We start from the raw sequence: 199965 nt of genomic DNA on the forward strand, positions 1-199965 counted from the left end.
GCTTACCGCTTACCGCTTACCGCTTACCCATCATAACGTTATGATATAACAAATAAAAACAATGTAACTTTTAATTTTTATGTAACATAAAGTCACTTTTTAAGTAACAAAACCTACCTAATATTATGCTCTCATTACTACAGACATTCTTGACCAAATCGTATCAATGGAACTTAAAAATGAAAATTAATAAAATTGCGACTGCAATTGGTTTAACACTGGCGTTGTCAGCGGGTGCTAATGCAGGTGTGTTACCTGATAACCAAATGAAAAGTGATTGGTATAGCGCTGCACAGGCTAAATTAACCTCTAAAGAAACGATGGCTAATGCAACACCAGCCACTAAAGCAAAGAACGTAATTCTATTTGTTGGTGATGGCATGGGTATATCAACCCTCACCGCAGCACGTATCCTTGCAGGCCAAAAACAAGGCGCTTTAGGAGAAGAGGGCTTTTTGAGCTTTGAAGAATTTCCGTATTCGGCACAAATAAAAACGTATAACGTCGATGCGCAAACACCGGATTCAGCAGGCACCATGACGGCTATTATCTCAGGTGTTAAAACGGATGTTGGTGTTATTGGTGTTAACGAAGACATTGAACGGGGCAAATGTGCAACTGTAGCAGGTAATGAATTAATTACAGCTACAGAGCTTGCAGAAATTAAAGGCCTAGCCACAGGTATTATTTCTACTGCACGGATCACCCACGCAACGCCAGCTGCAACGTATGCAAAATCAGCTGATCGTAATTGGGAAGACATTTCCGACATGCCTGCAGATGCAGTCACTGCAGGTTGTGAAGATATTGCGTCGCAATTAGTTAATTTCGAAAAAAATCTTGAAGCGCGCTTTGCGGGTGTTGATGTTGATGGTCTAGAAGTGGTGATGGGTGGCGGCCGTCGTCATTTCTTACCAAAAGATGCTGCATTTAACTCTAATGATGCTATGAGTGCAGTCGAAGGTGATCGTACTGATGAACGTGATTTAACAGCGCAATGGCAGCAAATGTATAGCGATGGTAAATACATTACTGATCAGGCCGGCTTTGACGCAATAAATGGCGATACCAAACGCGTATTTGGATTATTTAATGAATCGCATATGCAATATGAAGCGGATCGCAGTAATGATATTGCAGGTGAGCCTTCATTAACGCAAATGACGACTAAAGCGATTGATATATTAAAGAATAATGAAAAAGGGTTTTTCCTAACGGTTGAATCGGGTCGTATCGATCACGCCCACCATGCCGGTAATGCTTACAACGCATTAAATGACACAATTGAATTTGCCAATGCGGTAAAAGCAGCAGTAGAAAATACCGATCCGAATGAAACACTTATTTTAGTCACTGCGGATCACAGCCATGTATTTACCATTGCTGGCTATCCAAAACGCGGTAACCCAATTTTGGGTCAAGTTGTAGCAGTAGGTCGCGATACTCCAACCCTTGCAGCTGACGGTATGCCTTATACCACAGTCGGTTACGCAAATGGCTTGGGCTTTAGAGATTTAGGTGATGAAACAGATGCAGACGCTTCATATTTAGCCGCAGCCGTTGCTGGGCGTGTTGAATTAAGTGGTGTTGATACCTTAACACCGGGCTTTCATCAAGAAGCAGCAGTCCCACTTAGCTCGGAAACTCATGCAGGTGAGGATATTTCATTGCATGCTAAGGGCCCTGGGGCACAGTTGGCACAAGGCGTTGTGGAGCAAAATGTTATTTTCCACATTATCAGTCAAGCGCTCGAACTAATAGAAGAATAATGGTGATTACAATGAAAAAACTTAACTTAATATCTCTTGCTGTGGTTGTTGCGTTAGCGGGTTGCTCTGATGATGACGATAAAATTGAGTCAATGACGGTTAAAAATACGCTTGCAGTTGGCTCTGAGCAATGTATCAATGGTGGCATTGAGACCCTAACAGGTGACGACAGCAATCAAAATGGTGAGCTGGATGCAGATGAAGTAACTACAACCACTGTAGTGTGTAACGATGCTGAAACTTCATTGAATCCACAACAGTTAGCGCCGCTTACTACCAATACTTGGTATAAAGAAGCACACACTAAATTAGCTAGTAGCCAAGATAATATTGCTAATATTGTTAAAGAGTCTGGCAAAGCGAAAAACGTCATTTTGTTTGTTGGCGACGGTATGGGGATTTCAACAGTAACAGCTGCGCGTATTTTAGCGGGTCAGTTACAGGGCAAAATGGGTGAAGAACATCAGTTAAGCTTTGAAACACTACCGTTTTCAGGGTTTGCTAAAACTTATAATGTTGATGCACAAACACCTGATTCTGCCGGTACGATGACAGCAATGGCATCAGGCGTAAAAACTGATGTCGGTGTTATTGGTATTGATGAAGCAGTGGTTAATGGTAATTGTTTGTCAGGTAAAGGCCATGAATTAGTAACGTCATTAGAGCTTGCGGAAATTGCAGGTAAATCAACGGGACTTATTTCAACGGCACGTATTACCCATGCCACACCAGCTGCAACGTATGCAAAAGCGGCAAACCGCAATTGGGAAGATGTTTCAGATATGCCTGAGTCGGAAGCGGCTAATTGTGAAGATATTGCATCGCAACTGGTTAACTTTGAAAAGAACTTAGAAGCGCGTTTTGCTGGGATCGATGTTGATGGTCTTGAAGTGGTAATGGGTGGCGGTCGTCGTCATTTCTTACCAAAAGACGCAGCATATAATTCAGCTGATGCAGTAAGCTCGGTAGAAGGCGATCGTACTGATGGCCGTGATTTAACTGCTGAATGGCAAGCTCAGTATCCAAATGGTCAATACGTAATGGATCAAGCAGGTTTTAATGCGATTGATGTGACTAACACTAAACAAATTTTTGGCTTGTTTAATGAATCTCACATGCAATACGAAGCTGACCGTGGCAATGATATTGCAGGTGAACCATCGTTATCAGAGATGACAGCAAAAGCACTGGATGTATTGGATAACAACGAGAAAGGCTTTTTCTTGACGGTTGAAGCTGGACGAATTGACCATGCTCACCATGCGGGCAATGCCTATAACGCTTTAAGTGATACCATTGAGTTATCAAAAGCGGTGCAAGTGGCGCTTGATAAAACCAGCATTGAAGATACGCTGATTATTGTTACTGCCGATCACAGCCATGTATTTACTATCGCAGGCTACCCAAAACGCGGTAATCCAATTTTAGGTAAAGTGGTTGCCGTGGGTGAAACCGAGCCAACACTTGCTGCCGATAATATGCCATACACCACCGTAGGTTATGCTAATGGTGGCGGCTTTAGAGATTTAGGTCAGGAAACGGATGCTGAAGTAGGTTACGACTTTGCCCCAGTAACCGGCCGTGTTGATTTAACCGATGTGGATACGCAAAGTCCAGGTTTCCACCAAGAAGCACTTGTGCCGCTGTCATCTGAAACTCATGCTGGTGAAGATGTTGGTGTTTATGCAATTGGCCCTGGTGCGCATTTAGTAACAGGTACTAACGAGCAGAGCTTTATTTTTCACGTGATGGATTATGCAGCTGACTTAGTAAAACAAGCGGATGCTAAAGTTACAAATTAAGTAATTGTCATGTAATACGCTTTACTAAAGAGCAACTCAAAACTGAGTTGCTCTTTGTCATTAATCTGCAAAATAAACACATTACAGTGACCCACGGTATTAAATCGAAAAGAGAATCCAGTGAAAAAAATTATCCTATCTTTAGCGTTAATAAGTCCATTGGCCAGTGCCACGCAGTGCGCGTTGGACAGTCAATATGTGCAAGCAAGCTATCAGGTTAGTAAGCAAGTTGCGGGCAAAGCTGTGGCTGAATCTCAACAGTTTACATTATGGCGAACACCCCATCAGGTTGCAGAGCAAGGCCTTGAATTAGTTGAAGTGTGGCAACAGTTGAGTAATCAGCAAATTCGGCCAATTCGTTACTTTCAAACACCGCAGCGTGGTATTGAATATCAACCTTCAGAGGTGCAAGGTCAGCAAGATTGGAGTACTAAATACCAATTAGTTAGTGATGATTTTATTGCCAAGATGACTTTAACCGATGAGCAAGGTGATGGCTGCGAGAAAATACAGCATTATCAATTAGTGCAAGGTGATACTACGATTGAGCTTGCATGGTTGGTAAATCAAAAGCTGGTAAGCGCAATGAGTATTGGTAAACCGCAACTTACTCAAACATTAACGTTGGGCACTGTGGACTTTAAAAAAGCTCCGATACAGCAGCAATTTGCCCTATGGGATGCTTATCAAACGACTGACTATGCGGATATCGGTGATAACGAAGGCGACCCATTTTTAGCCAAAATGATTAACTTAGGATTTATCGAGCATGGTGCGTCTGGCTTTTATGATGCTAATGGTAAAGCGCTTGGTGGTGGGCACAGCCACTAAAAAGAGCCAAGTGTTAAACGGCCAAGTTCCAGTTTCAAGATTAATAGCCAGATGGAAAGGTTTGTGTACCATCAACCGATATTCCCGAAGTGGGCCACTTTAGTGTGATCACCGCTCAACAAGGGCGGTGTTTTCAATTATGTTCTCCTTCATAAATGATCTGAAATGCAGCTAGTTATGCTTAATTTAATTGACTAAAAAAGCACTCAGGTGCTTTTTTTATTTTTGTTTGCCCCAAGCTCTCAGTTATAGAGTGTATATAGAATGGGAGTAAAAGTATGACAAAGCATGTGGTAATTACAGGCGCTAATCGTGGCATCGGCCTTAATTTATGTCAGCAATATTTAGCAAAGGGTTACCAGGTTACGGCCGTGGTGCGTACTCCAAGCGATGAACTTAAAGAATTAGATGTGACAGTGATCAGCAATATCGATGTTGCCAATGCAGCAGATATCGAAACACTTGAAAACCAGTTACATGGGCATAAGATAGATCTGCTTATTAACAATGCCGGTATTTTCCATAATGAAAGTATGGCAGAGATGGATTTTGATACCATTAATCAACAGATAGCCATCAATGCTGTAGCACCAATTCGAGTTACCCATGCGTTAATACACTGCTTAGGTATTGACGCTAAAGTTGCCATGATCAGCAGTCGCTTAGGGTCGATTGCTGATAATGACTCAGGTGGTTATATTGGTTATCGTATGTCAAAGGCTGCACTTAACGCGGCATCAGTCAGTTTAGCTCATGAGCTAAAAAGCAAAAAAATTGCGGTTGGTTTATTTCATCCGGGCTTTGTGCAAACACAAATGGTTAATTATGCCGGAGACATTTCGCCTGAATTATCTGCAGAGCTTTTAGCACAACGTATTGATGAACTAAACCTAAGCAATAGTGGTGGTTTTTGGCATTCAAATGGTGAAACCCTACCTTGGTAAATAATATTTAATGTAGGTTATCTTTAATAGCTAAACAGGCTGTAAATCAGCAGTCAGTTTAGCTAAATTTAATTAATTTTTGCTATAATACTGTCATATTAACGATTTTAGTATTTGAGAGCAGCACATGGAATTAGAGCAAGATAGTAGTTTAACACTTCCGTTATTTCTTTTTGATGAGACCTTAAATGAGCGAGATTTATCGACCCCTGATCTCTCAATAAGCGTACTTTTAGATGACGACTTACTGACCCAGCTTTGTCAAAATCCAGCACCGGATAGCAGCATTGCTATTACTATTTCAGATTATATTGTAGAAGCCCATAACCCGGCGTTTGCAGACTTAGCAAGCAATGCACATCAAGCACAGCTAACTTTAACGCGTGGACCATTATTGAGCGCAGTACTCGATACCCAATCAGAGCAAACATTTGTGTCCCCACAAATGGATATGATGCCGACGTTTGACTTGGGCGATGAGGACGAATAATTCGATGAGAAAGTCTTTTTTGCTGAGTGCACTAATTGTTGTGCTCAGTGGCTGCGCTTATTTAGGTGCCGCTCATTACAATGAGCTATTCGGGCCAGAGCAAACACAGCAGCGTATGGTTGAACATAACTCAGGTAGCGGTGCTGAGTTTTTACAGCATGTACAACCTGTGCTCGAGAGTCGTTGTGTGGTTTGTCATGGCTGCTATGATGCACCATGCCAACTGAAACTTTCATCTCCAGAAGGAATTGACCGCGGCCTAAGTAAGGAACGTGTTTACAATGGTACTCGTTTATTAGCATCGACTCCCAGCCGCTTACTTTTTGATGCAACGAATACTAGCCAGTGGCGTGATAAAGACTTTACCCCAGTATTGAATGAACGAGCGCAAACAGAGCAAGCAAATCTTGCCGGTAGCGTGTTGTACAACAGTTTAGTGTTAAAAATGAGCTCACCGCTACCAAATGATGAGATCTTAGGTGATGAGTTTGATTTTTCTTTAGATCGCTCGCAAAGCTGCGCCACTATAGGAGAATTTGACAGCCTTGCCAACAGCCAACCTCATTCCGGGATGCCATATGGATTACCTGGTATTTCGCGTACTGAATTTAAGCACCTTGAAAAGTGGCTTAAAGAGGGCGGTAAAATGGCGCATATTAAACCGCCAAGCAAAGCTGCTTTAGCTCAAGCACAACGCTGGGAGAGCTTTTTAAATCAAGACGATTTAAAGTATCAATTAACAGCACGTTATGTGTTTGAACATTGGTATTTAGCACATATTTATTTTGTTCAAGATGATGAAAAAAGCTTTTTTAAATTGGTGCGTTCGAGTACCCCACCAGGGCAGGACATTGAGTTAATAAATACCCGCCGCCCTTACGATGACCCTAAAGTGGAGCGGGTGTATTATCGCTTAATGCATGATCGTTCGACTATTTTGGCAAAAACGCATTTACCACTGGCACTGAATGACAGTAAATTAGCGCGCTTGTACAGCCAGTTTATTGCGCCAGATTATCACGTTGACAGCATGCCAAGTTACTTGCCAGAAATAGCATCCAACCCATTTAAAGTGTTTGCCGCCATGCCGGTTAAATCTAAATATCAATTTATGTTAGATGAAGCTGAATTAATCATTATGGGCTTTATTAAAGGGCCTGTTTGTCGTGGTCAAATAGCGTTAAATGTTATTAATGATCATTTTTGGGTGGCATTTGCTGATCCAGCTAAAGCGGCAACGCCAGAAGTGGGTGAAATGCTGCTACAACATGAAGATGCCTTGGCATTGCCAGCGGCTGAAGAAAGCAACGCTTTACCTATTTCTAGCTGGGTCAAATATGCCAAACGTCAGAATACTTACCTTAAAGCCAAGGCAACGTTGGCAAATAGCATGTTCAAAAATGGTGAAAATCTAACCACAGACCTATTATGGCGTGGTGACGAGGTGAATGATAATGCTGCTCTGACTATTTTCCGCCATTTTGATAGTGCGACTGTGGTTAAAGGTTTTATTGGCCAAGAGCCAAAAACCATGTGGGTATTAGATTACGCACTGTTTGAGCGGATACATTATTTATTAGTTGCCGGGTTTGATGTCTACGGTAATGTTGGCCATCAGTTGATCACTCGTTTATACATGGATTTTTTGCGTCTAGAAGGCGAGCAAAACTTTTTAGCACTGTTACCTAAGCCTCAGCGTAAAGAGTTAAAAGCAAACTGGTATCGTAAAGCACCACCGAGTTTAACTAATTTCTTTGAAAGTGGTGATGAGTTTAGTCAGCCAACTGGTATTGACTACAAAACACAGGATCAACAACACGAGTTATATGGCTTAATTAAACAAACGCTAAAACCGGTGTTAAGTCCGCGCTTTGATTACACACAAGTACCAGAGCCGTTACAGCAGTTAAATAATATGCCTGCAAAAGCAATTAATTTACTGCCGCAAATCTCGTTTATATTAGTGAAAGACGGTGCTGCAGAGCATCAAGCGTATACCATGATCCATCACAATGCCCATTATAATATTTCTAGTTTATTGAACGAGGAAGGGCAGCGCGCTTATGCAGAAGATACCGTCACCATTGTGCCTGGTTTCATTGGTGATTACCCTGAAACAATTTGGTATTTGAATAATCCACAACAACTTGCATCATTTGCCGAGCAACTACCATTGATGCAAATAGAAGCCGATTACAGAGCATTAAAGAGTCAGTTTGCAATTCGCCGAACACATCCGCAATTTTGGCAATACAGTGATATTTTGCACAAAGTTGCCAAACAATACGGTGGTGTTGAATACGGTTTGTTTGATTATAATCGTTTAGAAAATCGGTAATTATTAAACCAAAACTGATAAACCCCGCATTTAAGCGGGGTTTATTTTTTTAATAATATCATTGCGTAAAGTGTCACTTTATCCCCTTTGGTCTACACTTATTAAAAAATAATAGGGCCTATTATGATTCAAATTATTGCTAATATTCGGTCGCGCTATCGTTGGGCGTTATTAGCGATAGCGATTCTCTCGAGCGCGAGTGCTTTGCTTATTCAGTTTATGTTTTTTGTGCAAAAAGACGATGCTCATATTATCAATGTTGCAGGTAAGCAGCGGATGTTGTCACAAAAAATCGCTTGGCATAGTAATGCCATGGTTACTGAGATTGGTAGCAATATTAAATTACATCGTAATGTATTAGCTAAAGCGAGCGCAGAGTTTAGAGCAGGGCATGAATTTTTAGTGCAACAGCATTCTAATGGCGATTATTTATATTTAGACGACGAGTTGGTTGCTTATTATTTTTCGTCACCGATTAATCTTGCGCAAACGTCGCTAGCGTATTTGGCTAAAGTGCAGCAACTGTTAAATGATCCTAGTGTAAGCAAAGTAGAAAAGCGATTTACAGTTGCAGAGGTTGAACGCTTGCTCAAGGAGCTTGATGGTGCAGTCTCGCTATTTGAACAACAAGCAAAGTTCAAAACCCGAGTGCTGTCCAACCTAGAGCTGGCTTTTTGGCTATTAACTTTAGTGTTGCTATTCATTGAGCTGAAATTTATATTTCAGCCTATGGAGCTGCAAATTATCGCTGCGATTAATAAATACCAACAACAAAAGTTGCGAGCAGAGCAGATAAGCACTTATAAAGAGCGCTTTATCGCACGGGCAAGTCATGAATTTAGAACACCGCTACAAGGGCTGATAGACTCGATTGAGCAACTTCAGCTATCAGAATCTCAGCAAGCATTGCAAAAACAAGCAAAATATTGTGCCAGCAGGATTGTAAGTATGCTGGATGAGTTACATGAACTACAGCAGTTTAATACTGGGCAATGGCAGTTAAAATTTATCAAGCGTAATTTAATAACCACGCTTGAGTCGGCTATTACACCTTTTCAGTTTGCCTGTGATAACAAACAGTTAAAGTTTGAAGTAAAACTCAGTCCTGAGTTAGATCGTTATACAGAGTTTGATCATTTACGATTGCAGCAAATCATTACCGAGCTACTTAGTAATGCCATTAAATTTACTAGCACTGGGCAGGTTTCAATATCCGTTAGTTACCAAGATGGTCATATTAAAATAGTGGTCGCTGATAGCGGCGTTGGTTTTGCTCAATGCTATCCATATTTAAATCATCATAGTATAGAACAGAGCAATGACTTTCAGGGCTTACAAACCGGTTTGGCACGTGTGCAACATATTGTCAGTGCTATGCAAGGCGGCGTTGAGTTTAAAGATGTCATACCGCATGGTGCACAGATTAAGATCCGTTTGCCATTATCTAAAGCTGCACTACTAACGAATCAAGGCAGCTTACCCGCACAACTGCATTGCTTAATTGTGGAAGACAATTTATTAAACGCAACAATTTTATCACGAATTTTAACCGAGCTTAATTACACCGTTGAAGTGGCTGAAAACGGTTTAATAGCAACACAAAAAATTGCTGAAAGTGAGTTTAATGTGATTTTTATGGATTTGAACATGCCGGTTATGGATGGCTTTCAAGCGATAGATATCATTCGCAAAGAATTAAATTCAACGGTTCCGATCATTGTGATCACCGCCAACACTGCGCCAAGTGATTTAGAGCGAACTTATGAACTTGGCTCTAATGTACATGTTTATAAACCATTTTCGGTTGCGGATATTAAAAAAGCCCTCATGAATGTATTTAACGAGGGCTGATAATTTTTAGTGGCTGATTTTAATATCGCCTACACCGACTTCAACGTTAATGCGGTATTGGCCGCCACCGTTATATTTACTAGTTGAGGTGACCAGCTTACGGCTATGTTTAGCATCATTTTTCATGCCTGCTATTTTGGTGTCGCCAACACCACTATCTAGGGTGATCGTTTGATAGTCAGCTAACGCGCTGCTGATCCGTACTGCGCCCACACCGACATCGATGCTGGCAGTATTAGCAAAATTATTTACTTCAATATCGCCAACACCTAGCTCTAAATCTATCGCCATGGTTGTTGGTATACTTACCAGCCAGCTTTGTTGCACATCGTCATTATCAATCGAGAGGCTCAGCTTATCGCTACTTTGTTGATGTTTTAAAGTGATATCTTCAAGTGCAACATCATCACTAAACCAATTATCATTTTTCGCTTTTAGCTCAATCGACACGGTTACTTGGTTGCCTTGATGGGTGCTAAGTTCTAGGCTGCCAACGGGCACGTTGATCGCCAATGCCTGCTTGGCAGTGACATCAAAGATCTGTTCAATTTTTTGCTCAGCATGAGCAGCTAAACTACTGGTTAATAAGATTACGGCTAAACTAGAGATACTAAGTGTATTCATTATTTTTACTCGTTGTTAATGGCTTTATAGATTAGACGTTAGCAGATTTAAAAAGGTTTAAACCGCGTGAATTTTATTCTATAGCCATGCTAATAAAAGTCATGTATTTTCAAACTAATTAATTTAAGAGCTAAAAAGGATCGCTGTGCAGTCAATTAAACTCAATAATGTGACGGCTAACCTTGGTACCAATGAACGCGAAAGTTTTCTCGTAAGTAAGCTAACTTGGCAGGTTGAGAGCGCTCAGCATTGGGTGCTACTTGGCGGTAACGGAGCAGGAAAATCAGCCATAACAGCAGTATTACTCGATCAAGCTAATATTGTCAGTGGTACACGACGTTGTGATTTTAAGCGTACAGAAATAGTCTCTTCAGATCTGCAAAAGCAATTGATTACCGCTGAGTTATTAGCTGATCAAGACGACATCACCGATGGTAAAACCAGCCCTAAATTGGTGTCAGAGCTGATTTATCAGCAATCAGGCCCATATTTTGATCAACAGCTATGTCAGCAGTTAATTACAGGGTTTGCTTTTGAGGCATTGCTTAAGCAACGTTTGCGCGCACTCTCAACCGGGGAAACACGTAAACTAATGTTAATTAAAGCACTGAGTAATCGCCCCGAACTGATTGTGCTTGATGAACCGTTTGATGGTTTGGATGTACAAAGCGTTGAGCTATTACGTAGCGTATTAATCGAACTAAGTGCCAGCATGACCATGGTCTTTGTGGTTAATCGGTTAGATGAAATCCCCGTATTTATTACGCATTATGGTTATGTGAAAAATGGCGAATTACAACAGCAACTAGCAACTCCTGACCTTAAGCAGCGCGATGATTTATTTAAATTATTACACCTACAACAAACTGATTTAACGATTCCTAGCAAAGATGTGGCACACAGTGCCCCAGAGTTTAATGAGCCTGAGTTAGTACGATTGCAAAATGCCAGCGTCAGTTATAGCGGTAAGGTTATTTTTAACCACTTAAATTGGACAATCAAAGCACGACAGCATTGGCAGCTCAGTGGTCAAAACGGCTCCGGCAAAACCTGCCTGCTTAACTTAATCACTGGCGATAATCCGCAGTGTTATAACAATGATATTAAAGTGTTTGGCTATCAACGCGGCAGTGGTGAAAGTATTTGGCAAATTAAGCAGCATATTGGCTATATTTCGAATGCTTTGCATATGGAATATCGGGTTAGTATTTCGGCGCTTAATACCATAGTATCAGGCTTTTACGACAGCATTGGCTTGTATCAAAAGCCAACTCAAATTCAGCTTGATATCGCCATACAATGGTTAGCATTATTAGGTTTGAGTGAGTTAAAAAACACCCCATTTACGCAACTGTCTTTTGGTGACCAACGCATGCTATTGATTGCCCGCGCTATGGTAAAACACCCCACATTACTGATTTTAGACGAGCCATGTTTGGGGCTTGATGAAGCCAATCGGCAGCGTGTTTTACTGTTAATCGAAAAAATATGCGCTGCCGGCAGTAGCACAGTGATTTATGTCAATCATCATGCGAAAGATAAAATTACCGGGATAGAGCACTATTTAGATATGGCAGATTTTAGGTAAGGAAAAGGTTCTAGGTTTTAGGGGCCAGGCGCTAGGAAAAACCAGAGCAGCTCGGCGTTAAATTTACAAGGTTGGGTACAAGCTCACAGACTCTAATAGATAGCTAATCATTTATCTAAGAGAGATACAAGGTTGGGTTGAGAGCAACAAAACCCAACGATAAAAAGTTAAGCAGTAAGTTACCAACAAACACTAAAAAGCCGAAATTTAGCGCTACTCATGGGGAGTGTTCGAGAATTTGTTCGATAACATTATTAACCGCCGCTTTGCTGCAAAATAACAAGCAGTGATTTTTGGCTGTATTAATTATTTGTTTACAAAGGAAATTGTTGGTGGAATTATGAAGGAATGTAATATACGCCGTTTTAGGGTGTTATAAACCACCAAAGTGGAAGAGAATAAGCTGTTATGTTTTTAAATTGAGAGTTCAATATGCATCAAGAAGTAACAATACTTAATAGACCTGTTTGGGTTAGTGGCTCTCCTAATTCATGCCCTATTTGCAATACACGAATAGAGCCAATAAATGTTGATACTGCTAATTGGGTTGAAGATGATAAAGGTATGAATTTAGCGAAGTTTGAAGTAGTGTTCAAATGCCCTGCGAGCGAATGTGGTAGGCTTTTCATTAGTAGATTTGAGCAAACTTCAGAGGGACCCGGTTCTAAATGTACTGATTACACATTTCAAGGTTCATTTCCATGTGAAAGAGTAATCAACAATTTCAATACGACTATTAAAGAGTTATCGCCAAGCTATTGTGATATATACAGCCAAGCTCAGCATGCTGAAAAGTTAGGACTAGATCAAATATGTGGAGTTGGCTACAGAAAAGCCTTAGAGCACCTAGTTAAAGACTTCTGTATTTTTTCTAATGAAGCAAAAGAGGAGGCTATTAAAGTAAAACTGTTAGGCCAATGCATAAATGAATTTATCAGTGATGAAAATATTAAAGAGTGTGCAAAACGAGCTGCATGGATAGGAAATGATGAAGCTCACTACGTAAGGAAGTGGGAAGATAAAGATATTCATGATCTCAAAGCATTAATTGCATTGGTTGAGCACTGGATTACAAGCCATTTATTAACTAAGCAATATCTTAACGAGATGAGCTAGCAACCGAAATATAACAAGCAAATTCAGGTGTCGCCCACTGTGCACCTGATTTAGGAGTGATAGCGCTCGTGGAGTCTGACATTTTGATGCAAAAATTTGATCCTAAAGAAGTAAGCCAAACACTTTTAAATAGAGTAAATTTAAAAAGCTTATCCGTCATTGAAATTCAACGACAAGATTACTCTAAAGATTTAAATTGCCTAAATAATGCAAATGAGTATGTGTTAATTCACGGAGGTGAGGTTCAGTTTGGTTGGTTACTAACTATCATTGGGAATGTTGTTCTTCAACTAACGGGACATACAGTAGTAAAAAGAAAAGATGGTACGTTACTTTGTGTTACTTTAAATGAAAATAGGCAAAAATCAGTTAAGTTTGTTTTAGACAACACTGTTGAGAAATTAGCTGTAGGGCAATACTTACCAGCGAAGTTTTTTGCCCTAATAAATAATGAAAGAATAAATGAATATATAGGGTACTTAGCAAGGCATAATAAATTAAGGTTATCTGGTGCAGATAATTCATCTAGTGAAATACAAAATATTAACGCTGCGTGCCAACAGCTGTATCCTACTATATTATCATTAGCTAAGAAGTACACGGCTAGAAATGACTATTGTTTCTGCGGTTCAGGCATAAAAGCTAAAAAGTGTTGCGGTTAAAATCGCTATAACACATACGAACCTTAACTCTGGCAATAGGCACCAGTGTTCTTTTTGGCCGTTTTTATATAGTGATGGTCAATTCTAAATCAATAAAAAAATTCGTTTACTTACTCTAAAGCGCAGCGTCTCTTACCCTCTTTGTGAATAATTCACTAATTTTTTTTGCACAAAGAGTAATGAATGAGCAGTAAATGAGGGGGAGCAAAATAGGAACTCGGCTGTGGTTGAATCATCAATAACAATAAATTAAAAACGAGTGATTCTACAGGCTCGTTATATTTTTCAGAGCGCGCGGTTAACATCCATACTTTTGTGTAATATTCTCACGATTAAAATTTGCTTTGTTTTATGTTCTTTATAATAAATTACGTGACTACCTTGAGGCCGTTTTCGATAACCTTCCCTTATGTAATCGCAATGAATTCCCAGCATAGGTTCGTTGGCTAATTGCTGGAAAGTACTATCTAACAGTTTTAAATAATCATTTCTTTGCGCTGTTCCCCAAGTTAACTGAGTATATTTGGCTATTTTTATTAAATCGCTTTTGGCTTTTCCTGATAATTCGAATTTCGACATTAGTGGTTATCTTTGTCCAGCTCTAAAATCAAAGAATCATACGAGTAATCTGCAACTCCACTGTTTTCACCGTCAATTAGCATATTGCGTAAATTCATTGTCTTTATTTCCTGATCTTCTAGGGCTCTTAAACCAGCACGTACTACTTCACTTGCTGAGCCATAACGACCTGAGTTAAGTTGCTGATTTATAAACTTATCGAAATGATCGCCTAATGTTACGCTTGTATTCTTAGCCATAATGTAAAACCTTTCAAATACCAATATATATTGGATTATGGTATAAAAAATATATCAAGGCAATTAAACGGGCAAAAAACAGTTGGCTTTTTCTTGGACCTCGCCAGTTTTAGGCCGCTATTATCTTGCCGCTTAGCAAAGCGCTGGTTTTGGGGGGCGTGTGAATAATCGAGTTTTTTACTGGAGGCCAAGGAGCAGGTAAAACGTCAGTTATAGAAGGAAAACAGAAAAATTTGCAACCATCATATAATTTGAGTGTCCTTACATTATTAGCGCAGTAGTTACCTATATATTCCTCTAAAAATTATAGTGGCTGTCTAGTTTGTCTGTTAAAAACACCGATCTATAGGGAAATTATTTTGTATAATAGCGCCTCTAAAATAAGCCATATCAGTCTTCGGGATATTATATAAAATATAGCCCCCCAGTTCACTTAGCGCACAGTGAATATGTTATATACAAAGGATAGAGTACGTAACCATGGCACGAAAAAGAAAAACACTTCCCAAGAATTTTGATGAGCTGATCAAAAAAGAAAATCTCTCGACCCTTATCACTATTTTTGACAAATGCGAGCTGGATGCTTACAGCGGCTACGGTAAGGTATCGGCACTAGGGTTTAGTCATTGTCCCGATGAGTTGTCAAAGTGGCTTGTTGATAATGGCGCGGATTTGCATTATTTAAATACTTATGGCAATACGCCGCTACACCTTAGAGCAGGCGCTATACACTCGAACTTGGGCGTTCTTATTCAAATGGGAGCGGACGTAAACTTTCAAAGTAAAGCGGGCAATACGCCACTGCATAGCGCAGTAACCTTTCATAACGTCCACAATGCGGCAGTATTGCTTGCGGCCGGTGCGGATATTAACGTTAAAAATGAATATGACTTAACACCATTAGAATACAGCTTGCAGCGCTGCGGCAATTTGGATATTCCCAGTATGGTTGATATGACAGAGCTATTCGTTCGTTATGGCGTAGAAATTACGCCTAAAATGCAAGAATTGGTGACCGCTATTGGCGATAAGTTCGAGTTTATGCGAGAAGACTTTAATAAAGATAGTGTAGATGAGTACAGTCACGCCTTAAATAACTTGTATCGCTTATATGGTGTAACGCCTGTGGCAACGCGTTTGCTTCACGACGGACAGTCAGCTATTGAGTTAGTTGGTGATACTTGGGAGCAAACATACGATAACCTTTGGGATTATTTAGTCCCGCCTAAAGGCGCAGCATTAACCGTACAAGGTGAAGTTATTCGTATCGCAGGGCGAGTGACTGATGAGCTGTATGGTAATGGTGGTGTTAATTGGGATCGCGCATACCGGCAAATGTGCAATGCTTATCTTAAGCATATTGCTTCACACAATTCATTGGAAGAAAAAGAAATTGCTGCATTAAGTAATCTAGTTTCCGATATGGAGCTGTTAATGGATGAGACCACTCAGCTGCAACAATATGCTGTTAAGTGGATTTCAAAAAACACTCATCCAATTAAATTAGAAACCCCCAGCTATAAACGTTAAAGTATTTATTACTGAGGCCATCTGCTATGTGCTTTTTATGTGCTCTATGCAAGGTATTTTAATTACTAGTGTCATCAGTTATTGATGAGACTCCATCTGTATTATTTAAATAGGAAAATTAAGTGAACGAAGAACAATTACTCGAAATTATTACTAATCCGATCCCCGATAACTATTTTCCAGTCCAGTTTCTTGAAGAATGCAAAGCGTTGAAAGAGTTAGACTATATTTCACCGGTTGTATTAAAAGAGGAAGTAGTATCTCGATGTAAAACGATTATTTCACCGCAATGGCATTCTTGGATTGAAGCCTATTTCCAGCTTGTTTCGAGCGGCAAGTTTCCGTTTTTATGGCCTTTTAGACAGGATATGATTGGTTTTAACTTCAGAGAAGAGTTGGATGACTTTGAACGTGACGATGAGTTATTTTCATTAGGCTCTGACCCAGTTGGTGATTGGTTTGTGATGACCAACAGTAGCGGATCACAAGTGTTTTTATCAGATCATCATATTTATGATTTATATGACGGTTGGAAAAACCCCAATCATCTAGTGGCTTGGGCGTTACGCTCTGCATTGGCTGATGAACATGGGTTGGCTGTTGCAGATATTATGAATGCTTGGGAACAACGAAATGATAAAGTTGAACTCGATGCTCTCAAGCGGATCATATCGGATCTTAACTAAACCGAACATGTCGTCGGTTGAATATGGGGGAAACGCTTTATTCTGACGTTACCCCATACATCTTTAACGTTATGGTTTTTAACTATTCTTATGTACAGCAGTAGCCAGTACGTTAGGCAAATAAACTCAAAAAAGAGTAAGTTAATGTCCAAATGGCAGTTATTTAAAAGCGGTATATGAGAAGAGATTAAGACCCCATTTTAATATCAGAATGTTTTTTATTTAATGAGTAAAGTCAATCACTTGAGTATCGCATAGGCTTGTTAGCAAAGAGTTTAGTTGCAACTGATAATCTACACAGGGGCATGGTGCTGTAGCATAGCCAGTATCACATGAGGGGATTGTGAACATTTAAATGGCAAACGACAGGTAAATGTCAGTAATTCGAAAAATACGAATTTTCGGTCATTCACATTTTGAAATCAATTATGGTAATAGCGATCAAAGTAGAAAATCAGCAAACGATTGAATCAAAATAGCAACTCGGCTATGGTTGAGAAATAAATAAAAATAAAATTGCGTTATTCTACAAGTTCGTTAACTACTTGAAATAGGGTTATCCTGAATGAAAACTAATGTCGAAAATACAGAACAGCTGGCTACTGTAAATCAGAAAGTAGTTAAGGACGGGGAGGTTTTACCTTCAGTTCATTTAAAAGATGGGAGTCGGGTTCAGACAGGAACCGTGGCAACAATGTTATATAACATTAATCTTTATAATGCTGGCGAGCGAGAGCTAGTAGAGAAAGAGCTAGAACTTGCTGTGCCAACGCTTGTGAAAGTCGGCCTATTTGATCTTTTTCCCATTGAGGACTGGATTGCTGGCACTAATCCTGGCCGGCGTTTCGTCGGTGAATGTGCAAGAAACTATTTATCTCGATTAGGTAGCTAATAAGTGATTATTTGACACTGACTGCGTGACGTGGGCATGAAGATAATTACAATGAAAAATTTCGAACTGTTTATTAAAAGCTTCGCGTTAAGAGCCTATGAGCAATAAATTACGAAAATATAAAATGTCAGGATTTTTGCGGGCATCGGTATTACCAGACTACGACATCGATCCTAATGGGTATGCTGCATATAAAAATGCACAACTCATATTAGACTCATTCTGTGAGTTAAAAGATGAATCTGTATTTCTACCTTTTGGGGTATTTAGTCGAGTTTACAATTTTTTGGGCCAAGAACTAACGCTTGATCACGATTCGGATGCAGGCGATGTAACGTTTATCCCAAAAACTGATGTGCAATTAGAGGGCTTACTATCACTACTGATAACCGAACATGGCTACGAAGTCAGCCCTTAACAAGTTTAGGCTGTATATTTGAAATTTAAGTTTGCATGCCTGTTTGCTTTAATATTCAGCAGTAATGCGGTTTTGCATGCTGATGAATTAGATTTTTCTCAGTATAAAGGAAAAAGCTATGAAGTAGTTAAACGTGAGTTTTTAAACAGTGGTTGGCAGCTAGTGCCAAACCAAGAAGGTGAAACTTCCATCAGCGAACAATATCCTGAAGTGACATGTGGCTTAGGTAGTATGGCTATTTGTTCTGTTGGTTTCACAAGTAAGCAAAACTCGGTTGCTTTCATAGTCGTAAAATCGCAAAGTGAATTAATTATTTCTGGTGAATATTGAGTTAGCCACTAATACATATGAGCTCAGCTATGGTTGATACATCAATGGCAATAAATTTAAAACGAGCAATTTTACAGGCTTGTTATATTTAGGGAAAATTAGGGAGAGGTTATGGATACTCAAGCAATTAAAAAAGAAAGCGAAACTATTGTTTCAAGTTTTGATGGGGAAATTTGTGATTGGCTTCCTGTCTATGATATCTCACAGATGAGATCAGATAGTGAGATCATAAATAGAGCACTGATTATGAATGCAATGATCAATATTGCATTCAACGCCCCAATTGACTTCATAAAAAACTATATCGATGAAAACCAACTAGCTGAACACTTGTCAGACGTTGAGAAAACTATTCTTACACAATCCCAAGAAAACATAAGTGAGCAAGATAAAATCAATTTACATTGGTATCTTGAGTCACTCTGGGCGTTGATTTGGGTTATGAATAAATTCGATGACCTCAGTTTTCCATACCCAATACCGGACGATATGATCGACTACTGCCCGGATCTACAGCAAGAAGAAGGCCCAGAAAAGTTTACGAAAGATATTAAAATCCGCTCGTTTGAAGAAATATATAAAATGAGAGATGTATATTATCGAGCTATGTGGAGTTGTAGGCATTACCAACTTAATAATGACCCCCATGATAATTTTAATATGAGCATAATCATGGAGCGCCGTCGAGCGCTAAGCTGGTGTCTTGATAAACAATTAGATTGGGATGATGTCCCTCAAGACACATAAAAAATATAGCAGGGTGATCACCCGAGGTCAGCTAATTGGCGGGTGATGGCGCTATTGGAGATAAATATGAGATACATTGATGTCGAGTGGATACATGACCTTGAAGATGAGCCGTTTCGTCTCGTATCCGAAATTGGTGATGATAATTTTGAACTCCGCAAGCTTGAGTTTTGTCGTAATGGAAAGCTTGGATTTGCTTCGGGTGAAACCCACACCGAAAATACGATGCTCGGTATTGTTGAAGTGCCGCAACTAGAGGAGATAAACTCTGATGTTGAATTTCAGGGAATAAGTATCTCAAAACAAGAATTTGAGCAGCTATGGCAGAAATATGTACCATAGCTGCTTGAGGCATCAATAATATGCAAGAATATAAAGTGTCTCATAAACAGGGAAGCTCAAAGAAGCATATCGAGTTTTTTTCACCGCCAGAGTCTGCTGATTTTAGAGCTGCATGTGAATCTGCTTTTTCTAAGCATAGCTTCACTATCGAATTTGATGGAAATTATTTATGTGTAACACATTCAGATAAATCGTCACGGTTGTCAGATATAAGTATTTAGTCTGATGAGTGGGGAGTTATTTGGGGTGAGGCATCTCAATGGGGATCGGATGAAGAGAGCCATAGTGCAATAGAATTATTTGAAAAAATACTTGCATAAAGTGGTGAGTTTATTGCTAAATAAATGCCATAACAGCTTTTTAAGTAAGAGTTTTTTGCAAAAGCTTGTCAAAAATTATAGCCGCTTTTGCATTGATACCTATAACCGCTTGGCTATTACTAGCCAAGCAGGTGAGTTGTCTTTTCGTGAGTAATTACAGGCGAGTTACTGTAAAACCTTGGTTTTTAAACTGCTTTAATAAACCGTGTTGTTCTGGCAAATGCAGGGCGCCTACGGCGATAAATAGTTTTTCTTTACCAATGCGAGGTGTGAGCTCTTTTATCCAATTATTGTTACGTTCAATCAGCATAACTTGTTCGCTGATCTCACCGTAGTTGCTGTCGTCAAAGCTTTCATTGTAGTACTTAGTTAAGGTGGCCATATCGCCATTTTTCCATGCATTAACTAAGGTTATAAAGTAGGTTTCAACATCGGCAAGCTGTTCAAACGTTTCTTCAATCATTTCGTTACTTAACAACGATAGATTATTAAACATCTCCATTTGATATTCGAGCGTTTCTAATTCGCCAACCGGTATATTGTTAGTTTTTGTATAGGCAAGCACTTGTTTATCAATGCCATATTGATCAGAAAAACCAATATTTTGAAATTCCATTTGCAGCATAGTAACCATTACGGCCCATGGAGCTAGGTTATTAAACATCGCTATATCAATTGATTTGTTGCTGAAGTATTGCTGAAGCTTTTTATAGTTTTGCTCAGATAATTCGCTTTGTAGAGTATTACCGTTTTTTAGCATCATAAATGGCATAGAGCGGCGCTGCATTTCCATCGGGCTGATTGCACTAACATCGACTTCAACAATTACTTGATCGCTGGCATCAAGCGCGTCGGTTACTTTTTTAGGTAGCCCTTTCATAGTGGCATCACCGACATGCACAGTGCCAAACAAATATGATTTAACGCCATTTTTTTCTATTTGCCACAACCCAGGTTCACTGTGGCTAGCAAAACTAATACACAGTAAAAGGGATAAAATAAAGTAACTGCTAATACGCTGAGTGAGGTTCATAATTGTCCTTATTGGTTGGGTATATATCCATATTAAACCAATACGCTTAATTGGGTAACGTTAAAATTAATGCTAAGCGAGAGTTTGGCTTGTTTTTTGCGCTGATGGTAAAGTTATTGAGATTACATAAACTGTTAACTATCGCTAGCCCCAAGCCGTGGCGTTGGTTATTCGTTCGTGAGCTATCAAGCTGGTAAAGGGGATCAAAAATAGCCTCAAGTTGTTGTTCACTTAAAGGCTTAGCTAAAGCGTTGCATAGCGTGATTGTGGTGTGATATTTAGTTTGTTCGACCTGTAAGTTGATAGGTTGGGTGCTAAGCCCATAAAACAATGCGTTATCGAGCAAGTTAGATAAAATGGTATGCAGGCAAAATCGGTCAGCGGTGATCATCAGCTCAGTTGCAACATCTAGCTGTAAGCGCTGCTCAATATCGGCATGTTTAAACTGCAGTTCATTGCTTAATTGCGTAATAAAGTCACTTAAATTAACGCTTTCTAAATTGAGCTCTACAGCGCTACTACCAGCGCGTTGTAATAGCAGTAAGTTATTGACGATGGTTTTCATACGCTGTGATATAGCCAAAATGTCGCTGGTATATGTGGCGCTAATACGCTCATCATCAGGGTAACGCAGTGCCACTTCCGACAAGCTGATCAGCTCAGAAATTGGTGTTTTTAATTCATGTGCGATGTCGCTGGTTAGGCGTTTTTCATTTTGATAGAGCTGTTGATTGGTGGTAATAAATTTATTCAGCTCATTACGAATAGGTTCAATTTCCTCTACTTGAAAGTCGCTTTTGATAGTTTGTGAGGCGCCAGTGATATCGAGTAATTTTATTTGTTCATTTAAGTTGTTCAGTGGAAAGAGGCCACGGTTAACGATTCGAGTGACTAAATAACGTACTCCAAAAACTGCGATAATGCAGGTCAGAATAAAAACCACATCAATGATCAGTAATACTTTATTTAATGATGAAATAGGAGCGGCGATAGTTAAAACCATGGTCTTAAAATGACCGCTGCCGCGCGCTGCTTCATTTTCTTGCTGGGCAATGAAGTGGCTGATCATAGCGCGACCCTCTTCACCGTTAGGCAGAGTGTAATCAATAATTTTAAATTCGTTAATGGGGATAGCTAAATTGGGTAAATCAATATTTTGATATAGTTGCAATGAATCTGATTTTTCAAACGTCAGTTGTTCGTGCCATAGCTGATAAAATTCGCTGGCATTGGCCTGCTCATATTCAGACATAAACTCGCCAGCAAAATCAAATTCTAGTTTGCCATTATGATCTTTTACTAAGGTTTTTAAATAATTAGATTTATTAGTTAAAGATTGATTAAATTGATTTTCAACCCAAGAATCAACACTCAAATCGACGGTTAAAAAAATAGTAACCAGAATAATCGATAGTACGGCACTAATATTATTGACTAGTTTACGCTTGATAGAGTGACGTTTAGTTTTTGGCAGCTCAGTTTTGAGAGGCGACATAACCAAATCCACGTTTATTTTTAATTGGTAGTTCGCCGCCGAGCAGCCGTACTTTTTTGCGGATCGCTGAAATATGCGCTTCTAGCGCATTTTTTGACAGCATATCAAATTGGCCGACCACGGCTTCGCTGATCATCTCAAGGCCTAATACCCGTTCTTTGGCACTAAATAAGCACTCAATGATTTTATATTCGTTGCGAGTAAGGTTTATAGGCTGCTGCTGATAATGCAGTGTTTTTAAGCTCAAATCTAACACGCATTCTCCTACACAGAGTGTGTTTTGCTGGTTTTGTAATTGGCCTCGCCGAGACAGCGCCAGTACTCTGGCATGTAGTTCTTCAAACGAAAACGGTTTCGTTAGATAATCATCAGCACCTTTCATTAAGCCGTTTATTTTGTCTTGTGCTTCAGAGCGAGCAGATAAAATTAATACCCGAGTTTGACTCGAGCTGCTACGCAGTGCCTTGAGAATACTCATGCCATCAACACTTGGTAGCATTAAGTCGAGAATGATTAAATCATAGTCGCCACACAGTGCCATGCTTAAACCGTGTGAACCATCACCGGTACCGTCCACGGTAAAACCGAGATTATTAAGGCCTACATCTAGGCTGCGTCTAAGCGGTTCAGAATCTTCGATTACGAGTATCTTCATGATCTTAACTCAATTAAATAACATGTTCGCTTTGCTACTTTAGCAAGGCTTATAGATTAATGATACCAACTCTTTTGATAGGCTAAATTACCTAAATTGGCATGTGCCAGTGCTTTTTTCACCAATTGTGGGTCGTTGCAGGTGGGCACTAATTTATCTTGTGTGTATATATAAGTGGTTGCTGGTTTTTGTGGTTGTAAAATTACGACCTTATTACCTTGGCCACTATTACCGGTTATGTAGGCAAAGTTTTTATCGTATTGCATCATTGCGCGTTGTTTATTATCTGCGATTGGCTGCGTAAGATCGCGACCTATCATCGGATGTTCACCACTGGCTCCAATCAATGATAATAATGTCGTCGGAATATCAAGTTGGCTAGCCAACTGATGATCACGCTTGGCATTGATACCTTTACCAAAAATAACCGCAGGAATACGAAAGTGATCAATTGGTACTAAACTTGCCCCCGATACGCGCGAGTCATGATCAGCAATCACTATAAAGACGGTATCGTCCCAGTAACTTGATTGCTTTGCTTTTTCGATAAAGGTGCCTAGCGCATAATCGGCATATTTTGCTGCATTATTGCGAGTTTGTTTTTCATTATCGTAAAGTGCAATTTTATTATCAGGGAACTCATACGGGCTATGGTTAGAGCTGGAAAATACTAAGCTAAAAAATGGCTGCCCTTGCTGCTGCAACTTGGTGAGTTCTATATCTGCTTGGTTGTATAAGTCTTCATCCGATGCACCCCATGACCCATTAAAATCAATATTGGCAAAGTCATTACTATCTACAATGTGTTGAAAACCATTACCCAAAAAGAAGCTTTGCATATTATCAAAGTGGCTTTCACCACCGTAAATAAACTGGGTTTGGTAATCTTGTTTGCTTAAAAAGTCAGCAATGGTAAAAAAATCACGTTGCGATTTATCAAGCTTTACTACTGCGCGAGAAGGGGTGGGGGTAAATCCAGTAATAACCGCTTCTATACCGCGAACTGAGCGTGTGCCCGTGGCGTATAGATTATCAAACCCCCAACCTCGCTGATAAAGTTTATCTATATTAGGGGTTAAAGGTAAGCCGCCTAAAGTACCCACATAACGTGCTCCTAAACTTTCTTGCAAAATGATAACTAAGTTTTTGGGCTTCCCTTGATACGCCGCTTGATGAAAGGTTTTGGTTGGTGCGCTGGCATCGTTAAAAACAGCTTGCTCATTTTGCATACTCGCGCGTACTAAGGCTAATAATTCCTCTTCGGCCATGGTGCCATAAAAGTCTTGGCTTGATTTTTCATTACTGAGTTGTTTAATTGCAAAGGCTACGCTATACAACGAGTTAAGACTAAGATCATTAAGTAAATGATCAGTTGAGAATGCCACCATTGCAGGGTTTAACGGTCGATGACCTAGTGAGTTACGTGCACCTAGAACGGTTAAGCACAGTAAGCTAATCACCAATAAGGAGTGTTTTATGATTGGCAACTGACAGTGGCTACGCCATTGGCTGGTAAAAACTTTTGTAGCCAGTTTTACCCCAACGATCAAGAATAATAAAGTGGTGAATACCTCTATTTTATACCCCGCAAAAATCATGCGAGAGACTTCTTTTGGGTATATTAAGTATTCAATAAATAAGCGGTTTGGACGCAAATCATATTCACTAATAAAGGTCGCAGTGATCACTTCAAAGAAGATCAGCAACGCGGTCATTAGCAATAAATAGTATTTAATGATGCCACGAATAAGCTGCTGTTTAGAGACTAATGTGCTGATAATTATCAACAACAATGCCGGCATTAAAATATAACTTAAGGTAGCCGTATCAACGCGCAAGCCGCCAACAAAAATATTTAGCCAAGCATGAGAGCTAAATACTCGCTCACCTTGCCATACACTTAAGCTAAAACGAGCCAGGGTTAACATAGTTAGCGATAAACTAAAAAATGTTAGCAATACCCAATATGGACCGAGTCTATTTTGTAGTTGCGCAAGACTAAATTTATCAGTTATGCCCATAAAATAGCCCACCAAACCAGTGTGCTAATCATCATTGCTATAAATACACTGGCAGAGGCAATATCTTTAGCCAGCCCAGAGAGTTCATGATGTTCTGTACCAATACGATCAACCACCACTTCAATCGCGGTATTGACTAACTCGGCGAATAGTACAAACAGCAAGCTGGCAATTAAAATAAGTTTATCGCTGGTGGGAATATTCGCCAGCCACGCAAACACTCCAAGTAATAAAAATAGCGCGAGTTCTTGCTGAAATGCAGCTTCAAATCGCGTCATCCATTTTAAGCCATTGAAAGTATGGCGTAAGGTAAATAAAAGGCGTAGTAGTCCTTGGCGTTTGAGTACCGTTTTCGAATTATTCATTATTGTTTTTCACTTTTTTATTAATTGCTTTACAGTTACTTACTAAATCTAAAGACTGTTCATAGGCTTTACTTTTGATGCCTATTAGAGTGATTAATGTATGGAATATATTGTCGTGAGAAGCAGCTTGTTGTTGATCAACACTCTTTAAGCAACTTTCTGTAATACGTTGGTTGCCTTTGGCAGCCCACATATACATAGGGACATGGGTTTGGCCACTAGGAGCAAAGCTATACGGAAAGCCATGTAAGTAGGCGCCATTTTCGCCGAGCGACTCACCGTGATCTGAAATATATACAAAGGTTTTATCAATATTGTCAGGTAAGTTATTTAGTTCGGTTAACATTAATGAATTTACGTAGTCGCTATACGCTATGGTGTTGTCATAAGTATTAACTAACTGCTCAGTGCTACAGTTTTGTATATCACTGCGGTCGCAGGTTGGTGTGAATTGCTTAAATTGATCTGGGTAGCGCTGAAAGTAAGTGGGTCCATGAGAGCCCATCATATGCAATACAATGACCGTATTAGCTTGGCTTAAATTAGCTAGTTTACGTTTAAGTGGTGCTAGTAACGCTTCGTCATAGCAATGCTGTTGTTCACAAAGTGCAGAGTTATCTACCTTGATGGTAATGTTGGTAACGCGATTACAGACATTTTTACAGCCACTGTTATTATCAACCCACAACACATCAGCGCCAGCGCTTTGGGCAATGTCGAGAATATTTTGCTGGTTATCAGCTTCGTTACGTGAGAACTCAGCTTGGTTTTGTTGTGAGAACATACAAGGGACCGATACCGCTGTTGCGGTTCCACAGGATGCTACATTGTTCAGGTACGTTACTTTGAAAGGTCGAGTGAAACGGTTGGTATCGCGTGTATAGCCTTGGTAAGCAAAGTTTTCAGCACGTGCTGTTTCACCTACCACGATAACGGTTACTTGAGTGTGTTGTGATGCACTTAGTACTGGTGCTGGGTCTAAAATTTGAAATGGTTCGTCAGAGACCAGCCATTGATCGCGAATATATTTATAGCCACTGCTTAAATATTGGAATGGAATTAACTCTTTCTTTAATAATTGATTGTTACGTCCGGTAGCGGCATAGTCGGCATAAAAACTCAATACAATTACGGCGATTAAGGCAAAGCAGCCCAGTAGCAGTTTACAACGACTCACCAGCTCTTTGCTAACCAGACTAAAGCGAACCTTGGTTTTGATTAAAACCAATAGCGGCAGTAAGGCGAACAAACAAAAGAATATAATAAATTGCAAGTTAAGATAGCTTGCCGCTTCATGACCGTCAGTTTCAAAGGTGTTTTGAATCATAGAATAGTCAAATACCACTCCATAATTTAAAGTGCCGTAAAGAACGGCGCACGAGCTTAACAATAATATGTAATTAATTGGTTTGAGTAGCCAGCGACTAGATAAGAATGAAAAGAAAATAATTAATAAGCACAGCAACAGTAACGGCACTGAGAGTAAAAATAACCACGAAAAAGAGGGCAATGTGGTGATTGCGTTAAATGCACCATGCATAAAAGGGATATTGATGATTAAGCAGTAATAACATGCTAATGCGATGATAAAAGTATTGGCGCTACAGGTAATGTAGAAGCGCTTTTTAAAACCTGTGCTGAGAAATTGGCTTACCAACATAAATTGAGAACTCAATAATAATAATTTAATACCTGCATGGTAGAGTCCAAGACTTAAGAAACACTTAAGGGTAACTAGTCATTTCCTGAATGAGGTGATTTAAAAAAGAATGATTTATTGTGATTTCGTCAAAAATTAATCAAACCAGTAATTGGTTATAACGAGGTATGAAATATCAATAGCTTCATATATTAGGGAAATTAATCTATTTAGGCTTACATATTGGATTTTTATGCCTTTAAAATTGATTGGTGAGTGTTTTTTTAGATTGATTTTAAGGTTGACTTAGCACTCCCATCGCGGTACTAATATAAAAAGACAGCGGGGGAGTTGCAATTCCTTCGTAAATTAACAAATTTTGGTATTTATTACATGCTTACAAACGCACTAAACCTAGTCCTTATTAACGTCGTGGTGATTATTATTACCGCGGGGGCTACTTAGTGCTTTAAAAATACGTAAAGCATTATAAAAGCCCCCCGCACTTAACCAGTCGGGGGGCTTTTTAGTTTCAGGGTTTAGCAATAGTTAAGTATAGATATGTCACTGAGGAATGAGGATTATTTAATGACAGGCGCAGAGTTAACAATTGATTTATTAGCCAAACACGGCGTAAAAGAAGTATTTGGTTACCCTGGTGGGGCAATCATGCCAATTTACGATGCGCTGTATGGTGCGCCGGTTAAACATTATCTCACTCGTCATGAGCAAGGTGCGGGTTTTGCTGCTGTTGGTTTTGCTCGTAGCACGGGTAAACTTGGGGTGTGTTTTGCGACTTCAGGCCCTGGGGCTACTAACTTAATCACCGCGCTTGCTGATGCGATGATGGACTCAGTACCATTACTTGCGATCACAGGCCAAGTACCAACTGCTGCCATTGGCTCTGATGCGTTTCAAGAGATTGATGTATTAGGTATGTCATTATCCTGCACTAAGCACAGTTATATGGTTGAACGTCCTGAAGATTTAGCCGAAATACTGCAAGAAGCCATGCATTTAGCGCAATCAGGTCGTCCAGGCCCTGTGTTAGTAGATATACCAAAAGATATTCAAATGGCGCAAGTGCCTTTTCATCCTTGGCTTGCGGCTGATGATTACTTACCGATGTTAGATTTAAAGCAAGTGGCTATTGCTAACCAACTATTAAGCGAAGCCAAACGGCCTGTTGCCTATGTTGGCGGCGGTGTACAGGCGGCTGATGCGCAAGTGCAGCTAATGCAATTTTTAGAAAAAACCCAAATGCCTGCGGTTTCAACGCTAAAAGCATTAGGCAGTGTATTACCTGATTACGAATATAACTTAGGTATGTTAGGTATGCATGGCGGCCAAGCTGCAAATTTAGCGGTACAAGAGTGTGATGTTCTAGTATGCATCGGTGCGCGCTTTGATGACCGTGTAACAGGCAATTTAGGCAAGTTTGCGGCTAAAGCAAAAGTGATCCATTTAGATATAGATGCTGCTGAAATTGGTAAGCGTAAACCAGTTAAAGCATCATTAGTTGCTGATTTAAAAACCTCATTGCCGCAATTAGAGTGCTTTGTAACTGAACAAGCATGGCGTGATCATGCCAAAGAGATGATGATTGAACATGCATGGCGTTATGACTATCCGGGCGAAAAAGTATATGCCCCGTATTTATTAAGCCAACTAAGCCAGCGGATGCCAAGTACAGGCGTTGTGTGTTGTGATGTTGGTCAGCACCAAATGTGGGTGGCACAACATATGAAGTTTAGTCATCCAAGCAACCATTTAAGTAGTGGTGGCGCAGGCACTATGGGCTTTGGTTTACCTGCGGCCATTGGTGCGCAAGTCGCTCGACCAAATGATTTTGTGATCACTGTTTCTGGTGATGGTTCAATCATGATGAACATTCAAGAGTTAGCCACTATTCGTCGTAACAATTTACCGGTAAAAATATTAATTTTGGATAACCAACGTTTAGGTATGGTTCGTCAATGGCAAGAGTTATTTTTTGAAGGGCGTTATTCTGAAACTGATTTATCAGATAACCCTGATTTTGTGCAATTGGCTGCCGTATTTGGTATTGCTGGGCAAACGATCACCCACGCTAACCAAGTTGATGATGCAATTACAGCATTAGTAAATAGTAAAGGTCCTTATATAGTACATGCCTGTATTGACGATAAAGAAAATGTTTGGCCGCTAGTACCGCCGGGTGCCGCGAATGACGAAATGATGACGGAGAGTGGAAAATGAAACACAGTTTAACAGTCGCTTTAAAAAATCAAAGTATCGCCGTTGAGCGCTTTTTGCGTGTAGTTCGTCATCGTGGTTTTGATTTAACCCATTTTCAATTGAATATGGATGATGGTCATTACCATGTGGCTATGACGGTCGACAGTGATAAGCCAATTCACTTATTAACCACACAGCTCAATAAGCTGGTGGACGTTAAGCAAGTAACGCTAGAAAATTTACAACAGCAAGCAATGTAGTTTGCTGTAAAAACTAAATCAACAGGGCTATTGGGTCTTTTCCCCTTAGCAATAAAAATTTAAGAATGAGGATGTCAGTTACATATTAAAAGTAACTGCAAACACTGAGGTAACTATGGCTAAATTAAGAAGTGCAACAACAACTGAAGGTCGAAAGCGCGCAGGTGCTCGTGCATTATGGCGTGCAACAGGAATGACAGATAGCGATTTTGGCAAACCGATTATTGCGGTTGTAAACTCATTCACGCAATTTGTACCGGGTCATGTGCACCTTAACCAACTCAGTGAGCTTATGGCAGAAACCATTACTCAAGCGGGTGGTGTGCCAAAAGAATTTAATACTATCGCCATTGATGATGGTATTGCCATGGGCCACGGCGGTATGTTGTATTCATTACCATCGCGCGACTTAATTGCTGACTCAGTTGAATACATGGTAAATGGTCACTGCGCCGATGCAATGATCTGTATTTCTAACTGCGACAAAATCACCCCAGGAATGATGCTGGCGGCACTTCGTTTAGATATTCCAGTAATCTTTGTGTCTGGTGGCCCAATGGAAGCAGGTAAAACTAAGCTTGCCAATATTGATATCAAACTAGATTTAGTTGATGCCATGGTAAAAGGTGCTGATGAATCAGTAAGTGATGCTGACTCAGAGCAAGTAGAGCGCTCAGCATGTCCTACCTGTGGCTCGTGTTCGGGCATGTTTACCGCCAACTCAATGAACTGTTTATTAGAAGCAATTGGCCTCGCACTACCTGGTAACGGCACTACACTTGCGACTCATAAAGATCGTAAACAACTGTATGTCGAAGCCGGTGCACGAATTGTTGATTTATGCCGTGAGTATTATCAAAAAGATAATAAAGAAGTCTTGCCGCGTGCTATCGCTAATAAAACCGCGTTTATGAATGCCATGGTGGTTGATATTGCTATGGGTGGCTCGTCAAATACCGTATTGCATTTACTTGCCGCCGCGCAAGAAGCCGGTGTTGATTTTGATATGTCGCACATTGATGCGTTATCTCGTAAAACACCTTTCTTATGTAAAGTAGCGCCTGCAACCGCGCAATACCATATTGAAGATGTGCATCGTGCAGGTGGCATGATGGCAATAATTCGCGAGCTTGGCAAAGCGGGCTTAGTGGATCTGTCGGTAAACCATGTTGCTGGTATGACTATGGCAGAGCTAGTTAAAAAATGGGATGCCACTGATCCAAACAACGAAGCCGCACAAAAGTTTTATCGAGCGGGACCTGCAGGTATTCGCACCACCAAAGCAATGAGCCAAGAATGTCGTTGGGATGAAGGCGATAATGACCGTGAACATGGTTGTATCCGTAGCGTTGAACATGCGTTTCGTCAAGATGGTGGCTTAGCCGTACTATCGGGTAATTTAGCTGTTGATGGTTGTATTGTGAAAAGCGCGGGTGTGGTTGATGAAATGCTACACTTTGAAGGCACCGCCGTGGTGTATGAATCACAAGACGATTCAGTTGAAGGCATTTTAAATGACGAAGTAAAAGCCGGTGACGTAGTCGTTATTCGCTACGAAGGACCGAAAGGCGGACCTGGCATGCAGGAAATGCTTTATCCAACCAGTTACTTAAAATCAAAAGGTTTGGCTGAGCAGTGCGCACTTATAACCGATGGTCGCTTCTCGGGCGGTACGTCAGGTTTATCAATTGGCCACGTTTCACCAGAAGCGGCCAGTGGCGGTGCCATTGCTTACGTTGAAAACGGCGATAAAATTATTATCGATATCGCTACCCGCGAAATCACGTTAGCGTTAACAGATGAAGAACTTGAAGCGCGTAAGCAAAAGCAACTTGCTCGTGGTAAACAAGCGTACAAACCACTCGATCGTGAACGTTATGTATCATCTGCGCTAAAAGCGTATGCGCTACTTGCAACCAGTGCTGATAAAGGCGCGGTGCGTGATTTAGCCAAACTGGAGGAGCTTAGTTAATTATGGTTTCTCAAGAGCTCGATTATTTTCGCGCTATTATCCAAGCCAATATGGAACCACTGGCAAAAGTTACTGAGGTTAGCGAAATGGCTGAACTCAGTGCTCGTCTTGGTAATCAAGTATGGCTAAAGCGCGAAGATCAGCAGCCAGTTTATTCGTTTAAACTGCGTGGTGCATACAACAAACTGGCTAAACTGCCAGCCGGTTCAGTGGTGATCACTGCCTCAGCTGGAAATCATGCTCAAGGGGTGGCGCTCAGTGCGTCACACTTAGGGCATCAAGCAACGATTGTAATGCCAGTGACGACCCCTGAAATCAAAGTCAATGCGGTACGTGCGCTTGGTGGCGAAGTGGTTTTACATGGCCATCATTTTGATGCTGCCAAAGCTTATGCACTAGAACTTACTGAGCAGCGCGACGGCATATTTGTTCCTCCATTTGATGATCCTGATGTAATTGTAGGGCAAGGCACGGTTGCACGTGAATTAATGCAGCAGCTTAATCAACTTGATGCGGTATTTATTCCAGTTGGTGGTGGTGGCTTACTTGCTGGTATGGCCGTGTATATAAAGTCATTGCGCCCAGATATAAAAGTAATCGGTGTGGAAGCTGATGAAAGTGCCTGTTTACAAGCGGCACTTGCAGCAGGCAAACCCGTCGAGCTTGAACGGGTTGGCAGTTTTGCCGATGGTGTTGCGGTAAAAATTATTGGTACCGAAACCTTTCGTTTGGCGCAAAAGTTTTGTGATGAAGTAGTCACTGTAACCGGTGATGAAATATGTGCGGCGATGCAAGATATTTTTGTTTCAACCCGTGCGATTGCTGAGCCATCAGGTGCGCTGGCAACGGCTGGGCTGAAAAAATGGTGTCAGCAAACAGGCCAAAAAGGGCTGCATTTAGCAGCTGTGTTATCTGGCGCAAACTTAAACTTTGACCGCTTACGTTATGTGGCTGAGCGTACTGCGCTGGGAGAGAAAAACGAAGCGTTGTTAGCAGTAACCATCAATGAAGAAAAAGGCAGCTTTAAACAGTTTTGCGCCTCATTAGGTGGTCGCGCAATTACTGAATTTAACTACCGTTACGCAGGCCCTGGTGAAGCGCAAATATTTGTTGGTGTTGCACTGCGCCAAGGTCAGCAAGAGTTAGATGAACTGACAGCTGATTTAACCACCAATGGCTATCAATTTTGTGATTTATCAGATAACGAACTGGCTAAATTACATGTTCGTTATATGGTTGGTGGTAAAGCACCTGAGCAGATGCATGAGCGGTTATTACGCTTTGAGTTTCCTGAATATCCAGGCGCACTAGCGCGCTTTTTAGATACCTTAGGTAGCAATTGGAATATTACTTTGTTTCATTATCGTAATCATGGTGGTTCGATGGGTAATGTATTAGCAGGGTTTGCGATTGAGCCTAGTCAGTATGAGGTATTCAACGAGCATTTAAATCGCTTAGGTTACAGTGTGCAAGATGAAACACTGAATCCATGTTTTACCCAATTTTTAACTACTCAACGTCCCATTGATAGGGTGAAAGCGGTTAATAATTAAATATATACTAAAACCACCTCAAGATACGAATTCTGTAGCTTGAGGTGGTTTTAGTATAAGCAAGCACCTCAATTGAGGTGCTTTTTTGTCTCTTTGCAAACTCAATGTCTTGGGTTTATAGTTATAGCAATATTAGCCAACTAATTAGATTACGATTTGTCATTAAAAGGACTGAAATTTCAGCTTTATGCTACTTTGCTTATACTCAGCGGGCAAAGTGTTGCGGCAGCGGATGTGACTTTACAACTAAAGTGGACGCATCAATTTCAATTTTCTGGTTACTATATGGCTCAGCAACAAGGCTTTTACAAAGCGGCAGGGCTAAACGTCACTATTTTACCGGCAGATCCTGAGAACCCAGATACCTTTAGTAAAGTGTTGGCTGGCCAAGCTCACTTCGGGGTCGGGCACTCAGGTATTTTACAGCAACGGATCGCAGGTAAACCCTTGGTGGCAATGGCTGCTATTTTACAATTTTCTCCTTATTGTTGGATGGTAAAAAAAAGCTCCGATATTTTTCATCCTCGGGATTTTGTCAATAAGCGTCTTAGTAGTATCAGCCGCAAAGAAAATGCCGAATTATTGGTAATGCTCGAACGCAGTGGTATCCAAACAAATAATTTACCTTCTTATGAAAGTGGTAACAGCATTACGGATTGGTTAGCTGGGAGTATTGATGCGATGCAAGTGTACGTGACTAATGAGCCGTATATAATGCGTGAGCAAGGCATCGACTATAGACTTATTTGCCCGCAGAAGTATGGAATTAATGTTTATAGCGATATTCTTTACACCACAGAAAATATGCTCGAACAACATCCGCAAACAGTTGAAGCATTTTATCAGGCCAGCTTAAAGGGCTGGCGCTATGCAATGATGCATATGGATGAAACAATTGCATTAACTCAACACCAATACGCACCTGATAAAAGCTTTTCTCAGCTTGCCTATGAAGCTGAAGTATTGAGTGATTATATTTTACCACCTGGCACTAATTTAGGATCTATGTCGATAGCGAAATGGCGGTTGATTGCTGATCTATACGGGATTGAGCAAGATGCCTTTAATCAGGCGCAAGATGGCTTTATTTACCAGTATGTTGAACCTGAAAAAATTAAAATGTCGTGGATGCTTATTACAGCAATTATAATTAGTTTGTTATCGATACCACTTTATTTACGCTTGATGTTCAGAAAAAGCGTATAATGCATAAATGAAATGACCATCGCTAAAATCACATGAGCCTTGCTGAGCAGTTTACAGCCCTAGATAACTTATTACATAGTACTCGCCACTATTGGCAATGCACTGCATTCGATTTTGATCAGCTGCCATGGCCTGAATTAGAACAACCATTAACGCTGTTGAGCGATCAACAAGTTGCTGAACTCGATAGCAATCAAGATGCCTTGTATCAATTTTTTAGCCCGTATATTCCCGTAGTCAATAACTTAGCTACATTGTGTGACTTACCTCAAGCCTCCACTACGCGTTGCGAATATCCGTTTTGGATCAGCAATGGTATTAAAGGGCGCAAGTTTGCACAGCTGCAAGATTTTGTCTGTGCGCTTGGCCAAGAATCACAATTACCTGTATTAGAATGGTGTGCAGGGAAAGGCCATTTAGGACGTATGCTGGCATTTAACCGTGCGCCGAGTGTGCACAGCATCGAACTGCAACAACATTTATGTGAACAAGGTCAGCAAAGTGCTCTGCAACAAGGGTTAGCCATGCACTTTAGCCAAGCAGATGTACTTAAAGATGATGTAACTGAGTATTTTCAACAAGCACAACATGCCGTAGCGCTGCATGCTTGCGGAGCGTTACATCAGACGTTTATGAGTAACGCGGCTAGCGCGCAAACGCAAAAAATCAGTCTATCGCCGTGTTGCTATCACTTATTCACCCCGAATGATTATCAAGCTATGAGCGATGCCGGTAAGCGTAGTCAACTGCAGTTAACGCATCGTGATTTAAAATTAGCACTACAAGAGACGGTGACAGCGCCTTCTCGGGTAGATAAAGTTCGTAAAACTGAAGTGCAATGGCGATTGGGTTTTGATGCTTTACGCAAAAGTCTCACCAGCGAACAAAACTACGTCAGTGTGCCCTCAGTTAACAAAGCTATTTTTTCAGATTCATTTAAAGCTTTTTGTGCATGGGCCGCGGAGAAAAAGGCGCTAGATATACCGCAAGGTATTGATTATGAATCCTTTTTAAAAAAAGGCGAAATGCGCAAAAAAGTCACTGAACGTATCGAACTGGTCCGTCATGTGTTTAGAAGAGCAATTGAGGTTTGGCTTGTGCTCGATCGTGCTTTATATTTGCAACAACAAGGTTATCAAGTCAGTGTGCAGACGTTTTGCGAAAAACAATTAACGCCACGTAATATCTTGATCCAAGCTACCGTCAAAGACAGAAAAGAGATGTAATGAGAAAATTAAAAAACTTATTTGAAAACAATAAACGCTGGGCTGAACGAACGTGTAAAGATGATCCAGAATTTTTTAAAATTCTATCCATGCAGCAAAACCCAGAATACCTGTGGATTGGTTGTTCGGACTCTCGCGTACCGGCTAATGAAATCGTTGATCTAATGCCGGGTGAGCTATTTGTTCATCGTAATGTGGCGAATGTGGTGGTGCATACCGATCATAACTGCTTATCAGTGATGCAGTACGCCGTTGAAGTGTTAAAAGTTAAACATATCATGGTTGTTGGTCACTATGGCTGTGGTGGTGTTCAGGCAGTACTCAAAGATGCTAAGTTTGGTTTAATTGATAACTGGCTTCGTCACGTCGGTGATGTAAAAGAAAAATACACCTCAAAGATCAATGCACTCGCAGAAAAAGATCGTCTCAATAGCTTGATTGAATTGAATGTGATTGAGCAAGTACGCAATGTATGCCGTACTAATATCGTCCAAGAAGCATGGCAGCGTGGTCAGGAGTTAACTATTCATGGTTGGGTTTATGGTCTAGCAAACGGTCACTTACACGACTTAGAGTCAGTAGTTACTTGTGCCGATGAAGTTGATGTTAACTATAAAAGTGCTGGGCTTAAAGTGTTTGAACGTTACGTAGTAGAATAAGCACGTAACCTAAGCACTGCGTCTTATCTGGGCGCGGGCTAACTTCAGTAATTGTAATCTTAGTTTAAAGGCTAAGTCGATGTGTTTTTTGTGTGATGAAAACACCCTCTATACTTTCGGTGTTTTTCGCTTGCGATATTGCCGTGGTGTTTCAAAAGTAAAATTATGAAAGGCATGACAAAAGTGAGCATGATCATAATAGCCACATTGCAAGGCTATATCTGTTATCGGTGTTTGGCTGTCAGCTAGAAGCGTGCGTGCGGCTTTTAGTCGGTAAAATTGCTGTAATTGAGCTGGACTAACCCCGGCTTCTTTTTTCAAGCGACGCTCAAGAGTACGACGTGTCAAGCCAAGTTGCTTGCCTACACAGCTGGTGGAATTATTGAGTTGAATAAGCTGCTTGATCACTTTAATTGTATTGCTTGTTACGAGTTGATTGCTAATTGCTTGGCTGAGTAACCACTGCTCGAGTAAATACAGTTGGCTGGTTAGTGGACTGCTTTGCATTTGTTCAACACATGCTATTAAACTGTGATACCAGCTTGGGGTAAAATCTTCCCCGAGTAGATAATTTCCTTCAGCTAATTCGTGTAGCGTTATACCTAATAAGTGATAAGCACCAGTAGGCGCAAAACGAATACTAACTAAATAATCCTGATTGCTGAAAGTTATTGCCTGCGTTTGACGATTAAATGCGAAGGTAATAACGGGTGTCGCGTTGCTAAAATCAATTGTTAGGCTTGCGCCAGCATCAGGGTAGAGCTTTTCTGTAAATAACTGTGTTGTTTGTGTAGTGGTTGAACCTATTTTCCAATAACACTGCACCCAATCAGCTAAGCGTTGATCGGGTGCGAATTTTTGAAAGCTCAAATGGGGCAATGGATCATTTACTAATAAAATGGCCATGGTGTTAACCTGACTTATACCGTCGCAATAGCGATTTCTTCTTCGCGTAAAGTCAGTACTTCATAGCCGTCAGCGGTGACGACTATGGTGTGCTCCCACTGCGCAGAAAGCTTTTTATCACGAGTAACCACAGTCCAGCCATCCGGTTTAGTTTTTACTTTTGCCGCCCCTTGGTTGATCATCGGCTCAATGGTAAAGGTCATGCCTTCTTTAAGTTCAATGCCGGTATTGCGTTTACCATAATGTAAAACTTGCGGCTCTTCGTGCATTTTCTCACCAATACCATGTCCGCAGTATTCACGTACAACGCTATAGCCATTAGTATGGGCAAAATTAGCGATAGCGTTGCCAATATCGCCTAACCTCACTCCCGGTTTTACGAGCTTGATGCCTTGCCACATTGCTTGATAAGTTTTTTCGACTAAGCGCTTGGCCAGCGGTGACACTTCACCAAGCATATACATTTTACTTGAATCGGCAATAAAGCCATTTTTCTCAAGGGTAATATCTAAATTGACGATATCGCCTGATTTTAACGCGCGTTTAGGGTCTGGAAAACCATGACAGACTACTTCATTTACTGAGCTGTTTAACACATAAGGATAATCGTACTGGCCTTTGCTGGCAGGACGCGCAGCAAGCTCATCAACAATATAGCGCTCTACTAAATCATTGATCTCCATGGTGGTGATGCCGATTTTGACCTGTTTATCTAAATAGGCAAATACCTTTGCCAGTAGGCGACCAGACTCACGCATTAGCTCTATTTGTGCGGGAGTTTTAATAATTATTTCACTCATGCAAAGATTCTCCTGCTGTTACATCGGCTTGTGCAAGTTGCTGTTTGATTATTTCGGCGTAGGTCATGGTTGGATTAAGCTCAGCTAGCATGCCTATCTTTATCCAGTATTCAGATTGAGAGTTTATAGAACGTACCATAGTGGTACTGGCTTTGCGGATCTCTTCGTGCAGTTGGTCGCTGATTTTTACGATACCCATAACAGTGCCTATATATAAAACGTATACGTATCGTATATAGATGTTGATCTGTATGCAAGGCGTAAAACAAATCAAGCAGCCGAAGCTGCCTGAAGTAATAACTAAAACGGTATTATTCTGGTTGCTCGCTTTGCTTATTGCTACTGAGTTGTTGCTCAAGTAGTGCAACTTTCGCTTCTAATGCAACGAGCTTTTCGCGGGTGCGAATTAGTACTTGGCTTTGTACATCAAATTCTTCACGGCTGACAAAGTCCATCTCAGCAAGCTTATTTTGAATAGCTTGTTTGGTTTTCGCTTCAAACGTATCGGCAAGGTTTTTAACGCCTTGCGGCATGTTACTGGAAATCTGTTTGGCAATTTCTTCAAGTTTTGCTGGGTTGATCATGTCTGTCCCTTACTGTCGCGTAAATGATAATGGCTAATGTTACCTTATTGGCTAGGCGTATTGTAGTGATTACGTTAAAATTGCCCGTCTTTAATGCAATCTCTTTGGTCGATATGAAACTCAATCCTAAACAAGATGAAGCGGTAAAATATATTAGTGGTCCATGCCTAGTGCTGGCGGGGGCGGGATCAGGAAAAACTCGTGTAATTACTAATAAAATCGCTTACTTAGTACAAAAATGTGAGTATCAAGCACGTAATATTGCCGCGGTGACCTTTACTAATAAAGCGGCGAAAGAGATGCGCGAGCGAGTTTTTCAAACGTTAGGTAAAAAAGAGTCAAAAGGCTTGTGGGTATCTACCTTTCATACCTTAGGCCTTGAGATCATTAAAAAAGAACTAACAACGCTGGGTTTTAAACCTGGCTTTTCATTATTTGATGATCAAGATACTGGGCAATTAATTGCTGACTTAACTGAAGAAGAGCTAAAAAAAGACAAAGATTTACTCAATCTATTAAAAATGCAAATAGGCAGCTGGAAGAACGAGCTTATTTTACCAGAGCAAGCGATTCGCGAAGCGCGAGAGCCACAAAAAGCGCTATTTGCGCAATTGTATGCGCGTTATCAAACCCAGTTACGCGCCTATAATGCTTTGGATTTTGATGACTTGATCATGATCCCCACCTTATTACTGATCAATAATGCAACCTCGCGTGAGCGTTGGCAACAACGTTTCCGTTACCTGCTGGTGGATGAATATCAAGATACCAATACCAGTCAATATCAATTAGTTAAGTTGCTTGTGGGTGAGCGTGCGCGTTTTACCGTGGTAGGTGATGACGACCAATCAATCTATTCATGGCGCGGTGCTCGACCACAAAACTTAGTGTTATTAAGCAAAGACTTTCCAGGTTTACGGCTCATTAAGCTTGAGCAAAACTATCGCAGTGTGAAGCGTATTTTAAAAGCTGCTAATATCTTGATTGCCAATAACCCTCATGAATTTGATAAAAAACTGTTTAGTGAGTTAGAAAATGGCGAGCCGATCAAAGTGATTGGCTGTCGTGATGAAGAGCATGAATCAGAGCGGGTCGTCGCCGAGATCATCTCGCATAAATTTATGAAGCGCACCAGTTATAAAGATTACGCTATTTTATACCGTGGTAATCACCAAGCGCGTGGCTTTGAAAAGTCGTTAATGAGTAACCGAATACCTTACAAGATCAGTGGCGGAATGTCGTTTTTCTCACGCTCTGAGATCAAAGATATAATGGCGTACTTGCGCTTATTGGTGAATCAAGATGACGATAATGCGTTTCTACGTATTGTGAATACTCCGCGCCGTGAAATAGGCACAGTTACGCTGGAAAAGTTGGGTACCTTAGCCAATGAAAAACATGCCAGTTTATTTGCCACCTGTTTTGATAACGACTTAGGTTATCGCTTAAAAGGTCGTGGTTTAAACTCGTTGGCCGGATTTGCACGTTGGGTAGTTGAGCTGTCAGATAATGCGGTACGTGGTGATACCCTTGAAGCGGTAAAAGATTTAGTCAGACAAATAAATTACGAAGCTTATTTATACGAGTCATCACCGAGTGCGAAAGCCGCAGAAATGCGCATGAAGAATGTTTCTGAGTTGTACCGTTGGATCACAGATATGCTCACAGGTGATGCGGATAATCCGCCGTTGACGCTTGCTGAAGTGGTGAGTAAGTTAACGTTGCGTGACATGTTAGAACGTAACGAAGAAGAAGATGAAGCCGATGCGGTGCAATTACTCACGTTACATGCCTCTAAAGGCTTGGAGTATCCTTACGTATTTATGGTCGGCATGGAAGAGGGCTTATTACCGCATCAAGTAAGTATTGATGAAGAAAACGTTGATGAAGAGCGTCGCTTAGCCTATGTGGGGATCACTCGTGCTCAGCAAGAGCTGACCATGACCTATGCAAAAATTCGTCGTCAATTTGGCGAAACATCACAAACCGAGTTGAGCCGCTTTATACAAGAGCTACCGCAAGATGATTTAGCATTTGAAAATAAAAAAGCGCCAAATACGCAAGCCGAACGAATGGAAAAGGGCCAAGCCAGAGTCGCTAATTTACGTGCCATGCTGAAAAAGCCTGAGTAGTTCATCTAAACTGCGGATAATAAACTGGTTATCCGCGACGCATATCGTTAATTTAAAATTTGCTCGTTCGAAGAGTCAGCTGGGAGTGTTGCTGTGGAACTAATTGCATGCTGCCTACCAATAAATAGCGATAAACCATGAGTGTCGAGTAAGGCTCTATAATTTAATATTGAAGGGCCTTTCGCGATTACTTTTATTTGTTTTATCTTAGTTATTGCTAGTACACCTTGTAGTTGTAAATCAAAGCTTTGTTGTTGTAACACTCGCTTACTAAAGGTAGAGCTAAGTAATAAATAATCGAAATTAAGATCGCAAAGTAAATTAAGTTCGCAGCGATCTTTAGCAAAATCATTTAAGCCAATCGAATAGCCTTGTTCACTTAGCATTTTTAAATTACTAATTTGCCCCCCTGAAGCGTAACGGATCTCTTGTTCGTTAAATAATAAACAAATTTGTTTTGTTATGCTGTGCTTTTGCATTGTTAAGCATAACGCCTGAAATTCATTTTTCTCCAGTAATAAACCCGAGCAAGGGAATAACACCATTTGCAGTTGTGCCGTTTTGATCTGCTGGCACGCCTTGGTTAATAACTGTAATTCCACTTCCAGCTGTTGTGCTTTATCAGCGGCAAACTTCTTTAATATTTCAAAACTGGTGCTGCCAAGTACTGGGTGTTCGCCAAATGCCTCAAGCAATGATTCTGATTGATGCTGTTCATCAAGTGTAATAATTTCAGAGCAGCGAAAATGCATTGGTAAAGAGTCTAAGTGATGACTGGTTTCCAACTCATATGGGCTTGTGCCGGCACTAAGCAGTGGATGGTAAAACTCAAACCGGCTGCGACCAGCATTTTTTGCATAATACATGGCAGCATCAGCATCACGAATAATTTCATCCGTGTGCTTGTAGTTTGTTTTTGAGTAGGTAATACCGACACTGGCACCACTTTGTACACAAATACCTTTCATACAAAATGGTTTTTTCATCAGTTCAATTAATCGCTTAGCAACATCTTCGGCTTGTTGGCGATCGGTTAAGTGCGTTAATAAAATTACAAACTCATCGCCACCTAAGCGCGCAAGTAAATCGTGCTCCCGAATACATTGTGAAAAAGACTCACTGACGCTAATTAAAAACTGATCACCGGCTTGATGACCAAGTTGATCGTTAATATCCTTAAACTTGTCTAAATCAATAAACAGCACAGCAAACTGTTGTTCAGGGTAACGTTGATAATGCTGTAGAGTTTTTTCTAATTGGGTTAAAAACAGACTGCGATTAGGCAAGCCAGTAAGTGGATCGTGGTGGGCATCATGATAAAGCTGTTGCTCTATTTTTTTGCGCTCTTCAATTTGCATTTGTAAATGCATATTGGTTTGGAGGATCTCTTTGGTTTTTTCAGCAACTCGAAACTCTAATTGTTGATGGCTTTGTTTTAAGGCTTGAGCAGCTAAATGTGCTTGTAATACAGTCGCTATTTGATGCGATACAAAGGTAATTAATTCAAAGTCGTCTTGATTAAAAATATGCTTATGATTGTAGGCTTGGCAAGTTATTAAGCCAATCACACCTTGCGCTGTTTTTAATGGCGCACCTAACCAGCTAGTTGCTGAGTTTGAAGTGTTGACTTGCCCTGGTCTTTCTACTTCACCGGATTTGAGCAGTTTTTGTGCTCGGGTACAATCAATGAGTTGAGTTTGTTCGGTACGTAACACTAATTCGCTATAACCTTTGGCGAAAGGGCGCGGTTGAGTGTTATCTCTATATTCATCCACACAGTACGGAAAGTTTAACCAACCCGTTTCGCGATCATACAATGCAATGTATAAATTCTCAGCGTAAGTTATTGATTTTATTATTTCATGTACTTGTTGATATACTTCATCAATATGCTTTGTTTGCGTCGCTAGCTCTGAAATTTTAAACAGAATATGTTGCCGTGCGAGGGTTTTTTTATGTTGTTCTACTTCGAGGTTAAGTGCTTCATTACTTTGCGTTAATGCGCGAGTTCTTATTTTTACTTCAGACTCTAATAGTTCGCGTTTTTTTACCCGCTCGATAGCCGTTGATAAGTAGAGCGACATTACTTCTAATAGCTCGATTTGTTGCTCAGAGTAGTTTTGTTGTTTATCGTAACTTTGTGCGACAAGCACCCCAATAATGCTTTGTTCTCGGTATACCGGCACGCCTACCCAATGTTCTGCTGGTGTGCCAAGTAATTTAAATAACCCCTTGTTGGCAGCAGCCTGCATTTCATCACCTTGGAAGTAGGTGGTTTTACCTTGTTTAAAAACATACCCAGTGACACCTTGGATAAAATTATTATCTTGATTAAGTGGCACAGAGATACCATCTTTTTCATCAGCAAAGTAAGAGAGTTCAAGGGTGTTACTAAATTGATTTAACAGCACCACGTAAAAACTTTTACTTGGCATATAATCTTGCAAAATATCATGAATAGCAGGGTAAAGTAGCGTTAATTCGGCAACAGAACTAGCTTGCTCTGATAATTGGATCAGGGCATTTTGTAAGTGGTGGGATTGCTTATACTTTTGGACTAGAGCTTTTAAACGATTATTTTTATGCTCCAGCTTATGTAGTAAAGCTGTTATATCTTCCAGTGACATTAAACCGATTTTTATTATTGTATATTTATTGGACTTATATTTTCACTTTTTTGGTTAATCGTCAAGCGGCCAATAGTATTAGAAAATGATAATAATAAGTAGTGATAAAGGTGTGGGGATATTTATTTTTATAATGAAAAAGGCTGATAAAAATCAGCCTTAATAAAAAAACAGTACAGAATTAAGTATTATTTTTTGCTCATAAAATCAATAGCTGCGCTTATTTCATCATCTGAGCAATCCATGCATGTACCGCGTGGTGGCATTGCATTAAAACCATTAATTGCATGACTTAGAAGCGTGTCAGCGCCTTTCGCTAAGCGTGGAGCCCAGTCATCTGCTGATTTTGGTGCACCAAGTGCGCCAGTACCATGACATGCAAAGCACGCACCTTGGTAAACTTGTTCACCGGTACGAGGACCTGTTGGCACTTCAGCAACTGCTGCTTTATCGCCTTCAAAGTAAACGGCACCTATAGGCGCGATACGTTTTTTGATCGCATCTTCAGTCATAGAGTTATCATATGGCTGTGCGTATGCGGTGGTTGCTAGCAATAATAATGCTGCTGATAGTTTTTTCATTTTGCCTTGCTCACTTCGATTTGAACGTGATCAATCACGATAGATGACGGAATTTAGAACGATTATAACGCTAAGCCGCAATTTATAAAACGCTACGATGTATTTTTCTTATGAAAAAACACTATTTTTTTGCGCCAGCGCAACAAAGCAGCTACTTTAGAATGACTGATTTGCGGTTTTTTTAGCACCTAATTAGCTCATTTTCAAAAGCGCAGCGACTAGTTTTTCAATACCTGCATCAGCATCTAAAATTGATTGCGCTAACATGTAAGCTGGAGTGCTTACGAGTTTATGTTGCTCATCAATTACAATATCATCTACTGCACAATTAATGTGTTGAGCGCCTAAACTTTGTAGTGCGTTGGCAGTATCAACATCATTACCAATAGTGGTTTTTACGCCAGCACTGTAGATCAATGGGATCATTGCTGGAGCAATGCACATATAGCCTGCTGGTTTTTTGGCATTCGCAAATGCTTTAGCAGCACGGAGCATTTCAGGGTTTAATTGTGCTTGCGCACCATTGATCGCAAAATCACACAGGTTTTTAGCCGCGCCAAATCCACCAGGCACAATCAAAGCATCAAAGTCATTAGCATCTAACAGTGTTAACGCTTTGATATCGCCACGGGCAATGCGTGCCGCTTCGACTAATACGTTCCGGTTAGGGGTCATTTGTTCCCCATTCAGGTGATTGATCGTGTGCAATTGCTCAATATCAGGGGCAAAACACTGGTAGCTTGCTCCGGCTTTGGCAATATGTAATAACGTTAATACGGCTTCGTTGATTTCTGCACCGTCATAAACTCCACAACCTGCTAAAATTACAGCTATTTTTTTCATATACTATGCCCTTATTTATTATTCATAAAGTCAGTTTAGCATGACTTTTGCTGACTGTTATGGCCTTATTAAGATCATTTTGTGATCATCAATAATGATGAGTTAAAGATTATTTTTATTTGATCAATCCACTCGAGGCAGAGCAAAAACGCGCTATATGCTTTTTTTTAAGTTGGCTAATAGGAAAAAATTATAAAGGATCGCTATGATCTTTGATCCATTGTGATAGAATGCTCGTCCGGTTATTTATAAGGAATGAATTAACCGTTTTTTAGTTGTAAAAAGCCACAATCAAGCAAAGCAATAAAATGTTTTTCCACATTGTGATAAAAATAATAAAAAAAGAACCTCGTATTATCTTTTTAAAACAAAACATACACTTAACTTGTTTCTAAGTAGTTTTAAATTACTTTGGAGGAATAGCTTGTGGGTGTTATCTACATAGTTATCCACAACTTACTCTTATTTAACGGTTTAAACAAAGCTTAATTCACAGTCGTTTTATGCGTGCCCTTATGGCATGCTTACAGATATTTCGTTTTCTCTCATTTAGGATCCAATTACATCATGGCTCAGATCCCTGAAAATCCACTTATTTTAGTCGATGGCTCTTCCTACTTATTCCGTGCATATCATTCACCACCGCATTTAACTAACTCAAAAGGTGAAGCAACAGGCGCTATTTATGGCGTTGTTAACATGATGAAAAGCCTGATCAAACAGTATGATCCAAGCCATATGGTGGTGGTTTTTGATGCTAAAGGTAAAACTTTCCGTAATGATATGTACAGTGAGTACAAAGCCAACCGCCCGCCAATGCCCGATGATTTGCGCACGCAAATAGCGCCACTGCACGATATTATTAGGGCGATGGGTTTTCCGCTTATTAGTATTGAGGGTGTTGAAGCGGATGACGTGATTGGTACATTTGCCCGTATTGCTTCAGAGCAGCAGCGCCATGTATTGATCTCAACCGGTGATAAAGACATGGCTCAGTTAGTGAATGAGCATGTCACTTTGATCAATACCATGACCGACAGTATTTCTGATCCAGACACTGTGGTTGAAAAATTTGGCGTTGGTCCTGAACTGATCATCGATTACTTAGCTTTGATGGGCGATAAAGTAGATAACATCCCAGGTGTCGATGGATGCGGCCCTAAAACGGCGGTTAAGTGGTTACAAAAATACGGATCATTACAAGGTGTGCTTGATCATGCTGATGAGATCAAAGGTAAGATCGGCGAAAAGCTTGCCGCCGCAGTCGATCATTTACCGCTAAGTTATGAACTGGCTACCATTAAATGCGATGTTGAAGTTGAATCAGACTTAGATACCTTTAAATTGCAAGAGCCAAATCGCGATGAACTGATTGCCTTGTATGGCGAGTGTGAGTTCCGTCGCTGGTTAGCTGAGTTATTAGATAATCCAAAAGATGCAGACACTCACTTGGCTGTCCCCAGTGAAGCGAATGAATTACCGCAAGTGGCTGATGCTCACTATGAAACAATCCTGACAACAGAGCAATTAGATACTTTAGTCGAGCAATTAAATGCCGCTGAACTATTTGCCTTTGATACTGAAACAACCAGCCTTGATTACATGCAAGCTAAACTTGTCGGGATGAGTTTTGCTGTTAAAGCTGGCGAAGCCGTGTATTTACCGGTTGCCCATGATTATCCTGGCGCGCCCGAACAGTTAAGTTTAGAGACGGTGATGGCGAAGATCGGGCCAATTTTAGCTGATGAAAACAAAGCAAAAGTTGGTCAAAATTTAAAATATGATAAGAGTGTATTGGCTAATGCCGGTTTTGAGCTAAAGGGTATTAAATTCGATACTATGCTTGAATCTTACGTATTTAATAGTGTTGGTACTCGCCATGATATGGACTCGTTGGCGCTAAAATATTTAGGCCATAAAAATATCAGTTTTGAAGACATTGCTGGTAAAGGTAAAAAGCAGCTGACATTTAATCAAATCGAACTTGATAAAGCGGCACCTTATGCCGCAGAAGATGCGGATATTACGCTTCGTTTACACCAAGTATTATGGCCGAAACTTGCAGCCGATGGAAAGCTTAAATCGGTATTTGAAGATATAGAGATGCCGCTTGTCAGCGTTATTTCAGATATTGAGCGCACCGGTGTTGCGATTGATAGTAAAATGCTTGCCGCGCACAGCCAGCGTTTGGGTGAGCGTTTAATTGAGCTGGAAAAAGAAGCGCATGAGATTGCTGGTGAACCATTTAACTTAAGCTCACCAAAGCAATTACAAGTATTGTTGTTTGAAAAACTTGAACTGCCAGTTATTAAAAAAACGCCAAAAGGCGCACCTTCTACAGCTGAAGAAGTACTACAAGAGTTGGCTCACGATTACCCGCTGCCTAAAGTTATTATTGAGCACCGAGGTTTATCTAAGCTTAAATCAACCTACACTGATAAATTACCACTGATAGTGAATGAGCAAACGAAGCGTGTGCATACTTCTTATCATCAAGCGGTAACGGCAACTGGCCGATTAAGTTCAAGCGATCCTAATCTGCAAAATATTCCTATTCGTTCAGAAGAAGGACGCCGTATTCGTGAGGCTTTTATTGCTGCAGATGGCTATAAAATAGTGGCTGCCGATTACAGCCAAATCGAACTACGTATCATGGCGCACTTATCGCAAGATAAAGGCTTGTTAAATGCGTTTGCCAATGGTCTTGATGTACACAGTGCAACTGCTGCGGAAGTGTTTGGTGTTGAGTTAGAAGATGTAACCACGGATATGCGCCGTAAAGCTAAAGCGGTTAACTTTGGTTTAATTTATGGGATGTCGGCATTTGGTTTGGCACGTCAACTTGATGTTCCGCGCCATGAAGCGCAACATTACATTGATAAGTATTTTGAACGTTTCCCTGGTGTGCTTGAGTACATGGAATCAACCCGTGAGAAAGCTGCTGAAAATGGCTATGTTGAAACTATTTTTGGTCGTCGCTTACATTTACCAGAGATCAACGCCCGTAATGGCGCGCGCCGTAAAGGAGCCGAACGTGCTGCGATTAATGCACCAATGCAAGGCACCGCTGCTGATATCATCAAAAAAGCCATGCTAACAGTCAACAAATGGGTGTATGAACAAGCACCGAATACGGTTAAATTACTGATGCAAGTACACGATGAATTGGTATTTGAAATCAAAACTGAGTGTGTTGAGCAATACACCGCAGAAATTTGCCGGTTAATGTCTGATGCTGCGAAATTAGATGTGCCATTAGTGGTTGAAGCTGATAGCGGAGATAATTGGCAACAAGCCCATTAATCACTGAGCTTTTTAAATCATATAAGCGCGGCTGCATTGAGTGAAGCCGCGCTTTTTTATGTCTGTGAATAGGGTAGTCAGTTTTTTTTAAAAGGTGGCCATTCGGCTACTTTCTTAACGCTATAGTAGGTCACTCATTTAATGCAATGGATATAACACTAAAAACCGTCGCTTTTGATTTGTGGTTAAATGCTCATCAAGTAGCTGGGTAATTTTTTGCTCTGCTTGTTGTGGCTCATAGTGTTGCTTTAACTGTTTAATTTGTTGTGTGAGTTGCTCACTCAATGTTTGCCATTGCCGGCGCTGTTGCTCTAGAGCGATTAACCTTGTTGCCGCAGCATCGCCAAATTCCGCTGCTAGTTGATTGTAGTCTTGTTGTTGCAGGGCATCTTTTAGCTCAGTGTTTAAAGCTTTTAGATCGTTACTAGGTTTAAGTGCCTGGGTAATACGCTCAGGTTGCTCGCCCTCTAAATTAGATAACAATTGTTGCTTTAATTCATCACTAATATGGTTGTTCTGATTAATTTCAAGCTTGGCAATTGTATAGTGCTGCCACTCATTATCATCGTTAAATAAGAGAGTAATTTCAGCTGCATTGAAGTAGCGTTGTTGAAAAGCGATCATTGCAATTAATTGTTCGCTTAGCGGCAAATGAGCGAGTTGTTGCTGCAGCTCTGCCAGCGCTATTTTAAAGCTGAGGTAGCGATTAAATAACTCACTATTGATTTCGCATGCAGCTAACTTTTCGCACTGTTCTAGAGCCTGCGAAGCACTAAACTCACCGGACTCTTGGCTAGCTAAAATAACGTGTTCAAAAATGCTATCGATTGCCATCGGTTGATCGACATTTGGTGGCGTTGCACTTGTAAGCTTATCGTCGCTGAGTAAAAAAATCATAGCGGTGCTAGTGATAGATATCACTAGCACTAAAATGAGCAACCGCTTCATTGTTTATAAGCCTAATTTTTTTAAGCGATTAGCATGTTGACGGTAGACTGTCAGTGGATCGGTTGCAAATAAATGATGAAAGCCAATCAGTTGATTCACTTCATCAAGGTGATTCATGCGGTAATTATCTTTTAATACATAACCTAAATGGCTACTACAACGAGAGACTAAGCCATCGTCATCGCCTGGGATCAGTATTGCAGTGATCGCCAGTGCTGCATCTGATGGGTCAAATATATTTGTTAAAGTTCGAGTACCACTCCAAGAAAAGTAATATACGCCATTACTGGCATACATAGGTCCTTGCTGGCATTGCTCAGCAGGTAGGCCTTCTTGATATTTTTGATTAAAGGCCAGCGCGCCCTCAGTGGTTAAGCTCTCCAGTGCACCAAGCGCATCTTGTGGTAACTGACTATTGTCAGAGAGTAATGCGATTAACCCGCCAAATGCATCAAAGGCTGTTTTAGCTATACCTTCTAGCTTAGATCCAGGAGTCAGTCCTTGGCGCACCACATCAGCAACAGGGCTACCAAAATTAACACCGCCAACACTGGTCGCTGAGGCAACTAAGTCGGGGCGTAGTGAGGCAACATAGCGAATACTTTGCGCACCTTGACTATGACCAATGAGATTTACTTTTGTTGTACCAGTTAGTGCAATAATCTGTTCAACTTGCTGTAGTAACTGCTCGCCTCGTTGTTCAGAACTATTCAGCGAGGATACGGCCGTGACGAAAACCTGTGCGCCATCACGACTGAGGCTTGCTGGTACCCGATAAAAATAATCGACACCTAATACATCGTCAAAACCCATCAAGCCATGTGCTAATACAATTGGGTATTTAGTTTGGGTATAGCCTGCATTAGCGCTATTACTGAAGATAAATAGCAGGCAGCATAAGTATAGAGTGGTTATTTTTTTCATGATCAGTGCTCTTTTATTGTGTGTGTTTGATCACGCTTTGAACTGCTGTTTACAGACAAAGTGTGTGGAGTTTTTATTCTAATTAGTTAATAGAGCAAATTTTGAGCTGAAATTCAATGTTAATATTAAGTTAAATTAACATGCAATTTGTAGTATTAGTTATATGTTTATCAATTCGACTAGTTAGTACCTGTATTTAGTTTATTTATCATGGTTAGTTTGGTAAAGTCCGCGTCGTCCTCATCCTGTAGGACATCCTGTTGATGATGCACTCGAAAGGGTGCTCGTATTGATAGCTTCTCCCCAGTTTGCTATACCGGCCCAGCATTAATTTGTTGGGTCGTTTTTTTGTCTCTGTTATTTATTATGCTATTGATTGCACTTCATAGAACAAGTGATACCATTGAATCTCATTTTCATTTTGAAAGGAATGCGTGATGGTTAAATCAATTGCGATATTAGGTCTTTCGTTATCAAGCCTATTAGTCTCTGGTGTTGCCTGTGCTGATTGGCAGGTTAACAATGATCAAAGCAAAGTAAGTTTTGTGTCTATTAAGTCAAATAGTATTGCTGAAGTGCATCACTTCAAAAATGTGTCAGGTAGTTTAGCTGATGATGGCTCTTTCTCAGTTGATATTGATCTGAGCTCAGTTGAAACGATGATCCCTATCCGTAATGAACGCATGACCAAGTTGTTATTTGAAACAGCGAAGTTTCCAACCGCAACCATAACAGCTAATTTAAGCAAGCAATTAAAAGCGCTTAAGCCTGGCCAACATGTATTTAAAGGTATTAGTGCTGAACTTGATTTTCATGGTGCTAAGAAAGAGATTACAGTGGATGTTATCGCCAACTTGTCATCGCAAGGGGATATCAGCGTTTCATCAATGAGCCCAATTATCATTAATGGCGCAGACTTTGCTGTCATTGATGGCATTATGCAATTGCAAAAGTTAGCAGGTTTACCATCGATAGCAACGGCAGTACCGGTTAGTTTTTCATTAACGATGAACAAGCTTAAATAATGCACTCTTTGAATGAGCTTGCCACTGCACTTGAGCAGCCAAGCAAGCCATTTTCTCAATGGCAGCCGCAGCATTGTGGCGAGCTGCCAATTATCATCAATCAGCAAGGTGAGTGGTTATACGGTGGCAGTAAAATTACTCGTATCGCTATGGTTAAGCTGTTTGCCTCAGTTCTTTGCAAAGAGCAGGATACTTTTTACTTAAAAACACCAATCGAAAAAATAGCTATTACTGTCCATGATGCTCCCTTTATAATCGTTAATTGGCGCTTTGAAATGACAGAGCAAGGGCAAGTGTTATGTTGTGTGGATAATTTACAGCGAACTTGGCTAGTAACCTGCGAACAACCTTTAGTAGTACAAGATTATCAGGGCAATGATGTGCCGTATTTACAGTTACCGTATGGCTGTAGTGCTCGAGTATCAAGAAGTGTGTTTTATCAGTGGGCAGAAATAGCACAAGCTGATAAGCAAGGCTATTTCATTCAATCTGCGGGTCAGCGTTTTTACTTAAACGTGTGATTAAGCATCTGATTCAGGCGTTTGTTCAATATCAGTAGGTGGTATTGCAACAATTGGCCCTAGGAACCATTCATCTAATTTCTTAGCAACTTCAGGTAATCCTGTGCCTTTTAAAGATGAAAACGCATGAACGGTAATATCACCTTCTAAGCTGCTTAACTCGCGACGAACTTGCAGCACCTGTGCTTTACGTGCACCTTGCTTTAGTTTGTCGGCTTTAGTTAATAGCGCCAATACTGGAATTTCACTACCAATTGCCCAATTAATTAAATCGCGGTCTAAATCTTTAAGAGGATGACGAATATCCATTAAGATCACGATACCTTTTAAACTTTGACGTTTTTGCAGGTACTCACCTAATGACTTTTGCCATTTCTTTTTCATTTCGATCGGTACCTTAGCAAAACCATAGCCAGGTAAATCGATTAGGCGCATATCATCAACATCGGCTAATTCAAATGTGTTGATCAGTTGCGTACGACCAGGGGTTTTACTAGTACGTGCCAGCTTTTGGTCAGTTAATGCATTAAGAGCACTAGACTTACCGGCGTTGGAGCGGCCAGCAAAGGCAACTTCAATTCCCGTATCAGCAGGCAATTTAGTGATATCTGGAGCGCTGGTAACGAACGACGCAGTGTTATATTTGATACGAGATTTGAGCACAGGCTCTCCTAGAAACTTAATTAAGTATTACAGCGAGTAAACTTTACTTAATTAAAGTTCACTTAAGGGGCGCATTTTATACTATTACTACACTATTAAAAAGCGGATTTAGACTAAGATAGCAGCCTAAAATCAACTAAAATGATACGGCCAAAGCTTAATCTAGGTCAAAACCCTATAATTTATAAGTTTAATATGAGTAGAAAACGTGCCAGAGAATTTATTATCGTGTAGAATATGTAAATCACAACATCCATATTGTAGATGATACAGGGTCGGAAACAGAGAATTCACCATGAAAAAAATAGCACTATCTTTAACTATATTGCTTGGTGCGTTGTCAGCAAGCAACGCAACAGCATTTGATGGCGATGTAAACGCAGGTAAAGAAAAATCAGCAACGTGTGCGGCTTGTCACGGCCCAGACGGTAACGCGCCGGTTAATATCTACCCAAAACTTGCAGGCCAACACGCGGATTATATTTATAAGCAACTTACTGAATTGAAGTTAGGTATGACTTCAGGTGGTAAAGAGGGTCGTATGGATCCAGTCATGAGCGCGATGGCAATGCCATTGAACGATCAAGACATGAAAGATTTGGCTGCTTATTTTTCGTCACTTAACATGTCAGAGGGTGCAACACCTAAAGATATCGTTGACGTTGGCGCCATGCTTTATAAAGCAGGTGACGCAGAACGTGGTATTCCAGCATGCGCAGCATGTCATGGCCCACGTGGTAATGGCTCATCATTAGCTAAGTTTCCAAAAATTTCTTTTCAACATCCAGAATACATCAAGTCACAACTTGAGAAATTCCGTGATGGTGTGCGTCATAATGATTTAAATGGCATGATGCAAGATATTGCCACCAAGCTAACAGACAAAGATATCGAAGTGCTTTCTAAGTACTTAGGTGGACTACACTAAAGTAGTATAGATTAGTTTTATTATTAATCCTAAAATCTATAGTGGTTACAAAAAGCAGCGTAAGCTGCTTTTTTTGTATTTGTGTTTTGTCGATATTACCTCTTTCCTTGTAAGACATTGACCATGCCTTGCTGTAAGCTAAATCCTATTTTTATTTTTGTTTTTATCATAACTTATTGTAATTTAATGTTTTGGTTATGTTGCAATTTGTATTGCGTAAGAAAAATTATATAAATTAGTTGTAACAAAATTATTAATGCGTAAATTAACCCCTGTCGCTGAAACAATAAGAACAAAATGGACTAAACTACACGGAAAGTAGTGTGACGTGATTATCGGGGATAAGACATCGGTTGATGTCACCGAAGGAATATTAAAAAAGAGTCAATGAAGACCGAGAATAATAAAATCTCACGGAAGTTTAAAATAAAAACAAAATGGAATGCTACACGGAAGGTAAAAATAATAACAACATGGAACAACAAAAATAATAACAATAATAAAGACTAAAAAGTCGAAGGGAGAAGTGTCCAGTTAAATGGCGCTCAGATTAGCAGGCGGTAGAGATGTTTTCTCTACCGCCTTTTTATTTGTCCTGTTACAATAGCCATCGTTTATACTTAAATGTATAGAAAGTGCGCAAGTAGTCGAGTTACCCAACCTCAATCCGCACAAACCGAATTCTTCTGGCAAGGCCAGCATCGCAACGCCAAAATGCGCGTTGCTCAAAACCTCTTAAGTGAGATGATCAAGATATGAGTAGAACTAAAAAGTCACGTAAAATCCCGTCTAACGGTCCTGTTCGTTTAAGCAAAGATAAGCTTAAAGAAATGCGTGCATTGAAAGAACAACGCGTTAAAAAGACCAAAGGTGCAAAGCCAGGTTCACGTAATTCGATAGACGCTTTACAGCCTGAGAGTAATAGTAATCAGCAACATAAAGACAAACGTGTTGGTAGTAAAAAACCAATCCCTTTAATTGCCGTTGCAGTTGAACCAGTTATTGAGCTTAAACGTAACTTGAAGCCACAAGTTGAACTGAAAAAAGTAGTTCAGCCTGAGCTTTCACCAGAGCAAGAATTAGAAGCGCTAGAAAATGATGAGCGCTTATTGAAGCTGGTTGAGTTACATGAAAGTGGCCAGTTATTAACAGGTAAAGATGCTAAATACTTCAACAGCCGTATTGCACGTCATCAAGTGTTATGTGAATTGCTTGGTATTGAAGACGAAGCTGACGATTTTGATGATGAAGAGTTTAGCGAAGAAGCTAATAGTGACTTTGATCATTACTTGTCGAATGATTTAGCCAATGAATGGTTAGATGACGAGGACGATAAATAATGAACATAATGATCTTGGCTCTGAGTGTTGGCGCTGTGATCATTGCGGGGCTGGCATTTTATGCTGGCCAATTACTGTATAAGCTCAGTGCGCAAAAAAAACTGATCGCGAAAGAGCAGGTAAAGCAGCAAGCTAAGTTAGCTAAGTCGCGCTTAGAGCGTAATGCCAAGCTCGCAGACAGCATTCATTTAATCGCCCGTGCTATGCACCAAGAGCAATGTGAGTTCTCAGAAGGGTGTTTGCGTATTTGGGTGCTAATGTCGCAATACAGCTTTGAGGATGACGAAGACCTTCCTGGGCGTTATCCAGGCATATTTGCGATGTATGAAGTGGTAAAAGAAATGCCAACTCATGACGCTCGTAAAAAATATTCGAAAAAAGAAATATTTAAACAAGACAGCGCTCGCTGGCGTGCTGAAGAAACTCATGCAGAGCAAATTAAAGCTGACTGTGAGAAAATCATTGAAGAGTTTAAAGCAGCCCCTGGTAGCGAAAACGTGGTGTTTAACTAATTTTACAGTATCAATAAAAAAGCAGACCTCGGTCTGCTTTTTTTATGCTTGTGCACTCAGATTAAATTACCCGAGAGAACCGAGTCGCGTTAATCTGTTTTTGTAAATGAGCATCAAAACACATACAAATGATACGAATAAACAAATTGCCGCGTGCTGTGACGGTTATTAAGTCTGCATCGATAGTCACCATGCCATCTGCTATTAGTGGCTCAAGAGCTTGCAGTGAGCTGGCAAAGTAATCTTTAAAGTCGAGTTGATAGGTATTAGCAATACTTTGCATATTCAGTTCAAAGTGGCAAATAAGCTGTTTGATCACATCAGCGCGAATAACGTCATCATTATCAAGTTTCATACCTTTGCTGATTGCACTGCCAAGCTGATTATCAATCGCGTGATAGTAATGCTTTAACTCTTTTTGATTTTGCAAAATAGCAGTGCCAATTTGTGAAATTGATGACACCCCTAAACCCAGCAAATCACAGTCTCCATGAGTGGTGTAGCCTTGAAAATTACGATGTAATTGCTGACTATTTTGTGCAATAGCTAACTCATTACTGGTTTTTGCAAAGTGATCCATACCAATAAACTGATAACCTGCGTTACTCATTTGTTCTAAGGTATTCTTAAACATGGTGAGCTTATCGTGAGCGCTAGGTAAATCTGCATCCTTAATTTTTCGCTGAGCGGCAAAGCGATCCGGTAAGTGCGCGTAATTAAATACCGATACACGATCAGGACTAAGGGCAATTAATTGCTCAATAGTCTCTTTAAAGCTCTCAGGGGTTTGCAGTGGTAAGCCATAAATCATATCTGCATTAATTGATTTGAAGCCGAGTTCACGGGCTTCACCAATCAAACTTTTTACTGCATCAGCACTTTGTGGACGGTTAACGGCAAGCTGTACATCATCATTAAAATCTTGAATGCCAAATGATACACGGTTAAAGCCAAGGCTACGCAAGTGGCTGAGCATGTCAGTTGCCAGTGAGCGAGGGTCTATTTCAATACCACGCTCTGCATCGGGAGCAAACTTAAAGTGCAGCTCAAGTAGCGCGATTAAACGGCTCATTTGGCTGGTTGTTAAAAAAGTGGGCGTGCCACCGCCTAAATGCAGTTGCTGTACTTGATAGCTATCAAATAGCAGCGCTTGAGCGATGATTTCTTTTTCAAGATAATCTAGGTATAAGTCAGCTTTTGATTGATGGCGGGTTATTACTTTGTTACAGCCACAGTAATAGCAAAGCTGACTGCAAAACGGAATGTGGATATATAAAGATAAGCTGCGACTGTTTGATGAGTTAATTGCACTGATCAAGTCTTGTTGTTGATAGCCATCATTAAACGACAATGCTGTGGGGTAGGAGGTGTATCTTGGTCCAGACACATTGTACTTATTTATTAAGCTTTGATCCCATTTGGGTAAATTAATCATCACGCGCACCTTTTATATCATTTTCGTTAGTATAAAAAGGATGCGTCGAGGGAATATTGATCTACAACAAAAAAGAGTGCCGGAGCACTCTTTTGCTTATCAATATTGGCTTACTTAAGCTTAAACTGATTAACTGTTTTATTTAGTAAGCTGGCAAGCTCGTTAAGGTCCCTGGCTTCATCAGCAAGCTCAAGGGCATGATCTGCAGTGCTGTTCACTAAGTGATTAATTGCCGCTAAACTATTATTTATATCTTCGGCAACCACCGTTTGTTGCTCGGTTGAGGTGGCAATGTGATGACTTTGATCTTGTACTTTAGTCACTGAGTCAGCAATGTTTTGCAATGCATCTAGTACTTCTTGAGTTTGCGTAACCGAGCTTTGCGCGCGCTCTTGTCCTTGTTGCATCATAGTTGAAGCTTGCTGTGCAATTTGCTGTAAGCGTGAGGTCATGTTGCGAATATCATCAGTTGACTCTTGTGTGCGACTGGCCAACGAGCGAACTTCATCGGCTACGACCGCAAAGCCACGGCCTTGCTCACCAGCACGGGCGGCTTCAATTGCAGCGTTCAGCGCCAGCAAATTGGTTTGCTCTGCAATGGAATTGATCACATCAACTACGGCGCCGATGTTACCACTTTCTTGCTCTAGGCCTGCGACCACTTTAGCAGCTTCGCCAATATGGTCAGCTAAGGCGGTCATCACGCTTTGTGCATTTTGCGAGCGAGTGGCGCCATCTGCGGTGATCTGTTGGACTTCCTCAGCTGCATTGTTGGTGTGTTGTGCATTACGCGAGATCTCCATAACCGTGGTCGCCATTTCGGTTACTGCAGCGCTAACACTATCAACCTGCTGTTTTTCTTGTTGAATTTCGTCATTAGTTTGTTGCGAAACCGATTTTAATTGTGCCGCCGCATCGGTAAGTTGTTCAGCCTGTACTGCGGTATTAAGCATCATAACGCGTAATTTATCGATAAAGGTATTCATATGATGAGCTAACTGGCCAACTTCATCTTTGCTATCAATAGTAATTTTTTGGGTTAAATCGCCATCCCCAGAAGCAATATCGCGCATAATATGGGTTAAGGTGATGATCGGTTGTGAGATCATCTGTGTGGCCCACAAAATCATTGCGATGATGATTAATAAAATAATAACGACCGAGCTGGTGGTGGTCATGACCGCGTCATTTACTGGCTCATCAATCATAGTGTGTGGCACTAAAATACCCACGTACCAGTTTAGATAAGGATGCTCTAATTGTAAGCGGTTATAAACCACAAAGTACTCTTGCCCTTGCAAGGTTACTTTGGCATCACCAGCGACGTTATTTTTCATTTGCTGGTTGAGCGCACTGAAGCCTTGCGTGTCGCTAAATTGTTTTTCAAGTACTTCTAAGCCTTCTTTACCGTTAGGGCCTTCATCGGTGATTGAAAGTTTATGGTTGGTACGTTTTGAGAAATGCACCACTTTTTGGTCGCCATCGAGTAAAAAGCCAAAACCTTGACCGTTAAAACGAATATCTTCGACCATTTTATTGATTTTATTCAGTTGTAAATCTACGCCACCAAAACCAATTAGTTCGCGTTGCTTATTATAAACAGGCTGTTGCACAACCGCAGAGGCATTACCTGTGGTTAAATCAACTGAAATGGGCCCGACATATAAACGGTTAATTTTTAATGCATCTTGCCACCAACCACGTTTATAAGCGTAATACGGCTGGCCATTATAGTGGGTAGTACGTTCATGCTCTTTAAAATATTCACCGGTTTTGGCGGAGGCAAAAAATGCCGAGAGAATATTTTCATCATTGCCACTAATGCGTATAAAGTCTTGATTTACTTCGTCGTAGCCTAGCGCACCTTGGAGTGTTTGGTCGCGTTTATCCCATGCGTCAAACCAGTTAACGAGATGAGGATTATTCACAAAAGTTTCTACAACTTTGCCATATTGAGCAAAATAGCTCTGCATTGACAGCTGTTCACTTTGTAAGTAGCTGTATGCTTCGCGTTCAATACTTTGACGAGACAAGGCGGCTATATGGTTCACAAAGTAAGCCGAGGCAATAAGTAACAGCACACTGATAGTGCCACCAATTAATAACAGGATTTTTTTTCGTAATGATAGATTTCGTAACATAAGTGCACACATTCTTATTATTTAGTAGAGTAAGCACTCTTATCTAATCATATCTTTATCTTAATCGCTATTGTGTGCGATGAGAGAAGTGAACAAATTTCTATTTAATTGTAAGAGGAATGTTGCGTGGCGGGTACAAATAAAGACCAATTAATAGTATTGGGCGCAGGTTGGTTGGGTCAGCCATTGTGCTTACAACAGCTTGCAAAAGGCTGGGATGTTCAAGGCACTCATCGTAGCGCTGAGCATCAACATGCTTTTCAGCGCCAGTTAGTATTTGCAGATCAGCAATTAGTTCATCAACTAGATTTATATAATGCGTGGTGGGTGTGTGCTATACCACCACGTAGTCGCCACGCTGATAGCCATTATTTAGCCACGTTAAAATTAGCCATTGAACTGGCAGGCACCATGAATGCAAAAGGTTTTTTGTTGTGTTCATCAACGGCTGTTTATGATCAAGATAATCTAACCTATACAGAGCAAAGTGAGATTAAAGTAAGTACTGCACGCCAACAGCCATTAATTGATGCTGAGCAACTGGTATTAAATGCGGGTGGAAAAGTACTTAGACTCGGTGGTTTAATTGGGCCAGAGCGAGAGCCTGGGCGTTTTGTGGCAGGCAAAGAACTACAAAGTTCGAGCAACCAAACCGTTAATATGGTGCAGCAACAAGATGTTATTAATGCGATTGTTAGTGTGTTGGAGAATTGGCAAGTTGCAGCGCCAATTTACAATGTCGTCAATCCAGCTCATCCAAGCAAAGCAGATTACTATCAGCAAAAATGCCAGCAATACGGAACAACCCCTCCTACATTTACGAGTGACGAAAGCGCCGAACGCATCATTGATGGTTCGGCTATTGAATCACTTGGTTTTAACTATCAGTTTGCTATTTAAAACGACGGTAATACGCCTTTAGGTAATAAATTACACAACTCACCTTGCTGTAATAATAAATTAGCTGCTTCGATATCTGGGCCAAAATAACGGTCTTTATCGTAGTAGCTCACTTTTGTACGCAGTGTTGCTTTAGCTTGTTCAACTTTGGCTGATGCCTGCAATGGCTTTCTAAATTCTAACCCTTGTGCAGATGCCAACCATTCAATTGCCAGTACGCCTTGCGTGTTATCAGCCATTTCTTGCAGACGACGTGCTGCAAAAGTTGCCATAGAAACATGGTCTTCTTGGTTCGCTGAAGTTGGTAAGCTATCCACAGAAGCAGGGTGCGCCAATGATTTATTTTCAGACGCTAATGCTGCTGCGGTTACTTGTGCAATCATAAAGCCTGAATTAACGCCGCCGTTTTCAACTAAGAAAGGTGGCAACTTTGATAAGTTTGAATCAATCAGTAACGCAATTCGACGCTCAGCTAGTGCACCAATTTCGGCAATCGCTAATGCTAAATTGTCGGCTGCCATAGCCACAGGCTCGGCGTGGAAGTTACCTCCCGAAATAATATCGCCTACATCAGCAAATACTAATGGGTTGTCGGTTACACCATTAGATTCACACAACAACACTTCGGCGGCTTGGCGAATTTGTGTTAAGCATGCACCAAGTACTTGTGGCTGACAGCGTAGGCAATACGGGTCTTGTACTTTTTCACAATCCACATGAGCTTCGCTGATCTGTGAATGTTCACCGAGCATATCGCGAAACATTGCCGCGGTATCGATTTGACCAAGTTGGCCACGAATTTCATGAATACGTGCATCAAATGGCGAGCGACTTCCCATTGCTGCTTCAATACTAATTGAGCCAATCGCGCAGCTTTGTGCATATAAATCCTCAGCCCGAAATAACCCTTGAAGCGCAAATGCGGTAGAGGCTTGAGTGCCATTTAACAAAGCCAAGCCTTCTTTAGCAGCCAGTGTTAATGGCTCAAGACCGGCTATTTTAAGACCGTCAGCAGCGCTAATGAGTTTACCTTGATAGCGCATTTCGCCTTCGCCGAGCAGTGGTAAACACATATGTGAAAGTGGCGCTAAATCGCCAGATGCACCTACCGAGCCTTTTTTTGGCACGCATGGATAGACTTGTGCAGCAAGTAACTGCATAAAGAATTCGATCACTTTTAGGCGAATGCCAGAAAAGCCACGTGATAATGAATTAATTTTCAATACCATCATCAATCGTACTGTGCTGTCATCCATATAAGCACCGATGCCCGCAGCATGGGAAAGTACAATGGATCGCTGGAGTAACTCTAATTCATGTTCAGCAATTTTAGTATTAGCGAGTAAGCCAAAACCGGTATTAATGCCATATACCGTTCTGTGTTGATCAATCACGTCTTGCACGGTTTGTGCACTGGCTGCTATTTTTATCTCGCTATCTTTGGCGAGCGTTAACGTCACTGGTGATAAATTAATTTGGCGCAGTGTTGCTAAATCGAGCTTTCCAGGTGTTAGGGTGAGTTTAAACATGATTATTCCTTATTTAACATTGGCAGGTCGAGGCCTTGCTCGGTCGCACAATTAATTGCAATATCGTAACCTGCATCCGCGTGGCGCATAACGCCCGTTGCAGGATCATTCCATAATACGCGGCCAACCCGCGCAGCTGCTTCGTCGGTGCCATCAGCAACAATGACTACGCCAGAATGTTGGCTAAAGCCCATACCTACACCACCACCATGATGAAGTGACACCCATGTTGCACCTCCTGCGGTATTCAGTAATGCATTAAGTAATGGCCAATCTGATACTGCATCTGAGCCGTCTTTCATTGCTTCGGTTTCACGGTTTGGACTCGCAACTGAGCCTGAGTCTAAATGGTCACGGCCGATCACAATCGGTGCTTTAAGCTCACCATTTTTGACCATCTCATTAAACGCCAGCGCTAAACGAGCGCGGTCTTTTAAGCCAACCCAGCAAATACGAGCAGGTAAGCCCTGGAATTGAATACGTTCACGAGCCATATCAAGCCAGTTATGTAAGTGTTTGTCGTCAGGAATAAGCTCTTTCACTTTTGCGTCGGTTTTATAAATATCTTCAGGATCGCCTGATAATGCCACCCAACGGAATGGACCAATTCCTTCGCAAAATAATGGACGAATATAAGCTGGCACAAAACCTGGGAAATCAAAGGCATTTGTTACGCCTTCGTCAAATGCCATTTGACGAATGTTATTGCCGTAGTCAGTTGTTGCAGCACCAGCTTGTTGTAGTGCTAACATTGCGTTGACTTGCACAGCCATCGATTGCTTAGCTGCTTTGACAACCGCTTGTGGATCTTGTTCACGCATTTTAGCCGCGTGTTGCATGCTCCAACCTTGCGGTAAATAGCCATTCAACGGGTCGTGAGCAGAGGTTTGATCGGTCACTACATCGGGAGTAATAGCTCGGTTAACAAGCTCACTAAATACATCAGCGGCATTACCAAGTAAGCCGACTGACAGCGCTTCGCCTTTGCCACACGCCTCGTTGATAAGCTCCAGTGCATGATCTAAATCGGTTGCTTTAACATCTACATAGCGGGTTTTGATCCGAAAATCGATACGCGTTTCATCGCATTCAACTACGAGTGCGCTAAATCCCGCCATGGTTGCTGCAAGTGGCTGCGCGCCGCCCATACCGCCTAAGCCACCGGTTAGCACCCACTTTCCAGCAGCGTCACCATTAAAATGTTGTTTTGCCATCGCTACAAAGGTTTCGTAGGTACCTTGTACTATGCCTTGTGATCCAATGTAGATCCATGATCCCGCAGTCATTTGCCCATACATCATCAAACCAAGTTTATCGAGCTCGTTAAAATGCTCCCAATTAGCCCAGTGAGGTACTAAGTTTGAGTTGGCAATTAATACTCGCGGTGCATTACTGTGAGTTTTAAATACCCCAACAGGTTTGCCTGATTGTACGAGTAGCGTTTCGTCGTCTTCGAGTCTGTCGAGAGTTTCGATGATTTTATCAAAGCAAGGCCAATCACGCGCTGCACGACCAATCCCACCGTACACAACTAAAGCATGTGGATGTTCGGCTACTTCAGGATCTAAATTATTCATTAACATGCGCTTAGCTGCTTCGGTGAGCCAGCTCTTAGCGCTGATTTTATCGCCGTGTGGGGCGCGGATAACGCGAGATTCATCAAGTCTGTTGTTCATAGATTACTCCTGTTGTATATACAAGCTTATTGGTTTCAAAAAATACGCTGTGAAGCGCATCATTTTGATTTTTATATTCTTTCTAATGTTATTTTTTACATATTACTTTTTAAAAGTTAAATGTCCGCCTAAGCGATACTTACTACCCGGTGATACTAAACGGGCAAAACTAACAATCCCAGATGATGACCAAGTACGTCTAATCACCTGTAAGCATGGCTCTTCATGGTATAAATTAAGCCATTGGCACATTTCGCTGTTAGGCATTATTGCTTCTACCGTATGGCGCGCTTCAGTTAATGGTGCGACGCTCGATAAATATTCGTGCGGAGTTAACGCAGTAAAATCTTGTTGAAGGTAGCTTGTTGCTAGTGCCGGGTTAACAAAGCGCTCCTCAACTTGCAGTGGCTGTTCGTTTTCGTTATGCACTAATACACTGCGATACACCACGCTATCTACTTCAACACCCAGTGCAATCGCAATTGGCGCAACGGCGCTGATAGATTCAAGCACTAATACTGTACAGCTATAATTGCCGTTACGGGCCTTGACTTCATCTGCTATATTTTTAATTTCAAGCAATGATGATTGCGATTTAAAACTGGCAACAAACGTGCCTAAACCTTGGCTACGAGTAAGAATACCTGCTTCGGTTAATTCGCTTAACGCTCGGCGCGCAGTCATTCGACTAACACTAAATTGTTCGGCCAATTCATTTTCAGAAGCCACACGTTGGTTTTCAAGCCATGCGCCGCTGCGGATATTATCAACAATAAATTGCTTTATTTGTGCGAACTTAGGTGTCGTCATTAAATTATTATGGTCTTTTAAATTTACTATTAACTATAAGATGGCATATTTACCTTGTATATACAAGATGACTTGTTAGACTGAGAAAAAATAATTTTCGGAGTTAATATGACAACAATCACTGCAAATGATCCGGCTAATGACTGGGATTTATTGATCACCGATGCCAATATCGCAACTATGGATTGCAGTATTGCAGCACCTTATGGCGCCATCGAAAATGCAGCGCTGGCAATCCGTAAAGGTGTCATTGTGTGGTTGGGTAAACAGGCCGATTTACCTAAATTCGACGTATTAGCAACGCCGATGCTTTCAGCAAAAGGGCAGTGGCTAACACCTGGTTTAATTGATTGTCATACCCACTTAGTGTTTGCCGGCTCAAGAGCTGAAGAGTTTGAACAGCGTTTACAAGGTGTTAGTTACGAGCAAATAGCAGCGCAAGGTGGGGGGATCGCTAGTACGGTAGCAGCCACACGAGCTGCGGATCATGAGGCTTTATTTGTGCTCGCGAAGGATCGTCTCAATGCCCTCTATGCCGAGGGAGTGAGTACCGTTGAGATCAAATCTGGTTACGGACTTGATTGCGAAAATGAAGTTAAAATCCTCGAAGTGGCACGTTTGTTAGGTGAAAATCACCCAATTGATGTAAAAACGACATTTTTGGGGGCGCATGCCCTACCTTTGGAATATAAAGGTCGCAGTGATGAGTATATCGATCTGGTTTGTAATGAGATGCTTGAGCAAGTGGTCACTGCAAATTTAGCCGATGCTGTCGATGTGTTTTGCGAAAATGTTGGTTTTAGTAATGAGCAAACTCGCCGAGTTTTTAATGCCGCAAAAAAACATAATTTGCCAGTGAAATGTCATGCTGAACAGCTTTCAAATCAGCAAGGAGCACAATTAGTCGCTGAATTTAATGGGTTATCTGCTGATCATATTGAACATTTAGATGAAGCTGGAGTAAAGGCTATGGCTGTAGCAGGCACTGTGGCGGTATTATTACCCGGGGCATTTTATTTTTTACGCGAAACCAAACAGCCGCCAATTGAGCTATTAAAGCAGTATCAAGTACCAATAGCGATTTCGACAGACTTTAATCCAGGTACATCACCCTTGTGTTCTTTGCAATTAATGATGAATATGGGGTGTACTTTATTTCGCTTAACTCCTGAAGAAACTCTCGCCGGAGTTACGCGTAATGCCGCCAAAGCATTGGGTTTAACTGATCGCGGAGTGTTAAAAGTCGGCATGCGTGCCGATATAGCTCATTGGCAAATATCCCACCCAGCACAATTAAGTTATCAATTTGGCGTGAATAAACTGTTAAATCTGTGGATTTTGGGTAGACTAAATTAGTCTGTTGTAATGTTGTACTCAAAAAATGATTTTAATTGCGCTGTTAACAAATACGGGACTTGAATATTCTGCAGGGAGCGCTTTTTTAAACAATATATTGACGCCTACTTTTTTAGCCGGCGCTATTTTTATGGCGATGATCTGTGCCTTGTGCGTGGTTAAAAAGCCATTACTGCGCTTTAGCTATCTCAGCAATGGGGTACTTGCGCTGGCAGTATTAAGCGGCGGCTTTAACTTTTTGGAGTTACTATTTGCACTGAGTATTGGTTTGCATTTATGGCTGGCATTTTCGCAAAATAAGTGGACTATGCTCACTTTGAGCTGTTGCTCAGCACTCGTATTTACGGTGTGCTTAGCGGCTCATTTACTACTTGAGTTACCTCTTTATTTAATTGTGCTGGCGAGCATTGTACTGGCGATGTCTGGCTATTTTGATGATGAAGAGCTTGTTGCTGAGGCTGATGACGCAGCGCATACAAATCACTTTATGGAGCCTGCGCCGTTATTAAATCTTCCCGATATTAAGCAGTTACGCCAAGGTTATTACGACTGGCGTAAAAACAATCAACAACGAGCTGCGTTGGTGGTTATCCGGTTGGAGGGGTTTGCTCAGGTTAATCAGCATATTGGCCGAGACTTTGGGGATTTACTATTAGCGCAGTCTGCAAACCGTATTAAGCAGCTACTGCTTATTGAAGAAGTGATTAATTTAGCTGGGGAACAAAAATTAGCTCACCTTGGCGGTCTTAATTTTGCGTTTGTATGTAATTTAGCGCAGCAAAAACATCTACATGAGCAATTAATCAATCAAATACTAGGGGCCACCTTGAAGCCGTTTAATGTGGCTAATTGCACTATTAAAGTCAATGCACGGGCCAGTTTCGTTGATTGCGATGAACAAGAAAATAGCTTTGATAATTTAATTTCGTTTGCTTACCTCGCTTTAGATAGCCACCCAAAACAACAAGTGGTGGTGTACCATCAACAAATGAGAATAGAGCAACTAGAACAGCAAGCGCGTTTGCAAGAATTAGCAAATATCGATTTTTCTAGCGAACTTGAACTGTACTTCCAACCCATCATTTGCAATCACGATGAAAAAATTGAATTTTTAGAGTTGTTACTACGTTGGCAACATCCCAGACAAGGGATTTTATCGGCTAATCGATTTATTGATGATATACGTGTTGCAGGGCTTGCTTATTCATTAGCCACATTTGTTATTGAACGCGCCGCAGAGCTTGCAATGGCACTGCGCATGGAAGGCATAACGATGCCTTTGAGTATCAATTTATTTGGCTCTGAAATGCTAAATGAAGAATTTATCGAATTCCTTGATCACATTTTTATCGAACATCAACTACAAGCTGGCGATTTAATTGTCGAGTGTCCACTTAATCTGTTTATGAGTTTAGATGAGCAAGGTAAAGCAATGGTCGCACGCATAAATAGCATTGGTATTAAAGTCTGCGTGGATGGCCTTGGTGATAGCCCTATTTGGCTTGCTAAGTTACCAAATTTAGCCGTTGCATATGTAAAAATAGCGCCTTCATTAACAGCTGATTTCAGTCATCAAAGCCATGTTCGTAGTTTGATAAGTGGTATGGTTGATATGCATAACCAACAAAATGCGAAGGTAATTTGCGAAGGGGTAGAAACACTGGAGCAGCTTAATTTTGTAAAAAGTTTAAACGCCTATGCCGCGCAGGGTTATTACTATAGTCATCCACTGAGCAGTGTTGGCATGATCTCTTGGTTAAAACAATGGCAAATAGAGCATCCGTAATCGCTTTTTAGTTTGCTTTGGCTTGTAAATAAGCATTCACGAGAGCTGTGATTATTTGCCCTGCATCGCTCATTCCGGCCTGTATACCACTAGGATGTTGGTTGGGGGCTGCTTCACATAAATGCAAGTATTGGCTGTTTACTTGACTGGCAGCTAAATGCACAAAGTGTTCGGCATCGCTAACACTAAAACCACAATTGGTATACGCACTGACGGGCATTAATGAAATGCTATCAAGATCCACTTCAACCCCAAGTGGTGCATCAATTAGATTATATAGTGCCTGCTGGCATGCTTCAGTTAAGGTTTTTTCGCGCCTAACTTGCAGCGCTTGGTAGCTATCATAACTAAATTGGGCAGCAGCTAAAGCATCAATAATTGCTTGATTGTTTTTCAGCTCGTGCATGCCAATAACATGATAATTATTTAAGTGTTGCTCGTTATATGCATAGCGAAAACCATTACCACTATGGCGGCCTTCACAGTCACGGAAATCGGCATGAGGGTCAAAGTTGATCGCGTTTATTGGGTGCTGTTTATGCTTGCTTAATGCGCGAATAATACCAAGGCAGTTATTATGGCCACCGCCAATAACGATTGGCTCTAACCCTGCAGCAAAAATTAAGCTCAGCACTTGCTCAACACGTTGATCAAGTTGGGCGCATAACTGGCGTAATTGTGTTAGTTGCTGAGGGTTTTGGTTTGATAAATCGCGCGCCGCAAGAGTCAAATCGCTGATCGCGACTTCGCCTAATAACAAAACTTTTTCGTTCGCTAAGAATTGGTTATCAGGTTGATTTAAAAAGCGCTTAAGAAATGCTTGCCAGCCATCTTCGGCACCACCATTGCCTAAGTTGGCGCGTGGCCCGATATCTTCGCAAATACCTAGTAATACATACTTAATACCAAATTGCGCGGCATCGCGCATGGCTTGTAAAGGATCAACACCAGTGTCAAGTAGGGCTATTGACTGCCATGCTTTTCTTTCATTAGCGCGACTGCTACACCAAGGTTTTACAGTCGCTTCATCATAGATATGTAGGTGGTTTGACACTCGTTATTCTTCTACGATTTCCAGTTCAAGTTCTTCACCAGATAATACAATACCGGTGCTATCTGCATAGATAAAGTCGTCATCAAAGAATGATACACCAGCGAAGTTAACGCCAATGCCGTCTTCACCAGCACCGGTGCTGTCTGCTGCAACAGGGATTGAAGCAATTGCTTGAATACCTAAATCAAGCTCTTCAAGTTCATCAACATGACGTACTGCACCGTATACCACAATGCCTTGCCAGTTATTTTCTACAGCTAGTTCAGCAAGCTCGATATCGATTAATGCGCGACGAGTTGAACCACCCCCATCAATTAATAATACACATTCTTCGCCGTCTTGAGAGAGTATGTCGCGGATCAGTTCATTATTTTCAAAACATTTGACGGTTTTAATACGGCCACTAAAATTGTGGCGACCACCAAAGTTAATAAACATAGGTTCGAGCACATCGACCACATCGGCAAAGTGATCGCATAAATCTGAAGTGCTGTAATCCATTTTTCTATCCTTTCTAAAGATACGTGAGCTGATGTTCAGTATACCTTTCTTAAATGCAATAACAACGACTTAATAACAGTAAATTGCGCTCTTTTTAAACAATTATTGCGCTAAAACAGGAAAAGCAATATTAGTGTCTTAAAAGCGTCACTCAATTGTTATTTTCACCGCCTAAGCTGAAATTGTGTACAGAGTTTGCACAATTAAAGGAGCAAGTAATGAGTGAGAACAACATGCTAAAAAAAGTTGTCCAACTGGACCAAAGTTTGTTTTTGATGCTATTTAATGGCAATGCCCCAAAATGGTTAAAAAATTCAGCTTTAGGTTTCTCAAAAACAGGCAATGGAGGGCTTTATGTATTAATCGCTGTTGGTTTTGGCTGGCTTAGCAGTGAAGCTGAATTACGGCTTATGGCGATGACTCTATTGCTGGGCTTTTTAATTGAGCGACCCATTTATTACGTGGCTAAAAATAGTTTTGCCAGAATTCGGCCATGTGATTGTTTAGTAAAAGGCGCATACATTACGCCCAGCGATAAATTTAGTTTACCGTCAGGGCACAGTGCTGGCGCATTTTTAGTTGCCGTTATCTTAGCGCAGTATTTCCCGCAATTCGCAGAGTTATGTTTTTTGTGGGCAACGGGGGTCGCAGCATCGCGGGTGTTACTTGGGGTACATTTTCCTGTTGATGTAGTGCTTGGTGCATTGATGGGGGGAAGCTGTGGTTTATTGGCAATCTTGATAGTGGCTACCTTATGAAAATACTTTATGGCATTCAAGGGACCGGTAATGGTCATATAACCCGAGCAAGGGTGATGGCGAATGCGTTTAAGCAAATGGGGATTGCTGTAGATTATGTGTTTTCAGGGCGAGCCCAGCAGAATTACTTTGATATGGACGAGTTTACTAATTATCGCAGCTTTCGGGGGTTATCTTTTACTACTCAAAATGGTCAAGTCAATAGTTACCAAACAGTGAAAAATAGCCGTATATGTAGATTACTAAAAGACATAAAGCAGTTAGATGTATCGGGTTATGATTTTGTGTTTAATGACTTTGAACCGATCACTGCATGGGCAGCAAAACGCCAAGCAGTGCCAGTAATAGGCATGAGTCATCAAGCTGCATTTTTATCACCCAAAGTACCAATGTTTGGCCATAGTTTACTGCGCCGCTCATTAATAAAATATTATGCTCCTGCTGATACCTATTTAGGCGTGCATTGGCAGCCATTCGCACAAAATATCATCCCTCCTTTTATTGCTCATCATCGACATGATAATCCGGTCAATGTTGACAATAAAGTATTGGTATATTTACCTTTTGAAGAACTGCGAAGTGTGATTGATTACTTACAAGATTTTCCTGAAAAAGAATTTTATTGTTACCACCCGCAAGCTCAGGATAGTTCATCCGCTAATATTCATCTACGAGCCCCTTCACGTGGTGGCTTTTTAAATGATTTAGCCAATGCCAGTGGCGTGATCGCAAATGCGGGTTTTGAGCTCTCTAGCGAAGCACTAAAATTAGGTAAAAAACTGTTATTGAAACCATTGTCAGGGCAGTTTGAACAAGACGCCAATGCACAAACATTATTAGCAATGAAAGCCGCGCACGTAATGAATTACTTAAACCCCAATGCGTTGGATGACTGGCTCAATAGTACATCACAAAAACAGATTAATTTTCCAAGTGATCCACAGCCATTAGTTGAGTGGTTAGCAGCTAAACAGTGGCATAACACACAGGAATTACATCAAAATTTGTGGGCTTCGGTAGGTTAAATTCAAAATCAACGGATTTTTTAAAGCACTGTAGTAAAAAAGAATAATAATGTAAGCCAATTGTTAGTTATTTAACTATACTATCTTGCAGTGATTTATTTTATAGGCTGTTGTTAATGAGTTTACTCCAAAATTTGACTATTAAACGTCGTTTACAAGTCAATGCATTAGTTGTTGGTCTCGCTATGGTCGTTATGTTGTGCGTCATTATCTATGAGGCACGCATTATGCTGAAACTAAATGAAACGATTCAGTATGCTGAAGAGCTTGATATACACGAACTGTCAATGCGTAAGTACGAAAAAGACTTTTTGTTTTATAAGCAAGAAGGCAGCTTAGAGTTATTCGATCAAGAATATGAGCAGCTACAGGTTAAAATAAAAATGTTGGCTAAGTTATCAGCCGAGCTTGATATTGCCACTGCGCAAGTCGAGCAATTTGTAGCACTTGCTAAGCAGTATAATGACGACTTTCAAAAAGTTGTAAAATTACAAAAGAAAATTGGTTTGCACCCTAAAGATGCGCTTTATGGCGAACTACGAGATGCTGTACATCAAATGGAAACGCTGTTAAATAAGCAAGATAACTATCATTTACTCACTTTGATGTTGCAGCTTAGACGCTCTGAAAAAGATTTTATGCTGCGTTTTGACCTAAAATATTTAACTCGTTTTGAAGACGGCGTATCGCAGCTAGAACGTCAAATTCGCAACGAAAACTTGGCTTCAAGTGACCAGTCTGAGCTGTTACGTTTACTTGCAATTTATAAAAGTAAGTTTAAGTCGTTAGTTGATGCGCAAGTTGCATTAGGTCTGGATTTAGGTTCAGGTGCACTTGGTAAAATGAGAGACAGCGTTAAACAAAGTGATGATTTAGTCACTTTAATTACGACTGCAACGAAACAACAAGTTGAGTCTACTGCTGCACAAGCACAAATGATCGCTATCGCAATTTTTATTGTTGCCAGCTTACTGGTGATGATTTTGGTGTACTTTACAAGTCGTTCGATTATCGTCCCAATTGAACGGGTGTATCACACCATCAATGAAATTCGTCGCAACAATGATTTACGACTTGTTATAGAACACAGTGGTAAAGATGAAGTAACCACCATGACAATTGATTTTAATAGTCTTATAAGTGACTTCAAAAAACTCATTTACGAAGTAAATACAGCTTTAACGACTTTAAATATTGCTACCGATCACTTATCGGAGACTACTGCTGCAACCAGCTCGGGCATGCAAGAGCAGTTGCATGAAGCTGATATGGTTGCAACCGCCGCGACGGAAATGCAAGCCACCATTCAAGACATTTCTCATAATACCGAGGCCGCAGCCAAAAAAGCAGAATCAACTAATCAAAGTGCTCAACAGGGGCGCAAAGAAGTTGAAGCAACGGTTAAGCAGATCAATCAATTATCCGATTCACTGGGTAATGCCACTACCGTAGTATCACAGCTTGAAAAAGACGGTGAAACCATTGGCTCAGTATTGGATGTTATTCGTGGTATTGCTGAACAAACTAATTTACTAGCACTCAATGCCGCAATCGAAGCTGCGCGCGCCGGAGAGCAAGGCCGTGGCTTTGCTGTTGTTGCTGATGAAGTGCGTTCACTTGCACAGCGTACTCAAGAGTCAACCAAAGAGATTGAGAGCATTATCTCGATTTTACAAGGGCGTACTCAAGAAGTCGTAAGCATAATGCAACGATGCCGAACACAAGGCGGCGAAAGCGCAGCACAAGCAACAAAAGCGGGTGAACTTCTGAACTCTATTACCGAAGATGTGCAAACTATTATGGAAATGAGCACGCATATTGCCACCGCAATTGACGAGCAAAGCCAAGTTGCTTCTGAGGTGAATAAAAACGTCGTGCGTATTCGTGATATCGCCGAAGATGCCTCAGCTCATTCATCAAAAAATGCACAAACTAGCGAAGAGGTATCAGAGCAAGCAAGAGTGCTTTACGCCGCGATAGATAAGTTTAAGGTTTAATATTAGGTGCTAGGTTCTAGGATTTAGGTTCTAGGAGTTAGTTGAGCTTTAAGCGCTAAGCCATAAGTTTTAAGCAGCCCTGAGTTGTTTGAAAGTTATGGCTTTTTTGTTTGGATAATTAAATAAGCGCCGCGCCTCTGAGCCTCTTTGTAAATATTTCAATTAAAGATCTTTTGCACAAAGAGAAGGGAATGAGAAGTAAATGAGGGAAACTTAGCGCTTAGTATTTTAGTTATTTAATTACTTGTTTACAAAAGTAATTATTGGTGGAATTATCAGAGTATGTAATATACACCGTTTTGTTTTGATATAAATCACTCAAATGGTGTTCTATAAGCTGTTACTGAAATTGTAAAAATAACGAATCAAAAAATAATCATGGAAGTACATTATGATAAGTAGTAATTCAGGTGTAGAAGGTGGCTCTGGCTATTCGTTTCAGCGTTGCTGTGTTGTTTTTCTATTATTTGAAGGCTATGAAGAATTAAACATAGAGAACTACTTTATTTGCTTAGAGCACCATGAAGATTTTCTATTCGCATTTTTAGATGAAAATCGGCATTTAAAAAAAATTGATACATACCAAGCAAAAAAATCAAGAGATGATTGGAAAACAGATAATGATCTTTGCGAAATAATTGGAAAAATGACAATGGTTGGTAAAGAGCTTATCAATGATCCTCACGACAAATCTAATGATTACCAGCATACGCTAAACTTTCTTACAAATCGGAATATATTGTTATCAAGTAAAAAAGAAAAAGATGTCAAACAAGATAAAATCAAAGTTCAAGTTTCGAATCGACGTAAAAAATACTCTGATTTAACAAACAAAATTAAAGAAAATATTGAACCAAGAATTTGCCAGTCAATACTTGAAAGAACTCAATTAAAGAATGTTCATTTTCACTATATTGATTTTGCTCAAAGTTACCAAAGCTGGCAAAGAGCGCTAAAAGGTTTATCTATAGAGCACTTTGGTCAGGAGGTGAATGATCATGAGGCTGTTATTTCATCATTAATGCGATTATTAGAGGATGCAGAGCAAACATACAATGATGACAATAAAGTGCTTTTGTCTGACCTAACCAAAAGAGTAACGAAAGACAAGATAAATGAAACTTTCAATATGTTCACTGAAAGTAAAAAGTCTTTTGATTTTTGGAGGAAGTATTCGGAACAAATCTCAACTGAGTTGAAATTAAAACTTCCAATACGACGAAGAGCAAAAGAACTGCTTGAAAATTGTTTTGATTATTTTAAGGATATTCAACAAGTTGAATATCGTAAGATTTACAGGTTTGTTGAAACTAGAACAGATATTGATGAGAAGCACATCAGTGAAGCTGATTGTATTGTGGATTTATATCACAGTTATCAAGAAGAATTCCAACCTAGATTAGAAAACTACATGGTGTCATTCGCTGTAATTGCAGCATATGTAGAGACAAGAGGGATGTATGTCTAAATTAATTTTAAAAAGTTTACTGGTTTATTCTCCCAATGGCGAGAAAGGTTTTCATACTGAATTTAGTGAGTCAGTAAATATTATTCACGGGCGAAATACATCTGGGAAAAGTACACTTATTCAATCAGTTATTTATTCCATGGGTATAAATGACTCAAAAGAGAATTTGAATGATATTAACAGTGATGATGTGTTTTTTAGACTTGATTGCGCTCTAGAAAAAGCTGAGGAAACTTGTAAGTTGGTATTTGTAAGGTCTGATGATACGTTAGTTTTACAAAAAGGAAGTGAACCTCCTATTAGATTTGATGGTATTAATAGTAACAATTCTTTTGAGTACGGAAGATATAAAGAACTTTTATCAAAATTAATTGGATTTGATTTAGTCCTACAAAAGCAATCTGAGTTAATTGGTGCGCCGTTAGAAGCAGCGCTATTGCCTTATTATATATCTCAATCTGTAGGGTGGGTTTATATACGTGAATCAATTGGAGATTATAGGTTTTATAAGGATTTCAAATTTGATTATTTAGATTACTATTGTGGTATTGAGAGTGGTCACGAAAGAATCAATAAATATAACCTTGAAAAAGAGAAAAAAGAATTAAGCTTTGAGTTGAAGCAACTTGATTCTTATGAAGCTAAAAATGAAGAGTTGAAAGTATCAAAGTTACTTGATCAGCGATTTAAAGGTGAGGCTGAAAACTACCTAGAAGGCTATCAAAGTTTAAACAAAAACTTGTCAGATAAAGAAGCAGAACATACGAAATTATGCAATAAAATTAGTATGCTAAGAGGTAGGCAAAAGGTTTTATCTCAAATAATAACCAACATAAAAAATCAAAAGCCAAAAGTTGATCAGTGCCCCACGTGTGACCAAAACCTACCGGGTGATTTGAAAGAGTTTTATAGCTACAGCCAAGACATTAACGATGCCTTAAAGGAAAAGGACAGGGTAAAAGAACACATTAAAAGCAACGCTGCGAAGTTGAACTCGGTTGAAAAACTTATAACTTCTTTAAGAATTAAAATAGAGAAGGATTATGAGGTTTTACGACGTTTAAGATCGGATAATATTACATTTGATTCTTGGCTGAATCATAATGCTAACTTAAAAATGTTAAAAAACATTTCTATAAAAAAAGAAGTATGTGAAAAAAGAATTAACGGAATTAATATTGATATAGATAAGCTTGGAAACGGTGTTGATATTGACTCCTTGAGAAAAATTAAGGAAAGAGAGTTCCTTTCTATATTTAAACGTAAGGTTTCAGCGTTAGGTGTTAAATTACCAAAAGAAGCCAAATATCAGGCTCTGTATTCTTTAAATTCATTCCCGTATCAGGGCGTAGAGCTACACCAGTTGTTAATGGCTTATAACTTCTCGTTCTACGAAATGGTCATGAAAAACTCTACTATTCATAGCTTTCCATTTCTTCTTGATGCGGTTTTTAAAGAAGATATTGATTCTGAGAGCAGAAGTAATATTTTCAAGTTTCTTTCTCATGAAACTAAATCCAGTGGGCAAGTTGTTTTTTCTGTCGCTGAGTACAAAGGAGATGAAACTTCATCTAACCCCCTTTTTAATGTTGAAGCCATTAAAAACCAATTTTTTCCAAAAGATACAAAATTAATATGCATTGGAGATAGTAAATCAAAAAGGGCATTTCTATCCAATACAGCTTTGATCGATAGTATATTAATTCACGATACAATGAACTTGTTAGAAGTTGTCTGATACTAAGTTCCAATACGCAAGCTAATCGGGTAGCCGGAGGTCTCCTCCAGCCCCGACACTACCCATCATGCCCTTTTTTTAACAGGAAGTGCAATGGGCGGTTCATCTCCCGTAATGAATATTGATCTAAATATCTCTTAATGACGCTAAACCTTGTGAAGCTAAATAGTCATTGCCGTCATTGGCACATTCTTAATCTACGATGGATCCAGTGATCTAAATCCACCGTTAGCTAATTCAAATAAAGATCTAAATAGACAGCACAATGGAGCGACGACAGCTTTTTATTGAATCAAAATAGTAACTCGGCTATGGTTAAACCATCAATAAAAATAAATAAAAACGAGTCATTCTTCAGGCTAGTTAAGCTTTGGGCCCAGTTATGGAATATAAATGAGTGAAGATATTAAGTCTGAAGAAGCTTTGGCTTTATTAATTGAGCTGATTTCTGCTGGTGCGTCTATTGCAGATAGTTTTCTTCAGTATGTTGAAGATCAAAAGATAGAAACTTTGCAATTATCTAATGGAATCAATATTAGATATCGTGAACGCTGGGAGTTTGCTGCTGAGAACGGGTGGTTCATAAATTGGTTCGTATCAACGGAGTTAGAGACTATTGTTCAGGAGGGGAAGGACGCTTTAGATACTTACATGATAGATAGTATTAATGAATACTATCAGCAGATCCATAAAAAGGTAGTGACTCTTTATCCAAAAAGAAAGCATATTATTGATGTTGCCTTCACTCTACATAGTGAAGGTAATTTCATTGCTGCAATACCTCTATTCCTATCTCAAAGCGATGGTATTTGTTCGGAAAATTTAGGCAGCTATTTGTTTACTGAAAATGATAAGCGAAAGGATAATATTTCTAAAAAGATCGAAGACCCGAGTGATATATCAGATGATGTGTATTGGTCTCAAGTTCTTACAAAAACGCAATTTTCGGAAAGTATTGGTAAGTCAAACAATAAGTACAAAGAAAAAGCACCTAATCGTAGTGGTATTCTTCATGGGTCTCGGAAGCATCTAGATTACGGTTCAGAAATTAACTCATTAAAATGTATAAGTTTGTTAGCTCATATCGCACACATTATTGAGTTTACAGATAGATAAGTATAAAGAGCGTGCAATCTGACTTCGCAAACTGGCGGCTGTTTGCGACATTGGTAATTTTCATTAGGAGATGGCGATGTTCATATTTAATAATATCCACGACCGAAAATATAGAAAAGTCTTTTCCAATTACGAAAATGTAATCTTTGATTTGTCCTTGACCCAGATTAATAATGCCAACAATATTGATTGGGGAAATATCAAAGAAGGTGACTTAGCTTGTGTTGTTACAAGTAGTAGAAAAGTAAGCACAATATACAAAGTATTAGATATTGTTCATTGTGGCGAAGTTGAGGGGGAAGATGGTGATTTATATTTGCTGAGAGGGAAAGTCGCTGCTAAGTTTGAAAGTCAGTTGGATATGACAGCACTTCTTAATAAGTTTAAAGTAGTACATCCTAAACTTCCGGATAACAAGTTTTCAATTGGTTTTAATGTTGCTAATCTTGGGGATCAATTAGACTCAATTCAAGTTAAAGTAGGGCAAGCGAAGGTTAGTCTTTCCGAATTGAGGTAAAAAATTGTATAACAAGAGAATAAAGCTCCCACCATTTGCTATTGGCACGCACGCGACGGTCAGATTTGATTGAATCTCATCTGTTCAGACTATTTAGGGCTTATTAAAACCTAAAATCTAAAACCTAGTTACCTAGCACCTTCTCGTTACGCTTCGCTACACTCAACCAGAATGACATAGTTAACTTTAACGCCGAGCTGCGCTAACTTTCACCTTGAACCTTTTAACTCGCTAACTATACTCTCGCAAACTCGCAAACTCGCAAACTCGCAAACTCGCTAAGGCACAAACTTGATCGGTACGCTGTCTTTATTGGCTTGATGTTCTGCGATGCGTTGTTGGTAGGTTTGCCATAAATCGTCATGTTGGGCTTGTAGGTGGCTGAAGTATGCCCAGCTAAATAAACCGCTGTTGTGGCCATCGTCAAAGTCTAAACGCAGTGCGTAGTGGCCGACTGGCTCGATGTTTTTGATGCTAACCTGCGATTTACCGAGTGCCAATTTCATTGGTTCGTTACCATGGCCTTGTACTTCGGCAGACGGTGAATGAACACGTAAAAACTCACTACTAAAAGTACAGTGGGTGTCATCGTCAAAATAGACATCAAGGGTTTTGCTAACGGTATGATGATGTACCTTGATCACTTGCTTCATTGTTATGCCTGTGTATTGAGCCTAGAACCAAGAACTTAGAGCCTGGGCCCTAAGTTCTAGTTTTAAAATTAAAGAATAAAGCGACTTAGGTCTTCATCTTCCACCAGTGCACCTAAATGCTTCTCAACATAGGCGGCATCAATGACTAAACTGGTGCCAGCTTGCTCTGATGCATCATAGGAAATTTCTTCCATCAGTTTTTCCATTACCGTATGTAGGCGACGTGCACCAATGTTTTCGGTTTTTTCATTAACTTGCCATGCCGCTTTGGCAATGCGCTCGATGGCGTCATCGCTAAACTCTACACTTACTTGCTCTGTTTTAAGTAGTGCATGTTGTTGCTCGGTCAGTGAGGCATGTGGTTCGGTTAAAATACGTTTAAAGTCGTCAGCGGTTAATGCTTCAAGCTCTACACGAATAGGTAAGCGACCTTGTAGCTCTGGGATCATGTCAGATGGTTTTGCCATTTGGAATGCGCCAGAGGCAATAAACAACATATGGTCAGTTTTCACCATGCCATGCTTAGTGCTCACGGTTGAGCCCTCAATCAGTGGCAGTAAGTCACGCTGTACGCCTTCACGGCTTACATCTGGACCTGATGATTCACCGCGTTTACAGATTTTGTCTATCTCGTCGATAAACACAATACCGTTTTGTTCGGCTGCGAAGATTGCTTGCTCTTTTAGCTCTTCAGGGTTTACTAATTTAGAGGCTTCTTCTTCAACCAATAATTTAAACGCTTCTTTAATTTTAAGTTTGCGTTTAGTGCGCTTGTCACCCGCCATATTTTGGAACATGCCTTGCAGCTGGTTGGTCATTTCTTCCATACCAGGTGGTGCCATGATCTCAACATTTGGTTGTGCTTGGGCTAAATCAATATCAATTTCTTTATCGTCTAATTGACCTTCGCGTAATTTTTTACGGAAAATCTGACGCGTTGAAGATCCTTCATCGCGTTGGCTTTCACCAGACGAATCTTTAGCAGGAGTCAGTAGTGCATCTAAAATACGTTCTTCGGCAGCTTCTTCTGCGCGATGTTTGAATTTTTTAGTTTGTTGTTCACGGGTCATTTTGATTGATACATCAACCAAGTCGCGAATGATGGTTTCAACCTCTTTACCAACATAGCCCACTTCAGTGAACTTAGTCGCTTCGACTTTAATGAAAGGCGCGTTGGCAAGTTTTGCTAAACGACGGGCAATTTCAGTTTTACCAACACCGGTTGGACCGATCATCAGGATATTCTTCGGCGTTACTTCAGCGCGAAGATCTTCATCTAGTTGCATGCGGCGCCAGCGATTACGAAGGGCAATAGCCACTGCTTTTTTTGCTTTTGCTTGACCAATTATATGCAGGTCAAGTTCATGAACGATTTCTCTGGGAGTCATATCAGACATAGCAGTTCCTATTACAATTCTTCGATGGTTTGAAAGTTATTTGTGAATACACAAATGTTGCCGGCAATTGTCAGGCTTTTTTCAACAATTTCGCGGGCGCTTAAATCGGTGTTTTCAAGTAGGGCAGTTGCAGCTGATTGGGCAAAGTTACCACCACTACCAATGGCAATTAAATCATTTTCAGGCTGCACAACATCACCGTTACCAGTAATTATCAGTGAGGCTGTGGAGTCGGCAACAGCAAGCAATGCTTCAAGTTTGCGCAAGGCGCGATCGCTACGCCAATCTTTAGCCATTTCAACAGCGGCTTTGGTTAGATTGCCTTGGTGCATTTCAAGCTTGCTTTCAAAACGTTCGAACAGGGTGAAGGCATCAGCAGTGCCGCCAGCAAAACCGGCGATCACTTTGCCATTATAAAGGCGTCGAACTTTGCGGGCGTTGCCCTTCATTACGGTGTTACCAAGTGAAACTTGGCCATCGCCACCAATGACGACTTTATCGCCGCGACGTACACTTACAATAGTGGTCATGTTATTCCTCATCATCGAGTCGCAGGGGCGACTCGTTAAAAGCGATTGATGATGAGTTAATATGGGTTAATGGGCTAAAATCAAGTCCAATTCCAAATTCCGCAACCAGTTATTTTGCTACGCTTTAGTTTGTTTTTATCACTTTCGGCTAAACGTTTGGTTTTATAAGGACCTAAACGCACTTTATACCAGACACCGTTAGTGCCGGTTGTTTCACGAATTTCGGCGATTAATCCGGCAAATGCAATTTTAGCTTTTAAGGTTTCTGCTTGGCCATGGGTTCTGAATGAGCCGCATTGCATTACATAAGGGCCTTTTTGTTCAAGCTCTCTTACTTCAACTTGAATTTCATGCTCTTTGATTTCTTTTATGAATTCAGGAGGGCGTGGTTTAGGCAACTCTTGTTGCACTTTTGCAGGTGTTGGGTTTGCTTGTTGTTCAACCAGCTTTGGATCTGCATTGGTTTTGACATACCATAAACCAAAACTAAAACCGCCAACAAGTAGCACGGTAACCAGTACTAATAAAACGGGGAATGGTTTTTTCGGTGGCGCTGTTTTTTTGCTATTACGGTTGCCCGGTTTTTTATTAATAAAATCGTGTTGTGCCATGGTGGTATTGGGCTTCTAACCTTAAATCATATCTATTGGATCTACATCTAAGCTCCATCGCACCTTTTGCGCTAATTTACTGGTACTTAAGTAGTCTACCATTTGCGCGAGATATTGGTGTAATAGAGGGCGTTCGAGCGCTTGAATATGCAATTGAAAGCGATATTTCCCTGCAATTCGCTCGAGCGGTGCAGGGATCGGACCTAACAATTGTATACCAGTTAGACCTTGGACTGGAACTAAATCTGTTAAAAAATCGACCACTTGCTTTATGTTGTGACCTTCGGCGCGGACAATCGCCATATTAGTTATTGGTGGTAGCTGTGCGTCATCGCGCTCTTGCAGTGCAAAACGGGCGAAATCTTGATAACCATTATTGACTAAATCTTGTAATAAAGGATGCTCGGGAAAGTGAGTTTGCAATAATACATGACCAGGTTCGCCACTGCGCCCAGCACGGCCAGCCACCTGAGTAACCAATTGTGCTAAATGCTCTGTGGCGCGAAAGTCGCACGAGTACAAGCCGCCGTCGACATCAAGGATCAATACTAAGCTCACATCAGCAAAGTGATGACCTTTGGCAAGCATTTGGGTGCCAACTAAAATCCGTGCACCGCCTTGGTTTATATCGTCTAGGGCTTTTTCTAAACTGCCTTTACGACGCGTTGAGTCGCGGTCAATCCGGCTAATCGGGGTATCAGGAAACTCGGTTGTTAAAAACTCTTCTATTTGTTCGGTGCCTTTGCCGTTAGGAAATATTTGTGTACTACCACAGTCTGGACACTGATGCGGCACGCGTTCTTGCTCACCGCAGTGATGGCAAATCATCTGGCCGATGGCCTTGTGAAAAGTCGCACTGGTGCTGCAACGTGTGCACTCACTTAACCAACCACATTCATGGCAAATCAGGGTAGGCGAAAAACCGCGACGGTTTAGAAATACCATCACTTGTTTGCCTCGTTTTAAATGCTGACGCATAGTGGCAAGACTGGCATGGGCTATACCAGCTTGATCCGGCTGGCCTTTCATATCAATCAGCTGAAATTTATTGTCGGTACTGGTTTGCGCACGTTGCGTTAGGCTCAGCAGTTGGTATTTATTATGAATTGCCTTATGCAAGGTTTCGAGCGCCGGGGTTGCTGAGCCTAAGATCAGCGGTATTTTATGTTGAAAAGCGCGGTATGCGGCTAAATCACGGGCATGGTAACGTAAGGTATCTTGTTGTTTAAATGAACCGTCATGTTCTTCATCAACAATGATCATACCAAGCTTTAAAAATGGTAAAAAGATACTCGAACGTGTACCAATCACAATTGCGCAACTGGCTTTTTCACAAAAGCGCCAAGTTTGTAAGCGTTCGTTATCGGTCAGTGCTGAATGCCACAGCATAATCGGCGTATCAGGAAAGCGACGACGAAATCGATTAACCGTTTGTGGCGTAAGGCCAATTTCAGGCACTAGTACGAGTGCTTGTTCACCGCGTTTTAAAACCTCTTCAAGGCATTGTAAGTAAACCTCGGTTTTACCACTGCCAGTAACACCTTCTAGTAAAAAGCTATTGAAACCGACCGCTTGATTAATGGTGGTACAGGCTACTGCTTGCTCTTTATTTAGAGTCGGCTTAGTGCCTACGGTGGGAAGTTGTTGTTGCCATTGGTTGTCGTGTTCAATCGTTTGGCTGATCAGCTCTTTGTTAAGTAAGCTGTCGATAGTTTTTTTACTAAACCCCAGCGCTTTTAATTCTGTAAGTGATGATTTACCCGAATCTGCCAGTTGTTTGAGTAAGCTTAGTTGGCTCTTTGCTTTTAAAGACGGTAATTTAGCGCCTTTTTCAGTAAGTGCCACCATACTAATACTGCTTTTATCTGGGCACAGTCCTTGACGCAGCGCGCCAGGCAGGGCGATATGAATTGTTTCACCTAGTGGGTAGCAATAATAGCGCGCAGTAAAACGCAATAATTCGATATGTCGCTCTGATAAAACGGCTTCATCATCAATCACTTCAAGCACTGCTTTAAGTTTATTAACCGGCACATCGGTGTTGGTTTTTAGCGCCAGTACGACCGCAACTTTGCGCTGATTACCAAATGGCACCCATACCCGCGCACCGACTTTAGGCATCACCGATAAACCATCGAGTTGCTCTGGAATGCGATAATCAAAGGTGCGATGCAACGGTACTTTTATAGCAACTTCAACAAAACTCATAACAACCCAAACAAGAACGAATAAGGGAGTTAATGTACTAAAATTATGGCTGAAAACCTACCTGCAAATACCTTCTTTAAAACTTTTGTTCATTTTATTAGCAAAAACGACATTTAAAGCTTGTAGCAAGTGGGGTTGTTGCTTAGAATACGCGTCCTAAATAATTTGTTTTAACGACGTATGGTGCCAGACTCCGGGTTTGGAGAGCGATGCGGCCTTAACTAGAGGTTTCTATGAAAGAAGGTATTCACCCTAAGTACGAAGTAATTTCAGCATCATGTTCATGTGGAAATAAATTCGAAACTCGTTCTACTCTGTGTAAAGACATTCACTTAGACGTATGTTCTGCGTGTCACCCGTTTTACACTGGTAAGCAAAAAGTTTTAGACACAGGTGGCCGTGTTGATCGCTTTAACAAGCGTTTCGGTTCACTTAGCAGCAAGTAATTCTTGTTGTTTTGTCGGAAAAAGCACCTTAGGGTGCTTTTTTTTATGCCTGCTATTTATTAAAAACACCGCCTTTTAGTCTTTATTTCTTGCTCTAGTGCTCCAGCTTTACGCATTCATTATGTTGTGACTATTTCCCACTTTTATATCCAGTATAGCGAGTAAATAACAGACAAATAGTGATTTGTTGACTATATTGTCATTCTCATTAAAGCGATAAATTAAACGTTTTTGTCGGTAAAGTTAGGTCTTTTGCGGTTAAATGTTGTTAACGTCTTACTTTGATGGTTTTTAGTCATAGGCCATTATTTTTGCTTTAAAGCGATGCATAATAAGCATTTTAAGATGGGTTTTTTGATGCTTTGTGGCGTTTTTATAGTCGGAAATTGAAGCGTTTTTGCAAAAAATGCTGACAAAACGCATAAAATTAACGGATATAGCATATAACAGGATAGACCTGATATTGCTTGAATTTAATTATAATATAGGTATCGTTCCCTATAAGATATAAGAACTGCTTACTCTCACTTTCAACTTAACTTACTTGCAGGATAAAATCGCGTTATGTCAGACTTTCGTGAACAAGCTTTACATTACCATTCGCACCCCGTTCCAGGAAAAATTAGCGTTGAGCTTACAAAGCCAGCTGAAACCGTACAGGATCTTGCACTCGCATACAGCCCCGGTGTTGCAGAACCGGTACGTGAAATAGCTGCTGATCCCGCTAATGCCTACAAATACACCGGTAAAGGCAATATGGTTGCGGTTATTACTAACGGCACCGCTATTTTAGGTTTAGGTAACTTAGGTCCATTGGCTTCAAAACCGGTTATGGAAGGTAAAGCGTTATTATTTAAACGCTTTGCGGGTCTAGATTCGATAGATATTGAGGTGAAACACAATACCACCGAAGATTTCATCAATACAGTTGCTAACATCGCTGATACGTTTGGCGGTATTAACTTAGAAGACATTAAAGCGCCAGAGTGTTTTGAAATAGAAAAAGCATTGATCGAGCGTTGTAGCATTCCAGTGTTCCACGACGATCAACACGGTACCGCGATTGTAACGGCTGCTGGTATGATCAACGCACTTGAAGTACAAGGCAAAGAAATCGAAGATGCGATTATCGTTTGTTTAGGAGCCGGTGCCGCAGCGGTTGCGTGTATGGAGCTACTGATCAAGTGTGGCGCATTGCGTGAACATATTTACATGTTAGATCGTAAAGGCGTTATTCATACTCGTCGTGATGATTTAAACGAGTACAAACAGTTATTCGCTAACAATACAGATAAGCGCACACTGCAAGATGTTATTGCTGATGCCGATGTATTTGTTGGTGTATCTGGCCCGAATTTACTTTCTCCTGACGATCTTAAGCTAATGGCTGATCGACCTGTAGTATTTGCCTGTTCAAACCCAGATCCAGAAATCTCTCCAGTGCTTGCTCATGGTGCTCGCGATGATTTAATCATGGCAACGGGTCGTTCAGATTATCCAAACCAAGTTAACAACGTGCTGTGTTTCCCATTTATTTTCCGTGGTGCGCTAGATGTGCGTGCAAGCAAAATTAATGATGAAATGAAAATTGCTGCGGTTGACGCTATTCGTAGCATTGCTAAAGAACCAGTACCAGCGGAAGTATTAAAAGCGGCGGGTGTTGAGAAACTTGAATTTGGTGCGCAGTATATTATTCCAAAACCGATGGATCCGCGTTTATTACCGCGCATTGCCAAAGCAGTAGCGCAAGCGGCAATTGATTCTGGTGTTGCACAAATTGATATGCCGGAAAACTACATGGAGTAGCTGCTTAGCTGCAATTGGTAATGGCACAATAATAAAAACCTCAGTAACTTACGTTACTGAGGTTTTTTTGTAGCCAATTCCTGAAGCAGGAATATATACAAATGATAACTTAATCTTCGTTGAGTACAGGTACTTCGAGACCCATCTCAAGCATGATTTTTTTCACTTCTTCAGGCACTTTCTCTGGATTATCTTTACGTAAATCTTCATCGTTTGGCAGTGGTTGGCCAGTAAATGCGTGTAAAAATGCTTCACAAAGTAATTCGCTATTTGTTGCATGGCGAAGATTATTAATTTGACGACGAGTGCGCTCATCAGTCAAAACTTTTAATACATTTAGCGGGATCGAAACGGTGATCTTTTTAACTTGTTCTGATTTTTTCCCGTGTTCTGCGTATGGGTGAATATATTCACCATTCCATTTAGCCATAGGATGTATCGTTGCCTCAGGTTGTTAATTGTTTGCGCGACCTTTTGCAGCGCAAAGATGGCGAAATTCTATCGTGTTAAAAAAGATAGTCAAATACTTGTTTTTTAGCCATCTAGAGGCTTAAATGTTTTTACTTCTAATCTTGCGGCTAAAACCGCATAAATGCTTTGACTTATTAAATTTGATCCTCTAACCTTTTAGACGTCTAAACATCCATTTAATTGTAGGTGACGGTATGAGTCAAAAGAATAAAGCAACCATTGCAGTACGCAATGGTATTGATGCAGATAAACATCACGGCGCGGTTGTGCCTCCCATTCATTTATCGACCACCTACTCATTTGCTGATTTTGATAAAAAGCGCCAATATGATTATGGCCGTAGCGGCAACCCAAACCGTGATTTACTCGCTGAAACGCTCGCTAAGCTTGAAGGTGGCGCTAAGGGGATTATCACTGCAACGGGCATGGCTGCGGTGCATTTAGCTACTCAGCTGCTAAACAGTGACGATACCTTAGTGATCCCACATGATTGCTATGGCGGTAGTTACCGCTTATTCACCTCACTTGAAAAGCGTGGCTTATTAAAGTTAGTGGTTTTAGATTTAACTAAATCTGAAAATCATCAAAAAATTCTTGAGATAAAACCAAAGCTAATTTGGATTGAAACACCGAGTAATCCTATCTTACGGTTAACCGATATTAAAGCGATCACCACGATTGCTAAGCAGTGCGGTGCGTTGGTTGGTGCCGATAACACATTTTTATCACCTGCTTTGCAAAACCCAATTGAGTTTGGTGTTGATATTGTGGTGCATTCGACCACTAAATATATTAACGGTCACTCAGATGTTGTTGGTGGTGCGGTGATCGCCGCTACCCAAGAGTTGGGTGATGAGCTTGCTTGGTGGGCTAATAACATTGGCATTACCGGTGCCCCGTTTGATAGCTACTTAACGTTACGTGGTTTACGTACTTTGAATGTTCGTTTACGTCAGCATCAAGAAAATGCCTTTATTATTGCCCAATATCTAGAAAACTCCCCTTATGTAAGCCAAGTATATTACCCTGGATTAGTATCTCATCCACAGCATGAACTCGCTAAACAGCAGCAACGTGGTTTTGGTGGCATGGTAAGCTTTGATATCAAAGGTGATATTAATGATGCTGCAGAATTTTTGACCAGCTTAGAAGAATTTAGCTTAGCTGAGTCATTAGGTGGGGTTGAGAGTTTGATTTGTCACCCTGCAACTATGACCCACGCAGGTATGGAGGCAACTGCTCGTCTTGCTGCGGGAGTAGGTGATACCCTGATCCGTATTTCGGTGGGCATTGAAGATGTAAAAGATTTAATCGCTGACTTAGATCGTGTATTCAATAAAGTGAAACCAGGTCAAGCTCAGCACGGCGCAAAAGTAATCGCTTCCTCTGTTCAACAACAAGATGATGAGCAATCAAACTCATTTAAACTGACTCCTGCACATACGGCTTTGTGGTAATAAAAAATGGTAAATATAGTTCATAAATTTGGTGGTTCTAGCCTTAGTTCTGCAGAGCGTTATCAGGCCGTAGCAAATATTATTCTAGCCCATACGGAAGCCGGTGATTGTGTGGTGGTATCCGCAGCCGGTAAAACTACCAATACGTTAGTTACGTTATGGCATAGTTACCAGCAAGGTGATCAACAGGCAGTGAGTGATATTTTATTGCAGCTTGATAATCATCAACGTACTTTGATCGAGCAGTTATTGAGTCCAGCAGCGCGACATACGGCATTAAACGTATTAGAACAAGAGCTAGCCTTAATTGCACAGCAAACTCAACAGCAAAGCTTACAGGAAGCCGCATTGCTTGCTCACGGTGAAGTTTGGTCGGCACGATTATTGGCTAGCTATTTAAAACAGTTAAATGTTGCAGCTCAAGATGTTGATGCTCGTCAATTGTTTACCCTTAATGATGGGCAATTATTACATCAAAAAAATCAACAAGCCTGTGCCGAGTTAATTTCAGCCAATTGCATTAATATTGTTACCGGTTTTATAGCCGCTGATTGCCAAGCAAATACCGTTACTTTGGGGCGCAATGGCAGTGATTACAGCGCGACTTTGTTAAGCAGTTATTGTCATGCTAGTCAGGTATCAATTTGGACTGATACCCAAGGGGTGTTTAGTACCGACCCTCGTAAAGTAAAAAAAGCGATTAAGTATTCTAAAGTATGTCGTGGCCAAGCAAACTTACTGGCGCGTTTGGGCAACCCAGTGTTACATGCTAAAACTCTCTCGCCATTAAAAAATACTGATATCAAATTAGTCGTTCGCAGTAGTTACGACAGCGAAGCTAGCGCGACAGAAATTGTCAAAGAAGGTTACAGCAAAGCTAAGCGTTTTATCACTACCTTAGAAAATATTGATTTACTGCGCATTGATCAGCTGCGTGGCGGTGAAATTGGCGAATTAAGTCAGCTTATTCAACACAGCTTGCATCATTTTATTAAAAACGGCGATACCTACTTACTAGTGCCTGCAGCAGCGACTCATCAGGTGGTGAGTCATTTGCAAGGGCGCGCTAATATTATTGAGTCGAACTTACATGGTTGCGCTGTTGTGGCGCCACGAAATGATGTAGCGCAATTATTTGAACAAGCAACGCAAGTGCTTAGTGAGCAAAGTTTAGTGCCGCGCTTTAGCCATCAAGACGCAGACTACATATTACTACTAACGGATCAATCTATTGATAGTGATGTATTGACCTTATTGCATGATAAGCTGATTAACAAAGGCCAAGAGCTTGCCATTATTGTTGCTGGCCTTGGTAATGTTGGTGAAGTATTTATTGAGCAACTAAGTCAGCAGCTTAATCGTTTGCAGCAACACTTCAGCGTTAAGCTGGTTGGTTTATTACGCTCGCGCTCTATGTTGTTCAGCCCAAGTGGTATCGTGCTTGAGCAATGGCAGTCACAGTGGCAAAACGAAGCAATAGATTACCAAGAAGCTGATTTACTGACACGTATCAGCGAACTCGATTACGAACACAAAGTGCTGATTGATATTACTGCTAGTGAAGCGTTTAGTAAGCTTTACCCGGCGTTTGTAAATTTAGATTGTCACCTGATCAGTGCTAATAAATATGCGGGCACTGCAAATAATGACTGGTATCAAAATTTACGCCGTAATTTAGCTGAACGTAACTTATTATGGCGTTATAACACCAGTGTTGGTGCGGGTTTACCAATTAATTTTGCGTTAGCTGATTTACAAAACAGTGGCGACAGTATTACCCATATTGAAGGCGTGTTCTCAGGCACTTTATCGTGGTTGTGTAGCAGTTATGATGGCAGTGTGGCGTTTTCCGATTTAGTGTTGCAAGCGCAGCAAATGGGTTACACCGAGCCTGATCCACGGGAAGATTTATCAGGGCGTGATATGCAGCGTAAGCTATTAATTTTAGCTCGTGAATTAGGGCTCACCTTAGAGCTTGATGAGATTGGCTTAACACCGTTGATGCCAGAGCAACTAGCGCAAGGTGATTGGCAGTCTTTTTTAGCTAATAAGCAGTTGCTTGATGACTTTATTGCTGAAAAAGCACAGTTAGCTGGCAAAGAAAACAAAGTACTGCGTTATACCGGTGCGTTAACAATTGCTGATGGCAAAGTAACCGCTAAAGTCGGTTTGGCTTATGCAACACAGGGTGATGCCTTAGCTAACTTAACTCCAGGTGATAATATCTTTGTTATCAACAGTCAGTGGTATAGCGATAATGCGTTGGTGATCCAAGGTCCTGGTGCAGGCAAAGAAGTTACCGCAGCAGGCGTGCATTCTGATTTATATTGGTTAATACAGAACTTAAAAATGAGCTCTGAGTTTGTAAAATAAAAAAAAGCGCCGAGTGGCGCTTTTTTTATGTAGCAGCGATTTTATATCGCGACAGAGTAATATTAAAACAGCTCTTCTTCTGTTTTAGTCTCTTCTTCAAACACGTTTTCTACATGCTGCATCACATACTTAGTGGGCGAGGTGCCTTTTTCAAAGTATTCAAAGCGACTAGTGTAATCGTTCTTTTGACTCAAGAGTCCCGTTGCTAGATCGATTCGTACCGAGACTAATCCTTCAGGTGGCTCGATTGGTGCTTCTGGTTTATCTTTGAGTGCTACTCGCATAAAGTCAATCCATGCCGGTTGAGCTGTTTTAGCACCAGATTCTGCACCAGAGATCTGGGTATTATCCATGTTGTTATTATACGTCGAGCGACCAAGCGGGTTACCTGGATTATCAAATCCAACCCAGACCGAGGTCATAACATTACGGTTAAAGCCGCTAAACCAAGTATCGACAGAGTCATTAGTAGTACCCGTTTTACCGGAAAGATCGCGACGATCTAATACCTGAGCACGCCAGCCGGTGCCACTCCAACCCGTTTTATGAGCCCAACTACCGCCTCCCCAAATTGCGCTATTCATCGCATCAGCTATCAAAAACGCGTTTTGTTTAGATATGATGCGCGGCGCACAATGATTTGCAGCTTGGCTGGTATTTAACCCAGAAGTAGACTCAAATTGAGTCGTTGTTAGCGGAGGAGTAACAGGATCACACGCTAATAGTGGTTCTGTTTTAAATAACACATTACCTGCAGAGTCTTGAATTTCATTAATGAAATAAGGGGTGATCAAATGACCGCCATTGGCAAATGTGCTCATGCCACGGGCAAGCTCTAAAGGAGTGATTGACGCACTACCTAAAGCTAGCGATTCACTGCGATTGATATCATTATTTTGAAAGCCAAATCTTAATAGGTGATCAGCTGTGCGCTGCAAGCCTACACCGCGCAGTAAGCGCACCGAAATAACGTTTTTCGATTGTGCTAAAGCACGACGAATACGGATTGGGCCGTTATATATCGCAGGGCTGTTTTTTGGTCGCCATGCAACCCCTAGGCTCTTGTCCCATTGATTGATTGGCGCATCATTTAAAATAGACGCTAAGGTATAACCATTATTCAGCGCCGCTGAATAAATAAACGGCTTAATGTTAGAACCTACCTGACGTTTTGCTTGCACGGCTCGGTTATATTGGCTTTGTTCAAAACTATAGCCACCAACAATCGCTTTAATGCGACCATCATTCGGATCCAGCGATACTAATGCACTTGACGCTTCAGGCAATTGGCTGAGTAGATAACTACCATCGTCATTTTTACGTAGCCAAATTTGCTCCCCTGGATTGAGTATGTCGGCAGCGGTTTTTGGAGGAAAACCTTGACGGTAACGCGTAATGTATTTGCGTGCCCATTTGAGATTATCCCAGTCTAGAGTGGCTTGCTCACCACTTTTTAATAACACTGTTGCCGTTTGATCTGCTACAGACAAAACTGCTGCTGTTAATAACGGGGCAATTTCTTTTACCGGTTTTAGCTTTGCTAAAATTTCACTAGAACTTAGGGCTGGTTGCGTTTCAAAATCCCACAGTTGCTGCTCTGGGCCACGATAGCCATGGCGCATATCGTATGCATGGAGATTATTAACGAGTGCTTTTTGCGCTGCGGCTTGTACGTCAGATTCAACACTGGTGTAAACTTTAAAGCCGGTATTATAGGCTTTTTCGTAGCCATAACGAGCGACCATTTCTGCACGCACCATTTCAGATATATAAGGCGCATATAAGTCTATTTCGGCACCATGAAATTTTGCCGTAATTGGTTCTTGAGAGCTTTGGTTGTAGTCTGCTTGAGAGATATAACCTTCATCGAGCATACGTCTGAGTACCACATTACGGCGTGCCTTGGCGCGAACTGGGTTTCTGATCGGATTTAAAGCTGACGGCGCTTTTGGTAAGCCTGCAATCATTGCCATTTGCGCTAAAGTTAACTCGTTTAGTTGCTTTCCATAATAGACTTGTGCAGCGGCTCCGATACCAAAAGCACGATTACCTAACTCTATTTTATTTAGGTATAAAGCGAGTATTTCATCCTTGGTAAGTAAGTTCTCAATGTGTAACGCAATGAAGATCTCTTTTACTTTACGGATATAGGCCTTTTCACGTGTTAAGAAGAAGTTACGAGCTAACTGCATTGTTATAGTACTTGCGCCTTGTTTTTTCTCACCAGTTGAAATTAATACGAGCGCTGAACGTAAAATACCTATAGGATCTATACCTATATGGTCATAAAAGCGGTTATCTTCAGTAGCTAAAATAGCATTTATGAGTGGTTGTGGGATCTCTTCTATAGTCACTGGAATGCGACGTTTTTCACCGAACTGGTTGATTAACAAACCATCTTTCGAAAAGACTTGCATAGGAGTTTGTAATTGCACGTCTTTTAAAACTTGCACACTGGGGATATCAGATTTAACGTAATAATAAAGGCTTACTAAGGTAATGAGCCCTAAAAACGCGCAGATGATAAAAAATTGTAAAGTTCGTTTCAATAAAATCACTTATATTTTCCCTAAATGGACTCCCAATTAGAATCGGAGACTGCTAGTATATATTGATTAAAAAATGAATAGTATTTTTTCATATAAAAATTATAACTTGTTTATTCTTAAAACAAAGGCCAAGTTGCGAACATGCTAAGTCAACTATTGAGTAAGTCTTCATCGATGATGGTAGGGATAGATATCGGTTCACATGCTATAAAAGCGGTGTTGCTGAATGAAACGGACAGTGGCTACAGGCTCGAAGCGCTAGCAATTGAGCCAATGCCAAAAGGTACAATGGCTGAGCGCAATATTCAAGATATTGAGGCAATTGGTAATATCATTACTAAGCTAAAGCGTAAGTTACCTAAGTCAATTCGTTCGGCAGCAGTGGCTGTATCGGGACAAACCGTCATTACTAAAGTAATTTTTATGGATGTTACGCTTAGCGATGCAGAGCTTGAGTCGCAAATAGAAATCGAGGCGGACAGCCTTATTCCCTATCCTTTAGATGAAGTTAGCCTAGATTTTGAAAAGCTCAGTACCAACGAAGCCGATCCTTCCAAAATGAATGTGTTGCTTTCAGCTGCGCGTACCGAAAGTGTTGAAGCTCGTGTTGGTGCATTAGAATCAGCTGGTTTAATAGCAAAAGTAGTTGATGTAGAAAGCTATGCGCTGAGTCGCGCAATGGATGTGTATTATCAGCAATTACCAAGCGATGCATTTAATAAGTGTGTAGCAGTGGTCGATATTGGCGCGGTACTTATGTTGGTAAGTGTGGTACTTGGCGGTGAAACGATTTACACCCGAGACCAAGTATTTGGTGGCGATCAATACACCAACAGCATAGTGGCTTATTACAATAAAAGTTTTGATGAAGCTGAAATAGGCAAAACTACTGGCGATCTTCCGCCTAACTATACGTTTGAAGTATTGGCACCATTTCAAACCTCATTATTACAGCAAGTGCGCCGCGCAGTGCAGATGTTTTTAACTACCAGTGGCAAAGATCAAATCGATTACATTGTGCTTACTGGTGGCACAGCGATGATTGATGGCCTTGATCGATTGCTAATTGAAGAACTAGGTATTCATACCATAGTGGCTGAGCCTTTTGAAAATATGGATATTTCCCACCATGTCGATCGCAATGTGTTACAGCGTCATCGTACTCAATTTGCAATAGCGACAGGTTTGGCATTAAGGAGTTTTTCATCATGCCACATATAAATCTACTGCCGTGGCGCGAACAGCAGCGAAAACAATCGCAGAATAAATTTGTCACTATTTTATTTTTCGTGGTGCTTGGCAGTTTTATCAGTATGTATTTATTGAGTAGCTATTACGGTGGTTTACGAGACGGTCAAAATATTAAAAATAATTACCTTTCAACTGAAATAGGGCAATTAGATCGGCGTATTAGTGAAATTCGTGAGTTAGATAAAAAGAAAGAAAACTTACAGCAACGTATGCGCTTAATTGAAGAGCTGCAAAGTAGTCGTAATTTAGGCACACAAATTATGGATGAAGTTGCCAAAATTGTACCAACGGGTGTTTATCTAACTAAGTTAGAGCGCCGTGGTAGTGCAATTCATGTGGTTGGGCGTAGCGAATCAAATAATTATTTGTCAAACATGTTGCGCCAAGTACAAAACTCCTATCTGCTCGAAAAGCCGACAATGCAAGGCATTATTGCAGGGGAGAAATCGTCTCGTTTATTGAGTGATTTTAATATGGAATTTTATGTAAAACCCTTTGATAAGATTGGAGAGGTTAAATAATGAACCTTGATATCAAAGCGTTAACAGAGATTGAATGGAACGAAATTGAGCTTGAAAATATCGGCGATTGGCCAATAGTTGTCAAGGTTATTTGCTGTACTTTTGTAGCTGCCTTGGTGCTGTTTTTTAGTTACAGCTTATTGGTTTCAGATGAAATAGATAGCTACCACAATGCAGTTAGTAAAGAAGTTGAGTTACGCAGTACCTATCGAGTGAAATATGCTGTGGCCAGTAATCTAGAAATTTACCGTCAACAAATGGTTGAAATGGAAGAAAAGTTTTCTTTACTACTAAAGCGCTTACCGACTTCAAACGAAACACCAGGCTTACTTGATGATTTATCTTATGTGGGCACGACCAGTGGCTTAACCTTTCTTAAAATTGGCTGGTTACCAGAAGTGGAAAAAGAATTTTATACTGAGTTACCGATTAAAATTGAAGTAATAGGTAGCTACCATGAGTTTGGTGATTTTGTTGGTAAAGTGGCGCAACTTCCTCGTATAGTAAGTTTGCATGACTTTTCAATTAATAGTTCAGACTCAGGCAAACTGACATTTAGCGTGGTTGCCAAAACTTACCGCTATGAAGGCGGCGTGAAGAAAGTAGGGGCTAAAAAATGAAAAAACTAGCCTTTGTTTTACTCAGCGGTATTTTGGTGAGCGCATGTAACGATGATACTTCTGAGCAAAAAGAATTTATTGATCAGGTAAAAGCCAGCACTACACCTAAGGTAGAGGCTATTCCAAAACTGACCCAATTTGAGCACTTTGAATACAATGCACAGCAACTACGTAGTCCTTTTGTTGCGCCGCAACCAGAAATTATTCAAAATAACATGATCCAAGTTAAAAACTGCTTACACCCTGATCCTGATCGTACGCGTGAAGTATTAGAGAAATATCCGTTGGATAACCTAGCAATGAAAGGCACGCTGGGTTCTGGTGGCCAAACATGGGCATTAATTAAAGCTGCAGATGATACTTTACACCGAGTTACTATCGGTAATCATATTGGTTTGTATCATGGTGTTGTACAAGATGTTAAAAGTGATTATATAGAATTGTTAGAATTAATACCCGACGGGTCTGGTTGTTGGAAAGAGCGCCTGACGAAGCTGGAAATGTTAGAGGCGGGATCCAATGGCACTAGTTAAAAATAAAAAAGGTAAAATTAAAATGCATAAGGGAGTATCTTGGAGTAATCGCATTCAGCAGGCTTTGTTTGTTGTTATTGCCCTTTTTATCACGCAATCAGCAATGGCTACGCCGCTATTGTATGATGTTCGTTATAGCCCGCTAATAGCTGGAGAAACACAGTTACAGCTGGTATTTGATGAAGAGCTGACTGAAGAGCCAAAAGTTCAGGTATTTAATAACCCGGCTCGTATTGAAATGCGCTTTAATGCAGCTAGTGTTGAACAAGGTTTAAGTGAAGTACAAATCAACCAAGCAGGTATTGAAAAAGTTAATAGTGTAGCTGTTGATGGTAACTTGATTGTCACTGTTCATTTAGAGCGTTTAAAAATTTACCAAACAACGGTGAACAATAACCTTGTTTCATTACACGTCTCAGATAATCCGATCACGTCACAACAAGATGCTAATACCGCTAAAGAAGTGACTGGCAATTACATCAACTCAATCCAGTCTATTGATTTTCGTCGCGGTGAAAAAGGTGAAGCGCGAGTCTTAGTCTTTTTACAAGATACTCAAGCTGCGATTGATGTGCATGAAAGTGGCGGTAAAATTATTGCTGAGTTTCATCATACCGATATTTTAGATGACTTATTATATGAGCTAGATGTGCTAGATTTTGGCACTGTAGTGAGCTCAATTGAGACATTTAAAGAAAATAATATGAGTAGGGTAGTGATAACCCCTAATGCCGCGTTTAAATTCACTTATCAACAAATTGAAAATATTCTTACACTTACAGTTGAAAAAGATGAATCGCAACGTTCATATTTAGAAGGTGGTAAAGAATACCAAGGTCGCCCAATGACCCTAAACTTTCAAGACATCTCTGTGCGTGCCGTATTGCAAATTATTGCCGGCTATAATGATTTCAACCTAGTAACCAGTGACTCAGTCAGTGGCAACATAACTCTGCGTTTAGATGGTGTGCCTTGGGATCAAGCTCTTGACGTGGTATTACGCGTTAAAGGTTTAGATAAGCGTATGGATGGCTCTATATTAATGGTGGCACCATCTGAAGAGCTTGCCGCCCGCGAAGCGAAAGATCTAAAAGCCAAACAACAAGTTGAAGACTTAGAGCCGCTTTATAGTGAATATATTCGTTTGAATTATGCTAAAGCGGAAGAGTTTGCTGATTTACTGAAAACCGACACTAACAGCATTATTAGTGCTCGCGGCAGTGTATCCGTTGATAAACGTACCAATACCTTGTTAATTAAAGACACCGTTAAAAGCATTGCAAGTGTTCGCCGTATGGTCGAAACTTTGGATATAGCGGTTAGACAAGTTATTATTGAGGCACGTATGGTTACTGTACGTGATAACGTAAAAGAAGACTTAGGAGTACGTTGGGGGTTTAGTGATCAACAAGGCACTGATGGTATTTCAGGTACCTTAGAAGGTGCTAATACGATTTCTAACGGCACCATTCCAAGTATTTCTGATCGCCTTAATGTAAACTTGCCTATCACAGGTGCCGCTGGCAGTATTGGTATGCACGTTGCTAAATTAGCAAATGGCACGTTACTTGATTTAGAGCTAACCGCGCTTGAAGAAGAAAACCGTGGTGAAATTATCGCAAGTCCGCGCATTACGACTGCCAACCAGAAAAAAGCACGTATTGAACAAGGTACCGAAATACCGTATGTTGAATCTGCTTCAAGTGGTGCTACAACTGTTAGCTTTAAAAAGGCAGTATTGAGTCTTGAGGTAACACCACACATCACCCCAGATAATAAAGTTATCTTGGATTTAATCATTACCCAAGATACCCGAGGTGATACGGTACAAACTGGAACTGGTCCTGCAGTTGCAATTGATACCCAAGAAATTCAAACCCAAGTACTGGTTGAGAATGGTCAAACCGTGGTACTTGGTGGTATATTCCAGCAGCAAATCATTAACTCAGTTAAAAAAGTACCATTATTAGGTGATATTCCTTACCTAGGAGTGCTGTTTAGAAGCACTAGTGAGTTCAATGAAAAGAAAGAATTGCTGATTTTCGTTACTCCGAAAATCCAAATAGAGTAATTTACACTGATTTATTCTTACACAATGGGCAATTATTGACTTTAATTGCTCGTTAATTGGCTTTTTGTTCTAATTGACTTGAAATACCCAATCAATTACTGAGATAATCCCCTCCTTAATTTTGGGGCCAGGTCGTTAGGCGGGGTTTTATTTCAAATTTTAGAGTTCGTTTGTACTAAAAGATATGGCTGAAAAACGTAATATATTTCTAGTTGGCCCTATGGGGGCTGGCAAAAGCACAATTGGTCGTCACATTGCAGATCAATTGCACCTTGAATTTGTCGATTCTGATCAAGAAATCGAACGCCGTACCGGTGCAGATATTGCCTGGGTGTTCGATCTTGAAGGTGAAGAAGGCTTTCGACTTCGTGAAGAATCTGTCATTGGCGATCTAACAGAAATGCAAGGTATTGTACTTGCAACTGGTGGTGGTTCTGTGATGAGTAAAGAAGTACGAAACAAGCTTTCGGCTCGTGGTATTGTTGTATACCTAGAGACACCTATCGAAAAGCAAGTTGCACGCACGCAGCGCGACAAGCGTCGCCCATTACTGCAAACAGAAGAAGCACCTCGTGATGTATTAGAGCGCTTAGCTGAAGAACGCGAACCGTTGTATAAAGAAGTAGCTGATTTTGTTGTACGCACTGATGAGCAAAGCGCTAAAGTTGTCGCTAATCAAATCATCGAGAAATTAGATTTTTAAATACCAATAAGAAAGGATACTAGCGATGCTTGAATTAACAGTTAATTTAGACGAGCGAAGTTATCCTATTTATATTGGTCAATCTGCTCTTCAACAGACTGACAGGCTGCATCATCATATTGGTGATTGTCGACCTATCATTATCACTAATGACACCATTGCACCTTTGTACTTAAGCGATGCAATGGCGTTATTAGCTGATTTAAATCCGCTAAGTTTTATTATTCCTGATGGTGAGCAATATAAATCACTGGAATGGTTTGAGAAAATCTCGGCATTTTTGCTTGAAAACAATTGCGGCAGAGATACTTGCTTAATCGCCCTTGGTGGTGGTGTGGTCGGTGATCTGACTGGTTTTGTTGCGGCCTGCTATCAACGCGGGGTACCGTTTATTCAAGTACCCACTACCTTATTATCGCAAGTTGATTCATCAGTTGGCGGTAAAACGGCGGTTAACCATCCTTTGGGTAAAAACATGATTGGGGCTTTTTATCAGCCGCAAGCCGTGTTTATTGATACTCAATCATTGCATACACTTCCTGCTCGTGAATTTGCAGCCGGTATGGCTGAAGTTATTAAATATGGCTTAATTTACGATACAGAATTATTTACTTTTCTAGAAAACAACACCGCGCAATTACAGGCTTTGGATGAAGAAACCATTCAGCATGTGATTTTTCGTTGTTGTGAAATTAAAGCACTGATTGTCGCTCAGGATGAAAAAGAAGCAGGACTACGAGCGTTACTTAATTTAGGCCATACCTTTGCACATGCTATCGAAGCGCAAATGGGATACGGCCAATGGCTACATGGTGAAGCTGTTGCCACTGGCATGGTATTAGCTGCACAGCTAGCTCATACTCGTGGTGATTTAAGTGCACAAGAAGTTGCAAGGATCGTTACCTTAATAGCACAATATAATTTGCCTAGTGAGATCCCTGATGTGATGACTGCTGAACATTTCCTTCATCATATGCGTAAAGATAAAAAGAATAAAAAAGGCACGATCCGTTTTATTCTTCCTACTGCGTTTGGTCAATGCGCGTTGGTTGATGATGTATCAGATCAACAGGTCCGAAATTTAATAGGGCGCTAATGCAATCGCAAATCTTACCTAGCCGTGCGGCTTTGGTTGATCGGATTGCCCTACAGTTTGAATATGGGCAAAATTTAATTGTCTTACTGGGTCCTTCTGGACTTGGTAAAAGTTATCTTCTCGAAACCTTCATTACTGATAAATACAGTGATTTTAATAAGTCATTTGTGCAGCTTAGTGCGCGTATGAGTGATATGCAATTGATGAGTGAGTTACTGGAACAAAGCTTCCGCTCGCCGTTAATTGATCAAAACCTAAGCCTGTCAGAAAATTTTTACCAACTAGCTAAACAGCAAAACTGTGGTCCATGTTTATGGGTGTTAGATGGTGGACGGCATTTATCTGAAGAAATGGTCGAAGAGTTAACAACGCTTGCCAAGCATAGTCCTACTACTTTATATGTCTTACTGGCATCGCAATCAGTGGGGCAATTTAAAAGCGCTGTTGAAATTCATCTTGAAGCACTTTCAATAGCAGAAAGTAAACAGTTGATGAAGTGCTATTTTAATGATTTACCTTATGATGAAGACCCGGTATTTCAAACCTTTTTGCGCGAAGCACACGGTAATCCGAGTTTATTGTTAGCGTGGCAACCAACACAGCATACAGCTAAGGTTGTAGTCACTGATAAAGTATCTTGGCGAGTACATTTAATAACGCTGCTAGTGATTATTATGTTACTCATCATTGGCTTTTTATATAAATCTGATATGACCCGTTGGTGGCAGGATTTTTATCAGCCACAACCAGAAACTCCAGTGGCGACGGCAATCGCGGTCGATACTTTAAAGCAAGCTGTAACAGAACCTGCGGTGACAATAGATTCCTCACAAGTAGAAGCTGCAGATGCTCAATCAGCTGCTCAACAAGATCAACCAGAGCAAGACAATCCGCTTATTGATAATCCTACTCAGGAAAATAATGTTGCGGCAATACTAGATAGTTTAGCGCCAGTTGCAGAGCCTGTTGATATCACGACTAGCTTAGCTGAAGAACCCACTGTGGTAGAGCCTGTTCCTCAAGTGCAGCAAATTATGCCAGCAGATAATGCTTGGTATCTACAACAGCCGGATAGTAAGGTCGTGATCCAGTTACTAGCGGTAACTCAGCAAACAATCGCAGAGCAGTTTGTTGCTAAACAGTCGCTGCAAGTACTTGGTAAAGTCTATCAAACACGCCGCAACGATAAAATGTGGTGGGTGGTAACCTATGGCAGCTTTGATAACTTAAATGCGGCTCGCGAAGTGCTAGCAAGCCTACCTGAAGCGGTGCGTAAAAATCAGCCGTTTTATAAAAAAATCAGTAAAATAAAACAAGAAATCGCGTTACTAGATCAGTAAATTTACACTGTTTAGTGTAAAATCGCGGCACACCAGTTTGAAGTAAAGAGCCGATGCAGAAAAAGACCAGAGCCTTCCTTAAATGGGCTGGCGGAAAATACAGCTTAGTTGAAGATATTAGCGCGCGCTTAAATGAAGCGAGCAAACACGCTGATACCTTAGTTGAACCGTTTGTAGGTGCTGGCTCGGTATTTTTAAACACAGATTTTAAAGATTATATTCTTAATGATATTAATGCTGATCTCATTAACTTGTATAACGAATTAAAAAATTCTCCAGATGAATTCATCAGCGATGCTAAAAAGCTGTTTGTTGATTTAAACAACCAGCCTGACGCATATTATGATTATCGCGTACAGTTTAATCAAAGTAATGACATCTACGAGCGAGCGATTTTATTTTTATATATGAATCGCCACGGCTACAACGGTTTATGCCGCTATAACCTGAAAGGAATTTTTAATGTTCCGTTCGGTAAGTATAAACGTCCGTATTTTCCTGAAAAAGAAATGTACTTTTTTGCCGAAAAAGCGCAACAAGCCACGTTTACTTGTTTAGGTTATGACGATGTATTTAAATTAGTACCCGATAACGCAGTGATCTATTGCGATCCACCTTATGTGCCTTTGAGTAAAACGGCGTCGTTTACCTCTTATGCTAAGGGTGGCTTTAATTTAGATGATCAGGCGAATCTAGCTAATTTAGCTGAGCAAGCGGCATTTGAAAACAAAACACCGGTATTGATCTCCAATCATGACACTGTATGGACACGTAAAATATATAGCCAAGCAACGTTAGCTGAAATTCAAGTTAAGCGGACGATTAGCCCAAAAGGTGGTTCGCGCAATAAAGTCAATGAGTTGATGGCTATGTACTTAGCACCCAAGTCACCACGCCATAGATAGCGGTTACAAAAGATATAAATAAAATAATAGCGATGATAATAATACTGGTAGGCGAGTGTTGTTTAAAGTCAGCGTGACGCTTGTGTTCAGATTGCACGCCAAAAAATGCCGCAACAACACTTTGTATAGCGCTGATCAGTTGCCGCATTTTATTAAAACCTAGGGCTAAGTGAACGCGCTTTTTGTGGTTCGTCTGAGCTGGTTAATAATTCAAGTAAATCTAAATAATGAAATTGTGCACTGCGACTATCACCAGTGATCCATGACATCCAACTTGATTCTTGTTCGACCTTCATACATTGCACTGCATTATTAATTTTTAAATGGCCTGAGCTACATTCGCAATCGTTAGCTGCGATAAGTGTATTATCACTTTTTGAAAAGTAGCTTAGTGTACCGATAGTTATAGCAGCCGCAGTTAAGATCCCGATTTTAAAAGCACGCATTTTACTAAGTCCATAATAGTGTTACTCACTAGAGCATACATAAAAAATGCTCAAATAACAAACTTAATTTATCCTTAACAAATATAAAAAATTAATAAAATTAAAAGGTTAAGGTAAAAATAATGTTTATATTTGGCTGTTTAAAATATAACCGTTGCAAAACTTCAAATAGAGTTAAAGCTTTAATTAACTGGGATTCTTGGGGAATAGCTTGATTTAGGTTACATTATGGCAATTAATGGCCCTGCTATTTTGCGCATTTTTAATATCACTAAGGATTGTTTATGTTAGAAACACTACAAAAGTACCTTATCGCCCCGTCTATTTTATCTGCTGATTTTGCCCGTTTGGGCGAAGATGTTGAGCGTGTTTTAGCTTCTGGTGCAGATGTAGTTCATTTTGATGTGATGGATAATCACTATGTGCCAAACTTAACAATTGGGCCTATGGTGTGCAAAGCGCTGCGTGATTATGGTATTACTGCGCCTATTGATGTGCATTTAATGGTTAAACCGGTCGATAGTTTAATACCGCAATTTGCTGATGCTGGTGCTTCAATCATTACTTTTCATCCTGAAGCGAGTGAACATATTGATCGCACTTTGCAGCTGATCAAAGATCATGGTTGCCAAGCTGGTTTAGTCTTTAACCCTGCGACGAGTTTAAGCTATTTAGAACATGTGATTGATAAGCTTGATGTGATTTTATTAATGTCGGTTAATCCAGGTTTTGGCGGTCAAAGTTTTATTCCTCATACTTTGGAAAAACTACGCCAAGCACGGAAAATAATTGATGATTCAGGTCGTGCTATTCGTTTAGAAGTAGATGGTGGTATTAAAGTCGATAATATTGCGGCGGCGGCTCAAGCCGGTGCTGACATGTTTGTTGCCGGCTCTGCTATTTTTAATCAGCCAGATTACCAACAAGTAATTGAGCAAATGCGTGCCCAGTTAGAGGGTGTAAAATAATGAAGTATGAAGCCGCTTTATTTGATCTTGATGGTACTTTAGTTGATAGTGTTTATGATTTATATATAGCGATGAATCTGACTTTATCTGATTTAGCTTTTCCAATTGTAAGTCAGGGGTTGGTACAAAGCTGGGTTGGTAACGGCATTGAAATGCTGGTTAAGCGAGGCCTCAGTGGCGACATGAAAGTCAGTGAACACCTAGATCCAGCATTAGCAGATAAAGCAATTGCGCTTTTTTATGATCATTATGAGCAACAAGTAGGTGAATACAGTGTGCTTTATCAACACGTAGAAACAGGCCTTGCGGCGTTACGTGGTATACCAAAAGCGTTGATCACTAACAAAGCCCGCTGCTTTACTGAAAAGCTACTTGATAAGCTCGCTTTAAGAAGTCATTTTGAGGTGATAGTGTGTGGTGATGACATGGCCAAAAAGCCTTCACCAGAGCCTCTTTTATTTGCTTGTCAGCAATTAAATGTACCAGTGAGTCAAGCAATTATGATTGGTGACTCAAAAAGTGATATCTTAGCGGCGCAAGCGGCACATATAGACGTACTTGCCGTTAATTATGGTTATAACCAAGGTGAAAATCTTGCTGATTTGAATCCACAGTACCTCTGTGAGAATTTCTTAGATATAATACCTGTTCTTACCCAGCGTTAAGCGATTTTTTAATTTTAGCATTTTTTATTTTTGTAATATAAAGGAACATCATGAGTAAACCAGTAGTGTTAAGTGGCATGCAGCCAACCGGTGGAATGACAATAGGCAACTATGTTGGCGCTATTAACCAGTGGGTAAAGCTACAGGAAGAGTATGATAGTCACTTTATGTTAGCTGATTTGCACGCGATTACGTTACGCCAAGATCCAGAGCTTTTAAAAACCCGTGTATTAGATGGTATAGCTTTGTATGTTGCATGTGGTATTGATCCAGATAAAGCTGCTTTATTTGTGCAGTCGCAAGTGCCTGAACATGCACAGCTAGGTTGGGTACTAAACTGTTATGCGCAAATGGGGGAGCTTAACCGCATGACCCAGTTTAAAGATAAGTCAGCAAAGAACACCAGCAACGTAAACGTTGGTTTGTTTGCTTATCCGGTATTACAAGCAGCTGATATTTTACTTTATCAAGCGGCGCAAGTACCAGTAGGTGATGATCAAAAGCAGCACCTTGAACTAACACGCGATATCGCAACGCGCTTTAATAACTTATATGGTGAAGTTTTCACGATCCCAGAACCTTACATTCCAGAGTTTGGTGCGCGCGTAATGAGCCTGCAAGATCCACTGAAAAAAATGTCTAAATCAGATGAAAACCCAAATGGTTTTATCATGATGTTAGACGAACCAAAAAAGATCGAGAAAAAGCTTAAAAAAGCAGTAACCGATTCAGACGAGCAAGCGCGTATTTATTTTGATCGCACTGAAAAACCAGGCGTATCAAACTTACTAACACTTATGTCTGTTGCAACTAAGCGCTCAATTGAAGAGTTAGTGCCTGAATACGAAGATAAAATGTATGGCCATCTGAAAAAAGACACCGCTGACGCAGTAGTGAGCATGATCGAGCCAATCCAAGCGCGCTTTAAAGAGATACGTGAAGATCAAGCATTGCTCAACAACATCATGAAAACCGGTGCTGAAAAAGCCAGCGCACGTGCAGAGATAACCTTAAAGTCTGTTTACAACGCGTTAGGATTTATTCCACGTCCGTAACGCTTGCTAATAACTAATCATATAAAGCCAGATGGTTCCAACTACAACGGAATATCTGGCTTTTTTGTTGCTGTTATATACAAATTTAGGCTCGAAGCAGCAGCTTTAATCTTATTTAAATTCAAGTGTTAAGTGCAATCGTTATGAGATTAAGTTCATGGAATACTTCAAAATTACGTTAAAGTTCGAAAATGGACGTATATCTTCTTCTGATTTAAAGACGCTCAAGTCTTATTTAGGACAAGGTCTACATGAAATAAAGCAGCGCATTGCGCTGCAAGATGATCTCTTGGTGTGTATTTTACGCAGTAGCGAGTTTTTTAAAGGTGTTGCTGAGGCAAGAGAATTGTTGGCAGGTTTGGAGTCGGATTACCGACTATTTAGTAACGGCGAAATAGTGGACTTGTCCTTTCTCGATGAATTGATAACTCGTATTGCAGGGATTGAACTTAAAAGCATCAGATAACAAGCTATTTAGCTCGCGGGATATAAACATGCTTATTATATAAAGCTCAGCTTCCACCTATTAACTCAAAGTAATTGCCAAATTAAAAAACAGGTTTGACTTTAATTAACTGACTTTAGTATTTTCCGTAGCCCGTAGCCCGTAGCCCGTAGCCCGCTATGGCGCTTTAATGCCCGGCGATTGGCATGCTTTTACCGTAAAGCTGTAACCGTAAGGTTTGCTGTTATCTGGTGCAATTTCAACAATTTCGTAGTCGTTAATCTCAATCGATTTACTGTCGTCAGATTTTTTGCAACGGGAGTATTGGTCTGCTTCGTAGGTGTAAGCAAACATAGCAATTAACCGTTTGCTGCGTTCAAAGTAACCTTTGGTGTTAAAGAATAATCGTACGGATTGAGTGGTTTCATCTTCTTCCGTTGGAGTTACTGGCAGTGTGGAAGGTGTTTGGGTAATATTTTCACTTGGTAGTTGCCCATGTATTTTTTGGCTGAGCTCTTCTACAACTTCAACTTCTTGTTGCTTTGTTAGTGCTCGACTTGAGAGCTGCTTGCTGCTGACGAAGTTGCTTACTATGTCATCAAAAACGGCACCGGTATCTTTGTCATCAACAAAAGACATTAGATTGATTATTACAATCGTTGATAAAAAAAACCGTATAGAAGCTGTAAGTAAAGGTGAATAGCTTTGGCTAATAAACTTTACCCGCTGTGAACCAAACGGTTTGATGATTAAGAGCATAAAAATATAGAACGGCAATATCAATTGTAATAATAGTAATGTCGATAGAGAGATGCCCAACGCCCAGGGTGGTAAATAAAGTAGCGTGGCAAAATTGTGGGTGTAATTAAAATGTGTTGCTGAAACATGAGTTACATTATTCACAATACCACTGGCATTGGCCAGTACAAAGTTGGCGATACTGGCATAGAAAATAAGTATAAGTGCTTTGCCAGCAAGTGAATGCCAGAGCTTATTGAACTTTGGCCAAAACTCAATAGTAAGCGCTACGATAGTGATACTGGCGCATAGCCAACCACTTTGAAAGATGATTAGGCAGATTAACGCCAATAAGTAGAGCTTTTGCGCGGTGTTAAGATTAAACCAAATAGCTTTACCTTGCTCATAAAAGCGCAGTTTATGAGGTTGCAAATTTTGCTGTTGTTGCCTCAGCTGTTTGTTTGCACGCCATCTGGCAATTTTTATGTATCTTAACACCGGCCAACCTTAGTACATAAAGCGAAAACCCTATTTTGATAATAGGGGTTTTAAATAGTGGCCAGTATGTGAACGCTCACATTCGGCTACTTCATCCGGCGTACCTGCAATGAGGATCTCACCGCCGCCAGCACCACCTTCGGGACCTAGATCAATGATCCAATCGGCTGTTTTTATTACATCAAGATTATGCTCAATAACCACAATCGTATTACCGTGGTCACGCAGGCGATGCAGCACTACTAATAATTGTTCAATATCAGCAAAGTGCAAGCCTGTGGTTGGTTCATCCAAAATGTATAAGGTTTTGCCTGTATCACGTTTAGATAACTCGCGGGCGAGTTTAACCCGTTGCGCTTCACCACCAGAGAGCGTTGTCGCGGCTTGGCCTAAGCGAATATAAGACAGGCCCACATCCATTAAGGTTTTTAGTTTACGCGCAATGGCGGGTATTTTATCAAAATAGTCGTGTGCGTCTTCCACCGTCATTTCTAATACTTGATGGATGTTTTTGCCTTTATACTGCACTTCTAACGTTTCACGGTTATAACGTTGCCCTTTACAGACATCACATGGCACATATACATCAGGTAAAAAGTGCATTTCGACTTTGATCACGCCATCGCCTTGGCAAGCTTCACAGCGGCCACCTTTTACATTAAAGCTAAAGCGACCGACTTTGTAACCACGAGAGCGAGATTCCTGCGTGCCTACAAACAGTTCACGAATGCCAGTAAAAATACCGGTATATGTGGCTGGGTTTGAGCGTGGGGTACGGCCAATCGGGCTTTGGTCAATATCGATGACTTTATCAAAATGCTCAAGGCCGCTAATTGATTTGTACGGTGCGGCTTCGGCGGTGGTCGCTCCGTTTAGTTCGGTATGAGCAAGTTTGAATAAGGTATCGTTGATAAGCGTTGACTTACCAGAGCCTGATACGCCAGTAATACAGGTCATTAAACCAAAAGGTATTTTTAAATCGACATTTTTTAAGTTATTACCGCTAGCGCCAAACAGCTCTAACCACTTATCGTTGATTTTATGACGCTCTTTGGGAACTTCAATTTTGCGTCGGCCAGATAAAAATTGCCCTGTTACTGACTCTTCGCTAGCTAAAATGTCATCACGAGTACCTTGGGCAATGATATAACCGCCATGCACGCCAGCTCCAGGGCCTATATCAATAATATGATCGGCGGCACGTATGGCATCTTCGTCGTGCTCTACCACAATCACGGTATTACCTAAGTCGCGTAGATGGATCAGCGTTTGTAGTAAACGGTCATTATCACGTTGATGCAAACCAATCGATGGTTCATCAAGTACATACATTACGCCTACTAAGCCTGCGCCAATTTGGCTGGCTAAGCGAATACGTTGAGCCTCACCGCCAGATAAAGTATCAGCACTGCGCTCTAAAGAGAGATAATTTAGCCCTACGTTGATCAAAAACGATAAACGGTCGCGAATTTCTTTTAAGATTTTCTCAGCTATCTGGCCTTTTTGGCCCGTTAAGCTTAGTTGCTCAAAAAAGCTCATCGCTTCACCAATACTCATACTGGTGATAGCAGGTAAGTTAGTCTGACCGATAAATACACTGCGCGCTTCTTGGCGTAGGCGCGACCCTTTACAACTTGGGCAAGCTTGGCTGGTTTGATATTTAGCCAGCTCTTCGCGCACGGAATTTGATTCTGTCTCACGATAGCGGCGGTTCATGTTATTTAACACGCCTTCAAACTCATGGTTACGAGTGATCAGGTCGCCACGGTCGTTGCGGTAGTTAAAAGCAATTTTTGTATCGCCAGAACCTTCTAAAATGATTTTTTTAGCATCTTTAGATAGTTCCTGAAATGGCATTTCTAAATCAAATTTATAGTGCTCAGCAACGGCTTGTAGCATCTGGAAATAGTAAAAACTGCGTTTATCCCAGCCTTTTATGGCACCGCCAGATAAACTAAGCTCTGGGTTTTGAATCACTCGATTTGGGTCGAAATACTGACGAACTCCTAAACCATCACAACTTTGGCATGCGCCTGCCGGATTATTAAATGAGAATAACCGAGGTTCAAGTTCGGTCATGGCGTAGCCACACGTTGGGCAAGCGAAGTTGGCGGAGAGCAGCAGCTCTTCGGCGTTTGCGTCATCCATCGATGCAATAGTTGCTACACCGGCTGACAGCTCTAACGCGGTTTCAAACGATTCGGCTAAACGCTGTTGTAAGCCATCTTTCACTTTAAAACGATCGACCACGACTTCAATAGTGTGTTTTTTATGTAGTTCTAAAGTCGGTGGATCAGAAAGGTCGCATACTTCCCCGTCAATACGGGCGCGAATATAACCTTGGCTGGCTAGTTGCTCTAACAACTTAACGTGCTCACCTTTGCGCTCTTTCACAACAGGGGCTAGCAACATCAGCTTGCTGCCCTCTGGGAACGCCAGCACAGTGTCGACCATTTGGCTAACAGTTTGTGCAGCGAGTGGCAAATCGTGAGTAGGGCAACGCGGTTCACCGACACGGGCAAACATTAAGCGCAGGTAATCATATATTTCGGTAATGGTGCCAACGGTGGAGCGGGGATTATGTGACGTTGATTTTTGTTCAATTGAAATTGCCGGCGACAACCCTTCAATATGATCAACATCCGGTTTTTCCATTAAAGATAAAAATTGTCTGGCATAGGCCGATAAAGATTCTACATACCGACGCTGCCCTTCTGCATATAAGGTATCAAATGCTAAAGACGATTTACCCGAACCAGATAGACCGGTGATAACAATTAATTTATCACGGGGAATGGTTAGGCTGATGTCTTTTAAATTGTGCGTGCGGGCGCCTCGGACTTCAATGTTTTCCATGCTATCTCGTTTCATTACCAAATTGATTTACTGAGTATCTCATAATACGTGCGAAGATTAATCCTTGATCAATGAAAAATCATCGCATTGGGACGATTATTTCTCTGTAAGCTTGTGGTAGAATCCCTGCTCAAATTTTAATAGACAGCAAGAACACGCGAATCATGACAGCTTCTTCACTCAATTCACGAGAAAAACGCGCCGCAGTTTCCTTAGCGAGTGTGTTTGCATTTCGTATGCTTGGCCTATTTATGTTGATGCCAGTATTGGCGATTTATGGGCAAGAATTATCAGGATTTTCACCTATATGGATTGGTTTTGCGATTGGCGCCTATGGTTTAACACAAGCTGTGTTACAAATTCCCATGGGCTGGTTATCGGATAAAATTGGCCGTAAAAAAGTCATTGTTGGCGGTTTAACTGTTTTTGCCATCGGTTCGGTGATTGCTGCCACGGCTGATTCAATGCAAATGGTCACGTTAGGGCGAGCATTACAAGGGATGGGCGCAATTGCCAGCTCGTTATTAGCTTTTGCTTCTGATTTGAGCCGCGATGAGCAACGACCAAAAGTGATGGCCGTGATTGGTATGAGCATAGGCATGAGCTTTGCTATTGCTATGTTACTTGGTCCAATGGTTGCCGCAGCGTGGGGTCTTGCTGGAGTGTTCTGGTTAACTGCTATTTTGGCTGTTGCGGGTATTTTTATTGTGTTGTTTTTGGTCCCCAAAGCGGTTAGCAAAGCCCCCAAAGGCGATACCTTAGCAAGCGTTAGCGATATTAAAAAACTCATTAAGCACCCGCAATTAGCACGTTTAGATTTAGGGGTGATGCTATTACATTTGACCTTGACGACGATTTTTGTCGCCTTACCAGGGCAGTTAATTGCCAAAGGTTTAGCAGCACAAGCGCATTGGCAAGTATATATTCCCGTTTTATTACTGGCATTTTTATTAATGGCGCCAGTGATGATCATTGCGATCCGCAAAGAAAAAGAGAAACAGGCATTTGTTGGCTCTATCGCAGTGCTCGCTCTAAGTATGTTGGCAATGGCAATTGGTGTTGACTCAATCATCGGCATGGCGATGTGTATGCTGGCGTATTTTGTTGCCTTTAACTTTTTAGAAGCGACGATGCCGGCATTAGTATCGCGCTTAGCACCTGCTAGCCAAAAAGGCTCGGCGATGGGAGTGTTTTCGTCAGGACAATTTTTTGGTGCATTTTTAGGTGGTATTTTAGGCGGTTACGTTGCGCAATCAACAACACCGCAAGCAGTGTTTGCCGCAGCCGCAGTTGTTGGGGTAATATGGCTTATCCTTGCGTGGAATATGCAAGTCCCGCCACGCAGTAAAATGATAAGCTTAATGACAGAATTAAGTAACGAGCAGCAAGCGCAAACCCTTGCTTCTCGTTTAGTTGCTTTACCAGGCGTAATTGAAGCAACAGTAGTCTGTGATGAAAATCGCAGTTATTTAAAGATTGATGATAAAGAATTTGACCTAGACCAAGCCCGCAAAGTGGCTGGTTTAATATAACGTTTATAGGAGAAAGGTCCATGGCACGCGGTGTGAACAAAGTAATCTTGGTTGGTAATTTAGGTCAAGATCCAGAAGTACGTTATATGCCTAACGGCAATGGTGTAGCGAATATTACTCTAGCTACGTCAGATAGCTATAAAGACAAAAACACCGGTCAAATGGTTGATAAAACAGAATGGCACCGTGTTGTTTTTTTTGGCAAGTTAGCTGAAATTGTTGGTGAATATTGCCGTAAAGGTTCACAAATTTACGTTGAAGGCAAACTTCAAACCCGTAAATGGACTGACCAACAAGGCCAAGAGAAATTCACCACTGAAATCGTAGTGGATGGTTTCACTGGTCAAATGCAAATGTTAGGTGCCCGTGGTGGCGACCAACAAAGTGGCGGTTACCAAGGTGGCCAACAGCAAAGCCACGGTGGTCAATCTCAAGGTGGTTACGGCCAACAACAGAGCGCACCACAACAAGGTGGTGGGTATGCTCAGCAGCAAAGTGCAGCACAGCAAAGCGGCGGGTATGCACCAGCGCCACAACAAGCGCCAGCAGCTCGTCAGCAACCAGCTGCAGCACCACAGCAAAGTAATCAATACCAAGGTGGCGGCGGCTATGCTCCACAAGGTGGTGGACAAGCGCAAGGTGGTTTTGCACCTAAGCCACAAAGTGCTCCGCAAGGCGGCGCATCAAATCCAATGGAACCACCTATCGATTTTGATGACGATATCCCTTTCTAGACAAAGACAAAACATCAAATGTTGAAAAATAATCTTAAAAGCCGCTTTTTAGCGGCTTTTTTAGTTTTATTAGAAAATTAATGTTGAAAAGTTGAAAATGTTCACTATATTACTTTATAACAAATGCAAATGTTTATTAGTGGGTGTTCATGAAAGTTGCTGTAAAGAAATTTAAAAGTGGAGAGCGCTACGCCTTTTTATTAGGAGAAGATGGCGTTCCCGATTTTTGGGTCACTCATTTTGTTACGCAAAAACTGCGAATGACTAAAGCTGCAACATCAATTGAGCAATACCTGAAAGACATTAAACATTTGAAACGCTGGGAGGAGATTAACGGTAGGGATCTGCTTGAGGAAATATATAACGGTAAAGTACCTAACCTTGATGATATTAATAAACTTAAAGAGCACTGCTCATATCAGGCTAAAGTGGTTAAAGATAAACCAGCAAGTAACGTGGTCGATATGGGAAAGTTTTATTTATCAAAATCACAAGACAAACCGACTATTGGTAAATCTCAATATATATCCCGTATAGCTCACATTGCAGAGTTTCTTCACTTTATAGGGCAAGAAAGAGTCAAGTATAAGCCAGCAGCCGCAGAGCTTTTTGAGGCGCTGGATAAGATGAAAACTCGACTTAAGAGTGGTAAGCCAAAAGGAAAATCGAAGAAAGTTTCCTTAGATAAGTCTGGTATTCCAGATGATGTATTTGATGACTTTGTTGAGGTAGCTAAGCCTGATTCACATTACAACCCGTTTAAAAACCCAGTTATCAAGTTTAGAAACTATCTCATTGTTCAAGTTTTGTATGAAACAGGATTTAGATGTGCTGAGTTATTAGCGCTTCGAATTAGCGATATTGGAACAGATATTGACAATCCAACATTGTCAGTTGTTAGAAGACATGACAGTAAGGATGATCCTAGGGTAAAAGAGCCAACAGCAAAGACCCTCGGCAGAGCGGTTTCTATTACAAAAGAGCTTAGAGACTTACTAAACACTTATATCAAGATTCATCGTGCTGATACAAAAGTAGCGAAAACACACCCATTTATTTTTGTTTCTCACAAAGATAAGGAGGGACATTACCAGTCTGGACAACCGCTCATTCAACAAACAATTAACGATATATTTAAAAGCATTAAAGGTGTGAACCCTGAGCGTTTCTGGGCTATTACACCTCATTCTTATAGACATTATTTTAATGATCAACTGTCAGATCAGATTGATGAGGAAAGAAGGGCTGTCAGGCAAGAAGTAAAACGATTGGAACAGGCGGGGCTGCATCAAGCTGCAAAGCAATATGCAGACGAAAATAAGATTACAAAGCAGCGAGAGCTGGAGATAAGAGCCGAATTAAATGGACATTCATCTCTTAAATCAGGTGAGATTTATCTCAAGCGAACTGCAAGAAAACAGGCGCAAAGGATACGCCAAAGAATGCAATCGCGGATGAAGCACAAAACAGACGGGGGCTATCATGGTAGCTAAAGCAAAAAAATTACACGGCTCAAAAAGCGCTAGAACAAAGTCGGATAAGCGATACAGTAAAGCTAACTATGAATTTGATGTGTATGACGATCTTTGGCAATTAGATGCAAATAAGTCGTTGAATTTTGAGTTGCTCGCTTCGCTAAATTTAGATCCTAAGTTCGAAAGTAATTTTCGGTTAGCATTAGCTGATTATGCATGTGAATTTTCATCTTCTTATACAGATAATCTGTTTCGATATTGTCGGTGGTTCTTCGCTGTTGGCGTTACGGGCAAAATAAATGAAAAACATGTAATAAATTACAAGGCAACACTAACCAAAAGCACAGAGTATAAGCTGGGTTACATTCGTGCATTCTTATTAGACTGGCACGACAAGGAAATCAAAGGAGTTGATAAAAAAACGGTTGAGTTGCTTAACTCACTTAAACTGTCTGGCAATGAAAAAGGAAAAGCCGTAGCTTTAGGTTGCCCTTTCAGCGGTGCCTATTCATTTGAAGAACAAACAGCATTTATAAACTGGTACGTTGATGCCTTTACTGAAAGGCTGATCTCGTTGACTGATTACGCCTTTATCATGGCACTACAACAAACGGGTGCTCGTCCTGTGCAACTCACGTATCTCTACTTTGGAGATTTAATAACAAGGGTTGAAGAAGGTGTTGAACATTTTGATTTGCAGCTTCCCAATGCCAAAAAACGTGATGAGCATTTTAGAGGCTCTTTTCAAATCAAGAAGGATTCTGGTGAAGATTTAATGCTAGTGCTAAAAACACAGGCAAATCAATCCATCAATGCTGTTGAAACACAATTCGATATTAAATTGACATCTAGACAAAAGAACCAAATTCCTATTTTCCTCAATACACGAGAAATGGCTAAACTCGCTAGTTTTGATGAATTTGAACAGCTACAACAAAAAACGCCCGACTTATTGTGTTTACGGACAAAAGGAGCAAACCCTTCTGTTGGTGAAATGATCAGGCGTTTGTCTCGGTTGTGCCCACTAAAAACAACACGGATTAAACTCGATGATGGGTTTGGTGACCTGCATATCAATCCAAGGAGATTCCGCTATACCCATGCGACCAATATGGCAATGCTAGGTGCAAGTGACTATGCAATAGCCGAAGAACTAGGCCAGTCAGATACCCAGCAAGTCAAAGTTTACACAGAGTTCAACGAAGAAATGGCTGACAGAATTGATGAAGCGCTTGCAGCGGACCTTACGCCATTGGCGCAGGCATTTTCAGGTACTTTAATAGATAGCGAAAAAGACGCAATTCGAGCCAATGATCCTCGTAGCCGAATTAATAACAATGATGGCAATCCTGTCGGAAATTGTGGCAAGTTTGGCTTTTGTGCTAATGGCACAATTCATTGTTACACCTGCAATAAATTCCAACCTTGGTTAAATGCACCTCATACAGAAGTTCTTAAAAGTGTCATTACTGAGCGTGATCGCAAGCGTAAGATGGGTGCAAGTGAGTTTGTATTGCAAGGTCATAATCGCAGTATTGATGCAATCAAAGTCGTTATTCAAAAGTGTCATGTTAGAAAGCAAGAGCTGGAAAAAGAAGGAGCGTTAAATGTCTGATGTATTGGTATTTACACCGAAGCATAAACTTGATTTCCAGAAAAATTACGCGGAGTTCATAGCATTCGCAAAAAACGATTTAACGCTTTTTGAGGATCTTGACTTTGAAAGCTCTAGCGGAATTCAAAAGGGATGGGAATGTGATAAGTGGTCTTGGGGTACAGCAAGAGGAAAGAAATTAACCATCGTATTTGGAAACAGTGTAAACCATTCCAAATATATACCATTCAAACAACCATTTGCTGATTTTGCAAAAGCCTATGTGCGTTATGAGCAGTCACTAAATCATAAAGACTCAACCGCTTGGGTTTCATCTTTAGTGTGGATCTATAATGCGCTAGAAGAAAACGCGGCTCAAAATGACAGATCTGATGTTGATATTATGCACCTCAATAACACAGTTATTAATCGTGTTGAGGAACAGATTAAGAACAGTAAATTAGGTGCTGGAGGAAAGCGCAATATTGGTCTGTCATTTGAAAGAGTATTGAAGTTCATTAGGGACAAGCGATTCAAACTAGATCTACAAGACTGGTCAAATCCTTTCCCTCGTCCATCCGATTCCAGAATCAAACTTGATGAAGACAGTCGTAAAGAAGAAGTGGAGAAATGTCCTTCTGACTATCAAATGCTTCAAGTGGCGGATGCCTTTCATAAAGCTAAAACACCTCGTCAAAAATACTTCTCCAGTCTATGTGTAATGTTGATGTGCCAGCCGAGCAGAAATACAGAACTTAATGGTTTAACAATAAACTCACTACAAAGAAGTGAAAAGGGACGTTTATATCTAATGTGGCATCCCGCAAAAGGAGGAGACCCTGTTAAAAAGTGGGTTCCTAAACTACTAGAGGATGTCGTACAGCAGGCATTTGACAGACTCATTGATATTTCTGCTCCCGCTAGAGCTGCGGCGAAATTTGCTTTTGAAAATCCCAACATTTTTATGACGCATGAAGAGTGCATTACACTTACTGATTTCCCGCAAGACAAACCGTTAACATATAATCAATTTGCAAAAGCAATGTGCTTTAAAACTGGTCTGGATTCAAACGGAACACAGATGAGTTGGACACATAATGGTTCAATAAAATGGTTACGTAACTTAATAAACCAAATCAATCATGTGTCAGACTGGAAAAAGGATTTATTGAATGGGTGTAAAGTTTCGCAGGACAACGAAATACTGACCAAACACACTCATAACCCTACAGGGATTAGTATCAAATTCCCTAGTTATAGAGATCTACGCTCTGTTGTTGATCAAAAATATAAAACAAAAGACTTTCCCAATTATGGTGATGTGAAGCTTTGGGATTGCATTACCTTAGTTCGCGAGAATGAGTTTCACAAAGAGTTTGATGTTAAGCCGTTTTCTTGGGTAATGGTCGGTCATGGAGCTGTGAGTGATGCTATGGGTTCAGATCGCCCTTCAGGAAAAGAAACTATCGAGTCAATCTTTGATGAATTGGCAATCACAGACGAAGATGGTACTAGGTTACAATTGAATACACACCAACCCCGGCATTGGTTGAATACTAAGTTGAAGCTGGCTGGTGAAGAAGATTGGTTGATTGCCAAGTGGTCAGGTCGAGCTGATATTGAACAAAACAAAGCTTACGATGGAAGAACGCAAGAGCAGAAGTCGCGGTTAACCAAGCGCATAGGCCATGTTGCAAATGGTGAAGGTGTCATGACGGTTGCTCAAGCTAATAAGTTTTTATCATCATACACATCAGAGTCTCCTCCCCCTGCAATCGTTTTACATGATTTAGGTTTACCAGTTTCTCTTAAGTCACTTGGAATTAATAGGTCAGGTGTTGCTCAGTTTACAGGGTTAGGCTACTGCGTTCACAACTATGCGGAAAGTCCATGTGTTAAAAATGGCGATTGTGCAGTCTGTAGTGAGCATGAATGCTTAAAAGGGTTACCTAATACCCTAGAAGAGCTTAAAAACCTTGAGAAGCTTTACGAGGAGCAGCTAGAGGATGCTGTCGCTAAAGCTGGAGATAAAGTTTTCGGTGCAGATCGTTGGGTAACAGCTTTAGGTTTCAGATTATCAAAGATCAAAACCATTATTGCCATGATGGAAGACCCGAACAGACCTGATGGCACGCCTATCAGAATCCCTGACGAATTAGACCCTTCCCCTGTTAAACGGTCACTCAATATTGACGAGCAGAGTGTAATCCCAACTTTTGATCTTACCGCTTTAGCGTTAACTGATATGGAGGAGTAATCATGGCTTTTGTAACAGACAACAAAGAAACGATTCTAGCGATCATTGATGGTTGGAGAGGTAAGCTTACATATGATCTTCTTTCTGAAAGGCTTCAATCAGAATTGGGCTTAAAACGTCCCCCATCAAGGCACACTTACACAAAGCATGATGAAATCAAACATGCATTTGACTTAAAGAAAGAAGAGCTTAGATTTAAAAAATCTGCTGCAATTGAAGAAGCCAAGTCGCTATTTGATAGCTCTGATAAATTAAGCCAACTTTTGGAAAATTTGGACAATGATGATGCAACCATTGCTGAACTTATAAAGCGAGTTGAAAAACTTGAAAATGAGAATGAAAGGCTAACTTCGGAGAACAATAGGTTAAGTATCCACAATGACATGTTGCTTGAGAGGTTTGCTAGGTGGCAACATAATCTTCAGAAAATGGATGGAGTTGATTTGAATAAGCTTGCCGCAACTATTGATAGTGGGTTACCAGCAAAGAATCGAAGTTAATTTTAGCTAGATTAACTTACTCCGTTTGTAACAGTACATCAGTTCAGATTAGATAGCGTTCTAATTCAATCAAACTAGCATTGTATTCTTTTAAAGTAATAGCTTTTGACTGTTTAAATGAGTTCGCAATCGAATTTCCATCATGAGCTGAAGATGCCGATGAAAATTTAAATGTGTTTGAATTGAAAAACTCAGGATTAGATCCACGTATTTGATATGTTTTTAAAAAGTTATTGGATACCATGATGATTTACTAATGTTGGAAATGAATTGAAATGTTCCAATGTTATTAATTAATAGAGTAAATAATATTACTAATAATTAAGGAGTGTGATGTGGATAGTCAAGGTAGAACTGGCGTAGACAATATTATGGATATGTCAGATGAAGAGTTAAAAGCATTTGTAAAGGGACGTCTGAATCAATTTGATGGTGTAAAAAGTACTAAGCTTAGATTTGATATGAGTGGTTATGAGAGCAACAAAGGTGCATGTACGGTGCATAATACAAATATATTAAACCTTTTTGCTGATTTAGGAGTGTATGACTACACAGAATACTTATTCTTGGATTTTTATAAGGGTTGCGGAACAATATATTTTAAATACTGGGGTGATAATAAAAACCATGAGGTGGAAGTTAGCGGTTACACAACTTCTGGTATTATTTTAAAAATAGTTCAGTTGACAGTGTTATCAGGCAGAAATACGAGACGCCGTAGTTAGACCAATAAGTGGGGACGTTGGAGCTTTAATGCTTTTCGGGTAGTGTTTAGAAATCTGTGTCATTTCAGTATTATTAAGAAAACAGGAGTGACACATAACTCAATCTTTCGACTTCAACAAAGCATTAACTGAACTTCAAGCTGGTAAAGGTCTTACTGGCGAACAAACAACTCACCGAAGCGGCTCTTAAAGCCGAATTGAGCAGCACCTAGCATCTGAGACTCAAGTTAACCGTAAAAATGGTTCAACCAAAAAAACAGTTAAGTCATCTATAGGTCAATTCGAACTTGAAACGCCCAGAGACCGCTCAGGTTCGTTTGAACCTCAACTAGTTAAAAAGAACCAAACCAAATTAACGCCCGAAATTGATGAAAAAATCCTACCTATGTTTGCTTTAGGTATGAGCTATCGAGATATTCGAGGCCACCATCACTGCCGTGACAGACCAGCTGATTCGAGTCTTGGCGTCGTAAGTGGGGCAATCTGTCGGTTTACTTCAAGTATCCAGATTATGTGCGTAAAGCTATTTATACCACGAATGCGATTGAAGCTGTACATCGTCAGTTTAGGCGACTCACCAAGATTAAGGGAGCATTCCCTAATGAAAACAGCTTGATGAAATTATTGTATGCAGGTATATTGAATGCTTAGAAATGGACAATGCCAATCCATAATTGGAATCTGACATTGTCGCAATTGGCCATCCACTTCGAAGGTAGGTTAGATGGTGTGCTAGATATTTAGCAATTTAGGCTGACATAGAATTCTGAACGTCCTCCATGAAACTAATCGTTAGTACTGCATCATACTTCATCTTCAAATAACAAGTATCCCAAAAACTTCGCTGATTCTTCATGAATAGTATGGGTTATATCTGACGCCTCTTTCTCTATTTTTAACAAACGTTCGTCAAGAGAAGCGGCTTGAAGCCCTTGGTAACCATTGTGCGGGTCCATACACGATGCAATTGCTTTATGACTTAGAAAGTTTCGTTCGTCTTTAAACTTGTTGAGACGTTTAATAAGTGTTCCATTGTCGGAAAACTTCTTAAATTCAGTAATCAGTCTCTCTAGAGAATGGTTTTGAAAATCGTCGCCTGACATTCCACAAAACATTCGATTGCCCAAACGCTTATTTATGAGGGCGACAGCATTAGACAAGTAGAGCTTCAACTCCATTTCTATCATCTGACATCCTGACAATGCTCTCGAAACCTTGAGGAAAAACTCATCTTTCTCCATATACCCTCTGCATAGCGAACATTTTATTACTTATACGATACACAGTTATTGCATAATCGCTCTGTTACTACCCTCTGAATATCCATATTGAATTTAGAAAGTATTCACCTATATACGTAAGTGTTCGAATAATAAACATCAGTTGATTTCCTGACTATTAAAGAAGCTTATTCAATCGGAAATACTGAAAGCAAATTTTAAAAAAGGTAAAGCACCGTAACCCACTGGTTTCAGAATACTGTTTACTGCAACTTTTGACATTGGCGGCTTTGCTAAGTAACTACCTGACATACGGTTCAAACCTTTGTTGCATTTCTTGGAGGTTATCCCTTATTTCTGCCTTTTTGGCTTCGATAGCAGAATTAATCACACTCCCGCTACCAACAAAGATAATACCTATAAGAATACCTGCTATCAAACGATTAGTTAGCCCGTAGTGCTTACGTTTGTACAGGTAAACTGGGTAACCAATAATCCAGAGCAAAGAGATAATGAAAAACCACGAAGTAGCACTATAAGTGCCTTTCTTTCGATCCGTTTTCATTCCGACTTTACTTGCTTCCATTGCGGCAACAATTGCTGTGCCTAGTACAGTTGTCAACATTAGAAGCACCATTGTTTCGCTGGGTGACTGGAATAAATTCATGCCAGACACCCAAAACCAAATTAGCATTGTTGTCACTACAGGGATTGCTAGCAGAAAGATACCGTAATCAACAGCTGGTTTTGTGGATGCTTTATCTGTTGCATCTTGTTCAAGATCAGAGCGGCAATGTTTGCATATCCTTGCAACAGCTAATATTTTTTCGCCACAGAATGGACAATTCTTGACTTCATCGGTCATTACTTATTCCTTTATTTTGTTGCCTAACGTCCTAACTAAAACTACCAATCAACTTTAATTGATCTTTGAAAGTTGTTCCACTAAATTCAATTTTAAGTTTAGGGGGATAGCCTATTACTTACAAATACTTGATACATTATTCAAACAATAGCCTCGAAGGAAACCGAGTTTAGCCTTCAAACATCATAATCTATCACTGTCCGCTTGTCGCTCATAGCTGTCTGTCAGATGAAGTCTAAACCTATTCATCGAAACTGTAAGATCAGATATGAGCTACTACATCTAATTCAACTACACTTACACCAATATTCCATCAACGATTTGAGAATCCACAGACGTTATGATATCCAGCACTAATGTGGATACAGCTTTCACATCTGCCAAAGTTACTTCGTTGGACTTCCCATCTTTAGTTCTCCCTGCGCGATGAACGATATCGTGCCGAGTAATTTCTGCTACAGCAAGGCGATCGCTTAAATCATCTGAAATTTTAACCAATAAAACAGAGGGAAAGAATGCTTTAATAGTCTTCACATTATGGAAAGACAAATTGTCTAGGCACTCTATAATCTGATTATCAAGTTGCTCCATCCAAAAGAAGATCTCTGTTACTTTTAAGTTTTTCTGGTTTTTCGAAAATGGGTCGAAGTTTTCAACAAATCTTCTCTTAATGGAATCTTTATTAAGCACCTGTCGTTTTGCTATGTCCGCTAAATAAGCTTCAAGTATTGTAACCAGCCCGCTATAAGAGAGACGTTGTAACACATTATTATCTTTAAACGATTCACTAAGCTTAGTTATATCCTGAATTTCAATCTTTGCTCTTTCGGAAAACTTGGTTTGCCCTGCTTGATACTCTGCAAGATCTTCAAAATCGTCAACCCAACCACTGTCAATTAATGGTGATATATCCAGCTCACAAACTGAATTTGGGGTAACAAATTGAAGAATTGCCCATGCATAACTGTATGATGAGAGACAAGGAAAGTGATAGCCTCCGGCAGTGTAATTAGGGTATTCATCGTATTCAGAACACATGAACTTTAGAAGGTTTTGCTCTGCTTTAGTTAACGATGAAAGTAATTTACTAGGTTCATCACAGCTTCCTGTAATCTCATGTTTTTGCATTGATGCTGCTATGGGGATAAGCTTCAACCAGCTATTCAAAGAGCAACTCTTAAGTCCGTCAATGTAGCATGAATATTCTTCACGGTGTTTAGTGGCAAGTGTCTCGGTTAATAGATCTTCCATATCTTTTATCCATAAACCTTTGAACTCGTTAACCTCTAGTTCAACTGATGCCCTATTAACTCCTTGAAGTTCTAATCTGCGTTTGAGCGTTTCGGTGTCTATACGGTAACCAATAAAGTCTCCTTCTCTGACGCGATCAGCATCATTGAAGAGCCACTTATGATACGTATTTTGCCATTCCTCGATGGAATATTTCCCAAAATCAATTCCAGCCCAAGTAGACATCGCGATCGACTCCTTTTAACAACGATTGTTTTTGATTAATAACTCAGTAATCAGAGATGAACTAATTAAGCTAAACCGAGTAGTATGGTTTAAGACTCATGCCTCTAATTAAAGCTATTATGAATCAATAAATAAACAAGTAAATCCCTTAGCTTTGTAGGCTAATGCAAATTCTTATCACTATGTATACAGCATATGAAAAATAAACTACTCACTGTGATTGCAAAATCTACTTTATTCCCTTTATTTACTGCACCATAGAAAAAAGTCAGGATTAGATCCACGCTTTGGTTATGCTTTTAATTCCTATTTTTTTATCATATATCCTCACGCTAACTTCGAGGAGAGGCTTTTGAACACCACTGTAAAAAATTGGTATATTGTTGGTGTCATGGATGGGAGACAATTAATAGGAGAAGTGTTATATGCTACAGTACAACACGATCAAACTTTTCGCTTTTTCGAAGGGGACTACGTGACAACATCGCGGATCGTATCGATGGATATAGGGGCGCAGCAGGTTATTACATCCAGTCACTCACAGTATCAGCTCATTGGAAAAGGAAAAAAGGCAATCATCGATTTAGATGATTTTGAATTACTTCGGCACGGCTTTTCGCCAGAGCAAATTCGGACGTTAAACAGCTCGTCGCCTCTTTTAGCCCATTAACTTTTGGTATTCTCAATAAAAAGCATATTGATATTAGAGCTGAGAAAGGCGCACCGTCAGAAAATAAACTTAACGCTATTCAAAAGATAATTATTTTTTGGTTCTCAAAGGAGTATGGTGTTAGGACTACGATAAGACACATCGTGGGTGGAGGTTAAGATGAGTAAAGAAAGAGGCAAACGTAACAGAGATTTATTTCTCGGTTGGGTTGCAGAAATGAAATCGAAAGAGTCGCCTAATTGGTTGGATTATTGGCATGGTGATACGTTAAGTCCCAAAAAAATTGCTGATGAGCTTGGTTTTGATTCCTCTGCATTTAAGGAAAAAAGAAATAAAAAGCTCTTTGATTTGTTGCAAGAACTTAAACAAGAACTTGCTATCTCAGGGGTTTACCAGCAACGTAAGAAAAACCTGCCTCTCGATAAAGAGATCATTGATGTATCAAAAGAAACTGACGAAGACATCAAAGATAGCGCTAGAGTCAGAGACCTAAAAAGAACAAACCGAAGACTACAAAACGAAAATGCTAAGTTAGCTGCCGAAGTTGCCAAGCTATCTGAATTTAAAGATGTACTGATTGAAATGGGCTTGTGGAAATGAAGAGTAGTGCTTATCTGGTAAGGATCACCAGAATATACCAGTACCACCCGGATAATGTCCGGCTGGGAGCTATTTTTGTTAACCACAAAGCAGGTGCGCATCGTATTGAGATTCTGACTACTCAAGACAAGTTAAATATTGATCCGAAAGTCGGGCAGCAATGGAAAATCCTTAAAGAGCAAAACTTCAGTATCAGACAGCAACAAGTCAGCACAGGTAGGTATGTTGATGTATGGCGCTTTATGGAGCCGACACTGAAATGTATTATGCCAGATAATGGTGCTGGCTTTGTAACCTTTTTAAGCACAGAGAAAGTATTTGAAGGCATAGGTAAAGTAAGTGCTCAATTACTCTGGATTGAATTTAGAAGCGATATATTCAACATCCTAGAATGTGATAAATATGCCCCATACGAAAAAGACCAATCAAAAACAAACTTTCAAGCTGTCAGGGAAGTGCTGCTTAAAGACAAAGCGGTACATGGGCTTTGGAATGGCTATAAAGAGTATTCAAATCTAAAACATTCAGCGCAGTTGGTTGAATGGGAAATAGAAGCCCCTATTCAGCGACAATTGTTCAGATTTGCCGATCAGGATGCTATCAATTTTCTTACCCAGAACCCGTATCGGTTGTTTTCGCTGGGAATGCGGTTTCCGAAGGTAGATGCTATTGCTCAAAAGCACTTTGGTATAAAACAGGACGAAAAAATTAGACTAGTCGCAATCGTTGAGCAAGCATTGAGGTCATGGAGTGATGAAGGTAATACGGTTGCAGATTGGCAAGACATCGAATCATGTGTCTCGGACTCGTTAAATAAAGACGAGCACCTAGTTTCTAAGGCAAAAGAACTCAATGGCGATATCATAGGATTTGTTAAGAAAAACAACCAATACTTTGTTTCTGGCAATTATATATTTGAGAAAACAATAGCCAAACGTTTTGGTAACCTCAGAAAATTAGACAATCGTTGGTCGAGCGAGTTAGAAGAGGCTTTTATAACCTCATTTCCTGCCGATTGGCCCATTGAAAAAGCACAAGAACGTGCCGTAAGGACAGCATTAGTCAGCCATGTCTTCGCCCTTACTGGCGGAGCTGGAACAGGCAAAACAACGACTACTAAGCTGATTGTAAATGCTTATCAAAAATTAGGTTATACGATATACCCCGTTGCGCTTTCGGGAAAGGCAGCCCGTAGGCTTCAACAATCAATCGGTAGTGAAACGAAAACGATTGCAAAACTGTTGCGAGAAACTGATCTTGATGAAGATAAGGCTGTATTACTTGTGGATGAAGCCTCCATGTTGGATGCATATACCATGTGGCGTTTAGTTACTTTGTTTTCTGATAAAGTTCGAATCTTGTTAATTGGTGATCCTTATCAGCTTCCACCGATTAATGCGGGGTTCATTTTAAATGATGTCATTAAAAGCGGTGTAATAAACCATGTGGAACTTGATGTCGTGAAACGACAGGGAGCAGATAGTAGTGTACCTGCATATTCCAATGCAATACGGCACGGCATAATGCCAGAGTCATTAACTACTGCTGATATTATGTTTCAAGAATCTACAGGCGACATTCTGCAAGATGTAGTAACTGCCTACTCTGAGTATAACAACGCTATGATAGTCGCTCCTACAAATGATACGGTAAGAAAAGCAAACATTATGCTGCAAGGCGTTGTGAACCCTAATGGCAAGAGTCTTGACTTTACGGATATGCCTATTACTAAAGGAAGCTATGATTTCAGGGAAGGTGACCCGATTGTCATTACCCTGACCAGTTACAAACACGATGTTCAGAATGGTACATTGGGTGTCATTAAGAGTGCTGAACCTACAGATGAATATGCTTGCGTAATTGAACTTGAAGACCTTGATGAAAAAGGTAATAAACGTTTGTTAGAAGTGGATTGGCAATTATTTGAATATATCGATCTTGCTTACTGCTTAACTTTGCATAAATTGCAGGGGTCACAAGCACCGAATGTAATTGTTTTACTTGAACGAGGAAGGTTGCTTGACCGTAGTTGGTTGTATACGGCTGTGACAAGAGCAGAATATAAAGTACATATTATTGGCAAGGAAACGGATTTTCGTTATGGTGTTAACAAACAAGGCGCAGTTGATACTCGTAAAACGGCCTTGGCAGAAATGTTGAAAAATGTTTAAATTTAACCGTAATTGGTAGAAACTAGCGAAGTTAATCTACATTATTGTCTTTTAATGTTTAAAAGTGGAGCGGGGTCATTTGGTTAATCCCATTGCTAGTAAAGGGTGTTATTGCTGTACTGACCCTGAATTTGTGTATTTTGTCTTAGATAACCGTTCTAACCAAAGACAAAAGTAAAAATGTTTAAAAAATCCTTTGAAGCCACTGTTTAGTGGCTTTTTCAATTTCATAAGTATTTATAATTTTATTAGTACTTATGAAATAATGTGGTAATTATTAATGAAAGCCTCTTTAAATATTAAGTTTAAAGGTTTTTTTTGTTATTACGCAAACAAGAATAAGCAGGGGGATTAAACATTTTTTAAATCTCCAGCTTAACCTGAAAATCATTTAATTTAATAATATAACTGATAGTTTAATAATAGTTTGCAGACTAAATTGTGCTTTTAGAATATTAAATCAAAATTTGCCTCATGATGAATCTCAAGGCAATATTAAAGAAAGCGTAAAATTGTGTCTAAAACAAAAGATGAATACCATCGTAGGCATTAAGTAAAGGAATACATTTATTTCTAAGTCATTGACTATTATTGAAGACAATCTAGAACTTGCAGCATTGCTTAAGAGTTTTTTTGAAAAGCATGGCTTTTTGGTTAACACGATATATAGCGGTTCTAGTGGCTTAGAGTATGTGCTGTTACATCAACCTGATTTTGTCCTATTAGATTTGATGCTTCCCGAAGTGGATGGCTTTGAGGTGTGTCGTGCTTTACAGAATAAGTATTTTGGTAAAGTGATTATCTTAACGGCTAGTAATGACGACATCGATGAGATCACCTTACTGGAAATGGGGGCTGATGACTTTATTCAAAAGCCGGTTAATCCTCGAATTATATTGGCTAGATTTCGCAAGTTGCTCAGATTAGCTCAAGGAGTTGAGAGTAAAAGAAAATTGGATCATATACTCAATGTTGGGCCGTTTAAATTTAATTTGCTCACCAGAGTTGTAAGCCAATCCGATATCAAACTTGAGATGTCGGATAGTGAATTTGATCTCTTCTATTTTTTAGCTTCACATGTAGATTCTATAATTAGTCGCGATGATATTTCTCGGCAATTATATGGCAGGGAATTTGATGGATTAGATCGCACAATTGACAATAAAATAATGAAAATACGCAAAGTCATTGGGGATAATATACCTTATCGCCACCTCATTACAGTTAGGGGGAAGGGGTACATTATTGTCAATAGCAAGGAAACCGAATGTTGTTAATACGCTTTGGGGTAAAGAGCTTAATTTTCATTTTGATATTTTTAACGATTAATCCCCTTTTAACTTCACTTGCTACGGATTATTTTTCTACTGAATTGAAGCAAGATGTGGAATTAGACTATAGAGCCTACATTTATGCTTTAGATGCAGCTCGCCCAGCACTGAGCAATGAACAATGGCTTGCTTTGCTAAAGCGAATCTCGGAGCAAAGCAACCTAACTGTTAAAACTATTAGTACCCCAGCTTCAGAACAGACGCAAACTATACTTGTAGAAAATGTTCATGATGGGAATTTGCAAGCTGTTACAGCAAAAATACAGGGGAATGAGTTAATTCAATTTTCAGCATTTAGAGTGAAAGATAATGTCGAGACCATTCTGTTTTTTATTCAATATGGGCTGCCTTTGGGTTTAATATTATTTCTTTTTTTATTGCATACACTTTGGCTGCAATACAGACTTTTTAGATTAGAGCTTGCAAGCAAACTAATTGCAAAGGGCCAATTATCGGGGCGTGCTGATACTGGACTTTTCGCTATTGGACGTGTAAATGAAACTTTCAACCACATGGCAGAGAAGTTGGAGTGCTTGTTTGCTCAGCAAAGGCATATGATAAGAGCAATTTCTCACGAACTAAAAACCCCTATTTTTCGATTGCAACTGAAGCTTGAGCTGTTAGATAAGTCCTCAAATAATGAAAAGCTTATTTACGAGTTATTTGAGGAATGTGACGAACTGGATACTTTAGTCCATGAAATATTAGAATATAGTAAAGTAGAGCAGTTTTCTTCATCTTTGAATTTTACTGAAATTAATTTGAGCAATTCACTTCAAAACTATGCGAAGTCTATAGAAAAGTACTGTAACCATCCTATTATTTTGGATGTCCAACAATCTATATTTGCGCGAGTAGATAACGCTGGTATCAAAAGAGTTATACATAATTTAGTTGTTAACGCGGATAAGTACGCTGTAGAGCAGATTCATGTGTCACTACTTAGGCAAGGTAGACGTTTGCTGTTGACAGTTGAGGATGATGGAATAGGAATTACCAAGGGCAAACGAGAGTTAGTTTTTCAACCCTTTTATACCGTTGATGAAAGTAGGACAGGTAAGCGCCATGGTGTGGGTCTAGGGCTTGCAATCGTAAAAGAAATTTTGTCTAGCCATGATGCGAATGTAAAAATAAGTAAAAGCCAGTTTGGTGGCGCTTGTTTGACTATTGATTTGTCTAGTTGTTTTGTCGAATAGGCATTACGAAACTCTGACATTAAAGTGACAAACCGAGAGTGCTTTGAATATTAGAATAACTTCTTATTTCAATTTATAGGAAGTTGTAATGATCAAATGTATTGCTAAATTAGTCGTCACCATATTTTGTATCAGCTTACTTGGATGTAACTCTGATAGTGATCAAAGTGACATTATCAAAGAGCAGCGAAATGAGCTTTGGTATTCGGATATTTATGGTGAAATAAAACAGATCAGCGGTGATTCCGTTGTTACTTGGCAGGTAACAGGAGCTTTCTGTTATCCAATAATTACTTTAGACCCCTTGCCACTTTTTGATTCTTTTAGCCAAAAGTATAAAGACCAACTTATTTATGAACGACCGTATGATAGTGGTCCTGCTTCATATAGATCTATACAAAACATTGAAGATGTTTGCACTGACGGCATACTAGATACAATCGCCGGTAACAGCTATGAATTTGATGCCGAAGTTATTTTTCAGTTGTTTTGGCTAGATATGCAAAATCACTACGCCTTTTTTAAGGAGCGTAACATTGATTGGGAGCATATCTATGAAATGTACGCCCCGAAATTAAATGAAAATGATGAAGAGCAACTCATTAATATAATTAGTGAAATACTAGAAATTTTGAGTGATGGTCATACTCGCTTGTATTATAACTTAGACGAAGAGCCAATCAGCTTTGAAGCTAAGCTAACACTTGCAAAACGACTGGAACAAGAAGCGCAGGATTTAGAGCTAAAAGGCGAACCTGCTGAGAATTATATTATCGAGCAAACTGTACTTGTTAGAGAAAATATTACGCAGTACCTAAATAAAGCAACCCAGCCAGCGTTTATTGCACGTAATACACTGAACTCATTTAGCCCAAACTGGGGGATCATTGATGTTGAAGGTATTCAAGTTGGATATCTATCACTTCCTCACTTTGTAAACTTTATTGAAACAGACAGCCTCGATCGCCAAGATATCAGTTATGCGAACGAAGCATTTAATAACTTGCTCGATGAGGTTTTTATTGCATTGGATGGTACGCAAAAATTGATAATTGATATTCGTGATAATGAAGGCGGCTATGATATTCAAGCCTTGGAATTAATCAAAAGGTTTATATCTGGTAATACCTTAGTTTGGGATATTAGTACTTTTTATGCTGGTAGCCTTCATGAACTAGTTACTGTTTATGCGGAACCTGATAGCAGACCATACTATCAAAATGATATCTACTTACTAACGTCAAATGGTACTTTCAGTGCAGGCGAGAGTTTTGCGCTTGCTATGTCAACGCTTCCTAAGGTTACTTTGGTTGGAGAACCCACTGCAGGGGCCACATCAGATACCTTCCCTCGTATGTTACCTAATGGTTGGGCCTATGAACTTAGTAATGAATACTATAAAAATGGTGAGGGGCTAAATGCTGAAGTGCTCGGTGTGCCTGTTGATATTGAGGTTGACCCTTATGATAAATTCGCAAGAGGCGAGAAAAAGGACCTTACGATAGAGAAAATAATTACGCTGCTAACTGAAGACTAAACATAATATGGCACTCGTCTTTATTTGAGGTCTGTCTGTATAGTGGCTTTTATGTTAGATAATCACTTGTATTTATTTAGTAAATCTCGTTTTAAGAGTTTCCGGTTGATGATGAGCCCGTAGCTTATACGTTTAATATAGGGGAGTTAAACGAATATCAATAAAATTGATGGCTTCTGAGTGATTATAATAAACCTTTCGAAGTCATTACCATATTTGCTGTCTTAGATAACTGTTGACTAAATAGATAAAAATTACAAACAAGTGAAACATCATAAGTGTTTTGTTATTTTTAGGAAGCAATTGTGATGCGCTAAAAATTATAAATATTTATTCCGACTTAGGTAGCTAAAAATGCGATGGTTTTATTCATTATAATGTTCGTTAACATTTAAACATCGCTCTCAGCCTTGTGTTTATAAGGATCTTGAACAACACTTTAGCTATTGATACAAATAGCGTAATAGCCATGGTGACTCAATTTAAAAATGCTCAAGTGCGGATGTTCAGTTTTTATGTAATTGCTTTTATGCTTTTACTAACAGTATTTAATCTTTTTTTAGGGGAGATATTGCATCAAAAAGTACACATCACTGGGAGCCAATTAGCTAAACAGATCTACAACTTAAAATTGCAACCAATTGCAGATAAAGAGATCATTGCCGCACTTGCTGAAAGTCATGGTTTTATGCTTGAATCAGGCAGTGATTCGTTCCATTATTCTGCTTTTATGGCCCAAAAGAGTGATATCTTTAAATATAAAACGGTTAGTTTAAAGCTTTATCATTTGCCTTTTTGGGTTGTTGAAAGCCCACTATTTATTTTATTAAACCTAGTGATGATTGGCGCTGCTATTTGGAGTTATCGCTGGTGGCGACTGCTATTTAAACAGCGCGATGGTGTAGATTCAATTGCATTATTAACTGGTGGTAAAGTATCAAGCAGCCAACAAGCGCCTAAAGATGTGGTTAAATTAGCACTAAATGATATTGCTATTAATAGTACAAAAGTACTGACAGCCAAGCGAAAATTAAGTTCCGCTGACGATGTTGCAATTACCGCAATGTACGGTATCCAAAATAATCATAACCACCTTTTTGCTTTACTTTATTGGACACAGCCATTTCCAGATAACGTTGATTTAGAAAGCCACTTTAAACTTATTGTGAGCAAAGGCTTTAAAGAGTTATCTCGGGTATCAGTTAAGTTGTTATCTTCAGGTGGGCTGGCAATTACCTTGGAGAATATACCTCAACCTGATATCGATGCTTACACTAAGCGCTTGCATCAAATTATTTATCAGGCTTCTTTGCTTTATCGCGGTGATTTATCTCGCAAAGAAATTAAAATAGGCGTATGTAATTACCGCGATGGTGCCGATCAAACTGTGGTTTATCAGCTAACTAAATCAGCACTCGCATTAGCAAAACAAAGCCCATGGCAGCATACTCATCGGGTACCGTTTAACCATACGCGTTCAACGGTGCTGGCAAATAGCGATGAGAACTTAGCTGATTACATTGGCAAAAAGAAATTTATGTTGTTTTTTCAGCCGTTATTTGAGTTCGCCAGTGGTGATATTTTACAGCATGAAGCTTTGATCCGGGTTCGTCATAAGTCTTTAGGGATGCTTTCTGCTAAGCAATTTATTCCTCAACTAAAAAATGATTCAGCGATTGTTTTATTGGATAAAACAGTATTGGATCAAGTTGTTAAGTTATTAGAAAGTGAAACAAGTGCGTTAACCGTGAGTATTAACTTACACGCATTTAATTGGTTTTCTGATGATTATTGGCGCTGGTTTGGACAGAGAATGAAAAATGTAAAAGGCGCTGATAAACTACAGTTTGAGATATCGGAGGTGGATTTTTATCAACATCAACAGCGATTGAATTTTGCTTTTAGTACAATTAAATCAGTGGGAAGCTCAGTATCAATTGATAATGTTTCATCGCACGATAAAATCGCTTTATTAGCGCCTTACAAAGGGATCAAAGGACTCAAGCTTAGCTATGATTTAATCCACGACATTGATAAAAATGTAACGCAGCAAAAAGTGGTGCGCCAAATTGTAGCCAGTGCAGAGCGAGTGAACTTACCCGTATACGGTGTTGGCGTGGAAACCCAGCAAGAGCTCAATATGCTTAAAAAGCAGGGCGTGCTTGGCGCACAAGGGTTTTACTTTACCGAACCTTTGCAAGAGTTTACTAATGTCACGGTAAATTGATTTTTAGCTCATTAAGTGCATGAACTCAAGTTATTAAGCCACGATAACGCAGCCCGTTTAATCCTTGCAGGCCACCGGTATGAATGGCAATGATGTTACTGCCTTTAGGAAAATAATCCTGAGCGATTAACTGCCATAAAGCGTGCATCATTTTTCCTGAGTAAATCGGCTCGAGCGGGAGTTGATGTTGGCTTTGCATCTGCAGGCAAAATTGCCAAAGTTCAGGGCTAAACTTGCCATAGCCACCGCCATGAAACTGGGTGAGTAATTGCCAGTTTTGCTGTTGTGCTGCTACCGGGCTGAGCGATTTTATTTCATCGATTAAATACTCAGCTTGCTTTAATACCGCGACTCCTAAAACCTGTGTGCTGTTATCGCAGCCTTCAATTAACCCTGCCAGTGTGCCTCCGCTCCCCGTTGGACAGATAACATAGTCGGCGACGGGTAATGACTGCGCAAGCTTTTTACAACCAAGTAGAGCGGCTGTGTTTGTACCGCCTTCTGGCAATAGGTAGGCATTAGGAAAGCGAGTTTGTAATTGCGCTAAATAATCAGCATTGTGTCGCTCACGATACTCTAAGCGGGTAACTGGGTGCAGTTGCATACCGCATTGTTTGGCGAATTGTAAGGTCGGGTTTTGCTGATCAAGTTCAGGGCCGCGAATAATGCCATGGGTTGTTAAGTTAAAATGCTTTCCTGCGGCAGCACAGGCATGGATATGATTTGAAAAAGCGCCACCAAACGTTACTAACTCCTGTTTATTTTGTGCTTGCATCTCAATTAAGTTGTACTTGAGTTTTCGCCATTTATTACCGCTAATGAGCGGGTGTAGCAGATCATCACGTTTAATGCATAATGAAATATTTCTTTTTTTTAACTTGGTACTATCTATTTGTTGTATCGGGCTATTTTCATCAATAGTGAAAGAGTTATGCATTCAAGTTCCTTTTTTCTTATGTGAAAACTTGCGGGCTAGTAAAAATATACGATACTTAAAAAATCAATAGCCAACATAAGTAGCTATATGAAAAAGAAGATTTTTTCATTATTTCCTTGGTTGCAACAAGGGTTAGATTCGAATTGTGTAATAGGGATAGCTACATATGCAAAAACAGTGAATGCTGTAAGCTTAAAACGCTTGCAGGGGCACTGGCAAATCGATAAAACCCACAGTGTTGTAGTGACAGAACCTCGGGATTATACAAAAGCAATTGTAACTTGTACAAATGAAGTTAGTAAGCTGCGTTGTGCGATTAATTTAGTGATACCTCACCACTATTATCAAATTGTGCAAATGGAAAAACCTAACCTGACAGATGACGAAATTGTGCAGTCGTTACCATGGACTACGAAAGACCTTGTCAACGTTGCGCCAGAGAATATCATCGCAGACTTTATTGATTATCCCATCTCATTACCAATGCAAGCGAATAAAATGAATGTGTTTATTACTGATAAAACACAGATTCAGCCGTTCATTAATAGCTTTGCAGATACCAACGCAATTTTACGCTCAATGACGTCAGAAGAAATGGTATTACTCACTTTATTTGGTAAAGATAAAGATGCGCATATGTTGGTGGTGCAGCATGTTGAACATGAGCCGAGAATATTGATTATTTGTGACGGTAAGCTTGTATTGGCAAGGCGGCTAAATGGCTTTGTAGGCATTACAGAAAAAGATCAAAATAGTGCGTTCATTGACGCTTTAGGTTTAGAGGTACAACGGTCGATGGATTTTTTTGAAAGTCAGCTTAAGCAGCCCCCTATACGCAGTATTCAGCTGCAATGCGACGATTTATCTTCTTTAACACTCAGAGCTGAGCTTGCAGAGCTATTACAAGTTAAGGTTGTTGATTTTCAACCTAACCTTGCCTTATCAGAGGGTTTAGATAGTCAGTACTTCTATGCCCTAGCTGCAGCTATATCTATGGCTGAAAGTAAAGAGCCGCGCAATGAAGAATAGAATTAATTTTTACCAAAAATCACTACGTCCTCGTCGTGACTTAATGCCATTGCAAAGTTTATTAGCTCTGTGGGGCATAGCGTTATTTGTTATTGCCATAAGTTGGGGTGGGTTTGCGTTATCAGTTCACTTTAACCAAATAGAGGCGCAACAAACTGAATTAACATTAAATGAAATGAGCACCCAGTTACAAGCTGTGAAAGCTAAATTAGATGAGAAACAAAATAAAGATCAGTTTGTTAAGCAGTTAAAAAAGATGGAACAAGAAATTGCCCACAAACAACAAGTGTTTGGTTACTTGGAGGCTGCACAAACTTTATCGAGTATGGACTATAGCCAAGTGATGCTTGATTTAGCGCGTTACCATGTGGCAAGTATTTGGTTAACCCAAGTAACGTTTTCTGAGCAAACAGTGACTTTAAAAGGGCAAGCAAGTCAATCGGCTCAGTTACCTATTTGGTTGAGTAGTTTAAAACAATCAAGATACTTTGCAGGTAAAGAGTTTTCGGTTTTAGAGTTTGAAGATAAAAACGGCTTAAGTGAATTTAATGTAGCTACAGAGGTTGCAGCTAAGGAGGACAGCCATGAAAACTGAAAAATCCTCTCGTAGTTGGCCTATTTGGGTGAAGTATCAAGCGCGTTTTGCTGCACTGCAAATAAGAGAAAAATTGGCTATTTTATTTGCTGGGTTATTTATTATTTTATATTTAGGCTATCTATTTATTGTCGAGCCGACGCAAATTCAAGCAAATAAACAGCACCAAGCTAACACTCAAGCACAACAAAAAATAACTCAAAATAGAACACAATTAGCGATGTTAGAGCAAGCTCTAAGTAATGATTACACAAAAGAATTACGCTCTCAAATAGAACGGGCAAAGAGTGAATTGACTATTGCTGATGAAAAATTGAGCCAATTTAGCAAAGGCTTTGTCAGCGCTGAACGGGTTCCTAATATGTTGCAGCAGCTATTAAAAGAAAGTACCGAGGTTAAGGTTGTTAGTTTTAAAGTGTTAGAGCCTAAAGCTGTCGATGTTACTAAGGTTGGTGCAAACGAAGCTAAAACACTGTTTTTTGAACATCAAATGGTGCTCACATTACAGGGACAGTATTTTAACTTGCAACAATATTTAGCATCGCTAAAACAAAGTAAAGAAAAACTCTTAATCCAGCGTTTTGACTATCAAGTAGAGGATTACCCTCGGGCGCAATTAATCATACATATAGCAACGGTGAGCGCGAATGAAAAATTTATTGCTCTTTAGTGTGCTTGGGTTATTTGTTTGCTCAGCAGACGTGGTTGCGCAGCAGTTGGCCGATCCAACTAAGCCACAAAATTTGCTCGCTACTAGCGTAGTTAAAAATCAGCAAAGTAGCCTCAAGCTGCAATCAATAATTAAAAGGTCAGGCCGCTATAAAGCGATTATTTCAGGACAGATTTATACCGTAGGCGATCAAATAAATGACTATAAAGTGCTAACCATAAGCTCTAAGCAAGTTGTGTTAGCGAATGACAATAAGCAAATAAAATTAGATTTATATGATTATGAAATTAAAAATTAAATTACCTAGTCAGCTGACTATTTTATTGCTGTTACCTATCTACCTTGGTGGTTGCCATAGTTTTGCTCCAGGTAAAGAAATAAAGCCCCATATTGAGCAAGAGCTCACAGCTCAGCCTGAGCAGCAAACTACAGTAGCTCCGTTGACAGTGCCCGATGAAGTTACGCAAAGCTTATTATCGTCATTTGATAGCGAGCAAAGCCTTAATACAGAGTTGGCAGTTAAGCGTTTTGAAGTGGCTGCAAATGAAGTAGAAGTGCGCGCTTTCTTTGCTGGTTTAACTGACGATACGCCATATAGCGTTGCTATACACCCAGAGGTAGCTGGCACCATTAGTCTCACATTAAAAAATGTTACCTTTGATGAGGTAATAAATGTAATTAAACGTATGTACCCGCTTGATATTGTTCACGAAGGACGAGTTGTACAGGTGCTACCTGCAAAAATGCGCACTGAAACAATACCTGTTAACTATTTAATGATGAAACGTAGTGGTCAGTCTACGGTAAGTGTTGTTGCTGGTGGTGTGAGCCAAATGGCTGATAATAATAATTCTAATCAAAGCAATAGTTCGAATAACTATAACAATAATAATCAACAAGATAGTGAGTTTGGTAATAATCAAAATATTGAACTTAACGGTTCGCGTATTCAAACCACTAACAGTAATGACTTTTGGAAAGATCTAGAGCTGGCTTTAAAATCCTTGATTGGCACCGGTGATGGGCGCTATGTTATCGCCAGCCCACAAGCCAGCTTAGTAACGGTTAATGCATTACCGAGTGAAATAATGCAGCTAAAGGACTTTTTGCGGCAAACCCAAGAAAACTTACAGCGACAAGTGATTTTAGAAGCCAAAATAGTCGAAGTCACGCTTAAAGATGAATACCAGCAAGGTGTTAATTGGAACGAAATTGCGGGTTCAATTGGCAGTACAAGTCTGTCGTTCGCGACCACTGCAGCAGGGCAAATTAGTAATAGTATTACGGCCGCTCTAGGTGGTGTATCAAACTTAGTTATTAATAACGCAGACTTTACTGGGGTGATTAGCTTATTAGAAACTCAGGGCGATGTACAGATGCTTTCAAACCCCCGAGTGACTGCGACTAATAACCAAAAAGCGGTCATTAAAGTAGGTCAAGATGAGTATTTTGTTACGAATGTTTCAAGTACCACTGTAACAGGGAATGCCACCACAACAACCCCAGAAATTGACCTAACTCCTTTCTTTTCAGGGATTGCCCTCGATGTAACCCCACAAATAGACAAATACGGCTCAGTGATCTTACATGTTCACCCCTCCGTCACTCAAACTGAAGAGCAACAAAAGGTCATTACCCTTAATAATGATGAGTTTATTTTACCGTTAGCACAAAGCAACATTAGGGAATCAGACACGGTAATTCGTGCGCAAAGCGGTGAAATTGTTGTGATTGGTGGCTTAATGCAAACGATAACCACCGATGAAGAGTCTAAAACACCGGTATTAGGTGATATCCCCTTATTTGGTAATTTATTTAAAAGTATTAGTAAACGCCAAGAAAAGAAAGAGCTCGTTATATTGCTAAAGCCAACAGTTGTAATGCCAGATACGTGGAAAAAACAGCAAACACGCAGCCGCCAACTACTTAATACTTGGTATGAGAACTAGCTATGTATTTGAGCTTTTTTAATTTAAGTGAAATGCCTTTCACCTTAACCCCTAACACCGAGTTTTTCTGTGCGCTTGCACCGCATAATGAAGCAATGCAGGTGCTTATTACTGCACTTGAAATGGGAGAGGGGTTTATTAAGGTAGCAGGAGAGGTCGGCACGGGTAAAACTTTATTGTGCCGTAAATTACTTAATCAAATTGAGCATGATTACACCGTTGCTTATCTACCTAACTCATATTTAAGCCCAGATGAGCTACGCTGGGCACTCGCTGTAGAGCTAGGTATGGACGTTGATAAACAATTAGATCAGCAAGCACTAAGTCAGTTGATCAATCATCATTTATTAGCGTTACAAAAAGAAGGCAAAAAAGTTGTTTTACTGATAGATGAGGCGCAAAGCCTAAGCTGGGATGCTCTTGAAGCGTTACGACTATTTACCAATATTGAAACTGAAAGCGAAAAACTGATTCAAGTGGTGCTGTTTGGGCAGCCCGAATTAGACGAAAAACTAGCGCATACACGGGTTCGCCAATTACGCCAGCGTATTAGCTTTTCTTACCAGCTAAGACCAATGACTAGCGGCGAAGTAATTTACTATATTAATCATCGATTACAGGTCGCAGGTTTTAAAGGTGCACCGCTATTTACCAAGCAATTAGGCTTAAAAATAGCGCAAGCAAGTCGTGGTATTCCTCGGTTAGTAAATATCTTATGTCATAAAACCTTGCTGCAAGCTTACGGTGAAGGGCTCACCGCAGTAAGTAGCCGGCACATAAAGCTTGCGGTAAAAGACACCGAAGATTGCACCGTGAATAATTACATCAATGGTTGGAATATTGCAGTGGTGAGTCTATCGGCTATTGCCATTATGATAATTTGGGCGTGGAGGCAATGGCTATGAGTGTCATTAATTCTATGCTTAAAAATATTGAGCAGCGACAGCCAACAACTTCGTTAAATGAGCAAGGTACAGTTGTAGTAGACCCTGTTTATGATTCGCATGGTGTTATTAAAAAGCTACTAATAATCGCCATTGCCTTGTTAGTGGTTGTATTGAGCTATATTTATTTACCTACAGCAAGTGATGATGCTGCTCAATTACCAGAACGAATGGATCTAGTTACCAAAGCTCAAAGCTCAAAAGAGGCTGAGCAAAATAACACGCCAGTGTTAATTAATGCTCCTGTGGTGAGTAACTCTGATGTAATTAAACCAGTTGCTAAAGTAGAACCCATTATTGAAGAAGTCGCAGCGGTAAAAACGGACACCAAAGAGCCGTTTGTAGCTGAAAAACCCATGGTTGCAGCTATCACGGTTGAGCCAAATACAGTGCCTAGTGCCAATAAACAAAGTAGTTTTCAGGTTAAAAAAGTGACTCAGCAACGAACAGAGCAACAGCAAATAGCTGAGCTACTGCGCCAAGCTAAGCAAGCCCTCGAATTTGGTTTATATCAGGAAGGCATAGATGATTTAAGCCAAATTCTTAATCGAGATAAAGGGAATATAGCTGCAAGAAGTTTACTCGCAGCAACTTATTTTCAGCAGCAAGATATTTTATCCGCGCAAAGTATTTTAGAACATGGCATTGCGTTTGACTCGCAAGTACTCGAGTGGCGAGTGCAGCTTAGTAAAATTTATATTACGCGCAAGCAATATTCAGTGGTACAACAATTATTAAGCGATGATTTTGATAGCCAAGGTGATGCGCAATATTGGGCGCTTAAAGGCACTGCTGCGCAGCAGTTAGGTGATCATACTCGTGCATTGGTTTGCTTTGAGCAATTAACACAGTTACAGCCTCAGCAAGGTAAATGGTGGTTAGCTATGGCGACTTCTAAAGATGCACAAGGTGATTACCTCTCGGCGAAACGTTATTACCTAGCTGCAATCGAAGTGGGTAACTTAAACCCTGCAGTGTTAAAACATGCAAAGCAACGTTTGCAGACCTTAGGAGGTGTGTCATGAGACCCAGTCTACGTCTAAGGTTAGGTGATTTATTAGTTGAAGAAAACATGATCACTGAAGCGCAATTGAGTGAAGCGTTAAACGTGCAGGCTGCAACCGGGCGTAAGCTAGGTGCAACGTTAATTGCTCTTGAGTTTATTAGTGAGCCACAATTACTAAGGTTTTTAGCTCAGCAATTAAAAGTTCCCTTTTTAGATATTTCGCAACGCAAAATCTCACCTGAAGTATCCAAGTTGCTTTCTGAAGTAATGGCGCGCCGCTATAGAGCGCTCGTTATAGAAGATAATGGTGACTCAGTACTTGTGGGGATGAGTGATCCGGCCGATTTAAGAGGGCTTGATCAACTCGCACCAATTTTAGCGCCAAAGCGAATTGATTTAGCGGTAGTGCAAGAAAGTCAGATCATGACTGCTTTTGATAACGTTTACCGGCGGACAGAAGAAATTACCAGCTTTGCCGAGCAGTTACATGAAGAGTACGAAGATGTAGAAGAGTTTGATTTAAATTCGTTAGGTGATGAATCCTCTGATGCTACCGTAGTGAAGCTATTACAATCGATTTTTGAAGATGCTGTACAAGTCAGAGCATCAGACATCCATATTGAACCAGATGAAGGTATGTTACGGATTCGTCAACGCGTCGACGGAGTGTTGCAGGAGCATGTACTCAATCAAGTTAAAATAGCCTCAGCATTAGTGCTGCGGCTTAAGTTAATGTCTGGTTTAGATATATCAGAAAAACGCTTACCGCAAGATGGCCGTTTTAATATTAAAGTGCATACACATAGCATTGATGTGCGTTTGTCTACTATGCCGGTGCAATATGGTGAGTCGGTTGTAATGCGGCTATTAGATCAATCTGCAGGGCTATTATCATTAGATGAAACGGGTATGCCAGCAGCGTTGCTAAAGCGGTTTCGCTCAATCTTAAAGCGTCCTCATGGCATGATTTTGGTAACAGGGCCTACAGGTTCAGGTAAAACAACCACTTTATATGGGGCGTTAAGTGAGCTAAATCAGCCAGAAAATAAAATAATAACTGTAGAAGATCCGGTGGAGTATCGTATTGGCCGGATAAACCAAGTGCAAATTAAAAATAAAATAGGGCTTAGTTTTGCCAGCATATTAAGAACAGCATTACGGCAAGACCCCGACATCTTAATGGTGGGGGAAATGCGTGATAAATAAACGGTTGATATAGGCCTGCGGGGCGCGTTAACAGGGCACTTAGTGCTTTCAACTTTGCATACTAATGACGCTATAACCAGTGCTATGCGGCTAATTGATATGGGAGCACCAGCCTATTTAGTTGCCAGCTCACTAAGAGCCATCATTGCCCAGCGCTTAGTTAGGCGAGTCTGTGATAACTGCAAACAACGATACTACCCTGATGTGCAAGAAGCGAGTTGGTTAAAGTACCTAAATGTTGATGTAGACAATACCGCATTTTTTCATGGCAAAGGCTGTACTGCGTGTAACCACTTAGGTTACAAAGGGAGAGTCGGTATTTTTGAGTTACTCGAAATGGATGAAGCTATGATGGAGTGTCTTCGTCAAAATGACACTCAAGGCTTTGCTCGGGCTGCCAAGAACAACCCTTACTTTGCGCCGTTATCTACCATGGTGTTAGGGTATGCCAAGCAGGGGATAACCACTTTAGATGAAGTATTTAAAGTCGCTGAATATATCCCTGAATTGATAGGAGGTGATGATGCACCTTTATAACTATCAAGCTAAAGACCAAAAAGGCATTTTAATTAAGGGGCAACTTGAAGCTGCCAGCCAGGCAGGTGTTGCCGACAGCTTGTTAAAACGCCAATTTACGCCGATCTCGATTACCCAAATCGATAAAGAAAGCGACATTAACCTTCCGCTTGCGCAACTATTCAAAGAAAAAATAGGCCTGGCAGACATGATTATGTTTTCGCGGCAAATGTACTCGTTGCTCAAAGCTGGCATCCCGATTATTCGTGCCATGGTGGGGTTAGCTGATACCACACAAAATAAAGAGTTTAAGCTGGTTTTAACAGACATAATCAAACAACTAGAGCAAGGTCGGGATCTTTCCAGTGCCATGACCATGCACAATAAAGTTTTTAGCAGATTAACTATCGCAATGGTATTGGTTGGCGAAGGCTCAGGGCGGTTAGAAGATGCTTTTCACCAACTCGCTAGTTATTTTGAGAAAGAACAAGAAACGCGCAAACGCATAAAGGCCGCAATGCGCTATCCCACTTTTGTTATTGCTGCATTATTAGTTGCAATGGTGATTTTAAATATATTTGTGATCCCGGTGTTTGCCACCATGTTCGCGAAATTTGATGCAGAACTACCATTAATGACCCAAATTTTGGTGGCAACAAGTTACTTCTTCGTTAATTACTGGTGGCTTTTATTACTCATTCTTATTGGCAGTGTGATCGCTTGGCGGCGCTATTTGGCAACCGAGCAGGGGTTATATAACTGGGATCACTACAAATTAAAGATCCCCATTGTTGGAAATATTATTCATCGTTCATTACTTGCACGGTATAGCCAAAGTTTAGCCATGGTATTGCGCTCTGGTGTAACTATGACTACAGGATTGTCTTTAACGGCAAAAGCGGTAGATAACACCTATATGGAACGTGCAATTTTAAATATTCGTCAAGATATAGAAAAAGGTGACAGCCTGTTAAGGGCCTCAAGGAGTAGCGAGCTTTTTTCCCAGTTAGTGCTACAAATGGTGGCTGTTGGTGAAGAAACAGGGCGAGTTGATGAGCTTTTGCAAGAAGCCGCTGATTATTACGAGCGAGAAGTCGATTACGACTTACGTAGTTTAACCGCCAAGATAGAGCCTATTTTGACAGTGATAGTTGCCGTTATGGTGCTAATTCTCGCGCTCGGTATTTTTATGCCGATGTGGAACATGATGTCTGCAATTAAAGGGGGTTAACAATGCCCAGTAAACCAGGCCATATAGCAGGTTTTTCTCTTTTGGAGCTTGTGCTTGTGGTTATTTTATTGGCGATTGTAATGAGTGTTGCTGTACCGCAGTTTTTAGATATTAAGGAGCGAGCCCATCGTTCAAATATTGATGCCGTTGCTGGTGGTTTTGCCAGTGCTGTTGGTTTAATTAGGGGGCAATGGGAGCTGGACGCGAGACCATCTGGAAATGGGGTTTCGCAGTTTGTTACGCATATAAATTATGGAGGTGTAGTTGTTGGTGTTGATGGCAGTTTAGGCACGCCAACAAGTGATGATACAGAGCAAGAGAACACGCAGGCATTAGCGATGAGTTGTACCAAATGCCAACAGGTGCTGAATGTAGTTTTACAAGACGCGCCAAGCAATACCCTAAGTAGTGACGCGTCAGTAGTTAAAGATTCAATGTTTTTAGTGAGGTATAACGCAGATAAGCTGCAATGTATTTACTATTTAACTCATTCTTTAGATGCGAAAAATATTCCAATAGATGGTGAACCACACGTTGGCACCAGTGGATTTTCGTATTTTCCTGTAACAGGCAAAGTACAGATTTTTAAATCTTAAGTAATAACAAAGAGGCTTACTTATGAAAACGCAATCAATGAACAGTAACATAGTGAATAAACAAGCAGGTTTTACTTTAGTAGAACTGATAATCGTAATCGTCATTTTAGGTATTTTGGCCGTTGTTGCAGCTCCTCGCTTTTTGAATCTGCAGGGAGATGCTAATGCATCAACACTTGAGGGCGTTCAAGGCTCTATTCGCAGTGGGATGAATATAGTCAATGGTAAAGCGATAATCGCAAACGTGCAAAATTATGCATATGACGACGCCAATGTAACCCCAGAAGTGGAAGGCGTAGCACTTCATTATGGCTACCCTGTTGGTACCATTGAAGCATTTGAGAAATTCTTAGATATTGATTTTGCAGATGTGACTGCTGTTGCTTCAAATGTAAATGGTGCTGATTTCAATCTGGTCGATGGTGATAGTGAAACCACAATAGTTACTATCTTCCCTAATAGTTATGTTGTAACCGATAATTGCCGTGTTGAGTACACACCAGCAACGAGTAAAGATAATCCACCAGTAGTTAATATCGTATTGGATGAGTGTTAATTCATTAACAATGAAATATACGTGTAAGCAACGATTGCGTGGCTTTACTTTGGTTGAATTGATTATCACCTTAGTTATTTTGGGTATCCTGTCGGTAACGGCAGGGCCCAAGTTTCTAGGGAGTTCAACGGAAGACGCTTATGCATATCGCGATCGGGTATTAGCAGTGCTAAGAACAGCTCAGTTGCGAGCAATGCAAGATACTGGGCTTACGAGTTGTCATAAATTGTACATAACCGCGACCTTAATTGCAGGACCGACACCGGATACCTGCACAGGTGGTGCTGATGTAAATAACCCGGAAGATTCAGTAGTAGCTATTAAAACGCAGCGCAGTGATTTTGTTTTTACTGCATTGGACGGTCAAGGTTCGCAATTTACGCAGATCAATTTTGATCCTTTAGGTCGAAGCGATCAAAGCTGTAATGGCACTTGTCGCATAGATATATCTCTTGCCGGAGTATGTATCAGTGGTGAAGGGCTTATATATGCGTGCCCATAATTATGGGTTTACCTTAATTGAATTGATTATCAGCATTGTCATTTTTGCCATTGCACTGACGATTATTACGGGGTTAATTGCACCTCAAGCACGACAAAGCGCTGACCCTATCATACAGCTGCGGGCAAATGAGCTAGGGCAATCATTAATGAACGAAATTTTGGCCAAATCATTTGATGAGCACAGCGAGCGTGCTCCGCCATTTAGGCGTTGCTCAGAAAGTTCGTTAGCCGCCGCAGATTGCACGAGTTCAGCTGATTTAGGTGCTGATACCATAGAAACACGCACCACTTATGATGATGTTGACGATTATATTGCACTGAGTAATCAGCCTATAACAAATAGTTTGGGTCAAGTGCTTACCCAATACCAAGGCTTTAATGTGGTTGTTACCGTGGTATATGACAGTGACTTTAATAGCGCGACAGCAAACGATGGTGTACTTGCAAAGCGTGTCACGGTAATTATAAGTAGCCCTAATGGCGAAGAGTATGGTTTTAGCGCATACAAAGGTAACTATTGATGAGCAAATACCTAAAACAGTCTGCATTTACTTTAATAGAGCTTCTGCTTGTTATGGTTATTTTGGGGATATTGGCTGTTACTTCTTTTGCTTTTATTAACTCTGGGTTTAATATTTATAGTCAAGGGGTGGAGCGCCAAGAGGCTGTAGCACAAGCACGCTTTATGTTGACACGTTTAGCAAAAGAGCTACGCCATGCGATGCCAAACTCTTTACGTTTAAGCTGTGAAAATAACTGTGGTTTGAGCCAATGCCTTGAGTTTACGCCTTTTCAATCAGCTACCCATTACACTGGCTACTTACCTAACACTGCTCCCTTTATTGTTACGGCAGTAGATTTTGAATTAAATGACTTAACTCAACCAAGTCTTGGCGATTGGGCCAGTATTTATCCATTAGATCCAGCAGAAGTCTACGACGTAAGTAATAATAAACGTCTGCAATTAACTAATTTCGTATCATCTTCAAACAGTGAGTTAGATCAATGGCAATTTGATCAAGCATTTGCACAAGAGTCACCAGCAAAACGAATTTACTTACTGGCGACGCCTGTTAGTTTTTGTGTAGAAGGGACACAGCTTTATCGTTATCAAGATTATGGCTTCAATAGCTCCCAGCTTGATGCAGTTGAGCTACAGGCTACAACAGGCGTTAAACGTGATCTATTAGCGCTCCATATAGAAAATAACCTAGCAAATAATGCATTTTTTAGAATTGGAGATATTGCATTAACTCGTAATGCAGTGCTGAACATTCACGCGATTATGGCGTTTAATGATAATGAAGCTATGATGTTTAATCATGAGGTGCATATACCCAATGTACCTTAGCCCACGAATAAAAAGAACGGTTATAAATAAAGCTTATCAAGGTGGTAACCTACTGATTGTCACTTTGGTGATCATTGTTGTGATGCTAGTACTTGGCTTGGCTTTAGTCAGGATTTTATCGGCATCTTCGCAGCAAAATGTGATCGAGTATTATGGCTCTCGCGCTTATTTAGCTGCACAAAGTGGGTTAGAAAGCGGGCTAACTGAAATATTTCCACTTAATAGTCCAGCACTAAACTGTGCAGCAGTAACTACCTCCCCTGTTTTTCAAACTCAGTATTTAGAGAACTGCACAGTAACGATAACTTGTCAGCAATACTTGAATGTACCTGATAGCAGTAATAGCGCAGGCTCGGTGAATGTTTTTTATTTACAAAGCCGTGCCACATGCTCGCCAAGTAGTTGTGCTATCGGCGAAGCATGTCGTAAAGACTACTGGCAAACTCAGCGTACACTCTCTGTCGAAGCGAAGACTTTGCCATGATATATAAGTTATTCATCTTCATAATCATAATGATCTTTAGTGCTAACAGCATTGCTGTAGTTCCTAAAATTGAAGGGCGCTTTATTGAGTTGCAAGACACTTATGTCTCACCGATTTGGACCAAGATAAACTTTCAACAAGAGTACGAAACACCTCCCGCGGTGTTTATGCTATCAACTAATCAAGGGGGTAACCCTGCGATTGTACGAATTCGTAATGTAACAACAACCGGATTTGAAGCTCTACCTTTGGAACCTACCGGGGAAGACGGTGAGCATATTACTATGGGAGCACATTACTTAGCGGTCGAGTACGGTGTTCATGAATTTCCAGATGGCACAATAATGGAGGTTGGCAGTACAGATATCCAATTAGAGATTCAATATGGTCCTAAGTCTAACTACGTTTTGCCTAAAAGTTATCAGGCAATAAATTTTGCTCAACCTTTTGCTGTTAGGCCGAACTTTTTTCACTCTCTACAAACCATTAATAGTTTGGAAAGCAATCCACCTACAGATGCATTACGACCATTTTTAACGATTGCCGTAGAAACTAACTCGCTAACAACTTCGGGGGTTAATATTGCGCTAGAAGCCTCAGAGACACGAAGTGGCTTAATAAATAGTGAAAAAGTGGCTTATTTAGTTGTTGAGCCTGGCAACAATCGTACCTTTGTTGATGATAATCAGGTAGAAGTTTTATGGGAGAGCTTTTTTACTGGTTACAATGTCGATGGTTGGAGTGACGGTTGTAACTATTTTTATTTCTCAAATAATTTTGCTACTGCTCCATTGGTTGTTGCAAGTAAAAATAGCCGAGTGGGCGAAGATGGTGGTTGGCTACGAAGTTGCAATTTGACTCGTACGCGTTTGGGAATAGTTGTTGATGAAGACCGTGATGGAGACAATGAGCGTAGGCACCCAGACGAAGAAGCCTCTATCTTAGCTATGACCAGTACGTTTGTGTCAAATGGCGATGTTCTAAGTTGTGACACATTATTCCCCGGTGCGATTGCAACCTATAACAATGGCCAAATTCAGTTAGTCCAAGGAGTGACAGTCACCGATAACAACGCGAATATGCTTACGACCACAAACTATATTTCAACGGCATTAACTAATATCCCTCTTTGTAATGGTCAGCCTTGCGCTGCAAAAGGTGAAAATGCGTTAACTGCAGGACAAGCTTCACAAGTACCAACAGTGGCCAATGATGGCTCATCGGGTAGTGCAATTCCTACAACACTCGGTGGTGACTATTTTTTTGATGAGTTACAAATGACCATGATTGCGCCTGAGTATAGAGTAACCGCACCCACACGTATTTTTTTACAAAACTCTACTACGTTACTGTCGACGTCATTTTTAACTGTGGCGAATACTAAAATTACAATAGAAAATGGGGCGTATTTAGCGATTTATGTAGATGGTGCGGTGTCGATTGGTGCCGCAGTCGATTTTTCAGCTTTTTTAGTGGCAACAGGTGAAGTACGCATTGCACAAGAAGCTCATTATACTGGCATGATCACCTCAGGCACGGAGATAATTGCTGAAGAAAGTTCATCATTTACTGGTACTGCAGTACCAAATAACATTCCTGGTTTTTGTGGTATTAATACGCCGGTTTTATTGGATCATTACCGATTATCAATGAGTGATAATAAAGGCCTTACCTGCGAAGCCAAAGAACTAACGCTAACTGCTTGTGCTAATGATGCATGCGATATAATTTATGATGAAGTATCCACTTTAGATTTATCACCAAATAATAGTACTCAACAAAGTTGGGTGACGGGTGAGGTGATAACTTTTACTGGCATTACAGATTTACAGTTCGCTAAGCGTACTACAGGGCAAGTGCAATTTGGTTATAATGTTGCAGACCCATCAGCGCCGCTACGTTGTTATATTGGTGGTACAAATGTGGGCTTAGGTGGTTGTAAGGTTACTTTTTCAGACGCGGGGTTTATTTTTAGCGATGAGACTAATAACACCACATCAATTTTAAACCAATTATCAGGTAAACCGTCAAACACCGGGTTCAATGCATCACAATTAGCAATCCAAGCTGTGAAAACGAATACCACAACCGGAGTGTGCGAAGCTGCTTTTCCTGCTGGTGGAGAGGTGGCTATAGATTTAGCCTATAGCTGCAGTGCAGGCTCTACGTGCATCGATAATCTTGCTCTAACAAATAACAGCACAACCCATAGCATTGGTCAAAGTTATCAAACAGTGCCTTTAAAGTTTGATAGTGATTCAAAAGCACCGATTGTGATTAATTATCCCGATGCTGGCAAACTGAGTTTGAATGCAAAATTAAACTTAGTGCTCGATCCCGTGACTAATTTATCGGTGAATTTAACGGGTAGCTCAAATGAATTTGTGGTTAAGCCCTTTGGTTTAGCAATGAACTTTGCTGATACCAGTGCGCAAGCTAATGATGCCAGCGGCAGTTTATTTAAACTAACCGGCGAGTCATTTTCGCTAAAAATGAATGCGGTGCAATGGCTTGATAACCAAGACACCAATAATGATGGCTACCCAGATAATTACAGTGCTATTTCAAGTAATCCAGTCGCTAAGCACTTTATTGGTGAGCAACCGGATGTGCAACCCAGCGTTTATTTGCCAACAGCGGGTGTGCTGGGTACGTTACAAGAAGAAAATTTAGTTGCGTTTGCAGATACCGGTAACTTAAGTGAATCAATATCAAGTTATAGCTACGACCAAGTTGGTATTATTGATTTAGTTGCGGGGCTCAAAGATGCCGACTATTTGGGGGCCGGTGATGTGCGCGGAGCGATTACTCGTGTTGGTCGTTTTGCGCCTTCGCAATATGCGGTACAAAATATTCAAGCCAATGCACAGTGCACCCGTTATGGCAGCAATAGCACTTATTTGAGTGAACCGTTTACGTTAGGGTTTACTGTTCAGGCGCTTAATCAAAATAACCAAGTAATGAAAAACTATATAGGCGGGTTTGTTAATTCAACGGTAAGCATTAATGCAGAGAACAGTGAAGTAGGAAATTATGTCTCGGGTAGTAGTTTAACTCCTAGATTGCAAAACTTAGAGGCTAGCCAGTGGGGCAGTACCGCAGCCCTAGCAGGACTTTTTACTATAAGTGATAGCGATACTATTTTAGCTCGACGCGGCTTTAATGATCCCGATGGCCCATTTGAAAGTGTAAATTTGATGGCAACTGTGACGGGAATTGAAGGGGCTGTATTAACAGCTGCCGACGATAATCCTAATTTAGCAACCGACTGCGCAGCAAACAGCAGCTGTAATAGTGTTGTGCTTAACGATACGCCTATTAGTTTTCGCTTTGGCCGCTTAGTGCTGGGTGATAATGCAGGGTCTGATTTAGATAATTTACTTGTGCCTATGCAGGCGCAGTATTTTAATGGCAGCGAGTTTGTACTTGATACTAATAATAATTGCACTGTCTTTGCACACCCACAAATAACACAAATCACTCCTAGCACGCCTGAGCTCAGTTATATTTATGGCAGTGGAAGAAGTGGTCAACTCGAACAAGGCATTTACCCAGCGAGTAATGGTATCTATGCTGAGCCTAAAGGCGCAGGTATTTTTACACTTGAGTACGATACAGAAAATTGGCTTGAGTGGGATTGGCAAGGAGACGCAAGTCAGTTAAATCCGCAAGGAATTTTACAATTTGGCCGTTTTAGAGGAAATGATCGTGTTATTTACTGGCGTGAAGTACGGTAATAACTGTATGTCAAACCAGCTTAAAATTCAGAGCTTAATGTTTCACAAAGTTGGTTCCTATAAAGCGCTTTATGGGCTGGTTAAAAGCTAATTTATATTAGGTTACTTTTACAGGGGGCTGATCTTAACAAGGGAACAGCCATCATTTGCAACTAATGCCTAGCTTAAATCACTTTTAATTCCAACTGAAGCTCGCATCTTGAGGCTAATTAGGTATAAACTCAGATAATTTTTGAACAAAGCTTGTGTTTTGCCTTGCAAGTACATAGCATAAGAGTTTAATTATAAAAAATAAATAATGACCAAATAATTGCCGCTTTTTGGGAATGGAATATATGCGAATTGCTCCTTTATCTCTGTTAATTTCAGCTAGCTTGTTTGCATCGAGTGCATTTGCACAAGATACAGCCACAGTTACTGGAATTGAATCTGAGATCAGTATTAAACAAGCTGAATACGATAACGCTACACAGATACTTGAAAAACATTTAAAAGAAGAAAGTCAGTTACAAAGTCAACTTGATTTATTACGCACTCGTTCGACTGAGCTGGACAAAGAAAAAAATCAAGCACTTGATGCCATGAATGAAATGTATCGTCGTTTAATTGATGATCCCACTATTGATATAAGTGCTGCACAGGCGCGATATCAGCAAGCTGTGGTTGATCATAAGCAAAATAAAGACGATATCGCGATGCAGTTGGCGGCAATTGCATCCCACCGCAAAGACATTGAACAAATTCGCGTAGCAAAACATACTCAGTTAAATACACTCGAAAGCTTAAAAGAACAATTAACAACAGCCCGAGTTGAGCGCTTACGCAATGAGTTTACCCGCGAAGGGACGCTAGAAGTTAATCACACTATCAACTGTAAACGAACAGAAACATTGGCAGCCTGTGAGCAACGAGGCCAGCAAATGGGCTTACAAAAAGCAACCAAGCGTTTTGTAGACCAAATTTTTGCTAACTTAACTGAAGAGCGCCTAGTTGAACCCAAACGTAATATGGCTGGTGCACAAGTACAGGTTTTAAGTAGCCATGTAGTTAATAGTGCTTTTAGCGGTCAAGGCAATTATAACGTTAACTTAAGCGTCACTATGCGCGGTGATGTGAATAGCAGCCGCTTATGTAATTTATTGAGTGTTGATAATCGCTATTGTTCAGAGTACGGCACGCCGCTAACGGCAACCTATCAAACTCGGTATGACACTACTTTTACTGATAGTCAGTTAACATTCAGTGATGGTCAGGATAATGCCAACGTTTCGGTGTCACGCTTGAGTGAACAACCAATACGTGATTATTCAGTCAAACCAATGTCAACGGTTGATACACAGGTCGTTGATAGTAATAAAATGATTGAATTCACGCTGCGTTCAAATGTATACGATGACGAAGTGTTTATTGATGGCGTAAGTTTTGGTTCAACACGTTTAGCAACGACTTTACCAAGTGGTATTCATGATGTTGAAGTTCGCAAGCAGGGTTATAAACCTTATCGCGTGCGTGTTGATTTACGAAAGCCGCAGACGATTCATGCTAAGTTGGTAAAAAAGCCTGAGTCGATTGCTGCACCGACATACACCAGTGAGCAACGTAATACGACATCAGTAACCAGTACAGCTATAGGCAATGCCGCAGCTGCTGACGTGGTAGTCATTCCCGCAGGTAAGTTTGAAATGGGTGATATCAATGGTAATGGACTTGCAAATGAGCGTCCAGTTGTTGAAAAAACCATTGCAAACTCATTTGCGATGCAAAATAAAGAAGTGACAGTCGGTGCTTATCAAAAGTTCGTCAGCAACACTAATTATAAAACTGAAGCTGAGCGTAATCGTGGTTGCGCCTATTATTTAAATGGCGAACCAGTCTGGGAAGCAAATTTAAACTGGCGTAATCCAGGTTTTGAGCAAGGCAGTGATTTTCCAGCCGTGTGCTTAACCTACAACGATGCGAAAGCATACGCTGATTGGTTGTCTGGTCAAACAGGTCAACAATACCGGTTACCTAATGAGGTTGAGTGGGAGTATGCAGCACGCGCTGGTACTAAAACTGAATACCCGTGGGGTAATGAAATAGGTAAAAATTTAGCCAATTGTGGATGGTGTGGTAGTGAGTGGTCAAATAAAAGTGCATCGCCAACTGGCTCCTTTGCACCTAATGCGTTTGGTCTCTACGACACGGTAGGAAATGTATGGGAATGGACTCATAAGTCAGCTGAACAAGCGGATGTTACTGTCCGAGGTGGTGCGTGGAATTTTGCACCTAGTTTAGCTCGTGCTTCAACTCGTTTGATTTTAGCGCCAGACTTTCGTGCAAACTATATCGGTTTTCGTCTAGTACGCGAACGATAAAATTAATTTAAAAAGGAAGCGTTGCTTCCTTTTTTACCCAATTAACAAAGGTAGCTGCACTTTTTATTGCCGAACTGATTCAGCATGGTAAAGTTGCATAAGCTAATATAAGAACGTTTTTCAAAGGTCATCCAGCCTCATGTTTAAAAAGCTCCGTGGTATTTTTTCAAACGATCTATCGATCGACTTGGGTACAGCCAACACCCTCATTTATGTTAAAGACGAAGGCATTGTCCTTAATGAACCATCTGTAGTTGCGATCCGCCAAGAACGCGCTGGTGGTCCTAAAAGTGTTGCCTCAGTAGGGACTGAAGCAAAGCAAATGCTAGGTCGAACGCCTGGTAATATCAAAGCCATTCGACCAATGAAAGACGGTGTAATTGCTGATTTTTATGTAACTGAAAAGATGTTGCAACACTTTATCAAGCAAGTGCATAACAATAACTTTTTACGTCCAAGTCCGCGTGTGCTTATTTGCGTACCGTGCGGTGCTACGCAAGTAGAAAAACGCGCAATTCGTGAATCGGCTATGGGCGCAGGTGCGCGTGAAGTTTATTTAATTGAAGAGCCAATGGCTGCGGCAATCGGTGCAGGTTTACCGGTATCAGAAGCAACAGGTTCAATGGTTGTAGATATCGGTGGTGGTACCACTGAAGTTGCAATTATTTCACTAAACGGCGTGGTGTACTCATCATCTGTACGTATTGGTGGGGATAAGTTTGATGAAGCAATTATCAACTATGTACGTCGTAATTTTGGTAGTTTAATTGGTGAAGCAACGGCTGAAAACATTAAACATCAAATTGGTTCAGCGTTTAAAACAGATGAGCCAATTGAGATTGAAGTACGTGGTCGTAACCTTGCCGAAGGTGTTCCGCGTTCATTTACGCTTAATTCGCATGAAATATTAGAAGCCTTGCAAGAGCCATTAATGGGGATTGTTAGTGCGGTAATGGTTGCCCTTGAGCAATCACCACCAGAGCTGGCGTCAGATATATCAGCCAAAGGCATGGTATTAACAGGTGGTGGTGCATTACTTAAAGATTTAGACCGTTTATTAATGGAAGAGACCGGCATTCCTGTTGTGGTTGCTGATGATCCATTAACGTGCGTTGCGCGTGGCGGCGGTAAGGCACTTGAGATGATTGATATGCATGGTGGTGATGTATTTAGTTACGACTAATGAAGTTAATGTTCGGGCGTGCCATTTCTTTGCAGCTGCGACTTTTTGTCGCAGTGCTTTTGAGTATCGTGTTGATCGTAGGCGATCGTTATACGCAAGGTGGCACCACAGTACGCACTAGTTTAAACACCTTAGTTAGTCCGTTATTGTATTTAGCCAATTTACCTTATGAAGTATTTAGCCTCGGGGCTAAAAGCTTACACACGCGCGATCAATTATTAACTGAAAACGAAGCCCTCAAGAAAAAACAATTACTGCAAAGCGAACAGCTTCAGCAATATCAATTCTTAAACAAAGAAAATCAAAAGCTACGCGCGTTACTTGGTTCTTCTGCTAAGCAGTCAAATCGTAAAATTATTGCTCAAGTTCTCTCTGTTCATTCAAATCCTTATAGCCATCAAGTGGTGATCAATCGTGGCACGATAGATGGCATCAGTGAAGGCCAAGCGGTTATTGATGAGATGGGGGTCGTCGGACAACTTACCAAAGTAGGCTCAACGACGTCTCGGGTGTTACTGATGACCGACACAACCCATGCCACACCAGTACGTATTTTACGTAATGATGTGCGTACCGTGGTTGAAGGGATTGGTAAAATTAATTTAGTTAAACTCTCCCATGTACCCCATAGTTTAGATGTACGGATTGGTGATGTGCTAGTGACATCAGGACTTGGAGGCACTTTTCCTGAGGGCTACCCGGTTGCGGTGGTAACTGAAATTAATCGCGATGAGGGCCGCCCGTTTGCTCAAGTATACGCCGAGCCGATAGCTCAGTTAGATCGTATTCGCTTATTAGTGATCTTATGGCGTAATCAGCAGGAAACTATCAGCAATGAATAGTCGTTACTTTTTATTGATCGCCGTGAGCATCTTCCTTGCGTTGATCATGGCTTTGATGCCATTGCCTTTTTCGTTTGAGCCTTTTCGCCCTGACTGGGTGCTATTAGTATTAATGTACTGGTCGTTAGCTGTTCCACATCGATTAAATATTGGTACGGCTTGGGTAGTTGGCTTGCTGATTGATTTAGCCACAGGGTCACCGCTGGGAATTAATTCACTCACTTACTCAATTTGTATTTTTGTAACCGCAAGTAACTTTCAAAAAATTCGTAATTTTTCAATTTGGCAGCAAGCGATACTCGTGGGCTTATTTTTAACCTTATATCACTTAATGCAATTTTGGCTTAATCACTTTTTAATGGACGTTTATTTCAACCCGCAGTATTTATGGCCAGTCGTGACTGGCATGTTAAGTTGGCCTTGGATTTTCTTATTGCTACGTAAATATCGCCGTCATTTCAGGATCAGATAATGCAAACCTCCATTTATCTAGCGTCAGCTTCTCCCCGGCGCAAAGAATTGCTCACTCAACTTGGTATCGAATTTTCACAATTTAGTGTCGATGCTGATGAAAGCCAGCTAGCAGACGAAACACCCCTTGAACTTGTTGAGCGTTTAGCGCGTCTAAAAGCCCAAACTGGTGTTGCTATGGGATACACAGATCGCCCCGTACTCGGCAGTGATACCGTGGTGGTTATAGATAATCAGTCACTTGGTAAACCCCGCGATAAAGCTGACTTTATGGCAACCCTAAAACGTTTATCTGGGCGCAGTCATCAAGTGTTAACGGCAATTGCATTTGCCACTGAACACAAGGTTATGAGTTGTGTAGTAACCACGCAAGTGAGTTTTAAAACACTCTCAGAACAAGAATTAGCAGCATATTGGCAAACTGGTGAACCACAAGACAAAGCCGGTGGCTATGGCATACAAGGACTCGGTGGGCGCTTTGTTACTAATATTTCCGGTAGCTATTTTGCGGTAGTAGGCTTACCTTTATATGAATGCGAAAAATTATTAAGCGAATTCCTAAGTAGGTAACATGAGTATAGAATTACTGATCAACGTCACCCCGAGTGAAAGCCGTGTTGCCCTGATTGAAAACGGTGTATTACAAGAAATTCAACTAGAACGTATTGGCAATTTAGGTATCGTCGGTAATATTTATTTAGGTAAAATAAGCCGAGTGTTACCGGGTATGCAAGCTGCGTTTGTTGATATTGGTTTAGATAAAGCGGCTTTTTTACACGCGTCTGATATTGTAAATAGCGCCTCTATTGTTGAAGGTGTTGACGAGCAACCAATCAAAAAAGTACAAGATATTCGCGAGTTAGTGCGCCAAGGTCAATACATTATGGTGCAAGTGGTAAAAGATCCACTGGGTACTAAAGGCGCACGTTTAACAACTGACATCACCATCCCTTCTCGTTATTTAGTGTTTATGCCAGATGCCACCCATGTTGGTGTGAGTCAGCGTATAGAAACCGAAGAAGAACGCGCGCGATTGAAAAGCATTGTAGGTGAGTATGGCGATGAAGACGGCAGCTTTATAGTTCGTACTGCAGCTGAAGGTGCCAGCGAAGCTGAGTTGCGTCACGATGCCGAGTTTTTAAAAAAACTATGGAAAAAAATCGTCACTAAACGTAAAAAAACCAGCAAAGAAAGTATTTTGCATGAAGATTTAACCTTAGCATTTCGAACTCTACGAGATTACGTAGGGGAAGATATGGAGCGTATTCGGGTTGACTCAAAGCTAACCTATGAAGAGCTAAAAAGCTTTACCGCAGAGTTTGTACCAATTCTTTCCGATGCTTTAGAGTATTATCCAGGCGAGCGACCAATTTTTGATTTGTTTGATGTTGAAAGTGAAATACAAAAAGCCTTACATCGTAAAGTGACGTTAAAGTCAGGTGGCTATTTAATTATCGACCAAACCGAAGCGATGACCACGGTCGATGTTAATACCGGTGCCTTTGTTGGCCATCGAAATCTCGAAGAAACTATTTTTAACACCAACGTAGAAGCAACTTCTGCGATTGCCCGTCAGCTTAGGTTGCGTAACTTGGGCGGTATTATCATTATCGACTTTATTGACATGGTTAGCGAAGAGCATAAGCGCAGGGTGTTGCATTCACTTGAGTCTGCGCTGGGTAAAGATCGCGTTAAATCAAATATTAATGGTTTATCGGCATTAGGCTTAGTGGAAATGACCCGCAAACGTACTCGAGAAAGTCTTGAACATATTTTATGTGATGTATGTCCGGCCTGCTCTGGGCGCGGTTCACAAAAAACCGTTGAAACCGTATGCTATGAAATACTGCGTGAAATTGTCCGAGTAAACCGTGCTTACGCGGCTGATAAATTTATGGTTTATGCAGCTCCCGCGGTAAGTGAGGCATTACTTAACGATGAGTATCATAATCTTGCAGAACTAGAGTTATTTATTGGTAAGCAAGTGAGCATTCAAACCGAAAGCCTCTACAGTCAAGAGCAGTTTGATGTGGTTATGATGTAATGAAAGCAAAGACGGTCTGTTTTTTTTGTATCCGTAAGTTATGGCAAGTGTTCGCCATAACTCTGGTACTGCTTGCCGTTGTTGTTTCGGTTTTAAAATATACCCTGCCGTATGCCAATGACTATAAAGGTGACCTTGAAAGTTACCTATACGATAAGTTTGCGGTTAATTTATCAATTGGGGCTATTTCTGCCAGCTGGCATGGCCAAGGTCCTTCTATTGTCTTGGAAGATATCACCTTTGAAGATAATAAAAGCTCACCCATCGCACTGACTATCGCTAAAGCTAGCCTTGAATTAAACGTCTGGGAAACCATCAAAACACGACAGTTAAAATCTAACTACTTTGTGATCAACGGTTTCCATGCTGATGTTGATATGCCGACTATGTTGCAGTCGAACAGCAGTGAGGTATCGTTTGAACAAAAAGAGCTGATTGAAGGCTTATTCTTAGGTAAAACCGGTCATTTTGCGGTTGAAAATAGTAGTCTTAATTTTATCTTGGCAGATGGTAAAGAGCGTCGGGTGATGCTTGAAGACATCGTTTGGCAAAATCAATACGAACAACACTTAGCTAGTGGTACTTTAGCATTGCCCGGGATTTCAGTGGGTACATTTGATGCTCGCTTGGCATTAACCGGATCGACGCTAGAAACCATGCTGGGTGATATTTATGTGCAAGCAAATAATGTTGATGTGTCGAAATGGCTGGCTCAGTATATTAATGCTAGTAAAGAGCAGCTCAATTCTGACATTAACTTAGAATCATGGTTGAGTATTGAAAAAGGCCTGATCAAAGATGTCACAGTTAAATGGTTGCCAAGCTTTATTAATTGGCAGCAAGATACAAAAAGTCATCAATTTAGTTTAAGTGAAGGGGGTTTTCGCCTTTACCCTTGGCAGCAAGGTTGGCGGTTAAAAAGTTCAGGGGTGCGGCTCTCAAACGATCAACAGCATTGGCCCGACTTTCAATTTGAAGCGCAGCTGGATAACAAGCAACAACAAATTTGGTTGCAAGAACTCGATTTTGACTTGGTTACAAGGTTAGCCCAGTTAAGTGATTTTGCTGAATTAGAGCCGCTGTTAAGTCGTCAACCCAGTGGTCAAGTTAAGCGCGCTTATGTGCAGTTTACATCAACACAGCAATGGCAATTATGGTTTGAAGCCCAGCAATTGGGCTGGTTTGCAGAGCAAGGTGTGCCAGGTGTGCAGGGCTTACTTGTCGATGGTTTGTTAAATCAAGAACGTGGTCGTATTAATCTGTTTGGCGAAAATAGCGAGTTACTTACCGCAGATACTTTTAGCCAGCCAATCAAATATAACCAACTGAATATGCAAATTGATTTAGCCAATAGTGAGCAAGGTTGGCAGATCAGCAGTGATAATATGTGGCTTGATAATGATGAGGTCACTGTTGCAGCCGAAATGAAGCTTAGCTTAGACGAACAGCCTCGGCTTGATTTATATGCAGAAGCATTTGCACCAGATGCCAGTGTTGCCAGCCATTATTTCCCACGCCCTGTGATGACTAAAAATTTAGTTGATTACTTAACTGGGGCTATTAAAGGTGGTGAACTTACGCAAACACAAGTGCTGTTTTCTGGGCCGTTAACGGGCTTTCCGTTTGCTGATAATTCAGGACAGTTTGAAGTATTAGCGCAGGTAGATAACGCCAATTATCAATTTGCCCCTGATTGGCCTGCAGTAACTCAAGCGAGTGCAAAATTACATTTTGAAAATCAGCGTATGGATATTTACTCTGAGCATGGGCGGCTTGTTAACTTAGCGATCGATGATGCCGTGCATGTCAGTATTGCAGATCTAATGAACGCAGATTTACTGAGCGTAAAAATTAATAAACGTGCTGAGATGGAAACATTACTGCCGTTTTTTAAAGCAACGCCAATTGCTGAGCCACTAGCAAATGTATTTGAGGTGATCCAAGGTAACGGCGCTGCCAGCGCTGATATTGAGCTACTTGTTGATTTAAATGAGTTAGATGTAACAGCTAAAGGCATGGTTAATTTAAAAGATCTGCCAGTGTATTTAGCACAACCTGGGCTTCAGCTTGAAGGTGTTACAGGTCAGCTCTATTTTAATGATGATCAGATCACTTTAGAAAATGCTAACGCAAGTTGGTTAGGAATGCCGCTGAAAGTTAACTTTAATGGTAAAAATATTGGCCCAAACTATCGTGCTGACGTTGATATAAAAGCACAGTTAAATGCTGATACGTTAATTTCTCATGGTCAAGACTTACTAAAAGGTTACTTGCATGGTGAAAGTGAAGTGGCTATTAATCTTGCCCTAAACTTTTTAACGGACGGCTTTGATTATCGCGCTAATGTCAGCTCACAACTCGAAGGGCTTAGTAGTGAGCTGCCCGCACCGTACACAAAAAGTGCCGATCAAGTATGGCCGCTAACGGCTGTTATTCAAGGTGATAATATTTCTAATTTGATCACCGCTAATATTAATAACAACTTATATTTTAATGGCATCTTAGCGAATAACGTTGGCAAACTAACCAATGCACAGTTTATTTTAGGCGAGCATGATCTGGGTTTAAACCAGCAAGACTTAAGTGTTGCAATTGATTTAGAGCAAACCGATCTATTACCTTGGCTTGGCTTGATCCAGCAGATCATCACCATCAGTCAAACAGAATCAGCTGAGCAGGGCGTACTACCACCATTAAAAGAAGTGGTGGGTAACATTCAGCAATTAACCATTGGTGATATTGCATTTAATGATTTTGAAATGCGTTTAGCGCCGACCCCAAGTGACATGAGCTTACGGCTAAACGCCAAAGAATTACGCTCGCAAGTACTTATTCCGCTAGATAAATCAAGTCGGCCGATTCATATTGCCAGTGATTATTTACGTGTTAACTTTACCCCTACTACAGACGAATTACAGCCATCTGAAACACCTCAAGATTACACTTGGTTGAGTGACATACCGGCCATTGAATTTGAGTGTACTGATTGTAAAGTGGCAAGCTATCAATTAGATAAAGTCAGCGCATCGCTTTATGGCGATGGTCATAAGCTCACCATATCTGAGCTGGTGGTTGATAAAGGCAAGCATGTGTTACGTGCTAAAGGGCATTGGCAAGATGGCATAAGTCAATTTAGCGGTAATATGCAAAGTGATGACATTGGTGAGCTATTTGATGAGTTTGATATAACCACCACAGTTAAAGATTCACCCGCAGATATTAAATTTACGCTTGAATGGCAAGATGCGCCTTATTTATTTGATATTGCCAGCCTCAATGGTAATTTAGATTGGCGTTTAGGCGAAGGACATTTAGCTGAGGTAAGCGATGGCGGTGCACGGGTATTTTCGTTATTGAGCCTAGATTCATTAGTGCGTAAGTTAAAACTCGATTTTAGAGATGTATTTTCGAAAGGTTTTTTTTATAACAGTCTGCAAGGCACCATGCAGGTAGATAAAGGCATCGCTTACACGCAAGATACGAAAATGGATGGAGTGCCTGCTGATCTGACGGTTAAAGGCCATACTAACCTTAATACCATGGAAATTGATTACGATTTAGCGGTTGCACCACAAGTGACCTCAAGTATTCCGGTGATTGTCGCGTGGATGGTCAATCCGGTAACTGGGCTTGCGGCACTGGCGATAGATAAAGTGATCCACTCGGCGCGCGTTATTTCTGAGATTAACTTTAAAGTGACTGGCAGCATGACTGATCCTGTAGTGAAAGAAGTAGATCGTAAAAGTCGTGAAGTGACTCTTCCGCAAGCTGCACAAAACCAACCTCAAGCCGCCGCCTCCAGTGAGTTAACACTCAAAGATGCCGCGGATACAGTCACCCAATAAGGCCTTAAACGATGCAAGCTATGATAGTCGCTCTACAAATGTGCTCCGGGCTGTGTGCTGATGGCAACATGAATCAACTTAGACAACAGTTAACCACGCTTCCTGCAATACGCCCGTTACTGGTGTGTTTACCTGAAAGCTTCTTGGTGTTTGCTAATAGCGGTCATGAAACACTTGTTGTAGCAAAGCAAAGTGATGTTTATCAACAACAATTAAGTGAGTTATGTCGCCAACATGATATTTGGCTAGCTGCCGGTACTGTGCCGATTGCCACAGAGCATGACAAATATTTTGCAGCGTCTTTGCTGTTTAATGAGCAAGGTGAAGTGCTGGCCCAGTATAATAAAATGCATTTATTTGACGTTGATGTTGCTGATGGGACTGGTGCGTATCGCGAGTCTAACTTCACCGAAGCGGGCAGTGACATTGTGGTGGTCGATTCACCGTTTGGTAAAATAGGTCTTACAGTATGTTATGATCTACGCTTTAGTGGCTTATTTAGTGCTTTGCAACGAGCCGGGGCAGAGGTTATTTTAGTGCCTAGCGCATTTACTACCATAACAGGTGCAGCTCATTGGCAACCGTTATTAACGGCCAGAGCGATAGAGACGCAAAGTTATGTGATTGCTGCTGCGCAAGTAGGGCAACACGAAAATGGTCGCGCGACATACGGCCACAGTATTATTATTTCTCCTTGGGGCGACGTCCTCAGCGAGCTTGCAAATGGCATTGGGTTTATTGGTTGTCAGCCAGATCTAAACCGCTTACATGCCATTCGTCGAGATATGCCAGTGCAATCTCACCAACGATTTAGAGAGCATTTATTATGAACACGGTTGAACAGCATTTATTACACGACAGCCAGCTAAATCGAGAAGAACTCGAAAAAACGCTTGGTTTTATTCATCAGCATAAAGTTGATTACGCGGATCTTTACTTTCAATCTAGCCACCATGAATCATGGGTGCTTGAAGATGGCTTAGTAAAAGAAGGCTCGTACAACGTTGAACGCGGCGTCGGCGTACGCGCAGTTAGTGGCGAAAAAACCGGTTTTTCGTACTCAGATGCAATTAATTTAGAAGCACTTAACAAAGCCGCAACCGCTGCGCGCAGTATTGCCGAAGCAGGTGAAAGTAAAGCCATTCAGGTATTTAGTGATGTAGCAGCAAAACAGCAGTTTGCACCACTGCAGCCGATTCAAAGCATGAGTGATACCGACAAAGTAAATTTATTACGTGAGCTTGAAAATTATATTCGTGAGCTTGCTCCTGACGCAGAGCAAGTTATTAGCTCTATGTCTGCGGTGTATGAAGAAGTATTGATTGCGGCCAGCGATGGTACATTTGCCACCGATATCCGCCCATTGATCCGTTTAAATTGTTCGGTATTACTTGAAAAAGACGGCCGCCGTGAACGCGGTGGCGCAGGTGGTGGCGCACGTTTAGACTATGGTTACTTTAAAGAGCTGGTGGATGGTAAACCACGCTGGATGGAATACGCAGAAGAAGCCGTACGCCAAGCAAAAGTAAACCTTGAAGCTATTGACGCTCCAGCGGGCACGATGGAAGTGGTACTTGGCGCAGGTTGGCCGGGAGTATTATTGCATGAAGCCGTAGGTCATGGCCTAGAAGGCGACTTTAACCGTAAAGGAGCCTCGGCATTTAGCGGTAAAGTGGGCCAAAAAGTCGCATCAGAGCTGTGTACTGTAGTTGATGACGGCACCATTGCCGATCGCCGAGGTTCACTTAATGTGGATGACGAAGGTACTCCTGCAGCGTACAACGTACTTATCGAAAACGGTATTTTAAAAGGCTACATGCAAGATAAAATGAATGCGCGTTTGATGGGCGTTAACCCAACTGGTAATGCGCGCCGTGAGTCATACGCGCATTTACCTATGCCACGTATGACCAATACTTATATGTTAGGCGGCGAGCACAGCCAAGCCGATATTATTAGCACAGTTAAAAAAGGTATCTTCGCCCCAAACTTTGGTGGCGGCCAAGTAGATATCACTTCAGGCAAGTTTGTATTTAGTGCCTCAGAAGCCTACTTAATTGAAAACGGAAAAATTACTCGGCCAATCAAAGGCGCCACATTAATTGGTAACGGCCCTGAAGTTATGCAACAAATCTCTATGGTAGGTAATGATTTAGCGCTTGATAAAGGCGTCGGTGTTTGTGGTAAAGACGGTCAAAGTGTACCAGTAGGCGTTGGTCAGCCAAGCCTGAAAATAGATAACCTAACAGTAGGTGGTACTGCTTAACTTTATAACTGCCAAACGCTATAAATAAAACCTTGGAAGTGCAAACTCTCAAGGTTTTATTTTGTCGGCTGTTTATTATTAAATTTGCTGCTGAAAAAAATCCATAAATGCGGCAACTTGTCGTGGCTGAAATTGCCTTGATGGGTAAAGAAACTGTAAGCCAACTTGCTGTTTATCTTTATTACTAAAACCGAGAATATAGTCATCAAGTAGCGTCACTAAATTACCCTTAGTCAGATCATCACTAATATCTACCATTGATTTTAGAGCAATACCTGCACCGTTAATTGCCCACTGTCTGATCACTGCACCATCACTGCTACTCATAGCTACAGGTACGCGAATTACCTCGTCTTTAAAATGCCAATCATGCATCGATTGACCAAGTCTCTCCATTACTAAGCAGCGATGATTTAATAAATCGCTTGGTTGTAAAGGTTGGCCATGTATTTTTAAATATTCAGCTGAAGCACATAACACACGTTTATTGGCTTTGATCATTCGGCTAATCAAATTACTATCGGGTAAGTTTCCAAAGCGAATAGCAATATCAATGCCTTCTTCAACTAGATTAACTAAGCCATCGGTTAAATGTAGGTGTGGTTTTACTTGTGGATTCAGTGCTACAAATTTAGCTATTGCAGGGGCAACAAACTGTTTACCAAAGTCAGAGGGTGCGGTTACTTTGAGACTACCCGAAAGAGTGTTTTTACTAAGCTGAATACTTTGCTCTGCGGCATCAATTTCAGCAATCACTCTTAAACAGCCTTGAAAAAAGTGCTCTCCAGCCTCGGTTAATTTAATACTTCGAGTATTACGTATTAATAGTCGGGTTTGATAGTGATTTTCAAGCTGGTTGATACGTGCCGTCATACTCGCAGGCGATAAACCAATTTTTCGCCCAGCTGCAGCAAGCCCGCCAGAGCGCACCACATGAACAAAAAGCTGCATATCATCAATCTTAGCCATCGTTCCTCACTCTTTATAATTCAGTATTAATGAATAGTGTTTTTGATATTAACTCAATTATCAAATTTAAGTAAATAGTTAAACTGGTTGTACTCATTATCAACAGAGAAAGTTTATGCGTTTAGATCATGTATTAATTTCTAGTTGTGATTACCAGGCGATGCGACAGTTCTTTATAAATTCAGTTGGGCTAGTTGAAGGGTATCGTCCGCCTTTCCCTTTCGAGGGGGCATGGTTATACGGCCGTGATAATGTTGCTTTGATTCATTTGGTTAATGCCACGGGTAATAAAGCGCAACAGGGTTACTTATCAGCATTAAACAGCAAAACCCAAGGCCGAGGAGTGGTAGATCACATTGCGATTCGTAGCATAGGTTATCAAGGATTGAAAAGTCGCTTAGCGCAAACAGGTATAAGCTACTTTGAGCGAACCGTGCCAGAGCTATTAGAGCAGCAAGTATTTATACCTGGACCAGAAGAGATAAAGGTCGAAATGCTATTTAGTAGTGATGAAATTTAATTTAAATCCAGATAAACATTATTTATAAGAGAGTTAGTTATGTCTATTGAATCCTTATTTGAAGCTAAAACACTCGGTGGCATGGTCACGCATAATAGAATTGTGATGGCACCTATGACCCGTTCGCGAACTGCGCAACCGGGTGATATTCCTACTGAACTGATGGCCACTTATTATGCCCAACGTGCTACTGCAGGGCTGGTTATTTCTGAAGCAACACAAATTTCTGCTCAGGGCAAAGGTTACTCATTTACGCCAGGTATTTACACGCAAGAACAAATCGAAGGTTGGAAGCAAGTAACACAAGCTGTGCACAAAGAAGGCGGTAAAATATTTTTACAACTTTGGCACGTTGGTAGAATGTCGCACTCTTCATTTCATCATGATGGAACGCCAGTTGCCCCATCTGCACTTGCTCCAGATGCACAAGTTTGGGTGGTAGGCGATGATGGAGAAGGACGGATGCTTGACTGCCCAACCCCTCGAGCACTAAGTGTTAAAGAAATTAAAGAAATAGTAAATGATTATAAGCAAGCGGCAATTAACGCGATTGAGGCTGGTTTCGATGGCGTTGAAATACATGGAGGTAACGGGTATTTAATTGATCAGTTTTTAAGACGTTCAGCGAATAAACGCACAGATGAATATGGCGGTAGCCAAGAAAACCGTATTCGTTTTGCCTGTGAAATTATTGGCGCAATTAGTAATGCCATTGGAGCTCATAAAGTGGGTATTAGATTAGCGCCTTTTATCACTCAGCGTGGTATGGGTGATAGTGAAGCAATTGGCACTATTTTATTAGCAGCAAAGCAATTTGAGCAAATTGGTATTGCGTATATTCATCTTGCCGAAGCGGACTGGGACGATGCACCCAGTGTAACACCAGAGTTTAGAGCCGCACTTCGTCAGTATTTTAGTGGCGCGATTATTGTTGCCGGTAATTATACCGAGCATTCAGGTGCGCAGCTTATTGAACAAGGTCTTGCCGATTACATTGCATTCGGTCGTCGTTTTATTGCCAACCCAGACTTACCGTATCGTATTCAAGAGCAACTGCCACTAAACACGATTACCGATGGGAGTACATTGTTTGGCGGTACAGCCAAAGGTTATACCGATTACCCAGCGTATCAAAAGTAACTTTTTTTAACTGAAAATATAAGGGCTAAAAATGGTTAATTTTTCAAACTCAGTAGTTACTTTACTGATCAGCGGGCTGTTTAGTAGTGCCAGTTTTGCGGCTGAATTTAGTTTATCGAGCCCTGATTTACAGCCAGGGCAGGCAATAAAGAGTGAGCAATATTGGAATAGCTTTGGTTGTCAGGGGAGTAATGTTAGGCCACAACTTAAATGGCAAAATGCGCCTAAGAAAGCCAAAAGCTTTGCCGTGACAGTGTATGACAATGACGCACCAACTGGCAGTGGTTTTTGGCACTGGGTAGTACATGATATTCCTCTTACTAGTAACTCACTATCTTCAACGACTTTGCCCAAAGGAGCCATTGAAGGTAATACAGATATGGGGAAGCCCGGATACCTTGGGCCATGTCCACCAGAAGGGCGCAAGCATAGCTACACCTATAAAGTGTATGCATTGGATGTAGAAAAATTAGCTGTTCCACAAGGGGCAACAAGTGCACTTACAGGGTTTTTCTTACACCAGCATTCTTTGCAAACAGCCGAGATCACAGTAACGGCAGGACCGCGTTAATTAGTTAAGGAGATAAAAATGAAGGCTTTACCTTTACTCACTGTTTTAATGGCACTGTGCAGCAGTAAGTTGTTAAATGCGGCCCCATTATCTGATAAATCAGGTTATTGGCCTGATGATGCACAATTAGTGATTTCTATTTCAATGCAATTTGAAGCAACAGCACAAGATAGCTCTGATGCAGGGCCGTTTCCTCAAATAGAGCAGGGTTATCACGATACGATTTCGCCTACTTGGTATCAGTATGGGATGAATGAAGGGATCCCACGATTACTTGATCTATGGGATAAACATAATATTAAAGTTACTTCTCATATGGTGGGTAGGGCTGTGGAATTAAATCCAGCACTTGCTAAAGAAGTGGTTTCACGAGGGCATGAAGCATCGGGTCACGGCCAAACATGGACACCACAATATTCTATGAGTGTTGAACAAGAGCGCGCTTCATATATTAAAAGTGCAGATATTATCGAAAAAGTGACAGGCATGCGGCCGGTTGGCTTTAATGCATTTTGGATGAGACACTCAAAAAATACACTTACGCTTTTGCAAGAGCTGGGGTTTATTTATCATATTGATGATCTATCGCGTGATGAGCCTTCTTTTACACCAGTAAATAATAAGCCTTTTGTGGTTGTACCTTATACTTTTCGTAATAACGACATTGTGCGCTATTCAGGAAGCACTGCAATGACGGCCCAAGCCTACTTACAAGAGTTAAAAGATGAGTTTGACGTGTTATACGCTGAAGGAAAACACAGAAGACGAATGATGTCGATTAGTGCTCATGACCGTATTGCAGGAACGCCTGCACGAGTAAAAGCGCTTGATGATTTTATCCAGTATGCAAAACAGCATACTGGTGTTAAGTTCATGCGAAAAGATAACATAGCCCGTTGGATAATGAAGCAAAATAATGTACCAACTAATCCGACTCAAACGGTTAGATAAAGAAAATATCTATGAGGCAGCTTTTTAATATTATAAGTGTGCCTCATGTTATTTTTAGTGATGAAGGGATTAAGTTTTGTCGTAAATTTTAAACTTCAACGGAATTAGAATAGCTTGTTACATTTTTATCATTCACTTTAAACGAGTATCTCTTAAAATGGGTACTTGAATAGTCTATGACATTTTAGGAAATAGCATGTTTAGCCGTTGTATGTTTATTTTATTTCTACTATCTCTATCAGGATGCTCTTCTTTGTCTCAGGATGAATGTATACAGGCCAATTGGACAAATCTAGGTTTTAGTCATGGTGAGCAAGGGTATACATTTGAACATGGCAGAGAAATCATATCTGCTTGTAGTGAATTTGGCATCATTGCAAAATTAGATGATTATCAAGCTGGTTACAAACAGGGGCTCGCAGCCTTTTGTGAACCTGAAAATGGCTTTACTCTCGGTTTACGAGGCGATGCGTATAACGGGGTTTGTAATGACACACAGTTTAGAAAAGCATGGCAAGAGGGTAATGAGCGTTATCAATTTGAAGCAAGAAAAGCCGAGATAGATGATCGACTCAATGAGATTAATTGGCGGTTGCAATCTATTAGTAATGAATTAGCGAGTGATAAAGCGTCAAGTAGCCAAAATAAAGAGTTACGCCGAGAGCGAGAGCTATTGGAGAGAGAGCGTCGTGATTTAAGAAAAGAAAAAGCACTTCTGCCATTACTCAACAAGTTTCCTTCATGGCATTTTGAGTATGAACTATAATTTATAACGTATTCTTTTACGATGATTAATATGAAAGTAATGTCAATTTTAATAACACTTCTGCTCCTCAGTGGGTGTGCGTCACAGGAAATGCCAGACGGATATAGCAATGAGGTGTTTGCTGAGCATGAGTGCTTAGGTGGTGAAGTTGAGACAGACTATAACTATACAATCTTTAGTTCTGACGAAGATGAAAGTAATAAGAGCACGGTTCAATCAACTTGTCAGCCAGTAAAAACTAAAACTGAGTTTGAGCGAGATATTAGATCGGGAGGCTAGCGTTAAAAGCTTAACTCACTTCAGTTTTAATCAAGTGAGTTAAACTATGTCCATATAGTGGCATATTCTTATTATATGTGAGAGTTACTGCTTTGTTGTTTTGCAGCTTCACTGTACCAAAGCTCCATAAAAAAGGCAGTTAGCTTATGCTCTATTCCCAGCGCCTTGTCAGTGGGACAGAATAAAGTGAAGCTGGCTTTAAACTCGCCTAATTCGGTGGTGCTAAAGTGTATTTCAGGCTCAGGGCCAGAAATTTTTGCATCTAATTTTCTTTCGATAATCGAATTATAACGACCAGCCACATCTTGAAACTCTTCACAATATTGCTTCGCTTTCGTGGTTAGAGTTTCGTAAATTGGATACGGATTAAAACTTTCTTTACGCACAATACTAAAGTGATGAGTGGTAAAACGTTTTACAAAGTTTAAGTTTTTAATCGGGTTAGTGATCAGCTTATTATTCGGAATATAAATGGTTTTGCGAGAAAACTGATAGGTGTGCATGTCAATTTCATGCATGGTGGTTTTGATCCAATCGGTTTCAGCAATTTCACCATAGTATTCACCAACCTGTACCCAGTCACCAACCCGAAACGGGCGCGTGGTAACTAAATAGAAAAAGCCAATTATACATTGAATAAACTCTCTGGTCGCAAATACAATAGCCACTGCAAATGCCGCGATCGACAGCGCAAAGTTCTGGATTTCAGTAGACCATACAAATAGCAGTAATAGCACCGTTGCTAGGTTAATAGAGTGCTTAATATTGTGCGAAATATAGCGAATATCTTTTTCTTTTTTTTCTGCTTTATGGCGCGCAAATCTGTCAACCAGCGCCTTAAGAGTAAACGCAATAGTGATCATTGCTAGTGAAATAAGTACCGGATGGAGCAGTAAATCTTTGTTCATAAATTCCTAATTGATGGAGCGTTAATAAAAAATAACACGTGACCATACTAACTAAATTTTGCAGATTTAACCACGGTAGAACAGTAATAAAGGGGCAAAACCGTTATATGTTTTATCAACTAACTAGCATCCAAAGACCCGCTGTTATCATAAATAGATTCTCGGTTAATGAGATAAAACCTAGCGGTACATTGCTGTTGCCACCGACGCACGCGCACTTGAGTTCACGTTTATCTATATATACAGCTTTAAATACTGATACCGCACCAATACCACCAATAAATAACGAGAACGGCGCCACCGCTAAGGCCGGAAGTTTGGCCACCATCCCGATGGCAACATAGGCTTCAATAAAAGGATAAACATAAGCATAAGGCACAACGCGCATGGCAAGTAAGTCATAGGTAATAAATGAGTTTGAAAAGCTATATAAATCTTGTAGCTTTTGAATTGCTAACACCGCCATCGACAGTGCAATAAACAGCATTAAGTTTTGCATAGACAATAAAGCGTCGCCATTGGCATAGCTAAACCCGCAGCTGAGTAATAGTGTGACTGCAAAAATAGCTAACACTGGCGTGTAAGTTGTGCCTTGTTGACCCGCTTTGGTCAGATTGAAAAAATCGCGCAAATCATCGTACCCACCTATACGTTTATCATCAATAAAGGTTTGTGGCGTGGTTTTTACATTATGCTGCTGTTTGAATTCGTCAGTTTGCTCACGGCTGGTTAAGTGACGATCATCAACATCGTAACCATGTCGCTCTAATAAATCTTTTGATTTTAAACCGAAGGGGCAAATATGCTCATCGGTCACCATGCGATATAAAATTGCAGATTTAGACACAGTGCCTCCTTGTAAAAATGCCTTGAGTACTGCGTAAAAGTTGCTTAATTACACAGTAAACAAGGGCAAATTGTTGCTATAACTGAATAGTTACAAGGTTTATGCCAGCACTGTTTATTGCTTAGTTATGGTTAAAACAGCATCCATCACCGGATCGACACCTGCAAAGTAATCTTTTGCAGAAAGTGTAATTGGCATATCGGGCGCTAACCAAATACGATGATCTTCAGCTCTGCTTTGCTGGTGGAACTGGCTCGAAATAAGTCCTGTTTGTTTACTGTATGGTAGGTTAAACCAGCCTGCTTCACCAGCCACGTTAGGGCGGGTGCCTGATGGTTCACCTACAAAAATCGCTGGCACTATATTGGCAATCTTAACTGCTACATCATGGCCTGCCGAAAACGTATTGCGGCCAATTAATATAAATAACTTTCCTTGTGGCTTTAATACTTTAAAAAATGCGGCAGTTGCCACCATAGGTGGGTTGAGCGAGCCATTACCACCACTGTTATGGCGAAGGTCTAGCACCATATGCTCAATGTCATCGTATTTGATTTGTGCTTGTAGCTGCATAGCAAATTCAGCAAGTGTGAGATCTTTGCTATTTCGCACATCATTGAATTGTACATACAGTAATTTATTCGTTTTGATTTGTTCGCTCCAAAACGGCGTGTTGTTTTTTGCTAAGTATCTAAGCGTAGGGTGTTCAGTAAGTTTTGGTAACTTAGGAAAACCTGCAAATTGCATTGACTTGAGCGCTGGTGTAACTGTGGTGATAGCCCCTTTTGGTGAGCTGAGCGTGAGTGTTACCTCGTTACCTTTGCTAATGCCAAGCCCGTTTAGTACATCAAGCAAACTTAAATAATATGGGCCCAACCACAGGGTTTGCATTTCATTATCACGAGCATTAACACGTTTAGTTAACTCAAGGGCTTGATCGGCTGGTGTATCGGCAAATGCTGCAACTTTATAGCCAATATATTGCTGGTAATCACTACTTGCTTTGGTGATGTATAAGCCATCACTAAATTGATAAAACTGAAATGGCAATTGCTGAAAGTTGCCTTTTTCACCCCATGCTGGGATCAATAAATTATGACCATTGCCAAGTAGTGCAATTAGCTCCATAAACTGAAAAATAATTTGCTGATCAATCATAATAGGAATCGCTTTATCAATGCTTGCTACTTTTTCAGCAAATTGTTGAGGGCTTATGTTTTGATACATTGCCACGTGTAAACGTTTAATCTCTGCAGCTAAAAACGCTAAATCGGTGCGCCATTTTTGATCTCGATTGAGTTCAGTCTCCAAATTATTACCTGCAAGTGATTTATAACTGGTTGATTGCGCAAAGCGTTCAAAGTGAGGGTTAGTACCAGATTTAAATAAGCTGGTGCCAGCAAGTGTTGGGCGGTCATCCCATCTTGCTGCCAGTGCTTTTTTGAGCCAATACTCGGCTTGCTGTTGGTTATTAAGCTCTGCGTATGCCTCTGCAATTTTCACCATTAAATCGTTAGGATTACTAGCCCCATTAGGAATGCCTTTTAAGCTAGTCCCAATTGCAAGTGCGCGTTGCAAAGCATTGCTGGCATTTTGATAATCGGCCAATTGAAAATAACTGAGACCAAGTAAATACCAAGTATCGCCATCATTTTGATATTCATTAATGAGCTGTTTTGTGAGTTTATTCACCAGAGCCCAGTTTTGTTGTTTAGCAAATTCTATTGCTGCTGTTTTCGATTGAAAGTAAGCGATTGGGTCTGTTGCACCAACGCGATTTGGTTGCACTTTTAAGGCTTGATTCGTTACCTCTAAAGAATGATTCGTTGCTAACGCAGACGCAGAACCCGAAAAGTTTATTAATAGGCACAATATTAGTAGTAAAAAATAGGACTTGTACATCTGGAGTCTCAAAGCTGTTTTTTGTTTAAATTAGCGTTTGGGCTGTAAAAAAGCGTCCTAAAACAGGATTTAGGACGTTTTTTGTCTGTTTTATGAGCTGGTTTTTAGTGTTTGCTTCTTAAATTGACTCGGCGTTAATCCCGTTTCTTTTTTAAACACCGCATTAAAAGTCGATTTAGAATTAAAGCCAGCTTGAAATGCCAGTTCTATCAGGCTGAGTTTTTGAGGTGAGTCTTGCTCTATTTCGCGTTTAACATCATTCACTCTATGCTGGTTGATGTACTCACAAAAGTTGTTCCCCGTTGTGCTGTTAATAGCCCAAGATATTTCTTTACTACCGAGCCCTGTTTGATCTGCTAAGTCGTTTAGTGACAGCCTAGGTTGTCGATAAAGCGATTCATTAATAATCAAGTTATCAATGGTTGAGAAAATTTGCTGTGCAAGTTGCTCATCAGACGAATCAGCTTCTTCAGCTTCGGTTTCTTCAGGTAATGTGACAGGCTCGAATTGAAAGCTATTCTTGATGGTGTGGAACAACAAAAAGCTAAACATAAGCAGTAACAGTATTTCGTTTAATAAGTACCAGTACATCTTTAAATCGAGCGGCGTGATTGGTTGCACATTCATGCGCAGCAAATCGAATACGACAATAATGGCAAAAATAAATAATGCTTTGAACAACCACTTTAACTTAAGGCTCTCAGCATCTGAGCGCGCATGCATAAGTTGTTTGTGGTAGCCCTTTAAAGTGCCATAAGCAAAGTAGAAGTAGCCAAGTTGACTGAGCGAACCGAGTAAAATGATCGCCTGCGTGTAGTGGGTAAAGGCCAAGGAAATAGCCGCAGGAATTAAGTGAACCGCGTAGTGTGATGTTATAAAGGGCTGCTTACCTGTAATCGACAAGGTAAAAAAGTAAATCATAGGCCCATACAGTAATGTAAATGCCGGTGTGATTAAGTAATCAGAAAGGCCTAACCCTTCTAACAGGTTAAAGGCGCATACACAGCCTTGAAATACAAATAGCAGCACCAAGGAACGACTTTGTTTTTGGCTATTAATTAATAATGCACCAAATAACATTTGGAACAGAAAGATACTCTGTACAAGGTGTACAGGGAATAAAGAGATTGATTGCAAAGTAGTTTACGTTCTTATTCTTTTAACTGAGTTTAACAACTCACCATCACCTTGTAATCATAGGCATAAAAAAACCTTGTGGCAGCACCACAAGGTTTTAATCTTTGCCCGAAGCCCGAAGCCCGAAGCCCGAAGCCCGAAGCCCGAAGCTCGAAGCTTATCTCATAGTAACAAACTCTTCTGAGCCAGTTGGGTGCAGTGCAACAACGGCATCAAAATCTGCTTTGGTTGCGCCCATTTTCATGGCCACGGCAAAGCCTTGGATCATTTCATCAACAGCAAAACCTAAGCCGTGTAAGCCTACAACTTTCTCGTCAGGGCCTGCGCACACTAGCATCATGTTACATGCTTGGCGGTGCTGAGTAACCGCAGTGTACATAGCAGCAAAGCTTGATTTATACACTTTTACGTTCTCGTTGCCGTACTGCGAAATTGCTTCTTGCTCAGTTAAACCAATGGTACCAATTGGCGGGTGGCTAAATACCACGGTAGGAACTAAGCTGTAATCCATTTTTAAATCATCTGGCAGGTCTTTATTGAACAAACGCTCTGATAAAGTACGGCCTGCTTTTACTGCAACAGGGGTAAGCTCTATACCGCCTTCGATGATATCACCCACAGCATAAACATTTTTAGCCGTGGTATTTTGGTACTCGTCTACCTTAACGTAACCGCCTTCGTTTACTTCAACACCCGCTGCGACTAAATTAATCTTATCAGTCGTCGGTGTACGGCCAATGGCCCAAATGACTTGATCAACATTTTGACTGTAGCCATTTTCAAAGTGGATAGTTAAGCTGCCATCGCTTTCTTTAACTACTTCTTTTGGTAAGCATTCGGTATGCAGCGTCGGGCCTTCTTTGGCCATAATATCAACAAGGGTGTCGATGATGTATGGGTCAAAGGTGCGCAGTGGTTTATTTTTACGAACAAATAAATGGGTTTCTGTACCTAGGCTATGTAGTACACCGGCAATCTCTACCGCGATATAACCGGCACCAACAACGGCAACGCGTTTTGGTTGTTCATTCAGCTCAAAAAAGCCATTTGAATCGATGCCGTGTTCAGCACCTGGGATATTTGGAATGCTAGGGCGACCGCCTACGGCCACTAAAATATGATCGGCGGTGTAGTGCTCGCCGTCTACTTCGACTGTTTTACTGTCAACAAATTTAGCAAAGCCTTTAATAACTGTTACGCCGTTTTTAGCAAGGCCATTATCGTAACCTTTATGAATGCGGCCAATATAGGCTTCACGGCTTTCTACTAGTTTACTCCAGTTGAATTCTTTTACTTCAACATTAAAGCCGTAATCAGGGGCGTATAAGTTAATTGCTTCAGCAACTTGAGCGCCATGCCACATTACTTTTTTTGGTACACAACCTACATTTACACAGGTTCCACCCATATGTTTTGCTTCAATTAGTGCCACTTTCGCGCCACGCATTGCTGCACGGTTAGCTGACGCTATCCCGCCGCTGCCGCCGCCAATCGCAATGTAATCAAAATGCTGAGCCATCTTTAGTCCTCAAGTTTATATAAAACGTATTTCTCTGATAATAACACATGGCAGACCCGTTAAAAGCCCCTTGTATTTCGAGACGTACGCCCCAACTTAAAAATCATATTCGAAACGATTTGAGAGCTAACATGAGCGATTTACAAAATAACCCACTAATAGGCCTTGAAGGCTTACCACCGTTTTCAAAAATTAAGCCAGAGCATGTTGTGCCGGCGCTAAAAGCGGGTATTAGCGAATGCCGCGCTAAAATAGACGAAGTGCTGGCTAATAAATCATTCACTTGGCAGGACTTAGTGTTACCTCTTGAAGAAGTTGACGATAAATTATCGCGAATGTTTTCTCCGGTATCGCATATGAACTCCGTAGTTAATAGCGATGAATTACGTGAAGCGTACGAACAATGTTTACCACTTATCTCAGAGTATTCAACCTTTGTTGGTCAACACCAAGGGTTGTATGAAGCCTACAACGCACTGCACAACAGCGATGAGTTTAAAACGTTAAGTACGGCTGAACAAAAAACTATTACTAATGCATTGCGTAGCTTTGAATTATCGGGCATCGCCTTGGCGCCTGAGCAGCAAAAGCGCTACGGCGAGATCAGCGCACGTTTATCAGAACTTGCGGCTAAATTTGGCAATAACGTGATGGATGCCACATTGGCTTGGCAAAAGCACATTACTGATGAAAGCGAACTCGCAGGTTTACCTGAGTCGGCGTTAGCGTTAGCGGCAGATACAGCAGCAAGCAAAGAATTAGATGGCTGGGTATTTACGTTAGATTTCCCGTCGTATTTACCTATTATGACCTATGCAGATAACCGTGAACTACGTGAAGAAACGTATACGGCATTTGTAACCCGTGCGTCTGATCAAGGACCTAACGCGGGCGAATTTGATAACTCAGCAATAATGAGCGAAGAACTCGCACTACGTCATGAAATAGCGCAACTATTAGGTTTTGCCAGTTATGCAGAAAAGTCACTCGCCACTAAAATGGCTGAAACACCAGAGCAGGTATTCTCATTTTTAGAAGACCTAGCGGCTAAATCTAAACCTCAAGCTGAGCAAGAGCTTGCTGAGTTACAAGCTTACGCCAAAGAAAAACACGGTATTGAGCAACTTGCTGCGTGGGATTATGGCTATTACGGTGAAAAACTAAAACAAGAGAAATACGCAATATCAGACGAAGTATTGCGCCCGTATTTCCCCGCAGATAAAGTACTAAGCGGCTTGTTTGAAACGGTAAATCGTTTATTTGGTATTAGTGTTAAAGAGTTAAAAGACATTGATAGTTACCATAAAGATGTACGCTTTTTTGAAATTTACGACAGTAGCAATACCCTGCGTGGCCGTTTTTATCTTGATTTATACGCGCGTGATCACAAACGCGGTGGCGCGTGGATGGATGACTGCATGGGTCGAAAAGTACGCGCCAATGGCGAGTTACAAACGCCTGTAGCGTATTTAGTGTGTAACTTTAATAAAGCGGTAGGCGATAAGCCTGCACTGTTTACTCATAATGAAGTCACCACTTTATTCCATGAGTTTGGCCATGGTATTCACCATATGCTAACCCAAGTTGATGCCGCGCCAGTTGCGGGTATTAATGGTGTTGCATGGGATGCCGTTGAGCTGCCAAGTCAGTTTTTAGAAAACTGGTGTTATGAAGAAGAAGCACTTAACTTTATTTCAGGCCACTATGAAACGGGCGAGTCATTGCCTAAAGAGTTATTGGATAAACTACTAGCAGCTAAAAACTATAACTCAGGCATGCAAATGCTGCGTCAAATCGAGTTCTCGTTATTTGATTTTAGAATTCACAACGATTATCAAGCGGGTGAAGAATGCCAAATTCAAGCGCGTTTAGATGAAGTGCGTAGCCATACATCAGTTGTTAAAGCACCAGAGTTTAACCGTTTTCAACATGGTTTTAGCCATATCTTTGCTGGTGGTTATAGCGCGGGTTATTATTCGTATAAATGGGCCGAAGTGCTTTCAGCTGATGCGTTTTCCAAATTTGAAGAAGAAGGTATTTTTAACCCAGAAACTGGGCAAGCCTTTATGCAGCATATTTTAGAAAAAGGCGGCAGTGAAGAGCCAATGGAGTTGTTTAAAAACTTCCGTGGTCGTGAGCCAAGTGTCGATGCACTATTGCGCCACAGTGGTATTGCAGCTTAAGCACTACGTATATTTAATCTTTAAAAAGCGCCGTTTGGCGCTTTTTTACTATTTAGAGTAATAAATTGTCGCAAAATCAGGGCTCCGTACTATGCTTTTTTAAGTAATTAATAAAAAGGAATTGGGCATGACAAAACTGGTACTGGCGATTGATGATGATAAATATGTTCATCGTGTAATAGAGGAATCATTAGCGGGGTTTTGTCAGTTAATTCATGCTAAAAATGGCGAAGAAGGTTTAAGGCAAGCTTATAAATATAGCCCTGACATTATTTTATTGGATGTTGAAATGCCCGGGAAAACGGGCTACGAAGTGTGTCGTGAGCTGAAAAATAATGAGCAAACCAAAGATACCCCAGTAATGTTTTTGTCGGGTAAAAGCGAATTATCAGAACGTGTTAAAGGTTATAATGCCGGTGCTGCCGATTACATTGTAAAGCCCTTTAATACCGAGGAATTAATGGCGCGTATTCGGGTGTTGTATCAATATCGTCAGCATTCTATTAAGTTAAAAAATGATGTAGAGCGCGCGCAGATCACCGCTGAAATAGCCATGACTGACTCCGGCGATATGGGTCGCATAATGCGTTATGTAGGGCAAACCTATCACGCCCATGATGTGCAATCATTATCGGCCCATTTTTTTGAATTCTTCCGACCGTTAAATCTCGATGTAGTTGTGGCTTTTTGGTATCAAGATGTAGGGGTTGTGTGCACTGATGACGGTGGTGTTTGTCCGTTAGAGCAAGAGTTATTAGAAAAGCACCGTTATTCTAATCGCTTTGTTGATTTTAGTAGTCATACTATTGTTAATTACCCGAAAGTGTCTATTTTAATTAAAAATATGCCTTTAGATGATGTTGTGTTGTATGGCCGCTATAAAGATTTATTCCCGCATATTTTGGAAGTAACCAATGCCAAAATCCAAGATATGGAAGTAAACGAAAAAGCACTGGCCCAAGCGCATGCGGTTGGTAATGCTTTTAATGAGCTTTCTTCGCAATTATTTGTCAGTAGCGAGGCGCGCGAAGAAGCCGTAGCTAAATTGACAACTCAGTTATCTGAATTACGTGCACTTATGCAGCATGAACCCGCTTTTGCTGCGAACCAAGCATTGGCATTGCAGGTTGAGCAATTAGAGCAAACACAATTACAGTTAACAGTCTTGAATGATGACTTGGCTTTTATTAAGCATCAGCTCAATCACATTATTGAATCGCGTAGCGAATTGATCGATAGCCTGAGTAAAATTGCTACGCCGGAGCACACTCAAGACGTTACTTCGCAAACGGATATTGAGCTATTTTAGTGCTATGGCGCTTAGCAGTTGATATACTTCGCGAGCTATTCACGGTCGGAGTTTATTTTGGTTATACAGTGTCCTTTTAAAGAAGTACGTCCTTATCTTAATGAAATTGAGCTGCGTTTTGGGCTCGCTGAGTGGGCGGCACAAAGCGAAGGCTTTTCACTTCATTATGATGATCAAGGCTTAAGCTTACGAAAAACCGATGAACCAAAACTTGGCGCTATTAGTGTTGATTTTGTTACCGGTGCAGTGGCTCACCGTCGTAAATTTGGTGGCGGTAAAGGGCAGTCTATCGCCAAAGCGGTTGGTTTAAATAAAGGAGCGACCCCCGTTGTTCTAGATGCGACCGCAGGGCTTGGCCGTGATGGTTTTGTGTTAGCATCGCTGGGTTGTAAAGTGATTTTACATGAGCGCCATCCGGTTGTTGCAGCATTACTTTATGATGGTTTGCAACGTGCTTATAGCGATAATGAAATTGGCCCGTGGATGAAGCAAAACATGAGCCTAGTGTTTGGCTCCAGTCATACCTTACTCGCGCAATGCGAAAGTATGCCAGATGTGGTTTATTTGGATCCAATGTTTCCACACCGTGAAAAGTCAGCACTGGTTAAAAAAGAAATGCGGGTGTTTCAAGACTTGGTTGGCGCAGATAATGATGCTGATGACTTACTCGCATTTGCCTACCCACTTGCCAGCAAGCGAGTGGTAGTTAAACGCCCCGACTACGCACCGTTTTTAAACAACCAAACGCCAAGCATGCAAATAAAAACCAAAAAGAATCGCTTTGATGTGTATGTCAAAGCCGCCATGGTGTGAAGCTTTATTCGTATTTTTTATTTTTGTTCCTATAAAGTTATAAGTGTTTCATATCGGCTTTCATTAAATTGTCATAAATAGTTAATAGTGTACGCGCAGTTACCCAAAGGAATTTAATTTCATGCGCGTGTCATCATTCACTCGGTTGCTGGCTATTTTGCTGGCATTGGCTAGCCTGCTGTTAGGCGGAACCTTGTACTGGGCAAGTCAAACCTTAGTTAAACTCGAACAACAAGACCAATCTTATAATCAATTAAAAAATAAAATACTTGTTGATTTAAAAGGCTTACTAGAAGATTACTTAGCACAGGGCGATAGTCAGTATTTAGGGAAAGCGTCGGATTTAATTAGCCAAGTAAAAGACACCCAACTTGCCATTTTACCAATTGATTTAAAACAACAGTTAGATCTGCAATTAAGCCAACTCGATACTGATATAAAAGGTAAGTATCGTGCTTTAGGTAAACTTTCAGGTAATGAAACAGCATTGCTTGATAATGCACTTAGGCAAATGGCGGGCTCAGCATCTTCCTTGATTGGTTATGCTAACAAAGCAGGGCAACAAAATACTAACGCGCAGGCTTATTATCAGCTTGCCAGTGATTACTACCGCGAAGTGACAAATTTGTCGTTGTTTACTTATCAGCTAATGCTTAGTTTTGATCAAGACACACAAACCAACTTACAACAAAGTATTGCTAACTTAAACCGTTTAGCAAAGCAGATTGACGAGCTTGAAAACTTGGGCGTTATGAGTGAAGTTGATGAAGATAGTTTGTTTATAGATGAAGAAGCCGAAGATTTAGCCGGTGAAATTAAGGCAGAGCTAAGAAGCTGGCCGAACCGCTACCCACGTGATTTAGAGAACACCATTGCACAAGCTCAGCAGCGTCAAACAGGCATACAGGCTCTGCGCAAACAGATCAGTACACTTTCTGACACGGTGATAAATGCTGAGCAGCAACTTAAAATTCAGCAAGGTACGTTAAAGCAGCGAGTATTCGTAGTGTTTTGCATTGCCATTGGCATGTTGGTTGTATTGGCTGTTGGTGTTTACTTTGTACAGCGAAATCAAGTATTAACCCCGCTTCGTCAACTACGTGATGGCTTTGCATTTTTAATCGAAAGTAACGAATTAAAAAATATTGAAAGTAGTAACTCAAAAACAGAAGTTGGTGAAATAGCTAGTTACTTTAACCAGTTAATTGAGCGTCAACGGTTAGAGGCTGAAGAGCGTGCACAAATGCTCAAGGTGATTAACGATTTTATGCAAGAAATGAGCGAGCATCTACATACGATAAGTCAGCAAACAGATGCCAGTCATCATCAAGTTGAACAAAATCAAGAATTATTGGCTGATATTCAACATATTGGTGAGCAAGTAAACGATATAAACGGCAAAGTAGCAGATAACGCCAAGCATACGTTTTCAGCAATGGAGCAAAGTTTAGGGTTTGCCCAAAACATGCTCAGTGCTAGCTCAAATACACAACAGCGGGTGGAGCATGGTTTACATAGCTTGCAAGAGTTGCTCAGTGGTGTACAAGATGTAGGGAAAGTTATTGAAGTGATCCGCAATATTGCAGATCAAACTAATTTGCTGGCACTCAATGCTGCGATCGAATCAGCGCGCGCAGGTGAACATGGCCGTGGTTTTGCTGTGGTTGCAGATGAAGTGCGCAAGTTAGCTCGGCAAACACAAGGTTCGCTGAGTGATATTAATAACCAGCTCAATCTATTGAGTGAAAACTCAACTATGGTGTCAACGCAAATATCAGCATTAGCTGATGATGCTCAATTGCAAACCGATAATGCCCAAGAGCTGAAACGAAACTCCGAAGGGGTAGCTCATAATGCACAGGATGCTAATAAAGTCGCTTTTGATGCCATGGAGTTGGCAAAGCAGCAAAACTCATTGTTAGAGAACTTCAGCCAGTCAATGCAAAGTATGAAAGGGCAGGTGAGTGAATCCAGTTTATTAGTGGCTGATATTCATCAGCGTTTACAGCAGCAAATGCATACTATTCGCAGTAGTTTAGGATTGTAACTTTGCTTGCAAAGGCACAATTACTCGCAACTCGATGTTAGGGTTGGTTGCGCTTTTGTGCTATTTTGGTGTTGTTCAAAACCCATCACTTTAAAAGGAAATATCATGATTTCTCAAGGTCAAACATTACCAGCCGTTAGTCTTACACAGCTTACTGACGACGGTATGCAAACACTTACCAATGAAACACTTTTTGCAGGTAAAAAAGTGGTGTTATTTGCAGTGCCAGGCGCGTTTACACCTACGTGTTCAAATGCACATTTACCTGAGTTTATTACTCTAGCAGATAAAATAAAAGCCAAAGGCGTTGACGCTATTTACTGTGTATCAGTAAACGATGCGTTTGTAATGAAAGCATGGGGTGAGCAACATAATGCTCAAGCAATCGAGATGCTTGCCGATGGCGATGCTAGCTTTACCAAAGCACTTGGTTTAGATAAAGACACTGCTGCATTTGGTGGTGTACGCTCAACGCGTTATGCAATGATTGTTGAAGATCAGCAAGTCACAGGTTTATTTGTTGAACAAGATAAAGAGTTTGCAGTAAGTCGCGCAGAAGCGGTACTTGAAAAGCTTTAAAAAAGAGCTAAAAAAGCCGAACTTTCATTCGGCCAAAGTTACCAAGGGAACTGGCAAATAGCACTTATAGGCATAGAGTTTAATACAAACCCTATGCCTTATTGCTAATTAAGGCTGGTATTGTGCGTCAAGCGTTAAACCGGCAAAGGTTTTATAAGCATTCACACTCATGTGCCAAGTTCCTGCTTGAGGATTGCTAAACGTACATGTCTCTGCGTTACCGTTTTTATATGGGCGGCAATCATAGCTAGAGCCTGTTGGTTGGCTGCCAAACTTAACAAATAAATCTGCATCACCTGAGCCACCAGACGTTGTTACGGTAAAGCTTGCCATTCCTGCTGGAACATCAAGGGTATAATGTTTCCATTGCCCTGCATTAGCTGAAATATCAGATACAGTTCCACCACCTGCTTGTGGATTACCTGTGTTACCAGAGGTTGTTAAATTACCAACTAAACTCACGCCTGAGTAAGCCGAGTAACCGCGTACCATCACATGATATGTACCAGCAGTTGGGCTGTCTATAGAGCACTCTTCGCTGTTACCCCCTTTATACGGACGACAATCATAAGTTGATGTAGTGGGTTTACTACCTGAGCGTACATATAAATCTGCATCACCCGTTCCGCCACTCATAGTGAAAGTCACATTACTTGCGCCACTTGGTACAGTCATTGTATAAAAAGTATCACTACTCGCAGCGCCACTTAGGCCCGTTTGAGCTTGGCCATCAAGTAACTCATTGCCGCCAACGGGTGGTGTAGTACCACCGCTTGCAGCAGCAACTGCGGCTGCAGCGTCAACAATACCAGTACCACAGTTATTGCATGTGGCAGGGAATGAGCGAGTGCTTGATTTTAATATGCTTTCAATTTCATCAGGCGTTGCAGTTGGCTTTGCTTGTTTAATAAGAGCAGCAACACCAGCAACATGAGGTGCAGCCATCGATGTACCTTGTGAGTAATGATAGCTGTCACTTGAAGGACTTGATGAACCTGAGTTATGTGTAGATAAAATACCTTCAGAATCATTAGCAAAGCTTTGCGCACCACCAGGTGCTGCAACATCGATAGATGTACCATAGTTTGAGTAGTAAGCTCGACCACCATTACGACCAACCGATGCAACATTTACTACGCCATTACAGTTACCAGGGTTATAGTTGTTAGCATTGTCGTTATCATTACCTGCGGCAATGACAATTACAGTGCCGTTATTACGTGCTTGGTTAATCGCGTTTTGTGTTGTTGAGCTACAAGAGCCGCTGCCACCCAAACTCATGTTGATGACATCAGCAGGATTAGCATTAGCTGGTACGCCAGAAACTGATCCGCCTGAAGCCCAAATAATGCCGTCGGCAATATCAGATGTTAAACCACCACATTTACCAAGTACGCGTACCGGAACAACTTTAGCATCATAAGCAACACCAGCAACACCTTCGCCATTATTCGTAACGGCTGCAACAGTACCTGCAACATGGGTTCCGTGCCAGCTTGAACCTTGTGCACTGTTATTATTACCACACTCACCGGCAGATACTGCATCACCTGGATCGCGTGCATCACTATCGCGTGCGCCGCCGTCATTTGCGACAAATGTATCCGAAATCATATCGTAGCCAGGTAAAATATTGGCATTAAGATCAATGTGTGGACGATAACCAGTATCTAATACTGCCACTGTTACACCGCTACCTGTTGCGGTATCCCATGCAGTTGGAAGGTTTAACCCGCCAGCTTGCTCATAGTAATGCCATTGGTCGTCATAACGAGGGTCGTTAGGAGTTGCAAATGGTTTTAACATCTGGTCGATTTCAATGTATTCAACATTGCCTGAAGCCATTACTTCTTGCATATATTGTTGGGCTTCGTCAGCGCTTAGTTTTTTATTTGCACGCATAACATGATGATTGTCCAATGCCATTGCACGGATATATTGCGCCTTAACTTTTCCTTTTTTACTGGTAAAGTTTTTAACAAAGCCTTGGGCCTTTTTATTCATCATTTGTGGGCTAGTATCAGCAATCGAAAATGTTGCAATATCATTACTATTATTTTTATACTTGATGATAAAGCGTGTACCGAGAGGATCTTGGCTTTGTAGTTTTGTTGTTATGTCAGCAATAGATGGTGTTATTGCTTCGCTAGGATTTGCCATGCTTGATGTCGCTGCAAATATCGCGCTCACAGTAAGCGCTACAGCGCATTTTTTAAATATTTTTCTTGTTGTCATAATTATCCCTAGATTGTTATTAAGCTTCACGATGAATTGTCGTGAAGGGGAACAAAAGTAAATGATCTGTTAAAATAGTTAAAGTAACGTTTTATTATTAATGTCTCTATTTTAGTTATATCGGGATGTTTATATGGCTAAATACGATTTTATGACTTTTATTATGCCGTTACAGTGGTTATAAAGTATTAATTAATTTGTAGACTGGCGAGGTGAACATTTATTTTTTCACACTTTGTTGTTAATAATAAAATAGTGAAATACCGCTCAGTTTGTACTTTTAAATTTGCTACAATTGCAAAAATTTCCTCATGAGATGAACAAATGACCCAAGTAGATGTAATAGTGATCGGTGCCGGAGCCGCAGGTTTAATGTGTGCAGCACAAGCAGGATACCGTGGCCGCAGTGTTACAGTGCTTGATATGGGCAAAAAGCCTGGTCGTAAAATTCTCATCAGCGGCGGCGGACGTTGTAACTTCACCAATGAAAACGCCAGCCCTGAAAACTATTTATGTGGTAATCCACACTTTGTAAAATCGTGTTTAAGCCGTTATACCCAGCATGATTTTATTGAGCTGGTGGACAGACACGGTTTGGCGTATCACCATAAAACCCTTGGGCAGTTATTTTGCGACAATAGCGCACAAGATATCGTTGATATTTTGCTAACTGAGTGCGAGTGGGCGGGTGTTAATGTTGCGCTGCGTAACGAAGTGCTTAGCGTTGAAAAAACCGCTACTGGCTATCTCGTGATCACAGAACAACAGTCATACAGCTGTGAGTCACTCGTTGTTGCCGCTGGTGGCTTAACCATGCCAAAACTAGGCGCAACACCAATAGGGTATAAAATTGCTGAGCAATTTGGCTTAAAAGTATTACCGACCATGGCAGCACTTGTACCATTTACCTTGCACCAACATGATAAAGACCGCTTTGAAGGGCTATCGGGTATTAGCGTGCCATGTATCGTCAGCAGTGAAGACGGCACAAGTTTTAAAGAAAACATCCTATTTACTCACCGTGGTTTATCAGGCCCCGCTATATTACAAATCAGCTCATTTTGGCGAGCAGGGCAAGCAGTGACTATAAACCTGTTACCAGAGCTTGATTTAACAGCGCAATTAGCAACATGGCGAGAAACCCAAGCACAAAAATCATTAAAAAATAGCCTAGCGACTATTTTGCCAAAACGCTTTATTGAAATACTGCATGAGAGTAAAGCTATTCCAGATTGCAATGTAAATCAGCTCACCCATAGCCAAATTGACGAGCTAGCTAATTACATTCATAACTGGCAAATTAAACCCAACGGCACCGAAGGTTACCGCACAGCGGAAGTAACTCTAGGCGGTATAGACACCGACGAACTTAGCTCAAAAACCTTTGAAGCGAAAAAAGCTCAAGGGCTGTACTTTATTGGTGAAGTAACCGACGTAACCGGTTGGCTAGGCGGCTATAATTTTCAATACGCGTGGAGCTGCGGCTTCGCAGCAGGGCAGTATTGTTAGTGATTCAGCTTTGGCATAGCTTTTTCTTTTTTCAAGTAACGCTCTGATAACTTCTTCATGACGCTCTTGACTCTTGAAAGATATTGGAAGAGCGTTTCAAAAATGAATTATTTAAGTTCTGATGCATCCATTTTGCCACGCAATATGTCTGCGGCGTTGAACAGATGTCTTTCTAACTGGGATAGGGTTAAGGGCATATTTTTACTTCTTAAAATGTGAGTCGATGTATTCTAACAGTTCATAACCGTATAAGGTCACTGAAGCTGTACCTCGCCTAATGATAAATTCTGTAGGAGCTTTTTGATCTTTGTCTGGAAGTAATACGGGTTTAGAAGCCCTTTGACAGTCAACAACTACGATTATTTTGGTGTCTATTTCAACAGATGAATACTTCAACCATTTGTTGTTTCTCTCACCTATAAGGTTCGCAACGATTTGAGATAGACGCTTTATGTAAGCTTCGGCTTTTATTTCACCTATGTGCTGCATTTCCTTTTCAACACCACAGACTTTGCTGTCATCAGTTACACCTATCAATAAGGTGCCACCATCAGTGTTTAAAAACGTTGCAATATTCTTAGCAATTTTATACTGCTCTTCCCTACATCTCTTTTTGTATTCTTTATCACTTTTGTGGAAAGTGCTCTGTAAATCGTCAACATTGGCGAAAAAAGATTGTTTAAACTCAATTCTCTGAGTTTCATTTATTTTGATGAGTTGCTTTATTCTGTTGGCTTCATCAAGAGTTGAAAGTTCATAAATAAGGCTATCTGCTTGATTTTCAAAATCTTGATAAAGAGCAGGTTTTTCAAGTAAGTTGTCTTTAAATTTGGCAAGTTGCTCTCTTGCAACATCTAACTTTCTGGCCAAGTTTATTATTCTATTTTGTTCATTCTCCGCTGGAATGAATATTGTTAAACTCTCAAGGTCCTTTCTATTTAGCATTGGCATGGTTGTACCACGAGGAAGGTGAGATAGCGTGAGCTTACCTAGTTCTGATTCAAAAAATAATTTTACGTACTCGCTTGAAACTATATTTTCATCAAACTGAATTTCAAAAAAATTCGACTTGTTTCTGGTGCCTATTTCGTCGTGTTCAATGCACTGTTTTGTGCCTCTAGCTATCTTACTTAACACTATAGTATTTGAACGAGGGCTATCAGAAGGAGAGTTAATTGATTTTATTGCGCAGTTTTCATGGTTAGAGGAAAAAGAGTACTTTTTAAAAGTTTGATGGTGTGCATTGAGTTCATTTATTCGTCTTAAAACAGGTGAATTATCAACATAACGCTTTACGCTAAGGTTGTAATCATTTTTACGAATTTCTTCTATGTAAACTAATTTTGAATAACTTCCATCTGTGGCGTAAGAAAAGTAGGCATTGGTAATTTTTTTGATATCTTCTGGGCGCAGACGATTTGCGTATCGCACTTCACTATAGTCATGTGAAGCATCGACAAATAAAACTTTTTGTTTGTTAGCATCTGATTTATTTTTGTTAAGAACTAAAATGGCAGTAGGTATACCTGTGCCATAAAACAGCCCCTGAGGCAGAGCAATGACGGCTTCTATTAAGTCGTTTTCTATAATTCCCGCTCGAATTTGTTTTTCTTCACCATTACGAAAAAGAGCGCCAAAAGGAATAGCCGAGACTACTTTTCCATGATCTTTACAGGTCGCTAGCATGTGCTGTAAAAACATTAAATCCGCTTTTTTAGTTCCGGTAGTTACCGCACCATATTTAAATCTTTCGGGGAATTTAAAATCGAGGTTTAAATTTTGATCTCTAGTGCCAAAGTTGCTGGAAAAAGGAGGGTTTGATACCACTCTGTCGAATTGGGTAAGTGTTCCATCACTATTGATATATCTTGGGTTTTCTAATGTATCTTCGTTTGCAAGGTTACTTAGCTGAGCCCCAGAAAATAGCAGGTTCATTTTGGCAATTGACCACGTTGTACCTTTTATTTCTTGCCCATAAAGATCTACATTTGAATTAACCCCAGTACTATTACCGACATACTTTTGTGCCTCGATGAGCATACCGGCAGAACCACAACATGGGTCATAAACAGTGCTGCCATTTTGTGGATTTGCAAGTTCTACCATTAACTGAACTATCGCTCTTGGGGTATGAAATTCTCCGGCTTTATTTCTAGCATTTTCTGCAAAATAGCCAAGTAATGATTCAAAGGCCTCACCTAAAACGTCTGAGTTTTCTAGGCTATTATCAGCTAGGTTAATTTGGTTAAAGTGAGAGAAAAATTCGCGAAGTTGATTATCTGTTAATGTTCTTTTACCTACTTTACGATTAAAGTCGATGTGCTCCAATACGTCTTGAAGTGAGCTATTACCTTGCTCTATTCCGCCAAGCGCTTCATTTAAGAAGTTACCAACATTTTTATTGGCTTGTTTGACTAAATACTCCCAACGGGAGGTGGGAGGCACATAAAAAGTATTTTTGTACCACATTTTATTTTCGGCAATGTTTTTAGCTTCTTCTTTGCTTTTACCTTTTTCAAGTTGAGCATTGATAACTTCTTCGCGACGTTCTTCAAATGTATCGGAACAGCGCTTTAAAAACAGCATGCCGAAGATATACTCTTTAATCTCGGAAGCATCTATCGTGCCACGCATTATATCCGCAGCTTTAATTAGATGATTTTCCAGTTCAGTTTGAGTTATCTTCATGTATCAGCCTTCAAAACTCTTCGTCGATTTTATCAGGCGTAATACCTGTTCATCTCTACTACCGATGTTATATCTCAGCATAAACTGTTGTTAATTTGGGAGTACATAATATCCTTATTCTGCAGATTTTATTGGTGGAGGACTCTTTTTTATTCTACCTGCTTTTTTCCAACTTTAGATATGTTGCACCAATTGAATTGTTCATATTTCGTCTGTCATTACTTTCTCTAAAAATGAACAGGTACAGGATATGAGAAAATTGAGGAGATAACAAGAAGTCAGTAAACAGGCATTGTTTGATGATTTAAAAAATATCATCGGATATCACCAATTATCATTAAACTATCAGTTTTTGTTTTTTCCTAATTTCATATGATTTAGATAGACAATCAACGAGGAGAAAAACATGTCTAATCAAAATAGTAATCACAAAGCGAATCAAGCAAATAATAATAAAGGCACTTCAGGAAATAACCCTGCTAATGCTAAAGTACATGGTAACCGAGGTAAGCAGATGAATCCAAACCAGAAGAAGTAACTGGGAATGGAGAAGCAGGTGATTATTCATCTGCTTCATTTTAAGGATAGTTATGGAAGCAACAACAAACTCAAAAAAGAATAAGAGAAAGTTCAAACAAACCAAGCAGCTAATAAGACTGGCACTAAATGATGGTTGGACTCAAAATGAAATTAAAGATGCCTGTAGGGTTCAACAATCAATTGTGAGTGGATGGAATAGTGGCTCTAAACAAGGCACTGAACAGCAGCTAAAACCCTTGCTTGAAATTTATGGTCATAAATTAAGAAGAAACTCTTTTCGTGTTTATTGGAATATCGCTCCTGAGACAAATTCAAAAAATTTCTATAAAGTTGAAGGAAAGGTGATATTAAGCCAAGCATTTTTTGATGCTAGACGAGTTAACTACAAGCTAGAGAAAAAAATTCCTCAATATAAGCTAGTCATCCATCACCAAGGTAGTAGCAAGTTTAGAGTTGTGTATCAAAGCCGTCTAATGTTTCAAAATACAAATGCCGAATTAGAATCAACAGTTGAAGACGCTATTTGGGGGTCGGTTGTTTCTGAGCAATTTAGCCTATCAGAGCTGCTAGCTGCTATTGATACATTTTCAGAAACTACTTTAGCTAAGTACCCTAGCGATGCGAATACATTGCCATTTATAGTAAGACAAGCTTTGCTAAATCATGGGTTTGGTATTGACGGAGTTGTTGAATACCCTGCTATTTGGTAAATTAGTGAGACCCTCATAGGAAACTGGCACCTTAACGCCGAAATATGTGGATAAACCACATCAGTTTGAAGCACCTGTATTGGTAAGCCCTGTGACTAGCCAGTTTGCTACCGCAGCGCTATTCAAACATTTTTAGGAGCACATTGTTATTGCTTTCATTAAGCTAGGTCAAAGGTACTGCTGATTAGCCGAAACATACCATGTGATTACGGGATAGGGTGGGTAGGAAAGCCAGCCGTCACTTTTGTGGCCGCTGGCTTTTCGATATTCTGATGTTGCAAAAGTTGCTCATTCTTACGTCAGCTATTAGCGTTTTTAACTTGTTTCTTGCTTGCAGAAACTAAAGCCTCACTTTCTCTTACGGGCAAACTTTATTGTCATTTTCTCTCTTGCTGGCAAACTTTATTGTCGCTGCACAAGCTTGTGCAGAGACAATAAAGTTTGCCCGTAGTGAGATATGCTACAACATGCTCATTTTCTCTAGCTGATTTAAGGTTATTGATAATGAGCAGTTGCATAATTCTTATTACATCCATTTTCAAACAAGAGTTTGAATATTTGGTCAATGCTAAGAAAAATAATAACATAGTGTTAATGTTAGGAACTTTGCAGCGTCTATGTGGTCATATTAAATTAGTGTTATAGGGAACACTTATTGTTTAGGGAACAAATATTGTGACAACGTGGCGCTGGCCTTTTATTATTTCATTACTGCTCCACGGGATAATTTTTTCAATATTAATGAGTGTTAAAACCCCAAAATTAATAGTGACAGACACTCCCCCAATTAAAGCATACATGGTTAGTATGGCGTTGCCTAAGTCATTGCCTAGAATAGAAAAGAAGAGCAACCAGCACGACGAAGCCACGCTGTTGAAAAAGCTTGAAAAACCAATTATTCCTGCTGCAAATACGATTGTAAAAATTAAAAAAACAATAAAGCCTGTAACGCCCAAGGCACAAACAGACTCTAACAGCTATAAAAAAATAGACCTTAAATTAGGTTTAAAGAGCATACTAAAGCAACAGCAAAATACATTCCGATCAACACCTCCAACGTCACAAGTTTTAGCACAACCACAGCGTATTACAGTGCCAAAGGAGCACCAGCAAACCAGCATAGACCCATTAAAAGTTGAAAAGCAAAGCATGCAATTAACTATCTATCGCCTCGGAGATAACTGCTTTAAAAAGGTATCGATAGGAGCTGGTGTAATGCCAAAAAGTGACCTACCAGATAGTTACTTAGTAGGCACCACTTGTGCTAAAACAAAAGTAACCGACGCCTACGATCAAGCTATGAACAAATGGTTAGATAAAAAGTGACTACGGTGTGGAAGTTATTAGAAATAAAAAAGAGCTGGCACAAATTTTGTTAAGACAGCTATTTTGACAAACATGGAGTTAACCAATTCAGCTCAAAGAAGAACTTATACCCTTACCTCAACATAGTACCTGAGTTAATCGCAAAATTTCCTACTAACTAGTTAATGGTTACTTTTATCCTTGTTTTCTTGTTCAATCACTTCGTTTTACAGAACATGTATGTAAGTTAAAATACCTACTTCGGGCAAATACTCGTGTAACAACATATATATAAAATATAGAAGCACATAAAACACGCCATAATTTTTGTTTGCTTTATGTTCAAAAACTGATTAACATGCGTTCGTTCAATTTTTCAGCACTTACCCTAAGTGTTGGATTCATCAACTAACTGTGAAGGAGAAAATACTATGACAATGACATCAACATCCTTTGCAGGTCTTATCCGATAAGAAACTTGTTACTTAAACACGCTGTTATATATTAAGTACATTTAGGTAAGCATTGCGTTTAAACGCGTTCCTTTCGTTTGATTTCAAAATAGATCCAGACCTGCCAATTCGTATTTCGTTTTAATCCTATTTTTCTAACAAAGAAAAAGGAATTGGTATTATGGGCAAATCCGTCCAAAAAATAACTGATAAAGTTAGCCTTATTGCGTCTGCTGATACGTGGATTGAGGGGCTGGCGATACAGCAACTGATCAAAACATCAGAGCTAAATGGTATGCAGCGCGTTGCGGGCATGCCTGATTTACACCCAGGTAGAGGGTATCCTATCGGGGCTGCATTTTTCACTACCAACAAAATTTACCCTGCATTAGTGGGTAACGATATTGGCTGTGGTATGGCGCTGTGGCAAACCACAGCCAAAGTAGCAAAAGTAAATCTAGATAAACTTGCCAAAAAATTTACACATATTGAGCTGCCACTTGATGAAAGTTGGTTCTCAATCATAGAAAGTAACAAAGCGGCAAAAAATATTACTACCAAGGGTTATGATAGTGCCTTGGGTACCATTGGTGGAGGTAATCATTTTGCTGAGTTTCAAGCTATTGATGAGATATACAATCGAAGTGCCTTAGATGAGTTAGGGCTAAGTAAAAAGCATCTTCAATTATTGGTTCATTCAGGCTCGTGTGGGTTAGGGCAATCAATATTGGTTGAACATATAGCGGGTCATAATCACGATGGCTTATGTGAAAGTGATGCTGACTTTAAAGATTACATGAGCAAGCATGATGAAGCTGTGCGCTTTGCTGAACTTAATCGTGAGCTGATCGCTAAGCGGTTTTTAGAGGCTATACGAGCAAATGGTGAGTGTACCTTAGATATTAACCATAATTTAGTATCGGCTAAAAACATTGACGGTTGTGATGGCTGGTTACACAGAAAAGGTGCTACACCGAGTGATAAAGGCTATGTAGTGATCCCAGGCTCTCGTGGCGATTACAGTTATCTTGTAAAACCTGTATTTACAGAGTTTATTGGTAATGATCTAACAGTGCAGGAAAGTATCAATACCAGTTTATTTTCACTTGCACACGGCGCGGGGCGAAAATGGCAGCGTGGTGAGTGCCATGGCCGATTAGGTCATAAATACAAGCGCGAAGATTTATATCGTACAGCGTTAGGCAGCAGAGTTGTTTGTGGTAATAAAGAATTGCTATACGACGAAGCACCCCAAGCGTACAAAAAGTGTGAAACGGTTATAAGTGACATGGTTGATGCAGGTTTAATAGAAGTGGTCGCTAAGTTACGGCCAGTTTTAACCTTCAAAACAAATGGAGGTTGTTGATCATGATATTACTGCAATTATCAGCAGGGCAAGGACCTATTGAGTGCTGTAAAGCTGTAAGTTTAGCGTTAAAAATGATTAAAAAGCAATGCCTCGCACAAGGCATAGAACTCGAGATTGTTGAGGCTATTAGCGCAACCGAACGAGAATGTTTAAAGTCGGTTTTATTGCAACTTGATTCAACAGCCAATAGTGCGGCTAAGCAATTAGCTCAGTCATGGCAAGGTACTATGTTGTGGGTGTGTCAAAGTCAGTATCGGCTTAAGCATAAACGTAAAAACTGGTTTTTTAGCGGGCAACTGTTCGATATTGATGAAAGTAAGCTTGATAAAGGCGTAACTTTTCAAACATGCCGCGCGTCTGGCGCTGGCGGTCAACATGTTAATACTACTGATTCAGCGGTAAGAGCAACTCACACAGCAACGGGGACTTCGGTACGTGTTGAGAGTGAGCGCAGTCAACATGCCAATAAGCGTTTAGCAAGTGTGTTGTTGTTTCAAAAACTAGAGCAAGTAGCGTTGGATAAAATGACTCAGCAAGAAACAGCACGTTGGCAGCAGCACTGGGAAGTTGAGCGTGGTAACCCTGTAAAAACATTCACTGGTGAAAAGTTTGTTTTAAACCGTGACTGCTCCGTTAATGAAGGAACATAAAGTGACAAATGTACTTTTCATTTGTAGTCGCAATCAGTGGCGAAGCCCAACGGCTGAGCAAGTATGGAAAAATCACCCAGAGCTCGCTGTTAGCTCAGCAGGCACCAGCCCTAATGCAAAGAGAACAGTGAATGCCAAAATGATGCAATGGGCTGATGTCATATTTGTTATGGAGCAAAAACACAAAAATAGACTTAAAGCGCAATTTGGAGATTTATTAACGTATAAAGATATTCAAGTATTAGATATTGCTGATGAATACCAATATATGGATAACGAGTTAGTAAGTATTATAAAACAAAGCGTTGGCAGCTATTTAGCGCTAACTTTAGCGTAGCGTTTTTTATCTTGTTTGTGAATCGGTACGAACAAGATAAAACATTCGCGACTAAAGTCGTTCCTACATGATACAAGTACTCGTGTGAATGGCTTTAGTCACCAATAAAAGCTTTTTGCGACTACTATTTAAGCAGTTAGCTTATTGATTGTTAAAATAAAGGTTTTTGCTAGTGACAAGCCAGTAAAAACTTTTTATACTGCAACCCGCTTTAGTCGCTTAGGTGGTTAAACGCTTCAAAAATTTAGCTTTGTTTTTTAAAAAACATAAGCTAATACAAAATGGCCCCTTAGCTCAGTTGGTTAGAGCACACGACTCATAATCGTTAGGTCCCCAGTTCAAGTCTGGGAGGGGCCACCACTTTTAAAAGCTTTCCAAGTAAATACCTACTAACAGAAATTACTCTGTGCTACCTCTGTGCTACTTTTTATAATATTAATGAACATAAAATAATGCAATAATTACCTGTATATTTTGAATTCATGGGTTACTCTGTTTATGGGTAAATTAAATGGGATGTTTTTTACTTAACTGATTATGAAAAATATCGAACTGTCCAAATACGACTTTCAACTTATGAGCAAGGTCTTTAATAAGAGCATCCTAGTAGAGCTTGCTAAGTTTGGTGAAAGTCATACTCTTGAAAAGATAGTTTCTGGGTTAGAAGTCAATGTGATTCGCCTCGATTATCAGAACCTACCTGCATTTTTTGAGCGGGCATTTCACTTATTGAGACAGCATTATCCAAATGAATATATATATAAAAATGCTATCGCAGAAAAAATAGTAAGAGGAAGGCATAAGCTCTCAAATTCACTCTATGTCACAGAGTTTAAGGTTAATAATACTATTGCAGATGTTGCTATTTTTAATGGAACCTCAACTGCATATGAAATTAAGACTGAGTTTGATTCTTTTCAAAGGCTTGACTCTCAGTTAAGAACATATAAAAAAGCATTTGAAAAAGTTTATCTTGTTGTGCCTAGTGTTGATGTCGAGAAGGCTTTAAAAGTTGTAGATGGTACTACAGGTCTTTATGAGTTAACTGATAGATACAGCCTTAAAATGTTAAGAGAAGCATCTACAAACATAGAAACTTTTTGTTCAGAAACAATATTAAATTGTTTAAGAGTGCCTGAGTATATGCAGATTATTAGCAATAACTTTGATTACAGCCCCCCACTGAGCCCATCAAAAAGAAAACAAGATTGTATCGAATTATTTGCAAAACTTGATATAAAGACCCTTCATAAGGAATATCTAAAACAAATTAGAGCTAGGGAATACTCAGATTTAGAAAAAAGCACTTTTAAGGACTTTCCTAAATCATTAACCTCAGTCTTGTTGTCAAGTCGCTTGAATAAAAAGCTTTTATTAAATTTACAATCCTGTATTGTTGGTTAGTAAACACACAATACAAGGAATGTGAAAATGTATCACTCATATCTACGTGGTAAGCAGTTTGAATTATTAGCTGTTCGTTATGTTATCGACAAAATTGCAGAGAGCAATTCTACACCCATTATTGAGCCAGTTAGGCAGTCAAGCAGAGACATTCTTAAATGTATAGAAGTCTTAGAACAAAATAATTCAAATTATATCATTGTTTCAAATCCTAAAGTTGGAGAGTTAGCCAACAATTCGCTCGCGAGAGAGCAACTTTTAGATGAAATTTCTAATACCTATCCTAATGCTGAGTTTGGAATAATTGTGAATGATACATCTACAAATACAGAAATTAATATTATTCTCGATAGGTACCCACAACATAGTTTTTCAATTATTCATTTTGGTCAATTTCAGGATATCCAATTTTTACAAGAGCTATCAGCAACGAATAGGCAGTTTAAAAAGCATATTTTTATAGAGCATTGCTCAAGCAACTTTTATCAATCACAATTTAGTGATTTTGAGCGTGTATTAATTGATGATTGCTTTAATCGTAGGTCAACTAATAGAGAATACAGAGCTCAGTTAGAAGAGTTTTTTACTGATTTGCATGTCAACTATACAAGTCGAGGTTTTCAAGGCTACGGTGACTTTTCTGTTGTGGGTGATTACTTCTCTGAGGGAGGCGGGCAGGCTATAACAGCTGCTCTTCATATCACTTTTGATAAGCCGACTTTAGAAATATATATAAGGCATTTTTTATCAGCTGAGAGGCAAGTAGCTGATGAAGTGCCGATTTTGCTTGAAGAGGCTATTTCAGAGTTAGAAGCTTTTATAAGAACTAAACCTGAAATCTTAGTGTGGTCAAATTCTCTCAACGAATTGCTAGAAATCTATCAGAATGGTTGCCAAACCAGCTTGGCATATATTAAAAAGCTATCAATTGCTCATCACTTTGAATTAATGCATAAAGTACTAATCAATGGGTAGTTTTTATCTCAAGTAAACTTCAGTAATTTCAGCCCTGAAGTGACCTAGCTCTTGTGATACAGTTTCGAGAGCTATTTGCCTACTAAGCCCCAAACCTTTAAGTTCATCCATTCTTTCTTGTGCGTAGCTATGTCTAAGGCCATGGGCACCATTAGAAAAAAATAGAGCGCGATTAGATGCTTTTGAAAATGAACATGACCATTTATGGCCTCCACCAATATTGTAGCGTTGCAAATAGTTAATTTCTCTATCACGAACCGTTATAGGCTGTGCTAAGCGCCTTTCTTCTAACTGTGTAGCTAATGCATTCGGTATTAGTACATCACGGATTAGGCCGCCTTTGCCTTTCACTGTATAAATACAACCTTCTCGACCAAGCCATTTGCAGTCTAGAGCTGGTCGCTTGTCTGCTTTACGCTCTGATACTCTGGCTATTGTTAAAAGTTCGTGTGATTTTTTTTGCCATTAAAAAAACGAGAAGAGCCCTAGGGTATATTCTGAATTTGAATCACTTGCGAATAACTACTTAAGTGACATAATGAGTAGAGATGATTAAGGTTTTATATGGCACCAGAAGAACTAGAACGACAGGCAATAAGCTATGCTAAAAGTAATAGGACTCGTATAGCTCGCGAGTTAACAGACAAAAACCAGTTTCCTCCCGATACAAGGCCAGTTTCTGTTTTCATGGCTGGTTCGCCTGGTGCAGGTAAAACTGAAGCTTCAAAAGCCTTTTTGGAAGAAATTGGAGCTGATAATGTATTAAGGCTTGATCCTGATGAACTAAGAGAGCTTATACCTGGTTATACAGGTGATAACTCGTATTTATTTCATCGTGCTGTATCTTTTATTGTTGAGAGAACACTTGATCATGCGTTTAAAAACAAGCAGTCTTTTTTGTTAGATGGAACTTTGGCAAGTTATGATGTTGCAAAAAAGAATATTGAACGCTCTATCCGTAAGGAAAGGCAAGTACTAATTCTGTTTGTATATCAAAAACCAGAGCTGGCTTGGGAGTTCGTTGAGGCAAGAGAAAAGCTAGAGGGACGTAGAATTCTAGCTGATACCTTTATTGATCAGTTCTTTGCTTCTCAGGAGGTTATAAGGGAACTTAAGCTCAAGTTCGGTAGTCAAATTCAAGTGGATTTATTAGTTAAAAATAATAAGGGCAAAACACGTTTTTATCACGATAATGTTCAGGCAATAGAGCATCATTTAGATGAAAAATTCACTAGAGAAGATCTACAGAGCCTGATAGAATCACCATCCAGCTCAAAAAACGAGCTTTAGGAGTGTTTATGTTTTCAAATTTAATAAAGCCAAAGCCAACGCAAAACTCTAAGCTTTCAGATTTTGTGCTAGATTCTAGCTCAAGCGAGAAGAAGCGAGTTTATAGCCAAGTTATTGATCGCGCTATTACCTCTCAAGTGCAGCTTGTAAATAAAGCGTCTGCTATCCAAAAATAATTAGTAAAAAGTCCCGCAATGGGACTTTTTTAGTTTTGAGAGTGTTAGTTAGAAAGTAATTCTAAGCACTATAGTTAAACAATAAACCTGAGCTGGTGTTGCCTGCTGACGAAAATAAACTTCCCATCAAAGTTGATACGTTCTTTTTTACGCTAAGTTGGATTGAAACAAGTTCTTGATCTAACTCTTTTTGTAATTCAGCTTTTTGTGATTGTTGATCTGCTTTGGTAAGGCTGCTGTCAGCTTCAAGCGCGCGTATTTTTTCTTGTAGTTCTTTAATGTTTTTAATCATTTGTTGCTGTGTAGTTTCTACAGTCTCATCGTTGTCAGTTTTATTTTCAGCAGTGTTTTCATCGCTATTCTCCACTTCAGTGGAAGAAGTTAGTTTTTCTTTGTCATTTGTTTGCTGTGTGCCTGCTTGTGTTTGCTTTAAATAGTTTGGATCTGTAAGCAGTGATGAAGGTATATTTGTTAGATTCATTGCGTGTCCCGTGCGGCAAAAAGTTGACAAGTTATTTGGTTTAAAAAATAAATGCATTAAGCGTTCCATATTTGGGGGCTTGAAATATACTTTCTATTCTTCAAAGTGCAGCGTTAAGGAATATCTGCATAGTGAACTTGATTTTATATGCAATAGTTAAAGTAAGGTTGGCTTTCGCTTTTAACTCTACTACTATGAAAAAATAGACAAAAATGGGTTGTGCTGAATGAATGACAAACTAACTGAATGTGAAAAGGTATCGTGTAATGACTGTGCCGATTTAGAAGGCCTAGGCTTTGATTTTACTATGGCATTTCAACCAATTGTAAATTGTAAGACGCGCTCTATCTTTGGCTATGAAGCTCTAGTGCGAGGCATTAATAATGAGTCTGCATATTCTGTTATCGCAAAAGTAAATGAAGAAAATCGTTATACTTTTGATCAGTTCTGTCGAATAAAAGCGATTGCTTTAGCCGCTAAGTTAGGGGTTGATTCTATGCTTAGCATTAACTTTTTACCCAATGCTATTTATAAGCCTGAGCGGTGTATTCGTACCACCTTAGAAGCAGCTAAAAAATATAACTTTCCGACGCAACGAATTATGTTTGAGTTTACTGAAGTTGAGAAAATAGAAGACAGTGCTCACATTAAGCGAGTGGTTGAATATTATCAATCTCTAGGCTTTACAACAGCTCTGGATGATTTTGGATCTGGTTACTCGGGCCTTAATTTATTAGCCGATTTTCAAACGGATATTATTAAGCTCGATATGGAGCTGATCCGAAATATCGATTCAGATAAAGTACGCCAATCAATAGTGACTCATAGCTTAAATATGCTTCGTGAATTAAATATCACCCCATTAGCAGAGGGGATTGAGACCCTTGCAGAATATACATGGTTAAAAGCCGCAGGTATTGAGTTAATGCAAGGGTATTTATTTGCTAAACCAGGCTTTGAGAGCTTGCCAGTAGTTGATTTTATTGACTATTGATTACTCTTTGGTAGTGCCAGCGATAACAGTGCTGCTAGGGCAATAAAGCAGCTTGAGATCCATAAGCAGGCTTCAAGTCCATATTGTTGATACACCCAGCCCGATAAAACAGTGCCTAGTAATCTCCCCATAGCATTGGCCATATAATAAAAGCCTACATCAAGTGACACGCCATCACTATCAGCAAGCCTTACAATTAAATAGCTATGCAATGATGAGTTAATCGCAAACACCGCACCAAATATCAGTAAACCGATAATAACGGATGCTTGTATATAAAAGTCAAAATGCAGAGCTAAGGCAATAATGGCCGGTATAGCTGTTAAGTAACTGGCCCATAAAAAAGCGCTACGGCCACAGGGCACCTGAACTGATTTTTTTCCTGTACTCATTATGTTTGTAATATGAGGCGCAAAAGACTGCACTATGCCATAGCCAATCACCCAGCTTGCCATAAAGCCGCCAACCCACCAATGATCCCAACCAAAGGTTGCGGCTAAAAATACAGGCAAGGCAACCACAAACCAGACATCTCTTGCGCAGAATAAAAACATTCGTGCGGCTGAGAGTACATTAATGGCTTTGCTTTTGGAGAACAGCTCACTAAATTTGGCTTTATTTTTAGCTTTGCCTAGGTCTTCTTTTAATGCGAATAAACTAAATAGCCAAACCATAGTGAGCATGCAGATCATGATTAGCATTGCGCCATGAAACTCTAGCAAAGTCAGCAGTACGCCACCTAAAAAGAAGCCAACACCTTTTAACGCATTTTTAGAACCCGTTAAAATAGCCACCCATTTGAAAAGCTGGCCTTGCGCGTCTTTTGGTACTAGTAACTTAATAGCGCTTTTGGCGCTCATTTTATTCAGATCTTTTGCGATCCCTGAAAGCGCCTGCGCAGCCATCACATAAATTACGGTGAGTGTATCTACAGGTGCCATAAGCATTGCCAAAGACACAATTTGTAATGCTAAGCCAATGTTCATGGTTTTATTCAGGCCGAATCGAGCTCCCAGCCATCCGCCCACTAAATTGGTGATCACACCAAAAATTTCATAAAACAAAAACAACATAGCAATACTAAGTGGGCTGTAACCTAATTGATAAAAATACAGCACCACGAGCATCCGCAATGCGCCATCAGTTAAAGTAAATGCCCAGTAATTACCGGTAATGATCAAATATTGTTTTATTTGTGGGGAGAGTGCTGTGAATCGATCCACGGTTAATTATTCCTTGTCAGCTAGACCAACTTTACGTACCAGTTCCGCAGTTCGGTTCGCGTAGCCCCATTCATTGTCGTACCACACATAAAGTTTTACTTGAGTGTCGTTGATCACCATGGTTGATAGCGCATCAATGATGCTGGAACGAGGATCGGTTTTGTAGTCAATAGATACCAGTGGGCGTTCTTCGTAGCCCATTATGCCTTTTAGTTCATTTTCAGCAGCATCCTTAAGTAATTTATTTACTTCAGCAACGGTAGTACCGCGCTCAAGTTCAAATACACAGTCAGTAATTGATGCGTTAGTTAGCGGTACGCGAATAGCATGGCCATTTAGTTTACCTTTTAACTCTGGAAAAATATGCGTTATAGCAGTAGCTGAACCAGTTGTAGTGGGGATCAAACTTGTGCCACATGAACGTGCACGGCGTAAGTCTTTATGCGGCGCATCAATAATTGTTTGGGTGTTGGTTATGTCATGAATGGTGGTGATTGAGCCATGCTTGATACCAATCTTTTCATGAATAACTTTTACTACTGGTGCTAAGCAGTTAGTTGTGCATGATGCAGCGGTAATGATTGGGTAAATCTCTTTATTATAAAGGTGGTCGTTTACACCTATTACTACATTTAAAATACCCTCTTCTTTTACTGGTGCTGTAACAACAACGCGTTTTACACCTTGATCTAGGTAAGCTTGCAGTAGTGCCTTGGTTTTAATTTTACCCGACGCTTCAATAACGACATCACAGTTAGACCAATCAGTCTGTTCTGTTTTAGTGTTTTGCGTAAAAGCAATTGTTTTACCATTAATTATAATAGTATCTTCAGTATGACTTGCTTCGTGATGCCATTTACCGTGTACTGAATCAAACGTCATTAAATGAGCGAATGTTTCAGCATTACCGCCTGGATCGTTAATATGGACAATTTCTATATCATGCCAATCAAATGCTGCGCGCATTGATAATCGGCCCATACGGCCAAAACCATTTATACCTACTTTTACTGTCATAATTACATCCTGATTAATTGTTGGGTTGTAAGTGCGGTAAAGCTAGCGCTTCATTACGTTAGCCAATGTTAAATTGTGCTGTGTTTATTAAAGTTATCGTTAACTGCAAAAGCTCACTTTATTAGGTCGTTTATGCATAGTCGCTAATCGCTTAAGGCTGTTGATGATCAGATGGAGATTACTTTCAGTGGTTGTACTAATAATCGTCTTGCTCCATTGTGGCAATCTTGGATTAATTTGGTAAAACACCCATTGTCCGTGCTTTCTATCTGTAATGATGCCGGCTTTCTTTAATACGGCTAAGTTACGCGATACCTTTGGTTGGCTTTGCTCTTGCAGTGCTACCATTAATTCGCAAACACATAACTCGCCATAGTAGTTGGTTAACATTAAAGTTTTTAATCGGATCTGATCAGTTAAGCATTTATAAAATATGCTTGGATCTATCGATAACTCGTTATCTTGATCTGAGATGGTACTACTACATAGTGGCACATACTGATGTGATTGCAGGTTATTAATATTACCGTGTACGTCAATAAACATATCCAGTCGTTTATCAAGTTCATAGAGGGTTGCGACAAAGGGCTCTAAACCTACCATTACTTTTGGATCTGCAATATCCCACGCAAGTTGCAACAGTGCGCCTTTATAAGCTCTGCATTCATTGTTTGCTCTTTCACATAGCGTAATAACATAATCAAAAGTCTTATCTGTAAACTCAGCTATATGTTTTGCGCTGAGCTCAGTTATCGGCAAGTTAAACTTTTGCAAACAATTAATTGTTCTAGGATCAATATCTTTAGGAGCGATCCCTGCACTATAAACATCAAAAATCTCTCCCGCTTTATTTCTCAGTAATACTTCTGCCATTTGTGAACGGGCTGAATTCTCAGTGCACAGAAAGAGCACACTTTGCTTTGAGCTATTACTTTGGGACATGTAAATTAAATATTCTGACTGACAATATCCATTAAGTGTATATATGAAATTTCATATATACAATACTAGTGTTATTAATATCAACGTATATGAATGTGAAACCCTATTTTAGAAGGATTGAACAATAGCGATTATCTATTTTTTAGATGTGTTTTTAAGCATCTTGGCTAAAAAGCAAGCGTAAGGCATGTTTTTTATAGTTTTCTTTAAAAAACGCTTGCGTAAAATTCGCCGCGCCCTATAATGCGACCCCACTGAGACGGCAGACAGCAACGCTTAGCGAGGCAAGAGTTAATCAGTTAGTCGAGTAAAACTTGAGTTTAGATTTTTAATAAAATTTAAAATTAAGTGTTGACAAAAAAATAGGAAAGCGTAGTATGCGCAGCCCTAGCGAGATAAAGTTTAACTTTAACCGCGACGTTCTTTAACAATATAAAGCAATCATCTGTGTGGGCACTCGTACAGATTGAGTTCTAACAGCCAAGCTTAGTTCGCTAAGCAAGGCAAAAAATTTAGAGTCTCAATTGAAACTGAGTGACCAACAGAAGTAACTTATTATAAGTTGCTTCGGCACAGTCAATTCAATATCGAAAGATATTAAATAAATTCAGAATTCATAGAGCTGTCGAAAGACAAAAAACTTTTAATTGAAGAGTTTGATCATGGCTCAGATTGAACGCTGGCGGCAGGCCTAACACATGCAAGTCGAGCGGTAACAGAGAGTAGCTTGCTACTTTGCTGACG

The 199965-nt window shown here is 40.4% G+C and carries 172 protein-coding genes, 1 tRNA gene, 1 rRNA gene and 3 pseudogenes; 123 read left to right on the forward strand and 54 right to left on the reverse strand.

Annotation, left to right across the window (positions count from 1 at the left end; genetic code table 11):
* The first annotated feature begins 179 nt into the window (after positions 1-179).
* From H5200_RS00005 to H5200_RS00035, 7 genes are all read left to right on the forward strand, one after another.
* Entirely contained in the window at positions 180-1769 is a 1590-nt protein-coding gene (locus H5200_RS00005) for an alkaline phosphatase (protein ID WP_145238328.1), read from the forward strand.
* A gap of 11 nt (positions 1770-1780) precedes the next feature.
* Positions 1781-3571, forward strand: a complete 1791-nt coding sequence (locus H5200_RS00010; protein WP_182740408.1) for an alkaline phosphatase — start codon at positions 1781-1783, stop codon at positions 3569-3571.
* A gap of 120 nt (positions 3572-3691) precedes the next feature.
* Entirely contained in the window at positions 3692-4402 is a 711-nt protein-coding gene (locus H5200_RS00015) for a hypothetical protein (RefSeq protein WP_182740407.1), read from the forward strand.
* 278 nt (positions 4403-4680) lie between these two features.
* Positions 4681-5346 carry an SDR family oxidoreductase gene (locus H5200_RS00020; protein ID WP_182717654.1) on the forward strand — a complete coding sequence of 222 codons (666 nt, stop codon included), beginning with the start codon at positions 4681-4683 and terminating at the stop codon, positions 5344-5346.
* Positions 5347-5473: 127 nt separating this feature from the next.
* Entirely contained in the window at positions 5474-5836 is a 363-nt protein-coding gene (locus H5200_RS00025) for a hypothetical protein (RefSeq protein ID WP_145238340.1), read from the forward strand.
* A gap of 4 nt (positions 5837-5840) precedes the next feature.
* Entirely contained in the window at positions 5841-8174 is a 2334-nt protein-coding gene (locus H5200_RS00030) for a fatty acid cis/trans isomerase (protein WP_182740404.1), read from the forward strand.
* Positions 8175-8297: 123 nt separating this feature from the next.
* Positions 8298-10025, forward strand: coding sequence for a response regulator (locus H5200_RS00035; RefSeq protein ID WP_182760675.1), 1728 nt, complete (start codon positions 8298-8300; stop codon positions 10023-10025).
* Positions 10026-10031: 6 nt separating this feature from the next.
* Here H5200_RS00035 and H5200_RS00040 read toward each other — a convergent pair whose 3' ends face one another.
* Complete coding sequence (locus tag H5200_RS00040) at positions 10032-10649, reverse strand: hypothetical protein (protein WP_182740402.1); 618 nt, start codon at positions 10647-10649, stop codon at positions 10032-10034.
* Between the two features lie 145 nt (positions 10650-10794).
* Between H5200_RS00040 and H5200_RS00045 the strand changes: the two genes are divergently transcribed.
* The 3 genes from H5200_RS00045 (at position 10795) to H5200_RS00055 (ending at position 14015) form a co-directional block, all read left to right on the forward strand.
* Positions 10795-12237, forward strand: coding sequence for an ATP-binding cassette domain-containing protein (locus tag H5200_RS00045; RefSeq protein WP_182760676.1), 1443 nt, complete (start codon positions 10795-10797; stop codon positions 12235-12237).
* Between the two features lie 432 nt (positions 12238-12669).
* A complete protein-coding gene (locus tag H5200_RS00050) occupies positions 12670-13353 on the forward strand; it encodes a DUF4145 domain-containing protein (RefSeq protein WP_182758663.1) in 684 nt (227 codons plus the stop codon).
* Positions 13354-13439: 86 nt separating this feature from the next.
* Positions 13440-14015 carry an SEC-C metal-binding domain-containing protein gene (locus H5200_RS00055; protein ID WP_182758662.1) on the forward strand — a complete coding sequence of 192 codons (576 nt, stop codon included), beginning with the start codon at positions 13440-13442 and terminating at the stop codon, positions 14013-14015.
* A 285-nt stretch (positions 14016-14300) separates the two neighbouring features.
* On the opposite strand, the gene H5200_RS00060 is transcribed toward H5200_RS00055, so the two are convergent.
* Both H5200_RS00060 and H5200_RS00065 read right to left on the reverse strand, forming a co-directional pair.
* Complete coding sequence (locus H5200_RS00060) at positions 14301-14594, reverse strand: type II toxin-antitoxin system RelE/ParE family toxin (RefSeq protein WP_182760677.1); 294 nt, start codon at positions 14592-14594, stop codon at positions 14301-14303.
* Positions 14594-14833, reverse strand: a complete 240-nt coding sequence (locus H5200_RS00065; protein WP_182760678.1) for a type II toxin-antitoxin system ParD family antitoxin — start codon at positions 14831-14833, stop codon at positions 14594-14596. Before H5200_RS00065 ends, H5200_RS00060 begins: the two co-directional genes overlap by 1 nt.
* A gap of 480 nt (positions 14834-15313) precedes the next feature.
* Between H5200_RS00065 and H5200_RS00070 the strand changes: the two genes are divergently transcribed.
* The 7 genes from H5200_RS00070 to H5200_RS00100 all read left to right on the forward strand — a co-directional run bounded on the left by H5200_RS00070 (position 15314) and on the right by H5200_RS00100 (position 19778).
* Positions 15314-16363 (forward strand): ankyrin repeat domain-containing protein, encoded by a 1050-nt coding sequence (locus tag H5200_RS00070; protein WP_182760679.1) that lies wholly within the window; start codon positions 15314-15316, stop codon positions 16361-16363.
* Between the two features lie 122 nt (positions 16364-16485).
* Entirely contained in the window at positions 16486-17049 is a 564-nt protein-coding gene (locus H5200_RS00075) for a hypothetical protein (protein ID WP_182717660.1), read from the forward strand.
* A gap of 565 nt (positions 17050-17614) precedes the next feature.
* The gene (locus H5200_RS00080; protein ID WP_149982583.1) at positions 17615-17941 is read left to right on the forward strand and encodes a hypothetical protein; all 327 of its coding nucleotides are present in this window, start codon (positions 17615-17617) and stop codon (positions 17939-17941) included.
* A gap of 97 nt (positions 17942-18038) precedes the next feature.
* Positions 18039-18359 (forward strand): hypothetical protein, encoded by a 321-nt coding sequence (locus H5200_RS00085; RefSeq protein ID WP_149982584.1) that lies wholly within the window; start codon positions 18039-18041, stop codon positions 18357-18359.
* An 18-nt stretch (positions 18360-18377) separates the two neighbouring features.
* The gene (locus tag H5200_RS00090) at positions 18378-18689 is read left to right on the forward strand and encodes a hypothetical protein (protein WP_182740400.1); all 312 of its coding nucleotides are present in this window, start codon (positions 18378-18380) and stop codon (positions 18687-18689) included.
* Positions 18690-18800: 111 nt separating this feature from the next.
* Positions 18801-19436 carry a DUF4272 domain-containing protein gene (locus H5200_RS00095; RefSeq protein WP_182717662.1) on the forward strand — a complete coding sequence of 212 codons (636 nt, stop codon included), beginning with the start codon at positions 18801-18803 and terminating at the stop codon, positions 19434-19436.
* 66 nt (positions 19437-19502) lie between these two features.
* Entirely contained in the window at positions 19503-19778 is a 276-nt protein-coding gene (locus H5200_RS00100) for a DUF6881 domain-containing protein (protein WP_182740399.1), read from the forward strand.
* 474 nt (positions 19779-20252) lie between these two features.
* Here the strand turns inward: H5200_RS00100 and H5200_RS00105 are convergent, their stop codons facing one another.
* From H5200_RS00105 to H5200_RS00130, 6 genes are read right to left on the reverse strand one after another with little or no spacing between them, the layout of a single operon-like run.
* Positions 20253-21131: a TraB/GumN family protein gene (locus H5200_RS00105; protein ID WP_182760680.1), complete on the reverse strand. Its 879-nt coding sequence runs from the start codon at positions 21129-21131 to the stop codon at positions 20253-20255.
* A gap of 46 nt (positions 21132-21177) precedes the next feature.
* On the reverse strand, positions 21178-22626 hold the full coding sequence (locus H5200_RS00110; RefSeq protein WP_182717665.1) for a sensor histidine kinase KdpD: 1449 nt from the start codon (positions 22624-22626) through the stop codon (positions 21178-21180).
* Positions 22607-23281, reverse strand: coding sequence for a response regulator transcription factor (locus tag H5200_RS00115; RefSeq protein ID WP_182717666.1), 675 nt, complete (start codon positions 23279-23281; stop codon positions 22607-22609). The genes H5200_RS00110 and H5200_RS00115 overlap by 20 nt, the downstream gene beginning before the upstream one ends.
* A 56-nt stretch (positions 23282-23337) precedes the next feature.
* Complete coding sequence (locus H5200_RS00120) at positions 23338-25302, reverse strand: LTA synthase family protein (protein ID WP_182760681.1); 1965 nt, start codon at positions 25300-25302, stop codon at positions 23338-23340.
* Positions 25293-25667 carry a diacylglycerol kinase gene (locus H5200_RS00125; protein WP_182717668.1) on the reverse strand — a complete coding sequence of 125 codons (375 nt, stop codon included), beginning with the start codon at positions 25665-25667 and terminating at the stop codon, positions 25293-25295. The genes H5200_RS00120 and H5200_RS00125 overlap by 10 nt, the downstream gene beginning before the upstream one ends.
* The gene (locus tag H5200_RS00130) at positions 25660-27327 is read right to left on the reverse strand and encodes a phosphoethanolamine transferase (protein ID WP_182760682.1); all 1668 of its coding nucleotides are present in this window, start codon (positions 27325-27327) and stop codon (positions 25660-25662) included. Before H5200_RS00130 ends, H5200_RS00125 begins: the two co-directional genes overlap by 8 nt.
* A 567-nt stretch (positions 27328-27894) precedes the next feature.
* Here H5200_RS00130 and ilvG point away from each other — a divergent pair.
* The 7 genes from ilvG to can all read left to right on the forward strand — a co-directional run bounded on the left by ilvG (position 27895) and on the right by can (position 36399).
* Complete coding sequence (gene ilvG / locus H5200_RS00135) at positions 27895-29544, forward strand: acetolactate synthase 2 catalytic subunit (protein WP_182740395.1); 1650 nt, start codon at positions 27895-27897, stop codon at positions 29542-29544.
* Complete coding sequence (ilvM, locus tag H5200_RS00140) at positions 29541-29783, forward strand: acetolactate synthase 2 small subunit (protein ID WP_145238377.1); 243 nt, start codon at positions 29541-29543, stop codon at positions 29781-29783. The genes ilvG and ilvM overlap by 4 nt, the downstream gene beginning before the upstream one ends.
* Positions 29784-29898: 115 nt before the next feature.
* Entirely contained in the window at positions 29899-31755 is a 1857-nt protein-coding gene (gene ilvD, locus H5200_RS00145; RefSeq protein WP_145238380.1) for a dihydroxy-acid dehydratase, read from the forward strand.
* A 2-nt stretch (positions 31756-31757) separates the two neighbouring features.
* Positions 31758-33308, forward strand: coding sequence for a threonine ammonia-lyase, biosynthetic (gene ilvA, locus H5200_RS00150; RefSeq protein ID WP_182717671.1), 1551 nt, complete (start codon positions 31758-31760; stop codon positions 33306-33308).
* Between the two features lie 156 nt (positions 33309-33464).
* The gene (locus tag H5200_RS00155) at positions 33465-34514 is read left to right on the forward strand and encodes an ABC transporter substrate-binding protein (RefSeq protein ID WP_182740394.1); all 1050 of its coding nucleotides are present in this window, start codon (positions 33465-33467) and stop codon (positions 34512-34514) included.
* Between the two features lie 32 nt (positions 34515-34546).
* Positions 34547-35740, forward strand: a complete 1194-nt coding sequence (locus H5200_RS00160) for a methyltransferase (protein WP_182717673.1) — start codon at positions 34547-34549, stop codon at positions 35738-35740.
* Positions 35740-36399: a carbonate dehydratase gene (gene can, locus H5200_RS00165; RefSeq protein WP_145238393.1), complete on the forward strand. Its 660-nt coding sequence runs from the start codon at positions 35740-35742 to the stop codon at positions 36397-36399. Before H5200_RS00160 ends, can begins: the two co-directional genes overlap by 1 nt.
* A 108-nt stretch (positions 36400-36507) precedes the next feature.
* Here can and H5200_RS00170 read toward each other — a convergent pair whose 3' ends face one another.
* From H5200_RS00170 to H5200_RS00185, 4 genes are all read right to left on the reverse strand, one after another.
* The gene (locus tag H5200_RS00170; protein WP_182740393.1) at positions 36508-37305 is read right to left on the reverse strand and encodes an AraC family transcriptional regulator; all 798 of its coding nucleotides are present in this window, start codon (positions 37303-37305) and stop codon (positions 36508-36510) included.
* A gap of 14 nt (positions 37306-37319) precedes the next feature.
* Positions 37320-38105: a type I methionyl aminopeptidase gene (gene map, locus H5200_RS00175; RefSeq protein ID WP_182740392.1), complete on the reverse strand. Its 786-nt coding sequence runs from the start codon at positions 38103-38105 to the stop codon at positions 37320-37322.
* Complete coding sequence (locus H5200_RS00180; RefSeq protein WP_149982600.1) at positions 38098-38304, reverse strand: ParD-like family protein; 207 nt, start codon at positions 38302-38304, stop codon at positions 38098-38100. Before H5200_RS00180 ends, map begins: the two co-directional genes overlap by 8 nt.
* Before the next feature lie 112 nt (positions 38305-38416).
* Positions 38417-38689, reverse strand: a complete 273-nt coding sequence (locus H5200_RS00185) for a ubiquinone biosynthesis accessory factor UbiK (protein WP_145238407.1) — start codon at positions 38687-38689, stop codon at positions 38417-38419.
* 113 nt (positions 38690-38802) lie between these two features.
* On the opposite strand from H5200_RS00185, the gene rep reads away from it, so the two are divergent.
* The gene (gene rep, locus H5200_RS00190) at positions 38803-40821 is read left to right on the forward strand and encodes a DNA helicase Rep (RefSeq protein WP_145238754.1); all 2019 of its coding nucleotides are present in this window, start codon (positions 38803-38805) and stop codon (positions 40819-40821) included.
* Positions 40822-40868: 47 nt separating this feature from the next.
* On the opposite strand, the gene H5200_RS00195 is transcribed toward rep, so the two are convergent.
* From H5200_RS00195 to elbB, 3 genes are all read right to left on the reverse strand, one after another.
* The gene (locus H5200_RS00195; protein ID WP_182740391.1) at positions 40869-43448 is read right to left on the reverse strand and encodes a diguanylate cyclase domain-containing protein; all 2580 of its coding nucleotides are present in this window, start codon (positions 43446-43448) and stop codon (positions 40869-40871) included.
* Positions 43449-43636: 188 nt separating this feature from the next.
* Complete coding sequence (locus tag H5200_RS00200; protein ID WP_149982602.1) at positions 43637-44029, reverse strand: cytochrome c5 family protein; 393 nt, start codon at positions 44027-44029, stop codon at positions 43637-43639.
* 192 nt (positions 44030-44221) lie between these two features.
* A complete protein-coding gene (gene elbB / locus H5200_RS00205; protein ID WP_149982603.1) occupies positions 44222-44872 on the reverse strand; it encodes an isoprenoid biosynthesis glyoxalase ElbB in 651 nt (216 codons plus the stop codon).
* Between the two features lie 567 nt (positions 44873-45439).
* Here elbB and polA point away from each other — a divergent pair.
* Positions 45440-48175 (forward strand): DNA polymerase I, encoded by a 2736-nt coding sequence (gene polA, locus H5200_RS00210; RefSeq protein ID WP_182760683.1) that lies wholly within the window; start codon positions 45440-45442, stop codon positions 48173-48175.
* 138 nt (positions 48176-48313) lie between these two features.
* On the opposite strand, the gene H5200_RS00215 is transcribed toward polA, so the two are convergent.
* Together H5200_RS00215 and H5200_RS00220 are read right to left on the reverse strand one after the other, a co-directional pair.
* Positions 48314-49123 (reverse strand): lipase secretion chaperone, encoded by an 810-nt coding sequence (locus H5200_RS00215; protein ID WP_182760684.1) that lies wholly within the window; start codon positions 49121-49123, stop codon positions 48314-48316.
* Between the two features lie 3 nt (positions 49124-49126).
* A complete protein-coding gene (locus tag H5200_RS00220; RefSeq protein ID WP_182760685.1) occupies positions 49127-50047 on the reverse strand; it encodes a triacylglycerol lipase in 921 nt (306 codons plus the stop codon).
* 437 nt (positions 50048-50484) lie between these two features.
* Here H5200_RS00220 and H5200_RS00225 point away from each other — a divergent pair, with 437 nt between their 5' ends.
* Positions 50485-51072: a YceI family protein gene (locus H5200_RS00225; protein WP_182760686.1), complete on the forward strand. Its 588-nt coding sequence runs from the start codon at positions 50485-50487 to the stop codon at positions 51070-51072.
* Complete coding sequence (locus tag H5200_RS00230; protein WP_145238431.1) at positions 51072-51593, forward strand: DUF1285 domain-containing protein; 522 nt, start codon at positions 51072-51074, stop codon at positions 51591-51593. Before H5200_RS00225 ends, H5200_RS00230 begins: the two co-directional genes overlap by 1 nt.
* Here the strand turns inward: H5200_RS00230 and yihA are convergent, their stop codons facing one another.
* Positions 51594-52256 carry a ribosome biogenesis GTP-binding protein YihA/YsxC gene (gene yihA / locus H5200_RS00235; protein WP_182740283.1) on the reverse strand — a complete coding sequence of 221 codons (663 nt, stop codon included), beginning with the start codon at positions 52254-52256 and terminating at the stop codon, positions 51594-51596. It abuts the gene before it with no gap.
* Positions 52257-52551: 295 nt separating this feature from the next.
* Here yihA and H5200_RS00240 point away from each other — a divergent pair, with 295 nt between their 5' ends.
* From H5200_RS00240 to H5200_RS00250, 3 genes are all read left to right on the forward strand, one after another.
* Positions 52552-53184 carry a cytochrome c gene (locus H5200_RS00240; RefSeq protein ID WP_149982610.1) on the forward strand — a complete coding sequence of 211 codons (633 nt, stop codon included), beginning with the start codon at positions 52552-52554 and terminating at the stop codon, positions 53182-53184.
* A 755-nt stretch (positions 53185-53939) separates the two neighbouring features.
* On the forward strand, positions 53940-54524 hold the full coding sequence (gene yihI / locus H5200_RS00245) for a Der GTPase-activating protein YihI (protein WP_182717682.1): 585 nt from the start codon (positions 53940-53942) through the stop codon (positions 54522-54524).
* Positions 54524-55036 carry a DUF2489 domain-containing protein gene (locus tag H5200_RS00250; RefSeq protein WP_220496982.1) on the forward strand — a complete coding sequence of 171 codons (513 nt, stop codon included), beginning with the start codon at positions 54524-54526 and terminating at the stop codon, positions 55034-55036. Before yihI ends, H5200_RS00250 begins: the two co-directional genes overlap by 1 nt.
* 61 nt (positions 55037-55097) lie before the next feature.
* Here H5200_RS00250 and hemN read toward each other — a convergent pair whose 3' ends face one another.
* Together hemN and H5200_RS00260 are read right to left on the reverse strand one after the other, a co-directional pair.
* Positions 55098-56471, reverse strand: a complete 1374-nt coding sequence (gene hemN / locus H5200_RS00255) for an oxygen-independent coproporphyrinogen III oxidase (protein WP_182717683.1) — start codon at positions 56469-56471, stop codon at positions 55098-55100.
* 110 nt (positions 56472-56581) lie between these two features.
* A complete protein-coding gene (locus H5200_RS00260) occupies positions 56582-58612 on the reverse strand; it encodes a methyl-accepting chemotaxis protein (protein ID WP_182760687.1) in 2031 nt (676 codons plus the stop codon).
* A 126-nt stretch (positions 58613-58738) separates the two neighbouring features.
* Between H5200_RS00260 and H5200_RS00265 the strand changes: the two genes are divergently transcribed.
* Positions 58739-59512, forward strand: coding sequence for an NADP-binding protein (locus H5200_RS00265; protein ID WP_182760688.1), 774 nt, complete (start codon positions 58739-58741; stop codon positions 59510-59512).
* On the opposite strand, the gene hutH is transcribed toward H5200_RS00265, so the two are convergent.
* From hutH to hutC, 3 genes are all read right to left on the reverse strand, one after another.
* Positions 59509-61041, reverse strand: coding sequence for a histidine ammonia-lyase (gene hutH, locus H5200_RS00270; RefSeq protein ID WP_145238455.1), 1533 nt, complete (start codon positions 61039-61041; stop codon positions 59509-59511). The two genes, H5200_RS00265 and hutH, sit on opposite strands and share 4 nt — an antisense overlap.
* A 2-nt stretch (positions 61042-61043) precedes the next feature.
* On the reverse strand, positions 61044-62717 hold the full coding sequence (hutU, locus tag H5200_RS00275) for a urocanate hydratase (RefSeq protein WP_145238458.1): 1674 nt from the start codon (positions 62715-62717) through the stop codon (positions 61044-61046).
* 102 nt (positions 62718-62819) lie between these two features.
* Positions 62820-63527, reverse strand: coding sequence for a histidine utilization repressor (hutC, locus tag H5200_RS00280; protein WP_145238461.1), 708 nt, complete (start codon positions 63525-63527; stop codon positions 62820-62822).
* A gap of 108 nt (positions 63528-63635) precedes the next feature.
* On the opposite strand from hutC, the gene hutI reads away from it, so the two are divergent.
* Together hutI and H5200_RS00290 are read left to right on the forward strand one after the other, a co-directional pair.
* Positions 63636-64883: an imidazolonepropionase gene (hutI, locus tag H5200_RS00285; protein ID WP_182760689.1), complete on the forward strand. Its 1248-nt coding sequence runs from the start codon at positions 63636-63638 to the stop codon at positions 64881-64883.
* A 130-nt stretch (positions 64884-65013) separates the two neighbouring features.
* A complete protein-coding gene (locus H5200_RS00290; protein ID WP_182760740.1) occupies positions 65014-66669 on the forward strand; it encodes a GGDEF domain-containing phosphodiesterase in 1656 nt (551 codons plus the stop codon).
* 7 nt (positions 66670-66676) lie between these two features.
* Here H5200_RS00290 and H5200_RS00295 read toward each other — a convergent pair whose 3' ends face one another.
* Together H5200_RS00295 and rraA are read right to left on the reverse strand one after the other, a co-directional pair.
* Entirely contained in the window at positions 66677-67723 is a 1047-nt protein-coding gene (locus tag H5200_RS00295) for a formimidoylglutamase (RefSeq protein WP_182717688.1), read from the reverse strand.
* 3 nt (positions 67724-67726) lie between these two features.
* Positions 67727-68224 (reverse strand): ribonuclease E activity regulator RraA, encoded by a 498-nt coding sequence (gene rraA, locus H5200_RS00300; protein ID WP_145238473.1) that lies wholly within the window; start codon positions 68222-68224, stop codon positions 67727-67729.
* A 218-nt stretch (positions 68225-68442) separates the two neighbouring features.
* Here rraA and H5200_RS00305 point away from each other — a divergent pair, with 218 nt between their 5' ends.
* The 7 genes from H5200_RS00305 to H5200_RS00335 all read left to right on the forward strand — a co-directional run bounded on the left by H5200_RS00305 (position 68443) and on the right by H5200_RS00335 (position 76843).
* Positions 68443-68982: a phosphatase PAP2 family protein gene (locus H5200_RS00305; protein WP_145238476.1), complete on the forward strand. Its 540-nt coding sequence runs from the start codon at positions 68443-68445 to the stop codon at positions 68980-68982.
* The gene (locus tag H5200_RS00310; protein ID WP_149982619.1) at positions 68979-70007 is read left to right on the forward strand and encodes an MJ1255/VC2487 family glycosyltransferase; all 1029 of its coding nucleotides are present in this window, start codon (positions 68979-68981) and stop codon (positions 70005-70007) included. Before H5200_RS00305 ends, H5200_RS00310 begins: the two co-directional genes overlap by 4 nt.
* Positions 70008-70123: 116 nt before the next feature.
* A complete protein-coding gene (locus H5200_RS00315; RefSeq protein WP_182760690.1) occupies positions 70124-72004 on the forward strand; it encodes a methyl-accepting chemotaxis protein in 1881 nt (626 codons plus the stop codon).
* Between the two features lie 391 nt (positions 72005-72395).
* A complete protein-coding gene (locus tag H5200_RS00320; protein ID WP_182760691.1) occupies positions 72396-73472 on the forward strand; it encodes a dsDNA nuclease domain-containing protein in 1077 nt (358 codons plus the stop codon).
* Positions 73465-75210 (forward strand): AAA family ATPase, encoded by a 1746-nt coding sequence (locus tag H5200_RS00325; protein WP_182760692.1) that lies wholly within the window; start codon positions 73465-73467, stop codon positions 75208-75210. Before H5200_RS00320 ends, H5200_RS00325 begins: the two co-directional genes overlap by 8 nt.
* Positions 75211-75603: 393 nt before the next feature.
* Complete coding sequence (locus H5200_RS00330) at positions 75604-76326, forward strand: hypothetical protein (RefSeq protein ID WP_182760693.1); 723 nt, start codon at positions 75604-75606, stop codon at positions 76324-76326.
* Between the two features lie 76 nt (positions 76327-76402).
* Positions 76403-76843 (forward strand): hypothetical protein, encoded by a 441-nt coding sequence (locus H5200_RS00335; RefSeq protein WP_182760694.1) that lies wholly within the window; start codon positions 76403-76405, stop codon positions 76841-76843.
* A 278-nt stretch (positions 76844-77121) separates the two neighbouring features.
* On the opposite strand, the gene H5200_RS00340 is transcribed toward H5200_RS00335, so the two are convergent.
* The 5 genes from H5200_RS00340 to priA all read right to left on the reverse strand — a co-directional run bounded on the left by H5200_RS00340 (position 77122) and on the right by priA (position 82242).
* On the reverse strand, positions 77122-77496 hold the full coding sequence (locus H5200_RS00340; RefSeq protein WP_182760695.1) for a gamma-butyrobetaine hydroxylase-like domain-containing protein: 375 nt from the start codon (positions 77494-77496) through the stop codon (positions 77122-77124).
* A 68-nt stretch (positions 77497-77564) separates the two neighbouring features.
* On the reverse strand, positions 77565-78893 hold the full coding sequence (gene hslU, locus H5200_RS00345) for an HslU--HslV peptidase ATPase subunit (protein ID WP_182717691.1): 1329 nt from the start codon (positions 78891-78893) through the stop codon (positions 77565-77567).
* Positions 78894-78904: 11 nt separating this feature from the next.
* A complete protein-coding gene (gene hslV / locus H5200_RS00350; RefSeq protein ID WP_145238496.1) occupies positions 78905-79423 on the reverse strand; it encodes an ATP-dependent protease subunit HslV in 519 nt (172 codons plus the stop codon).
* An 80-nt stretch (positions 79424-79503) separates the two neighbouring features.
* The gene (locus H5200_RS00355; RefSeq protein ID WP_149982624.1) at positions 79504-80034 is read right to left on the reverse strand and encodes an SPOR domain-containing protein; all 531 of its coding nucleotides are present in this window, start codon (positions 80032-80034) and stop codon (positions 79504-79506) included.
* Positions 80035-80055: 21 nt separating this feature from the next.
* Positions 80056-82242, reverse strand: coding sequence for a primosomal protein N' (gene priA / locus H5200_RS00360; protein WP_149982625.1), 2187 nt, complete (start codon positions 82240-82242; stop codon positions 80056-80058).
* 233 nt (positions 82243-82475) lie between these two features.
* On the opposite strand from priA, the gene rpmE reads away from it, so the two are divergent.
* Both rpmE and H5200_RS00370 read left to right on the forward strand, forming a co-directional pair.
* Positions 82476-82688, forward strand: coding sequence for a 50S ribosomal protein L31 (gene rpmE, locus H5200_RS00365; protein ID WP_145238505.1), 213 nt, complete (start codon positions 82476-82478; stop codon positions 82686-82688).
* Positions 82689-83252: 564 nt separating this feature from the next.
* Complete coding sequence (locus H5200_RS00370) at positions 83253-84494, forward strand: malic enzyme-like NAD(P)-binding protein (RefSeq protein ID WP_182760696.1); 1242 nt, start codon at positions 83253-83255, stop codon at positions 84492-84494.
* Positions 84495-84603: 109 nt separating this feature from the next.
* Here H5200_RS00370 and metJ read toward each other — a convergent pair whose 3' ends face one another.
* Positions 84604-84924, reverse strand: a complete 321-nt coding sequence (gene metJ / locus H5200_RS00375) for a met regulon transcriptional regulator MetJ (protein ID WP_016709540.1) — start codon at positions 84922-84924, stop codon at positions 84604-84606.
* Positions 84925-85159: 235 nt separating this feature from the next.
* Here metJ and metB point away from each other — a divergent pair, with 235 nt between their 5' ends.
* Complete coding sequence (gene metB / locus H5200_RS00380; RefSeq protein WP_182760697.1) at positions 85160-86422, forward strand: cystathionine gamma-synthase; 1263 nt, start codon at positions 85160-85162, stop codon at positions 86420-86422.
* A gap of 6 nt (positions 86423-86428) precedes the next feature.
* On the forward strand, positions 86429-88795 hold the full coding sequence (metL, locus tag H5200_RS00385) for a bifunctional aspartate kinase/homoserine dehydrogenase II (RefSeq protein ID WP_182760698.1): 2367 nt from the start codon (positions 86429-86431) through the stop codon (positions 88793-88795).
* 62 nt (positions 88796-88857) lie between these two features.
* Here the strand turns inward: metL and H5200_RS00390 are convergent, their stop codons facing one another.
* On the reverse strand, positions 88858-91353 hold the full coding sequence (locus tag H5200_RS00390) for a penicillin-binding protein 1A (protein ID WP_182760699.1): 2496 nt from the start codon (positions 91351-91353) through the stop codon (positions 88858-88860).
* Positions 91354-91485: 132 nt separating this feature from the next.
* Here H5200_RS00390 and H5200_RS00395 point away from each other — a divergent pair, with 132 nt between their 5' ends.
* The 9 genes from H5200_RS00395 (at position 91486) to H5200_RS00435 (ending at position 100384) form a co-directional block, all read left to right on the forward strand.
* Complete coding sequence (locus tag H5200_RS00395; RefSeq protein ID WP_145238520.1) at positions 91486-92565, forward strand: pilus assembly protein PilM; 1080 nt, start codon at positions 91486-91488, stop codon at positions 92563-92565.
* Entirely contained in the window at positions 92553-93116 is a 564-nt protein-coding gene (locus H5200_RS00400; protein ID WP_149982630.1) for a PilN domain-containing protein, read from the forward strand. The genes H5200_RS00395 and H5200_RS00400 overlap by 13 nt, the downstream gene beginning before the upstream one ends.
* Entirely contained in the window at positions 93116-93736 is a 621-nt protein-coding gene (locus H5200_RS00405) for a type 4a pilus biogenesis protein PilO (RefSeq protein ID WP_149982631.1), read from the forward strand. The genes H5200_RS00400 and H5200_RS00405 overlap by 1 nt, the downstream gene beginning before the upstream one ends.
* Positions 93733-94269, forward strand: a complete 537-nt coding sequence (locus H5200_RS00410; RefSeq protein ID WP_182717697.1) for a pilus assembly protein PilP — start codon at positions 93733-93735, stop codon at positions 94267-94269. The genes H5200_RS00405 and H5200_RS00410 overlap by 4 nt, the downstream gene beginning before the upstream one ends.
* Positions 94256-96340 (forward strand): type IV pilus secretin PilQ, encoded by a 2085-nt coding sequence (locus H5200_RS00415; protein ID WP_149982633.1) that lies wholly within the window; start codon positions 94256-94258, stop codon positions 96338-96340. Before H5200_RS00410 ends, H5200_RS00415 begins: the two co-directional genes overlap by 14 nt.
* 184 nt (positions 96341-96524) lie before the next feature.
* A complete protein-coding gene (aroK, locus tag H5200_RS00420; protein ID WP_008466255.1) occupies positions 96525-97043 on the forward strand; it encodes a shikimate kinase AroK in 519 nt (172 codons plus the stop codon).
* 25 nt (positions 97044-97068) lie between these two features.
* Positions 97069-98139, forward strand: a complete 1071-nt coding sequence (aroB, locus tag H5200_RS00425) for a 3-dehydroquinate synthase (RefSeq protein WP_149982634.1) — start codon at positions 97069-97071, stop codon at positions 98137-98139.
* On the forward strand, positions 98139-99479 hold the full coding sequence (locus H5200_RS00430; RefSeq protein ID WP_182760700.1) for an AAA family ATPase: 1341 nt from the start codon (positions 98139-98141) through the stop codon (positions 99477-99479). The genes aroB and H5200_RS00430 overlap by 1 nt, the downstream gene beginning before the upstream one ends.
* 53 nt (positions 99480-99532) lie before the next feature.
* Positions 99533-100384: a Dam family site-specific DNA-(adenine-N6)-methyltransferase gene (locus tag H5200_RS00435; RefSeq protein WP_149982636.1), complete on the forward strand. Its 852-nt coding sequence runs from the start codon at positions 99533-99535 to the stop codon at positions 100382-100384.
* Here the strand turns inward: H5200_RS00435 and H5200_RS00440 are convergent.
* Positions 100347-100532, reverse strand: a complete 186-nt coding sequence (locus H5200_RS00440) for a DUF2970 domain-containing protein (RefSeq protein WP_182717699.1) — start codon at positions 100530-100532, stop codon at positions 100347-100349. The genes H5200_RS00435 and H5200_RS00440 overlap by 38 nt on opposite strands.
* Positions 100533-100536: 4 nt before the next feature.
* Complete coding sequence (locus H5200_RS00445) at positions 100537-100830, reverse strand: hypothetical protein (protein ID WP_145238548.1); 294 nt, start codon at positions 100828-100830, stop codon at positions 100537-100539.
* Between the two features lie 284 nt (positions 100831-101114).
* Between H5200_RS00445 and rpe the strand changes: the two genes are divergently transcribed.
* The 4 genes from rpe to H5200_RS00465 all read left to right on the forward strand — a co-directional run bounded on the left by rpe (position 101115) and on the right by H5200_RS00465 (position 103984).
* Positions 101115-101798, forward strand: coding sequence for a ribulose-phosphate 3-epimerase (rpe, locus tag H5200_RS00450; protein ID WP_182717700.1), 684 nt, complete (start codon positions 101115-101117; stop codon positions 101796-101798).
* A complete protein-coding gene (locus tag H5200_RS00455) occupies positions 101798-102463 on the forward strand; it encodes an HAD-IA family hydrolase (RefSeq protein ID WP_182717701.1) in 666 nt (221 codons plus the stop codon). Before rpe ends, H5200_RS00455 begins: the two co-directional genes overlap by 1 nt.
* A gap of 50 nt (positions 102464-102513) precedes the next feature.
* Positions 102514-103518 (forward strand): tryptophan--tRNA ligase, encoded by a 1005-nt coding sequence (gene trpS / locus H5200_RS00460; protein WP_145238557.1) that lies wholly within the window; start codon positions 102514-102516, stop codon positions 103516-103518.
* A 157-nt stretch (positions 103519-103675) separates the two neighbouring features.
* Complete coding sequence (locus H5200_RS00465) at positions 103676-103984, forward strand: hypothetical protein (RefSeq protein WP_145238560.1); 309 nt, start codon at positions 103676-103678, stop codon at positions 103982-103984.
* A gap of 156 nt (positions 103985-104140) precedes the next feature.
* On the opposite strand, the gene H5200_RS00470 is transcribed toward H5200_RS00465, so the two are convergent.
* Both H5200_RS00470 and uvrA read right to left on the reverse strand, forming a co-directional pair.
* Positions 104141-105199 carry a hypothetical protein gene (locus H5200_RS00470; protein WP_182740298.1) on the reverse strand — a complete coding sequence of 353 codons (1059 nt, stop codon included), beginning with the start codon at positions 105197-105199 and terminating at the stop codon, positions 104141-104143.
* A 30-nt stretch (positions 105200-105229) separates the two neighbouring features.
* A complete protein-coding gene (gene uvrA / locus H5200_RS00475; RefSeq protein WP_149982641.1) occupies positions 105230-108055 on the reverse strand; it encodes an excinuclease ABC subunit UvrA in 2826 nt (941 codons plus the stop codon).
* Between the two features lie 164 nt (positions 108056-108219).
* On the opposite strand from uvrA, the gene H5200_RS00480 reads away from it, so the two are divergent.
* The 8 genes and pseudogenes from H5200_RS00480 to H5200_RS00515 all read left to right on the forward strand — a co-directional run bounded on the left by H5200_RS00480 (position 108220) and on the right by H5200_RS00515 (position 117616).
* Positions 108220-109587, forward strand: a complete 1368-nt coding sequence (locus H5200_RS00480) for an MFS transporter (RefSeq protein ID WP_145238569.1) — start codon at positions 108220-108222, stop codon at positions 109585-109587.
* Positions 109588-109607: 20 nt separating this feature from the next.
* On the forward strand, positions 109608-110321 hold the full coding sequence (gene ssb / locus H5200_RS00485) for a single-stranded DNA-binding protein (protein WP_182760701.1): 714 nt from the start codon (positions 109608-109610) through the stop codon (positions 110319-110321).
* A gap of 149 nt (positions 110322-110470) precedes the next feature.
* The gene (locus tag H5200_RS00490) at positions 110471-111814 is read left to right on the forward strand and encodes a site-specific integrase (protein WP_182760702.1); all 1344 of its coding nucleotides are present in this window, start codon (positions 110471-110473) and stop codon (positions 111812-111814) included.
* The gene (locus tag H5200_RS00495) at positions 111804-113411 is read left to right on the forward strand and encodes a site-specific integrase (protein WP_182760703.1); all 1608 of its coding nucleotides are present in this window, start codon (positions 111804-111806) and stop codon (positions 113409-113411) included. The genes H5200_RS00490 and H5200_RS00495 overlap by 11 nt, the downstream gene beginning before the upstream one ends.
* The gene (locus H5200_RS00500) at positions 113404-115647 is read left to right on the forward strand and encodes a hypothetical protein (protein WP_182760704.1); all 2244 of its coding nucleotides are present in this window, start codon (positions 113404-113406) and stop codon (positions 115645-115647) included. Before H5200_RS00495 ends, H5200_RS00500 begins: the two co-directional genes overlap by 8 nt.
* A 2-nt stretch (positions 115648-115649) precedes the next feature.
* Positions 115650-116147, forward strand: coding sequence for a hypothetical protein (locus H5200_RS00505; protein WP_182760705.1), 498 nt, complete (start codon positions 115650-115652; stop codon positions 116145-116147).
* A gap of 335 nt (positions 116148-116482) precedes the next feature.
* A complete protein-coding gene (locus H5200_RS00510) occupies positions 116483-116872 on the forward strand; it encodes a hypothetical protein (RefSeq protein WP_220496984.1) in 390 nt (129 codons plus the stop codon).
* Between the two features lie 94 nt (positions 116873-116966).
* A pseudogene (locus H5200_RS00515) lies at positions 116967-117616 on the forward strand (transposase).
* A 59-nt stretch (positions 117617-117675) separates the two neighbouring features.
* Here the strand turns inward: H5200_RS00515 and H5200_RS00520 are convergent.
* The 3 genes from H5200_RS00520 to H5200_RS00530 form a co-directional block, all read right to left on the reverse strand.
* Positions 117676-118113, reverse strand: coding sequence for a hypothetical protein (locus H5200_RS00520; protein WP_182760706.1), 438 nt, complete (start codon positions 118111-118113; stop codon positions 117676-117678).
* 280 nt (positions 118114-118393) lie between these two features.
* Entirely contained in the window at positions 118394-118957 is a 564-nt protein-coding gene (locus tag H5200_RS00525; protein ID WP_182760707.1) for a hypothetical protein, read from the reverse strand.
* Between the two features lie 297 nt (positions 118958-119254).
* Entirely contained in the window at positions 119255-120433 is a 1179-nt protein-coding gene (locus H5200_RS00530) for a HEPN/Toprim-associated domain-containing protein (RefSeq protein ID WP_182760708.1), read from the reverse strand.
* Between the two features lie 352 nt (positions 120434-120785).
* Between H5200_RS00530 and H5200_RS00535 the strand changes: the two genes are divergently transcribed.
* The 7 genes from H5200_RS00535 to H5200_RS00565 all read left to right on the forward strand — a co-directional run bounded on the left by H5200_RS00535 (position 120786) and on the right by H5200_RS00565 (position 130165).
* A complete protein-coding gene (locus tag H5200_RS00535) occupies positions 120786-121103 on the forward strand; it encodes a hypothetical protein (protein ID WP_182760709.1) in 318 nt (105 codons plus the stop codon).
* A 159-nt stretch (positions 121104-121262) separates the two neighbouring features.
* On the forward strand, positions 121263-121703 hold the full coding sequence (locus tag H5200_RS00540) for a hypothetical protein (RefSeq protein WP_182760710.1): 441 nt from the start codon (positions 121263-121265) through the stop codon (positions 121701-121703).
* The gene (locus H5200_RS00545) at positions 121700-123874 is read left to right on the forward strand and encodes an ATP-dependent RecD-like DNA helicase (RefSeq protein ID WP_182760711.1); all 2175 of its coding nucleotides are present in this window, start codon (positions 121700-121702) and stop codon (positions 123872-123874) included. The genes H5200_RS00540 and H5200_RS00545 overlap by 4 nt, the downstream gene beginning before the upstream one ends.
* Before the next feature lie 581 nt (positions 123875-124455).
* Entirely contained in the window at positions 124456-125151 is a 696-nt protein-coding gene (locus H5200_RS00550; protein WP_182740299.1) for a response regulator transcription factor, read from the forward strand.
* Positions 125142-126401 carry an ATP-binding protein gene (locus H5200_RS00555; protein ID WP_182760712.1) on the forward strand — a complete coding sequence of 420 codons (1260 nt, stop codon included), beginning with the start codon at positions 125142-125144 and terminating at the stop codon, positions 126399-126401. The genes H5200_RS00550 and H5200_RS00555 overlap by 10 nt, the downstream gene beginning before the upstream one ends.
* Before the next feature lie 88 nt (positions 126402-126489).
* Entirely contained in the window at positions 126490-127938 is a 1449-nt protein-coding gene (locus H5200_RS00560; protein WP_182717706.1) for a S41 family peptidase, read from the forward strand.
* Between the two features lie 571 nt (positions 127939-128509).
* Positions 128510-130165 carry an EAL domain-containing protein gene (locus H5200_RS00565; protein WP_182760713.1) on the forward strand — a complete coding sequence of 552 codons (1656 nt, stop codon included), beginning with the start codon at positions 128510-128512 and terminating at the stop codon, positions 130163-130165.
* Positions 130166-130190: 25 nt separating this feature from the next.
* Here the strand turns inward: H5200_RS00565 and H5200_RS00570 are convergent, their stop codons facing one another.
* Entirely contained in the window at positions 130191-131102 is a 912-nt protein-coding gene (locus tag H5200_RS00570; protein WP_182760714.1) for a 1-aminocyclopropane-1-carboxylate deaminase/D-cysteine desulfhydrase, read from the reverse strand.
* A gap of 87 nt (positions 131103-131189) precedes the next feature.
* On the opposite strand from H5200_RS00570, the gene H5200_RS00575 reads away from it, so the two are divergent.
* From H5200_RS00575 to tldD, 25 genes and pseudogenes are all read left to right on the forward strand, one after another.
* On the forward strand, positions 131190-132131 hold the full coding sequence (locus tag H5200_RS00575) for an MSHA biogenesis protein MshI (protein ID WP_182740304.1): 942 nt from the start codon (positions 131190-131192) through the stop codon (positions 132129-132131).
* Positions 132121-132726: a PilN domain-containing protein gene (locus tag H5200_RS00580; RefSeq protein WP_182717710.1), complete on the forward strand. Its 606-nt coding sequence runs from the start codon at positions 132121-132123 to the stop codon at positions 132724-132726. Before H5200_RS00575 ends, H5200_RS00580 begins: the two co-directional genes overlap by 11 nt.
* The gene (gspM, locus tag H5200_RS00585) at positions 132716-133396 is read left to right on the forward strand and encodes a type II secretion system protein GspM (protein WP_182717711.1); all 681 of its coding nucleotides are present in this window, start codon (positions 132716-132718) and stop codon (positions 133394-133396) included. The genes H5200_RS00580 and gspM overlap by 11 nt, the downstream gene beginning before the upstream one ends.
* Positions 133374-133694 carry an agglutinin biogenesis protein MshK gene (locus tag H5200_RS00590; RefSeq protein ID WP_182717712.1) on the forward strand — a complete coding sequence of 107 codons (321 nt, stop codon included), beginning with the start codon at positions 133374-133376 and terminating at the stop codon, positions 133692-133694. The genes gspM and H5200_RS00590 overlap by 23 nt, the downstream gene beginning before the upstream one ends.
* Positions 133678-135345 carry a pilus (MSHA type) biogenesis protein MshL gene (mshL, locus tag H5200_RS00595; protein ID WP_182717713.1) on the forward strand — a complete coding sequence of 556 codons (1668 nt, stop codon included), beginning with the start codon at positions 133678-133680 and terminating at the stop codon, positions 135343-135345. The genes H5200_RS00590 and mshL overlap by 17 nt, the downstream gene beginning before the upstream one ends.
* 2 nt (positions 135346-135347) lie before the next feature.
* Positions 135348-136250 (forward strand): ExeA family protein, encoded by a 903-nt coding sequence (locus tag H5200_RS00600; protein ID WP_182717714.1) that lies wholly within the window; start codon positions 135348-135350, stop codon positions 136248-136250.
* A complete protein-coding gene (locus tag H5200_RS00605) occupies positions 136247-137314 on the forward strand; it encodes a lipopolysaccharide assembly protein LapB (protein ID WP_182717715.1) in 1068 nt (355 codons plus the stop codon). Before H5200_RS00600 ends, H5200_RS00605 begins: the two co-directional genes overlap by 4 nt.
* Positions 137311-139038: pseudogene (locus H5200_RS00610) on the forward strand (GspE/PulE family protein). Before H5200_RS00605 ends, H5200_RS00610 begins: the two are co-directional and overlap by 4 nt.
* Positions 139025-140248, forward strand: coding sequence for a type II secretion system F family protein (locus H5200_RS00615; RefSeq protein WP_182760742.1), 1224 nt, complete (start codon positions 139025-139027; stop codon positions 140246-140248). The pseudogene H5200_RS00610 and the gene H5200_RS00615 overlap by 14 nt, the downstream one beginning before the upstream one ends.
* A 2-nt stretch (positions 140249-140250) precedes the next feature.
* Positions 140251-140844 carry an agglutinin biogenesis protein MshB gene (locus tag H5200_RS00620; RefSeq protein ID WP_182717717.1) on the forward strand — a complete coding sequence of 198 codons (594 nt, stop codon included), beginning with the start codon at positions 140251-140253 and terminating at the stop codon, positions 140842-140844.
* Positions 140845-140866: 22 nt separating this feature from the next.
* Positions 140867-141400, forward strand: a complete 534-nt coding sequence (locus H5200_RS00625) for a prepilin-type N-terminal cleavage/methylation domain-containing protein (RefSeq protein ID WP_182760715.1) — start codon at positions 140867-140869, stop codon at positions 141398-141400.
* Positions 141401-141410: 10 nt separating this feature from the next.
* Positions 141411-141902: a type II secretion system protein gene (locus tag H5200_RS00630; protein ID WP_182760716.1), complete on the forward strand. Its 492-nt coding sequence runs from the start codon at positions 141411-141413 to the stop codon at positions 141900-141902.
* Positions 141889-142425, forward strand: coding sequence for a prepilin-type N-terminal cleavage/methylation domain-containing protein (locus tag H5200_RS00635; RefSeq protein WP_182717720.1), 537 nt, complete (start codon positions 141889-141891; stop codon positions 142423-142425). The genes H5200_RS00630 and H5200_RS00635 overlap by 14 nt, the downstream gene beginning before the upstream one ends.
* Complete coding sequence (locus H5200_RS00640; RefSeq protein WP_182740311.1) at positions 142425-143255, forward strand: type II secretion system protein J; 831 nt, start codon at positions 142425-142427, stop codon at positions 143253-143255. Before H5200_RS00635 ends, H5200_RS00640 begins: the two co-directional genes overlap by 1 nt.
* Positions 143245-143739: a pilus assembly PilX N-terminal domain-containing protein gene (locus H5200_RS00645; protein ID WP_182717722.1), complete on the forward strand. Its 495-nt coding sequence runs from the start codon at positions 143245-143247 to the stop codon at positions 143737-143739. Before H5200_RS00640 ends, H5200_RS00645 begins: the two co-directional genes overlap by 11 nt.
* A complete protein-coding gene (locus H5200_RS00650; RefSeq protein WP_182760717.1) occupies positions 143736-147476 on the forward strand; it encodes an H-type lectin domain-containing protein in 3741 nt (1246 codons plus the stop codon). Before H5200_RS00645 ends, H5200_RS00650 begins: the two co-directional genes overlap by 4 nt.
* A 335-nt stretch (positions 147477-147811) precedes the next feature.
* Positions 147812-149833 (forward strand): formylglycine-generating enzyme family protein, encoded by a 2022-nt coding sequence (locus H5200_RS00655; protein ID WP_182717724.1) that lies wholly within the window; start codon positions 147812-147814, stop codon positions 149831-149833.
* A gap of 139 nt (positions 149834-149972) precedes the next feature.
* A complete protein-coding gene (locus H5200_RS00660; protein ID WP_145238587.1) occupies positions 149973-151016 on the forward strand; it encodes a rod shape-determining protein in 1044 nt (347 codons plus the stop codon).
* The gene (gene mreC / locus H5200_RS00665; RefSeq protein ID WP_182717725.1) at positions 151016-151858 is read left to right on the forward strand and encodes a rod shape-determining protein MreC; all 843 of its coding nucleotides are present in this window, start codon (positions 151016-151018) and stop codon (positions 151856-151858) included. Before H5200_RS00660 ends, mreC begins: the two co-directional genes overlap by 1 nt.
* Entirely contained in the window at positions 151851-152330 is a 480-nt protein-coding gene (mreD, locus tag H5200_RS00670) for a rod shape-determining protein MreD (RefSeq protein ID WP_149982649.1), read from the forward strand. The genes mreC and mreD overlap by 8 nt, the downstream gene beginning before the upstream one ends.
* Entirely contained in the window at positions 152330-152899 is a 570-nt protein-coding gene (locus tag H5200_RS00675) for a nucleoside triphosphate pyrophosphatase (RefSeq protein ID WP_182760718.1), read from the forward strand. Before mreD ends, H5200_RS00675 begins: the two co-directional genes overlap by 1 nt.
* 1 nt (position 152900) lies before the next feature.
* Positions 152901-154373 (forward strand): ribonuclease G, encoded by a 1473-nt coding sequence (rng, locus tag H5200_RS00680; RefSeq protein WP_149982651.1) that lies wholly within the window; start codon positions 152901-152903, stop codon positions 154371-154373.
* A complete protein-coding gene (locus H5200_RS00685; RefSeq protein WP_182760719.1) occupies positions 154373-158218 on the forward strand; it encodes a YhdP family protein in 3846 nt (1281 codons plus the stop codon). Before rng ends, H5200_RS00685 begins: the two co-directional genes overlap by 1 nt.
* Positions 158219-158238: 20 nt before the next feature.
* On the forward strand, positions 158239-159048 hold the full coding sequence (locus H5200_RS00690) for a carbon-nitrogen hydrolase family protein (protein WP_149982687.1): 810 nt from the start codon (positions 158239-158241) through the stop codon (positions 159046-159048).
* The gene (gene tldD, locus H5200_RS00695; protein ID WP_149982653.1) at positions 159045-160484 is read left to right on the forward strand and encodes a metalloprotease TldD; all 1440 of its coding nucleotides are present in this window, start codon (positions 159045-159047) and stop codon (positions 160482-160484) included. Before H5200_RS00690 ends, tldD begins: the two co-directional genes overlap by 4 nt.
* 78 nt (positions 160485-160562) lie before the next feature.
* Here the strand turns inward: tldD and H5200_RS00700 are convergent, their stop codons facing one another.
* Entirely contained in the window at positions 160563-161453 is an 891-nt protein-coding gene (locus H5200_RS00700; RefSeq protein WP_182760720.1) for a LysR family transcriptional regulator, read from the reverse strand.
* A gap of 115 nt (positions 161454-161568) precedes the next feature.
* On the opposite strand from H5200_RS00700, the gene H5200_RS00705 reads away from it, so the two are divergent.
* From H5200_RS00705 to H5200_RS00730, 6 genes are all read left to right on the forward strand, one after another.
* The gene (locus tag H5200_RS00705; protein WP_182760721.1) at positions 161569-161973 is read left to right on the forward strand and encodes a lactoylglutathione lyase; all 405 of its coding nucleotides are present in this window, start codon (positions 161569-161571) and stop codon (positions 161971-161973) included.
* A gap of 39 nt (positions 161974-162012) precedes the next feature.
* Positions 162013-163113: an alkene reductase gene (locus H5200_RS00710; protein ID WP_182760722.1), complete on the forward strand. Its 1101-nt coding sequence runs from the start codon at positions 162013-162015 to the stop codon at positions 163111-163113.
* A gap of 31 nt (positions 163114-163144) precedes the next feature.
* On the forward strand, positions 163145-163684 hold the full coding sequence (locus H5200_RS00715; protein ID WP_010390480.1) for a YbhB/YbcL family Raf kinase inhibitor-like protein: 540 nt from the start codon (positions 163145-163147) through the stop codon (positions 163682-163684).
* 48 nt (positions 163685-163732) lie between these two features.
* Positions 163733-164635 (forward strand): polysaccharide deacetylase family protein, encoded by a 903-nt coding sequence (locus H5200_RS00720; protein WP_310737033.1) that lies wholly within the window; start codon positions 163733-163735, stop codon positions 164633-164635.
* Positions 164636-164831: 196 nt separating this feature from the next.
* A complete protein-coding gene (locus H5200_RS00725) occupies positions 164832-165401 on the forward strand; it encodes a DUF2799 domain-containing protein (protein ID WP_182760724.1) in 570 nt (189 codons plus the stop codon).
* Between the two features lie 90 nt (positions 165402-165491).
* Entirely contained in the window at positions 165492-165680 is a 189-nt protein-coding gene (locus H5200_RS00730) for a hypothetical protein (protein WP_259399154.1), read from the forward strand.
* 71 nt (positions 165681-165751) lie between these two features.
* On the opposite strand, the gene H5200_RS00735 is transcribed toward H5200_RS00730, so the two are convergent.
* The 5 genes from H5200_RS00735 to gorA all read right to left on the reverse strand — a co-directional run bounded on the left by H5200_RS00735 (position 165752) and on the right by gorA (position 171993).
* The gene (locus H5200_RS00735) at positions 165752-166588 is read right to left on the reverse strand and encodes a mechanosensitive ion channel family protein (protein ID WP_145238627.1); all 837 of its coding nucleotides are present in this window, start codon (positions 166586-166588) and stop codon (positions 165752-165754) included.
* Positions 166589-166703: 115 nt separating this feature from the next.
* Positions 166704-167435 (reverse strand): glutaredoxin family protein, encoded by a 732-nt coding sequence (locus H5200_RS00740; protein ID WP_182760726.1) that lies wholly within the window; start codon positions 167433-167435, stop codon positions 166704-166706.
* Positions 167436-167549: 114 nt separating this feature from the next.
* On the reverse strand, positions 167550-169223 hold the full coding sequence (locus H5200_RS00745) for a hypothetical protein (protein ID WP_182760727.1): 1674 nt from the start codon (positions 169221-169223) through the stop codon (positions 167550-167552).
* Positions 169224-169427: 204 nt separating this feature from the next.
* Positions 169428-170474, reverse strand: a complete 1047-nt coding sequence (locus H5200_RS00750; RefSeq protein ID WP_182760728.1) for an AraC family transcriptional regulator — start codon at positions 170472-170474, stop codon at positions 169428-169430.
* A gap of 157 nt (positions 170475-170631) precedes the next feature.
* Positions 170632-171993 (reverse strand): glutathione-disulfide reductase, encoded by a 1362-nt coding sequence (gene gorA / locus H5200_RS00755; RefSeq protein WP_182740612.1) that lies wholly within the window; start codon positions 171991-171993, stop codon positions 170632-170634.
* Positions 171994-172124: 131 nt separating this feature from the next.
* Here gorA and prlC point away from each other — a divergent pair, with 131 nt between their 5' ends.
* The 5 genes from prlC to H5200_RS00780 all read left to right on the forward strand — a co-directional run bounded on the left by prlC (position 172125) and on the right by H5200_RS00780 (position 178924).
* Positions 172125-174176, forward strand: coding sequence for an oligopeptidase A (gene prlC, locus H5200_RS00760; protein ID WP_182719252.1), 2052 nt, complete (start codon positions 172125-172127; stop codon positions 174174-174176).
* Positions 174177-174303: 127 nt separating this feature from the next.
* Complete coding sequence (locus tag H5200_RS00765; RefSeq protein WP_182719251.1) at positions 174304-175485, forward strand: response regulator transcription factor; 1182 nt, start codon at positions 174304-174306, stop codon at positions 175483-175485.
* A 57-nt stretch (positions 175486-175542) separates the two neighbouring features.
* A complete protein-coding gene (locus tag H5200_RS00770; RefSeq protein WP_145238699.1) occupies positions 175543-176298 on the forward strand; it encodes a class I SAM-dependent methyltransferase in 756 nt (251 codons plus the stop codon).
* 121 nt (positions 176299-176419) lie between these two features.
* Positions 176420-178345 (forward strand): methyl-accepting chemotaxis protein, encoded by a 1926-nt coding sequence (locus H5200_RS00775; protein WP_182740614.1) that lies wholly within the window; start codon positions 176420-176422, stop codon positions 178343-178345.
* A gap of 105 nt (positions 178346-178450) precedes the next feature.
* On the forward strand, positions 178451-178924 hold the full coding sequence (locus tag H5200_RS00780) for a peroxiredoxin (protein ID WP_145238704.1): 474 nt from the start codon (positions 178451-178453) through the stop codon (positions 178922-178924).
* 108 nt (positions 178925-179032) lie between these two features.
* Here the strand turns inward: H5200_RS00780 and H5200_RS00785 are convergent, their stop codons facing one another.
* Positions 179033-181159 (reverse strand): S8 family peptidase, encoded by a 2127-nt coding sequence (locus H5200_RS00785; RefSeq protein ID WP_182760729.1) that lies wholly within the window; start codon positions 181157-181159, stop codon positions 179033-179035.
* Positions 181160-181483: 324 nt separating this feature from the next.
* On the opposite strand from H5200_RS00785, the gene H5200_RS00790 reads away from it, so the two are divergent.
* Complete coding sequence (locus H5200_RS00790) at positions 181484-182668, forward strand: NAD(P)/FAD-dependent oxidoreductase (protein ID WP_182760730.1); 1185 nt, start codon at positions 181484-181486, stop codon at positions 182666-182668.
* A 201-nt stretch (positions 182669-182869) separates the two neighbouring features.
* On the opposite strand, the gene H5200_RS00795 is transcribed toward H5200_RS00790, so the two are convergent.
* Positions 182870-185356, reverse strand: coding sequence for a type I restriction-modification system subunit M (locus H5200_RS00795; RefSeq protein ID WP_182760731.1), 2487 nt, complete (start codon positions 185354-185356; stop codon positions 182870-182872).
* A 406-nt stretch (positions 185357-185762) separates the two neighbouring features.
* Here H5200_RS00795 and H5200_RS23830 point away from each other — a divergent pair, with 406 nt between their 5' ends.
* From H5200_RS23830 to H5200_RS00840, 9 genes are all read left to right on the forward strand, one after another.
* Positions 185763-185894 (forward strand): hypothetical protein, encoded by a 132-nt coding sequence (locus H5200_RS23830; protein ID WP_055014250.1) that lies wholly within the window; start codon positions 185763-185765, stop codon positions 185892-185894.
* Positions 185895-185946: 52 nt separating this feature from the next.
* Positions 185947-186606 (forward strand): hypothetical protein, encoded by a 660-nt coding sequence (locus H5200_RS00805; RefSeq protein WP_182760732.1) that lies wholly within the window; start codon positions 185947-185949, stop codon positions 186604-186606.
* Between the two features lie 675 nt (positions 186607-187281).
* The gene (locus tag H5200_RS00810; protein ID WP_182760536.1) at positions 187282-187932 is read left to right on the forward strand and encodes a hypothetical protein; all 651 of its coding nucleotides are present in this window, start codon (positions 187282-187284) and stop codon (positions 187930-187932) included.
* Positions 187933-188544: 612 nt separating this feature from the next.
* Positions 188545-189729 carry an RNA ligase RtcB family protein gene (locus H5200_RS00815; RefSeq protein ID WP_182760733.1) on the forward strand — a complete coding sequence of 395 codons (1185 nt, stop codon included), beginning with the start codon at positions 188545-188547 and terminating at the stop codon, positions 189727-189729.
* Between the two features lie 2 nt (positions 189730-189731).
* Positions 189732-190382 (forward strand): peptide chain release factor H, encoded by a 651-nt coding sequence (gene prfH, locus H5200_RS00820; protein ID WP_182760734.1) that lies wholly within the window; start codon positions 189732-189734, stop codon positions 190380-190382.
* Position 190383: 1 nt separating this feature from the next.
* Positions 190384-190719: a low molecular weight protein tyrosine phosphatase family protein gene (locus H5200_RS00825; protein ID WP_259399155.1), complete on the forward strand. Its 336-nt coding sequence runs from the start codon at positions 190384-190386 to the stop codon at positions 190717-190719.
* Between the two features lie 283 nt (positions 190720-191002).
* A tRNA-Ile gene (locus H5200_RS00830) sits at positions 191003-191079 on the forward strand.
* Positions 191080-191256: 177 nt separating this feature from the next.
* Entirely contained in the window at positions 191257-192123 is an 867-nt protein-coding gene (locus H5200_RS00835; protein ID WP_182760736.1) for a sce7726 family protein, read from the forward strand.
* Between the two features lie 27 nt (positions 192124-192150).
* Positions 192151-193098, forward strand: a complete 948-nt coding sequence (locus H5200_RS00840) for a sce7725 family protein (RefSeq protein ID WP_182760737.1) — start codon at positions 192151-192153, stop codon at positions 193096-193098.
* Positions 193099-193101: 3 nt separating this feature from the next.
* Here H5200_RS00840 and H5200_RS00845 read toward each other — a convergent pair.
* Positions 193102-193554, reverse strand: a pseudogene (locus H5200_RS00845) (site-specific integrase); the annotation flags it as partial.
* Between the two features lie 108 nt (positions 193555-193662).
* Here H5200_RS00845 and H5200_RS00850 point away from each other — a divergent pair.
* Both H5200_RS00850 and H5200_RS00855 read left to right on the forward strand, forming a co-directional pair.
* Complete coding sequence (locus H5200_RS00850; protein ID WP_182719232.1) at positions 193663-194388, forward strand: zeta toxin family protein; 726 nt, start codon at positions 193663-193665, stop codon at positions 194386-194388.
* 8 nt (positions 194389-194396) lie between these two features.
* Positions 194397-194564 (forward strand): hypothetical protein, encoded by a 168-nt coding sequence (locus H5200_RS00855; protein WP_182719231.1) that lies wholly within the window; start codon positions 194397-194399, stop codon positions 194562-194564.
* 61 nt (positions 194565-194625) lie between these two features.
* Here the strand turns inward: H5200_RS00855 and H5200_RS00860 are convergent, their stop codons facing one another.
* Positions 194626-195045, reverse strand: coding sequence for a hypothetical protein (locus H5200_RS00860; protein WP_182719230.1), 420 nt, complete (start codon positions 195043-195045; stop codon positions 194626-194628).
* A 226-nt stretch (positions 195046-195271) separates the two neighbouring features.
* Here H5200_RS00860 and H5200_RS00865 point away from each other — a divergent pair, with 226 nt between their 5' ends.
* Positions 195272-196039, forward strand: a complete 768-nt coding sequence (locus H5200_RS00865; protein WP_064668622.1) for an EAL domain-containing protein — start codon at positions 195272-195274, stop codon at positions 196037-196039.
* On the opposite strand, the gene arsJ is transcribed toward H5200_RS00865, so the two are convergent.
* From arsJ to H5200_RS00880, 3 genes are all read right to left on the reverse strand, one after another.
* Positions 196033-197262, reverse strand: coding sequence for an organoarsenical effux MFS transporter ArsJ (gene arsJ, locus H5200_RS00870; protein WP_182760738.1), 1230 nt, complete (start codon positions 197260-197262; stop codon positions 196033-196035). The genes H5200_RS00865 and arsJ overlap by 7 nt on opposite strands.
* A 6-nt stretch (positions 197263-197268) precedes the next feature.
* Entirely contained in the window at positions 197269-198279 is a 1011-nt protein-coding gene (locus tag H5200_RS00875; RefSeq protein WP_145238745.1) for an ArsJ-associated glyceraldehyde-3-phosphate dehydrogenase, read from the reverse strand.
* Between the two features lie 99 nt (positions 198280-198378).
* Complete coding sequence (locus H5200_RS00880) at positions 198379-199221, reverse strand: metalloregulator ArsR/SmtB family transcription factor (protein ID WP_145238748.1); 843 nt, start codon at positions 199219-199221, stop codon at positions 198379-198381.
* Between the two features lie 644 nt (positions 199222-199865).
* Between H5200_RS00880 and H5200_RS00885 the strand changes: the two genes are divergently transcribed.
* Positions 199866-199965 (forward strand): 16S ribosomal RNA (locus H5200_RS00885); the annotation flags it as partial.

Source organism: Pseudoalteromonas sp. SG43-7 (genome assembly GCF_014164295.1).
GTDB classification, from domain to species: domain Bacteria; phylum Pseudomonadota; class Gammaproteobacteria; order Enterobacterales; family Alteromonadaceae; genus Pseudoalteromonas; species Pseudoalteromonas rhizosphaerae.

Coding starts and splice junctions, on each gene's coding strand:
- H5200_RS00005 (WP_145238328.1), top strand. CDS start 180: ATGAAAATTAATAAAATTGCGACTGCAATTGGTTTAACACTGGCGTTG.
- H5200_RS00010 (WP_182740408.1), top strand. CDS start 1,781: ATGAAAAAACTTAACTTAATATCTCTTGCTGTGGTTGTTGCGTTAGCG.
- H5200_RS00020 (WP_182717654.1), top strand. CDS start 4,681: ATGACAAAGCATGTGGTAATTACAGGCGCTAATCGTGGCATCGGCCTT.
- H5200_RS00025 (WP_145238340.1), top strand. CDS start 5,474: ATGGAATTAGAGCAAGATAGTAGTTTAACACTTCCGTTATTTCTTTTT.
- H5200_RS00030 (WP_182740404.1), top strand. CDS start 5,841: ATGAGAAAGTCTTTTTTGCTGAGTGCACTAATTGTTGTGCTCAGTGGC.
- H5200_RS00035 (WP_182760675.1), top strand. CDS start 8,298: ATGATTCAAATTATTGCTAATATTCGGTCGCGCTATCGTTGGGCGTTA.
- H5200_RS00040 (WP_182740402.1), bottom strand. CDS start 10,649: ATGAATACACTTAGTATCTCTAGTTTAGCCGTAATCTTATTAACCAGT.
- H5200_RS00050 (WP_182758663.1), top strand. CDS start 12,670: ATGCATCAAGAAGTAACAATACTTAATAGACCTGTTTGGGTTAGTGGC.
- H5200_RS00055 (WP_182758662.1), top strand. CDS start 13,440: ATGCAAAAATTTGATCCTAAAGAAGTAAGCCAAACACTTTTAAATAGA.
- H5200_RS00060 (WP_182760677.1), bottom strand. CDS start 14,594: ATGTCGAAATTCGAATTATCAGGAAAAGCCAAAAGCGATTTAATAAAA.
- H5200_RS00065 (WP_182760678.1), bottom strand. CDS start 14,833: ATGGCTAAGAATACAAGCGTAACATTAGGCGATCATTTCGATAAGTTT.
- H5200_RS00070 (WP_182760679.1), top strand. CDS start 15,314: ATGGCACGAAAAAGAAAAACACTTCCCAAGAATTTTGATGAGCTGATC.
- H5200_RS00080 (WP_149982583.1), top strand. CDS start 17,615: ATGAAAACTAATGTCGAAAATACAGAACAGCTGGCTACTGTAAATCAG.
- H5200_RS00085 (WP_149982584.1), top strand. CDS start 18,039: ATGAGCAATAAATTACGAAAATATAAAATGTCAGGATTTTTGCGGGCA.
- H5200_RS00095 (WP_182717662.1), top strand. CDS start 18,801: ATGGATACTCAAGCAATTAAAAAAGAAAGCGAAACTATTGTTTCAAGT.
- H5200_RS00100 (WP_182740399.1), top strand. CDS start 19,503: ATGAGATACATTGATGTCGAGTGGATACATGACCTTGAAGATGAGCCG.
- H5200_RS00105 (WP_182760680.1), bottom strand. CDS start 21,131: ATGAACCTCACTCAGCGTATTAGCAGTTACTTTATTTTATCCCTTTTA.
- H5200_RS00110 (WP_182717665.1), bottom strand. CDS start 22,626: ATGTCGCCTCTCAAAACTGAGCTGCCAAAAACTAAACGTCACTCTATC.
- H5200_RS00115 (WP_182717666.1), bottom strand. CDS start 23,281: ATGAAGATACTCGTAATCGAAGATTCTGAACCGCTTAGACGCAGCCTA.
- H5200_RS00120 (WP_182760681.1), bottom strand. CDS start 25,302: ATGGGCATAACTGATAAATTTAGTCTTGCGCAACTACAAAATAGACTC.
- H5200_RS00125 (WP_182717668.1), bottom strand. CDS start 25,667: ATGAATAATTCGAAAACGGTACTCAAACGCCAAGGACTACTACGCCTT.
- H5200_RS00130 (WP_182760682.1), bottom strand. CDS start 27,327: ATGTTGGTAAGCCAATTTCTCAGCACAGGTTTTAAAAAGCGCTTCTAC.
- ilvG (WP_182740395.1), top strand. CDS start 27,895: ATGACAGGCGCAGAGTTAACAATTGATTTATTAGCCAAACACGGCGTA.
- ilvM (WP_145238377.1), top strand. CDS start 29,541: ATGAAACACAGTTTAACAGTCGCTTTAAAAAATCAAAGTATCGCCGTT.
- ilvD (WP_145238380.1), top strand. CDS start 29,899: ATGGCTAAATTAAGAAGTGCAACAACAACTGAAGGTCGAAAGCGCGCA.
- ilvA (WP_182717671.1), top strand. CDS start 31,758: ATGGTTTCTCAAGAGCTCGATTATTTTCGCGCTATTATCCAAGCCAAT.
- H5200_RS00160 (WP_182717673.1), top strand. CDS start 34,547: ATGAGCCTTGCTGAGCAGTTTACAGCCCTAGATAACTTATTACATAGT.
- can (WP_145238393.1), top strand. CDS start 35,740: ATGAGAAAATTAAAAAACTTATTTGAAAACAATAAACGCTGGGCTGAA.
- H5200_RS00170 (WP_182740393.1), bottom strand. CDS start 37,305: ATGGCCATTTTATTAGTAAATGATCCATTGCCCCATTTGAGCTTTCAA.
- map (WP_182740392.1), bottom strand. CDS start 38,105: ATGAGTGAAATAATTATTAAAACTCCCGCACAAATAGAGCTAATGCGT.
- H5200_RS00180 (WP_149982600.1), bottom strand. CDS start 38,304: ATGGGTATCGTAAAAATCAGCGACCAACTGCACGAAGAGATCCGCAAA.
- H5200_RS00185 (WP_145238407.1), bottom strand. CDS start 38,689: ATGATCAACCCAGCAAAACTTGAAGAAATTGCCAAACAGATTTCCAGT.
- rep (WP_145238754.1), top strand. CDS start 38,803: ATGAAACTCAATCCTAAACAAGATGAAGCGGTAAAATATATTAGTGGT.
- H5200_RS00195 (WP_182740391.1), bottom strand. CDS start 43,448: ATGTCACTGGAAGATATAACAGCTTTACTACATAAGCTGGAGCATAAA.
- H5200_RS00200 (WP_149982602.1), bottom strand. CDS start 44,029: ATGAAAAAACTATCAGCAGCATTATTATTGCTAGCAACCACCGCATAC.
- elbB (WP_149982603.1), bottom strand. CDS start 44,872: ATGAAAAAAATAGCTGTAATTTTAGCAGGTTGTGGAGTTTATGACGGT.
- polA (WP_182760683.1), top strand. CDS start 45,440: ATGGCTCAGATCCCTGAAAATCCACTTATTTTAGTCGATGGCTCTTCC.
- H5200_RS00215 (WP_182760684.1), bottom strand. CDS start 49,123: ATGAAGCGGTTGCTCATTTTAGTGCTAGTGATATCTATCACTAGCACC.
- H5200_RS00220 (WP_182760685.1), bottom strand. CDS start 50,047: ATGAAAAAAATAACCACTCTATACTTATGCTGCCTGCTATTTATCTTC.
- H5200_RS00225 (WP_182760686.1), top strand. CDS start 50,485: ATGGTTAAATCAATTGCGATATTAGGTCTTTCGTTATCAAGCCTATTA.
- H5200_RS00230 (WP_145238431.1), top strand. CDS start 51,072: ATGCACTCTTTGAATGAGCTTGCCACTGCACTTGAGCAGCCAAGCAAG.
- H5200_RS00240 (WP_149982610.1), top strand. CDS start 52,552: ATGAAAAAAATAGCACTATCTTTAACTATATTGCTTGGTGCGTTGTCA.
- yihI (WP_182717682.1), top strand. CDS start 53,940: ATGAGTAGAACTAAAAAGTCACGTAAAATCCCGTCTAACGGTCCTGTT.
- H5200_RS00250 (WP_220496982.1), top strand. CDS start 54,524: ATGAACATAATGATCTTGGCTCTGAGTGTTGGCGCTGTGATCATTGCG.
- hemN (WP_182717683.1), bottom strand. CDS start 56,471: ATGATTAATTTACCCAAATGGGATCAAAGCTTAATAAATAAGTACAAT.
- H5200_RS00260 (WP_182760687.1), bottom strand. CDS start 58,612: ATGTTACGAAATCTATCATTACGAAAAAAAATCCTGTTATTAATTGGT.
- hutH (WP_145238455.1), bottom strand. CDS start 61,041: ATGTTTAAACTCACCCTAACACCTGGAAAGCTCGATTTAGCAACACTG.
- hutU (WP_145238458.1), bottom strand. CDS start 62,717: ATGAACAACAGACTTGATGAATCTCGCGTTATCCGCGCCCCACACGGC.
- hutC (WP_145238461.1), bottom strand. CDS start 63,527: ATGACGACACCTAAGTTCGCACAAATAAAGCAATTTATTGTTGATAAT.
- hutI (WP_182760689.1), top strand. CDS start 63,636: ATGACAACAATCACTGCAAATGATCCGGCTAATGACTGGGATTTATTG.
- H5200_RS00290 (WP_182760740.1), top strand. CDS start 65,014: ATGGCGATGATCTGTGCCTTGTGCGTGGTTAAAAAGCCATTACTGCGC.
- rraA (WP_145238473.1), bottom strand. CDS start 68,224: ATGGATTACAGCACTTCAGATTTATGCGATCACTTTGCCGATGTGGTC.
- H5200_RS00305 (WP_145238476.1), top strand. CDS start 68,443: ATGAGTGAGAACAACATGCTAAAAAAAGTTGTCCAACTGGACCAAAGT.
- H5200_RS00310 (WP_149982619.1), top strand. CDS start 68,979: ATGAAAATACTTTATGGCATTCAAGGGACCGGTAATGGTCATATAACC.
- H5200_RS00315 (WP_182760690.1), top strand. CDS start 70,124: ATGAGTTTACTCCAAAATTTGACTATTAAACGTCGTTTACAAGTCAAT.
- H5200_RS00320 (WP_182760691.1), top strand. CDS start 72,396: ATGATAAGTAGTAATTCAGGTGTAGAAGGTGGCTCTGGCTATTCGTTT.
- H5200_RS00325 (WP_182760692.1), top strand. CDS start 73,465: ATGTCTAAATTAATTTTAAAAAGTTTACTGGTTTATTCTCCCAATGGC.
- H5200_RS00330 (WP_182760693.1), top strand. CDS start 75,604: ATGAGTGAAGATATTAAGTCTGAAGAAGCTTTGGCTTTATTAATTGAG.
- H5200_RS00335 (WP_182760694.1), top strand. CDS start 76,403: ATGTTCATATTTAATAATATCCACGACCGAAAATATAGAAAAGTCTTT.
- H5200_RS00340 (WP_182760695.1), bottom strand. CDS start 77,496: ATGAAGCAAGTGATCAAGGTACATCATCATACCGTTAGCAAAACCCTT.
- hslU (WP_182717691.1), bottom strand. CDS start 78,893: ATGTCTGATATGACTCCCAGAGAAATCGTTCATGAACTTGACCTGCAT.
- hslV (WP_145238496.1), bottom strand. CDS start 79,423: ATGACCACTATTGTAAGTGTACGTCGCGGCGATAAAGTCGTCATTGGT.
- H5200_RS00355 (WP_149982624.1), bottom strand. CDS start 80,034: ATGGCACAACACGATTTTATTAATAAAAAACCGGGCAACCGTAATAGC.
- priA (WP_149982625.1), bottom strand. CDS start 82,242: ATGAGTTTTGTTGAAGTTGCTATAAAAGTACCGTTGCATCGCACCTTT.
- rpmE (WP_145238505.1), top strand. CDS start 82,476: ATGAAAGAAGGTATTCACCCTAAGTACGAAGTAATTTCAGCATCATGT.
- H5200_RS00370 (WP_182760696.1), top strand. CDS start 83,253: ATGTCAGACTTTCGTGAACAAGCTTTACATTACCATTCGCACCCCGTT.
- metJ (WP_016709540.1), bottom strand. CDS start 84,924: ATGGCTAAATGGAATGGTGAATATATTCACCCATACGCAGAACACGGG.
- metB (WP_182760697.1), top strand. CDS start 85,160: ATGAGTCAAAAGAATAAAGCAACCATTGCAGTACGCAATGGTATTGAT.
- metL (WP_182760698.1), top strand. CDS start 86,429: ATGGTAAATATAGTTCATAAATTTGGTGGTTCTAGCCTTAGTTCTGCA.
- H5200_RS00395 (WP_145238520.1), top strand. CDS start 91,486: ATGCTAAGTCAACTATTGAGTAAGTCTTCATCGATGATGGTAGGGATA.
- H5200_RS00400 (WP_149982630.1), top strand. CDS start 92,553: ATGCCACATATAAATCTACTGCCGTGGCGCGAACAGCAGCGAAAACAA.
- H5200_RS00405 (WP_149982631.1), top strand. CDS start 93,116: ATGAACCTTGATATCAAAGCGTTAACAGAGATTGAATGGAACGAAATT.
- H5200_RS00410 (WP_182717697.1), top strand. CDS start 93,733: ATGAAAAAACTAGCCTTTGTTTTACTCAGCGGTATTTTGGTGAGCGCA.
- H5200_RS00415 (WP_149982633.1), top strand. CDS start 94,256: ATGGCACTAGTTAAAAATAAAAAAGGTAAAATTAAAATGCATAAGGGA.
- aroK (WP_008466255.1), top strand. CDS start 96,525: ATGGCTGAAAAACGTAATATATTTCTAGTTGGCCCTATGGGGGCTGGC.
- aroB (WP_149982634.1), top strand. CDS start 97,069: ATGCTTGAATTAACAGTTAATTTAGACGAGCGAAGTTATCCTATTTAT.
- H5200_RS00430 (WP_182760700.1), top strand. CDS start 98,139: ATGCAATCGCAAATCTTACCTAGCCGTGCGGCTTTGGTTGATCGGATT.
- H5200_RS00435 (WP_149982636.1), top strand. CDS start 99,533: ATGCAGAAAAAGACCAGAGCCTTCCTTAAATGGGCTGGCGGAAAATAC.
- H5200_RS00440 (WP_182717699.1), bottom strand. CDS start 100,532: ATGCGGCAACTGATCAGCGCTATACAAAGTGTTGTTGCGGCATTTTTT.
- H5200_RS00445 (WP_145238548.1), bottom strand. CDS start 100,830: ATGCGTGCTTTTAAAATCGGGATCTTAACTGCGGCTGCTATAACTATC.
- rpe (WP_182717700.1), top strand. CDS start 101,115: ATGTTAGAAACACTACAAAAGTACCTTATCGCCCCGTCTATTTTATCT.
- H5200_RS00455 (WP_182717701.1), top strand. CDS start 101,798: ATGAAGTATGAAGCCGCTTTATTTGATCTTGATGGTACTTTAGTTGAT.
- trpS (WP_145238557.1), top strand. CDS start 102,514: ATGAGTAAACCAGTAGTGTTAAGTGGCATGCAGCCAACCGGTGGAATG.
- H5200_RS00465 (WP_145238560.1), top strand. CDS start 103,676: ATGGAATACTTCAAAATTACGTTAAAGTTCGAAAATGGACGTATATCT.
- uvrA (WP_149982641.1), bottom strand. CDS start 108,055: ATGGAAAACATTGAAGTCCGAGGCGCCCGCACGCACAATTTAAAAGAC.
- H5200_RS00480 (WP_145238569.1), top strand. CDS start 108,220: ATGACAGCTTCTTCACTCAATTCACGAGAAAAACGCGCCGCAGTTTCC.
- ssb (WP_182760701.1), top strand. CDS start 109,608: ATGGCACGCGGTGTGAACAAAGTAATCTTGGTTGGTAATTTAGGTCAA.
- H5200_RS00490 (WP_182760702.1), top strand. CDS start 110,471: ATGAAAGTTGCTGTAAAGAAATTTAAAAGTGGAGAGCGCTACGCCTTT.
- H5200_RS00495 (WP_182760703.1), top strand. CDS start 111,804: ATGGTAGCTAAAGCAAAAAAATTACACGGCTCAAAAAGCGCTAGAACA.
- H5200_RS00500 (WP_182760704.1), top strand. CDS start 113,404: ATGTCTGATGTATTGGTATTTACACCGAAGCATAAACTTGATTTCCAG.
- H5200_RS00505 (WP_182760705.1), top strand. CDS start 115,650: ATGGCTTTTGTAACAGACAACAAAGAAACGATTCTAGCGATCATTGAT.
- H5200_RS00520 (WP_182760706.1), bottom strand. CDS start 118,113: ATGGAGAAAGATGAGTTTTTCCTCAAGGTTTCGAGAGCATTGTCAGGA.
- H5200_RS00525 (WP_182760707.1), bottom strand. CDS start 118,957: ATGACCGATGAAGTCAAGAATTGTCCATTCTGTGGCGAAAAAATATTA.
- H5200_RS00530 (WP_182760708.1), bottom strand. CDS start 120,433: ATGTCTACTTGGGCTGGAATTGATTTTGGGAAATATTCCATCGAGGAA.
- H5200_RS00540 (WP_182760710.1), top strand. CDS start 121,263: ATGAGTAAAGAAAGAGGCAAACGTAACAGAGATTTATTTCTCGGTTGG.
- H5200_RS00545 (WP_182760711.1), top strand. CDS start 121,700: ATGAAGAGTAGTGCTTATCTGGTAAGGATCACCAGAATATACCAGTAC.
- H5200_RS00555 (WP_182760712.1), top strand. CDS start 125,142: ATGTTGTTAATACGCTTTGGGGTAAAGAGCTTAATTTTCATTTTGATA.
- H5200_RS00560 (WP_182717706.1), top strand. CDS start 126,490: ATGATCAAATGTATTGCTAAATTAGTCGTCACCATATTTTGTATCAGC.
- H5200_RS00570 (WP_182760714.1), bottom strand. CDS start 131,102: ATGCATAACTCTTTCACTATTGATGAAAATAGCCCGATACAACAAATA.
- H5200_RS00575 (WP_182740304.1), top strand. CDS start 131,190: ATGAAAAAGAAGATTTTTTCATTATTTCCTTGGTTGCAACAAGGGTTA.
- H5200_RS00580 (WP_182717710.1), top strand. CDS start 132,121: ATGAAGAATAGAATTAATTTTTACCAAAAATCACTACGTCCTCGTCGT.
- gspM (WP_182717711.1), top strand. CDS start 132,716: ATGAAAACTGAAAAATCCTCTCGTAGTTGGCCTATTTGGGTGAAGTAT.
- H5200_RS00590 (WP_182717712.1), top strand. CDS start 133,374: ATGAAAAATTTATTGCTCTTTAGTGTGCTTGGGTTATTTGTTTGCTCA.
- mshL (WP_182717713.1), top strand. CDS start 133,678: ATGAAATTAAAAATTAAATTACCTAGTCAGCTGACTATTTTATTGCTG.
- H5200_RS00600 (WP_182717714.1), top strand. CDS start 135,348: ATGTATTTGAGCTTTTTTAATTTAAGTGAAATGCCTTTCACCTTAACC.
- H5200_RS00605 (WP_182717715.1), top strand. CDS start 136,247: ATGAGTGTCATTAATTCTATGCTTAAAAATATTGAGCAGCGACAGCCA.
- H5200_RS00615 (WP_182760742.1), top strand. CDS start 139,025: ATGCACCTTTATAACTATCAAGCTAAAGACCAAAAAGGCATTTTAATT.
- H5200_RS00620 (WP_182717717.1), top strand. CDS start 140,251: ATGCCCAGTAAACCAGGCCATATAGCAGGTTTTTCTCTTTTGGAGCTT.
- H5200_RS00625 (WP_182760715.1), top strand. CDS start 140,867: ATGAAAACGCAATCAATGAACAGTAACATAGTGAATAAACAAGCAGGT.
- H5200_RS00630 (WP_182760716.1), top strand. CDS start 141,411: ATGAAATATACGTGTAAGCAACGATTGCGTGGCTTTACTTTGGTTGAA.
- H5200_RS00635 (WP_182717720.1), top strand. CDS start 141,889: ATGCGTGCCCATAATTATGGGTTTACCTTAATTGAATTGATTATCAGC.
- H5200_RS00640 (WP_182740311.1), top strand. CDS start 142,425: ATGAGCAAATACCTAAAACAGTCTGCATTTACTTTAATAGAGCTTCTG.
- H5200_RS00645 (WP_182717722.1), top strand. CDS start 143,245: ATGTACCTTAGCCCACGAATAAAAAGAACGGTTATAAATAAAGCTTAT.
- H5200_RS00650 (WP_182760717.1), top strand. CDS start 143,736: ATGATATATAAGTTATTCATCTTCATAATCATAATGATCTTTAGTGCT.
- H5200_RS00655 (WP_182717724.1), top strand. CDS start 147,812: ATGCGAATTGCTCCTTTATCTCTGTTAATTTCAGCTAGCTTGTTTGCA.
- H5200_RS00660 (WP_145238587.1), top strand. CDS start 149,973: ATGTTTAAAAAGCTCCGTGGTATTTTTTCAAACGATCTATCGATCGAC.
- mreC (WP_182717725.1), top strand. CDS start 151,016: ATGAAGTTAATGTTCGGGCGTGCCATTTCTTTGCAGCTGCGACTTTTT.
- mreD (WP_149982649.1), top strand. CDS start 151,851: ATGAATAGTCGTTACTTTTTATTGATCGCCGTGAGCATCTTCCTTGCG.
- H5200_RS00675 (WP_182760718.1), top strand. CDS start 152,330: ATGCAAACCTCCATTTATCTAGCGTCAGCTTCTCCCCGGCGCAAAGAA.
- rng (WP_149982651.1), top strand. CDS start 152,901: ATGAGTATAGAATTACTGATCAACGTCACCCCGAGTGAAAGCCGTGTT.
- H5200_RS00685 (WP_182760719.1), top strand. CDS start 154,373: ATGAAAGCAAAGACGGTCTGTTTTTTTTGTATCCGTAAGTTATGGCAA.
- H5200_RS00690 (WP_149982687.1), top strand. CDS start 158,239: ATGATAGTCGCTCTACAAATGTGCTCCGGGCTGTGTGCTGATGGCAAC.
- tldD (WP_149982653.1), top strand. CDS start 159,045: ATGAACACGGTTGAACAGCATTTATTACACGACAGCCAGCTAAATCGA.
- H5200_RS00700 (WP_182760720.1), bottom strand. CDS start 161,453: ATGGCTAAGATTGATGATATGCAGCTTTTTGTTCATGTGGTGCGCTCT.
- H5200_RS00705 (WP_182760721.1), top strand. CDS start 161,569: ATGCGTTTAGATCATGTATTAATTTCTAGTTGTGATTACCAGGCGATG.
- H5200_RS00710 (WP_182760722.1), top strand. CDS start 162,013: ATGTCTATTGAATCCTTATTTGAAGCTAAAACACTCGGTGGCATGGTC.
- H5200_RS00715 (WP_010390480.1), top strand. CDS start 163,145: ATGGTTAATTTTTCAAACTCAGTAGTTACTTTACTGATCAGCGGGCTG.
- H5200_RS00720 (WP_310737033.1), top strand. CDS start 163,733: ATGGCACTGTGCAGCAGTAAGTTGTTAAATGCGGCCCCATTATCTGAT.
- H5200_RS00725 (WP_182760724.1), top strand. CDS start 164,832: ATGTTTAGCCGTTGTATGTTTATTTTATTTCTACTATCTCTATCAGGA.
- H5200_RS00730 (WP_259399154.1), top strand. CDS start 165,492: ATGCCAGACGGATATAGCAATGAGGTGTTTGCTGAGCATGAGTGCTTA.
- H5200_RS00735 (WP_145238627.1), bottom strand. CDS start 166,588: ATGAACAAAGATTTACTGCTCCATCCGGTACTTATTTCACTAGCAATG.
- gorA (WP_182740612.1), bottom strand. CDS start 171,993: ATGGCTCAGCATTTTGATTACATTGCGATTGGCGGCGGCAGCGGCGGG.
- prlC (WP_182719252.1), top strand. CDS start 172,125: ATGAGCGATTTACAAAATAACCCACTAATAGGCCTTGAAGGCTTACCA.
- H5200_RS00765 (WP_182719251.1), top strand. CDS start 174,304: ATGACAAAACTGGTACTGGCGATTGATGATGATAAATATGTTCATCGT.
- H5200_RS00775 (WP_182740614.1), top strand. CDS start 176,420: ATGCGCGTGTCATCATTCACTCGGTTGCTGGCTATTTTGCTGGCATTG.
- H5200_RS00780 (WP_145238704.1), top strand. CDS start 178,451: ATGATTTCTCAAGGTCAAACATTACCAGCCGTTAGTCTTACACAGCTT.
- H5200_RS00785 (WP_182760729.1), bottom strand. CDS start 181,159: ATGACAACAAGAAAAATATTTAAAAAATGCGCTGTAGCGCTTACTGTG.
- H5200_RS00790 (WP_182760730.1), top strand. CDS start 181,484: ATGACCCAAGTAGATGTAATAGTGATCGGTGCCGGAGCCGCAGGTTTA.
- H5200_RS00795 (WP_182760731.1), bottom strand. CDS start 185,356: ATGAAGATAACTCAAACTGAACTGGAAAATCATCTAATTAAAGCTGCG.
- H5200_RS23830 (WP_055014250.1), top strand. CDS start 185,763: ATGTCTAATCAAAATAGTAATCACAAAGCGAATCAAGCAAATAATAAT.
- H5200_RS00805 (WP_182760732.1), top strand. CDS start 185,947: ATGGAAGCAACAACAAACTCAAAAAAGAATAAGAGAAAGTTCAAACAA.
- H5200_RS00815 (WP_182760733.1), top strand. CDS start 188,545: ATGGGCAAATCCGTCCAAAAAATAACTGATAAAGTTAGCCTTATTGCG.
- prfH (WP_182760734.1), top strand. CDS start 189,732: ATGATATTACTGCAATTATCAGCAGGGCAAGGACCTATTGAGTGCTGT.
- H5200_RS00835 (WP_182760736.1), top strand. CDS start 191,257: ATGAAAAATATCGAACTGTCCAAATACGACTTTCAACTTATGAGCAAG.
- H5200_RS00840 (WP_182760737.1), top strand. CDS start 192,151: ATGTATCACTCATATCTACGTGGTAAGCAGTTTGAATTATTAGCTGTT.
- H5200_RS00850 (WP_182719232.1), top strand. CDS start 193,663: ATGGCACCAGAAGAACTAGAACGACAGGCAATAAGCTATGCTAAAAGT.
- H5200_RS00855 (WP_182719231.1), top strand. CDS start 194,397: ATGTTTTCAAATTTAATAAAGCCAAAGCCAACGCAAAACTCTAAGCTT.
- H5200_RS00860 (WP_182719230.1), bottom strand. CDS start 195,045: ATGAATCTAACAAATATACCTTCATCACTGCTTACAGATCCAAACTAT.
- H5200_RS00865 (WP_064668622.1), top strand. CDS start 195,272: ATGAATGACAAACTAACTGAATGTGAAAAGGTATCGTGTAATGACTGT.
- H5200_RS00875 (WP_145238745.1), bottom strand. CDS start 198,279: ATGACAGTAAAAGTAGGTATAAATGGTTTTGGCCGTATGGGCCGATTA.
- H5200_RS00880 (WP_145238748.1), bottom strand. CDS start 199,221: ATGTCCCAAAGTAATAGCTCAAAGCAAAGTGTGCTCTTTCTGTGCACT.